General features: G+C 55.5%; 211 protein-coding genes, 3 tRNA genes, 1 other RNA gene and 1 pseudogene (1 of these 216 cut by a window edge). 77 read left to right on the top strand and 139 right to left on the bottom strand.

Annotated elements, in window-relative coordinates:
- Nucleotides 1–2,526 carry the 5' portion of an insulinase family protein gene (locus ABMA60_RS07610; protein WP_392801044.1) on the bottom strand. It extends 387 nt beyond the left edge of the window, so the window shows 2,526 of its 2,913 coding nt (coding positions 1–2,526); the start codon lies at nt 2,524–2,526; the stop codon falls past the left edge of the window.
- Nucleotides 2,527–2,698: 172 nt separating this feature from the next.
- On the opposite strand from ABMA60_RS07610, the gene ABMA60_RS07605 reads away from it, so the two are divergent.
- Nucleotides 2,699–5,356, top strand: a complete 2,658-nt coding sequence (locus ABMA60_RS07605) for a helicase-related protein (RefSeq protein ID WP_392801041.1) — start codon at nt 2,699–2,701, stop codon at nt 5,354–5,356.
- A gap of 110 nt (nt 5,357–5,466) precedes the next feature.
- A complete protein-coding gene (locus ABMA60_RS07600) occupies nt 5,467–6,231 on the top strand; it encodes an enoyl-CoA hydratase-related protein (RefSeq protein WP_392801038.1) in 765 nt (254 codons plus the stop codon).
- Nucleotide 6,232: 1 nt separating this feature from the next.
- Here ABMA60_RS07600 and ABMA60_RS07595 read toward each other — a convergent pair whose 3' ends face one another.
- A complete protein-coding gene (locus tag ABMA60_RS07595) occupies nt 6,233–6,862 on the bottom strand; it encodes a TetR/AcrR family transcriptional regulator (protein WP_392801035.1) in 630 nt (209 codons plus the stop codon).
- A 268-nt stretch (nt 6,863–7,130) separates the two neighbouring features.
- On the opposite strand from ABMA60_RS07595, the gene ABMA60_RS07590 reads away from it, so the two are divergent.
- The 6 genes from ABMA60_RS07590 to ABMA60_RS07565 all read left to right on the top strand — a co-directional run bounded on the left by ABMA60_RS07590 (nt 7,131) and on the right by ABMA60_RS07565 (nt 10,162).
- Nucleotides 7,131–7,799: a Bax inhibitor-1/YccA family protein gene (locus ABMA60_RS07590; protein WP_392801032.1), complete on the top strand. Its 669-nt coding sequence runs from the start codon at nt 7,131–7,133 to the stop codon at nt 7,797–7,799.
- A 66-nt stretch (nt 7,800–7,865) separates the two neighbouring features.
- Entirely contained in the window at nt 7,866–8,255 is a 390-nt protein-coding gene (gene tusD, locus ABMA60_RS07585) for a sulfurtransferase complex subunit TusD (RefSeq protein ID WP_392801029.1), read from the top strand.
- Nucleotides 8,252–8,605, top strand: a complete 354-nt coding sequence (locus ABMA60_RS07580; protein ID WP_392801026.1) for a DsrE family protein — start codon at nt 8,252–8,254, stop codon at nt 8,603–8,605. The genes tusD and ABMA60_RS07580 overlap by 4 nt, the downstream gene beginning before the upstream one ends.
- Complete coding sequence (locus tag ABMA60_RS07575; RefSeq protein ID WP_392801023.1) at nt 8,605–8,868, top strand: hypothetical protein; 264 nt, start codon at nt 8,605–8,607, stop codon at nt 8,866–8,868. Before ABMA60_RS07580 ends, ABMA60_RS07575 begins: the two co-directional genes overlap by 1 nt.
- Before the next feature lie 14 nt (nt 8,869–8,882).
- Complete coding sequence (locus tag ABMA60_RS07570; protein ID WP_392801021.1) at nt 8,883–9,197, top strand: TusE/DsrC/DsvC family sulfur relay protein; 315 nt, start codon at nt 8,883–8,885, stop codon at nt 9,195–9,197.
- Nucleotides 9,194–10,162, top strand: coding sequence for a glycosyl transferase family protein (locus ABMA60_RS07565; protein ID WP_392801019.1), 969 nt, complete (start codon nt 9,194–9,196; stop codon nt 10,160–10,162). Before ABMA60_RS07570 ends, ABMA60_RS07565 begins: the two co-directional genes overlap by 4 nt.
- Before the next feature lie 9 nt (nt 10,163–10,171).
- Here the strand turns inward: ABMA60_RS07565 and ABMA60_RS07560 are convergent, their stop codons facing one another.
- On the bottom strand, nt 10,172–10,927 hold the full coding sequence (locus ABMA60_RS07560; RefSeq protein WP_392801016.1) for an SDR family oxidoreductase: 756 nt from the start codon (nt 10,925–10,927) through the stop codon (nt 10,172–10,174).
- A 222-nt stretch (nt 10,928–11,149) separates the two neighbouring features.
- Between ABMA60_RS07560 and ABMA60_RS07555 the strand changes: the two genes are divergently transcribed.
- Nucleotides 11,150–11,365, top strand: a complete 216-nt coding sequence (locus ABMA60_RS07555) for a hypothetical protein (protein WP_392801013.1) — start codon at nt 11,150–11,152, stop codon at nt 11,363–11,365.
- A 53-nt stretch (nt 11,366–11,418) separates the two neighbouring features.
- Here ABMA60_RS07555 and cysG read toward each other — a convergent pair whose 3' ends face one another.
- The 6 genes from cysG to ABMA60_RS07525 all read right to left on the bottom strand — a co-directional run bounded on the left by cysG (nt 11,419) and on the right by ABMA60_RS07525 (nt 18,879).
- Entirely contained in the window at nt 11,419–12,810 is a 1,392-nt protein-coding gene (gene cysG / locus ABMA60_RS07550) for a siroheme synthase CysG (protein ID WP_392801010.1), read from the bottom strand.
- A 54-nt stretch (nt 12,811–12,864) separates the two neighbouring features.
- A complete protein-coding gene (gene serS, locus ABMA60_RS07545; RefSeq protein WP_392801008.1) occupies nt 12,865–14,154 on the bottom strand; it encodes a serine--tRNA ligase in 1,290 nt (429 codons plus the stop codon).
- Between the two features lie 63 nt (nt 14,155–14,217).
- Nucleotides 14,218–14,607, bottom strand: coding sequence for a fluoride efflux transporter CrcB (gene crcB, locus ABMA60_RS07540; protein WP_392801005.1), 390 nt, complete (start codon nt 14,605–14,607; stop codon nt 14,218–14,220).
- Nucleotides 14,608–14,611: 4 nt separating this feature from the next.
- Nucleotides 14,612–15,934: a replication-associated recombination protein A gene (locus ABMA60_RS07535; protein ID WP_392801002.1), complete on the bottom strand. Its 1,323-nt coding sequence runs from the start codon at nt 15,932–15,934 to the stop codon at nt 14,612–14,614.
- Nucleotides 15,931–16,548, bottom strand: a complete 618-nt coding sequence (gene lolA, locus ABMA60_RS07530; RefSeq protein ID WP_392800999.1) for an outer membrane lipoprotein chaperone LolA — start codon at nt 16,546–16,548, stop codon at nt 15,931–15,933. The genes ABMA60_RS07535 and lolA overlap by 4 nt, the downstream gene beginning before the upstream one ends.
- Before the next feature lie 9 nt (nt 16,549–16,557).
- Complete coding sequence (locus tag ABMA60_RS07525) at nt 16,558–18,879, bottom strand: DNA translocase FtsK (protein WP_392800996.1); 2,322 nt, start codon at nt 18,877–18,879, stop codon at nt 16,558–16,560.
- Between the two features lie 143 nt (nt 18,880–19,022).
- On the opposite strand from ABMA60_RS07525, the gene aat reads away from it, so the two are divergent.
- From aat to infA, 3 genes are all read left to right on the top strand, one after another.
- The gene (gene aat, locus ABMA60_RS07520) at nt 19,023–19,769 is read left to right on the top strand and encodes a leucyl/phenylalanyl-tRNA--protein transferase (protein ID WP_392800993.1); all 747 of its coding nucleotides are present in this window, start codon (nt 19,023–19,025) and stop codon (nt 19,767–19,769) included.
- Nucleotides 19,766–20,545: an arginyltransferase gene (locus tag ABMA60_RS07515; RefSeq protein WP_392800990.1), complete on the top strand. Its 780-nt coding sequence runs from the start codon at nt 19,766–19,768 to the stop codon at nt 20,543–20,545. The genes aat and ABMA60_RS07515 overlap by 4 nt, the downstream gene beginning before the upstream one ends.
- Before the next feature lie 127 nt (nt 20,546–20,672).
- Nucleotides 20,673–20,891 (top strand): translation initiation factor IF-1, encoded by a 219-nt coding sequence (gene infA / locus ABMA60_RS07510; RefSeq protein ID WP_008043370.1) that lies wholly within the window; start codon nt 20,673–20,675, stop codon nt 20,889–20,891.
- 94 nt (nt 20,892–20,985) lie between these two features.
- On the opposite strand, the gene clpA is transcribed toward infA, so the two are convergent.
- Both clpA and clpS read right to left on the bottom strand, forming a co-directional pair.
- On the bottom strand, nt 20,986–23,256 hold the full coding sequence (gene clpA / locus ABMA60_RS07505) for an ATP-dependent Clp protease ATP-binding subunit ClpA (protein ID WP_392800987.1): 2,271 nt from the start codon (nt 23,254–23,256) through the stop codon (nt 20,986–20,988).
- A gap of 21 nt (nt 23,257–23,277) precedes the next feature.
- Nucleotides 23,278–23,625, bottom strand: a complete 348-nt coding sequence (clpS, locus tag ABMA60_RS07500) for an ATP-dependent Clp protease adapter ClpS (RefSeq protein ID WP_392801383.1) — start codon at nt 23,623–23,625, stop codon at nt 23,278–23,280.
- 532 nt (nt 23,626–24,157) lie between these two features.
- Between clpS and ABMA60_RS07495 the strand changes: the two genes are divergently transcribed.
- Nucleotides 24,158–24,442 (top strand): cold shock domain-containing protein, encoded by a 285-nt coding sequence (locus ABMA60_RS07495; RefSeq protein WP_392800983.1) that lies wholly within the window; start codon nt 24,158–24,160, stop codon nt 24,440–24,442.
- A gap of 160 nt (nt 24,443–24,602) precedes the next feature.
- Here ABMA60_RS07495 and ABMA60_RS07490 read toward each other — a convergent pair whose 3' ends face one another.
- Nucleotides 24,603–26,831, bottom strand: coding sequence for an NADP-dependent isocitrate dehydrogenase (locus ABMA60_RS07490; protein WP_392800981.1), 2,229 nt, complete (start codon nt 26,829–26,831; stop codon nt 24,603–24,605).
- Between the two features lie 273 nt (nt 26,832–27,104).
- Between ABMA60_RS07490 and ABMA60_RS07485 the strand changes: the two genes are divergently transcribed.
- A complete protein-coding gene (locus ABMA60_RS07485; RefSeq protein ID WP_392800978.1) occupies nt 27,105–27,800 on the top strand; it encodes a pseudouridine synthase in 696 nt (231 codons plus the stop codon).
- Here the strand turns inward: ABMA60_RS07485 and fabV are convergent.
- The gene (gene fabV / locus ABMA60_RS07480; RefSeq protein WP_392800975.1) at nt 27,736–28,917 is read right to left on the bottom strand and encodes an enoyl-ACP reductase FabV; all 1,182 of its coding nucleotides are present in this window, start codon (nt 28,915–28,917) and stop codon (nt 27,736–27,738) included. The genes ABMA60_RS07485 and fabV overlap by 65 nt on opposite strands.
- Nucleotides 28,918–29,129: 212 nt before the next feature.
- Here fabV and ABMA60_RS07475 point away from each other — a divergent pair, with 212 nt between their 5' ends.
- From ABMA60_RS07475 to ABMA60_RS07455, 5 genes are all read left to right on the top strand, one after another.
- Complete coding sequence (locus tag ABMA60_RS07475; RefSeq protein ID WP_392800972.1) at nt 29,130–29,606, top strand: NUDIX domain-containing protein; 477 nt, start codon at nt 29,130–29,132, stop codon at nt 29,604–29,606.
- 5 nt (nt 29,607–29,611) lie between these two features.
- Nucleotides 29,612–30,715 (top strand): tRNA 2-thiouridine(34) synthase MnmA, encoded by a 1,104-nt coding sequence (gene mnmA / locus ABMA60_RS07470; RefSeq protein WP_392800969.1) that lies wholly within the window; start codon nt 29,612–29,614, stop codon nt 30,713–30,715.
- Between the two features lie 77 nt (nt 30,716–30,792).
- A complete protein-coding gene (hflD, locus tag ABMA60_RS07465; RefSeq protein WP_392800967.1) occupies nt 30,793–31,422 on the top strand; it encodes a high frequency lysogenization protein HflD in 630 nt (209 codons plus the stop codon).
- A 77-nt stretch (nt 31,423–31,499) separates the two neighbouring features.
- A complete protein-coding gene (gene purB, locus ABMA60_RS07460; RefSeq protein ID WP_392800964.1) occupies nt 31,500–32,867 on the top strand; it encodes an adenylosuccinate lyase in 1,368 nt (455 codons plus the stop codon).
- Between the two features lie 58 nt (nt 32,868–32,925).
- Nucleotides 32,926–34,062, top strand: a complete 1,137-nt coding sequence (locus ABMA60_RS07455) for a JmjC domain-containing protein (RefSeq protein ID WP_392800961.1) — start codon at nt 32,926–32,928, stop codon at nt 34,060–34,062.
- Between the two features lie 55 nt (nt 34,063–34,117).
- Here the strand turns inward: ABMA60_RS07455 and ABMA60_RS07450 are convergent, their stop codons facing one another.
- The 4 genes from ABMA60_RS07450 to htpG form a co-directional block, all read right to left on the bottom strand.
- Nucleotides 34,118–34,357: a hypothetical protein gene (locus tag ABMA60_RS07450; protein WP_392800957.1), complete on the bottom strand. Its 240-nt coding sequence runs from the start codon at nt 34,355–34,357 to the stop codon at nt 34,118–34,120.
- A 33-nt stretch (nt 34,358–34,390) separates the two neighbouring features.
- Nucleotides 34,391–34,870: a DUF6586 family protein gene (locus ABMA60_RS07445; protein ID WP_392800954.1), complete on the bottom strand. Its 480-nt coding sequence runs from the start codon at nt 34,868–34,870 to the stop codon at nt 34,391–34,393.
- A gap of 5 nt (nt 34,871–34,875) precedes the next feature.
- A complete protein-coding gene (locus ABMA60_RS07440) occupies nt 34,876–35,445 on the bottom strand; it encodes a YfaZ family outer membrane protein (protein ID WP_392800951.1) in 570 nt (189 codons plus the stop codon).
- A gap of 136 nt (nt 35,446–35,581) precedes the next feature.
- A complete protein-coding gene (htpG, locus tag ABMA60_RS07435; protein WP_392800948.1) occupies nt 35,582–37,477 on the bottom strand; it encodes a molecular chaperone HtpG in 1,896 nt (631 codons plus the stop codon).
- Between the two features lie 153 nt (nt 37,478–37,630).
- Between htpG and ABMA60_RS07430 the strand changes: the two genes are divergently transcribed.
- Nucleotides 37,631–38,980 carry an MFS transporter gene (locus ABMA60_RS07430; RefSeq protein WP_392800946.1) on the top strand — a complete coding sequence of 450 codons (1,350 nt, stop codon included), beginning with the start codon at nt 37,631–37,633 and terminating at the stop codon, nt 38,978–38,980.
- On the opposite strand, the gene ABMA60_RS07425 is transcribed toward ABMA60_RS07430, so the two are convergent.
- From ABMA60_RS07425 to sdhC, 12 genes are all read right to left on the bottom strand, one after another.
- Nucleotides 38,977–39,768, bottom strand: a complete 792-nt coding sequence (locus ABMA60_RS07425) for a DUF599 domain-containing protein (RefSeq protein WP_392800944.1) — start codon at nt 39,766–39,768, stop codon at nt 38,977–38,979. The genes ABMA60_RS07430 and ABMA60_RS07425 overlap by 4 nt on opposite strands.
- A 108-nt stretch (nt 39,769–39,876) precedes the next feature.
- Nucleotides 39,877–40,329, bottom strand: coding sequence for a hypothetical protein (locus ABMA60_RS07420; protein WP_392800941.1), 453 nt, complete (start codon nt 40,327–40,329; stop codon nt 39,877–39,879).
- A 219-nt stretch (nt 40,330–40,548) separates the two neighbouring features.
- On the bottom strand, nt 40,549–41,139 hold the full coding sequence (locus ABMA60_RS07415) for a TetR/AcrR family transcriptional regulator (protein ID WP_392800939.1): 591 nt from the start codon (nt 41,137–41,139) through the stop codon (nt 40,549–40,551).
- Between the two features lie 216 nt (nt 41,140–41,355).
- Entirely contained in the window at nt 41,356–42,228 is an 873-nt protein-coding gene (gene sucD, locus ABMA60_RS07410; RefSeq protein ID WP_108165223.1) for a succinate--CoA ligase subunit alpha, read from the bottom strand.
- Nucleotides 42,225–43,394, bottom strand: coding sequence for an ADP-forming succinate--CoA ligase subunit beta (gene sucC, locus ABMA60_RS07405; RefSeq protein WP_392800935.1), 1,170 nt, complete (start codon nt 43,392–43,394; stop codon nt 42,225–42,227). Before sucC ends, sucD begins: the two co-directional genes overlap by 4 nt.
- A 123-nt stretch (nt 43,395–43,517) precedes the next feature.
- Nucleotides 43,518–44,957 carry a dihydrolipoyl dehydrogenase gene (lpdA, locus tag ABMA60_RS07400; protein WP_392800932.1) on the bottom strand — a complete coding sequence of 480 codons (1,440 nt, stop codon included), beginning with the start codon at nt 44,955–44,957 and terminating at the stop codon, nt 43,518–43,520.
- Between the two features lie 81 nt (nt 44,958–45,038).
- A complete protein-coding gene (odhB, locus tag ABMA60_RS07395) occupies nt 45,039–46,322 on the bottom strand; it encodes a 2-oxoglutarate dehydrogenase complex dihydrolipoyllysine-residue succinyltransferase (RefSeq protein WP_392800929.1) in 1,284 nt (427 codons plus the stop codon).
- 30 nt (nt 46,323–46,352) lie between these two features.
- Complete coding sequence (locus ABMA60_RS07390) at nt 46,353–49,196, bottom strand: 2-oxoglutarate dehydrogenase E1 component (RefSeq protein ID WP_392800926.1); 2,844 nt, start codon at nt 49,194–49,196, stop codon at nt 46,353–46,355.
- Between the two features lie 170 nt (nt 49,197–49,366).
- Nucleotides 49,367–50,074 carry a succinate dehydrogenase iron-sulfur subunit gene (locus ABMA60_RS07385; RefSeq protein ID WP_392800923.1) on the bottom strand — a complete coding sequence of 236 codons (708 nt, stop codon included), beginning with the start codon at nt 50,072–50,074 and terminating at the stop codon, nt 49,367–49,369.
- A gap of 23 nt (nt 50,075–50,097) precedes the next feature.
- The gene (gene sdhA, locus ABMA60_RS07380) at nt 50,098–51,870 is read right to left on the bottom strand and encodes a succinate dehydrogenase flavoprotein subunit (protein ID WP_392800921.1); all 1,773 of its coding nucleotides are present in this window, start codon (nt 51,868–51,870) and stop codon (nt 50,098–50,100) included.
- A 3-nt stretch (nt 51,871–51,873) separates the two neighbouring features.
- The gene (gene sdhD / locus ABMA60_RS07375; protein ID WP_392800918.1) at nt 51,874–52,221 is read right to left on the bottom strand and encodes a succinate dehydrogenase, hydrophobic membrane anchor protein; all 348 of its coding nucleotides are present in this window, start codon (nt 52,219–52,221) and stop codon (nt 51,874–51,876) included.
- Complete coding sequence (gene sdhC, locus ABMA60_RS07370) at nt 52,215–52,589, bottom strand: succinate dehydrogenase, cytochrome b556 subunit (protein WP_392800915.1); 375 nt, start codon at nt 52,587–52,589, stop codon at nt 52,215–52,217. Before sdhC ends, sdhD begins: the two co-directional genes overlap by 7 nt.
- A gap of 432 nt (nt 52,590–53,021) precedes the next feature.
- Between sdhC and gltA the strand changes: the two genes are divergently transcribed.
- Nucleotides 53,022–54,299, top strand: a complete 1,278-nt coding sequence (gltA, locus tag ABMA60_RS07365) for a citrate synthase (protein WP_392800912.1) — start codon at nt 53,022–53,024, stop codon at nt 54,297–54,299.
- Nucleotides 54,300–54,412: 113 nt separating this feature from the next.
- On the opposite strand, the gene topA is transcribed toward gltA, so the two are convergent.
- Nucleotides 54,413–57,136 (bottom strand): type I DNA topoisomerase, encoded by a 2,724-nt coding sequence (gene topA / locus ABMA60_RS07360; RefSeq protein ID WP_392800909.1) that lies wholly within the window; start codon nt 57,134–57,136, stop codon nt 54,413–54,415.
- Between the two features lie 365 nt (nt 57,137–57,501).
- Here topA and ABMA60_RS07355 point away from each other — a divergent pair, with 365 nt between their 5' ends.
- On the top strand, nt 57,502–58,254 hold the full coding sequence (locus tag ABMA60_RS07355; RefSeq protein WP_392800906.1) for a hypothetical protein: 753 nt from the start codon (nt 57,502–57,504) through the stop codon (nt 58,252–58,254).
- Here the strand turns inward: ABMA60_RS07355 and ABMA60_RS07350 are convergent.
- The 5 genes from ABMA60_RS07350 to ABMA60_RS07330 form a co-directional block, all read right to left on the bottom strand.
- Nucleotides 58,167–58,460: a DUF1653 domain-containing protein gene (locus ABMA60_RS07350; RefSeq protein WP_392800904.1), complete on the bottom strand. Its 294-nt coding sequence runs from the start codon at nt 58,458–58,460 to the stop codon at nt 58,167–58,169. The two genes, ABMA60_RS07355 and ABMA60_RS07350, sit on opposite strands and share 88 nt — an antisense overlap.
- 79 nt (nt 58,461–58,539) lie before the next feature.
- On the bottom strand, nt 58,540–59,424 hold the full coding sequence (locus tag ABMA60_RS07345; protein WP_392800902.1) for an endo alpha-1,4 polygalactosaminidase: 885 nt from the start codon (nt 59,422–59,424) through the stop codon (nt 58,540–58,542).
- A 134-nt stretch (nt 59,425–59,558) separates the two neighbouring features.
- Complete coding sequence (map, locus tag ABMA60_RS07340; RefSeq protein ID WP_392801381.1) at nt 59,559–60,296, bottom strand: type I methionyl aminopeptidase; 738 nt, start codon at nt 60,294–60,296, stop codon at nt 59,559–59,561.
- A gap of 28 nt (nt 60,297–60,324) precedes the next feature.
- The gene (locus ABMA60_RS07335; RefSeq protein ID WP_392800900.1) at nt 60,325–60,537 is read right to left on the bottom strand and encodes a ParD-like family protein; all 213 of its coding nucleotides are present in this window, start codon (nt 60,535–60,537) and stop codon (nt 60,325–60,327) included.
- Nucleotides 60,538–60,614: 77 nt separating this feature from the next.
- Entirely contained in the window at nt 60,615–60,878 is a 264-nt protein-coding gene (locus ABMA60_RS07330) for a zinc ribbon domain-containing protein (protein WP_392800897.1), read from the bottom strand.
- 136 nt (nt 60,879–61,014) lie between these two features.
- On the opposite strand from ABMA60_RS07330, the gene ABMA60_RS07325 reads away from it, so the two are divergent.
- Complete coding sequence (locus tag ABMA60_RS07325; RefSeq protein WP_392800895.1) at nt 61,015–63,348, top strand: glucose/quinate/shikimate family membrane-bound PQQ-dependent dehydrogenase; 2,334 nt, start codon at nt 61,015–61,017, stop codon at nt 63,346–63,348.
- Between the two features lie 85 nt (nt 63,349–63,433).
- Here the strand turns inward: ABMA60_RS07325 and ABMA60_RS07320 are convergent, their stop codons facing one another.
- The 7 genes from ABMA60_RS07320 to ABMA60_RS07290 form a co-directional block, all read right to left on the bottom strand.
- Nucleotides 63,434–64,234: a DUF817 domain-containing protein gene (locus ABMA60_RS07320; RefSeq protein WP_392800892.1), complete on the bottom strand. Its 801-nt coding sequence runs from the start codon at nt 64,232–64,234 to the stop codon at nt 63,434–63,436.
- Nucleotides 64,235–64,279: 45 nt separating this feature from the next.
- The gene (locus ABMA60_RS07315) at nt 64,280–64,747 is read right to left on the bottom strand and encodes a GNAT family N-acetyltransferase (RefSeq protein ID WP_392800889.1); all 468 of its coding nucleotides are present in this window, start codon (nt 64,745–64,747) and stop codon (nt 64,280–64,282) included.
- Nucleotides 64,748–64,757: 10 nt separating this feature from the next.
- Complete coding sequence (locus ABMA60_RS07310; RefSeq protein ID WP_392800886.1) at nt 64,758–65,537, bottom strand: phosphotransferase enzyme family protein; 780 nt, start codon at nt 65,535–65,537, stop codon at nt 64,758–64,760.
- Between the two features lie 129 nt (nt 65,538–65,666).
- Nucleotides 65,667–66,842: an acetyl-CoA C-acyltransferase FadA gene (gene fadA / locus ABMA60_RS07305; protein ID WP_392800882.1), complete on the bottom strand. Its 1,176-nt coding sequence runs from the start codon at nt 66,840–66,842 to the stop codon at nt 65,667–65,669.
- A gap of 18 nt (nt 66,843–66,860) precedes the next feature.
- Nucleotides 66,861–69,005 (bottom strand): fatty acid oxidation complex subunit alpha FadB, encoded by a 2,145-nt coding sequence (gene fadB, locus ABMA60_RS07300; protein WP_392800879.1) that lies wholly within the window; start codon nt 69,003–69,005, stop codon nt 66,861–66,863.
- Nucleotides 69,006–69,267: 262 nt separating this feature from the next.
- Nucleotides 69,268–69,759, bottom strand: coding sequence for a hypothetical protein (locus ABMA60_RS07295; RefSeq protein WP_392800876.1), 492 nt, complete (start codon nt 69,757–69,759; stop codon nt 69,268–69,270).
- A 26-nt stretch (nt 69,760–69,785) separates the two neighbouring features.
- Nucleotides 69,786–71,687 (bottom strand): ATP-binding cassette domain-containing protein, encoded by a 1,902-nt coding sequence (locus ABMA60_RS07290; RefSeq protein ID WP_392800873.1) that lies wholly within the window; start codon nt 71,685–71,687, stop codon nt 69,786–69,788.
- A gap of 184 nt (nt 71,688–71,871) precedes the next feature.
- Here ABMA60_RS07290 and ABMA60_RS07285 point away from each other — a divergent pair, with 184 nt between their 5' ends.
- The 3 genes from ABMA60_RS07285 to ABMA60_RS07275 all read left to right on the top strand — a co-directional run bounded on the left by ABMA60_RS07285 (nt 71,872) and on the right by ABMA60_RS07275 (nt 78,136).
- Complete coding sequence (locus ABMA60_RS07285) at nt 71,872–72,915, top strand: efflux RND transporter periplasmic adaptor subunit (RefSeq protein WP_392800871.1); 1,044 nt, start codon at nt 71,872–71,874, stop codon at nt 72,913–72,915.
- 12 nt (nt 72,916–72,927) lie between these two features.
- Nucleotides 72,928–76,071 (top strand): efflux RND transporter permease subunit, encoded by a 3,144-nt coding sequence (locus ABMA60_RS07280; protein ID WP_392800868.1) that lies wholly within the window; start codon nt 72,928–72,930, stop codon nt 76,069–76,071.
- Between the two features lie 151 nt (nt 76,072–76,222).
- On the top strand, nt 76,223–78,136 hold the full coding sequence (locus ABMA60_RS07275) for a transglycosylase SLT domain-containing protein (RefSeq protein WP_392800865.1): 1,914 nt from the start codon (nt 76,223–76,225) through the stop codon (nt 78,134–78,136).
- Between the two features lie 9 nt (nt 78,137–78,145).
- Here the strand turns inward: ABMA60_RS07275 and ABMA60_RS07270 are convergent, their stop codons facing one another.
- The 5 genes from ABMA60_RS07270 to ABMA60_RS07250 all read right to left on the bottom strand — a co-directional run bounded on the left by ABMA60_RS07270 (nt 78,146) and on the right by ABMA60_RS07250 (nt 82,024).
- On the bottom strand, nt 78,146–78,955 hold the full coding sequence (locus tag ABMA60_RS07270; RefSeq protein WP_392800863.1) for an MOSC domain-containing protein: 810 nt from the start codon (nt 78,953–78,955) through the stop codon (nt 78,146–78,148).
- A gap of 69 nt (nt 78,956–79,024) precedes the next feature.
- Complete coding sequence (locus ABMA60_RS07265; protein ID WP_392800861.1) at nt 79,025–79,954, bottom strand: chemotaxis protein; 930 nt, start codon at nt 79,952–79,954, stop codon at nt 79,025–79,027.
- A gap of 126 nt (nt 79,955–80,080) precedes the next feature.
- Entirely contained in the window at nt 80,081–80,602 is a 522-nt protein-coding gene (locus tag ABMA60_RS07260) for a DUF6436 domain-containing protein (protein WP_392800858.1), read from the bottom strand.
- A gap of 24 nt (nt 80,603–80,626) precedes the next feature.
- The gene (locus ABMA60_RS07255; protein ID WP_392800855.1) at nt 80,627–80,893 is read right to left on the bottom strand and encodes a glutaredoxin family protein; all 267 of its coding nucleotides are present in this window, start codon (nt 80,891–80,893) and stop codon (nt 80,627–80,629) included.
- A 66-nt stretch (nt 80,894–80,959) separates the two neighbouring features.
- Complete coding sequence (locus ABMA60_RS07250; RefSeq protein WP_392800852.1) at nt 80,960–82,024, bottom strand: DUF5610 domain-containing protein; 1,065 nt, start codon at nt 82,022–82,024, stop codon at nt 80,960–80,962.
- A 203-nt stretch (nt 82,025–82,227) separates the two neighbouring features.
- On the opposite strand from ABMA60_RS07250, the gene ABMA60_RS07245 reads away from it, so the two are divergent.
- Nucleotides 82,228–83,136, top strand: a complete 909-nt coding sequence (locus ABMA60_RS07245; RefSeq protein ID WP_108165183.1) for a LysR family transcriptional regulator — start codon at nt 82,228–82,230, stop codon at nt 83,134–83,136.
- Between the two features lie 61 nt (nt 83,137–83,197).
- On the opposite strand, the gene ABMA60_RS07240 is transcribed toward ABMA60_RS07245, so the two are convergent.
- Nucleotides 83,198–83,779: a YajG family lipoprotein gene (locus tag ABMA60_RS07240; protein ID WP_392800848.1), complete on the bottom strand. Its 582-nt coding sequence runs from the start codon at nt 83,777–83,779 to the stop codon at nt 83,198–83,200.
- 69 nt (nt 83,780–83,848) lie between these two features.
- Nucleotides 83,849–84,655, bottom strand: a complete 807-nt coding sequence (gene yaaA / locus ABMA60_RS07235; protein ID WP_392800845.1) for a peroxide stress protein YaaA — start codon at nt 84,653–84,655, stop codon at nt 83,849–83,851.
- A 53-nt stretch (nt 84,656–84,708) separates the two neighbouring features.
- On the opposite strand from yaaA, the gene ABMA60_RS07230 reads away from it, so the two are divergent.
- Nucleotides 84,709–85,482 carry an MBL fold metallo-hydrolase gene (locus tag ABMA60_RS07230; RefSeq protein ID WP_392800843.1) on the top strand — a complete coding sequence of 258 codons (774 nt, stop codon included), beginning with the start codon at nt 84,709–84,711 and terminating at the stop codon, nt 85,480–85,482.
- Here the strand turns inward: ABMA60_RS07230 and ABMA60_RS07225 are convergent, their stop codons facing one another.
- The gene (locus tag ABMA60_RS07225; protein ID WP_392800840.1) at nt 85,483–86,517 is read right to left on the bottom strand and encodes an NADP(H)-dependent aldo-keto reductase; all 1,035 of its coding nucleotides are present in this window, start codon (nt 86,515–86,517) and stop codon (nt 85,483–85,485) included. It abuts the gene before it with no gap.
- 73 nt (nt 86,518–86,590) lie between these two features.
- Between ABMA60_RS07225 and ABMA60_RS07220 the strand changes: the two genes are divergently transcribed.
- From ABMA60_RS07220 to ABMA60_RS07205, 4 genes are read left to right on the top strand one after another with little or no spacing between them, the layout of a single operon-like run.
- Nucleotides 86,591–86,926, top strand: coding sequence for a hypothetical protein (locus ABMA60_RS07220; protein ID WP_392800837.1), 336 nt, complete (start codon nt 86,591–86,593; stop codon nt 86,924–86,926).
- Nucleotides 86,927–86,928: 2 nt separating this feature from the next.
- Complete coding sequence (locus ABMA60_RS07215; protein WP_392800834.1) at nt 86,929–87,474, top strand: hypothetical protein; 546 nt, start codon at nt 86,929–86,931, stop codon at nt 87,472–87,474.
- The gene (locus ABMA60_RS07210) at nt 87,471–88,202 is read left to right on the top strand and encodes a heparan-alpha-glucosaminide N-acetyltransferase (RefSeq protein ID WP_392800831.1); all 732 of its coding nucleotides are present in this window, start codon (nt 87,471–87,473) and stop codon (nt 88,200–88,202) included. The genes ABMA60_RS07215 and ABMA60_RS07210 overlap by 4 nt, the downstream gene beginning before the upstream one ends.
- A 47-nt stretch (nt 88,203–88,249) precedes the next feature.
- Complete coding sequence (locus ABMA60_RS07205) at nt 88,250–90,481, top strand: patatin-like phospholipase family protein (protein WP_392800828.1); 2,232 nt, start codon at nt 88,250–88,252, stop codon at nt 90,479–90,481.
- A 40-nt stretch (nt 90,482–90,521) separates the two neighbouring features.
- On the opposite strand, the gene ABMA60_RS07200 is transcribed toward ABMA60_RS07205, so the two are convergent.
- Nucleotides 90,522–92,168: an AMP-binding protein gene (locus ABMA60_RS07200; protein ID WP_392800826.1), complete on the bottom strand. Its 1,647-nt coding sequence runs from the start codon at nt 92,166–92,168 to the stop codon at nt 90,522–90,524.
- 185 nt (nt 92,169–92,353) lie between these two features.
- On the opposite strand from ABMA60_RS07200, the gene ABMA60_RS07195 reads away from it, so the two are divergent.
- Complete coding sequence (locus ABMA60_RS07195) at nt 92,354–92,842, top strand: hypothetical protein (protein ID WP_392800823.1); 489 nt, start codon at nt 92,354–92,356, stop codon at nt 92,840–92,842.
- On the opposite strand, the gene ABMA60_RS07190 is transcribed toward ABMA60_RS07195, so the two are convergent.
- From ABMA60_RS07190 to ABMA60_RS07155, 8 genes are all read right to left on the bottom strand, one after another.
- Nucleotides 92,839–93,423: a hypothetical protein gene (locus tag ABMA60_RS07190; RefSeq protein WP_392800821.1), complete on the bottom strand. Its 585-nt coding sequence runs from the start codon at nt 93,421–93,423 to the stop codon at nt 92,839–92,841. The two genes, ABMA60_RS07195 and ABMA60_RS07190, sit on opposite strands and share 4 nt — an antisense overlap.
- A 168-nt stretch (nt 93,424–93,591) precedes the next feature.
- Complete coding sequence (locus tag ABMA60_RS07185; RefSeq protein ID WP_392800818.1) at nt 93,592–94,149, bottom strand: CBS domain-containing protein; 558 nt, start codon at nt 94,147–94,149, stop codon at nt 93,592–93,594.
- Nucleotides 94,150–94,686: 537 nt separating this feature from the next.
- Entirely contained in the window at nt 94,687–96,534 is a 1,848-nt protein-coding gene (locus ABMA60_RS07180) for a dihydroxy-acid dehydratase (protein WP_392800815.1), read from the bottom strand.
- Between the two features lie 634 nt (nt 96,535–97,168).
- Nucleotides 97,169–97,244, bottom strand: a tRNA-Ala gene (locus ABMA60_RS07175).
- A 190-nt stretch (nt 97,245–97,434) separates the two neighbouring features.
- A complete protein-coding gene (gene pepN / locus ABMA60_RS07170; RefSeq protein WP_392800812.1) occupies nt 97,435–100,068 on the bottom strand; it encodes an aminopeptidase N in 2,634 nt (877 codons plus the stop codon).
- A 64-nt stretch (nt 100,069–100,132) separates the two neighbouring features.
- The gene (locus tag ABMA60_RS07165; protein WP_392800809.1) at nt 100,133–100,987 is read right to left on the bottom strand and encodes a DUF2797 domain-containing protein; all 855 of its coding nucleotides are present in this window, start codon (nt 100,985–100,987) and stop codon (nt 100,133–100,135) included.
- Entirely contained in the window at nt 100,984–101,262 is a 279-nt protein-coding gene (locus ABMA60_RS07160) for a YeaC family protein (RefSeq protein ID WP_392800807.1), read from the bottom strand. Before ABMA60_RS07160 ends, ABMA60_RS07165 begins: the two co-directional genes overlap by 4 nt.
- 30 nt (nt 101,263–101,292) lie before the next feature.
- A complete protein-coding gene (locus tag ABMA60_RS07155) occupies nt 101,293–102,195 on the bottom strand; it encodes an NAD(+) kinase (RefSeq protein ID WP_392800804.1) in 903 nt (300 codons plus the stop codon).
- A gap of 35 nt (nt 102,196–102,230) precedes the next feature.
- On the opposite strand from ABMA60_RS07155, the gene ABMA60_RS07150 reads away from it, so the two are divergent.
- From ABMA60_RS07150 to ABMA60_RS07140, 3 genes are read left to right on the top strand one after another with little or no spacing between them, the layout of a single operon-like run.
- The gene (locus ABMA60_RS07150; RefSeq protein ID WP_392800801.1) at nt 102,231–103,124 is read left to right on the top strand and encodes a DUF1853 family protein; all 894 of its coding nucleotides are present in this window, start codon (nt 102,231–102,233) and stop codon (nt 103,122–103,124) included.
- Between the two features lie 12 nt (nt 103,125–103,136).
- Nucleotides 103,137–103,997, top strand: a complete 861-nt coding sequence (locus ABMA60_RS07145) for a D-hexose-6-phosphate mutarotase (RefSeq protein ID WP_392800798.1) — start codon at nt 103,137–103,139, stop codon at nt 103,995–103,997.
- Nucleotides 103,997–104,605, top strand: a complete 609-nt coding sequence (locus ABMA60_RS07140; RefSeq protein ID WP_392800796.1) for a DNA-J related domain-containing protein — start codon at nt 103,997–103,999, stop codon at nt 104,603–104,605. The genes ABMA60_RS07145 and ABMA60_RS07140 overlap by 1 nt, the downstream gene beginning before the upstream one ends.
- A gap of 15 nt (nt 104,606–104,620) precedes the next feature.
- Here the strand turns inward: ABMA60_RS07140 and ABMA60_RS07135 are convergent, their stop codons facing one another.
- The 4 genes from ABMA60_RS07135 to nfuA form a co-directional block, all read right to left on the bottom strand.
- Nucleotides 104,621–105,919, bottom strand: a complete 1,299-nt coding sequence (locus ABMA60_RS07135) for a DUF2254 domain-containing protein (RefSeq protein ID WP_392800793.1) — start codon at nt 105,917–105,919, stop codon at nt 104,621–104,623.
- A gap of 155 nt (nt 105,920–106,074) precedes the next feature.
- Nucleotides 106,075–106,536, bottom strand: a complete 462-nt coding sequence (locus tag ABMA60_RS07130) for a hypothetical protein (protein ID WP_392800790.1) — start codon at nt 106,534–106,536, stop codon at nt 106,075–106,077.
- 30 nt (nt 106,537–106,566) lie between these two features.
- Nucleotides 106,567–106,845: a YqjD family protein gene (locus tag ABMA60_RS07125; protein WP_392800787.1), complete on the bottom strand. Its 279-nt coding sequence runs from the start codon at nt 106,843–106,845 to the stop codon at nt 106,567–106,569.
- 537 nt (nt 106,846–107,382) lie between these two features.
- Nucleotides 107,383–107,976 (bottom strand): Fe-S biogenesis protein NfuA, encoded by a 594-nt coding sequence (gene nfuA, locus ABMA60_RS07120; protein ID WP_392800784.1) that lies wholly within the window; start codon nt 107,974–107,976, stop codon nt 107,383–107,385.
- A gap of 376 nt (nt 107,977–108,352) precedes the next feature.
- Between nfuA and metH the strand changes: the two are divergent.
- A pseudogene (gene metH, locus ABMA60_RS07115) lies at nt 108,353–112,085 on the top strand (methionine synthase).
- Nucleotides 112,086–112,109: 24 nt separating this feature from the next.
- On the opposite strand, the gene ABMA60_RS07110 reads toward metH, so the two are convergent.
- Nucleotides 112,110–112,808, bottom strand: coding sequence for a hypothetical protein (locus ABMA60_RS07110; protein ID WP_392800781.1), 699 nt, complete (start codon nt 112,806–112,808; stop codon nt 112,110–112,112).
- A gap of 250 nt (nt 112,809–113,058) precedes the next feature.
- Here ABMA60_RS07110 and ABMA60_RS07105 point away from each other — a divergent pair, with 250 nt between their 5' ends.
- The 6 genes from ABMA60_RS07105 (at nt 113,059) to ABMA60_RS07080 (ending at nt 120,590) form a co-directional block, all read left to right on the top strand.
- On the top strand, nt 113,059–114,621 hold the full coding sequence (locus tag ABMA60_RS07105) for a cytochrome ubiquinol oxidase subunit I (protein WP_392800778.1): 1,563 nt from the start codon (nt 113,059–113,061) through the stop codon (nt 114,619–114,621).
- Nucleotides 114,618–115,760 (top strand): cytochrome d ubiquinol oxidase subunit II, encoded by a 1,143-nt coding sequence (gene cydB / locus ABMA60_RS07100; RefSeq protein ID WP_392800776.1) that lies wholly within the window; start codon nt 114,618–114,620, stop codon nt 115,758–115,760. The genes ABMA60_RS07105 and cydB overlap by 4 nt, the downstream gene beginning before the upstream one ends.
- Before the next feature lie 11 nt (nt 115,761–115,771).
- Nucleotides 115,772–115,891 carry a cytochrome bd-I oxidase subunit CydX gene (cydX, locus tag ABMA60_RS07095; RefSeq protein WP_392800773.1) on the top strand — a complete coding sequence of 40 codons (120 nt, stop codon included), beginning with the start codon at nt 115,772–115,774 and terminating at the stop codon, nt 115,889–115,891.
- Nucleotides 115,892–115,933: 42 nt separating this feature from the next.
- Entirely contained in the window at nt 115,934–117,625 is a 1,692-nt protein-coding gene (locus ABMA60_RS07090) for an ATP-binding cassette domain-containing protein (RefSeq protein WP_392800769.1), read from the top strand.
- A complete protein-coding gene (locus ABMA60_RS07085) occupies nt 117,612–119,201 on the top strand; it encodes an ATP-binding cassette domain-containing protein (RefSeq protein ID WP_392800766.1) in 1,590 nt (529 codons plus the stop codon). The genes ABMA60_RS07090 and ABMA60_RS07085 overlap by 14 nt, the downstream gene beginning before the upstream one ends.
- Nucleotides 119,202–119,270: 69 nt before the next feature.
- Nucleotides 119,271–120,590, top strand: coding sequence for a YihY/virulence factor BrkB family protein (locus ABMA60_RS07080; protein WP_392800763.1), 1,320 nt, complete (start codon nt 119,271–119,273; stop codon nt 120,588–120,590).
- Nucleotides 120,591–120,594: 4 nt separating this feature from the next.
- Here ABMA60_RS07080 and ABMA60_RS07075 read toward each other — a convergent pair whose 3' ends face one another.
- From ABMA60_RS07075 to ABMA60_RS07055, 5 genes are all read right to left on the bottom strand, one after another.
- Nucleotides 120,595–121,737: a trans-sulfuration enzyme family protein gene (locus ABMA60_RS07075; RefSeq protein WP_392800760.1), complete on the bottom strand. Its 1,143-nt coding sequence runs from the start codon at nt 121,735–121,737 to the stop codon at nt 120,595–120,597.
- Nucleotides 121,738–121,782: 45 nt separating this feature from the next.
- Nucleotides 121,783–122,238 (bottom strand): FAD-binding oxidoreductase, encoded by a 456-nt coding sequence (locus tag ABMA60_RS07070; RefSeq protein WP_392800757.1) that lies wholly within the window; start codon nt 122,236–122,238, stop codon nt 121,783–121,785.
- Nucleotides 122,235–122,711 (bottom strand): GNAT family N-acetyltransferase, encoded by a 477-nt coding sequence (locus tag ABMA60_RS07065; RefSeq protein WP_392800754.1) that lies wholly within the window; start codon nt 122,709–122,711, stop codon nt 122,235–122,237. The genes ABMA60_RS07070 and ABMA60_RS07065 overlap by 4 nt, the downstream gene beginning before the upstream one ends.
- 81 nt (nt 122,712–122,792) lie before the next feature.
- Nucleotides 122,793–123,212 carry a GNAT family N-acetyltransferase gene (locus ABMA60_RS07060; RefSeq protein WP_392800750.1) on the bottom strand — a complete coding sequence of 140 codons (420 nt, stop codon included), beginning with the start codon at nt 123,210–123,212 and terminating at the stop codon, nt 122,793–122,795.
- Between the two features lie 45 nt (nt 123,213–123,257).
- Nucleotides 123,258–124,079, bottom strand: coding sequence for an oxidoreductase (locus tag ABMA60_RS07055; protein WP_392800747.1), 822 nt, complete (start codon nt 124,077–124,079; stop codon nt 123,258–123,260).
- Nucleotides 124,080–124,170: 91 nt separating this feature from the next.
- On the opposite strand from ABMA60_RS07055, the gene ABMA60_RS07050 reads away from it, so the two are divergent.
- The 7 genes from ABMA60_RS07050 to ABMA60_RS07020 all read left to right on the top strand — a co-directional run bounded on the left by ABMA60_RS07050 (nt 124,171) and on the right by ABMA60_RS07020 (nt 129,965).
- The gene (locus tag ABMA60_RS07050) at nt 124,171–124,524 is read left to right on the top strand and encodes a MerR family transcriptional regulator (RefSeq protein ID WP_392800743.1); all 354 of its coding nucleotides are present in this window, start codon (nt 124,171–124,173) and stop codon (nt 124,522–124,524) included.
- A gap of 230 nt (nt 124,525–124,754) precedes the next feature.
- A complete protein-coding gene (gene phnD, locus ABMA60_RS07045) occupies nt 124,755–125,750 on the top strand; it encodes a phosphate/phosphite/phosphonate ABC transporter substrate-binding protein (protein WP_392800741.1) in 996 nt (331 codons plus the stop codon).
- Nucleotides 125,751–125,833: 83 nt separating this feature from the next.
- Nucleotides 125,834–126,637 (top strand): phosphonate ABC transporter ATP-binding protein, encoded by an 804-nt coding sequence (gene phnC, locus ABMA60_RS07040; RefSeq protein WP_392800738.1) that lies wholly within the window; start codon nt 125,834–125,836, stop codon nt 126,635–126,637.
- The gene (gene phnE / locus ABMA60_RS07035) at nt 126,634–127,452 is read left to right on the top strand and encodes a phosphonate ABC transporter, permease protein PhnE (protein WP_392800734.1); all 819 of its coding nucleotides are present in this window, start codon (nt 126,634–126,636) and stop codon (nt 127,450–127,452) included. The genes phnC and phnE (ABMA60_RS07035) overlap by 4 nt, the downstream gene beginning before the upstream one ends.
- Nucleotides 127,446–128,255 (top strand): phosphonate ABC transporter, permease protein PhnE, encoded by an 810-nt coding sequence (gene phnE / locus ABMA60_RS07030; protein ID WP_392800731.1) that lies wholly within the window; start codon nt 127,446–127,448, stop codon nt 128,253–128,255. The genes phnE (ABMA60_RS07035) and phnE (ABMA60_RS07030) overlap by 7 nt, the downstream gene beginning before the upstream one ends.
- 45 nt (nt 128,256–128,300) lie before the next feature.
- The gene (locus ABMA60_RS07025; RefSeq protein ID WP_392800729.1) at nt 128,301–129,119 is read left to right on the top strand and encodes an HAD-IIB family hydrolase; all 819 of its coding nucleotides are present in this window, start codon (nt 128,301–128,303) and stop codon (nt 129,117–129,119) included.
- Between the two features lie 36 nt (nt 129,120–129,155).
- Nucleotides 129,156–129,965: a DeoR/GlpR family DNA-binding transcription regulator gene (locus tag ABMA60_RS07020; RefSeq protein WP_392800726.1), complete on the top strand. Its 810-nt coding sequence runs from the start codon at nt 129,156–129,158 to the stop codon at nt 129,963–129,965.
- A gap of 9 nt (nt 129,966–129,974) precedes the next feature.
- On the opposite strand, the gene ABMA60_RS07015 is transcribed toward ABMA60_RS07020, so the two are convergent.
- Together ABMA60_RS07015 and ABMA60_RS07010 are read right to left on the bottom strand one after the other, a co-directional pair.
- Nucleotides 129,975–130,652 (bottom strand): hypothetical protein, encoded by a 678-nt coding sequence (locus ABMA60_RS07015; RefSeq protein ID WP_392800723.1) that lies wholly within the window; start codon nt 130,650–130,652, stop codon nt 129,975–129,977.
- A gap of 114 nt (nt 130,653–130,766) precedes the next feature.
- On the bottom strand, nt 130,767–131,138 hold the full coding sequence (locus ABMA60_RS07010; RefSeq protein ID WP_392800721.1) for a VOC family protein: 372 nt from the start codon (nt 131,136–131,138) through the stop codon (nt 130,767–130,769).
- A gap of 282 nt (nt 131,139–131,420) precedes the next feature.
- Here ABMA60_RS07010 and ABMA60_RS07005 point away from each other — a divergent pair, with 282 nt between their 5' ends.
- Nucleotides 131,421–132,095 carry a DUF4396 domain-containing protein gene (locus ABMA60_RS07005; protein ID WP_392800718.1) on the top strand — a complete coding sequence of 225 codons (675 nt, stop codon included), beginning with the start codon at nt 131,421–131,423 and terminating at the stop codon, nt 132,093–132,095.
- 13 nt (nt 132,096–132,108) lie between these two features.
- Here ABMA60_RS07005 and ABMA60_RS07000 read toward each other — a convergent pair whose 3' ends face one another.
- The 5 genes from ABMA60_RS07000 to ABMA60_RS06980 all read right to left on the bottom strand — a co-directional run bounded on the left by ABMA60_RS07000 (nt 132,109) and on the right by ABMA60_RS06980 (nt 134,981).
- Nucleotides 132,109–132,513 carry a GFA family protein gene (locus ABMA60_RS07000; RefSeq protein ID WP_392800715.1) on the bottom strand — a complete coding sequence of 135 codons (405 nt, stop codon included), beginning with the start codon at nt 132,511–132,513 and terminating at the stop codon, nt 132,109–132,111.
- 94 nt (nt 132,514–132,607) lie between these two features.
- Entirely contained in the window at nt 132,608–132,973 is a 366-nt protein-coding gene (locus tag ABMA60_RS06995) for a cupin domain-containing protein (protein WP_392800712.1), read from the bottom strand.
- Between the two features lie 26 nt (nt 132,974–132,999).
- On the bottom strand, nt 133,000–133,434 hold the full coding sequence (locus tag ABMA60_RS06990) for a hypothetical protein (protein WP_392800709.1): 435 nt from the start codon (nt 133,432–133,434) through the stop codon (nt 133,000–133,002).
- Nucleotides 133,435–133,633: 199 nt separating this feature from the next.
- Nucleotides 133,634–134,320: an ankyrin repeat domain-containing protein gene (locus ABMA60_RS06985; RefSeq protein ID WP_392800707.1), complete on the bottom strand. Its 687-nt coding sequence runs from the start codon at nt 134,318–134,320 to the stop codon at nt 133,634–133,636.
- A gap of 103 nt (nt 134,321–134,423) precedes the next feature.
- Nucleotides 134,424–134,981 carry a hypothetical protein gene (locus ABMA60_RS06980; RefSeq protein ID WP_392800704.1) on the bottom strand — a complete coding sequence of 186 codons (558 nt, stop codon included), beginning with the start codon at nt 134,979–134,981 and terminating at the stop codon, nt 134,424–134,426.
- Between the two features lie 382 nt (nt 134,982–135,363).
- Between ABMA60_RS06980 and ABMA60_RS06975 the strand changes: the two genes are divergently transcribed.
- Nucleotides 135,364–135,828, top strand: coding sequence for a hypothetical protein (locus tag ABMA60_RS06975; protein WP_392800701.1), 465 nt, complete (start codon nt 135,364–135,366; stop codon nt 135,826–135,828).
- A 78-nt stretch (nt 135,829–135,906) separates the two neighbouring features.
- Here the strand turns inward: ABMA60_RS06975 and gltX are convergent, their stop codons facing one another.
- The 4 genes from gltX to ABMA60_RS06955 form a co-directional block, all read right to left on the bottom strand.
- Nucleotides 135,907–137,400: a glutamate--tRNA ligase gene (gene gltX, locus ABMA60_RS06970; protein ID WP_392800697.1), complete on the bottom strand. Its 1,494-nt coding sequence runs from the start codon at nt 137,398–137,400 to the stop codon at nt 135,907–135,909.
- Nucleotides 137,401–137,463: 63 nt separating this feature from the next.
- Nucleotides 137,464–138,213, bottom strand: a complete 750-nt coding sequence (locus ABMA60_RS06965; protein WP_392800694.1) for an SDR family oxidoreductase — start codon at nt 138,211–138,213, stop codon at nt 137,464–137,466.
- 55 nt (nt 138,214–138,268) lie between these two features.
- Complete coding sequence (locus ABMA60_RS06960; RefSeq protein WP_392800691.1) at nt 138,269–139,291, bottom strand: GGDEF domain-containing protein; 1,023 nt, start codon at nt 139,289–139,291, stop codon at nt 138,269–138,271.
- 63 nt (nt 139,292–139,354) lie between these two features.
- On the bottom strand, nt 139,355–139,906 hold the full coding sequence (locus ABMA60_RS06955; RefSeq protein WP_392800688.1) for a cysteine hydrolase family protein: 552 nt from the start codon (nt 139,904–139,906) through the stop codon (nt 139,355–139,357).
- A gap of 250 nt (nt 139,907–140,156) precedes the next feature.
- Here ABMA60_RS06955 and ABMA60_RS06950 point away from each other — a divergent pair, with 250 nt between their 5' ends.
- Complete coding sequence (locus ABMA60_RS06950) at nt 140,157–140,651, top strand: DoxX family protein (RefSeq protein WP_392800686.1); 495 nt, start codon at nt 140,157–140,159, stop codon at nt 140,649–140,651.
- Between the two features lie 79 nt (nt 140,652–140,730).
- Here ABMA60_RS06950 and ABMA60_RS06945 read toward each other — a convergent pair whose 3' ends face one another.
- The 17 genes from ABMA60_RS06945 to leuC form a co-directional block, all read right to left on the bottom strand.
- Entirely contained in the window at nt 140,731–142,182 is a 1,452-nt protein-coding gene (locus tag ABMA60_RS06945) for a glyceraldehyde-3-phosphate dehydrogenase (protein WP_392800683.1), read from the bottom strand.
- Nucleotides 142,183–142,598: 416 nt separating this feature from the next.
- Entirely contained in the window at nt 142,599–144,203 is a 1,605-nt protein-coding gene (locus ABMA60_RS06940) for a diguanylate cyclase (RefSeq protein ID WP_392800681.1), read from the bottom strand.
- A gap of 79 nt (nt 144,204–144,282) precedes the next feature.
- Complete coding sequence (locus ABMA60_RS06935) at nt 144,283–145,479, bottom strand: O-succinylhomoserine sulfhydrylase (RefSeq protein ID WP_392800678.1); 1,197 nt, start codon at nt 145,477–145,479, stop codon at nt 144,283–144,285.
- 38 nt (nt 145,480–145,517) lie between these two features.
- Nucleotides 145,518–147,038 (bottom strand): amidophosphoribosyltransferase, encoded by a 1,521-nt coding sequence (gene purF, locus ABMA60_RS06930; RefSeq protein ID WP_392800675.1) that lies wholly within the window; start codon nt 147,036–147,038, stop codon nt 145,518–145,520.
- Between the two features lie 3 nt (nt 147,039–147,041).
- A complete protein-coding gene (locus ABMA60_RS06925; RefSeq protein ID WP_392801378.1) occupies nt 147,042–147,533 on the bottom strand; it encodes a CvpA family protein in 492 nt (163 codons plus the stop codon).
- 99 nt (nt 147,534–147,632) lie between these two features.
- Nucleotides 147,633–148,223 (bottom strand): SPOR domain-containing protein, encoded by a 591-nt coding sequence (locus ABMA60_RS06920; protein ID WP_392800673.1) that lies wholly within the window; start codon nt 148,221–148,223, stop codon nt 147,633–147,635.
- Nucleotides 148,224–148,234: 11 nt separating this feature from the next.
- Nucleotides 148,235–149,485 (bottom strand): bifunctional tetrahydrofolate synthase/dihydrofolate synthase, encoded by a 1,251-nt coding sequence (folC, locus tag ABMA60_RS06915; RefSeq protein ID WP_392800670.1) that lies wholly within the window; start codon nt 149,483–149,485, stop codon nt 148,235–148,237.
- Nucleotides 149,469–150,338, bottom strand: a complete 870-nt coding sequence (accD, locus tag ABMA60_RS06910; RefSeq protein ID WP_392800667.1) for an acetyl-CoA carboxylase, carboxyltransferase subunit beta — start codon at nt 150,336–150,338, stop codon at nt 149,469–149,471. The genes folC and accD overlap by 17 nt, the downstream gene beginning before the upstream one ends.
- A 33-nt stretch (nt 150,339–150,371) precedes the next feature.
- The gene (trpA, locus tag ABMA60_RS06905) at nt 150,372–151,181 is read right to left on the bottom strand and encodes a tryptophan synthase subunit alpha (RefSeq protein WP_392800664.1); all 810 of its coding nucleotides are present in this window, start codon (nt 151,179–151,181) and stop codon (nt 150,372–150,374) included.
- 10 nt (nt 151,182–151,191) lie between these two features.
- Complete coding sequence (trpB, locus tag ABMA60_RS06900) at nt 151,192–152,415, bottom strand: tryptophan synthase subunit beta (protein ID WP_392800662.1); 1,224 nt, start codon at nt 152,413–152,415, stop codon at nt 151,192–151,194.
- Nucleotides 152,412–153,074: a phosphoribosylanthranilate isomerase gene (locus tag ABMA60_RS06895; RefSeq protein WP_392800659.1), complete on the bottom strand. Its 663-nt coding sequence runs from the start codon at nt 153,072–153,074 to the stop codon at nt 152,412–152,414. Before ABMA60_RS06895 ends, trpB begins: the two co-directional genes overlap by 4 nt.
- Nucleotides 153,075–153,129: 55 nt before the next feature.
- Nucleotides 153,130–153,975, bottom strand: coding sequence for a tRNA pseudouridine(38-40) synthase TruA (gene truA / locus ABMA60_RS06890; RefSeq protein WP_392800656.1), 846 nt, complete (start codon nt 153,973–153,975; stop codon nt 153,130–153,132).
- A 92-nt stretch (nt 153,976–154,067) separates the two neighbouring features.
- Nucleotides 154,068–156,464, bottom strand: a complete 2,397-nt coding sequence (locus tag ABMA60_RS06885) for a FimV/HubP family polar landmark protein (RefSeq protein ID WP_392800653.1) — start codon at nt 156,462–156,464, stop codon at nt 154,068–154,070.
- Between the two features lie 319 nt (nt 156,465–156,783).
- Nucleotides 156,784–157,896 carry an aspartate-semialdehyde dehydrogenase gene (gene asd / locus ABMA60_RS06880; protein ID WP_392800651.1) on the bottom strand — a complete coding sequence of 371 codons (1,113 nt, stop codon included), beginning with the start codon at nt 157,894–157,896 and terminating at the stop codon, nt 156,784–156,786.
- A gap of 114 nt (nt 157,897–158,010) precedes the next feature.
- Nucleotides 158,011–159,087: a 3-isopropylmalate dehydrogenase gene (gene leuB / locus ABMA60_RS06875; protein ID WP_392800649.1), complete on the bottom strand. Its 1,077-nt coding sequence runs from the start codon at nt 159,085–159,087 to the stop codon at nt 158,011–158,013.
- A gap of 30 nt (nt 159,088–159,117) precedes the next feature.
- Entirely contained in the window at nt 159,118–159,765 is a 648-nt protein-coding gene (gene leuD, locus ABMA60_RS06870; protein ID WP_392800646.1) for a 3-isopropylmalate dehydratase small subunit, read from the bottom strand.
- Nucleotides 159,762–161,198, bottom strand: a complete 1,437-nt coding sequence (leuC, locus tag ABMA60_RS06865; protein WP_392800644.1) for a 3-isopropylmalate dehydratase large subunit — start codon at nt 161,196–161,198, stop codon at nt 159,762–159,764. Before leuC ends, leuD begins: the two co-directional genes overlap by 4 nt.
- A 173-nt stretch (nt 161,199–161,371) precedes the next feature.
- Here leuC and ABMA60_RS06860 point away from each other — a divergent pair, with 173 nt between their 5' ends.
- Complete coding sequence (locus ABMA60_RS06860; protein ID WP_392800642.1) at nt 161,372–162,253, top strand: LysR family transcriptional regulator; 882 nt, start codon at nt 161,372–161,374, stop codon at nt 162,251–162,253.
- On the opposite strand, the gene rrtA is transcribed toward ABMA60_RS06860, so the two are convergent.
- Nucleotides 162,242–162,838: a rhombosortase gene (gene rrtA, locus ABMA60_RS06855; RefSeq protein WP_392800639.1), complete on the bottom strand. Its 597-nt coding sequence runs from the start codon at nt 162,836–162,838 to the stop codon at nt 162,242–162,244. The two genes, ABMA60_RS06860 and rrtA, sit on opposite strands and share 12 nt — an antisense overlap.
- Nucleotides 162,839–162,942: 104 nt before the next feature.
- On the opposite strand from rrtA, the gene ABMA60_RS06850 reads away from it, so the two are divergent.
- Nucleotides 162,943–163,830, top strand: a complete 888-nt coding sequence (locus tag ABMA60_RS06850) for a recombination-associated protein RdgC (RefSeq protein ID WP_392800635.1) — start codon at nt 162,943–162,945, stop codon at nt 163,828–163,830.
- A 12-nt stretch (nt 163,831–163,842) separates the two neighbouring features.
- Here ABMA60_RS06850 and ABMA60_RS06845 read toward each other — a convergent pair whose 3' ends face one another.
- The 15 genes from ABMA60_RS06845 to ccmA form a co-directional block, all read right to left on the bottom strand.
- On the bottom strand, nt 163,843–164,319 hold the full coding sequence (locus tag ABMA60_RS06845; protein WP_392800633.1) for a DUF2489 domain-containing protein: 477 nt from the start codon (nt 164,317–164,319) through the stop codon (nt 163,843–163,845).
- Nucleotides 164,312–164,569 (bottom strand): YheU family protein, encoded by a 258-nt coding sequence (locus ABMA60_RS06840; protein WP_392800630.1) that lies wholly within the window; start codon nt 164,567–164,569, stop codon nt 164,312–164,314. The genes ABMA60_RS06845 and ABMA60_RS06840 overlap by 8 nt, the downstream gene beginning before the upstream one ends.
- The gene (locus ABMA60_RS06835; RefSeq protein WP_392800627.1) at nt 164,566–165,006 is read right to left on the bottom strand and encodes a hypothetical protein; all 441 of its coding nucleotides are present in this window, start codon (nt 165,004–165,006) and stop codon (nt 164,566–164,568) included. Before ABMA60_RS06835 ends, ABMA60_RS06840 begins: the two co-directional genes overlap by 4 nt.
- Before the next feature lie 47 nt (nt 165,007–165,053).
- The gene (gene ligA, locus ABMA60_RS06830) at nt 165,054–167,087 is read right to left on the bottom strand and encodes an NAD-dependent DNA ligase LigA (protein WP_392800624.1); all 2,034 of its coding nucleotides are present in this window, start codon (nt 167,085–167,087) and stop codon (nt 165,054–165,056) included.
- Complete coding sequence (gene zipA, locus ABMA60_RS06825; RefSeq protein WP_392800621.1) at nt 167,084–168,127, bottom strand: cell division protein ZipA; 1,044 nt, start codon at nt 168,125–168,127, stop codon at nt 167,084–167,086. Before zipA ends, ligA begins: the two co-directional genes overlap by 4 nt.
- Before the next feature lie 55 nt (nt 168,128–168,182).
- Nucleotides 168,183–171,680, bottom strand: coding sequence for a chromosome segregation protein SMC (gene smc / locus ABMA60_RS06820; protein ID WP_392800618.1), 3,498 nt, complete (start codon nt 171,678–171,680; stop codon nt 168,183–168,185).
- 180 nt (nt 171,681–171,860) lie between these two features.
- The gene (gene ccmI / locus ABMA60_RS06815) at nt 171,861–173,069 is read right to left on the bottom strand and encodes a c-type cytochrome biogenesis protein CcmI (RefSeq protein ID WP_392800615.1); all 1,209 of its coding nucleotides are present in this window, start codon (nt 173,067–173,069) and stop codon (nt 171,861–171,863) included.
- The gene (locus tag ABMA60_RS06810) at nt 173,066–173,548 is read right to left on the bottom strand and encodes a cytochrome c-type biogenesis protein CcmH (protein ID WP_392800611.1); all 483 of its coding nucleotides are present in this window, start codon (nt 173,546–173,548) and stop codon (nt 173,066–173,068) included. The genes ccmI and ABMA60_RS06810 overlap by 4 nt, the downstream gene beginning before the upstream one ends.
- Entirely contained in the window at nt 173,532–174,065 is a 534-nt protein-coding gene (locus tag ABMA60_RS06805) for a DsbE family thiol:disulfide interchange protein (protein WP_392800608.1), read from the bottom strand. The genes ABMA60_RS06810 and ABMA60_RS06805 overlap by 17 nt, the downstream gene beginning before the upstream one ends.
- Complete coding sequence (locus ABMA60_RS06800) at nt 174,062–176,014, bottom strand: heme lyase CcmF/NrfE family subunit (protein WP_392800606.1); 1,953 nt, start codon at nt 176,012–176,014, stop codon at nt 174,062–174,064. Before ABMA60_RS06800 ends, ABMA60_RS06805 begins: the two co-directional genes overlap by 4 nt.
- 49 nt (nt 176,015–176,063) lie before the next feature.
- Nucleotides 176,064–176,504 carry a cytochrome c maturation protein CcmE gene (gene ccmE / locus ABMA60_RS06795; RefSeq protein ID WP_392800603.1) on the bottom strand — a complete coding sequence of 147 codons (441 nt, stop codon included), beginning with the start codon at nt 176,502–176,504 and terminating at the stop codon, nt 176,064–176,066.
- Complete coding sequence (gene ccmD / locus ABMA60_RS06790; RefSeq protein WP_392800600.1) at nt 176,501–176,713, bottom strand: heme exporter protein CcmD; 213 nt, start codon at nt 176,711–176,713, stop codon at nt 176,501–176,503. Before ccmD ends, ccmE begins: the two co-directional genes overlap by 4 nt.
- Entirely contained in the window at nt 176,713–177,504 is a 792-nt protein-coding gene (gene ccmC / locus ABMA60_RS06785) for a heme ABC transporter permease CcmC (protein WP_392800596.1), read from the bottom strand. The genes ccmD and ccmC overlap by 1 nt, the downstream gene beginning before the upstream one ends.
- 77 nt (nt 177,505–177,581) lie before the next feature.
- Nucleotides 177,582–178,259: a heme exporter protein CcmB gene (ccmB, locus tag ABMA60_RS06780; protein ID WP_392800594.1), complete on the bottom strand. Its 678-nt coding sequence runs from the start codon at nt 178,257–178,259 to the stop codon at nt 177,582–177,584.
- Nucleotides 178,256–178,873, bottom strand: a complete 618-nt coding sequence (gene ccmA, locus ABMA60_RS06775; RefSeq protein WP_392800591.1) for a cytochrome c biogenesis heme-transporting ATPase CcmA — start codon at nt 178,871–178,873, stop codon at nt 178,256–178,258. Before ccmA ends, ccmB begins: the two co-directional genes overlap by 4 nt.
- A gap of 117 nt (nt 178,874–178,990) precedes the next feature.
- On the opposite strand from ccmA, the gene ABMA60_RS06770 reads away from it, so the two are divergent.
- Both ABMA60_RS06770 and ABMA60_RS06765 read left to right on the top strand, forming a co-directional pair.
- Nucleotides 178,991–181,213, top strand: a complete 2,223-nt coding sequence (locus ABMA60_RS06770) for a hypothetical protein (protein WP_392800588.1) — start codon at nt 178,991–178,993, stop codon at nt 181,211–181,213.
- Nucleotides 181,210–181,548 carry an EscU/YscU/HrcU family type III secretion system export apparatus switch protein gene (locus tag ABMA60_RS06765; RefSeq protein WP_392800585.1) on the top strand — a complete coding sequence of 113 codons (339 nt, stop codon included), beginning with the start codon at nt 181,210–181,212 and terminating at the stop codon, nt 181,546–181,548. The genes ABMA60_RS06770 and ABMA60_RS06765 overlap by 4 nt, the downstream gene beginning before the upstream one ends.
- Nucleotides 181,549–181,575: 27 nt before the next feature.
- On the opposite strand, the gene ABMA60_RS06760 is transcribed toward ABMA60_RS06765, so the two are convergent.
- From ABMA60_RS06760 to ffs, 13 genes are all read right to left on the bottom strand, one after another.
- Nucleotides 181,576–182,526, bottom strand: coding sequence for an alpha/beta fold hydrolase (locus tag ABMA60_RS06760; RefSeq protein ID WP_392800582.1), 951 nt, complete (start codon nt 182,524–182,526; stop codon nt 181,576–181,578).
- Entirely contained in the window at nt 182,523–186,425 is a 3,903-nt protein-coding gene (gene hrpA, locus ABMA60_RS06755; protein WP_392800579.1) for an ATP-dependent RNA helicase HrpA, read from the bottom strand. The genes ABMA60_RS06760 and hrpA overlap by 4 nt, the downstream gene beginning before the upstream one ends.
- A gap of 125 nt (nt 186,426–186,550) precedes the next feature.
- Entirely contained in the window at nt 186,551–188,212 is a 1,662-nt protein-coding gene (locus ABMA60_RS06750; protein WP_392800576.1) for an AMP-binding protein, read from the bottom strand.
- Nucleotides 188,213–188,402: 190 nt separating this feature from the next.
- Nucleotides 188,403–190,892, bottom strand: a complete 2,490-nt coding sequence (locus tag ABMA60_RS06745; RefSeq protein ID WP_392800573.1) for a VWA domain-containing protein — start codon at nt 190,890–190,892, stop codon at nt 188,403–188,405.
- Between the two features lie 118 nt (nt 190,893–191,010).
- On the bottom strand, nt 191,011–191,676 hold the full coding sequence (locus tag ABMA60_RS06740) for a YEATS-associated helix-containing protein (protein ID WP_392800570.1): 666 nt from the start codon (nt 191,674–191,676) through the stop codon (nt 191,011–191,013).
- A 103-nt stretch (nt 191,677–191,779) separates the two neighbouring features.
- Nucleotides 191,780–192,157 (bottom strand): hypothetical protein, encoded by a 378-nt coding sequence (locus tag ABMA60_RS06735; RefSeq protein WP_392800567.1) that lies wholly within the window; start codon nt 192,155–192,157, stop codon nt 191,780–191,782.
- Nucleotides 192,158–192,180: 23 nt separating this feature from the next.
- The gene (locus ABMA60_RS06730; protein WP_392800564.1) at nt 192,181–192,624 is read right to left on the bottom strand and encodes a YcgN family cysteine cluster protein; all 444 of its coding nucleotides are present in this window, start codon (nt 192,622–192,624) and stop codon (nt 192,181–192,183) included.
- Nucleotides 192,624–192,908, bottom strand: coding sequence for a YcgL domain-containing protein (locus tag ABMA60_RS06725; RefSeq protein ID WP_392800561.1), 285 nt, complete (start codon nt 192,906–192,908; stop codon nt 192,624–192,626). Before ABMA60_RS06725 ends, ABMA60_RS06730 begins: the two co-directional genes overlap by 1 nt.
- A complete protein-coding gene (gene rnd, locus ABMA60_RS06720) occupies nt 192,892–194,031 on the bottom strand; it encodes a ribonuclease D (RefSeq protein WP_392800558.1) in 1,140 nt (379 codons plus the stop codon). The genes ABMA60_RS06725 and rnd overlap by 17 nt, the downstream gene beginning before the upstream one ends.
- Nucleotides 194,024–194,635 carry a recombination mediator RecR gene (recR, locus tag ABMA60_RS06715; protein WP_392800555.1) on the bottom strand — a complete coding sequence of 204 codons (612 nt, stop codon included), beginning with the start codon at nt 194,633–194,635 and terminating at the stop codon, nt 194,024–194,026. The genes rnd and recR overlap by 8 nt, the downstream gene beginning before the upstream one ends.
- Before the next feature lie 11 nt (nt 194,636–194,646).
- A complete protein-coding gene (locus ABMA60_RS06710) occupies nt 194,647–194,970 on the bottom strand; it encodes a YbaB/EbfC family nucleoid-associated protein (protein WP_392800552.1) in 324 nt (107 codons plus the stop codon).
- 4 nt (nt 194,971–194,974) lie between these two features.
- Nucleotides 194,975–197,071: a DNA polymerase III subunit gamma/tau gene (gene dnaX / locus ABMA60_RS06705; protein ID WP_392800549.1), complete on the bottom strand. Its 2,097-nt coding sequence runs from the start codon at nt 197,069–197,071 to the stop codon at nt 194,975–194,977.
- A 115-nt stretch (nt 197,072–197,186) separates the two neighbouring features.
- An RNA gene (ffs, locus tag ABMA60_RS06700) (signal recognition particle sRNA small type) lies at nt 197,187–197,283 on the bottom strand.
- Nucleotides 197,284–197,417: 134 nt separating this feature from the next.
- Between ffs and ABMA60_RS06695 the strand changes: the two genes are divergently transcribed.
- The 13 genes from ABMA60_RS06695 (at nt 197,418) to acnB (ending at nt 212,818) form a co-directional block, all read left to right on the top strand.
- The gene (locus tag ABMA60_RS06695) at nt 197,418–199,055 is read left to right on the top strand and encodes a methyl-accepting chemotaxis protein (RefSeq protein WP_392800546.1); all 1,638 of its coding nucleotides are present in this window, start codon (nt 197,418–197,420) and stop codon (nt 199,053–199,055) included.
- A 57-nt stretch (nt 199,056–199,112) separates the two neighbouring features.
- Nucleotides 199,113–200,063, top strand: a complete 951-nt coding sequence (locus ABMA60_RS06690) for a YbgA family protein (RefSeq protein WP_392800543.1) — start codon at nt 199,113–199,115, stop codon at nt 200,061–200,063.
- Nucleotides 200,064–200,143: 80 nt separating this feature from the next.
- The gene (locus tag ABMA60_RS06685; RefSeq protein WP_392800541.1) at nt 200,144–201,529 is read left to right on the top strand and encodes a cryptochrome/photolyase family protein; all 1,386 of its coding nucleotides are present in this window, start codon (nt 200,144–200,146) and stop codon (nt 201,527–201,529) included.
- A gap of 26 nt (nt 201,530–201,555) precedes the next feature.
- Nucleotides 201,556–201,981, top strand: a complete 426-nt coding sequence (locus tag ABMA60_RS06680) for a nuclear transport factor 2 family protein (RefSeq protein WP_392800538.1) — start codon at nt 201,556–201,558, stop codon at nt 201,979–201,981.
- A 20-nt stretch (nt 201,982–202,001) separates the two neighbouring features.
- Nucleotides 202,002–203,270 (top strand): NAD(P)/FAD-dependent oxidoreductase, encoded by a 1,269-nt coding sequence (locus ABMA60_RS06675; RefSeq protein ID WP_392800535.1) that lies wholly within the window; start codon nt 202,002–202,004, stop codon nt 203,268–203,270.
- Nucleotides 203,267–204,061 carry a DUF1365 domain-containing protein gene (locus ABMA60_RS06670; RefSeq protein WP_392800532.1) on the top strand — a complete coding sequence of 265 codons (795 nt, stop codon included), beginning with the start codon at nt 203,267–203,269 and terminating at the stop codon, nt 204,059–204,061. Before ABMA60_RS06675 ends, ABMA60_RS06670 begins: the two co-directional genes overlap by 4 nt.
- The gene (locus ABMA60_RS06665; protein ID WP_392800529.1) at nt 204,058–205,299 is read left to right on the top strand and encodes a class I SAM-dependent methyltransferase; all 1,242 of its coding nucleotides are present in this window, start codon (nt 204,058–204,060) and stop codon (nt 205,297–205,299) included. Before ABMA60_RS06670 ends, ABMA60_RS06665 begins: the two co-directional genes overlap by 4 nt.
- Nucleotides 205,296–205,796 (top strand): DUF2878 domain-containing protein, encoded by a 501-nt coding sequence (locus ABMA60_RS06660; protein ID WP_392800526.1) that lies wholly within the window; start codon nt 205,296–205,298, stop codon nt 205,794–205,796. Before ABMA60_RS06665 ends, ABMA60_RS06660 begins: the two co-directional genes overlap by 4 nt.
- On the top strand, nt 205,793–206,470 hold the full coding sequence (locus tag ABMA60_RS06655) for a hypothetical protein (RefSeq protein WP_392800523.1): 678 nt from the start codon (nt 205,793–205,795) through the stop codon (nt 206,468–206,470). The genes ABMA60_RS06660 and ABMA60_RS06655 overlap by 4 nt, the downstream gene beginning before the upstream one ends.
- The gene (locus tag ABMA60_RS06650; RefSeq protein ID WP_392800520.1) at nt 206,467–206,805 is read left to right on the top strand and encodes a hypothetical protein; all 339 of its coding nucleotides are present in this window, start codon (nt 206,467–206,469) and stop codon (nt 206,803–206,805) included. The genes ABMA60_RS06655 and ABMA60_RS06650 overlap by 4 nt, the downstream gene beginning before the upstream one ends.
- Before the next feature lie 53 nt (nt 206,806–206,858).
- Entirely contained in the window at nt 206,859–209,327 is a 2,469-nt protein-coding gene (locus ABMA60_RS06645; RefSeq protein WP_392800517.1) for a putative bifunctional diguanylate cyclase/phosphodiesterase, read from the top strand.
- A 51-nt stretch (nt 209,328–209,378) separates the two neighbouring features.
- The gene (gene queE / locus ABMA60_RS06640) at nt 209,379–210,035 is read left to right on the top strand and encodes a 7-carboxy-7-deazaguanine synthase (RefSeq protein ID WP_392800514.1); all 657 of its coding nucleotides are present in this window, start codon (nt 209,379–209,381) and stop codon (nt 210,033–210,035) included.
- Between the two features lie 191 nt (nt 210,036–210,226).
- On the top strand, nt 210,227–212,818 hold the full coding sequence (acnB, locus tag ABMA60_RS06635) for a bifunctional aconitate hydratase 2/2-methylisocitrate dehydratase (protein ID WP_392800511.1): 2,592 nt from the start codon (nt 210,227–210,229) through the stop codon (nt 212,816–212,818).
- A gap of 255 nt (nt 212,819–213,073) precedes the next feature.
- Here the strand turns inward: acnB and ABMA60_RS06630 are convergent, their stop codons facing one another.
- Entirely contained in the window at nt 213,074–213,838 is a 765-nt protein-coding gene (locus ABMA60_RS06630) for a methyltransferase domain-containing protein (RefSeq protein ID WP_392800508.1), read from the bottom strand.
- Between the two features lie 136 nt (nt 213,839–213,974).
- Here ABMA60_RS06630 and ABMA60_RS06625 point away from each other — a divergent pair, with 136 nt between their 5' ends.
- Together ABMA60_RS06625 and ABMA60_RS06620 are read left to right on the top strand one after the other, a co-directional pair.
- The gene (locus ABMA60_RS06625; protein WP_392800506.1) at nt 213,975–214,337 is read left to right on the top strand and encodes a hypothetical protein; all 363 of its coding nucleotides are present in this window, start codon (nt 213,975–213,977) and stop codon (nt 214,335–214,337) included.
- Nucleotides 214,338–214,405: 68 nt separating this feature from the next.
- A complete protein-coding gene (locus ABMA60_RS06620) occupies nt 214,406–214,876 on the top strand; it encodes a copper chaperone PCu(A)C (RefSeq protein ID WP_392800503.1) in 471 nt (156 codons plus the stop codon).
- Nucleotides 214,877–214,930: 54 nt separating this feature from the next.
- On the opposite strand, the gene ABMA60_RS06615 is transcribed toward ABMA60_RS06620, so the two are convergent.
- On the bottom strand, nt 214,931–215,866 hold the full coding sequence (locus tag ABMA60_RS06615; protein WP_392800500.1) for a DMT family transporter: 936 nt from the start codon (nt 215,864–215,866) through the stop codon (nt 214,931–214,933).
- Between the two features lie 194 nt (nt 215,867–216,060).
- Between ABMA60_RS06615 and ABMA60_RS06610 the strand changes: the two genes are divergently transcribed.
- From ABMA60_RS06610 to ABMA60_RS06595, 4 genes are all read left to right on the top strand, one after another.
- Nucleotides 216,061–216,936: an AraC family transcriptional regulator gene (locus tag ABMA60_RS06610; protein ID WP_392800497.1), complete on the top strand. Its 876-nt coding sequence runs from the start codon at nt 216,061–216,063 to the stop codon at nt 216,934–216,936.
- A 171-nt stretch (nt 216,937–217,107) separates the two neighbouring features.
- Complete coding sequence (locus ABMA60_RS06605) at nt 217,108–218,592, top strand: MFS transporter (protein ID WP_392800495.1); 1,485 nt, start codon at nt 217,108–217,110, stop codon at nt 218,590–218,592.
- Between the two features lie 103 nt (nt 218,593–218,695).
- Nucleotides 218,696–219,322, top strand: a complete 627-nt coding sequence (locus ABMA60_RS06600) for a TetR/AcrR family transcriptional regulator (RefSeq protein ID WP_392800492.1) — start codon at nt 218,696–218,698, stop codon at nt 219,320–219,322.
- A gap of 445 nt (nt 219,323–219,767) precedes the next feature.
- Nucleotides 219,768–220,349, top strand: a complete 582-nt coding sequence (locus tag ABMA60_RS06595; protein ID WP_392800489.1) for a YolA family protein — start codon at nt 219,768–219,770, stop codon at nt 220,347–220,349.
- 55 nt (nt 220,350–220,404) lie between these two features.
- On the opposite strand, the gene ABMA60_RS06590 is transcribed toward ABMA60_RS06595, so the two are convergent.
- The 10 genes from ABMA60_RS06590 to pyrB all read right to left on the bottom strand — a co-directional run bounded on the left by ABMA60_RS06590 (nt 220,405) and on the right by pyrB (nt 229,734).
- Nucleotides 220,405–220,857: a hypothetical protein gene (locus tag ABMA60_RS06590; protein WP_392800486.1), complete on the bottom strand. Its 453-nt coding sequence runs from the start codon at nt 220,855–220,857 to the stop codon at nt 220,405–220,407.
- A gap of 527 nt (nt 220,858–221,384) precedes the next feature.
- Nucleotides 221,385–222,437, bottom strand: a complete 1,053-nt coding sequence (locus ABMA60_RS06585; protein ID WP_392800483.1) for a restriction endonuclease — start codon at nt 222,435–222,437, stop codon at nt 221,385–221,387.
- Between the two features lie 353 nt (nt 222,438–222,790).
- Complete coding sequence (locus ABMA60_RS06580) at nt 222,791–223,228, bottom strand: hypothetical protein (protein ID WP_392800481.1); 438 nt, start codon at nt 223,226–223,228, stop codon at nt 222,791–222,793.
- A gap of 450 nt (nt 223,229–223,678) precedes the next feature.
- Nucleotides 223,679–223,755 (bottom strand) — tRNA-Pro (locus ABMA60_RS06575).
- Nucleotides 223,756–223,813: 58 nt separating this feature from the next.
- On the bottom strand, nt 223,814–224,176 hold the full coding sequence (locus tag ABMA60_RS06570; RefSeq protein WP_392800479.1) for a MerR family transcriptional regulator: 363 nt from the start codon (nt 224,174–224,176) through the stop codon (nt 223,814–223,816).
- Entirely contained in the window at nt 224,154–224,456 is a 303-nt protein-coding gene (gene ihfA / locus ABMA60_RS06565) for an integration host factor subunit alpha (protein ID WP_108165055.1), read from the bottom strand. The genes ABMA60_RS06570 and ihfA overlap by 23 nt, the downstream gene beginning before the upstream one ends.
- Nucleotides 224,457–224,458: 2 nt before the next feature.
- Complete coding sequence (pheT, locus tag ABMA60_RS06560; RefSeq protein WP_392800475.1) at nt 224,459–226,834, bottom strand: phenylalanine--tRNA ligase subunit beta; 2,376 nt, start codon at nt 226,832–226,834, stop codon at nt 224,459–224,461.
- 303 nt (nt 226,835–227,137) lie between these two features.
- Nucleotides 227,138–228,154 (bottom strand): phenylalanine--tRNA ligase subunit alpha, encoded by a 1,017-nt coding sequence (pheS, locus tag ABMA60_RS06555; RefSeq protein ID WP_392800472.1) that lies wholly within the window; start codon nt 228,152–228,154, stop codon nt 227,138–227,140.
- 168 nt (nt 228,155–228,322) lie between these two features.
- Nucleotides 228,323–228,793 (bottom strand): aspartate carbamoyltransferase regulatory subunit, encoded by a 471-nt coding sequence (pyrI, locus tag ABMA60_RS06550; RefSeq protein ID WP_392800469.1) that lies wholly within the window; start codon nt 228,791–228,793, stop codon nt 228,323–228,325.
- Entirely contained in the window at nt 228,790–229,734 is a 945-nt protein-coding gene (gene pyrB / locus ABMA60_RS06545; RefSeq protein WP_392800466.1) for an aspartate carbamoyltransferase, read from the bottom strand. Before pyrB ends, pyrI begins: the two co-directional genes overlap by 4 nt.
- 239 nt (nt 229,735–229,973) lie before the next feature.
- On the opposite strand from pyrB, the gene ABMA60_RS06540 reads away from it, so the two are divergent.
- Nucleotides 229,974–230,285: a ComEA family DNA-binding protein gene (locus ABMA60_RS06540; protein ID WP_392800464.1), complete on the top strand. Its 312-nt coding sequence runs from the start codon at nt 229,974–229,976 to the stop codon at nt 230,283–230,285.
- A gap of 188 nt (nt 230,286–230,473) precedes the next feature.
- Here ABMA60_RS06540 and ABMA60_RS06535 read toward each other — a convergent pair.
- Nucleotides 230,474–230,548: transfer RNA gene (locus tag ABMA60_RS06535), tRNA-Gly, on the bottom strand.
- Nucleotides 230,549–230,686: the final 138 nt, after the last annotated feature.

The raw sequence follows: 230,686 nt of genomic DNA, 5'->3' as shown, positions 1-230,686 counted from the left end.
GGAATCGTGGCTGGCACCGCCGCCATAAGCCCCGCCCTGCTCACGAATGGTGCGATGCAGATAGTTATCGCGCAGCACGCCCGCCAGGACGGTCAGTGGCGCGGAATCTTCATGTTCTGGCAACACCGTCGGGTATGCCATGGAGCAGAAGTTAACCTGAGTGTTTACCGCCCAGGCCAGGCGCTGCTCGGCGGCATTGACCTTGGCGGTCTGATCCGGTGCCGACAGCTGCTCAGTGCGTTGTGCCAAACCATAGCGTTCGCTCTGCTCTGCCAGACCATCCAGTTCGGCCGGTTCACCCACCAGAACCGCGAGTGCGCGTTGGTCAGAAAGCTTGGCGTGCAGCTCACTTAAGCCGGCCAGCCAGCGATCAAAGGCAGACTCATCGGCCTTGAATGCTTTCAGCCAGCTCTTCAGACGACGAATGGCCGGCAAGCCGTTCATGTCATAGGTCAGGCCGTTGGCATAGCTGTGGAAGCTGCCGGCGGTCTGCATCGCCAAGCCATGGCCCTGGCCGGTCACACTCTGCTCGCGGCGGGCGCTCAACTGGGTCAACAGATCACGAATGCGGGTTTTCTCGTCGAACCTTGGTGAGGTCCAGTGCTGCGTCAGAATCTGCGTCAGTTCATCGAAATGGCGAACCAGTGCACGGCCGGACAACACCAGATAGCCGGCTACTTTATCAACGCTGTCGAGCGGACTGCGTAACTGGCTGTAGACACTGACGCTGCCGGTACGGGCGGCCTGCCATTGCTGCATGCCCAGATAGTCTTTATCGCCGGCGCCGACTTCGGTCAGCAAGGCGGTGTACAGCGGCAGCAAGGCGAGTTCGTCTGAGGTCAGTTCTGGCAGCGGCAAGTACCACTGCTGGTAACCGAGTCCATTGGTGCCTGCCGCATAACGAGTAATGGCGCCTTCGGAGAGCGGCGCCAGGCGTTTAACGTCCGGTTTGACATCGGCCAATGTCACCTTGGGTAACTGGCCGGCGTCATCTTCTTCTTCCTGACGCGCTTTCAGCGCCAGCGCCTGGTCGACGATGGCTTGTTGGTCGGCTTCGCTTAGCCCCTGCTGAATGCGATCAAGCTTGGCGCGCTCGTTGTCGAGCTGGTGCTGATGCAGATCGGCGTCGGGACGCAGTGTTAAGCGAACCCGGTGTACGTTATCGAGCAGCAGACGGTGAATCAGGCTGGGAATGTACTGCGGATCTTTGGCCAGCTCGCGCAATCTTGCCAGCGCCGGATCGATATCCAGCGAGTCCATTACCGAGCCGCCATGGGTAGCAGCACCAACCACGCTGAAAATCAGCTGCATACCGTAAGGCATGCCGTCACCAGTCACTTCACGCTGCGACAATTCCAACTGATGCAGCATGGCCTCAACGTCTTCGGTGGGAACGCCTTTATTGGCGACCTCGGTCAGCGTATCGATGATCAACTGCTCAAACTCAGCGGCTTTGTCCGGCTCACTGCCTTCCAGGCCGCAGACAAACATCATCTCCCGATTGGAATCTTCCAGGCCGCACATCGGCGACGGATTTGACCCCAGCTCGGTGTTTTCCAGCGCATGACGCAAGGGTGAGGCGCTGTTGTCGAGCAGGACGTCGCTGAGCAGATGCGCTTCCAGTTGTGCAAACAAATCGGTTGATTCTCCGAGTAACCAACCATAGACGTGATGCGTCTTAGCACTGAGGTCATCGCCCTCGGCAGCATAGGCGTCTTCAACCCGCAAAATACGGTTGAATCGACGTTCCAGCGGCACCGACAGCTTGTGATCCAGCGCTTTGAAACGATGCAGCGCCTGCTCATGAATGCGTTCCTGGATATCAGCAGCCGGACGATCGCCGAAGGTGAAGAAGCTGGCGTTGCTCGGGTGGTAATGCGTCTTGTAGAAGGCTTTGAGCTGGTCATAGCTCAAATCGGTAATGGCTTCGGGGTCACCGCCACTGTTGTAGTGGTAGGTGTTGTACGGAAAGAGGTAATGCTTGATGGCCTGATACAACTGACTGACCGGCGAACTCATGGCGCCTTTCATTTCATTGAAGACGACACCTTTGTAGATCAGCGGCGTGTTGGGGTCGGTCGCTTCGGTGAACTCCAGACGATGGCCTTCCTGGCGGAAGTCCAGTTCGTTGAGGTTGGAAAAGAAGACAGCATCCAGATAGACCGACAGCAGGTTCTCGTAATCCTGGCTGTTTTCGCTGGCGAACGGATAAGCGGTCCAGTCGCTGCTGGTCATGGCGTTCATAAAGGTATTCAGCGAGCGCCGCGTCATCATGAAAAACGGATCGCGCACTGGGTATTTTTCACTGCCACAGAGAGCAGTGTGTTCCAGAATGTGGGCGACACCAGTGGAGTCCGTCGGCATGGTGCGCAACGCCACCATAAAGACGTTTTCCGGGTTATCGCTGGCGATATGGAAATGATCGGCGCCAGTCTGGCTGTGCCGATAGTGTTCCAGCGTGACGTTCAGTGAGTCGATACGACGGCTTTCTATGTGCTCAAAGGAGCGATGCGCGGTGGCGGTCATAAAAGAGTCAAACCTTGAATATTCAGCTACCCATAATGGGGTTCTGCGGCGGTAGCGCAAGTCCCGAAAATCAGCAGAGATTGGCGCATTTATTAACAGTCAGCCCTGCTACGCTTTCATGCTCACGCAGATTCCGTAGAATACCGGCCCTTTTCGGGGATGTGAGGTCGAGATGTCTGAATTTATCCAAGGTCAACGCTGGTTGGCAGATGGCGAACCCGAGTTGGGTTTGGGCGTGGTGCAAAGCGTTGATGCCCGTACCGTGACGCTGCACTTCCCCTCAGCCGAAGATCAGCGCTGCTATGCCTTGCGTGAACCGCCGCTGACCCGGATTCGCTTTGATATTGGCGACAGCATTGAAAAACGCGACCAAGGCCAGGTGGAAGTGGTCGCAGTGCACGAACTGAAAGGTTTGCTGGTCTATGAAACGGCCGATGGCATGGTGCCGGAAAGCGAACTGGCTGACCATATCGACCATGACAACCCCCTGACCCGTCTGTTAACCAGCCAGACCGACCATCCCAACTGGTTTGCCTTTCGTTCTGCCTTGAGTAATGGCCATCAGGCGATCTGGAACCAACATCTGAACGGCTTGCTGGGTACTCGATCCAGCCTGTTGCCACACCAATTGTACGTCGCTTATCAGGCGACCCAGCAGACCCGGGTTCGGGCCCTGCTGTCCGATGAAGTTGGCCTGGGTAAAACCATTGAAGCCGGCTTGATTATCAACCGACTGCGTCAACAAGGTCGTGCCTCGCGTGTGCTGATCGCAGTGCCGGACGCCTTGCAGGCGCAATGGCTGGTTGAATTGGTGCGTCGCTTTGCCATCCAACCGGAGTTTTATCAGCACAGTGAGCACGATTTCAGCCTGGGCCAGGTGCACCTGGTCCCGCATTCACTGCTGGCCAACGAAGAAGAAATGACCTGGGTTACCGCAGCGGACTGGGACATGTTGGTGGTCGACGAAGCCCATCATTTGGATATGACGCCGCCCACCGAGGCTACGGCCGAGTCTTCCTGGTTGACCATTGCCCAACGCTCTCCTCACCTGCTGTTGCTAACGGCCACGCCGGAACAACTGGGTCAGCAGGCGCACTTTGAGCGATTGCAACTGCTCGATGCCTCGCGCTTTGCCAGCTTTGAGCAATATCAGGCCGATGAGAGCCACTTTTTAGCCTTGTCGGACCTGGCGCTGGCGTTGGACCAAAACAAGATCGATGACGACCTGATCCAGCAGCTTCAAACGCTGGGCATTGAATGGCACGACGATCGCCAGCGCGCCTTGAATGAAGTGCTCGACCGCCATGGCCCGGGCCGAGTCGTCTATCGCAATACCCGCCGCGGTGTCAGTGGTTTTCACAGCCGTCAGGTCGAGGCTCATCCGGCCGATACTGAAACTCAGCGCCGCGCCTGGCTGGTCGACTGGCTGAAACAGCACCGCGATCAGAAAGTCCTATTGATTGCCCAGGCGGCCGAGGTGGCGCAGGAGCTGGCTCATAGCTTGTGGCACGAACAGGGCATAGAGGCAACGGCCTTTCACGAAGGGCTGAATCTGATCGAGCGCGACCGGGCTGCGGCCCATTTTGCGTCTGATGAAGACGGTGCCCAGGTGCTGGTGTGTTCTGAAATCGGTGGCGAAGGCCGTAATTTCCAGTTCTGCCATCATCTGGTGTTGTGGGATTTGCCCGATCATCCGGACGTGCTGGAGCAGCGCATCGGTCGGTTGGACCGCATCGGCCAGACCGACACCGTCCACATTCACCTGCCCTATCTGATCGGCAGCGATGAAGAACACCGCTTCGAGTGGTTCCATGAGGTGCTCGACTGTGTCGAACAGCATCAACCAGCGGCGGGCATTGTGCATGCTCAGCACAGCGAAACCTGGCTCGCCGATCCGGACGACCTAATATTGACCGAGCAGATTCGCGACGATCTGGAACGCCTCAATGCCGAACTTGAGCAAGGCCGTGATGTCATGCTCGAACTCAACTCCTGCCGTCAACCACAGGCGGATCAACTTACCGATGCCATCACCGAGCTGGAGCAACACAGCGCGCTGGATGTGGTTGAACAGGCCGCCAACTTACTGAATCTGCACTTTGAAACCATCAGTGATGGCATTTTTGAGCTGATTCCATCCGATAAAATGCTCATCCCCATCATTCCCGGCATTCCCGAAGGCGGCGCCCTGGTTTGTTTCGATCGCGATACCGCCCTGGCCCGCGAAGACGTGCATTTTGTTTCCTGGGAACACCCGCTGGTGCTGGGTTTGCTGGATCTGGTCAGTGGTTCCCAGTTGGGTCAGGCCAGTGTGGCGCTGCTGGAAACCAAGCAGGTACCGGCCGGCCAACTGTTACTGGAAACCCAGTGGCGTTTAGCCATTCCCGAGCGCAGCGCCCATGCCCTGAAACCTCACCTCAACGAAGGTCTGTTGCGTACTTTGACGTTAGAAGGTGGTCAGTCGGACTTATCGCAAACCTTGGGACAAGAGGTACTGCAGGCTCAGGTTAAAACTTTGCCCGTCAAAACCGTGCGCAAATTGGTGCAGTCCGCCAAAGAACGGATTTCACCGATTTTCGATGTTGCTCAGGGGCATGCTCAAAGCCAGTTTGAACAAACGCTGAGCCAAGCGCGGCGCTCTCTGGCGGCGACCAACCAAGCGCGGGTGGAACGTCTGCAGTATTTGTCTGGCGTGAATCCGCTGGTCACCGAACAGGATGTGACCAAGGCTCAGATGCAGGCTGAATTGCTGGATGCGGCCTGGGACAGCGTTGAGCTGCAACCAGCCGGTGTGCGCTTGATTCTGTGCGCGCCACCGGGAAGCATCTGAAAACGATTTCTCAGTGAGCACAAATTCCTGCGCTCGCCGCTGGCGGCCAGGTTACATCTGGTTTAGGGTGAAACGGACCTTCACCCAATAAAACAACAAGAAGAACGCTCATGAAGGAAACTGTACTGATCGAACGCCGGGAAGCGGGATTGGTTCGGATTATTCTGAACAAGCCAGAAACCGGCAATGCTTACGATGACGAATTGATCTGCACCCTGGTCACCGCCTTGGATGATCTGGCCGATGACGACAGCGTGCGACTTATCTGGCTCAGCGGTCGTGGCGCACATTTTTGTACCGGTCCAGATCGCACCTGGTTAAAGCGTCGGCAACACGCTGGCCGGGCGGAACATCAGCAAGATGCCGAGCAATTGGCTCGATTGCTGGCAACGCTTTACAACTTCCCCGTCCCTGTTCTGCTAACCGTGCGCGGTGATGTTAATGCTGCAGCCGTGGGCTTAGCCTGCTGTTGTGATCTGGTTTTAGCGACCGAACGCACCGCCTTCTGTATTACTGAGTCTTTATTTGGCCAGGTGCCGGCGCTGAGCAGTCCCTATCTGATAAAAGCGTTGGGCGAACGTGCCGCCAAATACTATGCGCTGACCGGTGAGTCCATCGACGCCTATACGGCAACGCGACTGGGCTTGGTGCACCGCCTGGTGCCCGCCGAAGAGCTGGATTCTGTTGCCGAAGTATTGGTCAGTGCGATGTTGGCGCGCAGCCTCGAATCGCTGCGCACGACCAAATCAGTACTGCATTTGGCCGCGAACGAGGTTTATGACGAAAGTCTGCTGGAAAGCCTGATTGACTGCTCGATCGAAGTTCGTAGTGATTTGACGGTGACCAGTCTGTCGCCGCCCATGACCAACGACTGAGTTAGCGTTCCAGTGCCGCAGCGAGGAAGTCGATCAACTGACTCATCACTTCATCGATGGCGGTATCTTCACCGATATCGGCCTGAGACATATCTCGCAATACTTCGATGCTCGACATGGTGAAGACACAGGCACCAATAGCGAAATGAATGCGCCAGAATATTTCTCGCTGTGACAGTTCTGGGTGAGCATCACGCAGATAGCTGATAAAACGGTTATAGCTGTCGTTGTAATGTTCTTTCAAAAATCGCCGCAAATGCCCTTGGGCCTGGGTATAGGCAAGACCAAGCAGGCGCATAAAGACGGATAACTTGTTGGAATTGCTTGATGAGTGCACACCAGTGAGCATGGTGCGGGCCAGGACGCCGAGGACATCATGCAGGCTAGGTTGAGACTTGGTGGCTACCAAAGCAGCCATCTCTTTATCGAGCTTGTTGCAAAACGGTGTCAGGAAACGCGCAAAGACAGCCTGGATCAGGTCCTTCTTCGAACCAAAGTGATAATTGACCGCGGCCAGATTCACCTTGGCTCGCGTGGTGATCATGCGCAGTGAAGTCTCAGCGAAGCCTTTTTCAGCAAAGAGTTCTTCGGCTGAATCGAGAATGCGGGTAACAGTGTCGGCTTGGCTCATTGAATGTCGGCCTGATTTCTTGGATGTGTTTAAAACGATCGTTTAAAACAACAATATAGCGCAGCACAGGCCGGATTGCAGGCCTTTTTTGACGTGTTAAATCAAGGTGTTATGAAAGCGGATTGGTGCCTGCCGTAAAAGCGGCGATGCAGCGTTATAACTGAATGTCAGCGTTCCGTAAGGTGGCATTGCAGAACGAACGATGTTTATTGAAAAGCCAAGCAACACCTATATGATGGCTGCAGAATAACTAACGGAGGCTAGTCTTATGGCCAACTATCAGAATACCGCCACTCGTCGTTCAGAGTCGGCACTGGCAACAAACAAAGTTTTGCGTAATACCTACGCACTGCTGTCTATGACGCTGGTCTTCAGTGCCGTCTGCGCCCTCGCCGCTATGGCGGTTGGTCTGCCACACGGCGCTTCTCTGCTGATGTCACTGGCTGCAATCGGCATTCTTTGGTTTGCCATCCCACGCAGCGTGAACTCCGGCATGGGCATCGTCTGGACCTTCGTATTCTCGGGTTTGCTGGGTGCTGGCCTGGGTCCGATCCTGAATGCCTACCTGGCCATGTCAAACGGTCCAGCCATTATCGCTCAGGCACTGGGTGGTACCGCTATCGTGACATTCGGTCTGTCTGCCTACGCCATCACCACTAAGAAGGATTTCAGCTTCCTCGGTGGTTTCGTCATGGTTGGTTTGATTGTTGTATTGGTTGCCATGCTGGCGAACCTGTTCTTTGCCATCCCGGCCGTCAGTCTGGCAATTTCAGCGGGTGTGGTTCTGCTGATGTCATTGCTGATCCTCTTTGATACCAGCCGGATCATCAACGGTGGCGAAACCAACTACATCCGCGCAACTGTGTCGCTCTATCTGGATATCTATAACCTCTTTATCCATTTACTGGCACTGGTTGGCGCTCTGTCCAACGACTGACCAGAGCAACACTGAAAAGGCCGCCTTGTGCGGCCTTTTTTGTGCCTGCTGGGGTATCATGCGCGCATGAAATATCAACTGAATATCTACTCGTCGCCCTGGAACAGCAGCGCTCAGGCTGATGCACTCGCTTTCGCGACAGCGCTGAGTTCGAGTGAACATCAGCTGGTGCGAGTTTTCTTTTTTATGGATGGCGTTTATACCGGCCTCAGCAGTCAGGCTCCTGCGAGTGACGAGCCCGATTGGCGCCAGCTTTGGACAGCCCTGCAGCAACGTACTCAGTGCGAGTTGTTGTTGTGTATTGCCGCTTCAGCAAATCGCGGCCTGCTGAACGATAGCGAAGCCCAGCGTCAAGCAAAGCCGGTGACTACCGTTGAACCTCCGTTTGAACTGGTAGGCCTGGGGCAATGGGCCGCGGGATTTGGCGATTGTGACCGGGTGGTGAGCTTTCGATGAACACTTATGAAACGCTGATTCTGGTCACCGTACCGCCCTATCAGCAGCGACGCAGTGAAGAGATTCTGGAAGCGATTATGAGTCTGGCACTGTTTGATCGCGACCATGCGGTGATTTTTTGGGATCAGGGATTGGCCTGGCTGACGCCAGAACAACAACCGAGCAAGGGTAAATCACTGAGTCGTCAGTTGGAGGCTTTGCCGCTATACGGTAGCGATGCCCTGTTCTTCTGTCAGCAGCATCGCGCGGCGGTACTTGGCGATCAACCAATCGCCGATACCATCGAGCCTATCAGCCTGACGGATATCGCAATGCTGATGCGTCAATCCCGTTATGTGGAGGTGTTCTAATGGCGCTGCTGACCTTGAGTCGAAAACCCGACGACCAGCAGCTGGAGTTATTCAACCTGTGGCTGACTGCAGATGATTGGGTGCTGCTCAGTGGTGATGCCCGGTCGATGATGTGGCAACCCAACCCAACACTTGCTAAAGGTTGTATTCGACGCGAAGACGCCCAATCCATGGCTGGCACAGCGCATCCAGACTGGCTACTGATCGATGATGATGACTGGGTCCGACTGAGCGCCGAGCACTCTCCACTGGTTCACTGGTAATTAGATAACTCAAGATGACCACTTTCGCCACCGATCACCTGGGCTTCCTCCAAGACGCCAACAGTTGGACCGAAGACTGGAGCCAACAACAGGCTCAGCAACAGGGTCTCAATTTGACCGATGAGGATCTCAACATCATTAAGTCGCTGCGTGACTTCTATTTCCGCTACGACCTGTCTCCGGCCATGCGTCCCTTGGTGAAGCATCTGAAAACCGAATTTGGCGCCGAAGTGGGCAATTCCATCTATCTGATGCAGCGCTTCGGCGAGAGCCCAGCACGCATGCTGGCACTGTTGGCTGGCCTGCCCAAACCGAAGAATTGTCTATGAGTGAAACGCTGACCTTTGCTCAGTTGGTTCGTACCCTCGGTCGTGGCCGCAAAGGCAGCCGCTCGTTAACCCGCGAAGAAGCAAAGTTCGCCATGGAGGAGATCTGGGCTGGTCGGGAAACGCCGGCGCAATTAGGCGCCATGCTGATGCTGATGCGGGTTAAAGAAGAAACGCCGGATGAACTGGCGGGTATGCTCGATGCGGCTCGCAACAACTTGCCGACCTGGCAAGGTAGAGACATTCGCATTGACTGGCCGGCTTATGCCGGCAAACGTCGTCAGCCGTCCTGGTATGTACTGGCCGCCTGGGCGTTAGCACGGGCGGGATATCCGGTGTTAATGCATGGCGGTGGCGAACATACCGCCGGACGACAATACGCGCGCCAGGCATGTGAGGCCTTGGGCATTCCGGTTGCTGATAATTGGCAGCAAGCTCAACAACTCAGCCTGGACGAGCCATTGGTTTACTGCGCGTTGGACAGTTTTGCGCCCAAGCTGTCACACATCGTCGATATGAAGGCAGAACTGGGTTTGCGTTCACCCATCAATACGCTGGTACGTCACCTCAACCCGGCTGCCGCTGATGTCACTATTCAGGGCATGTTCCACATGCCCTACCAGGCGATACACCATGAAACCGCTCGTGCCCTGGGAGATACCCGCAACGTAGTTCTCAAAGGCGACAGTGGCGAATTTGAAGTCCGTCCGGATGCCGATCAAACCGTTTTGATGCTAAGCCCACATCAGGACGAAGCAGTGGCGGTACCTCGAGTACTGGCCAAGCGAGCCGTCCGCCCACCCGAGCCGGATCTGCGCAGTTTAGTCGATACCTGGTCCGGCCAGATCAAGCCCGACTATGGTTTGGCCGCCGTCGAGGAAACCATGGCGTTGATTCTGATGCTGACGGATGACCTGGACTTGGTTAAAGCTCGCGAACGCGCCCGGGACATTTGGCACGCTCGCTGATGCTGATCACTAAACTGCGTCCCACCCACCATCGGCGGCGATCACGGCACCGTTGATACGGCGTGATTCGTCACTGGCCAGAAACAATGCCAGGTCGGCAATGTCGCTGGCATCCAAGACGGCGGGAATCAAAGCGGCAAACTCCCCGGTTCTGGCGGCGCCGACGGCGTCCAGTTTGTCCTGCGGCATGGAATCAGAGATATGGGTCGCTGTGGCTCCTGGTGCAATCAGATTGCAGCGCACCCCGTTTTTGGCATACATCCAGGCGGTGTTCTGACTCAAACCCAGCAGTCCGTGTTTGGACGCAGTATAAGCAGCACCGGCTGCAGCGCCGTGTTTACTGGCTGTTGAACCGACATTGACGATGCATCCCTGAGTTCGTTTCAATTCCGGCATGGCCCGGCGCATGGTGTACATCGGGCCGTAGAGATTTACCCCCAACACCCGATTCCAGACCTCATCGCCAAGCTCCCCGACACCTTGCATATAGTCCATGATGCCAGCGTTGTTGCAGAGAATATCCAAACGGCCAAAGCGATCCAGCGCCGCTTGCACCAGCGCATCGGCTGTGGCCGGATTGGAAATATCACCAGCGACAGTCACCACAGACACGCCGCCGATCTCCATGGCCACTGCATCCAATCGATCGGTAGCAATATCACCAATCACCAAGGCAGCACCTTCAGCAGCAAAACGCTGAGCAATGGCTTTGCCCATGCCAGAGCCGGCTCCTGTCACGATGGCCACTTTGTCGTTAAGTCTCATACTGACCTCCTTTTTGCTGTTAGAGGTCAGTATGAGATCACCGGCGTCCCAGCATGCTGATCCGCATCAGTGTTCGCGTGGCAGTCTCTTCGAGAAACTGGCACAGGTTTTGAGATAGCAAGGTAGCGCCGACGCATTTGTTGGAATTGGCGCCCGATAACGCACTCTTTAGGGGCATTGCAGCCCCGTCAGTGCGCCAAAACCGTGAAAGAGGAAGAGACAATGACTGAGCCTGGAGCTATTGCGTTAACAGCCAAGCAACAGCACCTGTTGATGGCGAGTGTATTTTTTGTCGGAATCTTGTTGCTGCTGGTAGCATCGGCCGTCTTGGGCGCTGCGCTGCTCGGCATGGTTCCGGTAGAGGCGGCCAGCATGGGATTGATGCCACTGATCAGTGGTCTGGCGTCGATTGCGGCGGCGGTTTTTCTGTCGTCTTAAGCGGTTTACGACGGCCGGTTAAATTGACCGGCCCTTCCCTTCTTATCAGTCGATCACTCAGCTTTATCCTGCATCACCGTTCCCGCCCAGTTCAAACGCTCATGCAAGGACACTACCTCACCGACGATCGTTAAGGTCGGCGCTTGAGGTGGATCCTGTTCGATCATGGCCGGCATCGTAGCCAGAGTACCAATCCACAGACGCTGTTCTGGCGTTGTCCCTTTCTGTACCAGGGCGACAGGCGTGTCCGGCGAACGACCATGCTGGATCAGCTTGTTGCAGATTTTAGGCAGGCCAAGCAGACCCATATAAAAAACCACCGTCTGCTGCGTGGATGCCAGTTCAGTCCAGGGCAAATCCAGACTGCCGTCTTTAAGATGGCCGGTGACAAAGCGTACCGACTGAGCGAAGTCACGGTGAGTTAATGGAATGCCGGTGTAGCTGGCACAACCGGATGCGGCGGTGATGCCCGGTACCACCTGGAACGGAATGCCATTGGCCGCCAATAGATCAATCTCTTCACCACCGCGACCAAAGATAAAAGGATCGCCGCCTTTCAAACGCAGTACCCGCTTGCCTTGGCGCGCCAGATCGACCAGTAACTGATTGATATCCTGCTGCGGCACGGCGTGTTCAGAGCGGCGTTTACCGACGTACAAGCGCTCGGCATCACGGCGCACCAGGTCCAAAATTGCTTCCGGCACTAAGCGGTCGTGCAAAACCACATCAGCTTGCTGCATCAGCCGAAGCGCTTTAAACGTCAACAAATCAGGGTCACCCGGGCCGGCACCGACCAGATAGACCTCGCCCAGTTGCGCTTGGTCCGGCTCATCCAGTTGCCGCTGCAGTTCTTGCTCGGCCTGAGTCAGACGACCGGCATAGACGTGCTCGGCAACGGTACCGTTGAGGATCTTTTCCCAGAAATAACGACGATCATCGAGGCGCTTAAAACGTGCCTTAACGGCGCTTCGAAACCGTGCCGCCAGCTTGGCGAGCTGACCATAACTGGCGGGAATACTGCTCTCCAGCTTGGCACGAATCGACCGGGCCAGAACCGGCGCCTGGCCGCTGGAGGTGATGGCGATTACCAGAGGGTCGCGATCGACGATGGATGGGAAGATGACGTCACAGAGCTCCGGCGAATCAACAACGTTGATCAACACCTTGCGCGCCCTGGCCTGCTCGCTGACTTGACGGTTCAGAGCGTCGTTGTCGGTAGCGGCGACCACCAGAGCCACGTCATCAATATCGTCCGGCTGAAAAGGTCGCTCAATGCAGTGGCATTCCGGCCAGGCACGAATGGTATCGAGGATATCCGGCGCAACGACTTTGAGCTGACAGCCGGCGCGGCGCAGCAAGCCGATCTTGCGTAAGGCAATATCGCCACCGCCAACGACCAGGACGGTCTTGTCTTGCAGGCGATGAAACAGCGGGAAATAGTGCACGGTCAGCCTCTTTGCCTATTCGATAAAAGCCCCGGTCTAAACCGGGGCTTTTGATCAAGCCGTTAACCGCTCCAGACCGCCCATATAAGGACGCAGCACTGCTGGCACGGTGACGGAACCGTCGGCGTTCTGATAGTTCTCCAACACCGCGACCAGGGTCCGACCGACGGCCAGACCCGAACCGTTCAGAGTATGCAGCAGCTCCGGCTTGTTGGTCTCCGGGTTACGGTAACGCCCTTGCATACGACGCGCCTGATAGTCGGTCATATTGGAGCAGGAAGAGATTTCACGGTAGGCATTCTGCGCCGGCAACCAGACTTCCAGATCGTAAGTCTTGGCGGCACTGAAACCGAGATCACCCCCACACAGCAGCACCTTACGGTACGGCAGTTCCAGTTTCTGCAGAATGGTTTCGGCGTGGCCTACCAGGGCTTCCAACGCATCCATGGAAGTTTCCGGACGCACCAGATGCACCAGTTCAACTTTTTCAAACTGGTGCTGGCGAATCATACCGCGCACGTCCCGTCCGTAGCTGCCCGCTTCACTTCGATAGCACAAGGTATGAGCGGCAAAGCGCAACGGCAAGCTGGCGGCGTCGAGAATTTCATCGCGCGCCAAGTTGGTCAGCGGTACTTCGGCGGTTGGAATCAGGTAGTAATCCTGATCGACATTGAGCTTGAACAGATCTTCTTCGAACTTGGGCAACTGACCCGTGCCAACCAGAGAATCGCGATTGACGATGGTCGGAACATTGGCTTCCAGGTAGCCGTGCTCGTCGACATGGGTATTGAGCATAAACTGCGCCAGGGCGCGGTGCAGACGCGCTACTGGGCCGCTCATCACCGCAAAGCGGCTGCCGGTCAGCTTGGCGGCTTGTTCAAAATCGAGCCCACCGATAGCGGCACCAACGTCGACGTGATCTTTAACCTCAAAATCAAACTGACGAGGCTCACCCCAGCGGCTCACTTCGAGGTTATCGTTTTCATCCTTGCCTGCCGGCACGGCTTCGTCCGGCACGTTGGGGATGTTCTGCATAAAGGCATCGAGGTCAGCCTGAACGTCTTTAAGTTCAGCTTCACGGGCGCCCAATTTGGCGGCGATGTCATCCAGTACTTTCTGCACTTCAGCCTTGGCATCGTCAACGCTCATGCCCTGGCCTACCAGCTGACCAATCTGTTTAGAGGCTTTCTTGCGCTCGGCCTGCAGCTGTTCGGTTTCGACCTGCAAGCCCTTGCGCCGGGACTCCAATGACTCAAACGCGGACACATCCAGAGAGAAGCCTTTAACCTTCAAGCGGGCAGCCAGAGGTTCAATGTCCTGTCGCAGGCGTTTGATGTCGAGCATGGAAAGCAGTTCCTGTTTAAGAGTCAGTAGAAAGGGGTTAACCGGCCCGAACGGGCCGACGTATTAGAATAACAGCTTGGCAACCCCTAAGCCCAGAGCAGCGGCAGCCAGACAGGCCAATACCGAGACCAAAATATAGAGTAGCGCTGAGACATAATGCTGTTGTTCAACCAGCACCAGACTCTCGATGGCAAAACTGGAGAAGGTGGTAAAGGCGCCGAGCATGCCGACGACAATCAACGAGCGCCCCACTCCACTGGGATCGGTATGCTTCAGGGCAAAAAATACAAAGGCGATGCCGATAATAAAACTGCCGGTCACATTGGCGACCAGAGTGCCCCAGGGAAAGTGACCGCCATCATGACGATTTACCAGTTGCACGACGCCAAAACGTCCCATGGCGCCCAGCGCGCCACCGATGGCCACCGCCAGCCAATGTGCCAATCCCAACATCGGTTCAGTCCCCTTTATGTTGTGCGTCGGCGTCCAGCTGGCGCAGGAAAACCAATTTTTCGGCGATCTTTTTCTCTAAACCACGATCAACCGGTTGGTAAAAACGTTCATCGCCTAATTCTTCCGGCAGATAGCGTTCACCGGCGGCATAGGCATGAGGCTCATCGTGCGCATAGCGATAAGCGGCGCCATACCCCAGATCTTTCATCAAGCCAGTCGGTGCGTTGCGCAAATGCACCGGCACTTCGCGACTGCGATCCGAACGCACCACTTCCATCATCCGATTAAAGGCACTGTAGACGGCGTTACTCTTGGGCGCGCACGCCAGGTAAACACAAGCATGTGCCAAGGCCAGTTCGCCTTCGGGTGTGCCCAGACGCTCCTGAACCTGCCAGGCATCCATGGCGATGGTCAGGGCGCGCGGATCGGCATTACCGATGTCTTCACTGGCCATCCGCACCAGGCGCCGGGCGATATAGAACGGATCGCAGCCGCCATCAATCATGCGGCACAACCAATACAGGGCACCATCGGGTGACGAACCACGCACGCTCTTGTGCAGTGCGGAAATCTGGTCGTAAAAAGCATCGCCGCCTTTATCAAAACGCCGAGTTTGGCCCTGAGTCATCTGGCCCAGACGTTCAGCAGTCAAACCAAGCGGATCGTCAGCATAGAGGTCGGCAGCCAATTCCAGCAGGTTATAGAGCCGGCGGGCGTCACCATCGGCCAGGCGAAACAGCGGCAACTGAGCTTCTTCGGCGATAACTAACTGACCTACCTTGGCATCGGCGGCCTGAGCTTGCTTAAGCAGCAGCGCCATATCGTCGTCTTCGAGCGACTTCAGCGGATAAACGCGCGCCCGCGATAACAACGCCGCATTCAGTTCGAAACTGGGATTTTCCGTGGTGGCGCCAACAAAGACGAAGGTACCGTCTTCGACATAGGGCAAGAAGGCATCTTGCTGAGCTTTATTGAAGCGATGGACTTCGTCGACAAACAACAGAGTTCGCCTGCCCTCTACCGCGGCCTGCTTGGCCCGCTCTGCTGCAGCTTTGATGTCTTTGACGCCCGCCTGAACGGCAGACAAAGGTTCAAACCGACTGGAGGTACTGTGGGCCAGCAAACGAGCCAGGGTTGTTTTACCCACACCCGGCGGGCCCCAGAAAATCATCGAATGGATTTGGTCGCGCTCTATGGCCTGACGCAGCGGCTGATCCGGGCCCAAGACATGCTTCTGGCCGACGTAATCGTCCAGCGACGTCGGTCGCAGGCGTTCAGCCAGGGGTTTGAAGGCATCATTGGCGTCGGCAGCGAAAAGATCCATCACATCTGCTCGAAAACGTCCGTGCCAGCCGGCGGTTCAAACTCGAAGGTAGCGGCCGGGAAATTCATACCAGTGCGCACGTCGTTAAAACGGATTCGCGTGTCCTGTCCCAGGTTGTCGGTCAGGCGTAATTGGCTGATCACACCGTCAACAAAGACCAGCGTCAGCTCACTGAACATCGCATCTTCATCGGTGGGATAGAGCTGATAACTGGTCAATTCATCATTGGCCGCTTCGGTCACCTCATAGGAAGTCGACAGCGTTGAGCGTGGCTGGGTGAGAATCATCGCCGGAGACTGCCGAATCTGATCAGCAACCGGTTGATAGGTTGCTTGCGCCAGGTCCGGATCGTAGACCCAGAGCGTGTCACCATCGGAGATGACACTTTGTTCATACGGCTCGCTGACCTGCCAAACGAACTTCAGCGGCCGGGCAATTTGCATCAGGCCGCTGGAACGTTCGCCTCGCAATTCACCTTCGGCGTAGGTTTCTTGTTCAAACTCAGCACTCAGGTTTGAAGTGGCTTCCAAACGCTCAATCAAGCGCTCACGTGCTGCTTCATCGGCCAGTGCAGAGAAGCTGGCGGTGGCCAACAACAGTGATAACAGAACTTTCATACGGACTCCTTAACCTGCCGGCGGTGGTGGCGCGAGAACTTCACGGGTGCCGTTATGGCCAGCAGCACTGACAATGCCTGCCGCTTCCATCGCATCGACCAAGCGGGCTGCACGGTTGTAGCCGATGCGCAGTTTGCGCTGTACCGAGGAAATTGATGCCTTGCGGCTTTGGGTCACAAAGGCAACTGCTTCATCAAATAGGACGTCGGCTTCCGGATCTTCGCCGCCTTCTTCAAGACTGGGAACGCCGGGTAGATCAGCATCCCCACCGCTGAGAATTTCCTCGATGTAATCCGGAGCGCCGCGTTTCTTCCACTCACTGACCACGCGATGCACTTCATCGTCATCGACAAAGGCGCCGTGGACACGCACCGGCAAACCAGTACCTGGCGGTAAATAAAGCATGTCACCATGGCCCAGCAACTGCTCTGCCCCGCCCTGGTCAAGAATGGTGCGGGAGTCGATTTTCGATGACACCTGAAAGGCAATGCGCGTCGGGATGTTAGCTTTGATCAGGCCGGTAATAACATCCACTGACGGACGCTGAGTCGCCAGAATCAAATGGATGCCGGCAGCCCGGGCTTTCTGTGCCAAGCGGGCAATCAGCTCTTCCACCTTCTTGCCGACAATCATCATCATGTCGGCAAATTCATCGACCACGACCACAATAAACGGCATGGGTTCGAGTTCCGGCGCCGGTGCATGCGGATCCAATTGCTGTGAGGGGTCATACAGCGGATCGCGAATCGGGTCGCCCGCCTTCTGAGCATCTGTCACCTTCTTGTTGAAGCCCGCCAGATTACGCACACCGACAGAGGCCATCAGCTTGTAGCGACGCTCCATCTCGGCGACACACCAGCGCAGACCGTTAGCCGCATCTTTCATATCGGTGATCACCGGCGTCAGCAAGTGCGGAATGCCTTCGTAAACCGACAGCTCGAGCATTTTCGGATCGACCAGAATCAGCCGCACTTCCTCGGGTGTGGCCTTAAACAAGATGCTGCACAGCATGGCGTTAACGCCGACCGATTTACCGGAACCAGTGGTACCGGCAACCAACAGGTGTGGCATCTTGCCCAGGTCGGCACAGACTGGCGTACCGGAGATATCATCGCCCAGCGCCAAGGTCAGAGGGGATTTGGCCTTATCATACACCGCTGAGCGTAGCACGTCGCTGAGCCGAACGATGTCGCGCTTTTCATTAGGAATTTCGATACCAACGGTCGTCTTGCCGGGAATGATTTCCACCACCCGCACGCTCACCAACGCCATGGATCGCGCCAGGTCTTTAGCCAGGTTGGCGATCTTGGAGACCTTCACACCAGCGGCCGGCTGGATTTCAAAACGGGTAATCACCGGACCCGGTGCTACTTCGGTGACTTCCGCTTCGACGCCGAAATCTTTGAGTTTGATTTCCAGCAACCGCGACATGGCTTCCAGCGCTTCTTCGCTGAAGCCGCCCACACTGTCGTGTTCGCTGGACTGCAACAGACTCAGCTCAGGCAGCGCCGTATTGGCACTGCTGCCTTCAAACAACGGCTGCTGACGCTCTTTTTCGACGCGCTCACTGGACTTGGTCACGCGTGGTTGTAAAGGCTTGATCTGTGGTGGTTTACGCTTGGCCTGTTTTTGCATCTGCACTTCGAGATTGGCCTTACGCGATTGAATGACTTGCTGGCGCTGAATATCTTCATCTTGGCGGCGTTTACGGGCGTGACGGCGATCGCGCAGGCGATCAAAGAGCCCCAGAAGACGACGGCCAACCGCTTCCATAACAGCCAACCAGGAAACATTCATCGCCACGGTCAGCGAAATAAACCAGAGCACCACCAACAGCAAGGTAGCGCCGGTCAGTCCAAGACTGGGGAAAATCAACTCCGACAGATGTCGGCCGAGCCAACCACCAGCGCTGGCATTGGCGGATGACGCAATATGCACCGTCGCTAAGGTGCAACTGGTTGCGACAAAAAGCACCCAACCCAGGCTGCGCACCGCAATCAGCACCGGATTCCAATGCAGACCGGCGCGGCGATCACGAAAAGTCGCCCAGGCACGATAAAAAAAGATAACCGGCAAGCCATAGGCCAAGCCGCCAACCAGGCTGAACAGCAAAGAGGAAATCCAGGCGCCGGCGCGCCCCGCCAGGTTACGAATACCTTCACCGGCACCGGAAAACGCCCAGCCGGGATCGGACGGGTGATAACTCATCAGCGCTATCAGCAGGTAGACGCCGATAGCGAGTGACAATAACAAACTGCCCTCAAGCAAAAGCCGTTGCTTGAGGTCGAGTACGCGGTCGTCGTCCCGCGCGCGTGCGGATTTCTGCGTCACCGATGTTCCTTTGCTAACCGAGACCGGACTTGGCCGATCGCATTCTACCCAAGGACAGACTCGCCGCGCATTGGCAAGCACCGTCCACTGCCCCTAAGATACCACAGACACTGGGGCAACTTATTGATACATCAAGCATTTTTATGCCACAAATCGCCTGGCTGGACGCTGAACAGCCGCCTGACTTTCCGCCAACGAACACCGCTCTGAACTCGCCCAACGGCATTCTGGCGGCGGGCGGTGCGCTGCGCCCGGAATGGCTGTTAACCGCTTATCAACGCGGCATCTTCCCCTGGTTCAATGACGGTGAGCCCATTCTATGGTGGTCGCCTTCGCCGCGCATGGTTCTGCTGCCCGGTGCCATGCAGCCATCGCGCAGTCTGCGTAAAGCCTTTCGGCGATCGCCTGTTCAACTCGCGGTGAACCGTAACTTTGCGGCGGTCATCCAGGCTTGCCAGGAGCCCCGTGCAGCTCAAGCCGGCACCTGGATCACCGAGGAGATCGTCGACGCCTATTGCGAATTGCATCGACTGGGCTGGGCGCACAGCATCGAAGTCTACCAAGAGGACAACCTGGTTGGCGGTCTCTACGGTCTGGGTATTGAAAAGGTCTTCTTTGGCGAAAGTATGTTTTCGCGCCAACCCAATGCGTCTAAATACGCCTTTCTGGCGTTGAGTGACTGGGCTGAACAGGCCCAGCTGCGACTCATCGATTGTCAGGTCTACAATGATCATCTGGCCAGCCTGGGCGCCGTTGAGATAGACCGGGAGCATTTCGAGCAGGCCCTTCCAGTACAGCGAATTCAGCTCACTATGCCCGGATCAGATCGACTCAATGCCTTGTTAACCCAACGCTTGGGTAATCCAAGTTCTCGCCAGGATTCACCATGAATAATGCCGATGATGATCGAGACAACCAGAGCGATGACCAACAGCAAACCATCAAGCTGTTTCGTACCGGTGAGCATCGCTGCAGCTACCTGCCCGAGCAGCAATCCCGAACGCTCTTCCTGGACCCGGAATTAAGCTTCAATACGGCGCTCTATGAACAGTTGATGCATCTGGGCTTTCGGCGATCGGGCCAGCACCTGTATCGGCCCGACTGTGAAAACTGTGGTGCCTGCCTGCCCTCGCGAGTCCGGGTCGACGCCTTTGACTGGAAACGGCGTTTTCGGCGTATCCTCAAACGCAATAATGATCTGACACTGAGACGCCTGCCTTGCCGCTTCAACGAAGCACATTATCAACTCTATGAGCGCTACCTGAGCGAGCGTCACTACGACGGCGATATGTACCCGCCCACGCGTGACAGCTATCGGGATTTTCTGGTCAGCCGACCGGACCTGGGGTTCATTCTCGAAATTCGCCATGGCGAACGATTGCTGGCCGTTGCCTTTACCGACTTACTGCAAACCGGCCTATCGGCAACCTACACCTTTTTCGACTGCGACGAGGACAAACGCAGTTTGGGCACCTTTGCCATTCTCAGTCAGATTCAATTGTGTCGTGAACTGAAGTTACCTTTCCTCTATTTGGGATACTGGGTTCCAGGCTCTGCACAAATGCAATACAAAGCTGACTTCAGACCGCTGGATATTCTTATCAATCGCCAATGGCGCACGCTCAGCGCTCAACTGATTGAAACCCTAAACCCTATAACTGACTGATTTCGGCCCGATTTTTTTGATCATTGGCGCATTTTCAGGCAGAATGCCCGCCGGTTTGAACTTTAAAAAAACGGGGCTGCGCGCCATCCCGCCCTGTTGCGACCCTCAGAGGACTGCAAAGAAATCTATGGCAAAAGAAGACGTCATTGAAATGGAAGGGGAGATTCTCGACACCCTTCCCAACACCATGTTTCGCGTTAAGCTGGAAAACGGCCATGTAATCACGGCTCATATCTCCGGCAAGATGCGCAAGAATTACATCCGCATTCTGACTGGCGACAAGGTCAAGGTGGAGTTGACTCCCTACGATCTGACCAAGGGTCGCATCGTCTATCGCGCCCGCTAAGCGCTCACTGCAATCTCGCATAAAAAAAGCACCCCTTGGGGTGCTTTTTTGTTGTTGGCCACCGTCAACGGTAGCCATATAGCGACGGAGTGAATCAAGCCGTCGCCACTTCTTCCTCTTCTACATCCAAGGCCAACTCGTCATCGCGTACCCGCAATTTGACGGTACCGCCTTTGGTCAATGGACCGAACAGGATCAGGTCGGCTAACGGACGCTTGACCTTGTCTTGAATCAGACGATTCATCGGACGCGCGCCCATATTCCGGTCGTAGCCTTTCTCAGCCAGCCATTCGCGTGCCTGCTCATCGACATCCAGCATGATGCCTTTGTCATCCAACTGAGCCTGCAATTCGGTCAGGAACTTGTCGACGATGTTGACGACAACTTCCATCGGCAAGGCACCAAACTGAACAATGCCATCCAGGCGGTTACGGAACTCCGGCGTAAAGCTGCGACGCAAGACTTCCATGCCATCGGTACTGTTGTCCTGAGTGGTAAAACCAACGGTGCGCTTGTTGAGCATTTCCGCGCCGGCATTACTGGTCATAATCAAAATGACATTGCGGAAGTCTGCTTTGCGACCGTTATTGTCGGTCAAGGTACCGTGATCCATGACCTGCAACAGCAAGTTAAAGACATCCGGATGCGCTTTCTCAATTTCATCCAGCAGCAAGACCGAATGCGGGTGCTTGGTGACGCCGTCAGTCAGCAGGCCGCCCTGATCAAAACCAACGTACCCTGGAGGCGCACCGATCAAGCGTGATGCGGTGTGACGCTCCATGTACTCGGACATATCAAAGCGCAGCAATGGAATGCCCAGCGATTCTGACAACTGCTTGCTGACTTCGGTTTTGCCGACACCCGTTGGACCGGCAAACAGGAAGGAACCGATCGGCTTATCCGCCGATTTTAAACCGGCTCGTGCCAGCTTGATCGCTGAGGCCAATTGCTCGATCGCGTTCTCTTGTCCAAAGACGGTCATCTTCAGGTTACGCTCCAAGCTTTCCAGCACTTCTTTATCGTTGCGGCTGACACTCTTCTCAGGAATGCGAGCGATAGACGCTATGACCTTCTCGACATCGGGCACGCCAATCGACTTTTTACGGCGACTGGTTGGCAGCAGTCGTTGTGCCGCTCCGGCTTCATCAATGACGTCGATGGCCTTGTCCGGCAGGTGACGGTCAGTGATGTAACGGGCCGACAATTCAGCGGCCGCTTTTAACGCCTTATCGGTGTATTTGAGATGGTGATGCTCCTCAAAGCGCGACTTCAGACCTTTCAGAATCCGATAGGTTTCGTCCACTGACGGTTCAGTGACATCGATTTTCTGGAAGCGACGGGTTAAAGCGCTGTCCTTCTCGAAAATGCCTCGGAATTCCTGGAAGGTTGTCGAACCCATGCAACGCAGCTCACCAGAGCTGAGCATTGGCTTAAGCAGGTTCGAAGCATCCATAACGCCACCCGAGGCTGCGCCGGCACCGATGATGGTGTGAATTTCATCGATAAAGAGAATGGCTTTCTCTTTTTTCTTCAGCTCTGCCAGCAAGGCTTTCAGGCGTTTCTCAAAGTCACCGCGGTATTTGGTGCCGGCCAGCAGTGCACCCAGATCCAGCGAAAATACCTGAGCGTTCTGAACGATGTCAGGTACATCACCATCAACGATGCGCTTGGCCAGGCCTTCAGCAATGGCCGTTTTACCGACGCCGGTTTCACCCACCAACAGCGGGTTATTTTTGCGGCGACGCGAGAGAATTTGAATCACACGCTCAACTTCATGCTCACGCCCTACCAGAGGATCGATGCGGCCGCGGCGCGCCTGATCGTTCAGGTTGGCGGCAAAGCTTTCCAGAGCACTGCCCTGCACGCCATCGCCACCGCCCTCTTCCTGCTGATCGCTGAAATCCTCATTGGGCTGAACATTTTCGCTCTGCACTTTGGAAATGCCGTGAGCAATGAAATTGACCACGTCGATGCGAGAGATGCTTTGCTGCTTAAGGAAGAAAACCGCCTGACTCTCCTGTTCGGAGAAAATTGCCACCAACACATTGGCCCCGGTGACTTCTTTCTTGCCAGACGACTGCACATGGAAGACAGCGCGCTGCAGCACGCGCTGGAAGCCCAAGGTCGGCTGGGTTTCACGCTCGTCGTCTTCTTTGGGAATAAGTGGCGTGGTTGAGTCAATAAATTCGGTCAGGTCACGTCGCAACTGGGAGATATCAGCGGCACAGGCGTTGAGCACCTCAGCGGCGGCATTGTTGTCGAGCAGCGCCAACAGCAAATGCTCGACTGTCATGAATTCGTGGCGCTTGGACCGGGCTTCTTTGAACGCATTATTCAGCGTTAGTTCGAGATCTTTACTTAACATGTCAACAGACCCTCTCGCAGATCATTCGTCATCGACTTCTTCGACCTCACACACCAGGGGGTGCTCATTATCCCTGGAGTACTGGTTGACCATGGCCGCCTTGGTCTCGGCAATGTCCTTAGTATAGACACCGCACACGCCTTTTCCTTGTGTATGCACCGTTAACATAACCTGGGTTGCTTTTTCCCGGGACATATAGAAGAACGCCTCCAGGATATGAATGACAAACTCCATGGGGGTGTAGTCGTCATTCAGCAAGACCACACGATACAGCGGCGGTTGCTTGAGCTCTGGCTTGCTGGTTTCAAGCGCAACGCCCTGATCGTCGTCATCGTCCGGATCTTCCGGTCCCAGACGTGTCAAAAGCATCTTTCGGGCCAATACAGGAGTTAGTGAGTCGTTGATGTCTGGATACCTCAACTTCATATCAGACTGCCCGTTATCAGTGAATGCATAGCGGATGAATTTACGATCGGGGACTCCATGCAGCTTGCCCTTGGTCGTTTTTTGCACGAGTGATGAACTGTGGTCGAACCCTGGTAAGAGCCCGGAAAACCCCGATCTGAACAGATCACCTAATGTGCGTCCGATCATAAGCTCCTTCAATGGGGGTTGACTTCATTGAATCAACGGCCAACCATTAGCCCGACGCCGAATCGTTTATTTTGTGATCAGCGAGCTCCAAATGAAGATTTAGGGCCCACTGGATTAGGCTGTACCGAGAGATCACAGAACAAACGATGATACGCCGCTGAACGTTAGCCAAGCTGTCTTCGGACCGCTCAAAGCCTCTTTCCCGGCTCTAAGCTAACGCATCAGCGACACGACGTCAGCGTCGGAAGTCATTTGGCTACCACAGTGACTTCCAGGCTCAGTCTAACGTGGTTGTAAGGAGTCCGTTATGCCGGTAGGGAAAGTAAAATGGTTCAACAACGCCAAGGGGTTCGGGTTTGTCGTTTGTGACGAACACGAAGAAGACCTCTTCGCCCATTACTCCTCCATCCAGATGGAAGGCTACAAAACGCTGAAAGCAGGTCAGGCCGTCGAGTTTGATACGGTCAAAGCCGAGCGAGGCATTCATGCCGTGAACATTCAAGTTCTGCCAGAGATGGCCGGTACTGAACGTTCAACATCTAACCGGAACGAAGCGAAGGAGCGCTCAACCAGTACCAGCGATCAAACCTAGAAAAATAATCATAAAACTCACCCCACTGCATACGGTTGCAGTACGCCTGATAAGTTCAGGCTAACGCAAAAAGCCCTCCCAGTTACTGGTGAGGGCTTTTTTGTTTGTGTCCATCAACAAAAAACCGCGCCGAAGCGCGGTTTGAAGAAGGCTGGATCGATCAGACGCGCATAGCGTCAACGATGGCGTTCAAGGTCGCACTCGGGCGCATAACCTTGGCAGCCAGATCACCATCGAAACGATAGTAACCACCAATCTCGACGCTGTTGCCTTGGACATCAGCCAGTTCTTTAACGATCGCAGCTTCGTTCTCGGCCATGGCCTTGTAGACAGACTGGAAGCTTGCCTTGAGGTCAGCATCTTCATCCTGGCTCGCCAGAGCTTCCGCCCAGTACAGTGCCAGATAGAAGTGTGAACCGCGGTTATCAATACCACCCAGGCGACGTGTCGGTGACTTGTTTTCCACCAGGAACTTGGCCGTTGCGGTGTCGAGCGTCTTACCCAGTACGGAGGCTTTCGGCAAACCAGCAACCGACGACAAATGCTCCAACGAAGCGGCCAGCGCCAGGAACTCACCGAGAGAATCCCAACGCAGGTAGTTCTCGGACAGCAATTGTTCGACGTGCTTGGGAGCAGAACCGCCCGCACCGGTCTCAAACAAACCACCGCCATTCATCAATGGAACAACCGACAGCATTTTCGCTGAGGTGCCCAGTTCCAGAATCGGGAAGAGGTCAGTCAGGTAGTCACGCAGGACGTTACCGGTGACCGAGATGGTGTTTTCGCCTTTCTTGACCCGATCCAGGGTAAAGCGAGTGGCTTCTTCCGGGGACATGATGCGGATATCCAGACCATCGGTGTCGAATTCCGGCAGATAGGCATTCACCTTTTTGATCAGTTCAGCATCGTGGGCGCGCTCTGGGCTGAGCCAGAAGATCGCCGGCCAACCAGTAGCACGGGCACGACTCACCGCCAATTTTACCCAGTCTTTGATCGGTGCGTCTTTGGCCTGACACATACGCCAGATGTCGCCAGCTTCCACCTCATGCGACATCAATACATTGCCATCGGCATCGACAACACGCATCACGCCATCGCTCGGCACTTCGAAGGTTTTGTCGTGTGAGCCATATTCTTCGGCTTTTTGAGCCATCAGGCCAACATTGGGAACGGTGCCCATGGTGCGCGGATCGAAGGCACCGTTTTTGCGACAGAAGTCGATGGTTTCCTGATAGACACCGGCGTAGCAGCGATCCGGGATCATGGCCACGGTATCGTGCAGGGCGTTGTCCGGACCCCACATCTGACCGGAAGAACGGATCATCGCGGGCATAGACGCATCGATGATGACATCGTTGGGCACGTGCAGGTTGGTGATGCCTTTGTCGGAGTTAACCATGGCCAACTCAGGGCGCTGTTCGAAAGTCGCTTTGATGTCCGCTTCGATGGCTGCGCGTTCATCAGCCGGCAGTTCGGCAATTTTGGTCAGCACATCGTTGAAACCGTTCTTAACGTTGACACCCAGTTTTTCAAAGGTTGCTGCGTGTTTTTCGAAGACATCTTTAAAGAAAACGGTCACGGCGTGGCCGAACATGATGGGATCAGACACTTTCATCATGGTGGCTTTCAGGTGCAGTGACAGCAAAACGCCCTCTTGTTTCGCTTCCTGGGCGGCCTTTTCATAGAAAGCGCGCAACTTGGCAACACTCATACGCGAGGAGTCGATAACTTCGCCGCTGAGAATTTTCAGCGATTTCAGAACCTGAACATCACCACCGGATACCAGCTCAATACGAACCTCGCCGGCTTTATCCATGGTCACTGACTGTTCGCTGCTGAAGAAATCGCCATCGTCCATATGAGCAACCCGGCTCTTGGATGATGAGGACCACTCACCCATGGAGTGTGGATTCGCACGGGCGTAGGCTTTGACCGACTCCGGTGCACGGCGATCTGAGTTACCTTCGCGCAACACCGGGTTAACCGCACTGCCCTTGACGCGGTCATAACGCGCCTGGATGTCTTTCTCTTCGTCATTCGATGGATTCACCGGATAGTCCGGCAGCGCGTAACCTTTGGCCTGCAGCTCTTTAATGGCAGCCGCCAACTGAGGGAAGGAGGCACTGATGTTAGGCAGCTTGATGATGTTGGCTTCCGGCGTTTTCGCCAGTTCACCCAGATAAGCCAGGTCGTCGGACTGGCGTTGGTCTTCCGTCAGATAATCAGGAAACTGAGACAGGATGCGACCGGCCAGAGAGATATCACGAACTTCGAATTCAACCCCGGATTGAGCCGCGAATGCCCGGATAATGGGGAGCAAAGAATAGGTCGCCAACGCTGGGGCTTCATCGGTCTCGGTATATACAATGGTGGGATTCTTGGTAGCCATTCTTACTCCTGTAAAGGGTTTTGCTGAGGCGATAGCGCGAAAGTTGTCGGTGAGCCATGCAGATGCCGAATGCTCGCGAAACGTACAACGTCCGGATGATGATTCAGTAACAAGGCGGCTTCAGTGTAGATACACTGCCGCAGAACACGATGGTTATATTGTGTCCAGCAGCGATCAGAGCCTCGCGTCGGGCGCATAATTTGTGGTTTTTCGTCAAAAATTGCAAGCTAGACCATTGGCCCAAAGCCCGCAAACTGACGTGACCGATCCCTTATGAGCACCGTTGTTCTGCTGAACAAACCCTTCCAGGTTCTGTGCCAATTCACCGATACCGAAGGCCGCGAAACCCTGGCCAACCACGTTTCCATTACCGGCATTTATGCCGCCGGTCGCCTGGACTATGACTCCGAAGGCCTGCTGTTGCTGACCGATGACGGGGCTTTGATCCACAGCCTGGCCAATCCGCGCTTCAAGGTACCCAAGGTTTATTACGCTCAGGTTGAGGGCGTGCCTAATGAACTCGATCTGGAGAAACTGCGCCAGGGTGTCACTTTAAAAGACGGTCCGGCGCGTCCGGTAATGGTCGACTGTGTGGACGAACCGTTCTGGCTGTGGGCCCGCCAGCCACCCATTCGTGAACGCAAAGCGATTCCCACCCAATGGTTGCGCATTACCCTGACGGAAGGTCGTAATCGCCAGGTCCGTCGTATGACCGCGGCTATTGGCTTTCCCACCCTACGCCTGATTCGTTGGTCACTGGGGGGGCTGTCGCTGGATGACTTATTACCCGGGCAATACCATACCCTGGATATGAAAACCTTAATAGATAACGGTATAAATATTCAGGCCAAAAAAAAGCGGCCCCAAGGTGGCGCCGCTTCTCGTGCTCAGAATGCGAAAGGCGTTAAACGATCGGGTTCACGTCCTGATCGTAATCGACCTGCTCATAACCGAAACCGAAAAGTTTAAAGAACTCTTTTTGGTATTCGGCAAAATCGGTCAGTTCATCAACATTACTGCTGTCAACCTGATTCCAGATCGCTTCGACTTCAGCCTGAACCTCAGGTTCGAGTTCCTTCAGGTCCATACGGATGCGACCTTCATCATCCAGGGTCAGGTCACCGCCACTATAGAGCTGATCGGCCAACAGACCATGAACCTGCTCGATGCAGCCTTCGTTCGTGCCGCGCTCTTTCATTACGCGGATCAGAATCGACAGATACAACGGCATCACTGGAATGGCTGAGCTGCTCTGAGTAACAACAGCCTTCAATACAGACACATGAGCACTGCCATTCAATTCGGCTTTCAGTTTGTTTTGAATCACGCCGCAAGCGCGGTCCACATCCTGCTTGGCACGACCAATGGTGGCACCGCCATAGATCGGCCAGGTCAGATCTTTGCCGATATAACTGTAAGCCGTGGTCTGAACGCCTTCAGCCAGAACGCCGGCCGCTGCCAGTTGATCAATCCAGCGCTCCCAATCTTCACCACCCATCACTTTGATGGTGTTGGCGATCTCTTCATCCGTCGCCGGATCTAGCGTGAAGTCGGAAACCGCCTTGGTGTCAGTGTTCAGGCTTTTACGCGTCACTGGCTCGCCAATGGCTTTCAGCGACGAGGAGTAAGTCACCCCGGTTTCCGGATCCGTACGGCGCGGTGAGCCGAGACTGTATACAACCAGGTCGACCTTGCCGCCCATGTCATTTTTGATGACGTCGATCACCTGCGCCTTGGCTTCATCAGAAAAAGCATCGGCGTTCAATGATTTGGCAAACACGCCCTCAGCAGCCGCAGCCGCTTCAAAGGCCTTGGTATTGTACCAACCTGCTGAAGCCGGACGCTTCTCTGAAGGTTCTTTTTCAAACATCACACCCAGCGTGTTGGCGCTGTAACCGAAAGCGGCAGAAATACGAGACGCCAGGCCATAACCGTTGGAGCAGCCAATGACCAGAACGTTCTTGGGGCCTGAACCACTTGGCTTATGAGCTTTGACGTAGTCGATCTGTTCCTGAACATGCACCTTGCACCCTTCCGGATGAGCGGTGGTACAGATAAAACCACGAACCTTGGGTTTGATAATCATGCCTAGAGTTCCTTGATATGGTGTATTGCTTAATGGGCCAGACAACACAGACAGGCCGAATGATCCGAACTTTAGCGCCATTTTACTGCCAGGCGTAGCAATCGGCGTCGCCGGCAGCGCAAAAGACTTGTGAGCGTCACGAACAGAGCCAGTATCCGATCTTGACCCCTACCGCCAGGGGTTTAAGCTCTGCGCCCCGCGAGGAGAAGCCAATGAATGACAGCGACTATCCCCATCTGACCGCCTCAGTCCTGATCCCAGACCAAAGCAATATATTAATGGTCAACGAAATAGATAACGGTATAAACGTCTGGAATCAACCCGCTGGTCATGTCGAGGTCGGTGAAGACATTCAGGCCGCCGCTGTTCGGGAAACACTGGAGGAAAGTCGCTATCAAGTTCAGTTAACGCACCTGCTGGGCATCTACCAGAACGTCCATGCCGCCACGGGTGTGCATTATCTGCGCGCCTGTTTTATCGGTGAAGCCGTCGCCCTGGTTGAAAATGCCAAACTTGATGCCGATATACTGCAAGCCGCCTGGCTGCCACTCGATGAGTTGCTGGCAGGACAATACCCGTTACGCAGTCCCATCGTGCACCAGTGCTTAGTGGATTATCAGGCCGGCCAGCGCTTTCCGCTGAATTGCATACAACCCTTGCTGTCACCTACCCCGTCCCAGGAGCTTTAATCGTCATGACCAATCCCGCCAACACCAAGGTCATCGTCGGCATGTCCGGCGGTGTCGATTCGTCGGTGACCGCCGCCTTGTTGCTGGAAGCGGGCTACCAGGTCGAAGGCCTGTTTATGAAAAACTGGGACGAAGACGACGGCACCGAATACTGCACCGCTAAAGAAGATTTGGCCGACGCCCAGGCGGTGAGCGATCGATTGGGCATCAAGCTGCACAAGGCCAATTTTGCCGCTGAATACTGGGACAATGTTTTCGAGCATTTCCTGGAAGAGTACAAGGCCGGACGGACACCTAACCCCGACATCCTTTGCAACCGGGAAATCAAGTTTAAAGCCTTTCTTGAATATGCCTTGACCCTGGGCGCCGATCGTATTGCTACCGGTCACTATGCGCGCACGCGTTCCGGCCCCAATGGCGCAGAGCTGTTGCGCGGTCTGGACAACAACAAAGACCAGTCTTATTTCCTGCACGCCGTGGGTCATGAACAATTCGAGAAAACCCTGTTTCCGGTCGGCGAACTGGAAAAGCCTGAAGTCCGCCGCATCGCCGAAAAATATCAACTGGCCACAGCGCGAAAAAAAGACAGCACCGGCATTTGCTTTATCGGTGAACGCCGCTTCAGCGATTTCCTAAAACAATACATCCCGGCTCAGCCTGGGGTAATTGAAACACTTGAAGGTGAGGTCATCGGCGAACATCAGGGTTTGATGTACTACACCATCGGGCAACGTCAGGGCCTGGGAATTGGCGGCACTCGCAATCATGGCGAAGCGCCCTGGTTTGTTGCTGCCAAAGACCTGGAGCGCAATGTGCTGACTGTGGTCCAGGGTACCGATCACCCGGCCCTGTTTACCAACCGGATGACGCTCAGTCATATCCATTGGGTGAGCGGTATGGCTCCGACTCTGCCGGTTCAATTGACCTGCAAACATCGTTATCGCCAGCCCGATCAAAGCTGCACCATCAGCGCCGATGGTGAGGGTTACAGCGTTGTCTTTGACGAACCTCAACGTGCTATCACGCCCGGACAATCGGCGGTGTTCTACGATGGCGAAGTCTGCCTGGGTGGCGGTGTGATTGAACAAACCTGGCTGGCGGATGCTTGAATTCGGCTAACCGACCGTCACTAACCATGCAGTGCAATCGAACGTTAACCGACACAACTCCCTGTTAAGGAATACGGATGTCGCAGACTGAACATCAGGTAATGGCTTTGGCTGGCGTTTTTCAGGCCTCTATCCTAGTCGAACAACTGGCCCGCAAAGGCCAGATCGACCGTGATGAACTGGCGCGCAGTATCCGTTCGGTATTAAACCTGAATCCGGCCAGTGTGGAAGATATCTACGAGGGTGTCAGCGGCATCCGCATCGGCTTACAGGGCGTTCGGGATGTGTTGTCGCGGCGCGGTGCCGGCATCTCAACAGAAGTGATGCGCTACGCCATGGGCATCCTCCATGCGCAGAGAAAACTATCCCGTCGCGACGACCTGATGAACAGCCTGGGAAAATCGCTGGAACGCGCCGTCGAACAGTTTCACTATTTTGATGATCCGCTGCACGACTCCGTCATTGGTGCCGCCGCCCACTGCTACCAGGAAAGCGTCAGTAAGCTGAGCTTCCGCATCCGGGTCATGGGTAATCCCAGCTATCTGCAGAACCCGCGCACAGCCGATCAGGTTCGCGCCCTGTTGCTGTTTGGCATTCGCAGCGCTCATCTGTGGCATCAGCAAGGCGGTCGCCGCTGGCATATTCTGTTCAAGCGCAATGCCCTCTACCGTAATGCCCAACAATTGCTGATGCGCAACACCCACTGAGCCTGCCTTGGCGCTGCGGGCTTCAGGCCGCTATAATCGCCAGCCTTTCGACCACCACCGACCGGATCCCGCCTGCTATGGAATTGACCGCCCTTACCGCTATTTCACCCATCGACGGCCGCTATGGCAGCAAGACCGAAGCGCTGCGTCAGCATTTCAGTGAATTCGGCCTGATTCACGCTCGGGTTCGGGTAGAAGTACGGTGGTTGCAACAGTTAGCAGCCCATCCGCAGATCGAAGAGTTACCGGCTTTCAGCGACGCCGCCCAGACCTTTCTCAACCAATTGGTTGAGAACTTCTCAGTGGCCGATGCCGAAGCGATTAAAGCCATTGAACGCACCACCAACCACGACGTCAAAGCGGTTGAGTATTTTCTGAAAGACAAGTTGTCTGAGTTCAACGAACTGGCTAACGCTGGTGAATTCGTGCACTTCGCCTGCACCTCTGAAGACATCAACAACCTGTCTCATGCGCTGATGCTCAAAAGCGGCGTTAGCGACGTCCTGGTGCCGACAATGACTGAGGTCGCGGAGCAAATCACCAAGCTCGCGCACCAGCACGCCGACCTGCCCATGCTCAGCCGCACGCACGGACAGACAGCATCGCCAACCACCTTGGGCAAGGAAATGGCCAACGTCGCCTATCGCCTGCAGCGCCAGTTGAAAGCACTGGAGCGCATCGAATATCTGGGCAAGATTAATGGCGCCGTCGGTAACTACAACGCTCACCTGGCGACCTATCCGGACATCGACTGGGAAGCCAATGCGCGCAGCTTTATTGAAAGCCTGGGGCTGGACTGGAACCCCTACACCACTCAGATCGAACCGCACGATTACATCGCCGAGCTGTTCGATACCATCAGCCGCTTCAACACAATTCTGATCGATTTTGACCGCGATATCTGGAGCTACATTTCGCTGGGTTATTTCAAGCAGAAGACCATCGCCGGCGAAGTTGGCAGCTCGACCATGCCCCACAAGGTCAACCCCATCGACTTCGAGAACTCCGAAGGCAACCTGGGTATCGCCAATGCGGTGCTGGGACATCTGGGCGCCAAACTGCCGATCTCACGCTGGCAGCGCGACCTGACCGATTCCACCGTATTGCGCTCCATGGGCGTCGGTCTGGCGCACAGCCTGATTGCTTATCAAGCCAGCCTTAAAGGCATCAGCAAGCTGGAAGCCAATCCGGAACGCCTGGCAGCCGACCTTAACCAGGCCTGGGAAGTCCTGGCCGAGGCCATTCAAACGGTGATGCGCCGCTACGGCATTGCAGAGCCCTATGAGAAGCTCAAAGCCTTCACTCGCGGCAAAGCCATCACCGAAACCATGATGCAGGATTTCGTGGCACAACTGGATTTACCGAAAGAGGCGCAACAGGCCTTGCTGGCACTGACCCCGGCAGCTTATGTTGGTAACGCCAGCGAACTGGCCAAGCGCCTCTGATCCAGATTCGACAGGCACTCTTGGCCTTACGTTTTATCGCCGCTTCAGGAGCACGATTATGAAAGTCCTGGGAGGCCTGTCGGCCCCATCCTTCCTCAGCCAATACTGGCAAAAAGCCCCTTTATTAGTGCGTTCTGCACTGCCCGACCAGAGTGATTTAATCGATGGTGATGACCTGGCCGGCCTGGCCACCGAGGAGACGGTCGAATCCCGTCTGGTCACTGCCAACGACTGGAAGCTAAGACACGGCCCATTTTACGAAGACGACTTTGCCGCCCTGCCCGAACGGGACTGGACCTTGCTGGTGCAAGCTGTCGATCACTGGGTGCCGGATATTGCGGCCCTGTTCGATCACTTCCGCTTTATTCCTAGTTGGCGACTCGACGACATCATGCTCTCCTACTCCGTCCCCGGCGGCGGTGTTGGGCCGCATTTCGATCACTACGATGTCTTCTTGATTCAACTCAGTGGCCAGCGCGAATGGCGCATTGGTCAAAGCTGCAGCGAAGCGGATGACTGCCGGGACGATACCGAACTGAACATTCTGGCGCAGTTCGAAGAGCAGGAACGCTGGGTACTGGAACCGGGTGACATGCTGTATGTGCCGCCTGGCGTTGCGCATTGGGGCACGGCGATCAGTGCAGGAATCACCTGTTCAATCGGATTCAGGGCACCATCCAGAGCACAGGTCTGGGGCGAGTTTGCGCACTTTATGGCCGAGCAGGACAGTGATTTTGAGCGCTATGCAGATCCGGATCTGCAAGCACGTAACGATCCACACCGTCTTAGTGAAGCCGATATTGACCGGGTACAGAGTTTACTGATGCAACTGACGTCGGATCGACAAGCCATAACCGAGTGGTTTGGTCGCTATATGACCGAGCCCAAATACGGCGAGTCCAGTGTTGATGAGCCCAGCTTTACTGAGAACGAAATAAAGCAGCAACTGCAACAACAGCCGCTACTGCGCAACCGTGCTGGCCGATTGGCCTATGTGCCAGGAAAGCTATTTATACAGGGGCAGGCCTTCGCGACCGATTTGAGTGAAGATCAACTGTTATGGTTGTGCGATCAGAGCAAACTCAGCGCTGCCGATCTACAGCAGAAACTGGCCGAACTACCGGCAGATATGCTGACTGAGTTGGTACAAAGGGACGTCTTTTATTTCGCCGACGCTGAAGAGCAATGGCTTTAATAGCGGTGACAACCATGACCAGCCTTCGCTGAACGGCTGTTGTGCCGACAGCTATTTAGTGCAGGGTTGCGCCTTCGGCTTCCATTTCCAGTTCTTCGTCTTCATCCAGGCTTTCGATATCCGTCGCTACCTGTACGCCCGCGCTGATCATAGCTCGCGCTACATCCAGACGCTGGTCCTGCAGTCGGTCCTTGGCTTCATCGGAAAAGCGAATGGTCAGTAACGGCTCATCTTCGGAATCGACTTTGCGCAAGGCAATATCGCCGTTTCCCAGTTCAATGATTTCCCAGTACATAGTTGCCTTTTCTATGGGTGCATGGACAACAGCTCAGCTGTGGTCGCCGAGCTCACGAATGCGATCGACCCATTGTTGCAGGTCAGTCATCCAGTTGCGGTAATGATTTGTAGTGTCTTGGTCATCCGACAGCACCAGCTCAATTCTTTCCTGGCTGCTCGATTTTACTGCGCCCTGACCCACTCTGCCGGCCCAATGTTCGCTGGCCTGGTGCAAACGCGTCAACCAGTGTTCCGGCTGGGTTAAGGCATCTTTGATGGTGCGATATTCCCAAGCGTCGGGCCGATGCTCTCCCAGTTGCCGCAACAGTTCATGCAATGGCCGGTCCGGCGTCAACGCCAGGCCATAAGCATCCGCCGCTTCGGCGACAACCGAGCGAACCGCCCGGTGCATAAAGCTCACAGCGGCATCTTCACAGGCTTCAACCAGCGCCGGGATGCCTGCAGTCTGCGCCTGATCAAGCATCAGGCGCGCCTGGTACAGCAATAGATTGGTCTGAGCGCGACGGTTCATCTGACTCAGTAATTCATGCGAAAGCCGAGGTGCAGGGCATTATCAACTTTCACATTGCTGCTGCCTCGATAGGAGGAGACGTCGTGCCAACCAACCAACAGACGAGCCTGCGGCAACACCTTGTAGGTCAGTCGTGCCTGGATATCCTGAAAACCATCCAGGCTGTTAAAGGCCAAAATCTGCGGCGAATAATACAGACTGCCCTCAGCACCCAGACCATTCATAAAGTCCGGATTCCAGCGTAGAAAGCCACCTACGGCAACAGCGCCACCGGCATCGACCCGATCTTCAAAGAAATAGCCTTTGAAACCGATGCCGCCGATCAATTCGCGGTTTTGCAAGGTTGCGTCCACCGCATTGAAACCGGCACTGAAGGCGAAGGTGCTGTCGCTACTGCTGTAACGCTCGCTGTAGAGCACGCCGGTGGTGATATGAGCAGAAGTTCCGGTACGAACCGCTTCGTGTTCAAGGCGCACAGAGGTGTCGGACAAAGAGAAATCGATGGCACCGCCAGCGTTTGCCGCCAACGGAAGGACGGCGGCAACCAACAAAAGCCACCCGGTTTTGACAGACATGCAGGAACTCCAGAATAAATTTGGCGGAATTGTACTGAATTACCACTGCAGCGGCATCATCCGACAGTCACCTCTGTGAAAGATGACACGCTCGAATGACGCCGCCGTGGCTTCGATTGGAACAATCAGGCGGTTCTCAGCCTGCCAGATCCAGCAACAGCTTGTTGAGGCGCGTGACAAAAGCCGCTGAATCCTTGGGATGCGACCCTTCGGCCAGACGGGCCTGCTCCAGCAGGATATTGGCCAGGTCCGCAAACCGCTCTTCACTGGCTTCGGCTTCCAGACGACGCACCAGCGGATGCTCCGGGTTCAGCTCGAAAATCGGCTTGGTTTCCGGAACCGGCTGCCCCGCCGCTTCCATAATACGACGCATCTGAGCGCCCATATCGTTGTCACCAACGACGATACAGGCCGGAGATTCCACCAGACGGTGAGTCATGCGTACCGCTTCAACATCGTCTTCCAGCAGCGTCTGCAAGCGCTCCAGCAACGGCTTGTGTTCATCGTTAGCCTTCTGCTGAGCTGCTTTCTCTTCCTCGGTTTCAACGCCGGACAGATCCAGACCGCCACGGGCAACATCGACCAGTTGCTTGCCATCGAATTCGCGCAAGTAACCCATCAGCCATTCATCAATGCGATCGCTCATCAGCAGCACTTCAATGCCTTTCTTGCGGAAGACTTCCAGGTGCGGGCTGTTCTTGGCGGTTTGATGACTGTCAGCGGCGACATAGTAGATCTTGTCCTGGCCTTCCTTCATACGCGCCACATAGTCATCCAGCGACTGATCCTGCTTGGCTTCGCCAGTATGAGTCGTGGCAAAGCGCAGCAGCTTGGCGATTTTCTCGTTATTCGAGGAATCTTCGGCCGGACCTTCTTTAAGTACCTGACCAAATTCGTCCCAAAACGCCTGGTATTTTTCAGCGTCTTTCTTGGCAAGCTTGGTCAGCATATCGAGCACGCGTTTGGTCAGAGCAGCGCGCATCGCATCGATGGCATCGTTGCTCTGCAGGATCTCGCGACTGACGTTCAGCGGCAGATCGTTGGAGTCGACAATGCCTTTCACAAAGCGCAGATACATCGGCAAGAACTGTTCGACGTCGTCCATGATAAAGACGCGCTGGACGTATAATTTCAAGCCGCGCACACGCTCGCGATTCCACAAATCAAACGGCGCTTTCGCTGGCACATAGAGCAAGCTGGTGTATTCCATCTTGCCTTCGACCTTGTTGTGGCTCCAGGTCAGTGCATCGCCATAGTCGTGCGAGATATGCTTGTACAGTTCCTGATATTCCTCGTCCTTGATCTCGCTTTGCGAGCGCGTCCAGAGCGCCGTTGCGCTGTTGACGGTTTCCCATTCCGGCGCTGGCTGTTCGTCTTCGCCGTCGGCTTCTTTCAGCATCTGCACTGGAATTGAGATGTGATCCGAATACTTACGGATCAGGCTACGCAAACGCCAGCCATCGGCAAAGTCGGCGCTATCGGATTTCAGATGCAGGACGATGCGCGTACCGCGTTGCGGCAGTTCGACATCGGCCAAGGTGAATTCACCGTCACCAGCACTGCTCCAATGCACGCCTTCGCTGGCTGCCAGATCGGCGCGGCGGGTAAAAACATCGACGCTGTCAGCAACGATAAAAGCGGAATAAAAACCGACACCAAACTGACCAATAAGTTGGCTATCTTTGCGTTCGTCACCGGTCAGGTTCTGCAGAAATTCAGCGGTGCCCGACTTGGCGATGGTACCCAGGTTCGCTACCACATCGTCACGGCTCATACCGATGCCGTTATCCGAGAGGCTCAGCGTCTTGGCGTCAGCGTCAAATTCGATACGGATGTTCAGATCGCTGTCATCGGCCATCAGGCTGTCGTCTTTCAGCGCCCGGAAACGCAGCTTATCGGCGGCGTCGGAGGCATTGGAGATCAACTCGCGCAGGAAAATTTCCTTGTTCGAGTACAGCGAGTGGATCATCAGTTGCAACAGTTGTTTGACTTCCGTCTGAAAACTGTGAGTTTCTTGATGGGTTTCAGGCATAGAGCACCTCAAATCAATAACTTAGCGGTGGACACAATTTATGGGTCAGCGTTCTCATTTCAAGCGGTGGCGCCTACTTCCCTCACTTTCATGCCTCAGGCAAACTGAACGGCTGCGCCATCCCGGCGCATTACTGCACAAGGAAAACCTGCAATGACTTCATCGGATGTATCCCTCAGTCCTGTCCAGGCCGTGCGTAAACGCGAAATTGTCGGCTGGGCGATGTATGACTTCGCCAATTCCAGCTACACCACCGTGGTGGTGTCCTTTATCTATTCGGCTTTTTTTGTTGCCTATATCGTGCCGCCCGAGCTGGCGCATTTGAAAAACACCTTTTGGGCGGCCAGTGTCGCCATCTCTACCGGCCTGGCGATTTTACTGGCGCCCATTGTCGGCGTGCTCTGTGACTACAGCGGCCATAAGAAGCGCTATCTGGCCTGGTGCACCTGGGTATCGGTTCTGGCCACCGGCGGGCTATTTTTCGTCGATCCGGGCAACATCGCCCTGGGCATGGCGTTTCTAATCTGCTCCAACACCGCCTGGATGCTGTCTGAGAGCTTTATTGCCAGCTTTCTGACCGAACTCGCCAACCGCGACAATATGGGGCGGATTTCCGGAATCGGCTGGGGCATCGGTTACATCGGCGGCTTATTAAGCCTGGTGATGATCATCGCCATTGTCACCACCCAGGCCAAAGATAATCTGGCACTCTATGTTGACCAAAACCAGCTGGCGATGGTTGCTATCGCACTGTTTTATGCGTTGGGTGCCCTGCCCACCTTCCTGTTCGTCAAGGAAAGAGCCGTTCCCAGACCTGGCTTCGAACACGCCAATTTAGGTGTTTTACTGCGTGCGGCCGGAACCCGCCTGAAAGACATGCGCAGCCTGATCGGTGATTACCCCGTGCTGTTCCGCTTCTTTATTGCCTTTATGGTCTTTATGGCGGGCGTGTCGGTGGTGGTGAAATTTTTCGGTATCTATGCGCAGGAAGAGATCGGCATCACCGGTGCACAATTGCTGATCATCGGTGCCACCTTGCAAATCGCCTCGATGATCGGCGCCATCGGTTTCGGCTTTCTGGAAGACTCTCTGGGTTCAAAAAATACGCTGTTGCTATCGTTGCTGTGGTGGTTATGTGGACTGTTAGGCATCTATCTGCTGGAGCCGCTGCAAAGCCTGACAGGCCTGGGAACCGTGCCGCTCTTTGTGGTGATTTCCTTTATCGCCGGTAGCGCCATGGGCGCCACTCAAAGTGCCAGTCGCGCCGTGGTGGGCCTGCTGGCTCGCCCAGAAGACTCCGCGCTGCTGTTTGGCTTGTGGGGTACCTTTGGGCGTTTTGCCATCATCATCGGTATGACCTTCGGCCCGGTCTCCGACGCCATCGGTCGCCACAATGCCCTGCTGGTGATCATGGCTTACTTTATCGTTGGCGGTCTGCTGTTACGTCGCGTGCCGCTTAGCGAAGCCATCGCTCAAGGCCCTGCCCCTGAGTCAATCCGTTAAGCCGTGCTGTCTTCATCAGCACTTTGAATAGGCTGATTCGGGTCTAATCCACGGGCCCGGATCAACTTCTTTAACGTATTACTGCGAAATTCCCGCCGATATAAAACCGCAATAATGACGGCCGTGCCGGCAACAAACCAGAACGGTCCGATAAACCACCCCACCACCGCCAGGCTGAAATAAAAGGCACGCAAGCCCAAATTGAATTGCTTGCCCGCCAAGTCCATCACCTCAGCGGTATGCAAGGCGAAGGTGTTTTTAACACCATCATCAATGCTCTCAGTCGGTGTCGGCGCAGAGCCGATCATGACCGATAAAAAACCAAACTGGCGCATGCTCCAGGTGAAACTGAGGAAGGCGTAGATATAAACGATGATCAGCATCCCCACCTTGGCTTCCCACATTGCCTTGGTACCGTCCTGAACGAAGGAAATATCATTCAGCAGCGCCATCACCTGCTCCGATGCAGCCAGGACAGTAATCAAACCACCGACGGCAAACAAACAGGCCGACGCAAAAAAAGCTGAGTTGCGTTCCAGGTTCCCCACCGCCGACATATCAGCGACACGGTTTTCACGGCGCAACAAACGCCGCATCCAGTCGATGCGAAAATGATGCATGATCGAAGACAGGCTATGGCGGCGCTTGCCTTCAATTGACGCATAACGCGTATAGGCAATCCAACTCGAGATAAAAAGTATTAAGGCGAGCCAGTCAAAAAACGGCGGCATGGTTGCGTCCTTGTTGCTCCAGGCAGATTGAAGCATTGTAGATGAGAGCGACGCCAAGTCAGAGCACCGACGCAAACAGACTGTCGTGAGTGCAACGCAAAAAAAGCCCGATAACAAACATCGGGCTTAGGCATTTCAAGGTAACGCTGCGTCAGACAGTAACCATCAGGCTGGCTGATTTGCCAAGTTGCGTGAACGAATCAACCAACATTGCAGCGCGAAACCAACAATGAACACCACCAGCCAGGCCAATAACGTCAGTTGAATTACGGGTGACGTCGGACCTTCTGCCAACGGATGCGACAACGGCACACGGGTCAGCGTTTCATTGGTGCCAGGCACCAGTGATAACAAAAAACTGAAGGACAGTCCGAAGGTAGCAAGATAAGGCCGGCTGCGGCCAAGAAAATCCAGTCTGGTCGCCAGAACACCACCGAAGGCAAACAACAGCACCACCACACCAAAAACATGACCCGCGTTAATACCACCGGTGCTGGATACTGCAAAGGAACTGAGCACCGCCAAGCTGGTTCCCAGCAGGTACAACTTGCCAGAATGCTTTGAGACATCAATAAAGCGATAGCGCACAAAGCCATACAAGCCAGCGGCGATGGGCACCAAACTTACTATGGTATGGACCGCTCCGAGGAGCGAAATGGAAGGCGACATGAATAACCTCATCATCTGTTAAACACTGCACTCAGTGCAATTAAATAGCGCTTCAAGGACTCACCTGATAACGCCTTTTCCTCTGATCCCGGTATCGGTCATCAGAAATCACAAACCAAACCTACTAGTTGGTAGGTACGATAAAAAAAATTTTTGAACTCCTCCTGGTCAGTTAGTAACCGACGTCAAACGATCGATAGCCAGCCCGACCAATTCCGGAAAGACCTGCGGGTCACCAAAGCCTCGTGCTGCCACCATAGCGCCATGAATATCGGCCATAAAAGACTTTGCTTCGGTTTCAGCAGCACGAGTCAAATTGAACTGACCGGCTTGCTGACCTGCTTCCAAAATGCGCGTTAACCAGGTCGACAGATCCCGGAAGTGCCCCTGCACTTCGACAGCAACAATGTCCGGAATGGATGGCAGCTCTGCAGCCAGCATGGCACAGACACAAAATGACGAGGTTTGACCCAGGATGCATCCAGACCAATAGTCCGCATAGGCTTTGAGTGCGCTCAGAGCATCAGGCTGATGCCGTTCCATCAATTCCAAACCTTGCAATGCTTGCTGGCGATAGCGGGAAACCACCACCCGCACTAGCTCTGCCTTGCTGGGGAAATGATGATGAATACTGGCTTTACTGATGTTCACCTGGGTCGCGATATTGGCGTAGCTAAAGCTGTTATAACCTCCGGCCTCCAATAAAGCCTGAGCGTAATTGGCGATTTCGGTCGCTTTGGGTGAAAGCTCTGTGGACATAACTACCCCATCTCTATATCTGATTGGCCATTAAAAATGGCCCCATCGGGAAGACAACCTACTAGTTGGTAGAGTGAAAAGCAAGCACTTTATAACTCTGATCTCATCAGGCCACAGCCAACTTCATTCAGCCCTATAGCAGTAGCGATCCGCTAAACCACCGCCCATAAAAAAAGGCAGCCGATAGCTGCCTTTTTCGACATGAAGTTCACCGGCTTACCAGCCAGTGAGTTCCTTCAGTGCTTCACCGATCTGAGCCAGTGAACGGACGGTTTTCACGCCCGCATCTTCCAGCGCAGCAAATTTCTCGTCTGCTGTGCCTTTACCACCGGCAATGATGGCGCCAGCGTGGCCCATGCGCTTGCCCGGAGGTGCGGTAACACCGGCGATGTAAGAAACCACCGGCTTGGAAACATTGGCTTTGATATAAGCCGCCGCTTCTTCTTCAGCGGTACCACCGATTTCACCGATCATCACGATGGCTTCGGTTTGAGGATCTTTCTCGAACATCTCCAGGATGTCGATAAAGTTGGAACCCGGAATCGGGTCACCGCCGATGCCGACGCAAGAAGACTGACCAAAACCGTGGTCAGTGGTCTGCTTAACGGCTTCGTAAGTCAGGGTACCGGAGCGAGACACAATGCCGACTTTACCCGGCTTGTGAATGTGACCCGGCATGATGCCGATTTTGCACTCTCCCGGAGTGATCACACCCGGGCAGTTCGGGCCAATCATACGCACGCCTTTACGGTCGACGTATTCTTTGGCTTTCAGCATGTCCAGAGTCGGGATACCTTCAGTGATGCACACCACCAGCTCGACACCGCTGTCAGCGGCTTCGATGATGGCGTCCAGGCAGAAAGCGGCCGGTACATAGATGACAGAGGCAGTGGCGCCAGTGGCTTCTACCGCTTCACGAGCGGTGTTGAAAACCGGCAGGCCCAGGTGAGTGGTGCCACCTTTGCCCGGCGATACGCCGCCGACCATCTGAGTTCCGTACTCAATGGCCTGTTCACTGTGGAAGGTGCCCTGAGAGCCGGTGAAGCCCTGGCAGATTACCTTGGTGTTCTTATCGATCAGTACGCTCATGCGGCACCTCCAGCTGCGCTAACCACTTTCTCGGCAGCATCGGTCAAGGAAGCGGCGGCAATGATGTTCAGGCCACTTTCGGCCAATTTCTTAGAGCCCAGTTCGGCGTTGTTGCCTTCCAGACGAACTACGACAGGCACTTTCACACCGACTTCTTCTACCGCGCCGATGATGCCTTCTGCGATCATGTCGCAGCGCACGATACCGCCGAAGATGTTAACCAGTACGGCTTTAACCGAGGTGTCGGAGAGGATGATCTTGAACGCTTCTGCAACGCGCTCTTTGGTCGCACCACCACCAACGTCCAGGAAGTTAGCCGGTTGGCCACCGTGCAGTTTAACGATGTCCATGGTGCCCATGGCCAGGCCTGCGCCGTTCACCATGCAGCCGATGTTGCCATCCAGAGCCACGTAGTTCAGTTCCCAGGCGGCTGCCTGAGCTTCACGCTCGTCTTCCTGAGACGGATCGCGCATAGCGGCGATCTGCTTTTGACGGAACAAGGCGTTGCCATCGACGTTGATCTTGGCATCCAGGCAATGCAGGTTGCCTTCGTCGGTGATCACCAGCGGGTTCACTTCGATCAGCGCCAGGTCTTTATCTTCAAACAGTTTGGCCAGACCCAGGAAGATCTTGGTGAACTGCTTGACCTGCTCGCCTTTCAGGCCCAGCTGGAAAGCGATATCACGCGCCTGGAACGGCTGAGCGCCGACCAGCGGGTCGATCTGCGCACGAAGAATTTTTTCCGGCGTTTCTTCGGCCACTTTCTCGATCTCTACACCGCCTTCAGTCGAGGCCATAAAGACCACGCGGCGGCTGCCACGGTCGAGAACGGCACTCAGGTAGAGTTCCTGAGCGATGTCGGTGCAGGATTCCACCAGAATCTTGCTGACCGGTTGGCCGTTTTCATCAGTCTGGAAAGTCACCAGGTTTTGACCCAGCCACTTTTCAGAAAATTCGCGGATTTCGGCGTCGCTTTTGACCAGCTTCACACCACCGGCCTTACCACGGCCACCGGCGTGAACCTGGGCCTTAACGACCCACATGTCTCCGCCGATTTTCTTGGCGGCAGCAACGGCTTCATCGGCGGTATCGCAGGCAAAGCCATCAGATACCGGCAGGCCGTACTCTTTGAACAGCTGCTTGGATTGATATTCGTGTAGGTTCATGGTTCTTTCCGTTTTTGAACGTGAGTGTTCAGGGAGAATTTTTTATTGTCGTGGGTTTCACCCGATTCGCACTCTGATTAGCGAATAAGAAAACCGGAGACAAGCTCCGGTTTTCTTCATCTATCAACGTTTCTTGCGATTAACTTTGTGGATGGCGATGTTGTCGACCGCCAGCGCCGCTTCGTGCACCGCTTCCGAATTGGTCGGGTGCGCGAAGCAGGTCAACTGCAGGTCTTCGGCACTGGACGCAAATTCCAGAGCAATCACGCCCTGAGCGATCATTTCAGACGCTCCGGCGGCGAAGATGTGCATGCCCAATACCCGGTCAGTCTTGGCATCGGCAATGATCTTCACCTGGCCGTCAGTGGCGTTTTGCGCCATGGCACGACCGATAGCAGCCATCGGGAAGGCACCGACCTTATAGTCAACACCTTCGTTTTTCAGTTCTTCTTCGGTCTTACCCACCCAGGCAATTTCCGGATGAGTATAGATAACGTTCGGGATGGCGTCGTAGTTCATCTGAGCTTTATGGCCAGCGATGATTTCAGCGACCATCAAGCCTTCTTCAGAACCCTTGTGTGCCAGCATCGGACCGCGTACCACGTCACCGATGGCGTAAACGCCCGGTACGGTAGTGGCGCATTGATCGTCTACCTGAATGAAACCACGCTCATCCAGATCGACACCGCAGCCTTTATCCAGGCAGCCTTCGGTGTAAGGACGACGGCCAACCGCAACGATCAGCTTGTCGAAGGTTTCTTTCTGCTCGCCGTCTGCGGTTTCGAACGTCACTTCAACTTTGTTCTTCTTCACTTCAGAACCGGTTACACGGGCACCCAAACGGATGTCCAGACCTTCTTTCTTGGTGAAGTATTTCAGCGCATCTTTGGCGATGCCCTGGTCAGCGGCCGCCAGGAACTTATCCATGGCTTCGAGAATGACCACTTCAGAGCCCAGACGCTTCCAGACGGAGCCCAGTTCCAAACCAATCACACCGGCGCCGATGACACCCAGACGCTTGGGCACAGCATCAAATTCCAGCGCGCCTTCCGAATCAACAATGATGTTATCCGTCAGCGGAGTTGGCGGAATCTCAACCGGTACCGAACCCGTTGCCAGGATGACGTTCTTGGCTTCGAGGGTTTCGGTTTTGCCGTCGTGTAAAGTCACTTCGACGACCTTGTTCGACTTGAGCATGCCCTTGCCTTCAAAGGCAGTCACACCGTTGCCTTTCAACAAACCGGCAACACCGCCAGTGAGTTGTTTAACGATGCCGGCTTTACGATCGATCATGCCTTTAACGTCGATCTTCAGTTCCTTCAGGGAAATACCATGAGTATCGAATTCATGCTTGGCCTGATGAAACTTTTCGGATGATTCCAGCAGTGCTTTAGACGGAATACAGCCAACGTTCAAGCAAGTACCGCCGTAGGACGGTTTGTCTTCTTTATCGAGCCACTTCTCGACGATGGCGGTTTTCAACCCCAGCTGACCCGCTTTAATAGCGGCCACATACCCACCCGGGCCAGAACCGATCACTACCACATCAAACTGTTGTGCCATCTGATTTCTACCTTTAACTATGAGTTCCGGGCCGCGCCGGCGACAGCGCCGGCTTCAACCCCAAATAATGTCGGTCCGCTGTTACAGTTCGAGCAGAATGCGGGCCGGGTCTTCCAGCATGTCTTTGATGGCGACCAGGAACTGTACTGCTTCCTTGCCGTCGATCAATCGGTGATCGTAAGACAGCGCCAGATACATCATCGGCAATACCTTCACTTCACCGTTCACCGCCATCGGACGCTCCTGGATCTTGTGCATACCCAGGATGGCCGTTTGTGGCGGGTTGAGGATAGGTGTGGACAGCAGCGATCCAAACACACCACCGTTGGTGATGGTAAAAGTACCGCCCTGCATGTCTTCCAGGCCCAGCTTGCCTTCCTGAGCACGCTTGCCGAAATCACGGATGGTGCTTTCCATGGTCGCCAGGCTCATCTGATCGGTATCGCGCAGTACCGGTACCACCAGGCCACGCTCACTGGATACCGCCACACCGATGTCGAAGTAGCCGTGGTAGACGATATCATCGCCATCAATAGAGGCGTTCACTTCAGGGAAGCGCTTCAGTGCTTCAGACGCAGCCTTGGTGAAGAAGGACATAAAGCCCAGACGCGTACCGTTGTGTGCCTTCTCGAAGGTGTCTTTATAGCGAGCCCGCAAATCCATGATCGGCTTCATGTTGACCTCGTTAAAGGTGGTCAACATGGCAGTGCTGTTCTTAGCTTCGAGCAGACGTTCAGCAACACGCTTACGCAGACGCGTCATCGGCACCCGCTTCTCAGTGCGCTGACCCGCCGGGATACCCGCACTGGCGGTCGCAGACTGACCTTGTGGGATCATGCCTGGCGTGCTTTCTGCCGGAGCGTTGCTGGATTTGCTGCCTGAGCCAGCATTCACCACATCTTCTTTGGTGATACGGCCGCCCTTACCGGTGCCGGAAATATCAGCAGCGGTCAGACCTTTTTCATCAGCCAGCTTACGCGCCGCCGGGCTCATGGCCGCATCCGGATCACCACCGCCCTGCTCAGATGACGATTGAGCTGACTCGGATTTTTCTGTTTTCTCTTCTTTCTTTTCGCTGGCTGTATCGTCTGACTTGGCTGAATCGTCGCCGCTGCTGCTGCCGGTCGCACCTTCTTCGAAGATGCCGATCACTTCCTGGCTCTCAACGGTTTCATCGACGTCTTTGATGATTTCCTTGATAACACCATCAGCCGGAGCCACGACTTCCAACACGACCTTGTCGGTTTCAATATCAACGATTAACTCATCGCGGGCGCAGGCTTCGCCGGGCTTTTTGTGCCAGGTGGCAATCGTGCCGTCAGCGACGGACTCTGGAAATTGTGGAGCTTTAATATCTGTGGCCATCTGTACGGATCCTTAGTCGTAGAGCGTCGATCACTGAGCAAGCAAAATTGCTTCGTTAAGGAATTTTTCAAGTTGTTCAAGGTGCAGCGCCATATAACCGGCCGCCGGTGACGCCGAAGCATCACGACCGGCATACGTCAGGTACAGGTCAGAATTGACCCGCTGCAGTACCTTGCGCATATGGTGCTGACTGGAATACCAAGCGCCCTGGTTCATCGGTTCTTCCTGACACCAGACCACGTCTTTGAGGTTCTTGTAACCTGACAGTGTCTCGTACAGCCGCTCTTCCGGGAACGGATACAGCTGCTCGATACGGACAATGGCTACATTCTTAACCCCTTCGCTCTGGCGTTTTTCGATCAGATCGTAGTAGACCTTGCCGGAACACAGCACGACGCGCTCGACCTGTTTCGGATCGATATCGCTGTTGGTTTCATCAATCACCGTCTGGAAGCTGCCGTTAGCCAGCTCTTCCAGGCTGGAGGTCGCATCTTTATGACGCAGCAGGCTCTTCGGTGACATCACCACCAGCGGCTTGCGCAGGTTACGACGCACCTGGCGACGCAGCATGTGATACACCTGCGCTGGTGTAGTCGGCATGCACACTTGGATGTTCTGCTCGGCGCACAGCTGCAGGAAACGCTCCAGGCGCGCTGAGGAGTGCTCGGGGCCCTGGCCTTCGTAACCATGTGGCAGCAGCATCACCAGACCGCAGAGACGACCCCATTTGTGCTCGCCAGAGGTGATGAACTGGTCGATCACCACCTGGGCGCCGTTGGCGAAATCACCAAACTGCGCTTCCCAGATCACCAAAGCATTCGGCGTGGTGGTTGAATAGCCATACTCGAAGGCAACCACCGCTTCCTCGGACAGGAAGGAGTCGTACACCTCAAAGGTCGGCTGGTTCTCTTCCAGATGCGCCAGCGGCGTATAGGTGCTGCCATCCTTCTGGTTATGCAAAACCGCATGGCGGTGACCGAAGGTGCCGCGACCGGAGTCCTGACCGGTCATACGCACCGGGTGGCCTTCTTTGATCAGCGTCGCATAGGCCAGCAACTCCGCCATACCCCAGTTCAGCGGCATGGCACCTTTAGCCATTTTTTCGCGGTCGGAAATCACCTTGCCAACCTGACGCTGCAAGGGGAAACCTTCTGGCATCTGGTTAATTTCGTCGGCCAGCGCTTGCAGCTCTTTCAGCGGCCAACTGGTGTCATACTCATCCACCACGGGCTGATTCAGGTAAGGCGTCCAGTCAACGAACAGCGACTTGTTCGGCTCCTTGACCAGCGACTTCACCACGTGCTCGCCTTTATCCAGCAGGTCGCGATATTCGTCGGCCATCGCTTTGACTTTGTCCTGACTGACTACGTTCTGCTCAACCAGCTGATTGGCATACAATTCCAGCGTGCTCTTACGGGCACGAATGGCCTGATACATCAGCGGTTGGGTCATCGCCGGTTCATCAGCTTCGTTATGACCACGACGGCGATAGCAAACCAGATCAATCACCACATCGCGCTTAAACTGCTGACGATAATCAACCGCCAGCTGGGTCACGAAGATCACCGCTTCAGGATCGTCGCCATTTACATGGAAGATCGGCGCCTGAACCATCTTGGCAATATCAGTGCAGTACTCGGTAGAGCGTGCATCGATGCGTTTGGAGGTGGTAAAGCCAACCTGGTTATTGATGATGATGTGGATCGTACCGCCCGTCGTGAAAGCGCGCGTTTGCGACGCCTGGAAGGTCTCCATCACCACGCCCTGGCCGGCAAAAGCCGCATCGCCATGAATATTGACGGGCACAACTTGGTTGCCCTCGTGATCGCCACGGCGATCCTGACGAGCGCGCACAGAACCGACAACCACCGGCGAAGCAATTTCCAGGTGCGAGGGGTTAAACGCCAACGCCAGGTGAACTTCACCGCCAGAGGTCATCACATTGGATGAGAAACCCTGGTGGTATTTAACGTCACCAGAGCCCTGATCCAGGAAGGATTTACCTTCGAATTCCTGGAACAGATCGGCCGGATTTTTACCGAGAATATTGACCAGCATGTTCAGACGGCCGCGGTGGGCCATGCCGATTACCAGTTCTTTGGCACCGTAGGAACCGCTGCGCTGAATCAGTTCGTTCATCAGCGGAATCAGGGATTCGCCACCTTCCAGACCGAAGCGCTTGGTACCCGGATATTTGGAGCCGAGGAATTTTTCCAGACCTTCGGCGGCGGTCAGACGCTCAAGAATGCTCTGACGCGCTTCGTCGGAATAATCCGGACGCGAACGCACCGATTCCATGCGCTGCTCAACCCAGCGACGTTCGGCGGTGTTCACGATATGGGTAAATTCTGCGCCGATGGAAGAGCAATAGGTTTGCTCCAAAGCGGCAACGATTTCTTTCAGCGGGGCTTCGCTCTTGCCAATGTAGATGTTGCCACACTGGAAGACTGTGTCTTCATCGGCCTGGGTCAGACCGTGGTATTGCATGTCCAGATCGGGGACCGGATCGCGTTCTGTCAGACCAAGTGGATCAAGCTGCGCTTTTTGATGGCCGCGAAAACGATAGGCAGTGACCAACTGATGAACACGCACCTGTTTGCGCTCGTGTTCGCTGACGATACTCGGCGCCAACGTATCGGAGGCTACCTTGGGAGATTTGGCAAGCAGCAGAAAATGATCTCGGACCGGCGCGTGCGGGGTGTCGGTCGTCACCTGATCATTAATGTTGGGAAGCTTGTCGAAGACCGCACGCCACTGTTCGGGAACGGAATTAGGATCAGCCAGATAGGCTTCGTACATCTCGTCAAGGTAGGTTTGGTTGCCGCCCGAAAGATGGGACGTCGACCAAAGTTCCTCCATGGTGCCGTTTTGCATTGCTTGAACCCTGTTTGTTCAAAACCGCGGAAGAAATCATGATGCCCGCAGGCACCATCTCGAATTGTGCACTCTCTGTTCAGAAATCCCCAACAACATCACAGGCTGGGGTCGAACAAAACCCCGGGCGGGCCGGGGTTTCTGACCGCGAGAGACGCGGTTGTTCGTGTTTAGGTGGCGTTCGCCAACAGCATAGACCGAATGTGGCCAATTGCCCGCGTCGGGTTCAGCCCTTTGGGGCAGACACTGACACAGTTCATGATGCCACGGCAACGGAACACACTGAACGGATCGTCCAGATCGGCGAGGCGTTCAGCCGTGGCGGTATCGCGGCTGTCCGCCAGGAAACGGTATGCCTGTAGCAAACCGGCCGGGCCAACGAACTTGTCCGGGTTCCACCAGAACGACGGGCAGGAAGTCGAGCAGCAGGCGCACAGAATGCACTCATACAGACCATCCAGCTTGTCGCGGTCTTCGGGGCTTTGCAGACGTTCGATCGCCGGCGCCGGCTGATCGTTGATCAGGTACGGCTTGATCTTCTCGTACTGCTTGTAGAAAACGCCCATGTCGACGACCAGGTCGCGAATCACCGGCAGCCCCGGCAGCGGACGAATAACCAGCTTGTCACGGCCACCTTTCACGTCCGACAGGTGAGTAATGCAACCGAGGCCGTTCTTACCATTGATGTTCAGACCGTCCGAACCGCAAACGCCTTCGCGGCAGGAACGACGGTAAGAGACAGTGGTGTCCTGTTCCTTAACCAGGTTCAGAACGTCGAGGACCATCAGGTCCTTGCCTTCCGGAATCTCAACCTCGTAGTCCTGCATATAGGGCTTCTTGTCGGTTTCCGGATTGTAACGATAGATACTGACTTTCATAGCGTGCTCCGAAAAGGCAACCGTTAGTAGGTGCGGACCTTGGGTTGGAAGGTGTCGACCGTCTTCGGCGAGAAGTTAACCGCGCGCTTGGCGATGGACTTATCCCCCGGCTTGAAGATGGAATGGCACAACCAGTTCTCATCATCACGATCCTGATAGTCTTCACGAGCGTGAGCGCCGCGGCTTTCAGTGCGTTGTTCAGCAGCAACAGCCGTCGCTTCAGCCACTTCCAGCAGGTTCGCCAGTTCCAGCGCCTCGATGCGGGCGGTGTTGAACGCCTTACTCTTGTCGTCGAGCTTAATCTTGCCAACGCGCTCGCGAATTTCCGCCAGCTTCTTCAGACCTTCAGCCATGCTCTTACCTTCGCGGAATACGCCGAAGTGCAACTGCATGGTGTTTTGCAGATCTTTCTTCACGGCAGCAACACTTTCGCCTTCGGTGGTATTTTCCAGAGCATTCAGTCGCGTCATGGCACGATCAATGTCTTCGGCGGTCGCCGCATCGGACTCATAACCTTCGCGGATGGTTTTCTCGATCTGCATACCCGCAGCACGACCGAAGACCACCAAATCGAGCAGCGAGTTGCCGCCCAGACGGTTGGCACCGTGTACTGAGACACAGGCCGCTTCGCCACAGGCGTACAGGCCATCGATGACTTTATCGTTGCCGTCTTCGTCCATCATCAGCGCTTGACCACCGATATTGGTGGGGATACCACCCATCATATAGTGGCAGGTCGGCACCACCGGAATCGGCTCTTTGGCCGGATCGACGTGGGCAAAAGTCTTGGACAGTTCAACAATACCCGGCAAACGGCTGTGCAACAGTTCTTCGCCCAGGTGATCCAGCTTCAGGTAAACGTGATCGCCCTCTTCGCCGCCGCCGCGACCTTCGAGGATTTCCAGCACCATGGAACGGGCAACCACATCGCGGCCGGCCAGGTCTTTGGCGTTGGGGGCGTAACGCTCCATAAAGCGCTCGCCGTCTTTGTTGATCAGATAGCCACCTTCACCACGGCAACCTTCGGTTACCAGCGTACCGGCGCCGTAGATGCCGGTCGGATGGAACTGCCACATTTCCATGTCCTGAACATGGAAGCCAGCGCGCAACGCCATACCGATACCGTCGCCGGTATTGATCAGAGCGTTGGTAGTAGAGGCATAAATACGACCCGCGCCGCCGGTGGCCAGGACCGTCGCTTTAGATTGGATATGCACCACATCGCCAGTTTCAATTTCGATGGCGACGACGCCAGTGACGGCACCTTTAGAGTTGGTAACCAGATCGACGGCATACCATTCATTAAGGAAAGACGTACCGGCTTTCAGGTTGCCCTGATACAGAGTATGCAACAGCGCATGACCGGTACGGTCAGCGGCGGCACAGGTACGAGCGGCCTGAGTGGGGTTATCCGGGCCTTTAGACTGGCCACCGAACGGACGCTGATAGATGCGACCATTTTCGAAGCGTGAGAACGGCAAACCCATATGGTCCAGTTCAAACACCGCTTCCGGACCTACTGAACACATGTACTCGATCGCGTCCTGGTCACCGATATAGTCGGAGCCTTTGACGGTGTCGTACATGTGCCAGCGCCAATCATCATCTGGATCCGCGCTGGCAATGGCACAGGTAATACCGCCCTGAGCGGATACGGTGTGAGAGCGGGTCGGAAACACCTTGGACACCACGGCGGTATTCAGGCCAGACTCGGCCAATTGCAATGCAGCCCGCAGGCCGCTGCCGCCACCACCGATCACGATGGCGTCGTAACTCATAGTCTTGATATTAGCCATACCTTATACACCCCACACAGCGGATACGCCGGCGACCAGATAGACAAAGGCGGTCACCGCGATCACAAACAACACGATAAAACGAACCCAGGCGTTTTTCAGATAGTCTGTCGCAACGGTCCACATACCCACCCAGATATGACCAACCAGCGCCAGCAAGGTGATCAGAGTGTAGATTTTGACCCAGAACTGAGAGAACAGATTACGCCACTCGGCATAGCCGAGATCAGGATTAGCGATAAAAACGCCCAGGACAAAGAGGGTGTAGGTAGCCAAAAGTACTGCGGAGATCCGCTGAATCATCCAGTCCGCCAGGCCGCTGCGAGACAGGTTCGTGATGCTTCTTACCATACCCAAATCCCCATCAGTACGATGCCAACGACAGCCAGAACCAGAGCGATACGAGAAGCCCAGGTGCCACCATTCAATGTTTCAGCGTAGCCGGCATCCATAATCAGATGCTTGATGCCTGCAATAAAGTGATACACCACCAAAGAAAGAATGCCCCAGGTGATCAATTTGGCCAGCGGATGTGTCAGGACGGCAGCGACCTGATCAAACCCCTGACGGGATTCCAGGCTCAGACCCAGCGCCCAGACCAGAAAACCAACGGCGAAAAACAGGCCGACACCTGTTACACGGTGGATGATCGACGCGATGGCAGTGACAGGGAATCGTATCGTCCCTAAGTCAAGGTTCTTTGGTCGGTGATTGTTCACGGCAGTTCACTCTTATTGATGTGCAAGCCCTTTGGGGGCGGCTGGAACGGTCAAACCAACTACCAAGCACGGTTAAGGCAATTGGCCCGACCCCGAAATGCGCCGGAATTATAGTGACCGATTCCGACAATTACAAATGGATACAGGTCGGGAACGCAGTGTTTACGGGGGCCTCATAGGGTTCCACTATTGTATTCATCGATTTTCACTTGCCATTGATACTTTTGGTTTAGACCAACTTCGGTCAAATTGACAAACGATCGCAACTCTCTATAGTTGTGCGCGATTTCGCACCCTGCGTCATAACTCTATCAAGATAGATGCAAGACAGCGCTTTTCCTGCTACAAGCGCGACCGTCTGAGGTGCACCGTTTCACCCCTTTTGCGTCACCCTTTCCGACGCTTAACCCCGGCTTTACAGAGGAGGCCCTCATGACTGACAAGACTGCAAAGTTGGTCATCGAAGGACGCGACCCGATCGAACTACCCGTGCTGTCTGGCACACTGGGTCCTGATGTTGTGGACGTTCGTTCACTGACCGCAAACGGTCTGTTTACCTACGATCCCGGCTTCGTTTCCACCGCATCCTGCGAATCTGAAATCACCTACATCGATGGCGAACAAGGCGTGCTGTTGCACCGCGGTTATCCCATCGACCAATTGGCCAACAAAGCCGATTATCTGGATGTCTGCTATCTGCTGCTGTACGGCAACCTGCCCAGCGCCGCGGAGAAAAAAGAGTTCCAGCATGTCATCAGTCACCACACCATGGTGCATGAGCAGATGCGGCAATTCTTCCAGGGTTTCCGTCGCGACTCGCATCCGATGGCGATCATGGTCGGTGTGGTCGGCGCCCTCTCGGCCTTCTATCACGACTCGCTCGACATCACCAATGAGCGTCATCGTGAAGTCGCCGCGCACCGGCTGATTTCCAAGATGCCAACCCTGGCAGCCATGACCTATAAGTACTCCATCGGTCAGCCATTCGTGTATCCGCGGAACGATCTGTCCTATGGTGGGAACTTCCTGCACATGATGTTCTCTACCCCGGCGCAGGAATATCAGGTCAGCCCTACCCTGGCTCGCGCCATGGATAAAATCTTCACGCTGCACGCTGATCACGAGCAGAACGCCTCGACCTCGACCGTGCGTCTGGCTGGTTCTTCCGGCGCCAATCCGTTCGCCTGTATCGCCGCCGGCATTGCTGCGCTGTGGGGACCGGCCCACGGCGGTGCCAACGAAGCCGTGCTGACCATGCTCGAAGAAATTGGTGATGAATCGCGCATCGAAGAATTCATTGCTCGCGCCAAGGACAAGGACGATCCGTTCCGTCTGATGGGCTTTGGTCATCGGGTCTACAAAAACTACGACCCGCGCGCCAAGGTAATGAAAGAAACCTGCGACGAAGTGCTGTCTGAACTCGGTGTCGGTAACGATCCGCTGTTGAAGATTGCTATGCGTCTGGAAAAAATCGCTTTGGAAGACGAGTACTTCGTTGAGAAAAAACTCTACCCCAACGTCGATTTCTATTCCGGCATCATCTTCAAAGCACTGGGCATTCCGACCGACATGTTCACGGTATTGTTCGCCGTCGGCCGCACCCCGGGTTGGATTGCGCACTGGAAAGAAATGATCAGCGGTGCTTACCGCATTGGTCGTCCACGTCAGTTGTACAAGGGTCATACCCAGCGGGACGTACCGGGCAAATAATCTTTGCTCCAATAAAAAAACCGGCTCCGGCCGGTTTTTTTATGTCCGTTTCAAACACAAAAAAAGCGAGGCAATTACCTCGCTTTTTTTAACCAGAAACAACAACCAAAAAATTAAGCGGACGCTTTCTTCTTGGCTGTGGCCTTGGCTTTCGGTTTGGCTTTAGCTTTTGATTTCGCCTTGGCTTTGGCCTTAGGTTTCGCCTTGGCTGGCGCATCCACCTGCCACTTGCCGTCACGATAAAACGCCTTCCAGCCTGTCGCCTTGCCGTTGTCATCCTCAGTCATGACGTACTGTTCCTGCGTCTTACGACTGTAACGAATGACCGTCGGACGGCCGTCACCATCGGCCGCAGGTGCGTCCAGAATGTAGTGATATTTCTCTGGCAATTCCGCCTTATGCGGCACCAGTTCCTGTACTTGCGGCGGTCGCGTTTCCCGGTTTTTCGGGAACTGGCTGGCGGCTAAAAACAGACCGGACGCGCCGTCACGCAGCACATAGGTGTCATCCACTTTCTGGCACTGCAGTTCCGGCATTTTAATCGGATCCATCTTCGGTGGCGCCGGCTCACCGCTGCGCAACAGTTTGCGCGTGTTCTTACAATCTTCGTTGGTGCAACCGAAGTATTTGCCGAAGCGGCCGCTCTTCAACTGCATCTCGCTGCCGCACTTATCGCACTCCAGCGTCGGGCCATCATAACCTTTAATCTTGAACTGGCCCTGCTCGACTTTGAACCCAGAGCAGTCAGGATTATTACCACAGATATGCAGTTTGCGGTGCTCGTCAATCAGGTAAGAATCCATGGCGGTGCCGCAGATGTCGCAGCGTTCTTTATGACGCAGCGCCTGAGCTTCGGCTTCATCATCGTCATCATCGACCGACAGAGCTTCCTCACCAGGAATCAGATTCAGTGTGCCTTTGCAGCGTTCCTTCGGTGGCAGGTTGTAACCGGAACAGCCCAGAAACACACCGGTGGTGCCGTTACGAACCATCATCGGCCGACCGCAACGCGGGCATTCGATATCGGTCAACGTCGGCTCGTTGGCGCGCATGCCGCCTTCGTCCGACTCAGCCTGCTCCAACTGACGGGTGAAGTCCTTATAAAAGGAGTTCAGCACTTCCTTCCAGGTACGTTCGCCGGTGGCGATCTCATCGAGATATTCTTCTAAGCGCGCGGTGAACTGATACTGCAGCAGATCGCTGAAAGATTCGGTCAGCCGATCGGTCACAATGTCACCGATTTTTTCCGCGTAGAAACGCCGGTTCTGCAGGCGCACGTAGCCACGATCCTGAATGGTCGAGATGATCGAGGCGTAGGTCGAAGGACGACCAATCCCCTGCTTTTCCAGCTCTTTAACCAGCGACGCTTCGGTATAGCGCGCCGGTGGTTTGGTGAAATGCTGCTTGGGTTCAAGCTGCTGCAGCGACATGGCGTCCTGTATTTTCAGGTCCGGCAGTTCAGTCGCATCGTCACCCTTGGCCGGCTGCGACATGACGCGGGTATAGCCATCAAAGACAACCACCCGGCCACGCGCTTTCAATTCATAATCGCCGGTTTTGATGGTCAGCAACGTACTCTTGTACTTGGCCGGCACCATCTGACAGGCGACGAAGCGTTGCCAGATCAGCTCATAGAGCCGCTGAGCGTCGCGCTCCATGTCGCTGAGGTCGGCGCTGCGTCGATTGACGTAGGACGGCCGAATCGCTTCGTGAGCTTCCTGAGCGCCTTCCCGGCTGCCGTAGACGGCCGGCTTCTCCGGCAAATAACTATCGCCGTACTGTTCACCGATAAAATCACGGGCCGAACTGACCGCCTCGGCACTGAGGTTGGTCGAGTCGGTTCGCATATAGGTGATATGACCGGCTTCATAAAGACGCTGCGCCATGGTCATGGTTTTCTTAACGCTGTAACCCAGGCGCGTACTGGCGGCCTGTTGCAACGTCGAGGTAATAAACGGCGCTGACGGGCGCGACTGAGTCGGCTTGTCTTCGCGATCGGTAATGGTCAGCGGCAGCTGGCGTAAACGCTCGACGTGCGTCTGACTTTGCTCAGCATTAACCGGACGGTATTTTTCGCCCTGGTAATGAGTGACTTCAAAACGCACCTGAGCGCCCGCTGGGCTCTCGGTCAAGGCATGAAGATCCCAGAATTCTTCGGGCGTAAAGGCACGAATTTCTCGTTCGCGTTCAACGATTAAGCGCACCGCCACCGATTGCACGCGGCCGGCACTCAGACCACGAGCGACCTTCGCCCACAACAGCGGCGACACCATATAGCCGACAACACGATCCAGAAAACGTCGCGCCTGCTGGGCATTAACCCGGTTCAGATCCAGATCGCCCGGCTGCTCAAAGGCGCCCTGAATGGCTTTTTTGGTGATCTCGTTAAAGACCACTCGACGGTATTTCTCCGGCGCCTGACCGATGCTCTCCTGCAGGTGCCAGGCAATGGCCTCCCCTTCGCGGTCCAAATCCGTCGCCAGATAGATAGCATCGGCTGACTTGGCCAGACGACGCAGTTCATCGACTACCTTCTCCTTGCCCGGCAGCACTTCGTAGTGGGCTTCCCAGTCGTTATCCGGGTTGATGCCCATGCGCGCAATCAACTGTTCCTTGGCTTTGCGCTGCTTGTGGCGTGCTTTTTGTTCCGGTGACATCTTGCGAGTCTCAGCCGCCTGGCGAGCTCGCGCCTTGGCATCCACCGGCTTGGACTGGCCGCTGGTCGGCAGGTCACGAATGTGGCCCACCGAGGACTTTACGATAAAATCGTTGCCCAGATAGCGGTTGATCGTCTTGGCTTTGGCCGGAGACTCGACAATGACCAGTGATTTACCCATGCGTTTAAATTCCGCCTATCGCTTCCTTTTATATACTTAGCTCACGACCTGCTGAAGGCGCAAGAGGCGCAGACGTATATACGCTTGAATCGGCAAGGTCAAGTTTTGGCAGCCACAACGCCTTCGCAAAAAGCCGCGATTAAAGCCCCACAAACACCGCTCTTAGCGCCATATCGCAAGCTTTTGCCTGACGTTCCCCAACCTCTAAGTAACAGATCCGATATAACTTTCGCCTTGGACCAAGGCCTTTTATAGTGACTTCAGGCAACCTTAATTGAACCCCACAGTTTGGTGTTTGCCCGCAGGTTCAGAACCGGGCACCACCCGGTTGCCTCAATACTGATTAGACGAAGGAGTCAGCTGGCGTGTCGTTTTTTGCCATTATCGCCATCATTGCACTGATCGCCCTGATGTTCGGTGGTCTCTATATCAGTCGATTGGCGCACCAACGCGAAATTGAAGACAGCGAAATGCGCGAAGCCTTGCGAGTGCGTCGCTCACGCCAGCATAAGGTTGAAGAATTATTCGATACCTTGATGTCTTACGACCGTAACCCCGAATTATTGATGCATCTGCAATCCATGCTGATCGAAGACGCTCAAAGACTGCTGGAGTTGGCGCCTGACGATAAGCACTCACAAGATCGCCTGCAATATTACCAAGACCTGGAACGCACCATCGAGGCACTAGGTGACAATGCCAACCAACCAATGACGCCCACCACCGACCGTGAAATTTTGCTGATGAAGCGTCACTTCAGTCGCACTGCCAAACTGATCAATCGTCGCATTACCGATGGCGCCTTAACCGAGGGCGAAGCCGATGTGCATCTGGAGCGGTTGCGCCGCCGCACCTTGGAGCTGGAGGCGGAAGCCTATAAATTGCAGGCGGTTCAGGCTCGTGAAAATGGCGATCTGGCCATCGCAGCGGCGTACTATAAACACGCCAAAGACATGCTGATTAATTCAGATATTCACTACCAAGATAAGACCGAACAAATCCGCAAGCTGTCACGGTTAATTGCTGGGCTTTATTCCTCAGAGTTCGACGAGTCTGACAAAAAAGAAGACGCCAAGGCCTTACCCAACGCCAGCCAATCCGCCTCTGATAAAGGTTGAAGCCACGTAAATCGCTCAACCCTCTCCCCGTCCCTTTCGACACTGGATTGAAAGCTTTCCAAGGGCCGTACCCATAGATCAAAGTTGCCGTATAAGCACTGATAAACCACCAGAGGCGCTTCCGTTTCACTGTGATGCGACAAGCCGATCACGCGATATTTCGGGCCTTTAAAATGTTGGTAGATGCCGGGTTGAACCACCGTCATTGTGCGCTCCAATTATTGCCATAAAAAAACCAGCCGATGTTCGCTACATACAACTGGTTTAGATTAACACTGAACGGAATTATGAACTTAAACAACTGCGTCTGAAGCTGTCATCCAAATCCAGCGGCAACACCAAAGTACTGAAATCCAGATCATCCGAAGCAGTGCATAGATCGTTGACCGAACTATCAGTTAGGTCAGATGACAAATCATCATCCTCTTCTGGGTATTCAGCATTCAAAACCGGTTTATCAGCATCGATAAAAGGGACCAGCATGTCGCATTCATCGTACTGGAAGCACTGCTCATTCACCGAAAAATCGTAGTAATCAACTAAATCTTCCACCTGATCCAGATCGTTTTTCAAACCGACGGACAGATTTCGCTTGTGCGCTTCATTGGCGATAAAACGGTTATAGGCCAATTGATCGCGAGCGGTAAAATTAAAACCGGGATTGTTCAAATAGCCGTCCATATTGTCCGGCTCGACGCCATCACAGCCCTTGTCTTTCGCCGTATCCAAACGCGCCTTCATAATGCGATGAACATTCGTCGAGCGTATATCAAGCCAGCGCTCGTCGTCCCAACCATCAAGCGTCTTGCCCAGTTCGTTGCCGTTAAATTCGCCTTCATCATCGCGCCAATCTTCGTATGAACCGGCGGAGAAATAGCAAATCACATTGCGACCAGCGGCTTGCAGATCAGAGATTGTACTTTCTGACGTATCAAAGAGGTCGACATCGTATATTTCGACATCATAGGTATCATTTAACGACTCGCCGTCAGGCACCAGCAGTTGCCATTGCCAGGTGACTTTCGGGCTTGGTTTATACCAATCACCACCGGTAATTGGATCGACATCGACCGGCAATGGCATGGTCCGGTTTAGTACCGATGAACCTGAAACCTGACAACCAGCAAGAAAAATAACGACAGAACTGACCAGAAACCCAACTGCTCTCATGGGTACTCTCTTTAATCACCAAGGGAAATGCCGCCGTTAAACGACGGCGAAACCGAATTTTAGCTCAGCAAATACAAAGCTAATCGATTATTTGTGCAACGCTTTGTTACACCTGTTTCGTCAAGCCATTGACTTCAAACCAGAGCGCGCTCTTCTTCTCGCAACGTCAAAACTTCATAGCCGTCCTCAGTAACCGCTATGGTGTGCTCCCACTGCGCCGACAACTTTTTATCGGCAGTTACCACCGTCCAGCCGTCCGGCTTGGTTCTCACCTTGGCTTTACCCTGATTGATCATCGGTTCGATGGTGAAGGTCATGCCGGCTTCCAGCGGTAAGCCGGTACCGGCACGACCGTAATGCAGTACCTGAGGAGCTTCATGCATCTCAGTGCCAATGCCATGGCCGCAATACTCACGTACCACGCTGTAGCCCTGACGTTCAGCATACTGCTGGATGGCATGACCGATATCGCCCAAGGTCGCGCCTGGTCGGACCAACTCTATGCCCTGCCACATGGCTTGATAGGTATGCTCAACCAATCGCTGAGCCTGCGGCGAGACGGTGCCGATTCGATACATCTTGCTGGAGTCGGCAATGTAACCGTTCTTCTCCAAAGTGATGTCGATATTGACGATATCGCCGTCTTTCAGGAACTGAGTTGCCGAGGGCACGCCATGGCAAACAACGCGGTTGATCGACGAGTTGAGCACATACGCATACCCATACTGACCTTTACTGGCGGGCCTGGCGTGCAGTTCATCAACGATATAACGCTCTACCCAATCGTTGATTTGCATGGTCGAAACACCCGTGGTGATCTTACCGTCCAGATACGCAAAAACCGCTGCCAGTAAACGCCCGGATTCACGCATGCGAGCCAGTTGTTCGGCGTTTTTCAGACTAATGCTGCTCAAGGCTAACCTTCTCCAGATCGACCGCCGCCCGATTCATCTGTTCTCGAATAATCTCACTAAAGGTTAACTGAGGGTTGGCTTCTGCCAGCATGCCGATCTTCAGCCAGAACTCGGCCTGAGCATTAATAGAACGCACCATAGCGGCACTGGCTTTACGCACTTCATCGTGCATTTCATCGCTGATCTTAACGATTCCCATCTTGGCCTCGATATATGATTTGTATACATATCATATATCGACCAGTTTAGATCAACAAGCCGTAGTGGTTATCAGCATTAATGCCTGGCGGCAGACCACCGTTTTAGCTTGGGGATCTGTCGCGCGGCCAACCAGGCTAACAAGGCTGGAAAGCCCTGCTCTTTCATCTTGGCAATACAGAACTGCTGCATTTGTTCCACGTCGAAGTCCGGCTGGGTAAAGGCACCGCCCTGATAACAATAGTGGCAATAGAGCGCGCTTTTTTGACCATTTACCTCGGTACCCGCCTTGGCAGGATCGCCTTTCATCGGCATACCACAGCTTTGACACTGCTTTTCCATGTTCTCTCCAGGCGGTCTGATTCGTGCCTACTACTTTAGGCAAGCATCACAAAAGCGGACACCTTTATTTGCTGCCCTTTGAAATACTGCTTTTATGCCCAACTAATAAGACTCCTTCGCTTGAAAGGAGTTTTTCATGTTTGTGTTATCCGCTATTTATCTACTGATCGGGTTAGTGCTACTGGGAGGTGGCAGCTGGCTCTTGGTTCTGGGCGGCAGTTGGTACTACGCCCTCGCCGGTCTGGCTTTAATCGCTATTGCCATCACTACCGTTAAACATCGTCGCCTGGCGCAATGGCTTTATGCCGCCTTACTGGCAACAACGGCATTGTGGTCCCTGGCCGAATCGGGTTTCTATTGGTGGCCACTGGCAACTCGCCTTGGCTTGCTCTTGTTACTCGCCATTCCGTTATTGTTTCCGTTTCGACCCAGATCACCTGGCATCGCTGTTTTGCTTCCAGTCTGGGCCATTGTCAGCCTTGGCCTGCTATCGAGTTTGGCGGTCGATCCGACCCAGACCGAAGGTCAGATCGATTCATCCACGCCACTGGCCAACGCATCTTTGGGTGATAGTCCTGACGCCAGTTGGCCTGCCTACGGCCGTAATAACTACGGGCAACGCTATTCACCGCTGGAGCAAATCAATGTCGATAATGTCGGCGACCTGGAATTAGCCTGGCAATATCAGACGGGTGACCTCAAGGGGCCGAACGACGTCACCGAAACCACCTATGAAGCAACGCCATTAAAGATCGGCAATAGCCTCTATCTGTGTACACCTCACAACTGGCTCATTGCGCTGAATGCCGATAGCGGTGAAGAACAATGGGTCTATGACGCCCAAGTGCCGCCGGAAAGTCAGCGTCAGCATCAAACCTGTCGCGGCGTTTCCTTTTTACCGCCCACCAATGGTGATGCTGACGACCTGAGCGCCCAATCAAGCCCAACCTTGGCGCAAAATCTCGACAGCATGAATTGCGATGCGCAGCTGTTTATGCCGACTTCCGATGCGCGCCTTATCGCGGTTGATCCGGAAACCGGCGCCCGCTGCGCCAACTTTGCCAACGACGGTGTGCTTGATCTGATGCACAACATGCCGTTCCGGCAAAATGGCTATTACTACTCCACCTCACCGCCGGTTGTTGCCGATGGCAAAGTCATCGTTGCCGGCTCGGTTAACGACAACTACGACACCCAGTCTCCTTCCGGAGTTATCCGCGCCTACGACGCCAAAAGTGGTGAGTTGGTGTGGAACTGGGACCCGGCGCATCCGCAAGACACCGCTCCCATCGCCGAGGGTAAAACCTATTCAACCAGTTCACCCAACAGTTGGTCGGTCGCCAGCGCCGATGAAGAACTGGGCCTGATCTACTTCCCCATGGGTAACCGTACACCCGATCAGTTGGGCATGTATCGCACCGAAAATGAAGAACGCTTTGCCTCTTCCGTCGTAGCACTGAGCCTGCAAACCGGCCAGGTGGAATGGGTGCAGCAGTTTGTTCATCACGACCTCTGGGACATGGATACTCCGGCTCAGCCGGTACTGTTGGATCTGGAAACCGACAGCGGTCGCCAGCCGGCGCTCGTGGTGCCGACCAAACAAGGGGATGTTTATGTACTGAACCGGGCGACCGGTGAACCGATCATTCCGATCACCGAACAACCCGCGCCTCAGGGTGCCATTGAAGGCGACTACACCGCGCAAACCCAACCGATTTCCGGGTTAACGTTCCGGCCGCCAACCATGCGCGAAGCCGATATGTGGGGTGCTACGCTGATCGACCAGATGATCTGTCGTATCCAATTCCAGTCGCTGGATTATCGAGGTCAGTACACCGCACCCTCGGAGCAAGGCACCATCGTCTATCCAGGTAACTTTGGCGTGTTCAACTGGGGCAGCATTGCAGTTGATCCTCAACAACAGGTGATGTTCGGTATGCCGCTCTACCTGGCGTTCACCTCTAAACTGGTGCCCAAAGAAGGCCAGGATTTGGGTGATACCAACCAGGGCGAAGCGGGTATCAACGAAAACGCCGGCGCACCCTATGCGGTGGAAATGAAACCTTTCCTGTCACCGCTGGGCGTCCCTTGCCAGCAACCACCCTGGGGTTATGTTGCCAGTGCCGATCTGACTACCGGTGAGATTATTTATCGCCACAAAAACGGCACCATCTACGACATGACGCCATTGCCGTTGCCGATTGAGATGGGCGTTCCCGGTATCGGTGGCCCGATCATCACCGCTGGCGGCGTGTCTTTCCTCGCCGCAACCGTTGATGATTATCTGCGTGCTTACGACTTGAGCACCGGTGAACAGCTGTGGCAAGCACGCCTGCCGGCAGGTGGTCAGGCAACGCCGATGACTTACCTCAACAGCCAGGGTGAACAGATGGTTGTTCTGGTGGCCGGTGGTCATGGTTCTATCGGTACCACCATTGGTGATTATGTCGTGGCTTACAAACTGCCCTAAGCGTCGCTAATCGCTGAATAAAAAACCCGGCCAAGTGCCGGGTTTTTTTAATTCAATCATCTTCAAGTGCAGGTCTGATCTGGATTCAGTTTTTCACCACTAGGTCCACCGTTTTAGGTCGATGCAGTTGCACATCATTGATCAAGGTGACCAGAACAAAACTCAATAACATCAGCAAATACCAAGAACTTAATTTGGATAAAGACACCAATTGCCAGTGGCTCGACTGATTGGGATATATCCAGATGTTGGCGTAGGTCGCCAGATTTTCAGCCAGCCAGATAAATAACGCCACTAAAAACCAGCCCAGTATCAAAGGCATTTGTCGATGCGTTTTTACTACTTTGAAATAAATAGTAGTGCGGTAAAAAATCACCGCCGTCGCCGCCAACAACAGCCAACGAAGGTCCCACCAATAATGATGTGTGAAAAAATTCAGGTAGATCAAAAGCACCAACAACAGCGTCGCCCACCGTGGCGGATAATAGGAAAAATGGAACTCAAAAATCCGCCAGATACGCGCAATATAACTACCCACCGCGCTATACATAAAACCAGTGAACAGTGGCACATTGCCAAGTTGAAACACAGCTTGTTCAGGATATACCCAGGAGCCTATCGCATCGGAGGTTTTAAATAATTCCATAACAGTAGCGACCAAATGGAACACCAGTATCACCACCGACTCACGCCAGGTTTCCAGACCACTGACCAAGAGCACGACTTGAGCCACTATAGCGGCAAGAAAAATAAAATCGTATCGATGCAGACTTTCCAGCGGATACCAGAAATGGGTAATCAACATAACGGCCAATAAAAAGCCGCCGAACAAACAGGCATAGGCCTGCTTCAAAGCAAAGATCCAGAATTCAAGCAGCCAACGCATAGAACCATTCCCTGTAAAACAGGCCGGCAAGATAATCGATTTTTGTCAGAAAATCTCGGCAACCATCTCTAGCATCGGCTGGCCTCGAAACATACCCTGCTCAATGGGCTTAAAACCAGCTAGGGCATAGAGTCCACCGTCCAAATGTAAGGTTCGCAAATAGAGTTTGCGCACCCCGACTGTTTTAGCTTGCAGCAATGCCTGGCGCACCAATTGCCCTGCCAATCCTTGGCCTCTGTATTCAGGCAGGACGTAGACACCATCTAACCAAAATCTTGGATCATTATCCTCGGAGGTTTCATGGGTTTTAACTTCAGCGATGCCAATAAGGTTATTACCATTCAATAGCAACACCATAAAAGGGGTTGGCTCTGGATCTGTGCAGGCAAGCACCTTGGTCAAAACTTTTTGATAACCCTCAGGGTCTTGATCGACAACCCATTGGTTAAAAATCCAACCGGCAACCTGGTCCGCATATTCTGGGTGCCTAGATAAGAGAGTCCATTGATACATGCTGGTTTTATTACCTGGGTCCAGTCGACGGATTGGCACGATTCATCAACAAATCAGTAAGCCATAAATCATGACACTGTAAATAGTCGATGTCGGCCAGATATCTATCCAGATGACCGGCGTTAATATCTGCATTGAATTTTTCATCGCCGTCGGTCGCTTGCTCACGCATAAAAGCAACCAAGGCCTGCAAACGCTGGATCATCATATCGACTAAGAACGCTCGTCGATCGAAGGACAATCCATAGGCATCAAGAAAACTGCATGCGCGCTCAACCGACTTGTCTATCTCGGCAACCGAAAGGTTCGGTAACGACTTTAGCGGCGCCCAACAGTAGACCGCATAGGCCAAGTCCCATAGTCGCGGCCCAGGATGAGCGGCATCGAAGTCGAACACGCCGACAACCTGATCGCCCTTCAGCACGACGTTATAAGGGGCATAATCACCGTGACAGATGACCTCGGCGGGCTGCTGAGCTGGCAACAGCCATTGTTGGTCATCGATAGCCTGGCGCGGTAAAAAACTTGCAGAGCAATCGTGCAACTTTCGTAATAACTGCGCCGCCGATACCAGTGCGCGCTCGGTTGCAATCGGGCCGGACCCGGCATCCTCATAGGTGTCGCCAGCCAAAAACGTCAGCCGCTCACAATGGCCTTCCACAGCCAAGACCTGAGGACTGCCAACGAAGCCTGCCTGTTGCAAATGATTCAATAACCGGTGAACCGACCGATATCCCGACGCCACGGGACGCACAACACTAGCGCCTTCTATTTGAATACCGCTGCGCAATACCAAGGTCCTTCAGTCATACCAAGCCGTTCATCATTGAGAACAGCACAACTTATTGCAAGGCGCTGCCATCAGGCATAAAAAAACGCCGGCACATTGGCCGGCGTTTTTATCGATCAAGCGTTGCAATCAGACCCGTTCAATAACGGTACTGATGCCCTGCCCCAGACCAATACACATGGTCGCCAAACCAAACTGGCCACTGTTCTGTTCCATGACGTTCAACAAGGTGCCGGTGATGCGCGCGCCGGAACAACCGAAGGGGTGACCCAGAGCGATGGCGCCGCCATGCAGGTTGACCTTGTCGTCCATCTTGTCGAGCAGTTTCAGATCCTTCAGCACCGGCAAGGCCTGGGCGGCGAAGGCTTCGTTGAGTTCGACGTAGTCGATGTCGTCGATGCTCATACCCAACTTCTTGAGCAGCTTTTTGCTTGCTGGAACCGGGCCATAACCCATGATCGACGGATCGACACCGGCCAGTGCCATGCCACGAACCACAGCGCGTGGTTTCAAGCCAAGAGCTTTGGCGCGGCCGTAGCTCATCACCAACATAGCGGAAGCACCATCGGTGATCTGGCTGGAGGTACCCGCGGTTACTGTACCGGCTTTCGGATCAAAGGCCGGACGCAGCTGGCTCAAACCTTCGACCGTGGTTTCCGGACGAATGGTTTCGTCGTGGATCATGCGGTACGGATTGCCGTCGGCATCGTGGCCCTGGCGGGCGATGATTTCGTTGTCGAAATTACCGGCCTGAGTCGCCTGATGGGCGCGCATGTGCGAGCGGTAACCAAACTCATCCTGGGCTTCACGGCTGATGCCATGCATCTTCGACAGCAGTTCTGCAGTCAGACCCATCATGCCGGAGGCCTTGGCAGCCTTCTGCGACAGCATGGGGTTCGGATCGACACCGTGCATCATGTCGACGTGGCCCATGTGCTCGACGCCACCGATGACAAAGATGTCGCCGTTGCCGGATTGGATGTTGGCGGTGGCGATGTGCAGCGCGCTCATCGAGGAACCACACAAACGGCTGACGGTTTGCGCTGTGACCGTATGCGGAATATCGGTCAGCAACTGCATCATGCGGGCGATATTCCAGCCCTGTTCTTTGGTCTGGTTAACACAACCCCAGATGATGTCGTCAATCTCGGCCGGATCCAACGCTTCGTTGCGCGCCAGCAGACCATTAACCAGATCGGCACTGAGGTTTTCGGCGCGGGTGAAGCGGTAGCTGCCACCCTTGCTGCGGCCCATGGGGGTACGGCCGAAATCGATGATGACGGCGTCGTTATCGCGAATACTCATAGTGACTGTTCTCCCGTCTTAACCGTGAAACGTCTGGCCGTTTTTGGCCATGTCGCGCAGTTTGGCTGTCGGCTCGTACAGCTTGCCGAGGTCGGCATAGCGGTCGCACAGCGCTACGAATTCGGCGACACCGGTGTCGTCGATGTACTTGAGCGCACCACCACGGAACGGCGGGAAGCCGATGCCGTAGATCAGGCCCATATCGGCCTCGGCGGCGGTGTCGACGATGCCGTCTTCCAGGCAGCGAACGGTTTCCAGACACATCGGAATCATCAGACGATTGATGATGTCTTCTTCGCTCAGTTCCTGCTGTTGTTCACGCACACTGGCGACCAGCTCGTGCGCGGTTTCATCGGAAACTTTTTTCGGTTTGCCCTTCTTGTCGGTTTCATAACGATAGAAGCCGTGGCTGTTTTTCTGGCCATAACGCTTCTCGTCGTACATCACCTGAATGGCGGATTTGAAATCTTGTTTCATGCGATCCGGGAAGCCTTCGGCCATCACTTCCTGGGCGTGTACACCGGTGTCGATACCGACCACGTCCATCAGATAAGCCGGGCCCATCGGCCAGCCGAATTTTTCCATGATTTTGTCGACTTTCTCGAAGTCGGCACCGTCGCGCATCAGCATGGCGAAGCCACCGAAATACGGGAACAGAATGCGGTTAACCAGGAAGCCTGGGCAATCGTTGACGACGATCGGCGTCTTGCCCATTTTCTGCGCGTAGGAGACGACGGTAGCGATGGTTTCATCGCTGGTCTTCTCGCCGCGAATCACTTCCACCAGCGGCATACGGTGCACCGGGTTAAAGAAGTGCATGCCGCAGAATTGTTCCGGCTTCTTCAGCGCCGTGGCCAGTTCGGTGATGGAAATGGTTGAGGTGTTCGAGGCCAGTACCGCATCGTCACGCAATTGACCTTCGGCTTCGGCCAGCACGGCCTTCTTCACCTTGGTGTTTTCCACCACGGCTTCGACGACCACGTCGACGTTGCCGAAGTCACCGTAGGACAGCGTCGGGCGAATGCGGTTCAGCACATCGGCCATGCCACGTGCATCCAAACGACCGCGATCGACCAGTTTGGCGAGCAGTTTTGCTGCTTCGTCGAGACCGAGCTGAATGCCTTCCTCGGCGATGTCTTTCATCAAAATCGGCGTGCCTTTATAGGCGCTCTGGTAGGCGATGCCGCCGCCCATGATGCCAGCGCCCAGCACAGCAGCCTGCTTGACGTCTTTAGCGACTTTGACGTGGCCTTTGGCGATCTTCTTAATCTTCTGATCGTTGAGGAACAGGCCAATCAGGTTTTCGGCGGTCAAGGTCTTCGCCATTTTGGCGAAGCCCTTGGCTTCAATCGCCAATGCCTTGTCGCGCTCGAAACCGGCGTGTTTCTGGATGGTTTTTACCGCTTCTACCGGCGCCGGGTAGTTGCGTCCGGCTTGGCCGGCGACGTAACCCTTGGCGGTTTCGAACACCATCATGCTTTCGATGTTATTCAGTTGCAGCTTGCCTTTCTTCTGCTCGCGGCGGGCCTGGTAATCGACTTCGCCAGACACCAGTCGGCCCAGCAGGCTCAGAGCGGTATCGCGCAGTTCATCCGGTTCAGCGATGGCATCAACCGCCCCGATTTTGAAGGCGTCATCCGGGCGGTTTTCTTTGCCCGAGGCAATCCACTCGATGGCGTTATCGGCGCCGACCAGGCGCGACAGACGTACGGTGCCGCCGAAGCCAGGGTAGATGCCCAGTTTGATTTCCGGCAGGCCGACCTTGGCTTTGGTCGACATCACCCGGTAGTCGGCCGACAGTGCCATCTCGAAACCACCGCCGAGCGCCAGGCCGTTGATTGATACAACGGTCGGAAACGGCAGGTCTTCGAAGGCGCTGAACAGTTCGTTGACGGTGAGGATGTCGGCGATGACGCCGTCCTCGTCCTTGGCGAACCAGGTGAGAAATTCAGTAATGTCGGCGCCGACAATAAAGCTGTCTTTGGCGCTGGAAACCAGCAGGCCTTTAACGTCGCTGGCAGCCAGCGCCTGGGTGGCTTCGCCCAGTTCGTTCAAGGTGGCCTGGTTGAACTTATTGACGGACTCGTCTTGCAGGTCGAACACCATCTCGGCCAGGCCGTTATCCAGTGCTTCGACGCGAATGCCCTTACCCTGATAGATCATCGATGCTCTCCGTTTGTATCGCTGTCCAGGTTGTCGTCGGGCCTGATTGGCCGCTTGTGAAGGCATGGATGGTGCCTGCTAAGCGGCTGAACAAGCCTGTTTGAACGGCCTTTACAGCGTCCGGTTATGTCTGAATCAAACACCAGTTTCAAACGATTGTTTGATTGTGGCGCCTACCATAGCCCCTGGCCGTTATAAGTCAACCAGGACTGCGCCTGGCACTGTCCGATTATGTCCATTACTAGGCCGATTATGTCCAATACTAGGAAAGTATAGAGGCCAATCGCTGCAACGTTTCCCGAACTGCGGGTAATTGCTCAATGCCACTTTCATCCCAACTGACACCGACACCGTCGGCCTGGGCGTCCACCACGCTGTATCGCTGCGGCAAATCATTCAAAAAACCAACCAAGGCGCTCATCTGTGCATCGCTTGCGCGCTTGTCGTCCGCCCAGATCCAGCCATCGGGCAGGAAGGCACTGGAGACACCGGTGGTGCGCAAGACCGTAAAAGATGGCGCCTGCGCCTTGGGGAAGGCATGCAATAAACGATAGAGGGTGCGCAGTTCATGTTTTTCGCCGACGCGACCTTCAACGCTGGTATCCGGTACTTTCAGGCTGTACAGCTTCATGCCCTGGCTCAGCGCTGCGCTGCGTAATTGGCTAAGACGCCGATCGTGCGCACTGGGCTTGAGCCACATAAAAGCACCCGCGACGGTTAAAATGGCGAAGATAATAGAGAGGTTGGCGAACATCAGTTTCTCCCGATAAGCGGTTGCATTCAGGCGCGCTCTTCCAATTCGGCCCAGCGTTCAAAGCAGACTTCCAGATCTTGCTGAGCCAGATTTAATTGATCTAAAACCGCCTGGGTTTCAGTGTGATCACCCTGATAAAAATCAGCGGCACCGATCTTGGCTTCCAATTCGGCAATCTGCTGCTCCAGGGTTTCGATCTGGCCCGGGAGTGCATCGAATTCGCGCTGCTCTTTATAGCTGAGCTTTTTAGCGGCCGGTTTCTTGGCTGCCGGCGCACGGTTTGCCGTTACACCACTTTGCCCGGGTGCCGACTTAGCCGGCGCCTTTTCCGTTCCGGCATCGGGCCAGCGGCCGCCTTGTGCCAGCCAGTCTTCATAACCACCGGCGTACTGACGAATGACACCGCCGCCTTCAAAGGCCCAGGTACGGGTCGCCAGTTGGTCGATAAAGTAACGATCGTGGCTGACCAGCAATAAAGTGCCGTCGAAATCTCCCAGCCGATCAATCAGCAGTTCAAGCGTTTCGATATCCAGGTCGTTGGTCGGCTCATCGAGCACCAGAAAGTTGGCGGGCTGACTGAACAGTCTCGCCAGCAGCAGACGGTTGGTTTCACCACCAGACAACTGCCGTACCTGCATGCGCGCCCGATCCGGTGTGAACAAAAAGTCTTCCAGATAGCTGATGACGTGACGCTTGCGGCCGCCCAGTTCGAGAAAATCACGCCCTTCAGCGACAGCATCAACCACGCGCAATTCCGGGTCGAGCCGGGCGCGGGCCTGATCAAAGTACGCCACTTCCAGCCGCGTGCCCTGTTCGACCGTGCCGTCAGTCGGCTCAAGATCCCCGAGGATTAATTGGATCAAGGTACTTTTGCCGATGCCGTTAGGACCCAGCAAAGCAATGCGATCACCGCGCTGTACCAGGGCGGTAAAATCCTGCACCAGCGTTTTATCGTCATAACCGAAGCTGGCGTGTTCCAGGCTGACCACCTGCTTACCGGACCGACTGGCAGCTTCGATCTCGAAATCACTTTGACCGACACGATCACGACGCGCTTTCACATCCTGACGTAACGCCTTAAGCGCCCGGACACGACCTTCATTACGGGTCCGGCGCGCCTGGATGCCCTGACGAATCCAGGCTTCCTCTTCGGCCAGTTTGCGATCCTGGGACGCCCGATGCTTCGCTTCTTCGGCCAGTTGCGCATCTTTGGCATCTAGATAAGCACCATAGGGCGCGGGGAAATCGCTCAGCTTGCCGCGATCGAGCTCAACGATGCGCGTCGCCACCTTATCGATAAAGCGCCGGTCGTGGGACACGAACACCAGAGTGCCGGCGTAGTCGAGCAGGAAATCTTCCAGCCATTCCACCATGGCGATGTCCAGGTGGTTGGTCGGCTCGTCGAGGATCAGAATGTCGGGGCGGCTGATCAAGGCACGCGCTAACAAGACTCGGCGGCGCCAGCCACCGGATAAGGTTTTAAAGGCCACGCTGCCGTCGAGCCGTAATCGACTCAGAATGGCGTCGAGTGTCGATTGCACCTGCCAGCCTTCCTGGCGCTCAATCTCATGCTGCAGTCGATCCAGGCGCGCCAGATCCGGTGCTTCTTTAGTACTTTCCTGATCATAATCGCGCAGCACTTGGCCCAGATTACCCAGCCCTTCGAGAACCACTTCGCGCACCGGTCGATCATCGCCCGTGGGCAAATCCTGTTGCAGGTGCGCCAGGGTGGTGCCTTGTCGGCGACGAATCTCTCCCTCATCGACCGTACGGCCGCCCAACAACAGGCTCAGTAACGTCGATTTACCGGCCCCGTTTTTGCCGACCAGACAAAGCCGATCACCGGCCTCCAGCGTCAGGTTGGCTTGGTCCAGCAAAGGGGCCGCGCCCAGAGAGAAACTGACGCGATCTAATACAACCAGGCTCATCTTGAGTCCTTACATAAATTCATCATTGAGATTATCGGAAAAGCCCGTATGAAGCGGCTCAGCCTTACTTTTGGCACTATTGAGCCCAACCGGCTTCCCCTACTGTCTGCGATAATTTTCCCAGAGGTGATTTTCCGTGGCAAAAAAACTCCCTACAGGTCCCCTTATCGCCGTTGTTCTAGTCGTGCTGACTTTGCTCTGGCTACTAACCGGATCAAATGATGACGCTGTCGACGAACCGACATCCACAACCGACGCTCAGCTGAGCCTGATTCCCGAGGTGCAGGTGCGCACTTTGGAAGCTCAGGGTGTGCGTCGCAGCCTGACCATCAACGGTGTCACCGAACCCGATCGCAGTGTCGCCATCGCCAGTGAAACCAGCGGTCGCGTACTCGAGCTACTGAAAAGCGCCGGCGACCAGGTGGGCGACGGTGAACTGATCGCCCGCATTGACCCACGCGATCTGAACGCCCAATTGCGTACCGCTCGTGCCAATCTCGAACAGGCGCGTCTTGAATACGAAGGTGCGCAGCGTCTGGGCAACCAGGGTCTGCAAAACCGCTCGCAACTGGCTGCTGCCGAGGCGCAATTCCAAAGCGCTCAGGCACAACAGGAAGCGCTCGAGTTGGCGTTGCGTGATACCCAGATTCGCGCGCCCTTCTCCGGTGTTCTGGAAAGTCTCGATATCGAAGTGGGTACCTTTGTCTCGCCCGGTCAAATCGTCGCGCAAGTGTACGACTACGACCCCATGCGTGTCGTTGGCGAAGTACCGGAAACCGATGTCAATTTCCTAAGCGCAGGTCAAAGTGCCACCGTTTCTCTGGTTACTGGTGAAGAATTGACCGGTGAACTGACCTTCGTGGGCACCGTGGCTAATCCTGCCACCCGTACTTTCAAGGTGGAAATTGCGGTTCCGTCCAGCCCTAAAAATCTGTCCGGCGCTACCGCCAAGGCGTCCATCATGCTCAATGAACAACAGGGTCATTATGTCAGCCCAGCGCTGCTGAACATTAATGACTCTGGCGATATGGGCTTGAAAACGGTCAACAGCAATAACCGGGTTGAATTCTCCCCTGTCACCATTGTGCGCTCCGACACTGGCGGTGTCTGGGTAACGGGGCTGCCGCGTGAAGCGACACTGATCGTTGTTGGTCAGGGCTTTGTTAACGCCGGCGATGAAGTCAAGCCGATCGCTGTCAGTGGTAATAACCTGGCAGCCGGACAGTAACGGGAGAGCTTCATGATCGGTTTTATTCAAGCGGCGCTCAGCCGCGTTCGGACGGTAATGTTGTTTTTCGGGTTACTGGTCATTAGCGGCATCGTCGCGCTGATCAATATCCCGAAAGAAGCCGACCCGGACATCACCATTCCTTACGTCTATGTCGGTACCGGCATTGATGGCATTTCGCCGGAAGACGCAGACCGACTGTTGGTCAATCCGCTGCAGAAAGAGCTCGAAGGCGTTGAAGGCCTGAAAGAACTGGTCAGTACTGCCAGTGAAGGCCGTGCCTCTTTCCAGCTGGAATTCGATATCGATGCTGATATCGATGAAGCGCTGGATGAAGTTCGTGAAGCCGTGGACCGCGCCAAAGGTGAACTGCCGGCCGATGCCGACGAACCTTCGGTTATGGAGATTAACCTCTCCCAGTTTCCGGTATTGAACGTATCGCTGTCGGGTCACGTTGATGATCGCGTGTTGTTCCATATCGCCGAAGATTTGCAGACCAATCTGGAATCGATCCAGGGCGTGCTGGAAACTCCGATTCAGGGTATTCGCGATGAAGTGGCTGAGATCATTATCGATCCGGCCAAGATGGCCAGCTATAACATCTCGCAAAGCCAGTTGGTGCAGTTGGTTTCCAACAACAACCAGTTGGTAACCGCAGGTAGCATGGATACCGGCGCGGGTCGTTTCTCCATCAAGATTCCGGGTCTGATCGAGACCGAAGACGACATTCTCGATCTGCCGGTCAAGGTAGATGGCGACACCGTGGTTCGTTTTCGCGATATCGCCGTCGGTCAGCGGACCTACAAAGACCCCGACTCGCTGTCGCGTGTGAACGGTCAACCGGCGGTGACGCTGGAGATCGTCAAGCGTTCCGGCGCCAACATCATCGAAACCATCGAACAGGTGAAAGCCAAGGTCGAAGAGATTCGTCCGGAGTGGCCTGACGCGGTGAAAGTGACCTACACCCAGGATAACTCGGTGATGATCGAGCAGCAGTTGGATGACCTGTTCAACTCGGTTCTGCTGGCCACTTTGCTGGTGTTTATCGTTATTGTTTCAGCCTTGGGGGTGCGCTCGGCCTTCCTCGTCGGCCTGGCGATTCCGGCTTCCTTCCTGACCAGTATTCTGGTGCTGTCGATGCTCGATATTTCATTGAACATCGTGGTGCTGTTCTCGCTGATTCTCTGTGTCGGTATGTTGGTCGACGGCGCCATTGTGGTTACCGAATACGCTGATCGGCGCATGTCTGAAGGCGCCCACCGCAAGAGCGCTTACCGCGAAGCAGCCACCCGCATGGCCTGGCCGATTGCTGCCTCCACTGCCACGACTCTGGCGGTGTTTATGCCGCTGCTGTTCTGGCCGGGTATCGCTGGTGAGTTTATGGGTTTCCTGCCCAAAACCGTCATCATCACGCTCTGTGCCTCCCTGGTTATGGCGCTGATTGCCGTGCCGGCTTTCGGTACGCTGTTTGGCAAAGCAGCGCGCGTCTCGGAAGAGAAAAAGCACGGTATGGATGCCATTGACCACGGCGATCTGAGCGAAGTTCGCGGCGGCCTGGGCGTTTATATCCGTCTGCTCAGTGTGTTGCTGAAACGTCCGCTGATGGCACTGGGCCTGGTGTTTGGCGTGATCGTACTGATCATCGTGATGTTCTCTGTCCGCTCTACCAATGTCGAGTTTTTCCCGGCCGTTGATTCGGAGTTCGGCGGCATTGTGATCAAAGCACGTGGCAACCTGTCGCTGCAGGAACGCGATGTGCTGGTCAAGCAGGTAGAATCCCGCGTTCTGGGTATGGATTCGGTTAAGACCATCACCACCACGGTTTCCGCGGTTCCTGGTCGTACCGACTCTGAAGACACCATCGGTTCTTTGATGATGGAGTTTGTCGACTGGCAATACCGGCCTGATTCGGACACGGTATTGCGTAACGCTGTTGAACGCGCCTCGGGCATTCCTGGCCTGAAGGTGGAATCCCAGGTACCGCAGATGGGTCCGACCACCGGTGTCGATATCCAAATGCAGTTCTTTGGCCCAACGCGCGAAACGCTCTATGCCACGGTCGATGCCATGGTGCAACGACTGACCCGCGACGAGCGCATTGAATCGGTCAACGACAACCGTCCGCTGGATGGCCTGGAGTGGCTGATTGATGTCGATCGCGAAGCCGCCAGCCGTTTCAACGTCAGCCTGAATGCCATTGGTTCTGCAGTACGCATGATCACCGACGGCGTTCAGCTGGGCTCTTATCGGCCTAACGATGCGGACGAAGAAGTCGATATCCTGATTCGCTACCCGTTCAATGGTCGCGACCTGGAACAGATCGATGAACTGACGGTGACCTCCAACGGCGACCAGGTTCCGATCAGCAACTTCATCACCCGTACGGCTCAGAACAAAGAGGGCGATGTCTACCGCACCGACGGCCGGATGACCGTCAACGTGGACATCAACCTGGCCGAAGGTGAACGTGTTGACCTGATGATTCAGGAGATCCAGCAAGCGCTGACGCAGGCTCGCGCCGAAGGCGACCTGCCATCGGGTGTTGATTTCCGCTTCACCGGTGACCAGGAAGAACAGGCTGAAACCATGGCCTTCCTCGGCGGCGCATTCCTGATCGCTCTCTTTGTCATGGTCATTATCCTGGTGACTCAGTTCAATTCCTTCTACCAGACGTTCCTGATCATGCTGGCGATCCTGCTGTCCACGGTCGGGGTGATGGTCGGTATTATTCTGACCGGCGCTAGCTTCGTGGTGGTCATGAGCGGGGTTGGCATCATCGCCCTGGCGGGGATTGTGGTGAACAACAACATCGTCTTGATCGACACCTACAACGTCATCCGCAAACAAGGCGTACCGGCCATGGATGCGGCGCTGATCACCTGTGCTCAGCGTCTGCGCCCGGTTATTCTGACCACCGTCACGACCATTCTGGGTCTGTTGCCGATGGTGTATCAGTTGACCATCAACTTCTTCGAGCGCTCTGTCACCGTTGGCGCGCCGTCGTCTCAATGGTGGACGGCTCTGGCCACCACCATCGCCGGCGGCCTGCTGTTTGCCAGCCTGCTGACGCTGGTGTTCACACCTTGCATGTTGATCCTGGGTGAACGCGTCCAGGCCTTCATTGCTCGCAAACGCGGTCACACAGCCGAAGTCTGAGTTGGCCCGCTGACCCGCCCTGTAAAGGGGCGGGTCTTTTCTTTTCAGTGCCCAATAAAGCAGCTAGTCTGACAAGCTCTTTCTAACGCCCATCGAACATCTGCGTTACAGCGCAACGGTCGGGTTATTGTTTGTTGTGAGGCTTGTGGACATGAACGCACCGCTGCTGCGAATGCTGACTGTCTTCTGTCTGGCCGGCACCCTGCCCGTCCTGGCGGATGACGCATCGCTGTCGGAAGACTACAACCAGGCGTTACAAAGCCTGAATCAAAACGATTTAGACTTTGCCGACCTCAATCGCTGGAAACATCTGCCACTCTACCCGCACCTGGTCACTCACTGGGCCATGCGTCATCCCGACGCTATCGATATCGACTGGTTCGCCAACCAACTGTTAAAGCCCGAATGGCAGGCCGCCGGCTGGGAATTCCGGCAAACCTGGCTGGAAGAACTGGCGCAGCGTGAACAATGGTATCGCTACGTTCTGTTTGACCAGGCCTGGGCCGGCGCTGGTCATCCCTGCCGACGCTTCCAGGCACAGCAAGCGCTGGGTGAGCCGCTGGCCGATGAGCAATTGCGCCAACTGTGGTTAACCGCCGAGTCACTGCCCGATTATTGCGATCCCTTTCTGGAGCGGCTTAAGCAGGCGGATGACTACAACGAACTGGTCTGGCAACGCCAGCTGCTGGCTTTTGAAGCCCGCAACAGTGCCATGTTGCGTTATCTGAATGATCAATATGACGAGCCACAATGGCTTCAACGCGGACAGCGACTACGCGCTATCTACCTCAGTCCGGCCGGCCTGTTCAATCAGCCCTACAACCCGGACGAGGCCTGGCAACGCGACCTGGCGTTAGCCGCTATCGATCGGCTGGCGTTTCGCGCACCGCAGATCGCGTCCAACTTCTGGGTCGACCTGATTAAACTGACGCCCGACTTTAGCCGGGCCGATATTCAAGCAACCTCCGGCTATCTGGGCATTGCCATGGCCAAGCTGGCACTGCCACAGGCCGACTATTGGCTGGGTATTGCCGACCCCAAACACGGCAACGAAGAAATCCAGCACTGGCGCCTGCAGGTCGCCCTGGCGGACAACAATTGGATGCAGATCGCCAGCCTCTATCGGGCGCTGGATGAGTCACTCCAGGACAGCAGCCAATGGCGTTACTGGTCAGCCATCGCCGAACAACATCTGGACATGGGTGACACCTCCGAGCAGCAGTTAGCGAGCCTGGCACAGGAACGCTCTTACTATGGTTTTCTGGCCGCTGCAGCGCTCGATCAGCCGGCCGAACTGAACCTCGATGAATACCCTCCGATCAAGACCCGTCGGCCTATCGCCGAACGTCCCGACTTGCAGCGCGCCCTGGCACTCTATGAGGCGGGCGACATTGTGCGCGCTCAGATCGAATGGAATCTGGCGCTGGATGAATTCACGCCCGAACAAATGATGGAAGCCGCCCAGTTAGCGCAGAGCCGGCATTGGTACCATAAGGCGTCCCAGACGGCGGGCATGAGTGGTCGTTATGGCGAATTAACGCTGCGCTACCCGACGCCCTTTGCCGATCTGGTTGGCGAGCTCACCGAGACCGCCGCCGTGCCACGACACTGGTTATATGGTGTTATGCGCCAGGAAAGTCACTTTATGACTCAGGCCCGGTCGCCGGTGGGTGCGCGTGGGCTCATGCAGTTAATGCCTTATACGGCACGCAGTATGGCGATCAAATCCGGATTGAATTACCACGGTGAGGACGACCTGAACGATCCGACGCTGAATATCACCCTGGGTCGAAATTACCTGGATCAGATGCAACGCCGCTTTGGTCATCCGGTTTACGCAACGGCGGCTTACAATGCCGGCCCCACCAAAGTCACCAGTTGGTTGGACCGTTACCCGGCCGACTTGCGCGTCTGGATTGAATCCATTCCCTTCGACGAAACCCGCAACTACGTCAAATCGGTGCTGACCTACGCCCAGATCTACGCCATGCGCGACGGCCAGAACTGGACGCTCGCCAGTTGGCTCGACCAACCCAATCTGGCGTCGCTGGGTGATGATTCCTGAACCACTGAACTAGCTGACGGATTCGAGCTGCGCGCTATCCCCCAGGCGCAGCTCAGTGACGCCACGGGCAACCGCATTCATACCGAAGATGGTTTTGCCGTTAAAGCGGCTGTGGGTTTTTAACGCCGACGCCACCTCTCGTTGATAGACACCAGAGTCCGGGTCCACCGCAGGAATGCTGCAGCGTTCGCAGGGTTTGAGTAATTGCAGATGACCAGCGGCCAGCGTTAAACGGCCCAACTCCAGCTCCCGATCCATCGGCAGACCGTCCACCACGATGTTAGGTCGAAAGCGACGCACGTCGAGCTGGGTCCCCGCCCGGTCGTTAAGTCCATCCAGAGAACTCTGATTGCACAGCAACAGTGGATAGCCGTCTGCAAAGCCAACGCGTTCGTGCTCCAGAGCAGCCGAATCCGGTACACGCCGTTGTGAGTCCGCTCCCAGATATACCAGGCGCACTGCCTTACCCACTTTACCGCTGAACCAGGCCGACCAGTCGTCAGACACCTCCCAACCATCCAGCTCATCTTTCCAGACCGTCACTCTTATCGGCGAGTCACTGGCGACGCTCCTGGTGAGATCTCGATAATCGCCATCGGGCGCGCTGATGCGATACCCATCGCCATGCGCCTGCACACCGAAATTGGCCAGCTGCGGCATATCGCGCTGACTGACAAAACGCCCCTTTGCATTGATCAGCATCCAGCGACGATCATCCACCGGACCCGCTGCATCGAATGGCAGCCGATCAACAGCAATACCGGCAAGTGATTTGATGGGGTAATGGAACAGAGCGGTAATCTGAGCGGTAAACGACATGACAGCAGGGTCCGCAAGGAGACGAAGGCCGCTCATTCCAGCAAAGGCGAGCGGCTTATGCAAGCAACGTCAGGCTTCGCCTTCCACCCGTCGGCGCACCAGATCGGCCAGCTGTTCGGGCTGGAACTTGGAGAGAAAGGCATCGCAGCCGACCTTCTTGGTCATCGCCAGGTTGAAGTCACCGGACAGCGAGGTATGCAGCGCAACGAACAGGTTTTTTAAACGTCCATCGGCGCGCACTTCAGCCGTCAGTCGATAGCCATCCATGCGCGGCATTTCCGCATCGGTGACCAGCATCAACACCCGCTCTTCCAGCGGGCCGTCAGTCTCTTCTGCTAGCCGACGCAGCAATTCCAAACCCTGAGCACCATCGGTGGCCTGATGCACCTTGAGCCCCATGGATTCAAACGTAACCCGCGCCTGAGTTAAGGCGGTATGCGAATCATCGACCATAACAATTTCACGGCCGCGAATGCGTTCCACCACCTCATCCGCCAGATAACCTTCACTGAGTAAGGCGTTCATCGGCACGATTTCCGACAACACCTTCTCTACATCAATGATTTCGACAATCTGCTCTTCGTGATGGGTGATGGCCGTCAAATAGTGGGTATGGCCCGCGCCCGACGGTGGCGGCAACACCTCTTCCCAGTTCAGGTTAATAATGCGATCCACTCCACCGACCAGGAACGCCTGAACGGTCGAGTTGTATTCGGTCACGATAATGGTGGAGTTTTCATCGTGTTTAATAGGACTTAAGCCAATGGCCATGCTCAGGTCGATAACCGGTACCGAACGGCCACGCAGATAGACCACACCAATCACCGCCGGATTGCGCTGGGGCATCATGGTCAGTTTGGGCAGTCCCAATACCTCTTGAACTTTAAAGACGTTAATCGCATAGATTTGTCGTCCTTTGAGCCGGAACATCAGGATTTCCAGTCGATTCTGGCCGACCAGATTGGTACGGCTATCGACATTTTTCAGCACACTCGACATCAGCTACTCCGGCTACTCCGACTCTTTCAACGACCCCAGCAAGCACGGTCGCCCACCCACTCCGTCGTTATCGGCAAAGTTTAGTCGAGATTGAAGGAATTTGCGCTAGTTCACACAAACACAGTACTAGTTAACACAAACGCAGGTCGTAGCATCCAAATTGACGACAGACCCCGGTCGTGACAACGGCAACCAGTCATCCACCAGACTGTTGGATTGAGCGCAGGTCAGCCCACTGCTGTAGGCACCCAGATAGCGAATCTGTCCGTCAGCACCGGTCAATACGATCAGCGGACCCGGCGAAGCTGGCGGCAACCCATCCACGAATCCAGCCAACGCCTGATTGATAAAGGGCGTTCCTAATTGCACCGGGTGGTAGCCCAGCTCACTCCCGGTTTCGCTCAGCGACGAAGCATGGCCGGACGCCATAAAACGGCACAAACAGCCCGGCGGCATCCAATGAATCATGGCGGGATGCGTCAGGTCGCTGCGGGTATCGATCCAGTCCTGCCATTGATCGCTCCAGGCCGACACGTCTGAAACACCGCGACCCAACCAATCCAGGTGACTTTGTCGGAACCAAAGTCCTGCAGCCAGAGCAAACAACAAGGGCAACAGCCACCACAGTAAGCCGCGATATCGAATCACAATGAACCTTTTGCCAAGGGAGAATCAGCCATGATTGGCACGGAGGTAACGACGCACCTCGTCGAGCGTAAAAGGCCAGCCAAGATCGTCACTTGCGCCATCGCAGAGCAGCACCGGAATACGTATGGCGTATCTGTCCATCAAGGCATCACTGTCGACAATATCGACCACCTGCCATTGCAGCGGTTCGGACCGCGCCAACTCTTGCAGCAAAGCCTGCGCCTGCTCACAGAGATGACAACCGAGGGTACTGTAGAGAATGAGATTCGGGGTCGTTGAGGAGGAAGCCACGGGCCGTTCCTATTGGAAAAACGGCCCTATTGTAGAAATCTGCCAGCGCTTTACCAGCGCTCGCTGTCAGGCGTCTTTTTTATCGGCTGACGGGTCAGCAAAGAGCGAATCCAGGAAGCTGCTCAAGCGACCATCGTTACGCGGATGATTGACCAGTGAGTCGACCAAACCTCGCTCCGAGTTCAGTTTATCCACCCAGCGTTGCTGGGCATCGACCAGTTCACGAGCGTATTCGCGCAACGGATCCAGACCGCGCGGCAAGCTCTGAGCTTCACCACCGGCCTGTTGATAGGCAGATACAGCCTTGGTTTGAACCGAACGCATGCTCAGATCCAGTGACGCCAAACTGGTGCCACTGATGCTCAGCGCCTGAGCCTGCTCGAAGGCCACACCCAGGTCGCCGTCGTAGAATTCGTCAGCCAGCTCACCCACTTCTTTCAATAAAGCGGTCAGATCGGATCGTTCTTGATCGTTCAGATCACCTTCGATGCTCAAATCGAACTGACCCGATTCCACCTTGCCCCAGCTCACCGACGACCAGCCATCACCGGAAGATTTTTCCGCCGAGGCTTCGTTACGACGCTCCACACGGATGGTGACCTTATCGCCTTCGGCGGTGGTGACATCCAGTGCAAAGGTGCGCTGTTCGTACTGATAAATACCGATATTGCGATTGCCCTGGCGTGACACCTGCTTGGATTCGTCAGCACTCACCGAGGCGTTGATATCACGATTGGCCAGAACGTCTTCAAGCCGGCCGTAAGCATCATCGATTTTTCCTTTGAGCGCGTCATCCAGCTTGCCCATCGACTCAAGCACATCACGCGCTTCACCAAAGCCCTGCTTGATGCCTTTTTCCGCAGCGGCCCAAAGCTTCTCCATCTCAGCTTCGGAGGCGCCATTAGCCTGGGCCTGAGACAGACGGCCGCGCATAAAGCTCCACAGATTATCGACCAGTTCTTCGACATTAAAATTGCTCGCCGCCGATTGCGACGCGCCAGCTTGTTCGGCTTTTGCAGCTGCGTTGACCGAACCCGCTCCACCGGACTGAGCAGCCTGACCCGAACCGGGGCGCTGGTAACCAGCGATGGATGGCGTCAACGCAGACAAATTGGACAGCATGTTATTCATAGGGCGTCCCCTTCCGGCGCAAACCGGTACTTATCGAATAGGCGGTGCATTCAATCTACTAGCGGCGGTATAGCGCACAACTTGAGTGATGTTTTGTAAAAGCCGGGATTATCAAAAAACAATCATCAATAGCGTTGGATTGTTGATTAATACGTCGTATGATCGCCGTGCTTCAGGTACCACTCGACTGACAGAGGCCCGTCATGGCGAGACTCGATTCGCTGATAATCTTCACCACCGTCGTTAAAGCCAATAATTTTACCAACGCAGCTCATCAACTGGGTTTGACGCCTTCGGCTGTCAGCAAGCAGATTAGCTTGTTGGAAGACCGCCTTGGCGTTCGTTTACTCAACCGTACCACGCGCTCGGTCAGCCCGACCGAAGCCGGACAGCTGTTCTTTAACCGCTGCAGTCGCATCCTCGAAGACCTCGAGGAAGCCGAACATATGGTGAAAGACTTAGAAACATCGCCCAGAGGAACGCTGCGCATCACCGCCACGCCCACCTTCGGCCGCTCCATGCTGATGAAGATCTTCTCCAAGTTTCTGGAGCAATATCCGGACGTGAATTTCGACCTGATTCTGGCCGATAAAGGCCTGGACCTGGTGCGCGAAGGCATCGACCTGGCGATTCATTTGGGTTCGCTGCAGGACAGCCGCCTGGTCGCCCGACCGGTTGCCAAACAGAAGGTCATCCTGACCGCAACCAAAGATTACCTCGACAAGCATGGCATGCCACAACAACTGGCCGATCTGTACGACCACCATATGCTGATGGCGTCCGGTATCGATTTCGCCGAGCCACGCTGGATCAAACGTTTTCTGAAAGAAGCCGGTCTGCAGAATAAAGACCGCCGCTTCACGGTCAACGATCTGGACACCCTGGCCGAAGCCACCACCAATCATATGGGCATTACGGCGCTGCCGTACTATATGGTGCGCGAAGAACTGACCAGTGGACGCATGTTGCATGTGCTGCCGGACATCACCTTCCCCAGCCGGACCATCCATGTGGTCTATCCGGAAAACCGCTACCTGTCCGCCAAGAGCCGGGCCTTTGTCGATTTTATGGCGGCCTATTTCGAAGAACACGATCTCGATAAAGCGGGCTGAAAATCGGACTCACAGACACAAAAAAGCGGCCAATTGGCCGCTTTTTTTATCGCTCAGTGACTCAGCGTAGAAAACGATTCAAGCCAGCATCATTGAACATCCGCTCAATGGCTGCGTCGAACGTTTCGGTCAACATGGTTTCGTTTTCTTGCTCATCGGGATAACGGAAAAACTCGGCAGAACGCTGTGAACGGAAACTGTTGGAGTAGCTGGAGTTGGCTTTGACGATTTCCACCGATACTTCCGCTGCCACCTTGGCTTCTTTGCGTGCTGCGTCGATATCGACCAGTTCGTAACTCAGCTCTTCCAGCGTCACGGTCCACTCAAAATCGGCATTCATTTCAACCGCTTCAAAACCGGCCACTTCCAAAGCGCCGATCACCTGATCGCGCAGTTGTTTGCTCAAATCACCGGAGGCGGTAATAGCAGAACTGTTTTCATAAACCCCGCCGCGCTGACCAATAACGGTGCTGCTGCGACCATCTTCAATATCCACCCAGAAGGTACGGCCGTTACCGGCCGGCAAGCTGTCCGGTGAGACAACGGGTTCGAAGGCGATTTGTTGGGGTGACAGCTGGGCGCAACCGGCCAGCACCGTTGCCACCAATGAAAGCATCAGTACCGGCTTAAACACAGATTTCATAGCGTTCTCCTTGTGTTAACAAAAAGTCTGAATAAACAGACTCGTTAAGTGCGTTGCAAGTTTTCAGTTTTAAGCCGCCTTAACGGAACGGCTCTGGTCGCGCAAAAACTGCCAGTGTGTTTCGGTCGAGCGACTGGCATCAAAACGGTAACCATCCACGTCGAAACCTTTGAGGTCCTCCACCCGGCGGATATCGTTCTCCAGCATATAGCGCACCATCAGACCGCGAGCTTTTTTGGCAAAGAAAGAAATCATCTTGTACTGACCATTTTTCCAGTCACGAAATTCCGGCACGATCACTGGTACCGGTAACCGCTTCGGCTGGATCGCCTTAAAGTATTCGTTCGACGCCAGATTGACCAGTGCCTGTGTCTCATTGCTGCGGATATCCGCCGCCAGTGTATCGGTCAACTGATTGCCCCACCATTGATAGAGGTTTGTGCCACGTTCGGTCGGCAGACGTGTGCCCATTTCCAGACGGTACGGCAGGATACGGTCCAGCGGCCGCAACAAGCCATATAAACCCGACAAAATACGCAGCCGGTCCTGAACTTTGCCAAACGCCTTCTTGCTGAGCGTCGCGGCATCAAGACCGGTATAGACGTCGCCCTGAAAGGCTAACAGCGCCTGTTTGCTGAGTTGCCGATCGAATGGCCACTGCCACTGGCTGAAGCGTTCGACGTTCAAACTGGCCAGCTTCTCACTCAGCGACATCAGTTCGCGCAGATCGCTGACGCTGTAAGTGCGCAGCACATCGACCAGTTCGGCTGCCTCGTCGGCAAAACGAAACTCGGTGCTTTGGTCGGTGATCGCCGGGCTTTCAAAATCCAGCGTTTTGGCCGGTGAAATCACCGCCATCAAGGGAGCTGTTGCCAAGTCTTCCTCCTGTCTCTAGGGTACGACTCACACCTTTATCGTGGGCCGAAAAAATGCAAATTCTGAGAACCTATGTGCCGGACTCTTTTCAGAATTACAACCATCTGGTCTATTGCGAGCAGCAACGCCAGGCGGCAGCAGTTGATCCTTATGACGCTGAGCACCTGATACAGCTGGCCCGGCAACAGGATTTATCTATCAGCGCCATCTGGATTACTCATGAACATGGCGACCACATTCGGCACGTCAACGAACTGAAAGCCGCCACCGGTGCCCGCGTCTTTGCACCGGCCGGCTGTATCGGCAAGCTGGCGGCTGATATCTGGCTTGAAGACAACGACAAGCTAAGCGTCGGTGATGGCCAGGCAAGCTTCTGGTTCACGCCTGGCCATACCCCGGCGCATGGCGTCTTTTACATCGACCAGGACGAACCGGCGCTGATCTGCGGCGACACTCTGTTCAATGCCGGCGTCGGCAATACCCGTTCAGGCAGCACCGATGTGTTGTTTGACAGCATCGAACGCCTGCGTCGCGATACGGCCCGGCAGGCCCGCATCTATCCAGGGCACGATTACCTGCCCAATAACCTCGCCTTTGCGTTAAGCATCCAGCCAGACCTGGCCGCAGCGCGCGATCTCAAGACCGAGGCCGACGCCCAGACGCCCGACACCCGCACCATCACGACGTTCGAGCAGGAACTGAGCTTCAATCTGTTTTTGCGTCTGGACGACTCTGAACTAGCGGAAGCGCTGGCCGAACGGGATTATCCGACCAGCAATGCGCTGGAGCGCTTCCGCGCCTTGCGCAGCTTACGCGACCAGTGGTGATCAGGGACACGGATAGGGATAGCGACGGTGCACCGCCTCAATGTCAGCCAGTACCGCTGAGCTGAGCACCAGCTCGTGACTGTCGATATTGCTCTTAAGCTGCGCCATCGTGGTCGCGCCGATGATATTCGAGGTTAAGAATGGCCGGTCATTAATGTAAGACAGCGCCATCTGCGCCGGGTCCAGACCATGGTCGCGCGCTACCTGGACATACTCATCCACGGCAGCCTTACCATTGTCAGTGCTGTAACGCTGGAAGCGATCGAATAGCGTCAAACGGGCACCTTCTGGCTTGGCGCCTCCGGCGTATTTACCGCTCAGAGTACCCATTGCCAGCGGCGAATAAGCCAGTAAACCGACATCTTCACGGTAAGCCATTTCCGCCAGGCCCACTTCAAAGCTGCGGTTGAGCAGGTTGTAGGGGTTCTGAATGGAGTCGATGCGCGCCAGCCCTTCTTCACGCGACAGACGCAGATACTCCGACACACCCCAGGCTGTTTCGTTAGAGACGCCAATGCGACGGACCTTGCCCTCGCGAACCAGCTCATCGCAGGCACGCAGAGTCTCTTCAATGGTAACGACGTCTTCTTCTTCGACAACGCTGTAGCCCAGCTTACCGAAGGTGTTGGTGCTGCGGTCCGGCCAATGCAACTGGTACAGATCGATATAGTCGGTCTGCAACCGCTTCAGGCTGCCCTCGGCCGCCTCTTTGATCTGTTCGCGCGACAGCCGCGGACCACCGCGAACATCCTTACGGTCACTGCGGCCAAACACCTTGGTCGCCAGTATCACTTCCTCACGCCGACCGGTTTTTGCAAACCAGCTACCAATGTACTCCTCAGTGCGACCGTAGGTTTCCGGGCGCGGTGGCACTGGGTACATCTCAGCGGCGTCAAAGAAATTGATGTTACGCTCACGGGCGTAATCCATCTGCTCGTGGGCGTCTGCTTCGCTGTTTTGCTCACCCCAGGTCATGGTACCCAGGCAAATTCGGGAAACTTCGAGGTCGGATCGACCCAAACGACGATATTCCATCAATTCAAACCCTGCCAACTTGAATGCGAACCTCTATAATACGGGCAGATTCTACTTAATTCGACGGGGCACTATGTCACGCAGCAAGAAGAGCCGGTCCTTAAAAGGCAAACTCAACGTCAAAACCGGTTCCAAGAAAGACTTTATCGGTCAGGGCGAGAAAGGTCAGATTCCTTCTCATAATCGCCTGGCCAAACACAAAAAGCGGCAGAAGTCGGCTTACCAGAAATACCTGGAAGCCAACAATCTGACTGACAGTACCGCAGGCACCCAGTCCAAGCCGGCGTTGCCGCGCTATAAACAGATTGAAACTGAAGAAGCACCGATTGAGGCCGATAGCGAAGAGACCAATAAAGGCTTTGATGAATTGAGTGGCGATGAGCTGCTCGATCGTTTCGATAGGTCCTGAAGATGCGTTTGTTTTGCTCACTGTTATTTGTCGCCCTGCCCGCTTTAGCCGCGGCGGAAGATTTTGGTCAGGCGCTGTGGGGCGCCAGCATCGATGACGTGCGTCAGGCGGAAACCCGCACTAACCGCACGCCCTTTGGCGAAACCGGCTATCTGATTTATGAAGCCAATTTGCCAGACATCCATGTCACCCGCCTGGTGTACCAGTTCACCGGCGGGCAGCTGTCGCAAGGACGCTTCCTGTTTAAACCTGCACCGGATGCGCCCATACAATCCTGGATCGACCAATTCGAACAGGTGCGGCACCTGATCAGCCGTCAATACGGTGAGCCAGGCAGCGAAGAGGTGTTGACACCGACCGCTGGCAACGCCCCGGAACAAATGGATTGGGCAACGGCGCTGAGCGAAGACCGGCTGATTCTTAAAACCCGCTGGCAAACAGAGCGAACCGAACTGATCCAACAACTGGCCTGGACGGGCGATCGGCCCTATCACCAGGTGATCTATCGTCCGCTGACCCCGGTCAGCCCTGCCGACGGTTTGTTTTGACCGCAGCCGACACCCACCAGACGAAGCCGCGCCTGACCAGTGTCGATCAGATCCGTGGTGTCGCCCTGGTGCTGATGGCGCTGTTTCATTTCAGTTACGATCTCAGCCTATACGGCTATCTGTCTTTCGATTCCAAAGCGCCGTTCTGGGCCATTTTCCGCGGCATCATCGTCGTGCTGTTCTTTGCCACTGTTGGTATCAGCCTGGTACTGGCCAACCGTGATGGCATGCGCTGGCCGGCTTTCTGGAAACGCGAGGCGAAGATCGTCGCAGGCGCCGCTGCAATCAGCCTGGCGACCTGGCTGGCGTATCCTCACGCCTGGGTCTGGTTCGGCGTGTTGCATTTTATTGCCGTCGCCAGTTTGTTGGCCGTGCCAGTTATTTTTTATCCACGTATTGCCCTGATTCTGGGTATCGCCATCCTGGCGCTGTTCAATATCACTGACTGGTTCAACCTGCAGCCCTTGCATCGCGCTCTGGCCGGACCCTTGCACCTGCCTACGGCGACCGTCGATCTGACCCGCTTGATTCCCTGGCTGGGTATGGTCTATATCGGCATCTATCTTGGCCATCGCCGTCTGTTCGGAGTACACCACCTGCCTCTTGGACCTTTCACTCGACCGCTGGTGTGGCTGGGTCAACACAGCCTTGGCTTTTATCTGCTTCATCAGTTGCCACTGTTCGGCCTGGCCTGGTTAATACACTGGTTGATACAAAGCAGCGTCTGAGCCTGGCAAGTGATAAGCTGCCATATTCAATCTGATTTTTTATATCCATGCCCACCAAACTGAATCTTCTACTCGGCTGGTTGCTGTTAACTGTCACGACAACGACGCTGACACAGGCAGAACCCATCGACCAGCAACGCCCTTCCATTGCCTTGGTGCTCGCCGGCGGTGGTGCCCGGGGGCTGTCCCATATCGGCGTGCTGCGGACACTGGAAGAACTCAGAGTGCCGGTCGACTGTGTGGTCGGCACCAGCATGGGCGCACTCGTGGGTGGCCTCTATTCAGTGGGTATGAATTCCACAGAAATTGCCGCCATTCTTGATGAACACAGCCTGGTGGAGTTTTTCAATGAACGACCACCGCGTCAGTCAATCCAACAAAATTTACGCGCCTACAGCTATCGTTCGCTATTTGGTTTTTCGATCGATACCCAATACGGCTTGCCAGTGCCTTCCAATGGCATTGCTTCGGGTTATCGATTTGAGCTCTTTATGAAAGAATTGATTGGCACCGGCTACGCCGTTGTCGATCTTGATTTCGATACCCTGCCGACACCTTTTCGCGCCGTCGCCACCGATCTGGACAGCGGTGAAGAACGGATATTCAGCGCAGGTAACCTGCCCCAAGCCATGCGTGCCAGCATGTCGCTGCCCGCGTTAATTGCTCCTTTGACGATTGATGGCCGGCACTACGTCGATGGTGGTTTAGTGCAGAATTTTCCGGTCGCCGCCGGGCGTGAGCTGTGTGGCGATGTGGTGATCGGCGTCAGCTTACGCATCAAAGACCGCTGGAATGCGCAGTACGATTCATCCTTTGATGTCGCCAACCGTTCCGTTGAAATCCTGATGGATCAGAACGTCGTGCAGTCACAGCAGCTGTTGTCTGAGAACGATATTTTGATCGAACCGGATATGCAGAAATTCACCTCGGCGGATTTCGATCTATACACAGACATCATCAATCAGGGCGAAATTGCGGCCCGCCTGCGCCACGCTGACCTGGCCCAGTTGTCACTGTCACCCGAGGACTATCAACAGTGGCAACAACAGCGACAGGCCCGGCGGCGGGATAACATTCACATCACCCGCATCACCACGGCCGCAAATCTTGAGTTTAATGATCAGGTCATCATGAGAGACATCACCGCTGACGCCGGTGAAGATTTCGACCTGACACGACTGCACAATGATATTTCCAACATCTACGGCCGTGGCGATTACACCTACGTCGGTTATCAGATACGTACCTACGATTCCGACGACTACGGCACCATCGAAATCTATGCCGATTCCAAACCCGAAGGTCACGGCTATTTACGTTTCGGCCTGGATGTCGCCACCGACGACTCACGGCAAGCCCAGATCAATGTCAGCACCAGTTATCGCCAGCCCTGGATCAATGATCACAACGGCGAACTTCGCCTCGATTTACGCCTGGGTACCGACTTCCTTTTTCGCAGTGAATTTATTCAGCCGTTGTCGCTGACCGACGGTAGTTTTATTGCCGGACATCTGAGCAGCAGCCGCTATTTCAATGAAATTTATTACGGTAACACCCGGGCAGGAAATACCCGCCTGACCACCAGCGAGGTGGGCTTTGATCTGGGCATCACCGGTGCCCGCGGAGAGATTCGCCTCGGTACTTTCGCCACCGATGTGGCCGGCAAGCACGACCTGGGATTGTCGGCTGACACCATCGAACCATTCGAGCGTTTTCAGGCCGGTTACCGGCTAAACGCCATCTATGATCAACTCGATTCTTTCGGTTATCCAAGACGCGGTCTGCTGTTCCGACTGGACGCTTTTGAAACCACCGAAAAATGGGGCTCGGATGACGACTACACTAAGGTTTCCGCCAAGCTGATCAAGCCACTGTCCAGCGGCAGTCATCATTTAAAAATTCAGCTCGAAGCCGGTGATACCTTTGGTGATCACACCGAGCAATTGTATTTTTATGACGGTTATAAACTGGGTGGTCCGGGTCGTTTATCCGGTTTGAATCTGAACCAACTGACGGGTTTGGAATATCAGCTGGCAACGGCAGAATATTATTATCGTTTATCCGACATGCCGGACTTTTTCGGGCGCGGTCTGTTTTTAGGAACCGGACTGGAAGCCGGTCGTATCGAGGATGAACTTATGGTTAATCCCGGTGACTGGGTTACTTCGGCCAGCCTGTTTGCCGGCATGGATACGGTATTGGGAAAAATGCAGCTCACTCTGGGCCATGCCAGCCTTGATAGAACCGCTTTCTATTTCACCCTGGGCCATCGCTTTTGACGCAGTGGCGAGTACCACTGTACTCGCCACCTCGCCTTATTCAGCGTTCATCTTCCCAGATAACCACGCCACCGGTGACATCATTCAGGCGCTCGCTGTACACCTCTTCCAAATAACTGCGGCGTAATTTGAGCGTTGGCGTCAATCGCTCGTTTTCAATACTCCAGGGCTCTTTCGCCACCAGAATGCCTTCGAGTTTCTGATGACTTTCCAAGGTGGCATTCAATTCTTCCAGAGTACGTCGTAACGACCGACTTAAACTGTCTCGATCAGCATTGCGGCGATGTTCAGCCAGCACTACAACGGCCGCCGGCTGGGTACGGCCAGCACCAATCACACAGACTTGCTCGATATCCGGATTACCGGACAAGCGGCTTTCCAGCGGTACCGGCGCCACATATTTGCCCTTGGTGGTTTTAAATTCTTCTTTCAGCCGACCAATGATGCGGAACGCCCCGTCGGCCGTTTGCTCAGCTTTATCGCCGGTACGAAACCAGCCATCCTGAAAGGCTTCAGCGGTCGCTTGGGGGTTGTTGTAATACTCCTCGAAAACGGCATCGCCGCGAATCAGTAATTCACCATCATTAGCGATTTTCATCTCCACGCAGGCCAGCGGCACACCAATGGTGCCCATGCGCTCAGCCTTAAATGGCATATTGCACGCCGATAGACCGGTGGTCTCACTCATGCCCCAGCCTTCGCAAATATTGATGCCCAGGCCGTGATACCACTGCAACAAAGTCGGCGCGATCGGCGCCGAACCGGAACCGAAGGTATGCACGGAATCGAGGCCGAGACCGGCGCGAATCTTACGTGCCACCAGCTTGCCCAGCAGTGGAATCTTAAGCAGTTTCTGCAGTTTCTCGGCGGGCATTTTTTCGTGCACACCGACCTGAAAACGGGTCCACAAACGCGGTACCGACAAGAAGGTCGTGGGCCGGGCCACTTTCAAGTCGTCGACAAAGGTATCCAGCGATTCAACAAAGTAGATCGGGCCGCCGGTATACAGTGCTGTGCCTTCCACCACACCGCGTTCTGTAATGTGTGCCAACGGCAGGTAGGAAATACCTCTGTCTTGCGGCGTCATCCCAACCAGCTCGCGGTTGGTGGTTGAGGCTGCCGCGTACTGCAGATATTTGAGCACCACACCCTTGGGCTTACCGGTACTGCCAGAGGTGTAGACCAAGGTCATGACGTCATTGAGACTGATATCGGCAACCGTGGCCAAGGGCTCATGCTGGGCGATCCAGTCCTCCCAGCGATGATCATGTGCAATGGTCTGATACGGAAAACCAATGCGCACAATGCTGCCGTCGAATACCGCCTCACCCGCTGCAAAATCGTCCAGCTTGCCGACAAAAACCGCCTTGGCACCGCTGTCATTGACAATATGGCGGATGGTGTCTTCACCCGCCGTTGCATAGATGGGGACGCTGATCATTCCGGCCATCATGATGGCCCAGTCAGTAATAAACCACTCAGCACTGTTCTTGGCGAAGATAGCGACGCGATCACCGGGTTTGAGCCCCAGGGAAAGCAGCCCCTGGGCAATACGGCGGGCGTTGTCGTCGACCTGGCGCCAGGTCCAGATTTTCAGTTGGCGGTTAACGGGTTGGTGCAGGAAAGGCTGATCGCCGCGTTCAGCAACATGGCGGGCCAGTTCGGCCAGGGGAGTCTGGTAGGTCATAAGGGTATCCATTCTTTTTGATGTTTTATTGGACCACTTCAGTATTGACCAAAGTCACGCTGGAAGCACCCTGTCGGCAGTGTAAAAACGCCATTCCTGATCCCGCCGCCACAATGGCGCGCGGATGACCCGGGACGCTGATTTTCGGTAAACTGCCTCGAGGTCCGCCAAGGTTGAACCCTGTTATGCGCCAATCACCACCTTCGCTGTTGTACGCTCTGATTGCGGCTGTCGCCTTCGCCCTGAGCACTGCCATCCTGGCGCTGACCGATTTTGGTAATAACAGCCGCCTTGGCCAGTTGCGCACCGAGAATCAGCAATTGCAGCAACGCACTGAGATCCTGCGCAATGCCCTCGCCCGCTTCAATGAAGATCAGGACGAGGTAAGCGTTGTGATTGAGGAGCTCGAAACAGAATTGGCCGAGGTTCGGCGCAATTACGCCAGGCTTGGCGAGACCGCGGAACAGGTTCGCCAACGCCTGGAAAACGCCAATGATCGTCTGAAGCGATTCGAGAGTTTAGAGAGCGAACTGCAGCGGCTTACACGAACCAACGAAGAACTGCAGGAACGCAATGACATCCTGGTCGAGCGCCTTGAGGCCAGCCGTGCAGCGCTGGACCGCTTGCAACAGCAACGCAACGCCCCACTAAACCCAACCGTCGACCTCTACTAAAGCGATGTGTACTTATCGCCCCAGGCTCGTTCGAAATACGCAATAACAGCCGCCTTGGCAGTGTCAAAATCAACAGAAAAGTCCTGATAATAAAGACCGTAACGCTCACATTCGGCACACAGATATCGGCTGTAGTCGACGCCTTCTTCCACCAAACGATGCAAGTCGGCATCCGACATGTCGATGGTCCAGCTATTGGGTAGATGGTAGTGACGCTTAATTTGCGCAACGTGCTGAGACACGACAACGTTCTGATAACCCACAAAACAGGCTGGCAAAGCAAAACCGAGTTGATCCGATAGCTGCGCCACCTGCCAGGGCAAAACCTCACCTTCCACCAGATAACTCAATCCGGTTTCGTGCATATTGATGAGCAGAGCACGCACAAAAGGCCAGAGTTGTTCACTCACGGCTATCGATGAAGCGTCAGTATCCAGCGGGTAAGATGGTACGGCTTTGGAGAGTGCCATCTTGATGGGATCAATGGACAAATATGGTACGCCGAGCCGAGGTAACAGCTCTCGTGAAATCAGGCTTTTGCCGGTTCGGGATGCTCCACCGAGAATCAATACAGCACTCACTGGAAAGTCGCCGCAATAAAACAAAGCAGTGGTTTGGTTATCCAGAATAACATCATAACGCTGAGCAGTCGGCCGATTGATAAACCAGTATTTCGGCACGCCTCTGACAATGCAAGGTATCGCGTGAGCCGGACTACCCCAGCTCACGCTATGCCAAGCTCAGCTGCTTTAAGCGGTCACTTCAAACACCTTGTTGAAGTCGAACCGATTGTCGGTATCGATGTACAGCTTGAGCTTCCGTGAGATCTCCGAGGCTGAAAAGATACCCCGAATTCGGCCATGCTCACTGTCGATCACCAAACAGTGCTGTTGATGCACATTTTTAAGCACCTGGATAACGTTGCCAATCGTCGCTCTTTTCACTTGCGCAATGTCCAGCGCAGCGAGTTGTTTCTTCGGAGTCATCAGGTCGGTTACGTCGATCTCATCACGACGATAACCCTCGGACACACGCTGCACGATCTTGCGTTCAATCAGGTCATCGGCGGTTATCACACCAACAAAGTGGTTGCGGTGGTTAACCACCAGCAGCAGTCGCACGTGAGTGGTCATCATCACTTTCCTGGCATCCAGGGCCGAGGTAGCCACTTCGATCACTCGGGGCTGCACGGTCTCGAAGTCGGTGAAGAAGTCGACGGCCGGAGAATTCTGCGAGAGCACCTCGCCTTGTTCCGGCCAGGCCAGCTCATTGATGTCGCTCAGCGGATATAAGGTCATGTTTTTCATAGCACTGTCTCCTACCCGTTGCGGCCATAAAAGGCCCGTCAAGCGGGTACTAAAGGTGTTTATGCCAATATTGAAAGTGAAACGTTATGGGTTAACTAGCAGAGACAGACAGGAGGTGCCCGGATGAGCTTTGAGCCAGAGTGATTAAGGTCAAGAAGGTCGGACGATGAAGGACGCCGGAGCGTCGTTTCAAGCAACAGGAATGGGTGGCGACGGTGAGAGGTGACCAGTCCACTGTCATCGCTTTCAAAAGCATGGCCGGACCAATCCGTCGCGTCGACTGCCTCAGCCACATTGCCGATAAGCGAAACGCTGTCCGCAGGCTCGTCGCAAGCAAAGGTAGCGCCCGCGTAAAGCAGCAATAGCGGTAACAAAAACAGCGGTAATAAGATGCGATGCATAAACCGATCACCTCTGCCATCAGTATTGCTGAGCATTCGGGCATGCGCAAATTCATTCGCAAATAAAAGTGCAGCGATGCCGGGACCTGGGCAAAGATGGAACCACCAGCTGAGAGACCGAGCCCCGGTCTAGCGGCTACCGATACTTGTTGGTCGGCTTGAACCCGCTCTGCTCCGGTTGACGGCGATCACGCACCCAGACTTCGCCATTGGGGTGCAGGCCCCCGCCCCGACTGGCCGGTACCGCCGAATGACGGGCGCGATGCAGCAGACGGGTGTCGGCTTTGCCGACCTTGGGATGCAAACCGCCGTTATCGGCCACGGCTTTGTCCCAGACCGCCTTGCGCGCCTGATAAGTCGCCGGGTCGGCCAGTTCGGTGCAGTTGAGTTCGTTGGTGTTGAGATCAGCGATGACCTCGTCACCGTCTTCCACCAGGGCAATAGGACCACCCAGAGCCGCTTCCGGCCCGACATGACCAATCACCAGTCCCACCGAACCGCCGGAGAAACGCGCGTCGGTCATCAGCGCCACAACAATGCCCTTTTCCCGGCACAGAGCGGTGATGCGTGAGGTGGGGTCGAGCATTTCCGGCATGCCGGGGGCGCCGGTCGGGCCGCAATAGCGGACGATGATCATGTCGTTGTTGCGGAAGCCGTCCGGACGCTGATCGAGTTCGGTCAGCAGATCGAGTTCTCCCTCGAAGACGCGGGCGCGGCCTTTGAACAGATTATCGTCGAGTCCGCCCTCGACACCGGCGAGTTTAAGAATGGCGGAAAAATCGGGCGACAGGTTGCCACCCAGCAGCCGCAGTCCGCCAGTGGGCTTATAGGGCGCACTGACCGGCAGAATGACTTCGCCGTCCGGCGCTGGTGGATCAAGCGCCTCGATTTGCTCGGCCAGGGTCTGACCAGTACAGGTCATGGTAGCGCCGTTCAGCAGGCCGGCATCGAGCAGTTCCTTGACGATAACCGGCACACCACCGACCCGGTCGATGTCGAGCATGGAATACTTGCCATAAGGACGGGCGTTGGTCAGCACCGGGACGATGTCGCGCGACAGCTGGTTGAATTCTTCCGGGGTCATGATGTCGCGCCAGAAGTGCTCATAACCGGCAGCCCGGGCGATCTCCGGGGTATGCAGAACCACATTGGTCGACCCGCCTACAGCCATCGCCACAATCAGGGCATTGCGCAACGAATCGGGGCTGACGATGTCGCGCGGTTTCAGCCCGCTGTCGATCATCCGCGCCAGGTACTCGACCAGTTGCCCGGCGAATTCCTGTTCACGACGCGGGTCATCCGAGGCGGCCGCCACCATATGCAACGGCTGCAGGCCGAGCACACCGATAAAGGTTTGCATGGTGTTGTAGGTGAACATACCGCCACAACTGCCGATGCCCGGACAGGCATGAGCCGATACCCGCTCGCGCACGGCGGCATCCGGATTCCCGGCCGCCTGATAGGCGCTGACGATGTCCAAAGCCTCGCCGGTTTGCGGGTCGCACCCAGGCCGGATGGTGCCGTCCGACATGATGATGGCCGGCTCGTTGTGTTCGAGCACGGCAGAGAGCGTGCCCACCGGCGGCTTGTCACAGGCGACCACAGCAATCACACCGGCCAAGCCGGTGGCTTCCAGGTGCTCGCACAGGCTGTCCTGCGTCACTTCGCGTCCGATCAGCGAATAGCGCATCTCCGCCGTGCCGTTACGAATACCATCCGAGGTGGCGATGGTGAATTCGGGCTGCACCAATCGATAGGGAAGCTGCCCAGGCGCACGACCAATACGGGATTTCAGCTGCGCATGAATGGCCTCCACCTTGCCTTGCACGCCCAGGTAACACTGGCTGTCACCCTTGGTGCCGACCACCCCGACCGAGGGCTCGTGAATCAGCTCAGGGTCTGTGCCCAGTTCTTTGGCCATACCGATGCTCTGCGCCGAGCGGCCGGGGTGACGGTCGATAAGGACGATTCGTTGTTTGGCCATTGGTTACCTCCGACATACAGACCACAGATGAGGGTTTATACAGCAGTAGTCGCCATTGTCAGACTTGACCTGTGCTTGCGCAATTGAAGTAAACGGACTGCAGCATTGCGTTAATTACCACACAGTCAGGCTTTCACAGCGCGCCTTTATAGACAACCTGGTTATCGGGCGGGTAAGCAGTTAGATGGTGGTGGCTTTACTGTGAGCCCGGCGGCATCCAGCGGTGGGAGGCCGATAGGAACATCCAGAAATAGATACAGGCTGGGAGTTCGCGACATCTTGCCGCAATAAAAAAAGCCGACCCATATGGATCGGCTTTTCAGTATTTGGTGGAGCTAAGCGGGGCTCTGGCCGGTCGCACAGCGAGCCGAAGCATGCTTCGGCAGGCCAGAGCGCCGGCACACGGATGTGCCGGCTGGAAGCCCCCGCAGGGATGCCCTAATACCTGTAGCATCCCAGAAATAAAAAAAGCCGACCCTGTCGGATCGGCTTTTCAGAATTTGGTGGAGCTAAGCGGGATCGAAGTCGTGCGCGACCCCGGCGTGACCTCCTGCATGCCATGCAGGCGCTTTCCCAGCCGAACTCGCTGCCACAATAAAAAAAGCCGACCCTGTCGGATCGGCTTTTCAGTATTTGGTGGAGCTAAGCGGGATCGAACCGCTGACCTCCTGCATGCCATGCAGGCGCTCTCCCAGCTGAGCTATAGCCCCAATTTTTGCAAGTTCTTGAGCCTTCGGATTCCAGCTGCACTGCTTCGCAGCATAAAAGCTGTAGCCTCAAGTCTTACGGTGCTTCCAGGTGCTGAGCCCCGAAAACGAAGCGCATATTACGGGCGGTGCTTTAGAGTGTCAAGCCATTTTTTATAGAAATTTCAACGACTTGGCACCCTACTCTTGCAGATCAGCCTTTCAGGGCTCGTTCCGCCATTTCGAACACATCGCGCGACAGGTCCGGTGTGCTCAGAATGCTCTTCAGCGCGTTTTGCATCAGGCTGCGGCGCTGGGGTTCGTAACGCTTCCAGTCCGCAAACAGAGTGACTAAGCGCGCCGCTATCTGTGGGTTCAGAGCATTCAGTTTGGAGATCATGTCGGCCACCAACTGATAGCCCGCGCCCTCGGCGTCGTGGAAGCACTCGGTGTTGCCAGCAAAGCCACCGATCACCGAGCGCACCTTGTTCGGGTTTTTCACATCGAAGGCTTCATGTTGCATCAGCGCTTGGATGTCGGCGGTGGTCACACCCGGCGCAGCGGCCTGCAACGACAACCACTGCTCGACCATCTGGTTATCGCCTTTCCAACGCTCGAAGAAGCTGCTCAGCATCTCGTCCTGCAAGGCCTGGTCATCGCCGGCCAATACCGCCCGCAAAGCGTTGCTACGGTCGGTCTGGTTACCAGCCTGGCGGTACAGATCAGCAGAGAAATCAAACGCAGCCTGGTCACCGGCTTTCAGCCAGTACCACAGCGCAACGCCTTGCAGATCGCGGCGACCGGCTTCTTCAGCGTTAAACTCATAGTCGGCGCTGGAAGCCAGGCTTTCGGTCAGCGAACGCCACAGATCACGGTTGCCGCTGGCAATGCGATCGACCACCTTACGACGCGCCGCGATCAACGCTTCGATGTGAATCTCATCGACGGCGTCTTTCAAAATGGCGTAGCTCGGCAGGCTGAGCATGCGCGCCCGAATCGCCTGTGACAGCTCGGCATCGCCTGCCACTTGAGAGACGGTGTCCAAGAGAATGCCTGGAACGGTTAACTCACGACCAGCGCGATGATCTTCCGCCAGACGCAAGATGGTGCGCAGATAGAGTTGCTGCAAAGCATCCCAGCGATTAAAACCATTGACGTCGTTACGCGCCAGGAAAGCGAGTTGATCGTCAGCGTAGCCGAAACTCAGCCGCACCGGTGCGGAGAAATCACGCAGCAGGCTCGGTACGGGTTTTTCGCTCAAGCCGGTGAAGGTGACTGTGGTTTCGGCTTCGGTCAGCGTCAGTACCTGGGTTTCAGGGTTGTAGTCGGCATCCGTTTGGATGGGTAGATCCTGGCCGTCAGAACCCAACAAGCCCAGTTTCACGGGAATGACAAAAGGTTCTTTTTCATCCTGGCCCGGTGTCGGTGGGCAGCTTTGCGCGAAGGTCAGGCGGTATTCCCCGGCATCCGCATCGAAGCTGTCTTTGACCGCCAGTCGCGGCGTTCCAGACTGGCTGTACCAACGCTTGAACTGACTCAGATCACGGCCGCTGACTTCGGCCATACAGGCAACAAAATCGTCGGTGGTTACCGCCTGCCCATCGAAGCGCTCGAAATACAGATCACTGCCTTTGCGGAAAGCATCTGCACCGATCAACGTCTGAATCATCCGCACCACTTCGGCGCCTTTTTCATAGACGGTGGCGGTATAGAAGTTGTTGATTTCGATGTACGACGACGGCCGTACCGGATGTGCCATAGGGCCATTGTCTTCCGGAAACTGGCGAGCGCGCAGTTCGGTGGCGTCTTCGATGCGCTTAACCGCCCGGTCGTGCATATCGGCGGTAAATTCGCTGTCGCGGAAGACGGTGAAGCCTTCTTTCAGTGACAGCTGGAACCAGTCGCGGCAGGTGACGCGATTGCCCGACCAGTTGTGGAAGTATTCGTGTGCAATGATGGCTTCAATGCGTTCGAAGCTCATATCTTTAGAAGTATCGGCCGTTGCCAATACGGCGGCGCTGTTAAAAATATTCAGGCCTTTATTTTCCATGGCGCCCATGTTGAAGAAGTCAGACGCGACGATCATAAACAGATCCAGATCGTATTCGCGGCCAAAGCGTTCTTCATCCCAACGCATGGCTTTTTTCAACGATTCCAATGCGAAATCAACCTTGTGGGCATTCTGCGGTTCAACAAAAATCCGCAGGCTGACCTCACGGCCGCTGGCAGTGGTAAAGGTATCGTCCTGGCGCGCCAACTGACCGGCGACCATGGCAAACAGATAGCTCGGCTTGGGGTGCGGGTCATCCCAGACGGCGAAATGACGATCGTCATCCAGTTCGCCCTCGCCGACCGGGTTACCGTTTGCCAGCAAAACCGGAAAACGCTCTTTATCGGCTTCGATGCGAGTTGTGAACGTTGCCATCACATCCGGGCGGTCCGGGTAAAAAGTGATCTTGCGGAAACCTTCCGCTTCGCACTGAGTGCAAAACATAGAGCCAGACTGATAAAGCCCTTCCAGCGAGGTATTGTGCTGGGGGTAGATGCGGGTACGGGCGCTGAAAACGGCTTCGTCGGCAGCGCAGGTCAGCGTCAGGCTCTCACCTTCCAGACGGTAATCGGCTTCACCCAGCGTTTTGCCGTCTAAGGTCAGTTCGATGATTTCCTGATCGACACCGTTCAACACCAGATCGCGGCCGCCGGTATTGATGTTCTTGTTCAACTGCAGTTGCGAAGTGACTTCGGTGTGGTCATCGAAAATGCGTACCGTCAGATCGGTGTGCTTCACCCAAAAGTCCGGTTCCCGGTAGTCTTTCAGGTAGATGGTTTTCGGATCCTGGGTGCGCATATCGGTCTCGCTCTGTAAAAAAAAAATCGGTAATAAAAACACAGGTCGCCAAGATGAGGTCAAATCAGCTCAGCACAACCTCATAGCCGGTGTGACGGCGAATATTGATAACACCGGTATCAAGAATCCAATACTGGCCTTTAATGCCCAGCAAAGTCCCTTCCACGATCGCCTGCTTATCAAGATTAAAACTGCTGACTTTTTCCGGGTATTGCTGCACCGGATAGTCCAGCGACTGGATATCGCCATGGCCGATCAACTGCACCGCCTGAATACCGAATTCACGCTGCACCGCATCCAACTCGCTGCGGCACTCGCTGAACAGTTGATCGCGAATCGCCGGTAAATCCAACGGTTCAGCGGTGCCTTTGAGCATGGTGCGCCAGTTGGTTTTGTCATCGACATGCTGCTTAAAAATCACTTCGAGCAGACCGGCCAGACGGCGCGTGCTGACACGGGCAATAACCATACCCTGAGTCGCGCCCTGGTCGATCCAGCGGGTGGGAATCTGGTTGCCGCGGGTAATACCGACCTTGATGCCACTGGCATTGGCCAGATAGACATAATGCGCTTGCATGCAGTGCTCTTCGCCCCACTCCGGCTCGCGGCAGGTGCCTTCGTGGAAGTGACATTTTTCCGGGCTCATGATGCAGCTGTCGCACTGCGCCAGAGAGATAAAATGCTCATAACAAAAGCCCTGACCAAAACTCTTGTTGGTCACCTTGCCGCAGTATATACAGTTGATGGTGCCGGTGAACTCCAGCCGCACCGGCTGGCCCAGGCGGTCATTCATATCGACTTCAGCGCCACCCAGATGCAGGGTATAACGCACCGGACTGCCGGCCCGGGTAACCATTTTTTCCAGATTGCCGCGGCCGAGTTCTTCGCCGGGCGTTGGGGCAAACAAATCCTGATTCATTGCAGGGTGTCTCCGTCGCCCATCATGCGGATGGGTTGAACGTCGTTATCGGCCAGCGGATTTGCCTGGGTGCCGTCAGGCCGTTCGATATAACCGATGCGTTGGTCTTGCGGAATACCGTTGCGCGCTTCATAAGTCATCAGGGCTTCCAGACATAACGCCTTTTGCTCGCGGCTTAACAGATCGCCATTCGGCCACTTGCCCAGCTCCACGGCTTCTCTGAGACGTTGGTAAACTTCCGGCGTCAAATTGGCCGCCACCTCTTGAAAGTTCATAGCGAACACTCCGAATGCTTGAATTGGAATCTAACGACCATCGAGCGGGTTGCCCCAGCCGAGCTTGGTCCGGCAGATTTCATAATAGTTGTGACCCGAAGGGTGCAGCAGGTGCAACTTGTGCGGGTAACGGTGTAAGTGCAGTTCATCGCCGGCTTCGATGGCCAGATGATGCTGGGCATCGCAGCTGACCTGAGGCGATTCCCCCGTCGCCGGACCCACATGAATGCGCAACTGAGCATCGGCCCCGACAACGATCGGTCGATTGCTCAGGCTGTGCGGGAACATCGGCACCAGAATCATGGCATCGAGGCTGGGATGCACCAGCGGGCCACCGGCGGACATGGCATAGGCCGTTGACCCCGTCGGCGTCGAGACGATCAGGCCATCCGAACGCTGGCTGTAGACAAACTGATCATCGATATATAGTTCAAATTCGATCATGCGGATCGACTGACCCGAGTGCAGCACCACATCGTTCAACGCGCAGCCGGAATCCAAAGCCTTGCCGTCGCGCACCACCTGCGCCTGGAGCAGGAAGCGATCTTCAGCGACATAATCGCCACCGAGCACGGCCAGCACACCGGCTTCCATTTCAAACGGCATAATGTCGGTCAGAAAGCCGAGACGCCCGCGGTTGATACCCAACAGCGGCACATCGAATTTGGCCAGGTCACGCGCTGCGCCTAACAGGGTGCCATCACCACCGACGACGATGATCAGATCAGCCCATTGGCCCAGTTCATCACGGCTTTTAACTGCGGCGTTCAAACCACCGACCGCTTCGGCCAGGGGTTGATCAACCGCATAAGTCTTGCCTTCCCGACTGAGCAATTGCGTCAGGCGTTGCACAGTGTGCGCCACGTTGTCACTGCCCAGGCGGCCTACTATGCCGATGGAGTTGAAAGCAGACGGCGCGGTCGGTTTGGTCATCTAGGCGGCTTCAGTTATCGTCAAAAAGGACGGCAATGATAGCAGACGGAGACCTGGTGAACGAAGCCGCTGACCACATCTACAGCGCAACCACCCTGGCCGACCTGGACTGGGTGCAGCAGGTTCCGGCGCTGTTATCAGCTGACGAACTCGCTTGGCGCCCTGATTTTCCGGCGCAGGCCTTGTCTGCGTCACTGCCCGCTGCGGTGCTGCATCAGTTGGAACAGCTGCGCCAGGGTCGCCTCGGCGCCTACTTCGAAGCCTTGGCCGCAGCGCTGTTAACCGCCAGCGGTCGTTACCGCCTGCTGGCCAGTAATCGCATCATTCAGGCCAAACAACGCACTCTGGGCGAATTGGACCTTTTGCTCGAAGACCGCTCCAGCGGCGCAATTCTGCACCTGGAACTGGCGCTGAAATTTTATCTGGCAGCGCCGGCCTGCGCTGGCATCGATCCGGCTTGTCATTGGATTGGCGCGGGCTTGCGTGATTTTCTGGCGCTCAAAATGCAGCGACTGCATCAACACCAGCGCCGGTTGCCGCAGTTGGCGCGCGAAGCCGACGCCTGGCCGACCGAACTGCCCTTTCCCGATCGCAGCGAGGTCTGGGTCGTCGGCCGTGGTTTTACGCCTTTCGATCAGCCGCCAGCGACATTAACGCCGCTTTCCCAACAAGCCCCTTTGGGACAATGGCTCAGGCTCAGCGAATTCCAGCGCCAGCCATTTCACGGACAGTGGATCAACAAAGCCAACTGGCTCGCCGATACCGCCCGGGAAGCCGACGCCCCGCCACGCCACCCGCTGCCCAACCAGTTTTTCGGCTGCCTGGGCGATGGCCCACCACAACACTGGTTTGTGGTTCCCGACAACTGGCCAGCGGCAGCCCAAGCCCGTATTCTTCAGCGTTTTTCAGCTGACAACAGCACGCCTTAAGGAGGTAACCGCTTGGGCACTACCCTGACTGAAACGAAACTGGAATCTGGACTGGTACGGCTGAACATCGAAAATCAGGCTGCCCGCGCCGAGCTGTACACTCAGGGAGCGCATTTAACGGCCTACCAACCTCAAGGCCAGCCGGACCTGCTCTGGGTATCGGACGCCGAAGCTTATCAAGCTGGCCGCGCCATTCGCGGTGGTATTCCCATTTGCTGGCCCTGGTTTGGCGACCACCCAAGTGAGCCGACTGCGCCAGCTCACGGCCTGGCACGCACCCGCACCTGGGAATGGGAGTTGCTCGCTGAAAACGATAACCGCACCGACCTGCGTCTGTGGCTCGACACCGATGGCTCTGACCCAGCGTTTCCCCTTCAGGCCAGAGCTGAACTGCTGGTCAGCGTCGGTGACAGCCTGATCCTGGCGCTGACCACCCAGAACCTCAGCAATCAACCATTTCAGTTAAGTCAGGCGCTGCACAGCTATTTTCCCATCACCGATCTGGCAAAAGCCGCGATCGCCGGCTTGGATGGCCAGTTCTACCACGACAAGCTGACCGGTCAGAGCGCCATCTGGCCGACGAGCTTTAGAGTTGAGCAGGAAATCGATCGCATTGTGCTTGATCGCGGTGACCCACTGCGACTGAACCGGGGCGACGGCCATATCACCCGCATCAAGCGTCAGGGCAGTCGTTCGGTGGTGGTGTGGAACCCTTGGGTTGAGAAAAGCAAAACACTGTCGAACTTCAACGACGACGACTACCAACAGATGCTCTGTCTGGAAGCGGCCAACGCCGCCGAGGATGCTCGTTTGCTCAAAGCCGGCCACAGTCATACGCTGATCTGTGAGATCAGCAGCGAACAGAGTCACTGATGCAAAAGCTGGATGTGCCTGCCGGGCTGATGGATGCGGTCGCCAACACCCTGGCCGCCACTCCGGCCGGCTTAAGCGAGTTCGAACTGATCCAACAGCTGGATCGGGAATACGGCAGTCTCTTCCCCAAACCCAACCTGGGCGACCCGCTGTTGCTGTTCCAGCACCACTTTATCCTGATGCACGTGCTCTACCGACTGCAGGAGCAATGGTGGCGAGCCAGCCGTTGCCTGCTCGACATCGGACCGCTGCGCATCGCCATTCGCCCCATTGGCGAAGGCGCTAACCAACAACTGAGCAGCACTGCCTCACTGCGCGATTACTATCTAAATGGCAATAACCTGAGCCGCGAAACCAGTGACAGCGTGCAGGATCTATTAGATGGTTTCTGGAAACGCCTGCTCGGCGAAGAACAACGCCCGCAAGCCCTGGCAGAGCTGGGACTGGATGAAACGGCTGATCGCAACACCATTCGCAGCCGTTATCGCCAATTGGCTAACGAGCACCATCCCGATAAAGGCGGAGATCCGGAAAAATTTCGGCGTATCCGCGAAGCCTATGAACAGCTTTTGCCTAAGGCCGGTAAAACGCTTTCCCAAGACCGATAGACCGTCGCGCCACGCTTAAGACTTATTATTTCCATCCAAGGTCGGTCCAACCACCGCCTCAAAATCAGCCAGATCATCCTCGTCTTCCACATGAGTTCGGGCACAGCGGCGCAATTTCTGAAGATGCGCCAGCACACTGGCCTGATGCTCATGAGCATCAGTGACCGCCGCCAGCGCACAGAGGATCCGTCCCATCTGAATCAACACCGCAGGCGAACGCGTCGCCGATTGGCGAATCTGATTAAAGGCGGTATCGACCAACCCGCCGAAATCCTGGGTAGGTGCCAGCAAGCGCAACTGACCATCGTCATCGGCGTACTGAGACGGTGGCTGCACGTTCTGGCAGGCTTTTTCCAGCGCCGCACCGAGGCGGTTGACTACAGCAATGGCGGTGAAGGTATCGTTGATGCCCGGTGACAACGCTCGAATGGCAATTTCGACCAGTTGGCGAATGGAATATTCCAGGTCGAGTGTGGGTGTGCGCTCCTCCCCTACCACAAAACAAGCGCGCAGCCTGGCAATGTCCTCTTCCGTCGGTGACGAACCACTGAGCACACTTAAGTGTTCGCCACCGCGCAACAGAAAGTGACCCGGATGACAGTGCAGGCGCAATAACCAATCACGGTCACAGGCCAGCGCAACCAGCTTGGGATATTCAATCACCTGAACGTAACCGCGTTGCTGAAGAGAGATGCTTGCCACCGGCTCACCCACCCTCGGTTCTGGCCGTTTTTCAGTCTGGTCGTTATGACGTTCTCCGGCTCGAGCAATAGCCGCTTCCAGATCGTTAGCCACCTCGGTCACCAAGGTATCGGCGATGATCGATCGCGCCACCTTATGCACATAAAACAACAGCGCAAACAAACACAATACACTGAGCACCGAGGCGATATTGATCGCCATGTGCGGTAAATCTTCTCCGCTGAGTTCGTCGCTGACGCTGCGCAAGGTAATCAGACAAAACACGATGGTGGCGGCAAACAGTCCGATTATCATTTGGATCTGTCGGTCGATCAGAAAATTGCGAATCAGTCGCGGCCCCATCTGGCCCGCCGCCAAAGACAACACCACCACGGTGATCGACACCACCAGCGACGTCATGGTGATTATGCCCGACAGCAGCGTTGACAGCAGATCGCGCGCCGAGCCCGAGTCGCCGGAAAACAGCCACCAAGCGTGGTGGCTAATGCCCAGACTGAAATCCCATACCTGCATCGCTATGGCCAGGGCTCCGGACAGCAGTGACATCAAAGCCGGTAATGCCCATAAACTGGCGCGGATGCGAACAATCAGGTTTTGAATAAAATCTGGCATAGCGCCCTCCACGCTGTGACATCCGTTATCGTCAAAGTATCACCAGCCATCACCATTTGGCTCGAACAAGGAGACATGAAAACCACAAAAAAAAGGACGCCACTAAGCGTCCTTTTACTCAAACTCAATTTTTACCACGGAAAACCAAGCCTGGACTAACCTTTGTCGGCCGGGTCATCCGACTGCTCCGTTGCTTGTAACGCAGCGACCATGCCTTTCAATACTGACAGCATTGTCTCACGACTTTTCTGGCTATAGCCGGCAACACCACCAAGCACCAGAGCAATCAGCGTCGCCCGATCGGAATGTTGCTTGATAAACTGGGTAGAGGTACCACCCAGAACACCACTCAGGATCGTTTCAATGCCGGGCAATGCAATATCATTCATTGCAGCGGCGCGTCTGCGTTTTTGTCGGTTATGCCTGGCGCGTAAAACGGCCATCACCAACAAAATAACAACACAGAAAATACCGCCGGTTGCCGCAGCCGCCCAAGCAGGATGCAACACTTCTTGCAGCCCCAGAAATACCGCCACGCCGAACCAGATTCCGACCAACGCAATACCCACGAAAGAAAGGCCCAAGCCTGTGGCTTGGACCTTTAACTGTTCTAGCATGGTTCCCTCACCTCTCGTGCTCCGATTGGTTTACTTACTCAGCAACTTGCCAAGCATCATACCAATTCCGAACGACAAAGCGACTGAAGACAAGGGGTGTTGACTGATTTCAGATTCAGCGCTGTTAATCGCCTTGTTGGCCGGTTCCCAGGCTTCATTTGCTGCCCGCTTCACTCGGTCACGACCTTCACTGGCCTTGCGTTCAGTCAGGTCTCTTAGTGAGCCGGTGATATCTGACAAATCCGCCTTTAATTTGGAAATTTCTGCTTTCAGTTGTTCCAACTCGTCTGCTGATTTTTCAGTTGCCATGATTCATTTCCCTTTTTTCAATTTAACCGTTGCTCAAAATAAGCGTGTTAATAAGAGCGATGAATATAAAGTCGTTACTTCTTGGCGACTTGCTACTAGAGATGAGACTGACGAAGTGCATTTCAAGCCAAAGCAAAAAATTAGACAAGCTGGCTTTACATTTGATGTTAGGAAGTTGATAAGTGGTTCAATAAATGTCGTTATCTTTTACCGATATGCGGCCGAACAGGGTAATTTTCTGTTACTCCTTAACAAAAAACCAAATAGTCTTTACATAAAATATTTTTAATTGGGCTCAATTGCATAGCGATTGCTTTTAGTTTGAAGTTCAAAAAGTTCAGAGCACAACAAACCGGCAGACCATTGCCGTTTATGCAAAAGAAAATCCGTCAGTAACCCAAGGCTGTGCAGCAGAAATTCAAGTAACGCATCGGAGGCCCGGTGATACTGATTTTAGGCTTTTGGTACAGGAGCAGGACAGCGTGGCACACCAGCTATTGCTGGCTGCCACGTTCAACAAGGCAGGTGGGGTTCTGATTAGGCTTGGTAGTAGGCGTTTTCAGTAACCGTATGGTCGGTTACATCGCGAATACCAGCCAGACCCGGTACTTTTTCCAGCAAGGTCGCTTCTACACCGTTTTTCAGCGTGATATCAACCGCCGAGCAACCCTGGCAACCACCGCCAAACCGCAGTACAGCGACGTTCTGGTCGGTCAGTTCTTCCAGACTGACTTCACCACCGTGCGATGCCAGACCCGGATTAATTTCGGTGAACAGAATGTAATTCACCTGATCCTGCAGCGGGCTGTCGCTGGTCACTTTGGGCATCTTGGCGTTCGGCGCCTTGATGGTCAGCTGACCGCCCATTTGATCCTTGGCGAAATCAACCACGGCTTCATCCAGATACGGCAAGCTGTTTTTTTCCAGGTAAACCCGGAACTGGCTCAGTTCGATGATCTCGTCGTTGTCTTTTTCTTCACCCGGCCGGCAATAGGCCAGACAGGTTTCGGCATATTTGGTGCCCGGCTGAGTGACGAACATGCGTACGGAGACACCATCGCTGCTCTGCTTTGCCAGCAAACCGGCCAGGTACTCCTGGGCCGATTCGGTAATGTTCATTTGAATATCCATGCCACTGACTCCGTGGGAAGGTCGATTTCGAGTCGGCGTGCATTCTACCCAATTAAACGCCAACCCTGAATACCTGAGTGTTTTGGTCGGGTTTGTAGATGGGATTCACGCGCGACTTTTCAAGTCGCTTGGGGGGAGAAGCTTAACGGGAGACGGGAGATGCTGGCTTGATTGGCTGCCATCCACCCTAGCCTGAGCGGAAACCCAAGAGATAACGGTATAATTTCTATATCAAAGTTTTTTGATATAGATTGAAAGTTGCGCTCTTATGGTGTTTCATTAGCAACCCTCAGCAGCCGCAGAGCTGCCCTGCTACCGTCCTACCATTAGGACGTCGGCTCACAACACAACTCTCCAACACAACAGCGGACCTTCAATGAACGCAGCCAGCCAAGCTTCCACTACCGAACGCCTGCAGCAGATACTGCGCCAGCGCGTTATGGTGCTCGACGGCGCCATGGGCACCTCCATTCAGGGTTATCCGCTGGAAGAAGCTGATTTCCGCAAAGGTCATTTTGAAGATCACCCCAGCCCACTCAAAGGCAACAACGACCTGCTGTCGTTGACCCGGCCGGAAATCATCGAAGAAATCCACGATTCGTTTTTTGCCGTCGGTTGCGACTTCGCCTGCACCAACGCCTTCAGCGCCACCACCATCGCCCAGGCGGATTACGGCTTGGAATACGCGGTGCGCGATATCAACATCGCCGCAGCCCAGTGCGCGCGCCGCAGCGCCGATCGCTGGACGGAAAAAACACCGGATCAACCGCGCTTTGTGGTCGGCTGCTTAGGCCCGACCAACCGCACGGCTTCCATCTCGCCGGATGTGAACGACCCTGGCAAACGTCTGGTCAGTTTCGACGACCTGGTGACCGCCTACCGCGAGGCGGCCGATGCACTGGTCGATGGCGGCGTCGATATCATCATGGTGGAAACCGTCTTCGACACGCTGAACGCCAAAGCCGCTGTGTTTGCGGTGCTGCAATTGAAAGAAGAGCGCGGCATCGACCTGCCGTTGATGGTCTCCGGCACCATCACCGACGCCAGCGGTCGTACTTTGTCGGGCCAGACGCCGGAAGCCTTCTGGGTGTCGCTACAACATGGCGAGTTATTCAGCATCGGCCTGAATTGCGCCCTGGGTGCCGACGACATGCTGCCGCACATCATCGCGCTCGATAAACACGCCGATTGTCTGGTCTCCGCTCACCCCAACGCCGGCCTGCCCAACGAATTCGGCGAATACGATCAGGACCCGGCGCAGATGGCTGCGCTGGTTGAACCTTATTTATCGGAAGGCCACGTCAACATCATTGGTGGTTGCTGTGGCACCACACCGGCGCATCTGGCGCAGTTGAAAGCGTTGGCCGATCGTTATTCACCTCGCCAGCCGAAGGCGGAGGTTGTCGATGCCGTCTAATCGCGTCCCCGCTATGGTGCTCAGCGGCCTCGAACCGCTGGTCGTCAATGCCACCACCGGCTTCGTTAACGTCGGCGAGCGCTCCAATGTGACCGGTTCGCGCAAGTTTGCCCGGCTGATTCAGGAAGAGAACTACGAAGAAGCGGTCGATATTGCCCGCGTTCAGGTCGAAGACGGCGCCCAGATTATCGACGTCAATATGGACGACGCCATGCTCGACGGCGAAGCCGCCATGGTGCGTTATCTGAACCTGCTGGCGTCCGAGCCCGACGTCGCCAAAGTGCCCTTTATGATCGACTCATCCAAGTGGTCGATCATCGAAGCGGGCCTAAAGTGCGTGCAAGGCAAGGCGATAGTTAACTCCATTTCGTTAAAGGAAGGTGAAGAGCCGTTTCTGCGGCAGGCAAGACGCATCAAGTTATATGGTGCAGCCGTGGTGGTCATGGCATTCGATACCGACGGCCAGGCCGACACCTACGAACGCCGCATCGAAATCTGCGAACGCTCCTACCGTTTATTGGTCGATAAAGTCGGCTTTCCACCTCAGGATATTGTCTTCGATCCAAACATCTTTCCAGTCGCCACTGGCATCCCCGAACACAATAATTACTGCGTCGATTTCTTCGCGGCGACGCGCTGGATTAAAGAGAACTTACCGGGTGCCAAAGTCTCTGGCGGCGTGTCCAATGTATCTTTTTCGTTTCGCGGTAACGACACCGTACGCGAAGCCATGCACTCGGTGTTTTTGTACCATGCCATCAAGGCCGGTATGGACATGGGCATCGTCAACGCTGGCATGCTCACCATCTATGACGACATACCAGCGGACCTGCTCGAACACGTCGAAGACGTCGTCTTAAACCGTCGTGACGATGCCGCCGAGCGGCTGGTCGATTTCGCCGAATCCGTTAAAGAAAACGCTTCTGCCAATAAAGAAACCGACAAACTCAAATGGCGCGAATGGGGCTTGCAGGAACGTCTGACCCATGCGCTGGTGAAAGGCATCACCGAATATATCGAAGTCGATACTGAAGAGGCACGCCAGGCAGCCAACAAGCCAATTGAGGTTATTGAAGGCCCGCTGATGGACGGCATGAACGTCGTCGGCGATCTGTTCGGCGCCGGCAAAATGTTTCTTCCTCAGGTGGTTAAAAGCGCCCGGGTGATGAAAAAAGCCGTCGCCTATTTACTGCCATATATTGAAGAAGAAAAACGCCTCTCCGGCACCGAAGGTGAAAGCAACGGCGTCATCATTATGGCCACGGTTAAAGGCGATGTTCACGACATCGGCAAAAACATCGTCGGTGTCGTGCTGTCATGCAACAACTACGAAGTCATCGATTTGGGCGTTATGGTTCCGGCCGAAGACATCCTCGAAGCCGCCGAAAAACACAATGCCGACATCATCGGTCTGTCTGGCCTGATTACTCCGTCACTCGACGAAATGGTCAACGTCGCTCAGCTGATGCAAAAACGCGGTTTGAACACGCCGCTGCTGATCGGCGGTGCCACGACGTCGAAAGTGCACACAGCGGTAAAGATCGAACCCCAGTACAACGAGCCAGTGGTGCACGTACTGGATGCGTCCAAGTCAGTGCCGGTCGTCAGCCAGTTATTGTCGGCGAACAAGGCCACCTTTGTGGCCAATTTGCAGGACGAGTACCAGGGTGTGCGCGAAGCCAATGCGCGCAAACGCGGCAGCAAGGTTTTCACACCGCTGGCCGAGGCTCGGGCGCGTGCTTTCCAAACCGACTGGGAAAATTACCAGCCGACGCAACCGCAATTTATCGGCAACCGCACCTTCAAAGATTATCCGCTGGCGGAAATTCGTCAGCGTTTCGACTGGACGCCCTTCTTTAAAACCTGGGAACTGCACGGCAAATATCCGCGCATTTTGGAAGACGAGGTGGTCGGTGAAGAAGCCACCAAACTCTTTCGCGATGCCCAGGCCATGCTCGATCAGTTGATTGCCGACAAAGCCTTACAATGCGATGCAGTGATTGGCTTCTACCCGGCTGAAGCTTTAGAGGGTGACGTGACTCGTCTTTACCGCGACGAAGCGCGCAGTGAAACCGCAGCCCACCTCAACCATCTGCGCCAACAAGCCGACCGCCCTGAAGGTCGTGCTTACCGCTCACTGGCGGATTTTGTGGCGCCAGCCAGCAGCGGCGTTAAGGATTATATGGGCGCTTTTGTCGTCAGCTGCCACGGTGCTGACGAACTCGCCAAGCAGTTTGAAGCCGACCAGGACGACTACAACGCCATCATGGTCAAAGCCCTGGCTGATCGGTTTGCCGAAGCTTTCGCCGAATTGATGCACGAAAAAGTGCGCAAGCAATACTGGGGTTATGCCAACGATGAGACGCTCGACAATGAAGCGCTGATCGCCGAAAAGTATCAGGGCATCCGCCCGGCTCCAGGCTATCCGGCCTGCCCCGAACACAGTGAAAAAGCCACCCTGTTTGAACTGCTCGATGCCACCGCTGCCACCGGCACCGAACTGACCGACAGCTACGCCATGCTGCCGGCGTCATCGGTCAGCGGCTGGTATTTTGCGCATCCTGAAGCGCGCTATTTTGGCCTCGGTAAAATCGACCGCGATCAGGTTGAAGACTACGCCACACGCAAAGGTTGGGACCTGGAAACCGCCGAACGCTGGTTGCGTCCGACGCTGGGTTACGACGAACTCTAAACTATTGGAGCACGACGAGGCGCTTTATACGTAGGTCGACAGAGCGGTCCTGGGCACCAGGCTGGCGCGTTCTGACAGCTGCTTCTGCAAGGCCCCCAAGGTATTGAAATAGGTACCGTCTAAGCTCCTGCGATAACGATCCACTGGTGGTCCTGCGTCTTCAACAAATTCGCGGAAGCGGAAAATCTCGCTGAAATTATCCTTGGTCAGGTCCCAGGTGCCGGCCGGGCCGAGGACACTGCGGCTGATGTCGAGCATTTCCATGACGCCGTCACGATAAGCGGCCATGGCGTCGTCCAGACCCAGAGTCGAGGCCATGCTTTTAATAAAGCTTTTGTCTTCGTCGGTCAGCAGGTCACCCAGTACTACCGTTTCACCCTGGTCGTCCACACTGATGTCCCAGGACTCCCGTCTGAGCTCTGGTACAAATTCAGCCACCAGTTCTTCCAATTGCTCGGTCTTGGCCAAGGCTGCAGACGCCGGAAAACGCAACGGCCCAAGACCATATAGCATGGCATCCATTTTGGCCCTGCCATCCGCCGCCTTCTGTTCCAGCGTCGGATCTGGCGAGGCCGCCTCAATGGTGATTTCTGCCGTGGCGAAGTCGGCCAAATCGACTTCCGGTAATGGCGAACCTTCAATGATTTTATGGCGCGATGTGGTGGTTGCCGCCTGGTCTCCTTGAGCCGGAGCGATCGCCACATTATTAATGATCAGTGTCATACCCATCCCTCAGTTACACCCTTGCTTTTAAAGTTATCGGCGTAAGCGCCTTGAGGTTAAATCGGCAGGAGTCGCATCTGTCCGCTGGCGTCTCTGATCTTTCTTGATTCGCTGTCAGCCACGGCCTTTACTGCTTGTTGACTCAGGTCAAGATCCCTCCATGCCGGTTGCGCGATAGTTGCCATCGCAAAATCCGAACCGACCGGTCACCGTGCCGGCCACTCCATTCCCGGTCTCTGAGGATGTGACCATGAATGAAACCCTGATCGAGCTTTCCAGGCTGCAGTTCGCCCTGACAGCCATGTATCACTTTATCTTCGTGCCGCTGACCCTGGGCATGACCTTTATGTTGGCGATTATGGAGTCCGTCTATGTGATGACGGGCAAAACCATTTATCGCGACATGACCAAGTTCTGGGGCAAGCTGTTTGGTATCAACTTCGCGCTCGGTGTTGCCACCGGCATCACTATGGAATTCCAGTTCGGTATGAACTGGTCGTACTACTCGCACTACGTGGGTGATATTTTTGGCGCGCCACTGGCGATTGAAGGTTTGATGGCCTTCTTCCTGGAATCCACCTTTATCGGTCTGTTCTTCTTCGGCTGGGATCGACTGAGCCGTGTGCAGCATTTGGCCGTCACCTGGCTGGTTGCGCTGGGCTCCAACCTTTCAGCGTTGTGGATTCTGATCGCTAACGGCTGGATGCAATACCCCATCGGCAGCGCGTTGAACCTCGATACCATGCGCATGGAAATGCAGAGCTTTGCCGAGGTACTGCTGAACCCGGTCGCTCAGGTGAAATTCGTGCACACCGTCTCTGCCGGTTACGTCACCGCTGCCATCTTTGTGCTGGCGATTTCCGCTTATTATCTGTTGCGCAACCGCCACATTGCTTTCGCGCGGCGCTCGTTCGCCATTGCTGCAAGCTTTGGTCTGGCGTCTACGCTGTCGGTCATCATTCTCGGTGACGAAAGCGGTTACGAGCTGGGCGACGTGCAGCAAGTGAAACTGGCTGCGGTCGAAGCCGAATGGGAAACCGAACCCGCTCCGGCTGGCTTTACGCTGATCGGCTTCCCTAATGACGAAACCGAATCCACCGATTTCGCCATCAAGATTCCCTGGGTAATGGGCATCATCGCGACGCGTTCGTTGGATGAAGAAGTGGTCGGTCTGAAGGATCTCAAAGAGATTCACCGCGAGCGCATCATCAGCGGCGTCGACGCCTACGCGCTGCTCGATGAAGTCCGCGCCGGTACCGCAACGGACGAACAGCAAGCGGTGTTCGATGCCAACAAAGACGACCTCGGCTACGCCATGCTGCTGCAGCCATTTACCGACGACATCACCAAGCCATCGCAAGCGGCCATCGATAACGCCGTTGAATACAGCATCCCGAAAGTGGCACCGCTGTTCTGGAGCTTCCGCATCATGGTCGCCTCCGGTTTCCTGATGCTGGCGGTCTTCCTCTATGCCTTCTGGCTGAGTACCCGTCACCGCATCGCCAAGCCGCGCTGGTTCTTGAAAGTGGCGCTGTTCTCACTGCCGCTGCCGTGGATTGCCTGTGAAGCCGGTTGGTTTGTCGCTGAATACGGTCGTCAACCCTGGGCGATTGCCGAAGTACTGCCGGTGCATACGGCGGTGTCTAACCTGGCGGTCAGCGATGTGGTGCTGACACTGCTTGGCATCACACTGTTCTACACCGTCATGTTTATTCTCGGTTTCTATCTGATGCAGAAATTCGCCCGCAAAGGCCCGAGCGATGACAGCGCCGAAACCGACACTGATTACGCCTTGAAAGGAGTGCAGTCATGATCGATTACGAACTGCTGCGAGTCATCTGGTGGTTACTGGTCGGCGTGCTGCTGATCGGTTTCGCCATCGCCGATGGTTTCGACCTGGGCGTCGGCTCTTTGCTGACGCTGGTCGGTCGTAGCGACGAAGAACGTCGCGTGATGATCAATACCATTGGTCCACACTGGGACGGCAACCAGGTTTGGTTTATCACCGCCGGTGGTGCCATCTTTGCTGCCTTCCCGTTCATCTACGCCACCGCTTTTTCCGGTTTCTACCTGGCGCTGTTCGTTACCCTGGCGGCGCTGTGGATGCGTCCGATCGGTTTCGATTACCGCTCCAAGCTGGACAACCCGACCTGGCGTAAAGCCTGGGACTGGGCGCTGTTCGCCGGTGGCTTTGTGCCTGCGCTGATCTTCGGCGTCGCCTTTGGCAACGTCATTCAGGGCGTGCCCTTCACCTTTGATGATGTACTGAAAGTCACCTATCACGGTTCTTTCTTTGGCTTGCTGAATCCGTTTGCCATCCTCACCGGTCTGGTCAGTGTGGCCATGCTGTTGATGCACGGCGCGGTCTGGCTGCAACTGAAAACCGACGGTGTCTTGCTGACGCGTGCTCGTTTCGTTGCCTACATTCTGGGTATTGCCACCGCCGTGCTGTTCGCTCTGGCTGGTGTCTGGGTGGCCTTCGGTATCGATGGCTATGTCATGACCGGTGCGGTGGTGACAAACGGCCCGTCCAACCCGCTGAACAGCACAGCCGTACGCGAAGCCGGTGCCTGGATGGCTAACTACGGTCGCTTCCCGCTGTTGATTCTGGCTCCCGTAGTCGGCATCGCTGCCGCTCTGGCAACTGCCTGGTTGAGCCGCATCAGCCGCAGCGGCTGGGCTTTTGTCACCAGCAGCCTGTCCATGGCCGGCATTATCTTCACCGCCGGTGGCTCACTGTTCCCGTTCATGCTGCCCAGCTCCGCTAATCCGAGTATGTCGCTGACGGTTTGGGATGCGTCTTCCAGTGAGATGACTCTGATGATCATGCTGGTCGTCGCGCTGATTTTCGTGCCCATTATTCTGGCGTATACCTCCTGGTGTTTCTGGAAAATGCGCGGCCGTGTCCGTGAGCAAGATGTTGCATCTGGTCAGGCTCATACCCTGTATTAAGGAGATCGACTATGTGGTACTTCACTTGGATTCTCGGCGTGTTACTGGCCTGCAGTTTCGGCATCATCAACGCCATGTGGCTTGAAGCCACCGAGAATCTGGATCGACCGCTGGATCAGGACGACGCCTGAACCCAGGCATAGCCGTTTGAAACTCAGCAGTAAGGGTTACGCATGAGCAAGCCCCGTCAGGGTGACAATACCGGTGAGAACGCCGTCGAGCTGAACTGGCTCGACGCCCAAGGCCGCTCCATCCGGGCGGCTATGACCGGACTGAAAGGCCTGGCGCTCGCCGGTCTGGTGATCACCCTAGGGCTTTATGCCGTGCTGGCACTGATGGTTCACAATCTGTTGGTGAACGGTCAGTGGCCTGCCCTAGCCATGATGAGCGGCTTGATCGCCCTGATCGCCGCTCAATGGTTATTTTCCGAAGCTCGCTTGCGCGCACGCAGCCGGTTGGCAGAACGCCTGACCGGTCGCCTGGCCAGCGAGCTTTTTAGTCAGGGCTATGACAAAGGTTGGGTGTTATTGCGCCGTCATTCGCTGTCGGCCTGGCACGACCTGCTCACTAAACGGCTTAAAGCCGTCGAACATTTCCTCATCGACTATTCCTTGCAACGCTGGCTGGCGAGTGTAATGCCGCTGCTGGTGTTGTTACTGGTATGGCCGATCAGTTGGGTGGCGGGTTTAATCCTGCTGCTCACCCTGCCGCTGATGCCGCTCTTTATGTGGATCGTCGGCGTCGGCGCGGCTCAGGCACAGCGCCGCCATTTTACCGCTCTGGATCGCCTCGGCGCCTTCTTTATGGATCGCCTGCAAGGCGCCGCCACCTTATGGACGCTGAACCAGTCCGATGCCCAGTTGCAGCGTTTTAAACAGGCGCACGGCGAACTGGAACAGCGCACCGCTGAAGTCGTCAGGCTGGCGTTTTTATCCGCCTCGGTGCTGGATTTTCTGGCGACCCTGTCGGTCGCACTGGTCGCCGTCTATATCGGTTTCTCGCTGCTCGGCGAATTGAATTTTGGTTTCTGGGGTCGGCCATTCAATTTGGGCACGGCCCTGTTTTTATTGTTATTAACGCCGGCGTTTTTCGCCGAGTTAAAAGCCATGGGCAAGCTCTATCACGCCCGTGCCGATGCCATCGCCGCGGCCGAAGAGCTGGCCCCGGTGCTCAACCAGGCGCTGGTCAGCGATGCCGATAACGCCCGCACGCGCTTCGAACAACTCAGCGCACAGCACTGGCAGGTTTTGGGTTACGAAGGCGACGTCATTATCGATGGTGAACAGTTGCAGTTTAAGCGCGGCGATCGTGTCTGGTTGCAAGGTCCGTCCGGCGCTGGCAAATCCACCTTGATTGATGCCTTGATGGGGCTACGGCCCATCGCTGGCGACTGGCAACTCAATGGCCAGGACGTCAGCCACTTAAAAGGCTTAAGCGGTTCCGTCGCCCTGCTGACGCAACGTCCGGTCTTGTTGCCCGGCTCGGTGCTGGAAAATATCACCCTGAATCAAGCCAGCCGTGAAACCGCTGAACAGGCCATCGAGGCCGTCGGCCTGAGCTCTTGGCTGGCACAATTACCTCACAGCCTGGATACCGAACTGGGCGAGCACCCGCCGCTGTCCGGCGGGCAGGCACAACGTCTGGCGCTGGCACGGTTGTGGGCGCTGCAACCGGAACTGGTACTGCTCGATGAACCCACCGCGCATCTGTCCGAACGCGAACACCGTGAACTGGTGGCTCTGCTGGAAGCGCGGCTGGCCGACACGACGCTGGTCTGGGTGTCGCACCGCACGCTGAACCCGAGTTTCTTTAACCGCATCTGGCACGCCGATGGCGACGGGAGGTTGCACCGTGTTGCCGCTTGATCGCCGCACCCGTCAATGGCAGTGGGCCGGTTTCGGTTTAGCCTTAGTCTATCTGGCCATGGTGCTGGGTTTGCTGGCGCTGTCCGGTTGGTTTATCGCCGCCTCGGCCATCGCTGGCGCCTGGGGCTTGGCCGCGCAGTTTAACTATGTCGTGCCTTCAACACTGATCCGCATGATCGCCTTCCTGCGCGTTCTGGCCGGTTATGGCGAGCGCTACGTAGGCCATCTGGGCTTGCTCAACCGCCTCGGTGCCGTACGGGCTAGACTGTTTGCCAAGCTGGTCCATGAGCCGGAAACGGCGCCTTCAGCCGAAGCACTGGAACGTGTCGATGCCGACGCCGACGCCTTTGCCAGTCTCTGGGTACAGGTGTGGCATCCGCTGGGCAGCGCGGCAGTCATTCTGTCTGGCCTGTCGCTGTTATTTGCCTGGCTGGTGCCCTTAGCCGTCAGCATCTGGTTAGGCTTTGCGGCGGCCGCTATCGGCTTGCTGGCGCTGTCCTTCGTGCAGCACCGCCGCCAGGTTCAGGTGAGCCTGGCCAGCCACGCTGAGGTGCGCTCAGCCTGGCTCGACTGGTCTCGCGCGGCGCCCATCTGGCGTTTGTTGCCTGACCAGGGCGAACCCAACACCGTCCAAGCTGCCTGGCAAGATTGGCAGCAAGCCGATCTAGCTGAAGAAGCCTCGGTCCAACGACTGGAGTTCAGCTTACAGATACTGGGTTGGCTGGCGGTTTTGGCGCTGGGTTATGGGCTCTATCAAAGCGGTGCAGACCCGCGTGGTCAGGCATTGCTGCTGGTGCCAGTGTTGATCTGGGTCGCCGCGCGAGACTGGCTGTCCAACGCTGCCCGCGCTTTGCCGGAATTGAGTCGACGCCGCGAACGCGCCCAGCGTTTGAATCCGCTGCTGACCCCAGTTGCCAACGCCGCCGCAAGCACAGCTGCCTGGCCTGGTGACACAGCGATTCACCTGCAGCTCAAAGACTACCGCTGGCAGCGCAGCGACCGCCAAGGCGCGCCGCTCGACCTGGAACTGAATCAACCCGCCCTGGTATTGCTCGATGCCGGTTCCGGCCAGGGTAAAAGCAGTCTGTTTCAGGCTTTGCTGGGTCGACTGCCGGAACAGGGCGAACTGCGTTTAAATGGCGTTGCCGGCACTGAACTGGGCGCTGAACAGCGCCGGGCCTGCTTTCACCTCATCGAGCAATTCGGTCATGTCTTCAGCGATACGCTGGCGGCTAACCTGAGGCTGGCGAAAACGGATGCCAGTGACGAGGATTGCTGCGCCGCACTGCACTGGGCCGGGCTGGACGACTGGGCCAATGCCGAGAGCCTGACCATGTGGATCGGAGAACCCGGCCGGCCACTGTCCGGTGGCGAACAGAAACGCCTGAATCTGGCGCGCGCCTGGCTGCGCGATGCGCCTGTTTGGCTGCTCGACGAACCCTTTGAAGGCTTGGACGAAACACGCCAACAACAGTTGGCCGAGCGACTGCAGCACAAGGCGGACGAGCGTCTTCTGATTCTGGCGTCACACCAACGGCCGGCCAGGCTACAACCGACCCAGATAGTCAGCTGGTAACCGAACGGTCTTGGCGCCCTGCCCCTAATCCTGTGATACTCAGGTTTTATTGCTGTCGACGAGCTTGCCGTGCCGCTATCCATATTCAAACCCTGGTACCAGCGCTTTAATAAATGGCTGTGGCAAACGCCCAGCCAGGATCTCACCATACCGATGCGCTACCTGCGTCGGTTTTGCCGCATCCTCTATGCAGTGATCCGCGACCTCACTCAGGGACCGACCAACCTGCACGCTATGGGGCTGGTCTACGGCACCCTGTTGGCCGTTGTGCCCTTTCTGGCGTTGACTTTTTCGGTACTGAAAAGCTTCGGCGTGCACAATCAGCTCGAACCGTTATTGCAGAATTTGCTGCTGGCACCACTGGGTAGTCGCAGTCAGGAAATCATCGATAACGTCATCGGCTTCGTCGACAACATTCAGGTGCGTGTGCTCGGCGCGGTCGGGTTAGGCTTGCTGGTGTTTACCGTCTTGTCGCTGGTGCAGAAAGTCGACCACGCCTTTAACCAGACCTGGCGCGTTCATCAACCCCGACCGCTGACGCAAAAACTCAGCAACTACCTCAGCGTCATGCTGATTGGTCCGCTGTTGGCGTTTTCAGCGCTGGGCGCCACCGCCACCATCGTTAGCTCTGATACGGTTAATCACTTACTCGAAGTTGCCCCGCTGAGCTGGCTGTTCACCCTGATCACCCGGCTGGCGCCCTACGTCTTTATCATCGTGCTGTTCACCTTTATGTATGTGTTGATTCCCAACACCAAGGTGCGGCTGCGGCCGGCTCTGATCGGCGGTACGGTGGCCGGTATTACCTGGCAGTCGGTGGGTTATTTATTCACGGTATTCGTTGCCGGTTCTGGTCGTTTTGCGGCGATTTATTCCGGTTTCGCCGTCGGCGTTCTGCTGTTGGTGTGGATTTATCTGGCCTGGCTGATTTTGCTGACCGGCGCCACCGTGGCCTATTACAGCCAGCACTCGCATCAGATTACCCCGCGACGCCAAACCCGGCCCAGCGCTCAGGGCGATGAACAGTTGGGCTTGTCGTTGATGTATCGCATCGCGCATCGGTTTGATCAGGGACTGACCGCACCGACGCTGATGCATCTGGTCACCAGCAGCAACGCCGATCCGGAAACCACCGACCGACTGGTGCGCAAACTCTTGTCGCACCACCTGCTGGTGCGCACCGAAGACATGGGATTGGTACCTGCAAAACCACTGAATCAGACCTCACTGACGCAGTTATTGGCAGCCTTGCGCGCCAACGATCATATGCCGCTCACGGGGCCGGGTCAGAATGCCCAGGTGCGGGCGACCATCGAAGAATTGGAAGCGGCACTGGCCGAGCATTTCGACCAGCGCAGTCTGGAAGATTGGGTGCGGCAGACCGACTGACGCTTTACACACCAGCCAATGCCTGATTAAGGTCGTCGATCAAATCCTCGACGGCCTCAATACCGACCGACAAGCGCAACAGATCGTCCGGCACCGGCGTACCCTCGCCTTCGATACTGGCGCGATGCTCGACCAGACTCTCGACCCCACCGAGCGACGTAGCGCGCTTAAACACCTTCATTCTCGCAGCCGCTGCAATAGCGCCTGGTGCACCACCTCTTACCCGAATCGACAGCATGCCGGTAAAGCCGCCGCTCAGTTGCTCGCTCGCCAGTTGGTGATAGGGACTGTCCGGCAAACCCGGATACAACACTTCAACCAAGGCAGGATGCTTTTGCATGGCTTGCGCAATGGTCAAAGCGCTTTGGCTGGCCGCCTTTACGCGCAGATCAAGAGTGCGCATGCCGCGCAGCAACAAAGCCGCTTCAAAGGGACCGAGAACACCGCCTTGCTGACCACGCACTGCGGCCAGTTGCTGCCACCATTCGTCTTGGCGAGGGGTGACCAAAGCGCCCGCCATCACATCGGAATGGCCGTTCAGATATTTGGTGGCCGAATGCATCACCAGGTCGGCACCCAATTCCAGCGGCCGACACAGAATCGGCGTGGCGACGGTGGAGTCGACCGCCACCTTGGCACCGGCGGCGTGCGCCAATTTGCACACAGCAGCAATGTCGGTCACCGACCACAACGGATTGGCCGGACTTTCCAACCAAACCAGCTTGGTCTGACCGGGTTTTAACGCCTGTTCGACCTGCGCCAAATCTTCGGTCTCAACAAACTCCACCGTCACCTGCCAGCGCTGGGCAAACTGCTTCAACCAGTTACGCAGTGACCAGTACATGACTTTGGGAGCGATCACATGATCGCCGCTTTGCAAGGTCTGAAACACCGCCGTCGCAGCCGCCATACCCGAGGCAAAAAGCATCGAGTCAGCGCCGTTTTCCAGCGCCGTTAACAAGGCTTCGGCAGGTTGGTAAGTCGGGTTATTCGGGCGCGAATAGACGTTACCGGTCGGGTAACTGTTGTCCGGCGCCCGCTGGTAAGTGGTGGCGGTATAGATGGGTGGCACCAGCGCCTGGCTGGTGTCGTCGATCAAGCCCATTGCCTGGGCGGCAAGTGTGGCGGGTTGTTTTTGCTGAGCCATAATTGATACATCAGGTAGCGATTAACGCCGCGATAATAGCATGCTCTAGTCTTCCGCTACTGGAACGGCGAGTTGCTCATCCAGCTTGTCCAGCAACCGACGCATTTCATTCAGCCGCTGATGCACCTGCTCAAGCTCTTCATCGGTGACCGCTTCATAGCCGCGCCACAAACCCCAGCCGTAACCCCAGCGATAACCAGTTGGCCAATATGGCGAGCCGCCAACGCGGACACCAGCGAGCATGATCTCACCGATTTCTTCTGCACCAATGTCGGCCACACACTGGCGTAATTCTTCATCGGCCTGGCGTCGTTCATCGCGCGTGCCACCCATCCAGTAAGCCAGGTCATGGGCGATACAGCAGTCGAGCCAGAGCGATTGCTGGCGCGGCGTGCCGTCGGGAAAAACGCTGCAACCATCGGTGGTGAAGGGTTTCAATTCATCGGCGTTGGTACTGACTGATGCCAACAACAAACTGCCCACAAGCCACCAGCGTTTCATGCGTTCAATCTCAGTCGCAACACATGCTGAGGTCCGGCTGCGCCACCGAGATACAACTCGCCGTCATCTTCAAAACCAGCCAGACGATACAGATGATAAGCCGCCAGGTTGCGCTGATTGACCGTCAGGACAATCGCCGGGTGCTGGTAATAATGTTGTTTCAGATAAGGCACCAAGGCCGCGCCGGTTGCCTTACCCAAACCCTGGCCCTGAAAGCGCTGATCAATCAAAAAGGAGCGCAATCCCAACTCGCCCGGTTCGGCGAAGTCGTAAAACTGACTGTAGGCGGTATCGATATTACAGAAACCGACCGGCTGGTTATCGCGTTCAATAAAATGGAAATGGTCGGTGGGTTGGGCGGCGTCCAGAATGTCATCCAGGGTGCCAACAAACTCGCGTTGCGCTTCGGCCACACTCAAGGTGCGGGCGTCGTCCCAATCGGCGGGGGTTAATCTGCGTAGAGTGATCATCATGATGTACTGCAAAACATTCGCTTCTGTTTTACCACAGAAGGGTCCTTTGGCGCCAAGGGACGGCCTGAGCCGGGAACCAGTTCAGCACCAAAGCCCCATCCGAAAATAAGCAGTATCACCCTTATAAAAACGCTCGCCTTCCACCTGCAAACCAAAGCGCTGGTAAAAACCCTGAGCCGTCTCCCGCGCATCACACCAGAAATAATGAACCGACTGAGATCGAAGCTGGGTCAACAGCTGAGACAGCATCGCTGTACCAATGCCCTGCCTCTGGAATGCCGGCAAGGTAGCGAATTTGCGTAAGCGCGCTTCATTGCCGTGGTAATAAACAGAAGCGACAGAGACCAGTTGGTCACCGACAAAGCCACCCAAATGCCAGCCTGACTCGTCTCCCTCAACCCGACAAAAAGACTCCGGCTTATCCGGCCACAACACTTGATGGCGGACAGGGAGAACCTGTTGCCAGGATACCGACTGGAGTATTAACGCAATCTCTGTCACCTCGGTTACCTCGAATACACGGGTTATAAGTGGTTCGCAGCGGGCTCAAAATGAACTCATGATCAGCCGATCAAAATTCTTATCCGACAACCAACGACGCAACCACAACAACGGTTTGGCAAGATACCCACCCACATAACGTGCCTTGGGTTTTGGTGTTTTAATCGCCTTCATGACTAACTCGGTGATCACCGCGGCCGGTGGCAGTTTGGTCATGCGCGATTGCGCATCAGCGAACGACTGAACCAGCTTTTGGTACGGACCTTGGCCAGAGTGGCGCTGGGCTTCATCGATAGCAATGCCGCCCCATTCGGTTTCGATGCCGCCCGGCTCTATCACCACCACCTTAATGCCAAAACGGCTGACTTCATTGCGCAGCACATCGGACCACCCCTCGAGTGCGAACTTGGAAGCGTGATACCAGCCGCCCATTGGCGTCGCTATCTTTCCACCAATGGATGAAACATTAATGATAATTCCCGATTTCTGTTGACGCAGCGTCGGCAGACACAGCTGGGTTAACCGGGCCAGTCCAAAGAGATTGACCTCCATCTGTCGGCGCGCCAGCTCCATCGGCACCTCTTCCAACGCACCGTACTGCCCATAACCGGCGCAGTTGATCAACACATCAAGCCGTCCACTTTCCTGAAGCAATTGCTCGACACCGGCAGTGATGGAAGCCTCGTCCGTCATATCCATCGCCAGGCCGATACCGCCCTGATCAATAATGGGTTGCAGTCGGTCGGTACGTCGACCGGCGCCATAGACCCGATAGCCTTCTGCCAACAGTCGCAGCGCAAAATCTTTGCCCATGCCTGAAGTCGCTCCGGTTATCAAAGCGACCGGTTGCTTATTTGCAGTGTTCATCCAGATTCCTCCGTTGCTGGTTATCAAAACAGCAGCACTGTAATCTGTAGGGAAACCCCACAGTCAACAGAACCTGAACAGGAGCAAAGCAATGTTTATTGGCGAGTTGGCAAAGCTGGCTGGGCTGTCAAAAGATGGCATCCGTCACTATGAAGAACTGGGTATTATCCGCTCACATCCCAGGACGGCCGGCAGTCGTACCTACCGCGATTATGACGCCAGTTGCCTCGGTCGTATTGAGCAAGCCCGCCAGGCTCAGCAGTTAGGGTTATCACTTAAGGAAATCGGCCCGCTGCTGGACACCGTCGGTGACAGGGAACTTAGCCGGGAAGAAACGGTTGAGTTTCTGCAGGAGCGGCTGGCGGTTGTGCAGGAAAAAATTAATGGATTACGTGACATTGAGCGCTTTATCCAACAAAAGCTGGAGCGCTATCAACCCCGCTAAAACACCGTCAGACCGGAACCCAATATTTTTCAATCGAACAATCAGTTCCACTAAAACTCTTTAGTTTGAAAAATATTCGACCATCTAGCTTGCCTGATATCGGTTTGCTGTTAGTATCGATGTTCAATTGAACATCACATAATAACAACTGACCGGGCGAGTCCTGCCAAGATGTTCAATGCCCTGCATGGTTTTACCATGTCGCGTGGGCCGCCCGACGGAGAACAATAATGACCCTGCGTAACAAACTGCTCCCCGGCATCGCGCCATCTGCCCCTGCATTGGCAGCCGCCCTCTTGTTTGGTTTGATCAGCAGTCCGGCTCACGCCGATTGCGAACGTGGCGCGCTCGATACCCTGTACTGCGACGAAAACGGCGATATGGTCGCCGATGCTCCGACCGACGAATCCCAGTGGGTGGATCCCGACACCCTGATTTTCGCCTACACCCCGGTTGAAGACCCAGCCATTTATTCCGATATCTGGCAGCCCTTTATCGAACATCTGTCGGATGTGACTGGCAAAGACGTGCGTTTCTTTGCGGTACAGTCCAACGCCGCTCAGGTTGAAGCCATGCGCAGCGGTCGTCTGCACATCGCTGGTTTTTCCACCGGTCCGACGCCCTTCGCTGTGAACCTCGCCGGCGCGGTTCCGTTCGCGCTGATGGGCTCCGATTCCGGTCAGTTCGGTTACACCCTCCAAGTTTATACTCATGTCGATTCCGACATTCATGAAATCACCGATCTGAAAGGCAAGCGTGTGGCTCACACCTCGCCGACCTCCAACTCCGGCAACCAGGCACCGCGTGCGCTGTTCCCGGAAATGGGTGTGGTACCGGGCGAAGACTATGAAATCCTGTTCTCGGGCAGCCACGATCAGTCAATGCTGGGCGTAGTCGCCAAAGATTACGACGCCGCTCCGGTTGCCTCGGAAGTGGTTGAGCGTATGGCCGCTCGCGGTTTGTACGATGAAGCCGATGTGCGCTTGGTGTGGGAGTCCGATCGCTTCCCAACCACCTCTTACAACTACGCCTACAACCTGCATCCCGATCTGGTCGAAAAAATCCGCGAAGCCTTCTACAGCTTCGAATTTGCCGGCACCGAACTGGGTGAAGAATTTGAAGGCGTGGAAACCTTTATCCCGATCAACTACCAGCAACACTGGCGTGTCATCCGCACCATTCAGGCGTCCAACGGTGTGCAGTACACCCGCGACAATCTGCAATAGACAATCGGCAATAAAAGACCCGTTTAAATAAGAAAACCAAGGTGCTTCCGACGTGGTCGGAAGCACCATCGGGAGTGAATCAGATGTTAGAAATTAGCAACCTCGTCAAGCGCTACGGGCACAACGACCCGGTGCTCAAAGGCCTCGATTTGAAGGTCGACGGCAGCAGCGTAGTGTCCATTGTCGGCGCTTCGGGCGCGGGTAAAAGCACCTTGCTGCGCTGCATCAATCGATTGGTCGAACCGACCTCGGGTTCGATCAAACTCAACGGTAACGAACTGGTCAATCTGCGCGGCAGCGAATTACGTCACTCGCGCCGCCGTATCGGCATGGTGTTCCAAGGCTTCAACCTGATTGACCGTTTAACGGTAATGGAAAACGTGCTGTCTGGTCGCCTCGGTTATGTGTCGTTTTTTCAGGCGCTGACGCGACGTTTTCCGCAAGCCGATATCAACCGCGCTTTTCACCTGATGGAGCGCGTGGGTATTGCCCATTACGCCGATAAACGCGCCGATCAATTGTCCGGTGGGGAACGTCAGCGGGTTGCAGTAGTACGCGCTTTGATGCAAGAGCCAGAGATTCTATTGGCCGACGAACCAACTGCTTCACTCGACCCGAAAACCTCGCAACAAATTATGAGTCTGCTGCAACGTCTGGCCAGTGAAATGTCACTGCCAGTGTTAATCAATATTCATAACGTGACGCAAGCGCGGATGTACACCGACCGCATTGTTGGCATGCGTCACGGTCAGATGATTTTTGATGGTGCGCCCAAAGATTTTAATCAGGACGCACTGGATGCCATCTATGGCGGTATTGAATCGCCCGATGAAGACAATGGCGAGTCAGACTCCGCCGAAGATCAAACCGAGGGAGCTCTGGTATGACTGACCTGAAAACGGCAGCCAGCGGCGCGCCCAATCGGGTCTGGAAAAAGCCACCCTTTATCGCCAATCCCTGGGTGCGCTATGGCTTGATTGCCGTCACGCTCTGTTATCTGTACTGGGCTTTTTCAACCTTACCCTTCAACTGGGAACGCATTGCCGAAGGTTTGCCTCGTGCCGGCCGAATTTTCGGCGGCGCTTTTCCGCCCAGTTTTGAGCGCGGCGGTTTGCTCTGGACCGGCTTTAAAGAAAGTTTCCAGATTGCCTTCTTGGCAACGCTGTTAGGCGTGTCTTTATCGTTGCCCATCGCCGTTATGGCGGCGCGCAATGTTGCGCCCCTGCCGGTTTATTTACTCGGCCGCACACTGATCATCGTGTCGCGCAGTTTCCATCCGGTCATCGTCGCCATCTTGTTTGTTGCCGCTGTCGGCTTTGGTCCTTTGGCGGGCATTCTGACGCTAACGCTCTATTCGATTGGTTTTGTCGCCAAATTACTGGCCGAAGAAATCGAAGAGATCGACTGGGGCCAGGTGGAAGCCATGCGTTCAGTCGGCGCCGGTTATTTAAAGATGCTTATTTACGGGATTTTCCCGCAGATCATGCCGCGTCAAATCGGCCTGGCCATGTACCAGCTCGACAGTAATCTGCGCGCTTCGGCGGTGGTTGGCATTGTCGGCGCAGGCGGCATCGGCGGCACCCTGATGAATGCCTTCGGTCGTTACGACTACGATTTCGCCTTTGCCATCTTGCTGATGATCATCGGCATTATTTTGATCAGTGAAGCCATCAGCGGCTGGGTGAGGAAAAAAGTATGGTAGATCAAGCTGCAATTCTGGCCGATCGCGTCTGGTCACGCTACAGCCGCAAACAACAGTTCACCCGCTACGCCGTTTATCTGGTCACCTTGATTGCTGTTGTCTGGGCACTCCAGGACATCGATATTTTCTGGCCCTGGGTGTGGGATGCGCCGAACCAAATCCAGAACCTGGCGGTGCGTATGTGGCCGCCGGCCTTCAACACCTGGAACGAGATCTTCCGCGCCATGCTGGAGACCGTTCATATCGCCACGCTGTCCACGGCGTTAACCATCTTTATTGCCTTACCTGTGTCTTATATTGCCGCGCAAAACACCACACCGAACAAAGCCACGCTCTGGTTGGGTCGTTTTATTCTGGTGTCAAGCCGGTCGGTTAACACCATTATCTGGGCGCTGCTATTTGTGGCGATTTTTGGTCCGGGCGTTTTGGCCGGTATTCTGGCGGTGATGTTCCGCTCCATCGGTTTTATTGGCAAATTGATGGGTGAAGCCATCGAGGAAATTGACCGTCGCCCGGTGGAAGCCATGGAAGCGACGGGTGCCAGCAAGATGAAGGTGGTGCTCTATGCCATTGTGCCTCAGGTAATGCCGGCGTTTTTCGCCATCATTATTTTGCGCTGGGATATCAACATCCGTGAATCCACGGTGCTCGGTCTGGTCGGCGCTGGCGGCATCGGCGTGTTGCTGCAAGGTTCGATCGATCTGTTCGCCTGGCAGACCGTCGCCACCATTTTGCTGGCCATTGTGGTGCTGGTGGTCTTGGGCGAATCGGTCACCAGCGCGCTGCGCAAGAAGGTGATTTGATCCTGGCGCTGATCACTCGCGGTAATGAGTGGTCGGCGCCAAATCATGAATTGGAAAGCCGTAACGATGTTGAATACTATCAATCTCGCCGACGCCGACATTCTGTTTACCGATGTCGACGATACCCTGACCACCCAGGGCCGACTGTTACCAGAAACCTATATGGCGATTTGCCGTCTGGCTGAGGCTGGTATCCAGGTAATTCCGGTTACCGGTGGTTGCGCCGGTTGGTGTGATCAGATTATCCGCACCTGGCCGGTTACGGCGGTGATCGGTGAAGGCGGCGCTTTTTATGCGTCGCGTTCCGGGCCACAAACAGTTGATTGGCAGTTCTGGGACGAGGCGTCATCACACCGACATGACCAGTCTGCCATTCTGGCTGAAGTAGCGAAGCTGGATTTAGGCTTTGAGGTAAAGCTCGCCAGCGATCAGGCGTTTCGTTACGTCGATGTCGCGCTGGACTACAACCAGCAGCAATCACTGAGCCCGGAACAGGTGACACGGGTGCGCGATGCGCTGCTGGAGTGTGGCTTTAATGTCCGGCAAAGTTCGATTCATCTGAACGTTTGGCGCGGCGATTTCGACAAGGCGACGATGGCGATGCGAGTCGGTCGTGAATTGCTCGGCCTGGATGCGCAAGCACTGCAACAACGTGCTGTCTTTATTGGCGACGCACCCAACGATGAATGCATGTTCCGCGATTTTCCACTGAGCATCGGCGTGGCCAATATTGGCAAACACCTATCGGTAATGACGTCTCAACCAGCCGCCATTACCGATCAACCCTCGGGCCTGGGTTTTGCCGAAATGGCGGACGTCTGGCTGCAACAGCGTACCGCCGCCGTACCCAGCCGACTCGCTTAATACCAGGAAGGACCAACTGATCGTGTACCGGATTCAATGAGCGCCAAAGAACGACAGCACAGCATTCTGCAATGGGTGCATGAGCAAAAGCATGTCGAAGTTGAAGACATCGCCCAGCGTTTTGGCGTGACCACCCAAACCGTTCGTCGTGATATCAACAAGCTGTGCGAACAGGGTTTATTGCGTCGTCGCTATGGCGGTGTCAGCTTACCGACGACAACGGTTAACCCGGCGCCGGGCGATGGCCTGGTTCGCAACGAGCAAACCAAACGCTTAATGGCAGCGCGGCTGGCGGCCGACATACCCGAAGGTTCCACCGTCAGCTTGGGTGTTGGCAGTACCATCGAGCTTGTCGCCCAGGCGCTGACACATCATCAATCGCTGCGCATTCTCACCAATAACCTCAGTGTGGCATCGGCGTTATCGAGTAATTCCGGCATCGAAGTCATCGTCTCCGGCGGCCAATACCGGCACAAGGATCACGATGTGGTCGGCCCCGAAGTCACCAACTTTTTCAGCTCCTTTATTACCGACTTCGGCATCATCAGCACCGGCAGCATGGACTTGAAAAACGGTCTGATGGATTACGACATTCGCGAAGCCGAAGTCAGCCGTGCCATCATCGCTAACACCCGCTCGCGAATGCTGGTAGCCGACAACAGCAAGTGGACACTGAATTCACACTGCAAAGTGGCTTCGTTCAAATACGTCGATCGGTTTTACACCGATGTCATGCCCGAACAAAAACGCATCGCCCTGCCCGACTCCATCGAAATCATTGAATCGGGACAGGCCAGCGACGACGTTGATCAGGACGATTCGGTTTCCGCTACCAGCCTGTCATAACCAGCACGACTACTTCATCATCGCGGTCAGCTTCAGCCGCTCGTCCCTATGAGTAATGACCGGAATAATACGACTGGCCACCAGCCAGGCGATGCCAAAAGCCAGTAAACCCAACCATTCGAAGAAGAAGATATAACGCGGAAAGTGCTCGTCCAGGTATTCCTCAAACCCCAGATAAGCGAGCATAAAAACAATAGCCAGGCCGATACCGACCAGACAGACACGATAAATCAGGCTGCGAATACCGGCCTCACGGTAGGTGCCACCTTTATTTTTTGCAGTGCAGCTGAACGACCAGCAAAAATACGCCAGAACCGCGAACAACACCGCAGCGGCGAGGTAATGCACGACCCCAACCCAGGTCGCTAAAGTGTCGGGTGCGCTGACACCCGCCGTCGGAAATAACGCAATGCATACAGCGCTGACCGCAGCTAGTTTACTAAGAGTGGATTGCCTTGCATGGTCACCATTATAGGCAAATAAAAACGCTGCCATGGCAAAGAGTGAACCGACAAACACATCTCTGGCCGCGCCATCGTCATGGTAGGAAGCGCTGATGGACCCGAGCGGATTGCCGGTGGTCAGCACAATAACGAACAGCGGCAACAATAAGGCAATTAAGCCAACAATCAGCCGCAATACATGATGATCGATTTCTTTCTGGTGATTTCCCTTGGTCATGGTCATAGAGCCTCCTGGCTGCAACCAATAATCGATAACTACTTTAGGTGAGATTCAGAGTTATGCACTTCAGCGTCCCTGCCGAAATGCCCGGCTCGCTAGAGGAGCCGGGTGCGCTGTTTAGAAGCGGATGTGATGGAAATTAAATTTGTTGCCATCCAGATCCCGGAAATAACCACCGTAGAACTGCTCGCCTCGATAACCCGGCGCGCCGTCATCGCTCGCACCCAGCGATAACGCCAGCGCATGCATGCGATCGACCATCTCAGGACTGTCGGCTTTTAACGCCACCATGGTGCCATTACCCACGGTTGCAGGTTGCTTATCGAAGGGTTCGTTGACGATCAGTAACGGCGCTTTATCGCCAAACTGCCAAGCCACCAGTCGCTCCGTTTGGTAAGCCCGTTTTGCCGACAGGGCGGCAAAGAGTTGATCAAAAAAGGAAGTGGCTTTCGCCAGATCGTTGGTGCCAATAGTGAGGTAAGTGATCATCTTGGATCTCTCTTTCAGATTTATGCGAATTGGTTTTCCAAAGCTGAGTCGCCAACCCCTGGGTTGCTGCCACCTGGGTCGGCGCCTGATCAACAATCGGCTTAACAATGCGCATAAACACCTCCTTCTATTGGTCTATTGAAACGCAGGTGATTGCTACCTGCTCCGCCATACTGCCGCCTAGCGCTCAGAAATGCCATGTCAGGGTTGAAAAACCTCTTGCCGAGTCAACCTCTAACGGCACCTATTGGTATTCACACCCTCTGACGTGGCTAATGTTTTATGAACCTTGAACAGATTCAATCGGTATTGGATAACTGGACTGGGCTCAGCCTTTGGTTAGTGCTGGTCGCCGCCTGCCTGGGCTGGGTGCTCTATGATCTTCGCCACAGCAACCGCCACATCCCTTCAATGATGCAATGGGTCTGGGCGCTGACCGTGCTCTATTCTGGCCCCATCGGTCTGCTCTGTTATCGCTATTCCGGACGCAAACAAATCGCTACCGACAGTCTTGCTCGCAAAGGTCTGCGCTCGGTGGCGCACTGTTACTCCGGCTGTGGCGTTGGCGAGATTCTTGGTTTGATTATTTCGGTCGGGCTGTTTGCATTTGGCAATATCCCCGCCGCCATCATCACTTTTGTACTGGCTTATATTTTTGGCTTCGCGCTCAACATAGGGCCAATGATGCAAGGCGGCATGGCCTTCAAAGAAGCCTTCAAAGGCGCTTTCTTTGCCGAAACCATCAGCATCGCTGTAATGGAGACCGTTGCCATCACCACCGATATTTACCTGGGTGGGCAAGCCGGCATGAGCGACGCCCAGTTCTGGAGTTCGCTCTATATCTCACTCAGCCTGGGCCTGTTTGCAGCCTGGCCGGCGAACATCCTACTGATTTATTTCAATATTAAAGGCGGCATGGGTGACCCCAGAGAAGAGCACGCCCAACACGCTCATTGAGTATTGGCGTTGCTTATTTCTCAGGATAACCGTCGAGCTTAGGCGCAACCCTGATGCCATCTTCCCAATTAGCCCGGCTGGCCATAAACAGATGAGCGGTTGGCGCTGTATCGATCGGCTCATCCAGGCAACCGGCGGGAACGAGCACCATCCGCCCTTCTTTCATCACCGTCGGCACCGGCGAGCCACAATGGCTGCAAAAGGAGCGTGTATGACGGGTATCGGGCAGATTATAGGTTTTAATCAGCTCTTCACCGGACAACCAGGACACCGAAGCCGGACTGGCAAAGAGGTTGGACGCATGCGCCGAGCCCGTGCCTTTCTGGCAGTAATGACAATGGCAAAAGAAGAAGTGTTTGAATTCGCCTTCCAGCGTAAAGCGAACTTGATTACACAGGCAGGAGCCTTGGGTGTTCATCAGTGGGACCTTTTTATTATCGCTATTTAGCAATAGTGACCCCTATTTACAGCATGCTCAACAAGATGATGTTATGAAAAATCGTATTGGGCTGTTAAATCCAAACATCATCCTCGGCAGTCTTATCAGATTGCTCCTCGCCGGTATTCACAACGCCAGTCGGCTCGATAATTAATATCTTGGCTTCATGCTCTGCATAGGGTTTGTGCTCAACCCCTTTGGGGATCACATACATCTCGCCTTCTTTCAGGTCGACATACCCATCGCGAAAATCAATGCGCAACTCACCGTCCAACACAATAAAAGTTTCATCCGTCTCTTTATGATCGTGCCAGACAAAGTCACCTGCGACTTTGACCACTTTAAACTGGTAATCGTTCATCTGAGCAATCACTTTCGGTGACCAATGCTCATTGAACAGATTGAGTTTTTCGTGAAAGTTAATGGATTGATAGGTCATCTCAGCTCCTGTACGAAAATATCGATTTATTCCGTCGGCCCAGCATTCAAGACAAAGTCACGCCAGTGCTCCATTTCCGGTTGTGTACGATTCACATAGTGCGCGTATTGCAGACTAAGAATACCATTGCCGGCGTAGACATATTTAACCACCACACGCTGCGCCGGCCAGCCGGCACAGCCGTCGTCCCACCATTCGATGGTGATGTTGTAATCGGTTTTTTCGAGCAACTCAGCACCGAAGGACGGACAGTCTTGTTGCAGGCCCGCCAGAGTCTCATTAACAACCCCGTTGTACATCGACTGAGGTATTTCCTGATACATAAAGGTGATCAGTTCACTCCAGTCTTCCACGCTTTCATCATCGCGAACCCACTCGATAATGTACTGATCGGCTTGCTCGCGTTCATAGCCAACATGCCAGTTATGGGCTGGCGGGAAGATGATATCCCAGCTAGGCATGCTTTCCGCCAATGAAGCAGCCGGCAATAATAAAAGTAATACTTTTAGAAGATTTTTCATCACATCATCTATTTAAAATTGCATGAAACGGTGGTCATTATTCGCTGAATATAAACTCCCCATACCACCAGCATTTCCAATCCCGCTATCATTCGGCTTTGTATCAGTACTCGCTAGAAGATTTGAGCAGATTTCGTTATCAGTACTGGTTAGACAAGTAAGCCTCAATGTCGTCATGCCCCTGACTATTTGCTATCTCCAGCAAGGTTTCGTTATCTCTGGAGATCACATTGAGGTCAGCACCATGCTCCACCAGAAACTGGACACACTCCATATTGCCTTCGCTAACCGCCCATTGAATGGGATTGTAGGCCAACACGCCATAGGCATTGGAAACCGTCATCACATGGGCCTTATCGATGTCGCCACCGTATTCCAGTGCCATGGCCAGCATCTGCGTATTACATGTCGCCGAATAACCCACGACTGCAGAAAAACCAAAGGAGTTGGCTGCATTCACATCCGCACCCGAACGAATCAGAAACTCAGCCATGTCGTAATGCCCCATTTCGGAGGCGCGCAATAACGCCGTTCCGTAATAGGACACACGACCATCAATGTCCACGCCCTGAGCAAGGATATATTGAACAATCTCCAGGTTGCCAAATATGGTCGCATAAGCGAGTGCCTTGTTGATCTGGTTGGGCTGATACGGCGGGTCCAAATCTACATCACCTGCTTCAACAATGGTTTTTACCGCGGCTAAGTCGTGATTTCTGATAGCGGTGAAAAGCGCTTGTCTATGTTCCATTTGGCGGGCGGGTGACATAGCGCAACCGAGTAAAAGTCCGGATAGCACTATGACAGCGATAAGCGATTTATACATCGAAGGTTCCCTCTACTTCAGGCCAGCAACTAAAGCCGTACCTACAACACTGGGTGGTAAAGTATTCCAGCACAGAGAAGCTGGAACACACTGCATATACTGCTTAAAAATTACTATTCGTAAGCGGCGGATCAAATGGATAGTAAGGTGGCTTAAACCATGGAAAATCGATACGCGGACTTGATACTTCTTCTATCGTGAGCCGCTCTGCACTTAGTGGAATGGAATAGCTCGTCCCATCAAGTACAAATTCCGCAGTCACAGGAATTTGAGTTCGGTAGTTCATAATCGTAAAGGTGCCGGGCAACACTCGGGTGACCGTATGGGGGGTGAGCGCAATCACAGCTTCCTCAGCTTCCTCAGCTTCCTCAGCTTCCAAGGTAGAAATGCCTCTGCCGTAAATCACTTTAAAATCGGTCACCCGCCGTGGCGTATCGGTCAAATTCACCAGATAACCCGTGACCAGCGCCTGCGCTTCCAGGTCACTTGGGCCTAACCAACCCATCGACTGCTGCAACGAGTAAAACGCACTGACTTTCTTATCGTGATCCAGCCAGACTTCCACTCCGACCTCCCCTTCAATCACCCAACTGACCGAACTGTAATACTTGGAGTAATAGGTAGTTTCACGAACGCCGTCTTTGAAGGTGGTGGTGGTCATATTGTTCGCCGAGTGAGTGGCACAGCCAGCCGCGAATACAATAACGAACAGGCAAAGCGCTAATTTCGAGATGTTCATGAGTCCCTCACACAGCATGGTTTGGGGGGAATAACGGGTCGGGAACGGCGTTTAGCAGGCCAGGCTTACCTCGGTAACGATGGTGTACCTGCAAATCCAGTGACATAAATATAACAGGAAACGCATTCTGGCTAGCGGAAAGCGGACAGATGTGCACCTATCAAGTTGCACTCTTATTTAAGACAGGGAATTCTCTGCCAAGCCTTCAGTATGCTGTACGGCATAATCAGGTTGGTAAACAGGATTTAAGTCTGCTGTAAAAGCTCAAACTGGATTTTCTCTATCTAGAATTGGAGTAACAATAATGAAGCTCATGCAAAGAGCCGAGAATGTCTTTGCGGTTATATTAGTGATCGCCTTTTTTCTTCCCTGGATCAATATCGGCGGTTTTCTTTCGTTCTCCGGGTACGAAATTGTGGAACTGTCTCAGGGGCTGAATCAATTCGCTGCATTAGGTAACCAATCTGGCAGCCCGGATCCATCACTGTATTTCTTCTATTTGGTCTATTTGATTCCCATTTTTGCTGTACTCACTGTCATCTTAAATGCTTATCAGAAGAACAGTCGTGTGGCTGCGATTGTGGCCGGTGTTGTCCCATTCCTTTTCCTTGTTTATGGTTTTACTCAGGGCGGTAGCGACATTATCCAAGGCATGGCCATTGGTTCTTGGCTGACATTACTAGCCGCGACGGCTCTACTGCTCGCTGTTTTTGGCGTGATTAAATTACCCGCAGACAAGCAGGAAGGAAGCGGCGTCAAAGCAAACTAATCACCTGTCATTGACCAATAAAAAACCGACCATAGTGGTCGGTTTTTTTTATCTAACCTGAAAACTTCAGCTGTGTTTTTAATCCAAAAACGCAGCAATCTGCTGAAATTCCTTTTCCAGGCTCTTCAGCTTTTTCTTACCCAAGCCACCCAAGACTTCGATGGCATGGCGCAAGCGGCCACGAGTCAGGTCTGGGCCTAGGATAGTCATGGCATCCAATACTGAAACCGAAGCTGGCGAGCCGGTGATGGCGATAAACAGCGGGGCCATCAGGTCGCGCATTTTCAGGCCCTGATGTTCGGCAACGGCTTTGACGTCGGCCATGATGTTGTCTTTGCCCCAGTGGCGTTGGGTTTCCAGTTTCCACAGCACCAGTTGCAGGGTTTTCTTGAGGTCTTCTTCGTCGAGTTTGACGCTCTCGAAACTCTCAGCTGTGAGGTCGGGTACGCCCTGGAAGAAGAACATCGCCAGTGGAGCGGCGTCGCTTAGGCGTTCGATGCGTTGTTGCACCAGCGGCAGGAAGCTTTCGACGTAGTCGCGGTTAAATTTCCAGTCCAGCAAGCGCTGCATCAGTTGTTCGGCGCTGAGGTCTTCGCGAATGTAGCGGCCGTTCAGCCAATCGAGTTTTTCCGGATCAAATACCGGCCCGCCAAGGCTGATGCGTTTGTGATCGAAGTTGTCGATCATCTCGCTCTGGGTGAATTTTTCTTCGCCGTTCGGCATGGTCCAACCCATCATGCCGAGGAAGTTGATCAGCGCTTCGGGCAGGATGCCAACCGAGTGGTAGTAGTCGATCGAGGTCGGGTTTTTGCGTTTGCTGAGTTTCGATTTATCGGCGTTACGCAGCAGCGGCAAATGACAGAACACCGGCGGTTGCCAGCCGAAATATTGATACAACAAAATTTGTTTCGGCGTTGAGGAAATCCATTCTTCGCCGCGCAGGACGTGACTGATTTCCATCAGGTGGTCGTCGACCACGCAAGCCAGGTGGTAGGTCGGCATGCCGTCGCTTTTCAGCAGCACTTGCATGTCGATCTGTTTCCAGTCGATCTCGATTTGGCCGCGCAGTTCATCTTCCACCACGCACACGCCCTCTTCTGGCACTTTCATGCGGATGACAGATTTTTCGCCGGCGTGCAGTCGGCTTTTTACGTCGGTCGGGTCCAGATGCATGCAGTGGCCATCGTAACCGGCCAGGCCTTCGGCCTGACGTTCGGCGCGCATGGCGTCGAGACGTTCGGCCGAGCAGAAACAATGGAAGGCGTGGCCTTCATCGACCAGCTGTTTGGCGTAGTCGCCATAAATGGCTTTGCGTTCGCTTTGGCGGTAAGGGCCGTATTCGCCGCCTTTGTCCGGACCTTCGTCCCAGTCGAGGCCGAGCCAGGCCAGGGATTTCAAGATAGCGGCTTCGCTTTCCGGGGTGGAACGCGTCTGGTCGGTGTCTTCGATGCGCAGAATAAACTCGCCGCCCTGACTTTTGGCAAAGGCGCGGTTAAAGAGTGCGATGTAGGCGGTGCCGACGTGCGGGTCGCCGGTGGGAGATGGCGCGATGCGGGTACGAATCTGAGTCATGCCGGGCGGTCTCTTGGCTGGGCAAAGGCGGCGATTATAGCCGCTCAGCCCAGGACTAAAAAGTCAGCGACCGCCGGCGGCATCAATAAAACTGCCGGTAATGTAAGACGCTTCGTCGCTGAGCAACCAGACGATGGCCTGAGCGGCTTCCATGGCGCTGCCACCACGCTGCATGGGAATGGCCGGTGCCAGTCGCGCGACGCGATCTGGCTCGCCGCCGCTGGCGTGGATGTCGGTTTCGATCAAGCCCGGACGCACGGCATTAACGCGAACTCCCTGGGCGGCCACTTCCAGGCTGAGGCCTTTGGTGAGTGCATCCACGGCGGCTTTGCTGGCGGCGTAATCGACGTATTCGTTGGGCGCGCCCAAACGTGCTGCGGCCGAAGAGACATTAACAATGGCACCGCCCTGCCCGCCTTTGTCGATCGCCATCCGGGTCACGGCTTCGCGGCAACACAAAAAGGCGCTGTTGACGTTGGTGCGAAACATTAAGTCGAGTCGGTCTTCGGTGATCCATTCCACCCGGGTTTGCGGTTGGACGATGCCGGCGTTGTTAACCAGGGCGGTGATCGTACCCAGTTCGTCGTCAATGCGCTTGAACAGATGCACGACGTCACTTTCCTGACTGACATCGGCCTGGATAGCCACGGCGCGAACACCATGAGTGTGAGCCTGGGCAACCACTTCGTTAGCAGCAATGGCGTTGTGCTGATAGTTAATGGCCAGGTCGTAACCGCGCTGGGCGAGCAGTTGGGCGGTGGCCGCACCGATGCCACGACTTGCACCGGTGATCAGAGCGATGGGTTGGCTCACGCTGGTTATCCTTTAAAGTGATTCGGACGCATTAAAAAAATGCCTTAGTCGGCCTTCAATGGCTGGATTTACGGCGGGCGGTTTTTTGCTGGTACATAGCCGCATCGGCACGGGCAACAAAGGCATCGATGTCGAGTTCGTCGTCTTGTGCTGTAACCACACCCACGCTGGCACCGGCATAGTCGATGGTCAGGTCACCGAGGTCGAAATGCCCTTGGGTAAGTCGGGTCAGGCGTTCGGCAATCATCTTGCGTACCTGGCCGGCATCAACATCGTGCGGCGCGGTACCGAAAACGACAAACTCGTCACCGCCGTAACGGGCCACAAAGTCACCATCACGCAGCCCTTCTTTTAACTTGCTGGCCAGCGCGATCAAAAAACGGTCGCCGGCATCGTGACCATGTTCGTCGTTAATCACCTTAAAACCGTCCAGGTCAATAAAGCCCAGATGCACCTGATCATCACTGCGCTGCGCGCCCGCTAAGGTTCGCTTCAATTCGCGGTCGAACGCGCGGCGGTTGGGAATGCCGGTTAAGGGGTCGGTCAGCGCAAAATGACTGTACTCGCGGTTTTCATGTTGCAGACGGGCGATCAACCGGTCGTGTTCGAGCTGGCGGCCAATCAGATGGCTGAATAAAGCCAGCATCCGCTGCGCCTGTTCAGACACTGGCTGGCTGTTGGGACCCGCCGCACAGAGTGTGCCGTAGAATTCGCCATCACCGATATGTACTGCCTGGCTGATAAAGGTTTCGATGCCAAGCTCCGCAGCCACTTTCGAGTCGCTCCAGTGCTGACTGACGTTTTCATCAACCGGGCGTAATTCTTCCAGCGCCCGCTTGCACAGCGAATCCTCCCAGAGCACAACCAGGCCCTGAGGAATGGCGATTTTCTGCTCATCGGTATTATTGGAAAACAGCACGGTTTGAGTGTTATGCGCTTCATCGACCCGGGTCAGGTAGGTGGACTCCAGGCCGGTGATGGAATGCAGCAACTCCAGCAAGGCAGGCACCAGGCTGTCGATATGATCGGCCTCCGGCACCACATCGGCCAGGCGATCCAACAAGGCAACATCATTCATGGCGTAATCTGCAGCAAAAAGACGTTAAGTCAGACTAGCAAAGACACTCACTGCCGGACAGCGTCAATCCATTTCAGCCAAAACCGCCTCGGTGGTTAACACCCGGCAAAACTCCCCATTCAAACTGGCCAGGTTGACGCCGTGCATTTGTTCGGCGCTGAAATGAGTGCCGTCGGGCGCTGTGCGTTCAAAGGTCGCAGTGCCATCGCTGACCAAGGTGACGTCAAAACCCAGATTGGCGGCCATGCGCACCGAGGTGGATACGCAGTGATCGGTGGTCAAGCCAACGATCACCAGTTGCGCAATGCCCTGCTCACGCAAATGCGTCTCCAGTTTTGTGCCAATAAAGGCGGAATTCACGCTCTTGGTGAACAGTGGCTCGCCTTCGTTCGGCAGCACCTCTGGCTTAATCGCATTGCCAGGTAGTTCCGGGCGCAGCGGCGAGTTGGGTTCCACTGAATCATGGCGCACGTGGATGACCGGCCAGGCACGTTCACGCCAGGCGCTCAGCAAACGCGCCATCTGGGACTCAGCCTGAGGATTGTTGCGCTCACCAAAGGCCGGGTTATCCAGACCTTGTTGAACATCGATGATTAGCAGTGCCGTTGACGACATAACGCAGGTACCTATCGATAAGACAGCGCCCAGTGTACCCACAGACAACCGCCAACTGAACCAGGCTTTAGCGTGGCCGCTTGGATCGCTGTTTGGCCTCAGTTGAGTTGCAATAATTTTGCGCTAAGTTGCAGTCGATTGACGCAGGTCAGGAAGTCTTAGCGGGTCTGTCGCTAATCTACCGTTGAAAGGGTTTCAGACGCGGTGGGAATTCAACCACCGAACCACGAATACAAAGGAGGACACCACTATGATTGGTCAATGGCTTAGAGAAGACCGCAATGCCTCTTACCTCTTGGCCGTGCTGCGCATCTGGCTCGGTTATGAATGGTTGATGGCAGGCTGGCACAAACTCTTTGGCTTTGATGCCGAAGGCTTTTTACGCGGCGCGGTCGCCAAGGCCGGCGGTGAGCATCCTATGGTGCAGGACTGGTGGGCGTCCTTCCTGGATGCATTCGCCATTCCCAACGCTGGCTTGTTTAATTTCATGATCCCCTGGGGCGAAGTCGCTGTCGGCCTGGGTCTGATTTTCGGTTGTTTCACTGTGCTGGCCGTATTCTTCGGACTGGTGATGAACTTCGCCTTCCTGTTCAGCGGCTCTATCAGCAGCAACCCGAACATGATCATCGTTGAGTTCATCGTACTCTACGGCGCTGCCAACGCTGGCCGCATCGGCCTGGACCATTGGGTTCAACCCTACATCGCCAACTGGTTTGAAAAACGACGCCACAAAGCGGCGGCCTGAATACGCTCAACGAGCTAACTGCCTCACCTCTGTTTGCCGGCCTTTAAGGGCCGGCTTTTTTGTGTCTTCGATCCGGGACTCAGACTTCGCTCGGATACACCCTGTAGTGAATGCCGGCCATATCCTGCACGGTGCGAATCACCTGGGCGCTGTAACCAGCTTCGTTGTCGTACCAGACATAAACAATGGCTCGGTTACCGGTGACGATGGTGGCGCCGCTGTCGACGATGCCGGTTTTGCGATTGCCGATAAAATCGGACGACACCGCTTCTGGTGAATGGGTGTAATCAACCTGTTTGTGCAGGTCGGAATAGAGCGAGGTTTCGCGCAGGAAGTTGTTGAGTTCTTCCTTGCTGGTTTCGCTTTGCAGGTTCAGGTTCAAAATCGCCATCGATACATTGGGCGTCGGTACCCGAATGGCGTTGCCGGTCAGCTTGCCTTCCAGTTCCGGCAGCGCTTTGGCGACCGCTTTTGCCGCGCCAGTTTCGGTCAGCACCATGTTCAGCGGTGCGCTGCGGCCACGGCGTTCGCCCTTGTGATAATTATCGATCAGGTTCTGGTCGTTGGTGTAGGAATGCACCGTTTCGACGTGGCCGTTTTCGATGCCGAACCGATCGTGCAGCGCTTTCAGCACCGGGGTGATGGCGTTGGTGGTGCAGGAGGCGGCGGAGACGATGGTGTCGTCTTCCGTGATGCTTAAATGGTTGATGCCATGGACAATGTTTTTGATATCGCCCTTGCCCGGCGCGGTCAGCAAGACGCGGCTGATGCCCTCGCATGTCAGGTGCTGGCCGAGGCCTTCGCGGTCGCGCCATTTACCAGTGTTGTCGACCAGAATCGCATCGCGAATGCCGTAACGCTGGTAATCAACGTCGGCCGGGTTGTTGGCGTAAATCACCTGAATCGTGGTGCCGTTGGCGACCAGACAATTGTTTTCAGCATCGACACTAATAGTGCCTTCGAAACTGCCGTGAATGGAATCTCGCCGCAACAGGCTGGCGCGTTTAACCAAGTCGTTTTCCGCGCCACCCGGACGAACCACGATGGCACGCAGTCGCAGCGGTGAGCCGCCGGCTTTTTCAATCAGAATACGCGCCAGCAATCGGCCGATGCGTCCAAAGCCATAGAGCACCACATCGCGTGATGAATTTTCATCGTTGATGGCGCTGCCCTGCAGATCGGCCAACTCGCTATTGAGAAAATCGCGCAGCGGTACATCTTTGCCGTGACGACGATGTTTGAGCGCCAACTTGCCGACATCAATATGCGCTGGCGCGAGTGGCATTTCGTTCAGCAGTTCGAGCACGCCCAGCGTTTCATTAACCGACAGTTCGTGGCCTTCCACCTGACGCACAAAGCGGTGGGTTTTCAGTAACTGAATCACCGACTGGTTGATGATCTGGCGACCATAGATGGACGTGATCACCCGGTTCTGACGATAAAGACGACCGATGATGGGAATCATGGCTTCGGCGAGCGCTTCTTTTTCCTGCCAGCGCAGCAGGGTCTGATCGATCACGGCTTGGTTCACGCGAGGAGTCCTCTAGGGTGTCCGGTTGATAGGCAGTCGTTATTGCAGGTTCTGGTTTTTTGCCGGTTCTGGCGACCGGTTTGAGCGCCATTCTAACGACGCCAGCGAATGCCTATCGAGCACCTTTGTCAGACATTTATTGCCATTTTACCGGCCTTATTAGCGCAGAGGATTGGTTTTGAAAACTTATTACACCAAAGCCGGGTTAATCTGGTTTGCGGCTTTCGGCCGGTTATTTTGTGCTGGTGTTAATTTAGCCAGAAAGCCCGATAAAATGGCGTTTTTCTGGAATTAGCCATTAGTCTTAGCTGAAAGGAAGTTACGTAACTTTCAAACTGAAAAATAAGAAAAGTTTTTTCAGAAATATTGCAGAAAGTTGTTTTGAAGCAACGGATAACAACAATAAAGCCAATTTGTCAGCGTGGATCAGCCAAACAGACGGTATTGCGGCCGGCTTTTTTGGCTTCGTAGAGTGCGCCGTCGGCGGCTTTGCTGAGCTCATTGGCGGCCTCACCGACAGCCAATTGCGCAACGCCGCAACTGAAGGTGACCTGGATGCGTTCGCCTTGGGCATCGTGCTGAATTTGCGCAAAACCCTGACTGACGTCTTCGAGTAATTCGCCGGCTTTGTCCAGCTCGATGTCGTGCAGCACGATGGCGAATTCCTCGCCGCCGTAACGACCGATGCGATCGGTCAGCCGGAAACGCTGACGCAGAAACAACGCCAGGCTGCGAATGACGCTGTCGCCGACGGCGTGGCCGTAGCGATCGTTGACGTCTTTGAAGTGATCGATGTCGATCATCGCAAAACAAAGGTTGCGCTGTTCGGCTTGGGCCTGCGCAATGCTACGCTTGAGTACATCGAGCGTATTGATGTGATCGAGCAGGCCGGTCAGGCTGTCGCGGATCATCTGTTCTTTTAAACCACGATTGCGCTGGCAGCGGTTGCGCACCGTAGCGACCAGCATGTCGGGCTCCACCGGCTTGGTCAGAAAGTCGTCACCGCCCTGCGCCATGGCTTCGAGTTGTTTGCTGGTGTCCTGCTCGGCCGACAAATACAGAATCGGAACGACGTCGTAACGCCACTGCTGACGGATGACCTGGGCCAGTTCGATGCCACTGCAGTGCGGCATATACATGTCCATCAGGATGGCGTCGGGCTGAAAAGACTCCAGCGCATCAAGAATGGTCAGCGGTTCGTTGACTACCTGGGTCAACATGCCCGCCTGATTCAACGAGCGCTCAGCAAAGAACGCCTGGGCCGGTGAGTCTTCAACGATCAAGACGCGGTAAGGCGGCTCGGAGCGGAAGGCGTAGAGGGTGCTCAGTTGCTTGACCAGCAGGCCGGCATCAAGGGTGCCTTCCTGAAAGGCGACGCCCTGAGCCCGGGCAGCGGCGAGGCGCATCTCTATGTCCGGCGGCTGTTGCGAATAAAAGTAGACCGGTAATGCCGGAGAGGACGCTTCTTGCACCTCGTTAGCGGCGGCGAGACCGTGGCCATCGAAATCAACATCCATCAATAAGGCTGCAGGACGACGATGGCCGATTGCCAGCATCAAGGCAGCACGGTCGGCGATAATCTGGGAAGGAATGCCAAAAAATTCCAGATGGCGACTGAGGCTCTGCGCCTGTTCTAACTGATGACAACACAGATAGACCGGTTTGCGGCTATCGATACTCAAGGCGGCGGCGTTGTCGTCACGGCGTGAGCAGCGCTCAGCCAGACGATGAATGTGTTCGCTTAAGGCTTCAAGAACGTGACTGGCCGGAGCCTGGTTGGGACCGGTACCACCCAGCAAGGCGAGCAGCTGCCCCGCCTCGACCAGTATTTCCTGCGATTGATAACGAATCGCCAACTGCTGCAATTTATCGCAGCGACGCAGAAAATCCTGGTGCCAGTCGGGGTTCCACAGCACTTCATCCAGATTGCGCCAGGCATTGACCACCAGCCGCGCCTGGTCGTGCACTCGACGGCTGAAATGCTGACGCAGTTCGTCACGTTGCTGGGACTTGTCGGTCATTTGGGTCATGCCGGACCGTTGCCTTTCCAAGAGCACCGATCGGCCGAGACCTACGGGCTGAACGTCAAAAGCAGGCTGACTAGAGCTGTTTCAACCCGCGCATCAGATCGTCTTGAATATCGAGCACATCTTCCAGCCCGACGGCGACACGAATCAGACCCGGAACAATACCGGCTGCCATTTTTTCGTCATCGCTGACCCGTCCATGAGTGGTGGTATAAGGATGAGTGATGGTGGTTTTGGTATCACCCAGGTTGGCGGTGATCGACACAATGCGAGTGGCATCAATCACCTTCCAGGCGGCTTCCTGACCGCCTTTAACGACAAAGCTGACCACGCCACCGAAGCCACTTTGTTGTTCACGCGCCAGCTCATGTTGCGGATGGCTGGGCAAACCTAAAAAGTGCACCCGCTCAATTTGCGGCTGGGCTTCAAGCCATTCAGCCAATGCTTGAGCGTTGGCGCAGTGCTGCGCCATGCGGACGCTGAGGGTTTCCAGACCTTTGAGGAAAACCCAGGCGTTGAACGGACTCATACTGGGGCCGGCGCTGCGCAGAAAACCGACGATCTCATCGATTTCCACCTTGCGACCGACTACGGCGCCACCGAGTGCGCGGCCCTGACCGTCGATAAACTTGGTGGCCGAATGCACCACCAAGTCAGCGCCCAGCGCCAACGGCTGTTGCAGCGCCGGAGTACAGAAGCAGTTATCGACCACCAGCAAGGCACCAACGCTGTGTGCCAGTTCCGCCAAGGCACGAATGTCAGCAACTTCCGATAGCGGATTCGAGGGGGTTTCGACAAACAACAGCTTGGTCTTGTCGGTGATGGCATCGCGCCAGGCACTCAGATCTTTGGGATCGACATAGGTGGTACTGACACCGAACTTGCCCAGGTATTTATTGAACACCACATTGGTGGAGCCAAAGATGGAACGCGATGACACCACGGCATCGCCGCTTTGCAAAAACGCCATACAGGTCGAAAAAATCGCCGCCATGCCAGAACTGGTACCGACCGCCGCTTCGCCGCCTTCGAGCAAAGCCAGACGTTCTTCGAAGGTGCGCACCGTAGGGTTGGTATAACGGCTGTAGACATTGCCTTCACGCTCGCCGGCAAAGGTGTCGGCCATACTGGCGGCATCGTCGAAGACGTAGGACGAGGTCATGTACAGGGCTTCGGCGTGCTCCATTTCATCGCCGCGTCGCTGACCACCGCGTACCGCTCGGGTCGCCGGTCGTGCCTGTTGCAATGCCTGGGTGCGTTCGTCGTTCATGCCCTGCCCTCGGTTCGTAGCGTCAATAACGGCGTTGCTCAGTCGTCATTATGCAGATCGACGAGCGCGGATTCATCGTCTTTCTCACGCTTTTTAGTCTGACTCAGATCGTTACGCGCCGCTTCCAGATCACTCAGGTAAGCCGCGTCGATATCGCCGGTGATGTATTCGCCATTGAATACAGAGCAATCAAAACGACGCACACTGGCTTTATGGGTTTGCACCGCTTCGCGCAGATCGTCGAGATCCTGATAGATCAGTTTGTCAGCGCCAATCAACTCACGGATTTCCTCGTTGCTGCGACCGTGGGCTATCAGTTCTTTCGCCGCCGGCATATCGATGCCGTAGACATTGGGGTAACGCACTTCCGGCGCGGCTGACGCGAAGTACACCTTGTTGGCGCCGGCGTCGCGCGCCATCTCAATGATTTCGTTACAGGTGGTACCGCGCACGATGGAGTCGTCGACCAGCAGCACATTTTTGTCTTTAAATTCCAGACCGATGGCGTTCAGCTTCTGGCGCACCGATTTCCGCCGCTGCTGCTGGCCGGGCATGATAAAGGTGCGACCGATGTAGCGGTTTTTCATAAAACCTTCGCGGAAATCAACACCCAGTCGATTGGCCAACTGCAGCGCCGAGGTGCGGCTGGTATCGGGAATCGGAATCACCACATCGATGTCATTGTTGGGCCATTCGCGTTCAATTTTATCGGCCAGCGCATCGCCCATCCGCATCCGCGCTTTGTAGACCGAAATGCCATCGATGATGGAATCCGGCCGGGCAAAATACACATACTCGAACATGCACGGCACCAGTGACGGATTCTCCGCGCACTGGCGCAGATGCAACTGGCCAGCCGCATCGATATAAACCGCTTCACCCGGTTCGACGTCGCGAATCAGTTTAAAACCGAGGACATCCAAAGCGACGCTTTCGGAGGCGACCATATATTCGGTGTTACCGGCTTCGCTGGTGCGCTCACCAATGACCAGCGGGCGAATGCCGTAAGGATCGCGGAAGGCGACCATGCCGTAGCCGGAAATCATCGAGACTGCGGCATAGGCACCCCGGCAGCGACGATGCACTGCGGAGACGGCATTGAAGATATCGTCCGCTTCCGGTTGCAGTTTGCCCTGCAGTTGCAGTTCGTGGGCAAAGACATTGAGCAGCACTTCGGAATCCGAGGTGGTGTTCACATGACGCAAATCGGAGCGGTACAGCGCCGAGTTCAGTTCCGCCGAATTGGTCAGGTTACCGTTGTGAGCCAGCACGATGCCGTACGGCGAATTCACATAAAAAGGCTGACTTTCGGAAGTGCTGGAGGAACCGGCCGTCGGGTAACGCACATGACCAATACCGGTGGTGCCACTGAGGCGTTGCATATGGCTGGAACGGAACACATCGCGCACCAGGCCATTGCTTTTGCGCAGATAAAAACGACCGGCGTCTTCGGTCACAATGCCGGCGGCATCCTGGCCACGGTGCTGCAGCACGGTCAAGGCGTCGTAGAGACGCTGATTGACCGCGGTATCACTAACTATCCCAACGATGCCACACATGGATTAGGCTCCTCCGACGGAGAGAATGGCGTCCGATGCCTTGTTGATGTACTCGCCGGTCCACTTGATGACCGGTTCGAAATAGGGAACCAGCGCTGAGTCCTGCCAGAACTGATCCAAGGCAAACAAACGCCCCAAGGCCAGGATAGCGACGACAATCACCAAACCGCGCAACAAACCAAAGACGACGCCCAGAGCACGATCAGTTCCGGTCAGGCCGGTGAGGCGAACAAACTCGCCCAGCAGATGATTGATCAGCGCGCCGACCACAAGCGTTGCAATAAAGAGCACCACGAAAGCGACGGTGTAACGCCAGGCGGGTGACTCGATCAGCCCGCCGAGCAGCACCGCCAGGTTATCGCTGAACAAACGCGCAATAACCAAAGCAATAATCCAGGTGGCCAACGACAAAGCTTCACGGGTAAACCCGCGCTTAATGCTGATCAGTGAAGAGACGAGCAGAATGAGAAGAATGATCCAATCGATGGCGATCATAGCTGGCAATAAAGTGACCCGGTTGAAGAAGCGCGCATTCTAACAGAGCCCGGACGGCCTTGTCCCGGTCACTGTAGGCATTGTCAGTAGACCAAACGGTCAGGGTTCGTAGCGAACCACCAAGCCTTGCAGCTCAACCTTAGCCTTAATATCAGCCTTCAGTGCCTGGACGCTGTCCAACTCCGTTTCCGGACCAACCAATACCTGGGTAAAGAGCGTGCCGTCCGACAGGATGACTTCGTTGACGTAGGTCTGGAAACCCTGGTCACGTAGCTGATCCCGCAAGGCAGCCGCTTTAGCGCTGTCGCGGAAGCTGGCCACCTGAACACTCCAGGCCCGTTCGCCTGGAGCGACAGCCACACTGGGTTGTTCGGGTTGGGACGCAGGTTCATCGGCCGGTGCCGTGCTTTGCGGTTCGGCCGGCGCTTCAACGACTGCCGGCTGCTGAGTGTCGACACCAGCAATCGCAGGCGCCGGCGCCTCGTCCGGCAAGGCAGTGACCTCGACGGTCGTATCCGTGACTGGTTCTATTTGCAGATGGGACAGATCAGGACGTTTGGGCTTAGGCGGAATCTGGGTGATTTTTTCCGGCAAACGACCTTCGCCATCGAGCACAACCGGCGCGATCAGAAAGACTAAAGCCAGGATGACCAAACCACCTACCAGGCGTTGCTGAATGCGAACGTCCAAGCCCAACTCCACTAAGGATCAAAAGTGACCAAGGCTTCGAGTGCTTCGGCCACCGTATAAAAGGAACCACAGACCAGAACCGGCCGGCCGGCCGGATCTTCCAGGGCTGCCTCAATTGCGGCAGCGACCGAATGATAGCACTGCCCCACCCCGGCTGTCGCCCGCACCGCCAAGCTCTCGGCCGACAAGCCACGCGGCACTGCCAGACCCGCCAGATACCAGCGGCCGACGATGGGTTCGAGCGCCTCGGACACACTTTCGACGTCTTTGTCCGCCAGCATTCCCAACACCACCGACCAGGATTCGCCGGCCAATTGCCGCGCCAGATAACGCGCTGCGTGCGGGTTATGACCAACATCCAGCACCAGACGCCGACCTTCAACGCTAAGGCTTTGCAACCGGCCGGGTAACACCACGGCATTAATTGCCGCCTCAATCTGGTTCAGTGACAACTCAAAGGGCGACAACGCAAAGGCCTGCAGCGCCGATGCCTGATTGGCACGCGGCACGCTCGCCAACAAACGATTTTCCGGCAGACGACCACCGCGCCACCAGATGCCGGCGTCGTTAGCGCCATGCTCAGTGCCGAACGGATAGAGCCGCGCGCCGACACTCAAGGCGGTTTCCTGCACCGATATCGGCAGTTCGTCCGACCCCAGAACAGCGGGCTGCTCGGCACGGAATACGCCAGACTTTTCACGGCCGATCTGTTCGATGTCATCGCCTAGAAAGGCCTGATGATCACGATCGACGGTGGTCAGAATACTGATATCGGCATCGACCAGATTGACCGCGTCCAAGCGACCGCCCAGACCAATTTCCAACACCCAGACATCCAGATCAGCGGCGTTAAACAATACAAAAGCCGCCAGAGTGGTGAATTCAAAATAGGTCAGGCTGACATCACCACGGGCCGCTTCAACCTGCTCGAACGCCTCGATAAGCTCAGCATCGGCGACGGGATCCTGGTCAATGACCACACGTTCGTTGAAACGGTGCAAATGCGGAGAGGTATAGAGGCCGACGCTCAGATCGGCGGCCAGGGCCAACTGATGCAAGGTCGCACAGGTGGAGCCTTTGCCATTGGTGCCGGCAACGGTAAAAACAAAGGGACGGTGGCGTTCGCCGCTGACCAGCGGCAGGTTCAGCCGGTCTGCGACCTGGCGAACACGGTCCAGACCAAGATCGATGGTCTGGCCGTGCAAATGCTCAAGATAGTCGAGCCAGAGATTGAGGCTGGCTCCCTCAGGCGGCTTTGGCATGGGTCAGCATACGCAACAAACGGGCGATGCGTTCGCGCATTTCGTGACGATGCAGAATCAGGTCGATGGCGCCTTTTTCCATCAGGAATTCAGAACGCTGGAAGCCTTCAGGCAACTGCTCACGAACGGTTTGCTCAATCACACGCGGACCGGCAAAACCGATCAACGCGTTCGGCTCGGCGATATTAACGTCACCCAACAGCGCCAGCGACGCAGAAACGCCACCAAAGCAGGGGTCCAACATCACCGAAACGTAAGGCACACCCGCTTCATGCAGCTTCTCAATAGCAGCAGAGGTTTTCGCCATCTGCATCAAGGAGAACAAAGCTTCCTGCATACGCGCGCCGCCCGAGGTGGCGAAACAGATGAAGGGAATCTTTTCTTCCAGCGCCGCTTTGGCGGCCTGAGCGAATTTCTCGCCAACCACCGAGCCCATGGAACCGCCCATAAAGTTGAAGTCGAAGGCCGCCACAACAATCGGCAGACCTTCGACGGTACCTTTAACGGTAACCAGCGCATCGTTCTCGCCGGTGCTCTTCTGAGCGCCGGCCAGACGATCTTTATAACGCTTGCCGTCTTTGAACTTCAGGCGATCAACCGGTTTAACATCGCTGGCCAGTTCCATTTGACCATTTTCGTCGAGGAACAAGTCGATGCGGCGACGCGCGCTGATGCGCATATGGTGTTCGCACTTGGGACAGACGTCCTGATTGCGTTCCAGTTCGGGCCGGTACAGTACCGCTGCACACTTCGGACACTTCTTCCACAACCCTTCCGGGATGTTGGATTTCGCGTTGGGACCGGATGATGAACGAATCAAAGACGGAACGATTTTGTCCAGCCAGCTACTCATGCTTGCCTCTTCCTCAAATGCTCGATGGCCTCATTATGGGCGATCCATCGCGGAACGCATATCGCCCAGTAACTGAGACACTTGTGAAGAAATTTCATCGGCGCTCTGCGATTGCTGCGCTTCGACGATGCGAACCAGCGCCGAACCGACAATCACACCGCTCGATACCTTAGCCACCCGCGCTGCAATCTCACCATTGCTGATGCCGAAACCGACACAGATTGGCAGATCGGTGTGCTCACGCATCCAGTCGAGCTTCTGTTCCACTTCGTCGACGTTCAGGGTATTGGCGCCGGTGATACCTTTCAGTGAAACATAGTAGATCCAGCCGCTGGCGCGCTCGACGATGGCGTTAAAGCGGTCGTGAGTGGTGGTTGGTGTGACCAGATAAATCAGGTCCAGGCCCGCAGCCTTGGCATAAGGCACCAGGCCATCGCCTTCTTCCGGCGGCATATCGACCATCAACAGACCATCGACGCCGGCTTCAGCGGCGCGACCGACAAAGGTTTCATAGCCCATCCACTCGACCGGGTTGAGGTAGCCCATCAACACCACCGGGGTGTCGGTGTTGGTCTGGCGAAACTCGGCAACAATGTCCAGCGTTTTGCGCAGCGTCATGCCGTTGGCCAGGGCGCGTTCGTTGGCTAACTGAATGGCCGGGCCGTCGGCCATCGGATCGGAAAATGGCATGCCCAATTCAATGATGTCAGCACCGGCAGCAACCAGCGCATGCATCAATGGCAGGGTCACTTCCGGGCGCGGATCGCCAGCAGTAACAAAGGGAATCAGGGCCTTGCGGCCCTCGCTGTTAAGACGATCAAAGGTAGCAGCAATACGACTCATGTCAGTGTCCTCAGATCGTCAGGCCGTCAATGCCGGCCACCGTATGAATGTCTTTGTCACCGCGACCGGACAGGTTAACGATGATGCGTTTACCCTTGCCCAGTTGCGGCGCCAGCTTCTTGGCGTAGGCAACAGCGTGGGATGATTCGAGCGCGGGCATAATGCCTTCGACACGCGTCAGTTCGCGGAACGCCTCGAGCGCTTCGTCGTCGCTGGCTGTCTCGTACTGAGCACGGCCGGAATCTTTCAACCAGGCATGTTCAGGACCTACACCCGGATAATCCAGACCAGCGGAAACCGAGTGCGTGCCGATGATCTGACCATCATCGTCGGCCATGATGTAGGTGCGGTTGCCATGCAGTACACCGGGGCGACCTTTGGTCAAAGGCGCTGCGTGCTCGTTACCGGACAAACCACGACCGCCGGCTTCGACACCATAGATATCGACGCCTTCGTCGTTAAGAAACTCCCAGAACAGACCGATGGCGTTGGAGCCACCGCCGACACAGGCAACCAGGGCATCGGGCAGCGAACCGGTTTGCTCCTGAATCTGGCGACGCGCTTCGCGGCCGATCACCGAATTGAAATCACGCACCAGCGTCGGATAGGGATGCGGGCCGGCGACGGTGCCGATGATGTAGTAAGTATTGTCGACGTTGGTGACCCAGTCGCGCATGGCTTCGTTCATGGCGTCTTTCAGCGTCTGAGTACCGGAGGTGACCGGAACAACCGTCGCACCCAGCATGCGCATCCGATAGACGTTCAGCTTTTGCCGCTCAACGTCCTCGGCGCCCATATAGACGACGCATTCCAAACCCAGACGGGCAGCGACTGTGGCCGTCGCCACGCCATGCTGGCCGGCACCGGTCTCGGCGATAACGCGCGGCTTGCCGCTGTATTTGGCGAGCAGCGCCTGGCCGATGGTGTTATTCACCTTATGCGCGCCGGTGTGATTCAAATCTTCGCGCTTAAGATAGATATCCGCCCCACCCCATTTCTGCGTCAAACGCTCGGCAAAATACAGCGGTGATGGACGACCGACATAATGCGCTAAGTCTTTATCGAACTCGGCGCGGAAGTCGGGGTCGTCCTTCAGCTTGGTGTACATGGCGGACAGTTCGTCCAGGGCGTCCATCAAGGTCTCAGACGCGAAACGGCCACCGAAAGGACCAAAGTGGCCGGTGGCATCCGGGAAGCTGTGAAAATCGGTTGGCTTATCTTGCTGCTTGCTCATGCGATGTCTCTCTGCGAGTCGGCCAGGCGAACCTGACGGACGAATTCAGTCATTTTTTCGGCGGACTTGATGCCTTTGCTGGCTTCGATGCCACCACTGACATCGACACCCAGCGGCTGCACCTGTTGCACCGCCTGCGCCACATTAGCCGGGGTTAAACCACCGGCCAGAATAATACGGCTTCGCCATCGCTCGGGGATCAGATTCCAGTTAAAAGTTTCGCCAGTACCACCCGGTTCGCCGGCTTTATAGGCATCGAGCAATAAGGAGTTAGCAGCGCTGTAGCTTTCCAGATCGGCCGCCAGTTGCTGGGCATCGCGCACCCGCAAGGCTTTCATCCAGGCGCGGCCAAAGGAAGCACAGAAGTCCGGCGTTTCATCGCCGTGGAATTGCAACACATCGAGCGGCACCCGAGCCAGAACGGCTTCGACGTCTTCAACACTGGGGTTCACAAAGAGACCGACGCGGGTGCAGAAGGCTCCGGCAGCAGTGGCCAGTGGCGCGGCTTCGGCGACGGAAACAGCACGCGGACTGGGCGGATAAAACACCAGACCAATGGCGTCCGCACCCAGGCTGTCGGCCAGCTCAACCTCGGCAATCTGTTTCAGGCCACAAAGTTTAATACGGGTGCGCATAGAGAGTTCCGCCTTCAGGACCACCGAGTGTATCAAAGCGCCACAGACGGCCCAAGCTGGATTCGCAGCAATATCGCGCTTAGACAGGATCCAGACCGGGAAACCCATCGAGAAAAGCGGGGCCGGCCTCAGGCCTGGGTAAATCATCGCGATCGTAATTGGCGCGCACGAAATACAAACCCGCACCCGGCGCGGTGACACCACCTTGGTTGCGGTCACGCGTTTCCAGCACCTGCTGCGCCCACTCGACCGGCTTATCGCCACGGCCAATCGCCAACAAGACGCCCATGATATTGCGCACCATATGATGCAAAAAACCGTTGGCCCGAGCCTGCAACACAATCAATCGGCCTTGCTGTACCAGGGTTAATTCACGCACTTCTTTGACCGGAGATTTGGCCTGGCATTCGGATGCCCGAAAGGCCGAAAAGTCGTGTTCGCCGATCAGCAGTTGTGCCGCCTGCTGCATGCGTTCGATGTCTAACGGCTGCCGCTCCCAGGTCATGCCATCGCGCAAAATGCCGCTGGGAATGGGCGCGTTATAGACGACAAAGCGGTAGGCGCGTTCGCGCGCAGCAAAGCGGGCGTGAAAGTGGGTGTCGACAATTTTGGCCCACTGCACGCTGATGTCGCGCGGCAGGCGGGTATTGGTACCGACGGTCCAGCCGTATTCTTTGCGCACGCTGAATGTATCAAAATGAATCACCTGATTACTGGCGTGCACACCGGCATCGGTCCGGCCGGCGACAATTAAGTCGACCGGATGATTGGCGACGCTGGAAATGGCCTCAGTCAGGGCGCCCTGCACTGTCGGCACACCGGTTTTCTGAATCTGCCAGCCGTAATAGTCAGTGCCGCGATACTCCACGCCCATGGCGACACGGTAACGGTGGTCTGTATTCAGAAAGGGAAAAATTTCACTCATCGGAACTCCGGTCCGGCTGGCGAAGAAGCGGCTCACCAATAAAAACGCCGCTCCAGAGAGCGGCGCATTCTAACGGAAACAGACAGTCAGGTTTAGAGTCGCTCGATCAATTCTTGAGCCTGACGTTTTTGCTCGTCGTTACCTTCGGTCAGGACTTCTTCGAGGATGTCACGGGCTCCATCGGCGTCTTCCATTTCCATATAGGCGCGTGCCAGGTCGAGCTTGGTGCTGGCTTCGTCCGCACCGGACAGGAAGTCGTACTCGTCTTCTTCCAGTTCAGCCCCGGCCGGAATAGCGACTTCGTCGTCGTCATCCCAATCTGGTAGTGAAGAGTCCGCTGGGCCGCTGAGGTCAACAGAGTCCAGGTCGAAATCGGTCTCGTCGTCATCCAGCATCGGCGGTTCGCTGCTGTCCAACTCGTCCTGAATCGATTCGGCGTCATCATCCAGGTTGTAGTCAAGATCGTCGTCAACCGATTCCGACTCGGTTGCTGGCGCCGCTGCCGAGTCAGGCGATATCAAGTCATCGTCTTCTTCGGCTTCCAAACCCAGATCGCTCAGTTCGAAATCCAGACCGGTACCGGCTTCTTCTTCCAGCTCGTCGACGCCGTCCAGTTCATCCAGGCCGAGTTCGAAATCGGACGTTTCTTCAGCGTCAAGTTCTGCCTCATCGGCTGAGCGGGTTGGGACAGCATCCAGATCCTCAACCGGCAGATCGGCCGACAGCTCGTTCAGATCGTCGTCATCGTCGGTGTCCGCGACTTGCGGCTCGGACTCCAGCACCTCGAAGTCACTGTCGGTCACCGGTATTTCATCCACTGATTCGGGCGAAATATCAAAGTCATCATCAAAATCGCTGCTGGTCATGCGCTCGCGCATCGACTCGGCCAGCTCGCGTTCATCGGCCGTCAGCGGCAGACGCTCGGACAGATCGTCGAAGGCGTCAATGTCGTCACTGGCGGCGTAAACTTCCAACAGTTTCAGGCCCAGATCGCTACGCTCAGGGGCGTCATATAACCAAGGCTGCAGCACTTCTTCGGCGCGTTCGTAGTTGTGATACGCCATGTACATTTCGGCTTCGCGGATAGCTTCGCTGACGGCGTCTTCGTCATCCCCATCGAGAAGGTCATCACCGTCGTCGAGATCGTCATCCGGGAAGTCGACGCTGTCGTCACCAGAACGACGCACCAGTCCCAGAATAAAAAATGGCAAGGACAACAAGACGGCCGCAGCGACACCGGCAATGATCATATTGCGCTGGCTGTCCATAACCCAGTCGACGGCACTGTCGATAAAGTCGAGGAATTCCTGCCACAGAATGCCGTATTGCTCTTTGATGGTGGCCCAATCCAGCCAGCCGGATTGCTCCTCGTCGGCTTCTGTCTCGGTCTCGGCTTCGTCCAGCTCCGCCAATTCAGATTGCAAGGCCGCGGCATCGCCATCCTGCAGATTCAGCATGCGCTGCATGATGGCCAGTTGCTCTTCCAACTCAGCCAAGCGCGCTTCCATGGCCTGATTTTCGCGCTCGAATTGATCGTTCAATTCACCGGCGATGGCCAGTTCATTTTCCAGACGTTCAACTTCGCTGTCGCTGGAGACGTCGCCACCGGCACTGCTGCCCTCGGTATCGTCTTCGTTGGTGACTTCCAGATAACCATCCGGGTCACGCTCACCTTCACCCTGAGGCAAAGCAGAGCTGGTCGATTCGGTTGCCGACAACTGCACCTGCGCCGGCTGCCGGCCGTTCTCACTCAGACCGATCTGGACGTTCTGCTGGCCAACTTGGTTGATGGCCAATTGCGTCGAGCGAGCCGCAATCTGTGCTTCGTTCGGCAGCGTCAGAACTTCGCCGGCTTTGATGCGGTTGATGTTGTTGTTGATAAAGGCGTTCGGGTTGAGATCCTGAATCGCCAGCATGACCTGCTGCGGCATGTAGCCACTTCCAGCGTCAACATCCAGTGCAATTTCCCAAAGGGTATCGTTGCGCTGAACCTGGTACTGGCGCGGCGCTGGCGCTGTGGTCGGTGCCGCCGGTTGCGGTGCACTGGCTGTTGCTGCAGGTTCAACACTGCGCGGCTGATCTTGCGCCTCGGTATCGAACAGCGGCGGGTCGAGCAGCAGGGTGTATTCCTTGAGCAGGCGACCGCCCGGCCAATTCACTTCAACCAGAAAATTTAGAAAGGGTTCGCGTACCGCCTGAGTGGTACTCAGCTGGATAACCAGGCCACCATCGGCAGCAGGCTGTACATCAAAACGAATATTGGACAGAAAGAAATCGCGCTCAACACCGGCTTGCTCAAAGGCAAGTCGGCTGGCCAGAGTCGGAAGGATTTCGTTGGCACTGAGATCGCTCGGTTCGAGCAACTCGATACGGGCATCCAGCGGTTCGTTCAGATTGGAGTTCAGTTCAATGTCACCCAATCCTAAAGCCTGGGCGCCACCCACCAAAGCCAGCGCTGCCACAAACGCGAGCGCCTGTTTCTTGAACATCATCCTTCCTCTATCCCTTAGCCCTGAAATCAATGCTCGACCGGTACCGATTATTTGAACAAGTCTGGGCTCAAAGAGTCATCGGGTACTTAAATCGACAACGGGATTTTTGCGATTCGATTATCGCAATTGAATCCGTATTTAGAACGCGTCTAAAACCGCGCCAAGTATTATGGATAAACGACTTTTTCGCAACAGACGCCCCGGCTGGCGCGGGTTGCGGCGCGGTTTTATCGATCGACGTAAAAAGGGCGACCGCCGTGGTCGCCCTCTTCTTCTTAAAATGATTAATTTATAAATAAAATCAATCAGTTAGCAATCACAGCCGGCCATTAAGAATGGCCAGTACGCGACGCAATGGCTCGGCTGCACCCCAGAGTAGCTGATCGCCAACGGTAAAGGCATTGAGGTATTCACCACCCATGGCCATTTTACGCAGTCGACCGACTGGAACATTCATGGTGCCGGTGACTTTGGCCGGGGTCAGTTCCGCCATACTCAACTCGCGTTCGTTGGGAATGACTTTAACCCAGTCGTTGGAGCTGGCGATGATGGATTCGATTTCATCAAGTGGCACATCACGATTCAGCTTAATGGTCATCGCCTGACTGTGTGAACGCATCGAGCCGACGCGTACGCAGGTGCCATCGATGGGGACCGGGTTGTCGCCACGACCGAGAATCTTGTTGGCCTCGACCTGCGCCTTCCACTCTTCTTTGCTCTGACCCGACGGCAGCGCCTTATCGATCCACGGAATCAGGCTGCCGGCCAAAGGCGCACCAAACTGTTCCGACGGATAAGCATCGCTGCGAATAAAGTCGGCAACGGTGCGGTCGAGTTCCAGAATCGCCGAGGCCGGGTCATCCAGGTACTGACTGGCAACACCGTGCACCGCGCCCATCTGCGACAGCAGTTCGCGCATATGACGAGCACCGGAACCGGACGCTGCCTGATAGGTGTGCGGTGAGGCCCACTCGACCAGGTTTTCACGGAACAGACCACCGAGACCCATCAGCATCAGGCTGACGGTGCAGTTACCGCCAACAAAGGTTTTAACGCCGCCGTCGATGCCTTTGTCGATGACATTACGGTTGACCGGGTCGAGCACGATGATGGAATCATCGGCCATGCGCAGCGTGGAAGCGGCATCGATCCAGTAGCCGTTCCAGCCGGTATCGCGCAGCGGCTGATAGACGGCTTCGGTGTAGTCGCCGCCCTGGCAGGTAACGATGGCATCACAGGATGCCAGCGCTTCAAGATTGTTGGCGTCCTGCAATTCGGACCGGCCTTGGCCTACGTCCGGAGCCGCTTGTCCGGCCTGGCTGGTGCTGAAAAAAACCGGTTCGATGCCGTTGAAATCACCCTCGTCCTGCATGCGTTGCATCAGCACGGAGCCAACCATTCCTCGCCATCCGACGATACCGACTTTCATATTCACCTCTTCTTATGTTGTCAGTCGCCCCGTCTTGCTGCGGGGCACTGGCGTTCGTTGCGGGTCTGCGCTTTGGCAGTACCCGTGGCCCGGCTCATCCGGGCCTTGGCCGTGTTAGAGCGCGGCGACGACAGCGTCGCCCATCGCTTGAGTAGAAACAGAGTTTTCGGACTCGCCAGCAATATCGGCGGTGCGCAAACCCTGATCCAGTACCCGGCTGACCGCCGCTTCAATACGCTCGGCCGCAGCCGGCGCATTGAGCGAATAGCGCAGCATCATGGCGACCGACAAAATGGTCGCCAGCGGATTCGCCTTGCCGGTGCCGGCGATATCCGGCGCGCTGCCATGAATCGGCTCGTACATGCCTTGGCCGGCTTCGTTCAGTGAAGCCGACGGCAGCATGCCGATGGAACCGGTCAGCATGGCGGCGCAGTCAGACAGGATATCGCCGAACATATTGCCGGTGACCATCACATCGAACTGCTTGGGCGCCCGCACCAACTGCATGGCGGCGTTGTCGACGTACATATGTGACAACTCTACGTCCGGGTACTCCTTGGCCAGATCGTTCATGATATTGCGCCACAGCACAGTCACTTCAAGGACGTTGGCCTTGTCGACCGAGCACAGCCGCTTGTCGCGCTTGCGTGCGGCTTCAAACGCAACACGGCCGATGCGGCGAATTTCCGATTCGGCGTAGCGGTAGGTGTTGAAGCCTTCGCGTTCGCCATTGGCGTTGATGTGCTCGCCACGCGGCTCGCCGAAATAGATGCCACCGGTCAGTTCACGCACGATCAACAGATCCAGACCGGACACCACCTCTGGCTTCAGCGTCGAAGCGCTGGCCAGTTGCGGATACAAAATCGCCGGACGCAGGTTACCGAACAGACCCAGTTCGGAACGCAAACCCAGCAAACCTTTTTCCGGTCGCTTGGCCATTTCCAGGCCATCCCATTTCGGGCCGCCCACCGCGCCGAGCAGTACTGCATCGGCGGCTTTCGCCTTACTCAGCGTGTCTTCCGGCAGCGGGCCACCGGTGGCGTCGATGGCGCTGCCGCCGACCAGGGCGTGGTCCAGCTCGAGGCTTAGACCTTCTTTGTCGGCGACGGTGGTCAATACGCGCTCGGCCTGTTCGATGATTTCCGGGCCGATGCCGTCGCCCGGCAGGATCAATACATTCTGTGCAGTCATCTTGCTCTCTCTAATGCTGATAAAACCGACTTAGCGGATTTGCCCGAATACCCAGGGCGCTTCATTGGCACGGCGTTGTTCGTAAGCGCGAATAGCGTCGGCGTCTTCGAGCGTCAGGCCGATGTCGTCCAGGCCGTTGAGCAGGCAATGCTTACGGAAGCCGTCGACCTCAAAGCTGAAGCTGTCGCCGTCCGGCGTGATGACCGTCTGGGCTTCCAGATCGATGGTCAGACGATAGCCTTCGTTGGCGTCCAGCTCTTTGAACAGACGATCGACGATGGTTTCATCAAGCACGATCGGCAGTACGCCATTCTTAAAGCAGTTGTTATAGAAGATATCGGCGAAGCTCGGCGCAATAACCGCACGGAAGCCGAAGTCTTCCAACGCCCAGGGCGCGTGTTCGCGGCTGGAACCACAACCGAAGTTGCGGCGCGCCAACAGCACTTCAGCACCCTGATAGCGCGGCTGGTTCAGCGCAAAGTCCGGGTTCAGCGGGCGCTTGGAATTATCCATGCCCGGCTGACCTTCATCGAGATAACGCAATGCATCAAACAAGTTAGGGCCGAAGCCGGAGCGCTTGATCGATTTCAGAAACTGCTTGGGAATGATCAAGTCTGTATCGACGTTGGCGCGGTCCATCGGTGCGACCAACCCATCTAAACGAGTAAAGGCTTTCATGCGGCTTGACCCTCCTGCCAGGTGCGAATATCGACAAAGTGACCGGCGATGGCAGCGGCAGCCGCCATGGCCGGACTGACCAGATGAGTACGTCCACCAAAGCCCTGACGACCTTCAAAGTTGCGGTTTGAGGTCGAGGCGCAGTGTTCGCCCTGGCCCAATTTGTCGGCATTCATGGCCAGACACATCGAACAACCCGGTTCGCGCCATTCGAAACCGGCTGCTTTAAAGATGGTGTGCAAACCTTCGGCTTCGGCCTGACGTTTCACCAATCCAGAACCCGGCACCACCATCGCCTGCTTCAGGCTGGACGATACCTTTTTGCCTTTAACAACCGCCGCCGCAGCGCGCAAATCTTCGATGCGCGAGTTGGTGCAGGAACCGATAAAAACGCGGTCGAGTTTGATGCTTTCAATCGGCTGATCAGCTTCCAGCCCCATATATTCCAGTGCGCGCTCGATGCCTTTACGACTGGCTTCGTCGCTCTGCTGTGCCGGGTTGGGCACCTTGTCATTAATGCCGACAACCATTTCCGGAGAAGTGCCCCAGGACACCTGCGGCTCAATGTCGGAGGCTTTGAGTTCGATATCGGCGTCGAACACCGCATCGTCGTCGCTGACCAGATCACGCCAGGACGCCACCGCCTGATCCCAAAGTTCTCCCTTGGGCGCAAACGGCCGGTCGTAGAAGTAATCGATGGTGGTGTCATCGACTGCCACCATGCCCGCGCGGGCACCAGCTTCGATGGCCATATTGCAGATGGTCATACGACCTTCCATCGACAGTTTACGAATAGCGCTACCTCCGAATTCGATGGCATAACCGGTGCCACCGGCGGTGCCGATCTGACCGATGATGTAGAGCACCACATCTTTAGCGGTAACGCCCTCACCTAATTCGCCTTCGACGCGGATGCGCATGTTTTTCATCTTGCGCTGAATCAGACACTGAGTTGCCAGGACGTGCTCGACTTCTGAAGTACCAATGCCGAACGCCAGCGAACCCATGGCGCCGTGAGTGGAGGTGTGCGAATCGCCGCAGACGATAGTCATGCCCGGCAAGGTCGCGCCCTGCTCCGGCCCGACCACATGAACGATGCCTTGCTCGACATCGTTCATGCTGAATTCACGAACGCCGAAATCGGTGCAGTTGGTGTCGAGCGTCTGCACCTGAATGCGGGAAATCTCGTCTTTGATACCAGCCACGCCTTCGGAACGCTCACCGGCTTCGGTGGAGACGTTGTGATCCGGCGTCGCCAGGTTGGTGTCCAGGCGCCAGGGTTTCCGGCCCGCCAGACGCAAGCCTTCAAACGCTTGTGGCGAGGTGACTTCGTGCAGCAATTGACGGTCGATGTAGATCAAAGCGGTGCCGTCGTCGCGCTGGGAGACGAGGTGGGCATCCCAGAGTTTGTCGTAAAGCGTTTTACCGGCCATGGGGAATCCTCTTATCGCACGGTGAATGGCTTGCAGACCACGATGGGCGGAGCGGCAACAAGCCTTGAAACCATGAAACGCATTTTATTTGGACAGCCGGATAATACAAATTTATTATTTTTATGTTTTCAATTCCAAATTGGAATACATCACGCCATCAACGGACGTTAAACATGGATCATCAAAGCCTGGAAGCCTTTCTCGCCGTCGCCGAAAACGGCTCCTTCAGCCGTGCCGCCGAGCAGCTGTTTCTCACCCAGCCGGCGGTATCCAAGCGCATTGCCAATCTGGAAAGCAGCCTGGACACCCGGCTGTTCGACCGCATCGGCCGGGAGGTCTATCTGACTGAGAGCGGACGGCTCTTGGTGGAGCGTGCGGAACGGATTCTCGAAGATATCCGCGATGCGCGCCAGGCGATTCATCAGTCCAGCGGCGGCCAGGTGGGTCAGGTGGCGATTGCCTCCAGCCACCATATTGGCCTGCATTACCTGGGACCGATTCTGCGCACCCTGGTCGAACGCCACCCGCAGGCACAGCTCGACTTGCGGTTTCTGGAGTCGGAACAAACCATTCAGGCGATTCTCAAGCGCGATCTGGAACTGGCCTTTATCACCCTGCCCACCACCTTGCCGCGCGATCTGATTCAGGAACGACTGTGGACTGACGAACTGCGTTTCGTGGTTGCGCATGATCATCCGCTGGCCGCCAAACGCGGCGCGATTCGGTTGAATGAACTGGTGCACTTTCGCGCTATTTTGCCGGAAGAAGCGACCACCACCTTCCGGCTGATTCAAACCGCTTTTGAACGTCATCATTTGCCATTAAAGCGGCGTCTGGCGGTGAACTATCTGGAAACCATCGGCGCCTTGGTGAGCAGTGGTTTGGGCTGGAGTCTGTTGCCGGATCGATTGATCAACGAGTCGATGACGATATTGAAGGTGGAACAGGTCAGCCTGGTGCGGCACTTAGGTGTGATTCGCCACAGCCGGCGCACGCCCAGTCAGGGCGCGCTGGAACTGCTAACCATAGCGCGCGAAATGGCCTCAGGGAGTTGAACGGAAGCGATCCGAGCGCAGCCACAACCAGGCAACAGCCAAGGCTATCCAGCCGGCCAGCAAACCCCAGGCATGGGACTCCACCGCTATGTTGGCCGATATCCACTGACCGACCAGCTCACTGCCGTGATCGCCCGGCAGGTTTTCCTGCACCACCTTGGCAGTCAGCACCAGGGCCACCAGCCACCGCAACCAAGCTTGATAGTAAGGTGAGCAAAGCACCGCCCACACCAGCCAGCCATAGAGCAAACCCGACAGGCCGGCGTATTGCCGATAATCGCTGAACACCAGCATGACACTGGCAAACAACCAGACCCAGATAAAGGCCAGCACGTCGGCCCTGCTCGTCCGCGGTGGCATCACCAACGCCAGCAAGATCAACCCCCACTGATTCACCAGCCAATGCATCAGATTCAACTGCGCCATCCAGGCGCTCAGCGGTCGCCAAAGTTGACCTTCTAACCAGGGCGCACGACGAAATTCCAGCCAGTCATTGATCGGCGCCAGCGCACCGACCAGCGTCAGTAACGACAAACTCAGCAACAGCAACCAAAGCGGACGGGAGCGAAAGGCAGCAGGGATCACGATTTTCTCGACAACAACAACCAGCGCCCATCTTAGAGGTTTTGCCGGACGACGCGAACCAGTACACTGCGCGCCCTTCCCTTTACTGCACAGGACGCGAGCGCATGTGGTTTAAAAATCTTCGATTGTATCGGCTGACCGACAACTGGACCGCCAACGAAGATCAACTCAACGAGGCCCTCGCTCACCTTCCGTTCACGGGTCTCAGTGCCTTGCAGGAAAGCAGCTTCGGCTGGGTACCGCCCTTTGGCGACAGCACGATGTTGTGCGAAAACGTTGGTGGTCGATTGTTTATGGCGGCCCAGATTCAGGAAAAACTGTTGCCGTCGAGCGTGCTCAAAGAACATCTGGATGAGAAGGTGCTGGCGGTGGAAGAAGCCGAAGGTCGCCGCCCGGGCCGCAAGGAAAAAGAAGCGTTAAAAGAAGCCATCCGCGCTGAACTGCTGCCACGTGCCTTCCACAAAACCCGCCGCGTCAGTCTGTGGATTGATCCGTCACGTCAGTGGCTGGTATTGAACGCCGCCAGCGAAAAAACCGCCGACGAAGTCACTGCTCAGTTACGCGATGCGGTGGGTAGTCTGCCCATCGTGCCACTGGGTAAATTGATTGCCGGTGGCGATTTACTGACCGCCTGGTACCACGACCCTGAACGTCGCCCGGAAGGCACAGAATTATCGGCCGATCTGGAACTGGTGATGGCGCAGGACCCGACGGTGAAAGCGCGCTATCGCAACTTGGACCTGGACGCGCCGGAAATCCGCCATTCACTGGAAAGTGGCATGCGCATTCGTCAGTTAGGGATTGTTATCAACGATCAATGCCAGGCAGTGATCGACGATGCCTTTGCGATAAAGCGACTGAAATACAGCGATACTTTGGTAGAAACCAACGGCGATTCCGACGATCCGCGCACCGATACACTGCTGATGTCCGATACGCTGACCACCTGGCTCACGGCACTGGAACCGCAGATCGCCGAACCCGGCGTCTGATTCCAACGCTCCTTATTGAGTGGCTAAACCAATATGGCGCAGCCGCTCAAAACAGGCTTTTAATTCCGCCTCGTATTCCTGCTCAATGGCTTCACGCGCTTGGTCCTGGCGCTTGCGTTCTTCACGCGACAAAGCTTTGCGCGCGCCATGGGTATCGAAGTGCTGCACCCGCTCGAAAACGGTTTCCAACACCTGGTAAGGCTGACGTTCGCTTTCAGGTAAGCTCAAAGCATCCACCAATACCTTGCAGCGAATGGTCGCTTCAGACAGGTTGAGGTTTTCGTCAATCACATTGGCCGAGAGAATGCGCAGGCTGTCGAGCACATAAGCCGTACGTTCGGCATCGCGTTCCTGCGCCGCTGCCTGCTGCTCTTCCTGGTGGCGCTGTTGCTGTCGAACCTGAGCTTGCAAGCGCCAGGCGATCACGGCCAATACCGCAATAATAATGACCGCCGCTACGGCCAACACACTGAGCATTAGATTATTCATAGGATTCCTGTTCGTCGTCGCTGGGCACTGCATTGGGGTCGACCAGTTTGGGGTCGAGCAGCGTCAGATACTCTTCGTTGGCATCCCAGTAAAGCACCAGACGGCCATCACTGAGTGCCTGCCGAGCGCGCTTGATTGCCGATTCAAGCAAACCCTCTTCCATGCCCCAATCTTCACCCTGACGCATCAACCATTCGCGGATCACCTGCTCCAGAGTCTCGCTTTCCAAACGCTCAAACGGGATGATCATGAAGGTTTCTGTCCAATGGCCAGGGCATGTTCCCACTCACAGTGCACACTGAATTCATCGCTGGGCGCGTGGTAGGCACCCGGGCTGTCCCACTGGAAGGTATGGCTGCCCGACAGCCCGGTTTCAAGGTGTACCGTCGCTGACAGCCAATACATCCGCGCTAACAGGGCTTCGAATTTAGCGAGCCATTGCTCCCAGTGATATTCAACAGCGTGGTAGGAACCGGCAAAATGGATCACCTGAGTACGATAGGTGCCCTGCTCCAGCTCTTCGACCGGAATGGCGAACATACTGGTGGTCAGATGCGGAAAATCATCGACATCGCCCAGGTTGAGAATGGCTTCGCTGTTAACCCTGCGGCTGCGCAACAAAAATTCGCTGCCTTCGCTCGCCACATCACGAATCACACCGTATACGATGCTCTCCTGTTCCAGCATGAGATCTCCTGCCTGATGCTTTGAATTGCTGACTTGCAGATGACGGCTTAGGCGTCGTCGCGCCATAAGCCGTGGTGACGTAACTGATCAAGAAAGGCCGCTTCATCGATCACGTCGATATCGAGCTCGGTGGCTTTTTTCAGCTTGGAGCCGGCGCCCGGACCGGCGACGACACAAGCCGTTTTCGCCGATACCGAACCCGCGACCTTGGCGCCGAGGCGCTGCAGATAATCCTTGGCCTCATCGCGGCTCATCACTTCCAGCTTGCCAGTGACCACCCAGGTCTGGCCTTCCAGTGGGCGATCGCCGCCAACCGGTCTGGGATCCGGCCAATCCAAACCATGACTGACCAAGCGCTTAATTTCTTCGACGTTATTGTCTTCGGCCATAAAGTGAGCGACATGAGCCGCCACCTTGGGGCCGACGTCATCGACTTCGAGCAAGGCTTCTTCACTGGCCACCATCAAGGCTTGCAAAGAACCAAAATGCTGGGCCAGATTTTCCGCCGTGGTGACACCCACTTCGCGAATGCCTAAGGCGTATAAAAACCGACCCAACGTCGTTTGCTTAGCCGCTTCGATCGCCGCTATCACATTGGCGGAAGATTTTTCGCCCATCCGCTCCAGGTTCATCAGCGTTTCGGCGTTAAGCTCAAAAATATCACTCGGTGCATGCAACTGGCCGGCTTCGAGCAAGGCATCAATCAGCTTTTCACCCAGACCTTCGATATCCAGCGCGCGCCGAGAAACAAAATGTTTCAAGGCTTCACGACGCTGAGCGCCACAATTCAAACCGCCGGTGCAACGCGCCACGGCTTCGCCTTCAACGCGTTCGACGTTGGAGCCGCATACCGGGCATTCGGTTGGCATCTGTATCGGCTGCGCATCCGCCGGGCGTTTGCTTTCAATGACCCGCGCCACCTGAGGAATCACATCACCGGCGCGGCGAATAATGACGGTATCGCCGACGCGCACATCGAGCCGTTCAATTTCGTCCATGTTGTGCAGTGTCGCATTACTGACGGTGACACCACCGACAAAAACCGGCTGCAAGCGCGCAACCGGCGTTAAGGCACCGGTGCGACCGACCTGAAAATCGACGCCTTCCAGAATGGTCGTTTCTTCCTGAGCCGGAAATTTGCGCGCAATGGCCCAGCGCGGCGCCCGTGACACAAAACCCAGACGCTGCTGCAAATTCAGCGAATCGATTTTGTAGACGATGCCGTCAATTTCGTAATCCAGTTGATCACGACGTTCGAGCATGCGCTGATAATAAGCCTGGCATCCGTCCAGCCCATTGACCACCCGACTTTCTTCGTTGATCTTCAAACCCCAGTCAGCCAGACGCGCCAGGGTGTCGCTCTGGGTCGCCGCAAGCTCCCCGCCCTCGACACGACCCACCGAGTAACAACACATGCGCAACGGGCGTTTGGCGGTCAAACTGGAATCAAGTTGGCGCAGACTGCCAGAGGCGGCATTACGTGGATTCACAAAAACTTTTTCGCCGTTTTTCTCGGCCTCGGCATTCATCTTTTCGAAGCCGGCGCGGGTCATATAAATCTCGCCGCGCACTTCCAATACTGCCGGCCAGTCACTGCCGCGCAGTTCCAGCGGAATGGAGCGAATAGTGCGGACGTTCGCAGTAATGTCTTCGCCGGTGGTGCCGTCGCCACGAGTAGCGCCGCGAACCAGGCGGCCGTTTTCATAAAGCAGACTGACTGCTATGCCGTCGAGCTTGGGTTCGCAGGCAAAGCGCAATTCATCGCTGCTGTTCAGACGGCTTTGCAGACGCTGGTAAAAATCGGCGAGATCCTCATCACTGAATGCGTTGTCGAGCGACAACATCGGCACTTCATGCCGGACCGTCGCAAAGCCTTCCGCCGGTGCGCCGGCTACGCGTTGCGAGGGTGACTCAGCGGTAACCCAGGATGGCTGCTCAGCCTCTATTTCGCGCAGGCGCAACATCAAACGATCGTATTCGGCGTCAGGAATATCCGACTGATTAAGAACGTAATACTGATGGTCGTAATCACGAATCCGGGCAATTAACGATTCGTATTCGGCGCGCAAATCGGCTGTCATTCGTGGGCCTGGATCAATTGAGAACGGGCAAAATTACGCAGTCTTTCACGATAATGTTCAACACGCTGCGGCGTGACCGTAGAGTGGTTTTCATCGAGCATGTCGGCGCCCAGATGCTGAGCTAAAAACTGTCCCATCTCGACCATATGATCGAAAGAAATCAGCAGGTCAGCACGCTGCGGCAACTGCATAAAGAGGGTTACGCCTGGCGTGGTCATTTCGGCCATGCCATCCGGGTCCAAGGTGCCCGGCTGCACACAATTGGCCAGACTGAATTCCAGCTGACCTTTGCTGTTGCGGTAGTGAAAAATATCCATCGGACCAAAACGCAGGCCGGCTCGCAGTAACAACTCCAGCAACTCACTGCCGGCCAGTTGAGCGCCATCCGGCGCCATAATATGAATAATGACCAGTTCTTCTACAGGCCGATCATCGACCTGTTCATCACTGGTGGATGACTGGAATTCGGCTTGGTCTTCAGCCTGCCAGTCGGACTGCGCTGAATATGGCTCAGCCTGGTCATCGATTGGCTCGTGCGCCACAAATTCATCAACGTCGTGGTCTGGCTCAGCCGCCGAATCGGCCCGATAGTCTTCGCTTGAAGAGTCGTCAAATTCATCCTCTTCAACCGGCTCGACCTCCGACTGTTCAGTATCAGCATGCGGTTTTGCCGCATAGCGCAACGTTTCGGATTCTGATAAATCATCAACGGGCGCATCAAAATCGAGGTGATGTTGATCGACATGCGTGACCGACCCGGCATCGTCGTCCGGCGTTTCTTCATCGACCGGGTCCATCAGCATCGGCACCCGTTCGCGTAAATTCAGACGAGTATTCAGATCGGTTTGATCACGATTATCCATCGGCCGGGTCCGGGCGCCACCATTGGGTAACTCACGGGCAATTTCGGCTTGTTTACGCAGCTCGTCCGGGTCCTGATAGTCGTCACTGTAACGACCTTTTTTTTGCATGCGGCGCATGCCGTCCCAAAGAATCAGGGCAATCAGCACCACGCCGATAATGACCAATAATTCGCGCATCGCCGTCTACCCTCCTGCTAAGCAAACACTCTAATCGTTGACGAAAAAAACCATCTCAGATCGCTGCCAGTTCAGCAGCCTCTTCGACGTTGACCGATACCAACCGGGATACGCCCGGCTCGTTCATGGTGACACCCATCAATTGATGCGCCATCTCCATGGCAATTTTGTTGTGCGTAATGTAGATAAACTGCACGTGCTCCGACATGGCTTGCACCAAGCGCGCATAGCGACCCACATTGGCATCATCGAGCGGCGCATCAACCTCATCCAGCATACAAAAGGGTGACGGATTCAGACGGAAGATGGAAAACACCAAAGCAATTGCCGTCAGCGCTTTTTCACCACCCGACAACAAATGAATGGTGGAATTTCGCTTGCCCGGCGGGCGCGCCATAATGGCCACACCGGTATCGAGCAGATCATCGCCGGTCAGTTCCAAATAGGCATGACCACCACCGAACACCTTGGGGAAAAGATCCTGTAAACCCTGATTCACCCGATCAAAGGTATCTTTAAAACGGGTGCGGGTTTCGCGATCAATTTTACGAATCGCGTTCTCCAAGGTTTCCAGGGCGCGTTGCAAATCATCATCCTGCTCATCGAGATAACGCTTGCGCTCGCTTTGCGTCTGGTATTCCTCAATCGCCGCCAGGTTGATCGGGCCAAGGCGTTGAATGCGCGCCGCCAGGCGTTCCAGTGCTTCTTCCCAGGCGGTTTCAGTGGCGTCATCCGGCAGATTGGCGAGCACCGTATCCAGATCAAATTGCTGCTCAGCCAGTTGTTCGGCCAGGGTAGCGCGACGGGTAATTTGCGTCTGCGCATTCATCTTTTGCTGTTCCATTTCCGACCGCACAGCCATCGCCTGCTGCTCGGTCGCTGCGCGCGCCTGTTCCAGCTCACGCATCTTACTATCGGCCGCTTCCATCACCGCGCGCTTGTCGTTCAAAGCGCCTTCCAGTTCCATCTGAGCTTCGAGTTTTTGTTCGAGCTCTTCTTTCAATTCATCGGATGGATCTTCGCGTTCACTGAGCTGTTCTTTCAATCGTGTCAGACGCTCCTGAGCCCGCGTTTTTTGCTGACTGGCCCGCTCCAAAGACGCCTGCAAAGAACGCACTTCCGTTTGCAAGGTTTGCTGCTTCAATTGCAGCTGATGTTCGGCATCGCGCAGTGCACGAACTTCGTCGCGTTTTTCATCGACGCTGATGCGGAATTCTTCACGCTCACCCAACAAGGCTTCGCGTTCATCGACATCCTCTTCCATTGAATCCAGCGACTGCTGCAATTCCTCGCGCGTCATGGACAGACTTTCACGCTCTTCGGCCATCTGGTTTTCGACTTCCTGAATGTCGACGGCCAGACGTTCGCGCCGCTCGCGCAATTGTTCGACCTGAACCTGACGGCCGCTCAATTCGGATTTCGCTTCGGCCAATTGACGACTCAACTGCTGGTTATCACGCTGCAGTTGTTCGCGTTCTTCTTCGATCGATTTCTGTTGCATCAAGGCAACGTTGAGGCTGACTTCCAGGTCCTCTTCGACCGCTTCAAGCTCATCGATGGCATCGATCAGATCGTCGCGTTCCTGCTGCTGGCTGAGCAGTCCATCGGCCGCACCTTCACCACGACGCACGCGCAACCAGGTTGGTCCAACCCAAATACCATCACGGGTAATCAGGCTTTGATGCGGCTGCAAGCTTGAACGACGCGCCAAAGCATCATCGAGTGAATCGGCCAGTTGCACCGGGGCCAGCCAGTTGGAGAGATCACGATCAGAGCGCACTTTTGACAGCAGGCTGTCGCTGCTCGCTGCGCTGCTGGCCGGACCACTGACCAGCGTCAGGGTGCCGTCTTTGAAGCGACTGATGGCGTCACCCAGCCCATCAACGGATTCAACGCAAACCGCCTGTAGCCGATCACCCAGCACCGCTTCAACCGCTGCTTCCCAGCCTGGTTCAACTTCAACATTCTGCGCCAGGCGCACCGCTTCGCGCAGCTGATGGCTGGCGAGCCAATCCTGAACGCCCTGGCTTTCATCACCCAGTGCGGCTTTGATCAAGGCATCCAATGTCGCCTTGCGCGCCTGCTTCTGTTGCAGTTGCTGCCTGGTCTCATCGTAACGCGCGCGTTTTTGTTCGGCGTCTTCGCGGCCTTGTTGCAAGCGTTCGGTCAGATCATCCAGTTGGGTCTGAAAAGCTTCGGCGCGTTGCTCTAATTCTTCAGTTTGCTCCAGCAAAGCCGCGAGGTTTTCCGCTTCCGGGTCAGCGCTGAGTTGGTCGCGTTCGCGGTAGAGATTTTCCTGACGGCGATGCAGTTGTTCGACCACCCGCTCCAAATGCTGGATGCGCGACTGGGCGACTTCCGCCTGACGTTTTGGCCCCTGGGCATTCTGGTTAAACGCATCCCAGCGTGTTTGCCATTCTTGTTGGCGCTGTTCGATAGCGGCCAGTTCTTCGCTGGCGCGACTGACTTTTTCGGCCGCCGCTTCCAGTTCGGGTTCCAGCAGTTGCAGCGCTTCCTGGCTTTCTTCCACCCGGTCGGCATCGGCCTGACTTTCCTGACCGGCTTCGTGCAGTTGGCGTTCGGCATCATGGATATCGGTCAGCAATTGCTGGCTCTGTTCCTGCCGGTGCTGCATGGTTTGCTCGAAGCGAGCGACTTCGTTACCCAGTTGGTAATAGCGCGCCTGCACATCGTTAAACGCTTCGGTGGCGTCGTGATGGGTTTCGCGCAGCGCCTCGATTTCCGCATCAATACGGCGCTGCTCAGCGACAAAACCTTCGTAGCGCGTTTCCAGTTCGGAAATTTTTAATTCCTGTTCGCCGACTTCGTCGTCGAGTCGTTTCCAGCGCAATGCGGATAGTTGCGCGCGCGAGCTGCGCTCTTCGGCTTTGTATTCTTTGTACTTCTCGGCCGACTGCGCCTGGCGATGCAAATGCTGCAGCTGACGTTCCAGCTCTTCGCGGATGTCGGTCAGGCGTTCCAGGTTTTCGCGCGTACGACGCATGCGGTTTTCGGTTTCACGGCGACGCTCTTTGTAGCGCGAAATACCGGCGGCTTCTTCGATGGTGGTGCGCAGTTCTTCCGGTTTGGCTTCGATCAGCCGGGAAATCATGCCCTGCTCGATGATGGCGTATGAACGCGCGCCCAGACCGGTGCCGAGGAACAGATCGGTGACGTCTTTGCGGCGGCACTTGGTGCCGTTGAGGAAATAGCTGGACTGACCATCGCGGGTGACGCGACGGCGAATGGAGATTTCGTTAAAGCCGGCGTACTGGCCCTGCAGCGTGTGATCGGAGTTATCGAACACCAGCTCGACCGAACATTGGCCCACCGGCTTACGCGCGTTGGAGCCGTTGAAGATGACGTCCGTCATCGATTCGCCGCGCAGATGTTTGGCGGACGATTCACCCATCACCCAGCGTACGGCGTCGATGGTGTTCGACTTGCCGCAGCCATTGGGACCAACGATGGCCGACAGATTGGTCGGAAAAGGGATGGTGGTCGGATCGACGAAGGATTTGAATCCGGCCACCTTGATGCTTTTCAGTCGCATAGCGTCCTGCCAGTTCCGGCGTGGGCCGACCCGGATAAACCCGGGCCGGCTAAAGACTTGGTTGCCACGATTCTAGCGTTAATCGGCGGCCGTTGAAACCGCCGTGTCAGCCCATTTCCGGAACCAGATCAACAACTTAGAGAACCCTTAAAGAAACCCTCCAAGCCATTCAAAAATGCCTTATGGCTGGCGTATCTGCAGGCTCAGCTGCTGTTGTGAATTCTCGGTTAAATCCACGGTTTTCGGCTGTGCCGTCCAGTCGCCTGGCGCGCTCTCAGCCTGGCCGGAAAAGGACACTCGAGCGGTGACTTCCACCTCAGTCTGTCCATCCAGACCACCCATCGGCCCCATGGCATCGGCGTCACTGAGGGATACTTTTATTTCGCCTGCGGTCACCGGAATGCGTTTAACCACCAAGGGCATGCGCTCACCGGGCTGGCGGGCGTAGACAAACAAGGCGGCGCTGTCGGGCAAGCCTTCCCAGGCCGATGGCAGCTGGATGGTGAGATTCAAACGCGGCTGTAACTGTGGCTGGTAATCGATGCCCTGCTCCGCCAGCGCGGCCTGGGCTCGGCGGATAAACTCATCGATCAGACGGGTATCGGCGTCTTCGCTGGCCAGGCTTTTCAAGCGCAGCCAGTAGTCGATGGAGTCCCGATAATCGCCGCTTTCAAAGGTTAAGCGACCGGCAAACCCCAGCGCCAGATTGTTCTGAGCATTGAATTGCAGCGCCTCTTCGAAACGCGCCAAAGCCGCTTGTGGCTGTTCCTGAGCCCAGAGCGTTTGCCCCAGATAAGCCAGAATAGTGGCTTCGTCTTCGGCGTTGCGATCACCCTCGCGCAGTAACCGCAGCACCCGTTCCAGATTCGGTTGCGCATCGGCATAGCGGCCCAGCTCCATCTGCATATTGGCCAGACGAAACCAGCCTTGCAGATCGTCCGGATGACGCTCGAGCATGGCCTGGTAACCATCGAGCGTGGTATCCAGCTGTTGCTGGGTGGGCTGCTCGCTGGTGGCCAATTCGATAAACCCACGGCGAACTTCCACCGCATCGGCCGCGCCCCAGTGCTTATAAAGCAGTCCAGCAGCCACCGCGATTACCACCAGTGCTACCAGCGCCAACGGCCAGGGCAAGGTTCGCAGATCGGTACCGCGTGCCGCCTTACGGCTGTCTTCGAGCAGCGCACGTTCGGTTTCAGTCTTGAACTGTTGGTAGTCCGCCAGCTCCAGCGTGCCGTCGCGAAAATCGGCTTCAAGCTGCGCCAGTCGGTCGCGATGAATGTCGACCGACTCAGTGACCGAATCGCGCGCCCGGCTGGAGCGGCCGGTGCGTACCGCCAGCAGCACAAAGAGCCAAGCGGTGAGAATCATCAGCAGAAATATCATCATGAGGCGTCACTGTCCTTTTCCAGCAGTTCAGCCAGGCGTTGCCGCTCGGCGTCGCTGATGGGTTCAACCGCTTGCTGGCCGGAGCGTCGCGCCAATACAAAGACCGCCACAGCACCGATCAACAGACCCAGACCGGGAATCAGCCAAAGCCAGACGGTGCCGGCAGTAACGCGCGGCTTGTAGGTGACGAATTCGGAATAGCGGTCGATCATATAGTCGATAATCTGCTGATCGCTGTAGCCCTGATGCAGCAGTTCGTAGGTCTTTTCGCGCATATCAGCGGCGATGGGCGCGTTGGAGCCGGCGATGTTCTGGTTCTGACATTTAGGGCAGCGCAATTCCCAAATCAGTTGTTCGTAACGATCGCGCAGCCTGTCGTTATCGAAGTAACGCTGCTCGCGCTCAGCCAGGGCCGTTGCGGCCAGACACAAGAGCAATAAAGCAACGATGATCAGACTCGGATTAATCCAGGTTTTCATAGACGGCCTTTAGTTCATCCTGCCACAGCGCACTGTCGATCGGCCCTTGGTAGCGATACTGAATCACGCCCTGGGAGTCGATAAAAAAGGTTTCCGGTGCACCGGTTACACCCAGCTCAAAACCCAGGTCGCCGTTGGGGTCGTACAGATCAATTTCGTAAGGGTTGGCGTAATCTTGCAACCAGGCCTGCGCCAAATCCCGTTCATCTTTGTAATTGACGCCAATGATGCGCACGCCTTCCTGAGACAGACTGTTTAAATAGGGATGCTCCCATTTGCACGATGGACACCAGGTGGCCCAGATATTTAACAAAAACGGCTCGCCCGTCAGGTCGTCGACCGTTTTCATATCCAGACTGTCCTGGACAGTGCTGAGCCGAAAGGCCGGCATCTCTTCGCCTTCCAGTGCCGAGGGCATCTCACTGGGATCGACACCAGACAACAAGGCATAAGAGAACAGCGCGGCCAAAACCACAATCAAACCCAGCGGTAAAAACAAGACCCATCTGCGTGTCACGCCCGTCCTCCTGTCGCTTTGCGATAGCGACGATCAAACAATGCCAAAACTCCCCCGGCAGCCATCAAAATAGCGCCGAGCCAAATCCAGCGTACGAAGGGTTTTACCTGCAACCGAACCGCCCAGACCTGATGGTCGTCATCCAGCGGTTCTGCCAGTGAAGCGTAGAGATCACGGAACAAGCCGGCATCGATGCCCGCTTCGGTCATGGTGTTACGCTGCACGGTGTAGAAGCGTTTTTCCGGATGCAAATCGGCAATCAGTTGGTCATTACGCAAGACACTGATCACTCCCTGATCGGACTGATAATTCGGCCCTGCAACGATGTTCATGCCATCAAAACGAAAGCTGTAATCGCCCATGGTGACGGTGTCGCCCGGGGCCATCCGGAAATCCCGTGCCTGGTCGTAGTTCGACACCAGTACCACGCCAACGACACAGACGGCTACGCCCAGATGCGCCAGCCACATGCCCCAGAAAGAGCCGCCGGCGCGACGTAAGGCGCGCCAAGGTTGAGAGGCATTACGGGTGCGATCGAGCAGCATGCGCACCAAGCCAGCCAATAACCAGAACACCAGTGCCAGACCCAACCAGACGCGCCAGTTAAAACTTGAGGTCACCAAGGGCGGCAACGCCAAGCCCAGAACCAGAGCAAGCGGAATGCCGACTTTAAATTGGGTGCGCAGTTCAGAAAGCGGATGCCGCTTCCAACGCAGCAACTGACCAACCCCGAGCAGCGACAACAAAAACACCATGAAGAAATTAAACATGGCATTAAAGTAAGGCGCGCCGACCGACAGCTTGCGCCAGTTAAAGGCGTCAAAAAGTAACGGAAACAACGTACCCAACAACACCATAAAAGCGATAACCACCAGAATGATGTTGTTAAACAGCAAGAAGGATTCGCGCGATACCAAACGATGCTCACCGGCGATGCGAATCTGGCCTGCGCGCAGCGCATAAAGCAGCAGCGAACTGCCGATGGTGACCAACAAAATCACCAGAATAAAGAGACCGCGTTCCGGGTCGGTGGCGAAGGCATGCACCGAGGTCAGCACACCGGAGCGAACCAAAAAGGTGCCGAGCAGACTGAAGGAAAAGGCCAGAATCGCCAGCAACAGCGTCCAGGATTTAAAGAGGTTGCGCTTCTCGCTGACCGCCTGCGAATGAATTAAGGCGGTGCCGATTAACCAGGGCATTAAGGACGCATTTTCAACCGGGTCCCAGAACCACCAGCCGCCCCAGCCGAGTTCGTAATAGGCCCACCAGCTGCCCAGGGCGATACCGAGTGTCAGAAACGCCCAGGCCATATTGGTCCAGGGCCGCGCCCAACGTGACCAGCCGGCATCGAAACGACCGGTAATCAATGCTGCTATGGCAAAAGCAAAGGCGACTGAAAAACCCACATAGCCCATATAGAGCGTCGGCGGATGTACGATCAGACCAAAATCCTGCAACAGAGGATTGAGGTCGCCACCGTCGCCGGGCGGAATCGGCAGCAGTCGATCGAAGGGGTTCGAAGTCACCAGCAAGAACAGTAAGAAGGCCAGTGAAATCATGCCCATCACCGCCAGCACAGCGCTTTTTAATTCTTGCGATAACGAACCGGAAAACAGACTGACCGCCGTCGCCCAGCCGCCGAGCATCAGCACCCACATCAACATGGAGCCTTCGTGATTACCCCAGGTCGCAGACATTTTATAGAACCAGGGTAACTGGCTGTTGGAGTTCTCGACGACAATGCGCACCGAGAAATCGTCCACCAAAAAGCAGGTGACCAGAATGGCAAAGGCGGTGGTCAGAAAGAAGGTCAGGCCCCAGGTCAGGGCCGTGGCAGAACGTTGGAAACCGCCATGTCCGCTCAGCACACCGTAAAGTGGCAAGGTCGACAGGCCCGTGGCCAACAGCAGCGCCAGGATCAGCGCAAAATGTCCGTACTCCGGTAACATAGCGACTCTTATTTATTGTGCGTATCGTGCGTGAATGATCGCCCAAGCATTAATAAATACTGGCGCTTTCAGCCCGTTCCAGGGCGTCGGTCACCTCAGGCGGCATATAGGTTTCATCGTGTTTGGCCAAAACTTCGGACGCTTCGACCTGACCGTTTTCCAACAAGCGGCCGATAGCAACCACTCCATCCCCTTCACGAAACAAGTCGGGCAGAATGCCTTCGTAATTGACCTGAACTTCTGAGGCGAAATCGGTCACTACAAAGCTCACACGCAGCGAATCACTGTCGCGTTGCACCGAGCCTTCCTTGACCATACCACCGGCGCGAATGTCTCTATCCAGAGGTGCATCGCCCTTGGCAATATCGGACGGAGAATAGAAAAAATTCATGTTCTGACCGAGCGCGAACAACACCAGCAATACCGCAACGGCCACGCCTGAAGTACCCAATAAAATCAGGATCAATCGTTGTTTGCGTTTTGGATTCATGAAGAAGTGACTCCACCGGATGATTGAGCTTGAGCGCCCTGCTCACGACGCTGACGACGACGATGTTCAGCCACCAGCCGGCGCTGCATCAGATACGGACTGAGCTGGTTATAGATCACCACCAGGGCAGCAAAACCATAGGCTGTCCAGACGTAAAAACCGTGGCGACCCATGGCGAAAAAATCGGCCAGGCTATCGAAAGCAAACATCAGGATTTTCCTCCCAACCGATCCAGCTCATCACGCGCCCATTGAGTGCGGCGTTCGCGCTGCAGAATTTCCAGACGGGTGCGTTTCAACGCCCAGGCAACCGCCGCCAGATAAAACCCCAGGATGGCTAACAAGAAGGGAATCAACATGCTGATGTGCATCGGCGGTGCTTCGGTAAATTTCAGCGTTGCCGGCTGATGCAGCGTATTCCACCACTCCACCGAGAATTTAATGATGGGCAGGTTGACCACCCCTACTAACGCCAGGATGGCCGCAGCCTTGTCACCACTTTCCGGGCGTTCCATGGCGTTGTGCAAGGCCCACAGGCCCAGATACAAAAACAGCAAGACCAGCATGGAGGTCAGGCGCGCATCCCAAACCCACCAGGCACCCCAGGTCGGCTTACCCCAGATAGCACCGGTCACCAGAGCGAGAAACGCCATACTGGCGCCGATTGGAACACTTTGTTTGGCCAGATAAAAAGCCAGCTTGATACGCCACACCAGACCAATCAGACCCAGCGCAGCAATGGCGGCGTAAATTGCCTGCGACAGAAAAGCAGCGGGAACGTGAATAAAGATGATGCGATAGCTATTGCCCTGGAGCCGTTCAATGGGTGCGAAAGCCAACCCCCAGACCAGCGACACCACCAGAATCAAAAGGGCCAGCCAGCCAATCCAGGCGCCCAGAGGTCGACTCAGGTTGTAAAACCATTTTGGCGAGGTCCATTTATGGAACCAGCGCACCAGGCCTTGCCAAAAAGAGCTTTGCCAAACAGTGCTTTGCCACATCGTGCGTACTACTCCGGCCAGGCACGGCCACCCGGCTGTATTTTATTTTCCAGCGCCACCCAAGACAGCGCTGATCGTTATTCTTCGACCGCTATGCGCAGCGCGGCGACCGTCGCCAAGGGCGCCAGTACCAGCGCCAGCAACGCCATGGCCGCCAACAGTGCCAACTGGCCGATCCAGGGCAAGCCCGCGGCTGCGGCCTGAACCACCGCCGTACCGAAAATAAGCACCGGTACGAACAACGGCATGATCAACAACGTCAGCAGCAAACCGCCCTGTCGCAAGCCGACGGTCAGCGCCGCACCAATGCCGCCAACCAGACTCAGCGTCAAGGTGCCCAAAGCCAGGCTCAGCATCAACAGCGGCATGGCCGAAGGCGACAACGCCAGCATTAAACCCAGCAACGGCGACATCAATGTCAGCGGCAAGCCAGTCACCAACCAGTGCGCCAGTGCTTTGCCCAGGACCAGAAGTGTCGGTGGCGCAGCTGCCAGTAATAACTGCTCCAGCGAACCATCGTCGTGATCACTGCGAAACAGCAAATCCAGCGACAATAAATTGGCCAGCAAGGCGGCCACCCAAAGCACACCTGCCGCCATCGTCGCCAGACGTTCCAGATCCGGCGTAACGCCCAATGGGAACAGCGCAACGACGATTAAAAAGAACAAGGGCGGATTAGCCAGGTCAGCGCGGCGGCGATACGCCATTTGCAGTTCACGCTGCAAAACCCGAGCGAAGAGTCGACTCAGCTTCACTCAGTGCCTCCCAGTGCCAGTGTCCGCACTGCATCGCCACTCATACCGTGATGGCTGGTCATCAAAACGCTGCCACCTGAAGCCGCAAATTGCTGAATGCGTGTTTTAAGCAGTTCAACCGCGCGGTCATCCAATGCCGTGAGTGGCTCATCCAAAACCCAGGCCGCAATGGATGGGGTATCGAGAAACAACCGAGCCAGGGCAACACGCCGCTGCTGACCGGCTGACAATTGCCGGCTGGGAAGGTCTTCGTAACCGCGCAGACCGACCTGCTCCAGGGCTTGAAAAAGCTCCTGCTCATTTCGCTCCAGGCCGCGCAGCGCAAGGCCGTAGCGCAAATTTTCAAGCGGCGATTGTAGCAATGTGACCCCTGGCCTATGGCCGATATACCAAATCTTTTCATTGCTTCGAAACTGGCCGCCAAACCACTGAATCTGACCTTCGACAGCCTGCCCCAAACCGACCAGAGCACGCAGCAAGGTGGTTTTGCCACTGCCGTTGGGGCCAGTCAGATGCAGAATATCTCCGGGCATCAAGGACAGCTCCAACTGGTCAAATAACAGCCGGTCATCACGCTCGCAACGCAGCCCTTGCGCGCTCAACACTGGGGTCATGGTGATCCCACCCAAAAATGTGGCGCGATTATAGCGGTTTGACCGCTGCGTCTGAACCTTTAGCCGACACCCTTCTGGCCGCTACACTAGGCATAGAACTCCAAGAGGACAGACCCCATGGCGGGGATTGATCGCAGCGACAGCATTCGCCGCCCGGTCGACAGCACCTTGTCGACCCGGACCGCGCATCGAGGTGGCGAAGGCCTGCTGCAACCACAGCGTGAGGCCCTGGCACAATTGCGTCAGTCAGCACCGGCCATTGCTGTGGTGATAGAGCAACATCAGCTGGGAACGCCAAGCAAACCCTCGTTTGAACTGCTGTTATCGATGAACGATCAGTGGATCCGCGTGCAGTCAACCAAGCCATTTCAGCCTGGCACGGTCCTGCTGATCGAAGCCACTGCTGATGATCAGATCCGAGTGCTGCCCAACCCGGAGCCGGCGCAACTCAATCGTATGATGCAGGCGTCATTGCAGTTCTGGCAGGCGCATACCTTGCCAAAAGTGCATGCCACCGCCTTACCGCCGCTGCCAACCACCTCAGTACAGCAGCAATTGATCGTCGAGCAACCTGAGCTGAAACCACTGCTCGACTGGTTAAACCAGAAGCCGGCTTTAAACGCCCGCACCGTGGCCAACTGGGTCAAGGAATTTATGCCGTTGGCGACACCTGTTCAGGCAGGCAACGTCAATGCACCACAAAGCTGGAATACGACATTACTCCCACCGCCCTGGCCTTTGGCAACCCACCAGCAAAGCAATAATGCCCAGGCAACCGGCAGTAACAGTGCGCCCATTACCCATTCCAGTGGTGACAAGCCGGCAGCAGCAAACAACAACTCAGCACCAGCCGGTTCGGTGCCAGCAACAACATCGAGCGCAGCGACAACAGCCTCCACGCCACTGCGTGTCTTGGTGGAAGTGATACGCGCCAGCCTGCCGTTACTGCAACAACAACCCCTGCGCTGGCTACCCTTGCAGCAACAGCCAACGGGACAGTGGCAACCGATTCAGCAAACCGGTACCAGCCAACCATTAACTCTGGTTGCCAGTCGCGAAGGCTTTGCCAAAATCGCCGCGACGGTCGCACCCGCCGCTCCAGAGCCCGCGAAAATAACCACAGCACAGCCAACGGCGGTGACACCCATCGCAGCCACGGCCGTTAACGCGGCCGCCACTCCAGCACGCCAAGCCGCCGCTACTATCCCAGCGGAAATTCAAGCACTGCTCAGGATTCAACCGGTCGATGCGCTGGCGCTGCAACAACCGCAACGCATGCCAACCTTAGTGAATCAAAGCCCGACACCGCCGCTGTTGTCAGCACTGTCCGCCCTGCAAAATATTCCGGCCGGCGAGTTGAAAATGACCGTCACGCCCGTTTTACCCTCATCGTCGGCCAACGCAACCACCACTACGGTCACTCCCAACCTGCCCGCAGCGGGAGCTAACTCCAGCGACAATGGCGTCAGGTTTTCGGTCAGTGTGACAACGACAACAACAGTTCCTACCGCCACAGAACTTGCGCCACCGGCTGCGACAACCACACCTGGCTCCATGGCCGAAAACCCCGCATCGAGCTGGCGCCCGTTGCCATCGCGGCCTGGCACGACGGACCAGCCACCGCTGGAAATACGGCTGGCACAATGGTTATTGATGCTCGACAACCGCATTCGTCAACATCCTGCCAGCCTGCAACAAAGCCTGGCGCAGCGCGCCCAGCAATTGTTGCGCACCAACGATCTCAATTACGGTCTCGACAAACCCCCACCCCCACCGCCGCTACCGCAGGTTCACAACAGCGGCGCGGGCAACCCAACCAACCAACAATCCGCAGCTGAGTTGCAACCTTTACTGCAACTGCGCAATTGGCTCGAGGCGGTTCAGGGCAAAACCCAGAACAATGCGATTCAACAAACGCTCAGCGCTCTGACTCAGGGTGGCGATGGCCCCAATCAACCGGTACAGCAGTTGAGTATCCCCTTGATCTGGATGGGGCCCTCATCCTGGGCCAACCTGGAATGGTGGCAGGAACAGGCATCGGATGCAGAGCAAGACAGCGGCGCTGGTGGCAAACGGCTGTGGCGGTTCCGGCTGTTTTTCGAACTGGAACCGCTGGCTCCGTTATGCGCCGATCTGGTCTGGGAGCCGCAACAAACCGACCTGACTTTCTGGTCGGAAGATCGCAACACCCTGGCTTTTCTAAACAGCCATCTGGGCACGCTCGAACAATGGACAGAAGGGCTCGGGGAGCGTCAACTCCATACCCGTCACGGCATGCCACGCAAAAAGAGCACGCCAGAAGCGGATGATTTCAAACCCTTAGTGGATGTACACACATGAGTGATGAACAGCAGCCATCTGCAACCGCCGCCGCCGCTCTCACCTACAGTGGCAAGCGCACGCCCATTGTTTCGGCGCTGGGCATCGACGAGCAAGCCGAAGAGATTCTGCGCCTGGCGCGCGAATACGATGTACCGGTCTATCAGGATGAAGATCTGGTGCATATTCTGCAGCAGATGAACGTCGGCCAGGCCATTCCACCGGATCTGTATGAATGGGTGGCGCGCGTCCTGGCTTTTGCGTTTTTTCTTAAAGACAAAGTACCGGAAGGATTTTCGCCGACGGCGACCCGCTCCGCTTATCAGCGGGTACGGGACGCTTACGGCAAGAAGTAGGCTCGGCAAGAGCCTGAAAGGCTGAGCTTAAACAGAGGCCAGATGACGTGCTGGCTTGTCATCTGAATCCATCTGACGCAGGCGCTCATTGAGCCAGTCCAGAATCACCGGGAAGTGATCCACCCAGGCATCATCGTGCTGCAACATCGACAGCGGTCCGTAGTTACGCAGATTGCCATCGCGCTTACCGAGCACCAGCAGACGACCGTTGTGAGTCCCCAGCTCGCGCATAAACTCACGCACATCGGCCAGATGATCGCCATAGCCGCCTTGGCGACGGGCTAAATACAAACTGGCCGGCCAATCCAGCTGGGTAGCGGCGGCGGCGTAATCAAAGCTGTCTGAGCCCGGACCGTGCCAGTCGCCGTCATTCCAGGCTTTGGCATCCTGAAATAACTGCAGCGATTCGGCATTCATCGACTTGCGGAACCAATGCAGAGGCACTTCACCTTTTAAACTGCCTAATAACGGCAGCAGTCGCTGCCAGACAAAGGCATCCCAACCGCCATGTGCCACACCGCCCAAACGAGTGCTGCGACGCGTCCCCAGGTGCACCATGCCAGCGACCTGAGGCCGCATTGCCGAAATACGCGCATAGGCCGATGCCAGCAAGACACCACCAAAGCCCTCGCCAACCAAAAACACGGGCTTGCCGTTGGCAATGCGTCGCGCCTCAGCGGCCAGGCGAGGCAAGTCTTCGCGGATCATCACGCCGGCGCCATGGTTCAGCTGACGGCTGCGATGCGGCCAACTTTGCCCTTGGCCGATCATATCCGGAACGATACAGGTATAACCCATTTCAGAAAGGTAATTGGCCAGACCATGGCCATCTTGCAAGAACACATCACCCTGGTTACCCAGGCCGTGCACCATCAACACCACAGCGGTGGATTGCTCCGGCGCCAGTTGCCGAACAAACAGATGCCCCCCGCCAACCGTGGGGACTTTTAACCTTTCTTCATGAACGCTTTGCTTCATGCTGCTAGCACCTGCTGCCATTGCTTGTTCAGACGCTTGGCCGAGACGGGGTGTCTGGTGCCTAAGGTCTGAGCAAAGAGTGAAACCCGATATTCTTCCAACATCCAGCGGAACTCAGTAAGGGCTTCGCTCGGAATTTGCTGTTGCTGCAAGGCATCTGCCTTGGCTTGGTAAAGTTGCCAGAAGTTCGCCAACTCCTCTACCAACAGGTTCTCATTTCCCGCTATACCGCCCGACCGATTCAGGCGTCGGTCGGCGGCGTCCAGGTAACGGGTCAATTCCGTGCGCCACTGCGCCGGGGTCTGGCTGATAAAACCCGGATAGACCAGTCGGTCCAGTTGCGCCGCTATATCGGAATAGATAAAAGCGGTGGCAAAGGACACCTTACCCTTCAGTTGTTTACGCACCTGATGATGTCGCTGTAGAACATCGTGAGCCAGTTTAGCCAGACGTTCACCCGCTTCAACCAGATCACCGCGCCCCTGTTCCAGCCAGGCTTCAAAAGCAGCCCGATCACGGGGTAAATCATCGCTCAGGGCATCGTCCAAAGCCGCCCAGAGTATATCTGCTTTCAGTCGTTCTGCCTGACCGTAAGGCGCAAACAGCAAGGCGCTTTGCTGGAACTGCGGCAGATGCTTGCCCAGATAATCCAGTGTTGACGCCAGGCGAAAACTGGCCAGCCGCAACAATCCCTGGCGATGCTGATGCCGCGCCCAATCCGGGTGAGTAAAACGCTCTACCGCTACTGCATTTACTTTATCGACCAGAGCCGGATAAACCTCAACCTGAATGCCCGCCTGGATGGAGTGTTCCACATCCGCTAATTCGCCTAGGTCCCAATCGGTCATATGGCTGGGTTGCTGCTGACGGGATTGGTTGGCCTTCGGCTTGGCCGTATCGCGCGCCGAGCCGGCATTAGCCGGTTCGATCAAGGCCTGATAATCGCGCCCCTCAGCAACCGTCTTGCCGGCTTCATCGACCACGCGATAACGCAATCTCAGATGCGGCTCTAACTGATCGAGCCGCCACTCATTTTCCGGCACTCGAATCCCGGTCATCCGAAACAGCCGTTCACCAATGGCTTTGTGCAAAGGCGTGTCGCTGACTTCCAGACTCTCCAGCAGGGCGTCGGCAAAATCTGGAACCGGCACAAAATTCCGTCGATAGGCTTTGGGCAGGGCTTTTAACAACGCGATGATTTTTTCCCGCCGCAACCCTGGCACCAGCCAATCGAGCCGCGCTGCGGGTAATTGCGCCATAGCACCGGCGGGCACCGTCAAGGTCACACCGTCGGCTTCATGACCCGGCTCGAAGCGATAACTGAGCGGCAGTTTCATGCGCTCGACCAGCAGATGATCGGGATACTGCGCTTCGGTGATCTGCTCTGCCTGGTGCTGCATCAACTTGTCGGGCGTCAGTTCCAGATCGACATCCGGTTGCTTTTTCAGCCAAGCGTGGAAACCAGCGCTGTTGACGACGTCAGCCGGAATGCGTTCGTCGTAGAAAGCGACCAGGGTTTCGTCGTCGACCAGAATATCGCGGCGTCGGGCCTTGTCTTCCAGCGCCACCACTTCGCCCATACGAGCTCGATTGTTATGGAAAAATTTGGCTTTGGTCTGAAATTCACCTTCCACCAACGCCGAGCGGATAAAGATCGCCCTCGCCTGCGCCGGATCAATGCGACCGAAATGCACGCTGCGCTGACTGACAATGGGCAGCCCATAGAGCGTCAAGGTCTCCTTGGCGATCACTTCACCGCGCTTTTTCTCCCAATGCGGATCGCTGTACTGACGCTTCACCAGATGCTCGGCCAGAGGTTCCAGCCAGCGCGGCTCAATGCGCGCCACGGTGCGCGCAAACAGTTGAGTGGTTTCCACCAGCTCGGCGGCAACCAGCCATTTCGGGCCGCGCCGTGACAAGGCGCTCGAGGGATGAATCCGGCACTGGCGACCGCGCGCTGCGGTGTACTGGCGATCTTCCTTAAAGGCCGCAATCTGGCTCAGCAAACCAGCGGCCAGCGACTTATGAATGGACTCATAACCGGCCGGTTCCGCATTGGCTTTATAACCCAAATCGCGACACAACAAGGTCAACTGGCGATGAATATCGCGCCATTCGCGCATGCGCAGATAATTCAGAAACTGTTGTTTGCAGTACTTGCGCAACTGCCCCTGACTGAGTGTTTGGCGCTGTTCTTCGTAGCGCTGCCAGAGGTTCCAGAAGGCCACAAAATCGGAGTCTTTATCTTTGTCCTGAGCGTGTTTTTCGGCCGCAGCCTGCTGTTTTTCCTGTGGCCGTTCACGCGGATCGGGCAATGACAGCGCACTGGCAATCACCAGTACTTCGGCCAGTGCTTTCTGGCGGTTGGCTTCGATCACCATCCGGCCCAGACGCGGGTCCACCGGCAGGCGCGCCAGTTCTTTACCCAGCGGCGTTAAGCGCCCCTTGTCGTTCACTGCCGCCAGTTCGCTGAGCAGAGTGTAGCCATCGCGAATCTGGCGTTGATCCGGCGCTTCCAGAAACGGAAAATCTTCCACCAGGCCCAAACGCATTTGCAGCATCTGCAAAATCACCGAGGCAAGATTGGTGCGCAGAATTTCCGGATCGGTGAACTCGGGTCGTTGCTGGAAATCTTCTTCGTCGTAAAGCCGGATACAGAGCCCCGGAGCAATACGGCCACAACGACCAGCGCGCTGGTTGGCCGACGCTTGCGACACCGGCTCGATTGGCAAGCGCTGCACCTTGGAACGCGTCGAATAACGGCTGATGCGCACCAGGCCAGAATCGACCACATAGTGAATACCCGGCACCGTCAGCGAGGTTTCCGCCACGTTGGTGGAAAGCACAATGCGGCGGCCGCTGTGGTCACTGAAAATGCGCTGCTGCTCGCTGGCGCTGAGCCGGGCATAGAGCGGCATCAACTCGGTATCGCGCAGTTGGGCACGCTTGAGCGTCTGCACCGTTTCACGGATTTCGCGCTCGCCGGGCATAAACACCAAGACATCACCGCCGCGACTGTGGGTCTCGCCGGCCCTTTCCAAGCGCTCAATTTCCTCGATCGCATTAAGGACGGCACCGGGCAGATCGGCGGCGTAATCGTCTTCATCCGGACTCATCGGTCGATACAACACATCCACCGGGAAGGTCCGACCCGAGACTTCAATCACCGGCGCGCCATCAAAATGTTCAGCGAAACGCGCTACATCGATGGTGGCCGAGGTGATGATCAGCTTCAGATCCGGCCGTTTGGGCAATAAACGCTTCAGGTAACCCAGCAGGAAATCGATGTTCAGACTGCGCTCGTGCGCTTCATCAATGATCAGGGTGTCGTAACGATTCAGGTAAGGGTCGTGCTGAATCTCATTGAGCAGGATGCCGTCTGTCATCAGCTTGATCAGGGTGTTGTCAGCCGTGGCATCGGTGAAGCGCACCTGATAACCCACCGCCTGACCGAGGCTGACATTCAATTCTTCGGCAATGCGGTCGGCGACCGACCGAGCTGCCAGTCGCCGCGGCTGACTGTGGCCAATCTGTCCTGCCAGGCCACGACCGGCCTGTAAGCACAGCTTAGGTAATTGAGTGGTTTTACCCGACCCTGTTTCACCGGCAACGATCACCACCTGATGCTGCTCGATAGCGCTGCGAATATCGTCGGCCCGCTCGCTGACCGGCAGGGTCTCGTTCAACTTGATGTCAGGCACACTGGCCACGCGCTGATCAAAAGCTGCGCGCGAGCGCTCAAACACCTCGGTCACGGCGCGCTCCAGCTTGTCTGCAGGTTGATCAGCCTGCAGTTGTTGCTGCCATTGGGCACAACGACCTTGCAGATAATGACGGTCGCGCACCAGGCAGCGATCCAACTGCTGCAAAATGGTGGTGGGTGTGACGGTTTGACTCATGCAGTCCGGTTACAGCTCAAAGGCGTGGATTATAGGGGCGCTGAGGATGGATCAAAACCCGCTTATCGTCAGTACAAACAAAAATCCCGGCACCAGGCCGGGATTGTCAGAGCGACAGCAGCGAATTACTCGGAATCGCGCAGCTCCCGGCGCAATACTTTGCCGACGTTGGTTTTCGGCAGTTCATCGCGGAATTCAAACAGACGCGGCACCTTGTATCCGGTCAGGCTTTCACGGCAGAAATCGATCAGTTCCTGCTCTTCGACCGGCTCGCGGGCGACCACAAAGACTTTGACCGCTTCGCCGGTTTTTTCGTGAGGAACACCAACAGCCGCACATTCCACCACTTTCGGATGCGCCGACAAGACGTCCTCGACTTCGTTCGGATAGACGTTGAAACCAGAGACCACAATCATGTCTTTCTTGCGATCGACGATCTTCATATAGCCGTCTTCCTGAAGTACGGCGATATCGCCGGTTTTCAGCCAGCCATCCGCATCGATCGTCTTGGCGGTATCGTCTGGGCGGTTCCAATAGCCTTTCATCACCTGAGGGCCGCGCACCTGCAATTCACCCGGTTCATTAAAGCCCTGCAGCTTGCCGTCGTCGTCACAGATACGCACTTCGGTGCTCGGTGTCGGAATACCGATGGTACCAAGCTGCTGGAAACCGGTCGGGTTGAACGACAGCACCGGAGACGATTCGGTCATACCGTAGCCTTCAGACACCGGGCAGCCGGTCATGGCTTCCCAGCGTTCAGCGGTCGAGCGGTTCAACGCCATGCCGCCGGAAATCACCAGCTTAAGGGCACTGCAATCGACGTTCTTAAACTCGTCATTGTTCATCAAGGCGACAAACAAGGTATTCAGACCCGCAAAACCGGTAAAGCGATACTTCTTCAGCTCACCAATAAAGCCGGGAATATCACGCGGGTTGGGGATCAGAATATTGTGGTTACCGGTCAGCATGATGGTCATGCAGTTCACGGTAAAAGCGTAAATATGGTACAGCGGCAAGGGTGCGATAAAGGTTTCTTCGCCGTCATTCAGTGCCAGTTTAAAGAACTGGTAGCACTGCAACATATTGGCGATGAGGTTGCGGTTGGTCAGCTCGGCGCCTTTGGCAACACCCGTAGTGCCGCCGGTGTATTGCAGGATGATAGTGTCTTCGTGCGCCGCTGCCGTCCGCTTGAATGACTGACCAGCACCCTTTTTCAGTGCCTGACGGAAAGAGCCGACACGGCTGGCATCATAGGCCGGAATCATCTTTTTAACACGCTTGACCACGGTGTTGATCAGCACGCGTTTGAAGCCCGGGTGCAGATCGGCGATTTCCGTGACCAGAATCCGCTCTACCGGGGTTTTCGGCTGCACGCGGATGGCCTGAGCTGCCATACCGGCATAAACCACCAGCGCCTTGGCACCCGAGTCGTTCATCTGATGCTCCAACTCGCGATCGGTATAGAGCGGGTTGGTATTAACCACGGTCATGCCGGCGCGCAACGCACCGAAGACAGCGATGGGGTATTGCAGAATATTGGGCAACTGGACGGCGATGCGGTCGCCTGGCTGTAAATCGGTTTCGTTTTGCAAGTAGGCGGCGAAGGCCGCTGAGAGACGATCAAGGTCCGCGTAGGTCAGCGTTTTGCCCATGCAGGTATAGGCCGGTTTGTCGGCAAATTCGCGGGTTTTTTCGTCAAACATGTCCAGGACACTGTCATACAGCTCCGGGTCGATGCTGGCCTGCATCCCGGCCGGATAAGCATTATGAGTATAAGCTTCAGTCATGGGCACTCCTGACATTCTTGTTGTATGCACGCTGGTTGAACCAAAAAATACCGCTGATTCAAACGCTCGTTTAAACGTATCGGGCGGCGATTGTCCCCTGATTAGCAAGGCAAATTCAACTCTTTAATGCCAAAAGCGCACAGAGAAACAGATCAGGAAGCTGGCCCGAGCGGGCCAGCGGAAGGAGCGATCAACGGTTGGCCTGGGCGTCGTCCTCGTCGTCATCGCCATCTTCTTCGGCAAACGGATCGTCATCGTCCAGCGACAGACCTTCCAGTTCAGACATGTCCTCTTCGATATTACTGATATCAAACAGATCATCTTCGTCATCACCGGCCTGGGTTCTCGGCATTTCAGCATCCTCGGCCCTGCCTTCATCCAGCTCCCCCAGATAGTCCTGCGGCGAGCGTTCCGGTTCCGGCTCTTCAAGATCCATCGGATCGCCCAGATCCAACTCGCTGGGTTCCAACTCCAGCTCCGGATCGACCTGATCGCTCACCAGTGGCGCTTCGCCATCCCAGTCGGCCAGTTCAGGCACGTCGTCCTCGCCAAAGCCAGCGGCCAGATCCAGCTCATCGACATCATTACTGCGGATATCCGGCGCCGGATCTTCTTTGAGTTCGTCGTCATTGCCCCGCAATTTGCCGCGATGCTCCAGGCGCCTGAAGAAGGCAAAGAAGGCGAGCAATATCAACAGACCTGGAGCGGCATACAGCAGGTAGCGCAACCAGGGGATATTGCGTTCTGGACCGGCAGCAGAGCTGCCTTCCCATTCGGCCTCTTCATCGACAAGGGCGTCATCCGTGTCCATGGCGGTAGTGGATTCCGGCCGGGTTGTCGGCGCTTGAGCACTGCCCTGCTGCTGCCCCGGCGCTGTCATATCTGAAGTGATTTCAGCAAACCGCGGCATTGGCTCTTTGACATAAGGAATCGCCAGTTCCGCCTCATCGCCGGATGCATCCATCGCCATCTCAGCATCGCCGGCTGCCATGTCATCGGCCATGGATTCATCCATGTCACCGGCCATGGCCTGTTCATCGCTCGCTGCGTCGGCCTGTTGCGCCGCCTGCTCTGCTGCTGCAGCCGCTGCTGCCATAGCCTGGGCCTCCGCCTCAGCACGTGCCTGAGCCGCTGCTGCAGCGGCCGCCTGCGGGTCCCAGACGCGCGGCTGTGCCGGGTCGATGGGCAATGTCAGAGTCAGCGGATCGACGCCCAGATCGTTGACCGCTCGACCATCAAAACGCATATCACCGAGCACCGTCAGTTGGTAATCACCCGGCTCGGCGTCACCGTCCAGCGTCATGCTGTAGTAACCACCGTTTTGCATTTCAAACGGAATCTCGCGTTGCCAGCCTTGCGGACTGGTGACCTGGGCGCGTAAATCTTCATCGCCGGGCTGCAATTCTGAATGCGCCGGATAGAGCCGCCACTGATAATCGCCATCGACGACCAGCACTTCGGACATAAAGGGCGGGCGATTCTGGAAAGTCCGGCGTAACAAGCGTTGGAAAGTACCGCCGTCAACGCGCACAGAGACGGTCAAGGGACCTTCGTCATAGACGTTGAGCAGGTTGCCCGCGAGCATACCACTGCGCCAGCGCACACCGCTGCGAACCTCATCGTTGACGGTAACCGTCGGTTCCATCACCTGGGTCAGTTCGTCTGGGACCGGCTGACCATTTTGGTCCACCGCTTCCAGCTCCATATGGATGGGCTGCCCCATCAAGGTCACCGATCCACCCGGCTGACGCCAGCGCAGGTTCATATCGGACACCACGGATATGCGCGAACCTTCACTGATCTGGCCGGTAATCGACCAGCGACCGGTCTGCGGCTGACGCTGGGTTACCAGGGTATAACCTGGTCCGACACGCCACTGCTGACCCAAGGCCGGCGACAAAGCCGTGGTGGTTTCCCCACTCGGGCTGACCAGACCCATCTCGCCGCGCTCGTGCAGCACCAGGGCGGTCACTTCGGATATCTGGGAGTCGACTTCGAAACCGGCGTTGTCGATCGGAATTTCGTTACCGGTTTCAACGGCCTGCAGCACATCGAGGATAAAAGACTGAATGTCGGCCGCCGAATCAACCTGCGCAAACACGCCACCGGACTGACTGGCCATCTGTTCCAGCAAACCGCTGTCGGCCGCCTCGGTCAGCGCCAGACTGTGAATGCGAGCGCCGGCATTGGCGTAACGCGGTAACACCGAATTAAGAATGCGATCACGCTCGACTTGATTGACCTGAGCGTTGGGAGCGATGTCCACCTGACCATCGGTGATCAAGACCACATCGGTCGGTGCCTGATAGTTGGAGTAGCCAAAGTCGTAACTGGCCTGATCCATAACCGCGCCCAGATTAGTGCGCTGTGCGATAGGTTCCAGGGCGGCAACGGCCGCGCGCGCCTGCTCACGCCATTCATCATCAACGGTATCGTGTTCCACCAACAGATTGACGTATTGGCCGAAGGTCCAGATGCCCGCCTCACTGCCATCCGCCAGCGAATCAATCAGCAGGTTAATGGCCGGAGTTCGTTGGTTCTGCGGATCGGTCTGGACCATGGATCCGGAAATATCGATCAGCACACGGACGTCAGTCGGTGTCTGGGTGGTTTCTTCAGCGGCCAGGCTCGTCCAGGCAAGGACCAGCGAGGTCGATAACAGGCGGAAAAACAGTCGCACGGAATTCGCACACTCAGTCGTTTGGAATCGGTTTTCTATAGATCGGCCGAGACTGCGTGGCCTTGAGGCGGGAGCGAGGACCTCCTTGTCCTCAATCACTAAATATCGGTTGGCAGGATCAGCTCATCCGCGCCAACAGGCGGCGTCCGCCGTCGGTCAGGTGCCAGCGAACACCCTGCTTACCAGTGATGCGACCCGCTAAATTGCGCGCCACCATGATCTCCAAGGTTTTGATCATGGTCGGTTCGTCTACATCCACTTCTTTGCACAGGCCACCCAGTGACCGGAAAATATAGCGCCCATTGCCCAGCGTCTTAAGGACATTGGCGGTGGTGACATCCGGTTCTTCTTCCGGCGTGATCGGTTCGGGTTCTACTTTGAGGTCTTCCTCGGTTTCCGTTTCGATCAACGGACGCAATTCGTTCTGTACCAAATACAGTTCATGCATGACCCGATCGGATTGCTCACGCGCCCGACGCGCTTCCGACAATATCCGATCAGACACGCTGGTGACCAGAAAACGACTGGCGATAGCGGCAATCAAACAGAAGCCGGTGAAAATCAGAAAACGGGTGGAATCCTGGCTGCTTTCAGTAATCAGGTCGCTGTTAACCAGCGCCAAAATCACCGGTACCAGGAAAGATGCGCCAATGCCCACAACCAGACTGCGCGGCAGACTGGTGGTGTCCGGGTCGTATTGGGACTGCATGTAGTAATTTACCAGTCCGCCAAAAACGCCGGCCATGAGCATAACGGCAACTAGAACGAAAATATGGTTGGCCATGCCTACTCCTTGAGTGCCCCTAAGGGAAAAACGGGCGGTAATCCGCCTCTTTCGTAACAACTAAACGGTCTAAGGTATAGCAGAATGCGTGCCGGAATAAAATTCAGCCGGTTTCGCCATCACCGCTGGCTTGTTTCTCGTAGGCCTTCATCGCTCGCATGCGCATGCCGATAGAGACCAAAACAATCACCAGCGTGCCGACCAGTATGGCTTGAATCATTGGCATCAGCACCTGCAGCGAACCGCCGACGCCGACATCGAGAAAGTCAAAAGCACCGACAATAATGGCCGGCGCATAATAAGGCTCTGGCTCAGTCGCTTGCCAGGGTGTGAGCACGACACACAAATAGAGCCAGGTCAGCCACCAGCGCAGCGGTCGCCACGGCAACAATCGGCCGAACCGCCAAATCACCACCCAGAAGCCGACCACACCCAAACCGTAGATGGTGGCTGCTGTCCAGTACAGATCTTCGTAGATCATCCGTTCACCTTTACCGACACCTCTTAGAGGTTATCAATGATGTATTCTTCCCAATCCTGTTCCGGCACGCTGTCATCGGCGACCAGATCCCAGTGGGCTATGGATTGCTGCGTCTGGTGAATACGCTGGGCGTCACCGGCAACCAGCGGATGCCAGTCCGGCAGGTCCTGCCCTTCAGCAACCAGCCGATAGGCACAGGTCGACGGCAGCCAAAAGAAGTCGTCGACATCGTCGGGGGTTAACCAGACGCAATTCGGCACCAGTTGCTGGCGTTTATCGTACACGCTGCAACGGCAGTCTGAGGTCATATAGTGACAGACCAGACGCGTGGCGTAGACCTCGCCGCTGTCTTCATCCTGCAACTTCTGCAAACAGCATTTGCCGCAACCGTCGCACAGCGACTCCCATTCGCTGCGACTCATCTGCGCCAGCGTTTTGGTGCGCCAAAAAGGTTGCTGCATCGCCATCAGCTGTCTCCCTGCCAATTGGCCAGGGTTGCTGCTGACGGCGGCATCTGCAAGTAGAAGCCTTTCTCAATGATGTCATTGAGCACTCGGACCACATCCACCCGGGCCAGACGCCGCTCGGGCGTCAATAACAGATCCATAACGTGTTCGGGTTCGCCAAATTGTGTCTGCAGCGCTTCGGGTAATTCATCAAACTGTGCCGGGCGCGGCAGATAGAGATACATTTCGGCGCGACGCGGCGAACGAAAGATACTCACCAGAGCGCGTTCAGTCGTTGGCTGCATCACGCTGCTCCTCCAGATACTGCACCAAGGGTTCGGCTACTAACCGTTGCCGCCAGCCCTGCAAGGGCGCCGGCGCCTGATAAGCGCCTTGCGGATAGCCACTGCGCACCAGTGCTTCCAGCTGTTTGCGACGTGCCAGCACTTCGACCGGCACCGCTAATTGCTCCGCCAACTGACTCAGATGTTGTTTCAAATCACGCATCAGATCCGCTTGCGCTACCGGCAACGGACCCGGCACACGCTCTGGCCACTGCTCACGAGGTGCGGCTTTTGCCTGCTCCAGAATATCGAGCACCGCCTGACCAAAGAGCCGGACTTTACGCGGATGCAAGCCTTTAAGGTTACCGAGCGCATTGTGGCTGGTCGGCATGCTGTCGGCGATTTGAATGATCTCGGCATCCGACAAGATACGCGAACGATTGACGTCCTGTTCGCGCGCCTGTAGCTCTCGCCATTGCGCCAGCTGCTGCAACGCCATCAGGCGCTCACCCTTCAGTTTCCAGGCGCCGCGCAACCGCAGGTAATAGACCGCAGGATCGCTAGGCAGGCTATCGGCGGCGGCACGGTTGCTGTCTTCAATAACCCAATCGAAGCGATGCTGTTCACGCAGCCCAGGCGCCAATTGATTGAAGAGTTTTTCCAGCCAGTAGACGTCGGCCGCTGCGTATTCGCACTGGACCGCATCCAAAGGACGTTTTAGCCAGTCGCTGCGCGTGGCTTCTTTGGGCAACTGCACATCAAAGACAGCGTCCACCAGGCGCGCAAAGCCCATTTGCAGATCATGATTGGCCAGAGCCGCGGCAATCTGGGTATCGAAGACGGGAGCGACTTTAGCGCCGGTGCTGTGCAACAGAACTTCGGCGTCTTCCGATAACGAATGAAAGACCTTGATGATGGCGGGATTTTCGAGAATATCGACCAGCGGCGCCCAGTCGGTAATCGTCAGCGGATCAATCAGACTGCACTGACCATGGAGCGCCACCTGAATCAAACCCAGGCGTGCAAAGTAGGTTTCGGTGCGCACAAATTCGGTATCCAGCGCCAGAACCTCGGCTTTCGACCAACGCTGGCACGCCTCGGCCAGGGCCGAATCCCCGGAAATCCAGATCGGACTATCAGTCATGCTCGAAGCCAAGCTTCCTCCGATCGCTGAGCGCATGAGACAAGGTGCTGCTATCGATCCGACCCAGCTCGCGTCCGGACGGTACGCCCTGAGCCAGACGGGAAATCTCCACATCCAGTGGTCGCAGCTGCTCAATCAGATAGTGCGCCGTCGCTTCACCTTCCATATTGGCATTGGTGGCCAGAACCACCTCGCGCACCTGCGCATCACGGACGCGCGATACCAGCATGGGCACACCCAATTGTTCCGGGCCGATGCCGTCAATCGGCGATAGCTGGCCCTGCAAAATAAAGTAATGCCCCTGATAACTGCCGGACATCTCGATGGCTTCGCGATCGGCTGGCGTTTCCACCACGCACAGCAGTGTCGCATCGCGGTCAGTGTCGCTGCACACTTCGCACAGCGGCTGTTCACTGAGCGCACGACAACGCTCACAGTGGCGGACGCCGTCAAGCGCCGCGGACAACGCCTGAGCCAGCACAGCAGCGCCAGCGCGATCACGCTCCAGCAGTTGCAACGCCATGCGTTGTGCCGAACGCGTGCCAACCCCAGGCAATACCTGGAGCGCATCCATCAATTGTTCGGTCAGCGGGGTGTAACTCATCTACGGCCGTCTTAGAAAGGCATCTTGAAGCCAGGTGGCAGTTGCATGCCGGCGGTCACCGACGACATCTTCTCCTGGCTGTAGGCTTCAACCTTGCGCACGGCATCGTTCACCGCCGCGGCGAGCAGATCTTCCAGCAGTTCTTTGTCTTCCTGCATCACAGAGTCATCGAGCGTGACCTGTTTGACATCGTGGCGACCATTCATCACCACCTTGACCAGACCCGCACCGGATTCGCCGGTCACCTGTGCATTGGCGACCTCCTCCTGCATGCGCTGCATATCTTCCTGCATCTTCTGGGCCTGTTTCATCAGATTACCCATGCCACCTTTCATCGTTTCAGGCTCCTGTCGGTAAAGGGTTAAAACGGGGTTGGACGGTATCGGTGCGCAGCTCGGCGGAAAAATCGCTGACCAGCGACTGAATAAACCGATCCTCTTGCAAATCTGTGACCGCCTGCTCCCAGGCGGCGCGATTTAATTGATCAAGCCACGCCTGAGGTGTTTGCTCGGCGGCACCAAACTCATAGTCAAAACCCTGAAAATCGGGCAACACACCGGCCAAAGCTTCACGCAGACGCTGACAGTGAGTGTCGTTCATCAACTTGCGATAGTTGGTGGCGATCAACAGTTGAGCGCGGCCGGAAGCGTAGCCCTGCCATTGCGAATGGGCAAAGAGCGTCCGGGTCATACCGCTTAAACCCAACTTATATAAAGTCACCTGCCACCAGCGACGCGGGTCGGCCTGAAAGTCCACTTCCGGCCAGCGCGCCGGATTAACGGCTTCATCGGAGGTTGCCTGGGTCGCAGCAGGTTGGACCGATGTGGGCTGAACCGATGCTGGCTCAGAACTGGCTTCAGGCGCATTACTCTCTGGCTCAGTCGCCGATACTGCTGCCTCGGGTTCGGGCGTCGGTGCCGCCGACTCAGACTGAACGTCAGCTTCTTCCCAAGGCGGTGATGCCTCAGGCTGGACGCTATCGCTGGCTGAATCTGGCTCAGTAACGGTTTCCGGCGCAATGTCCGCTGCCGACATCGTCGCTGGCTCAGGCTCAGGCTCTGTTACCGGTTCAGTAACGGCTTCAACTGGCTCTGCTGCCAGTGGTGAGGGTTGTTCTGGGCTGACTGGCTGAGAGTTAAGGCTCTCAGGCTCAACCGTTTCAGTTTGTTTTTCGCTCGATTCAAACGAATTGGAGACCGCAGCAGAGCTATCTTCCGGCGGCGCAACTTGCGCCGGTGGTGGTGTCGGCTCTTCAGACGATGCTGGTTCGGGTTGCTCTGATTGCGCTTGCGGTTGCGGATCGGCAATGGTCTGCCCAGCCAAAGGCGGCAGATCCGACACCGACCGCGCCGGGCTCGGACTGAACGCCAACATACGCAGCAGCGCCATTTCAAAGCCGGCGCGTTCGCTCGGCGCCAGGGCCAGATCTTTTACCGAGGCCGTGCCCAACTGATAGAACAGATGCACGTCTTCCGGCTGGGCGGCTTGAGCCAAAGCCGCCAGCGCATCGCGGTCGCCTTTGGAGTTATCCAAGGCATCGGGCGCGGCCTGCGCAATCGCCACCCGGTGCAGGGTCGACAGCAACTCGTTCATCAGCGCCCGGAAATCCGGGGTATGCTCCGCCAGTTCCGCCACTTGCGACATTAGACCGGCGGCGTCTTTCTCCACCAGACTGCGCACCAGATTCAGCACCCGCTTAAGATCGACGGTGCCGAGCATGGAGGCCACTTCGGTCTCACGCAGCTGGCCTTCGCCAAAGGCAATGGCCTGATCGGTCAGACTGAGCGCATCGCGCATACTGCCGGCGGCTGCTTCCGCCAGCAGCCACAAAGAAGGATCGTCATAAGCCACCTGCTCCTGCACCAGAATATGCTGCAGATAACCGACGATGCCTTCGCGCGTCATGCTCTTCAGATTGAACTGTAAACAGCGCGACAACACCGTCACCGGCAGTTTTTGCGGATCGGTGGTGGCGAGCAGGAATTTGACGTGCGGAGGTGGTTCTTCGAGCGTTTTGAGCAAGGCATTGAAGCTGTGCGTCGACAGCATATGCACTTCGTCGATCAGATAGATCTTGTAGCGACCACGCGTCGGCGCGTACTGGACGTTATCGAGCAGCTCACGAGTGTCTTCCACCCGGGTGCGCGAAGCAGCGTCGATTTCCAGCAAATCGACAAAACGTCCCTCGGCAATCTCGCGGCAGGCCGAACAAACACCACAGGGGCGCGAACTAACGCCTTCTTCGCAATTCAGACTTTTAGCCAGCAAACGCGCCAGGGTGGTTTTACCGACACCACGGGTGCCGGTAAACAGATAGGCGTGATGCAGCCGCTGCTGGTCCAGGGCGTTGACCAGGGCTTTTAGGACGTGGGCCTGGCCCACCATGTCAGCGAAGGTGGCCGGGCGCCACTTGCGTGCCAGTACCTGATAGGACATGACGGCTCGGGGTTGCGAATTCGACGGACGCCTATCCTAACCGGGATGAGCTGGCGCTGCCAGATGGTTAGGAAAAAACGAAGTAAAACAGAGGCTTAGAAAGACTGGGTGGCGGCTCCATCAGCCACACCCCGGCACCCGATACAGCCGCTACCGTTGCTCCCTTCCGGGCCTGGCGGGATTCACGACTTCTCGTTGCGGGGGGACCGACAGAGCCACCCTAACAGAGCGCGGCATTATGCCTGCCTAAATAAAAATCTCAAGCGCTGCAGAGCTTCTATACTCGCACTAGACAACACCACTGAATCGTCGATATGTCGTTCAAACCAGCCAGAGAGATTTATCAATGAAACGCCTCGAACCCACTTTGCAGTTTCGACTGCTGCTGGCAATTTTGGTCAGCATCCTGGCTATGGCAGTGATCGCCTTTACCGGGATTTTCTCCATGCAACGCTCGGTGAACAACCTGGAGAACGTGCTAACAGAGCTGAAAACACTGGAAAAAAATGCTGATCTCGCCAATCTGGATTTCAAACGCCAGGTCCAGGAATGGAAAAATGTGCTGTTGCGCGGCCAGGACCCGGAACGCATGGAGCGCTACTGGAGCAGCTTCCAGACGCTGGAGCAAGACGTTCAGAGCAGAGTTCAGCTCTTGGTTGATGGCCTGTCCGATAACCCCGAACTGCGCGCCATCGCCGAACAGTTTCTGATTGATCACCGCAATATGGGCATTGCCTACGCAGAAGGTCGACAAGCCTTTATCCGCAGCGGCTTTGATCATACCGTCGGTGATGCAGCGGTTTCAGGCATTGATCGAGCGCCCTCGGCGGCAATGGAAGACCTGGGTCTGCAACTGGCCGAACGCGCTAACATGGCTTCCGCTCAGGCCAGTCAGAATGCCGATACCACCTTAACCATTTCGTTGAGTTTTGCGGTGGCCTGCAGCCTGATCATCCTGGGCGCCATTCTGGTCTTTGTTCGCGCCTCCATTATCAAGCCAATCCACCAGCTAAAGGCTGGTGTGGAACATATTCAGCAAGGCCAATACGATCAGCCCATCAAACTGAAACGGCGCGATGAACTGGGCGATCTGGCGCTAACGCTCGATTTTCTGCGCAGCTTTCTGAACGACATGATTACCGATCTGGAACGCAACGGCAGAGCGTTGCAAAATGCCGTTAACAAGCTCGACACCATGTCCGGTGGCCTCGCCAGAACCACCGCCGACCAAAGCGATCTCAGTCATCAGGTCGCCACGGCGATTGAACAAATGGAAGCGGCGTCGCGCGAAGTCGCCGGCAATGCAGCAGAGACGGCCGAAGCCACCAACCACACCGAAAAACTGGCACGCAGCGGTGGCGACTCCATGCAACGCGCACAACACACCATGCAAAAGCTGGTCAACGATACCGAATCGACCGCTGAAGCCATTTCCCGCCTGGCACAGGAATCGGAAAACGTCGGCTCGGTGCTGACCGTTATCAAAGGCATCGCCGAGCAAACCAATCTGTTGGCGCTGAACGCGGCGATTGAAGCGGCACGCGCCGGTGAACAAGGACGCGGCTTCGCTGTGGTCGCCGATGAAGTGCGCTCGCTGGCAGAAAAAACTCAGCAATCGACCGTCGAAATCCAAAACATCCTGGAATCCATTCGTGGTGGCGCTGAAGAATCGGTTCGCGCCATGGAAACCGGTCGCGGCCAAACTGAATCCACCGCCAGCCAGGTGGTCGAGGTCGGTACTCATCTGAATGAAATTCTGGTCGCCATCACTCAGATCAATGAAAAAAACCAGCAGATTGCCACCGCCGCCGAAGAACAAACCAGCGTTGCCGGATCGCTCAGCGAATTGATTATGCAGATTCGCAACCTGGCCGAAGATACCTCCGGGGAAAGTCGCGACGCCCATGCGTTGAGCGAAGAGCTGTCGCAATTGGCGACAGATTTTAATCGCCAACTGACGCAGTTGCGCAGCGGCAGGCAGTAATCCACAACGGTGACAGCGGCGTAATGTGTCTTTGGATTTGGTAATGAGTCGTAAAGTATGTCGAAACTGACCTTGGCCGTTAGCAGCTGTTTACTGGGTGAAGAGGTACGCTTCAACGGCGGTCATAAACTGCATCGCTGGCTAACCGATTCACTCGGTCAGTTTGCTGACTTTCGCCCTTACTGCCCCGAAGTTGGCATCGGTTTAGGCATACCGCGCGAAACCATTCGACTGATCCAGGCCGATGCGGGCACCCGTGCCGTCAACAGCAGCGATGCCAGTGTCGATCACACCGATGCCTTGCGCCGCTATGCCGAAGGCATCCTACCTGAACTGGAAGACATCGACGGCTATGTGGTCATGCAGGGTTCACCCTCGTGCGGCATGGAAAGGGTCAAACTCTATACCGATAAACCGGTTCCGGAAAAAAGCGCCGTCGGCATTCACACCCAAGTCATCCTGGAGCACTACCCCTGGTTACCCGTCGAGGAAAGTGGCCGCTTAAGCGATCCCGGCCTGGCGGAAAACTTTGTGCAGCGGCTTTATGTTTATCATCAATGGCGTACTGAACAACCCTGGCAATCGGCCAAAGGTTTGATCGACTTTCACGCCCGACAAAAATATCTATTAATGATGCACGATTACAATCGCTACAAGTCTCTGGGGCAATTACTGTCGGATTTAAGCGATCGCAGTCAGTTGGCTGAACTCGGTCATCGCTATTTAACCGAATTGATGAGCGCCTTGAAAAAAGTGCCCAGCCGGGGCCAACGCGTCAATGTATTGCAGCACCTGATGGGCTACTTCAAACAACAATTAAGCGACAAGGAAAAAGCCTCGCTGCGGCACAGCATCGATCAATACCAACAGGCCATCGTGCCCTTTATCGTACCGGTTGCGATGATCAAACATTATGTGTTTCTGCACGGCGACGACTTTCCTTATCTGCGCCAACAAACCGTTCTCGACCCTTATCCGGAATCATTGGGCCTGCGCAATCCGATTTAACCAACAGTGAACCAAACCACCCTCCCGGTGCGTACAAGGACACCAGCATCATTCACTGTACCAGCCACTAAGGAATCGCTGTGACCGCTACGCATCTGGTTTGGTTTCGCAACGATTTGCGTACCCACGACAACGCCGCTTTAACTCAGGCTTGTTCACTGGCCGGGCAAGGTGACCGCGTTCAGGCGGTATTTTTGTGGACACCCCAGCAGTGGGATCGACACGACTACGGCCAGCCGCGACGCTTTGCCTGGCTCGATGCGTTAAGAACTTTAGAACAACGCCTCGCGCGCCTGGGCATTGGCTTAGCGCTGATCGAATCGAGCGACTGGCAACAGGGCGTCAGCGATTTGCTGCAATTGGCAAAGCAACTCAAGGCGCGCTCAATCAGTTTTCATCGCGAGTTCGGTTGGGATGAAGTCAAGCGCGATCATCTGGCGCTAACCTCAGCTCATCAAGCAGGCCTGGAAACTCATATTTTTGAAGACCGTGTCACCCAGGAACCGAGTCAATTGCTGACCGGCCAGGGAGAAATGTATCGCGTCTTCACACCCTACAAGAAAAGCTGGTTACGCCAGCACGCCAATGCACCCTTGGCGCCACCCTTACCAGAACCATCACCCATCGGTGACGCCATTAAACCCAGTTGCCAATTTCCCGATGCGCAATCGCCCAAGGCAGTCGAACTACCGTTAAACGAAGATGCAGCGCTGAATCAACTTGAAGATTTTTTGCACAGCGCAGCAAGCGATTACCAACAAGACCGTGATTTCCCCGGTATCGAAGGCACCTCACGACTATCGGCAGCGCTGGCCAATGGCGCCGTCAGTTTGCGCCAGTGTTTGCATGCCAGTCTGAATCACCCCGATCGCGATCGGCCGGGTTTGCAGGCCTGGATATCCGAACTGATCTGGCGCGAGTTCTATCACTACTTATTGTACTGGCGTCCGGAACTGGCCAAACACCAACCTTTTTATCCGCGCTGGGATGCTTTTCCCTGGCGTGATGATGCAGCCTTACTGACCGCCTGGCAGCAAGGTCAGACCGGCGTGCCCATTGTCGATGCCGGCATGCGTCAACTGGCCTACTCCGGTTGGATGCACAATCGGGTGCGGATGATTGTTGCCATGTATCTGGTGAAAATCATGCAGCTTAATTGGCGTGACGGTGAGCGCTGGTTCGCCCGGTCCTTGCTCGATATCGACTTCGCCAGCAACAACGGCGGCTGGCAATGGTGTGCGGCCACTGGTGTCGATGCCGCGCCCTATTTCCGTATTTTTAATCCGACCACCCAGTCACAACGCTTTGATCCAACAGGCGACTACATTCGTCGCTGGGTGCCTGAACTGGCATCACTGAACAGCAAACAAATTCATGAGCCACCAACAATGCCCGATTACCCGGCACCTCTGGTGGACTACGCCGGTGCCCGCGCGCAAACGCTGGCGCTGTTCAAGCAACTTTAACCAGACCACAAACCGAGCAGACAACTATGTCGATGATCGAACGTATTAAAACGCTTTACGCCGAGTTGGGACCCGACAACGTCACACGCGAACGTTTGGCGCAGGTCTATGGTGAACAGGCTGTCTTTATCGACCCGATGCATCGCATCGACGGGCTCGATCAATTGGAGCGTTATTTCGTCAACCTCTACCGCAACCTGGATGAAATCAACTTTCGCTACCTGAGTCATTGGGAAAACGACGGTGAAGCCATGCTGCGCTGGGAAATGACCTACGCTCATCCCAAGGTGGCCGGCGGTCGCCCCATTACCATGCCCGGAGTTACCTATCTGCAGTTCGACGACCGCATTCAACTGCACCAGGATTATTTCGACAGCAATCAGATGCTGTTTGACCACCTGCCGGTGCTCGGCTCCATTCTTGGCTGGCTGAAAGGCCGACTGAACAACTGATATTTTTTGGGAATCGTTTTATGAGCAGTCAACGCATTGCCATCATCGGCAGCGGCATCGCCGGCCTCACCACCGCCCGGTTATTGCACGAGCATTACAACATCGAAGTCTATGAGCAAAACGAAGTGCTCGGCGGTCACACCCACACTCAAGACATCGAAATTGATGGCACCGTCTATCCGGTTAACACCGGCTTTATCGTTTACAACGACTGGGTTTATCACAATTTTAATCGGCTGATGGCGCCATTGGATGTGCAGCGCGAAGCCACCGAAATGAGTTTCAGCGTGCGCGACGATGCCAGTGGCCTGGAGTACAACGGCCACAATCTGGACACCCTCTTTGCCCAGCGTCGCAATTTTTTCCGCCCGTCATTCTGGCGCATGATCCGGGACATCCTGCGCTTTAATAAACGCAGCCAGGCCGACCTGGATGCCGGTCGCCTTACGCCCGAACTGACGCTCGGTGACTACCTGCGTCAAGGTGGTTACGGGCAAGCCTTTATCCATCACTACATCATTCCGATGGGCGCGGCGATCTGGTCATCAGGTGAAGCGGATATGGACGCTTTTCCGGCGCTGTTTTTCGTGCGTTTTTTCAAAAACCACGGCTTGCTGTCGGTGAAAAACCGACCGCAATGGTATGTCATCAAAGGCGGTTCACGCGCCTACATCGATCCGTTGATCGAACCGTTCCGCGACAAGGTACATACCCTGCATCGCATTGAGCGAGTCGAACGCGATGCCGACGGCGTGACGCTGCATTTTTATAACGGCCATCAGGAACGCTTTGATCAGGTCGTGTTCGCCTGCCACAGCGACCAGGCATTGGCTTTACTGGCTGACCCCAGTGACGCCGAGCGACAGATTCTCAGTGCCATTCCCTACAGCCAGAACGAAGTGGTACTGCACACCGACGACAGTCTGTTACCCAAGCGCCGCAAAGCCTGGGCCGCCTGGAATTACCATCTGCCAAAGCAAGCGGATGAGGCCGTGGGCCTGACCTACAACATGAATATCCTGCAGAACTTCAAGGATGCACCGGTAACCTTTTGCGTCACCTTAAATCGCACTAGCGAAATCGCGCCGGACAAAATTATCAATCGGTTTAATTACGCTCACCCGGTGTTTTCCAAAGCCGGGATCGAAGCGCAGCAAGACTATCACCGCATCGGCAATCAAAACCGCAGCCATTTTTGTGGCGCTTACTGGTTCAACGGTTTTCATGAAGATGGCGTCAACAGCGCCTTGCGCGTGGTTCGCGATCTGGGCGTGGAGCCATGGCAATGAACAGTCGCATTTACCAGGGCTGGGTTCGGCATCGTCGCTACGCGCCGCGTAACCATCGACTGAATTACCCGCTCTTTATGCTCTATCTGGATTTGGACGAAATTGACGAGGTTTTTGCGCAGTCTAGATTCTGGTCGCGCGAACGATTCAACTGGGCCAGCTTCCGACGGGACGATTATTTCGCACCGCAAAAAGACGACCTCAAAGGCGCCGTGATTGAACGCATGGTTGAACTCAGCGACATCGAACCAGCGCGGTTTCACTCGGTGCGTATGCTGACGCATCTGCGTTATCTGGGCATTTCCTTTAACCCGGTGACCGTCTATTACGCCTTTGATGCGCAGGACAAGCTGCTCGCCATCATGCCGGAAGTCACCAACACGCCCTGGGGCGAGCGACATCAATACGTGCTGACTGTGCAGCCGGGCGACGGCGGCCACGAGCCCAGCCGTCAGCACCGTCACTACCACGAATATCGTCTGGCCAAGGCATTTCATGTATCGCCTTTTCTACCCATGGATATGGACTACCGTTGGGTATTCGGTGCACCGGAACAAACCCTGAGAGTGCACCTGGAAAATTACCAGGACGGCGAACGCCGCTTCGATGCCACCCTGGTTATGGAAGCCAGTGCGGTGAATCGCCGCACTATGAATCGAGCGCTCATCCGTTTTCCGTGGATGACCGTAAAAGTCGTGACCGGCATTTACTGGCACGCCTTAAGGCTCTGGTTGAAAGGCATTCCCTTTTACCCTCATCCGCACAAGGACAAGAAGGAAACATCGGCATGACCATCGCTTCAACGCAATCGACCCCGCGCTCGGCAACGCTGAGCCGACGACTGCTGTGCAAAGCTCTCAGTCGATTCACCCAAGGTTCACTGACGCTGGAAGACGCTGACGGCCGTGAGGTTTTCGGCAAGCTGGACAGCCCTGGCCCGCACGCCAGCGTCCGCATTCACAACACTCGCGTCTATCGCGAAATGCTCACCGGTGGCGATTTGGCCGCGGCCGAATGTTATGTCGCCGGCTTCTGGGACACTCCAGACTTGACCGCTGTAGTGCGCGTCTTTGCGGCCAATCTCGATACCACCGGCGGACTCAATAAAACCCTGGGTCGTATCACCAAACCGCTGCTGCGTTTTGCGCACTGGCTAAACCGCAACGACAAAGCCGGATCACGGCGCAACATCCGTGCGCACTATGATTTGGGTAACGATCTGTTCGAAACCTTTCTCGATCCCTCGATGATGTATTCCAGCGCGTTTTATCCAAACGAAAACACCTCACTGGAAGAAGCGCAGCGTTTTCGCTTGGATCGCATCTGCCAGAAACTGGCACTCAACGCCGATGATCACTTACTGGAAATCGGCACCGGCTGGGGTGGTCTGGCGATCCACGCCGCGCAACATTACGGTTGCCGCGTCACCACGACGACCATCTCGGACGAGCAATACGACTACGCCGCCAAACGCATCGAGGCTGCCGGATTGAGCGATCGTATTCGTCTGCTCAAAAAGGATTACCGTGACCTGGAAGGTCAGTATTCCAAGCTGGTCTCAATCGAAATGATCGAAGCGGTCGGCCACAATTATCTGCCCAGTTATTTCCGCGTCCTGTCCGAGCGACTCGATGACCAGGGCGTTGCCTTGCTGCAGTGCATCACCCTGCCCGACCAACGCTACGATCGTTATCGCAAGAGCGTCGACTTTATTCGCAAATACATCTTCCCCGGTGGTCATCTGCCGTCGCTTTCTGTCTTGCAAGACAACCTGAAACGCTACACCGATATGCAGACGCTGCACCTGGAAGACATGACCGAACACTACGCGCTGACGTTAAAAGAATGGCATCGACGTTTTGTGCAAGCGCGCGATCAAATAACGGCTTTGGGCTATGACGATCGTTTCCAGCGTCTGTGGCGTTATTATTTTTCTTACTGTGAAGGCGGCTTTGCCGAGCGCGCCATCAATACCCATCAGGTGGTATTCGCCAAAGCCGGGCATCGCCGTTTGTGGGTCACACCGTGAACCGAGCGGTCGGTTTACAGCTGTTTAATTACGCCGGCTTTCAAGCCGGCTGGTTCTTGCTGGTATTAACGCGCTCACCCTGGGCCTTGCTCTGGGTCGCTGTTTTTTTGCTGTGTCATTACCGCTGGTTGGCACAGCCTGGAGAATGGCGCCAGGTGCTTCCCATCATGATCTTCGGCGCCACCATCGACCTGCTCTGGCATCTGTCACCCTGGGTGGAATTCACCGGTGCCGGCTGGCCCATGCCGTTGTGGTTAATCGGATTATGGCTGATGTTCCCACTGACGCTAAACCATTCGCTGGCCTGGCTTGCTGATCGCCCGCTGTTGCAAATTTTCGGTGGTATTTTCGGCGCCGGTGGCAGCTACCTCGGCGGCGCAGCACTGGGGGCGGCAGACATTTCCGGCCCAGCCTGGTGGCTGGTTCCGCTGGGTTGGGGATTGTGGCTGCCGCTGTTTTATTACGGCAATCGTACCTTGGCAACGGCATCACCATGATTCAAAAAACACTGGCGACTTTTTTGCTGTGCGGATCGGTCTGCGCACAAACCCAAAATTTTACCGGCACTGCTTTTGCGCTCGACAGTGAGCGTGAGTTGTATCGCGAACAACACCAATTAACGCTCAACAATGGCGAGCCGGTATCCGAACAGGTGCGTTACCTCGCCCCGGATGGTCAGTTACTGGGCGAAAAAAACATGAGCTACAACGAACCGGCACGGCCTGGTTATGAGTTGGTATTACCCGCACTGGATCGGACCGAAAGTGTTAGGCCCGACAGAGACGGTGTAACGATCGTCAGCCGCAAAGAAGGTCGCCTCGGCTGGCCGCAACAGACCGCCATCATCGACGCTGGCTTTCACTACTTCATTCTGGATCATTTCGACGCGCTCGAGCGTGGCCAGACACTCGATATTCAGTTTCTGACGCCCAGCCGGTTGAGCTGGATAGCGCTGTCGATCGAACCGGAAACGCCCCGAGACGACCAACTGGTGCTGCAGCTGCGCCCGCAAAACCAGGTGCTACGCTGGCTGATCGACCCCATCGAGCTGACCTACAGCCGCAGCCAACAACGCCTGTTGCAGTATCGCGGCCTGACCAATCTGCCCAATGGTAACGAGGGCAATTTTAAGGCGCGCATCGTCTATCAATATTCGGAGCCCGAGCAATGAACAGCCGCACTCTGATCAGTCGATTCAGCTTTATTATCGGCCTGCTGTTATCCGCCTTGTTGGTCGGCTGGATGTTATACACCTCGCCCTGGGATCGTTTTGGCAGCGAAGGCAACTGGTTGCTCAGCCACAGCTGGGGACAGATCGCCCTGCTGGATCTGTACGCTGGTTTCTTTCTGGCCCTGGCACTGGTGTGGCGCTTCGAAACGCAGCGCTGGCTGTGCTGGTTAATGACCATCGCCCTGCCTTTACTGGGCAATCCGGTACTGGCGATCTGGTTGCTCTGGCGCTGGCGAACACTGTTGAGAATGGCGTCAAATCGGGAAATTGGCTAAGCTGTCACAATACGTAAAGATCTCGCCCTCCCGGGCCCTGGCGGCTGGTCAGCATGTCTTCAGCGGTATTTAAATCGACATTACTTCAGCATTTGTCATTTCGCTTGGCACGTACTGGCGTCATCCTGGCCTTGGTTGTCAGTCTGGTTACCTCTGGTTTCCAGGTATTTCTTGATTATCAGGACGAACAAAGCTCGCTGAATGATTCCATTGAGCGAGTCATGAATGCCTCGCGTTTTGCCGCCTCCCGTGCCGTTCATACGCTCGATTACAACCTGGCCAGTGAAGTGGTTGACGGTATGTTCGTCTATGACTTCGTCAATTCCGTCGCCATTGTCGATGAACTGGGCAATCCGCTGTCGCAACGCCGCGCCGATGTTTCCAATCGACGCACTCACTGGTACGAACCCTTTATCGGTAATCCGACGCGGCAATTGGAAACCCGCTTGGAAACCGACGCCATGGGCAGCGATGTCTATGGCGTGTTGCGTATGGAACTCGATATGGTGCTGGCCTATGAGAGTTTCGTCGATCGGGCGGTGTCGACGCTGATTCTGGGTGTGGCCAAAAATTTTGTGCTCATTCTATTGTTTCTGGCGCTGTTTTATCGCCTGGTTACCCACCCGGTTAATCAGTTGTCCACCTCGCTCGACGCCATTGATCCAAAGAACCCGGCAGGACGACGGCTACCGGTTCCCAAGGGCCACGAAGAGGACGAAATTGGTCAGTTGACCACCAACATCAACCTGCACCTGAACAGCGTCGAACAACTGATTCGCGACAACAGTGTCGCCCGCCATGAAGTGGAAGAGTCGTACGACAATATGCGCCGGTTAATCGATAACCTGCCGCATATGATTTACGTCAAAGACGCCAGCGGTCATCTGGTTCTGGTCAACAAAGCCTATGCCCGCGCCTTCCAGCAAAGCGTCGAACAACTGACCGGCCAACATCAGTCGGCGCTGTTAAATAGGTATGAAGAAAAATCACGTGAACTGTTGCAGGAGGCCGACGCCAAAGTGCTGACTGAGCAGCACAGTCTGTTTATTCCGGAATTTGAATGGGTCGATCCGGCGGGTAATTACACCGCCTTGGAGCTGCGAATTCTGCCCTTGGAATTTCGTGGTGAACCGGCCATTTTGTCGGTCGGCGTCGACATCTCCGAGCGCAAGCGCAACCAGGCGCGCATGCAACACATGGCCTATCACGATCCGCTGACCGACCTGCCCAATCGGCATTTGTTTCTTGACCGACTCGATCAGTCGCTGCGCCGCGCCAGTCGCTCTAATCAGTTGGGCGCCTTGATCTTTATCGATCTGGATAACTTTAAAGACATCAATGATTCACTCGGCCATGGCGCCGGCGACAGCGTGTTGCGTCAGGCGGCAATGCGTTTGTCCGAAGTGGTTCGTGGCGAAGACACCGTCGCCCGTCTCGGTGGTGACGAATTCGTGGTCTGCCTGGCCGACCTGGGCACCAACGCCGCCGAAGTCAGTCAATTGGCCGGGCACCGGGCTGAGGCTTTACGTGCTGTTCTGGCGACGCCCTTTGTGATCAATGGCAATCGTCTGACGGTCACTGCCAGCCTGGGTATTGCTTTGTTCCCGGACGGCGAGGTCACCGCTTCCGATCTGCTGCGCAATGCTGATACGGCCATGTATCAGGCGAAGTCGCGCGGCAAAGACACCGCCATTTTGTTCGAGCAATCCATGGCCGAGGCCACCGCTTTCCGGCTGACCATGGAAAACGATTTGCGCCGGGCATTGAACAACGAAGAGTTTTTCTTAACCTTCCAACCCCAGGTGGATTCCAGCAACGACCGCATTATTGGCGCCGAAGTGTTAATGCGCTGGCAACACCCGGAACGCGGCATTGTCTCGCCGGTGGAATTTATTCCCGTGCTGGAAAGCATGGGATTAATCGTCCGGGTTGGGGAATGGACTTTGCGCACCGCCTGCGGCATTTTGCGCGACTGGATGGATCGAGGTTTGTGGACGCGCGATCAAGTTATGGGTATCAACATCAGTCCGCAACAGTTCAGCCAACCGGAATTTTTCAATCAGGTTCGCAAAGCCATCGATGACAGCGGCATACCCCCGCAATGCATCGACCTGGAAATCACCGAAGGCATGGTGATCCACGAAGTTGAAGAAACCATCGTGCGCATGCATCAGATTCGCGACTACGGTGTGACCTTCTCGATTGATGATTTTGGCACCGGCTATTCCAGCCTGTCGTATCTGAAACGCCTGCCACTGGATGTGCTCAAGGTTGATCAGTCCTTCGTGCGCGACATCAATACCGACACCAACGATGCCGCCATTGTCGAAACCATTCTGGCCATGGCGCGTCACCTGAACTTGCAGACCATTGCCGAGGGCGTTGAAACCAGCGATCAGTTAAACTTCCTCGAATCTAAAGGCTGCTCGCGTTATCAGGGTTATCTGTTCGCACCTCCGCTGCGGCAGGAGGAGTTCGAACAGTTACTGAACCGCCAACACAGCCTCAATGAAATTCTCTAAATCTGCGACCGATTCAGCCGAACCGGTCCACTCTCAAAACGAGCCACTATTGTGACCTTCAGTGTTAAGGAAATGTTTTACACCCTCCAGGGCGAAGGCGCTCAAGCCGGGCGTCCTGCGGTCTTTTGTCGTTTTACCGGCTGCAACCTGTGGAGCGGCCGCGACCAGGACAGAGCCAGCGCCGTCTGCACGTTTTGCGATACCGACTTTTTAGGTACCGATGGTCCCGGCGGCGGGCGTTTTGCCGATGCCCAGGCACTGAGTCAGGCCATTGTTGACTTGTGGCCAGAACAAGGCGGCGGCAAACCCTATGTAGTCTTTACCGGTGGCGAACCCAGTTTGCAGCTAACCGAAGAACTGATTGAGCGACTGCACCAAGCGGACTTCGAATGCGCCATCGAAACCAATGGCACCCGACCAATACCAGCCAATCTCGATTGGATTTGCGTCAGTCCCAAAGGCAACAGCGAGGTGATCATCGAGCGCTGCGACGAACTGAAACTGGTCTACCCCCAGCCCGAAGCACCACCGGAACGCTTTGCTGATATCGAAGCGCATTTTCGGTTTCTCAGCCCGCTGAATCCGTTTGATGCCGCGATGATTGCCCCGGCGCAGCAATCCTCAACCCGGGCGGCTATCGACTATTGTCTAGCCCACCCGCAATGGCGCTTAACGGTACAGATGCACAAGGTCGTCAATATCGCCTGATATCGAGGCTGCAGCCGGTTTCCGGGCCAACCATCATTCACCGTGTGAATACTGTTCATAAAAGCCCTTTACTTAACTTTTGTACTAGAATTCACTAAACTTCCGCGCCATTCAGCCAGTCCCGGTTGCGTAATGCCCACCCAACTGACGACACCTTTGGCGTAGCCACCCACCGTTTGGAGAGAGTTATCGTGTTAGAAGCTTACCGACAAGACGCGCAAGCGCGCGAGGCCCAGGGAATCCCTGCCAAGCCGCTCAATGCCGAGCAAGTGACCGAACTGGTGGAGTTGCTGAAAAACCCACCGGCCGGTGAAGAAGCCTTTGTTAAAGACCTGCTGGTCAACCGTGTGCCGCCGGGTGTGGACGAAGCAGCCTATGTAAAAGCGGCTTTCCTGTCGGCTGTCGCCAAAGGCGAAGCTCAGTCTCCGCTGATCGATAAAAAAGAAGCCACTCAACTGCTCGGTACCATGCAGGGTGGTTACAACATCGAAACCCTGGTTGGTTTGCTCAAAGACAGCGAACTGGCCGATGTCGCCGCCGAAGAACTCAAGCACACTCTGCTGGTGTTCGATGCGTTCCACGATGTCGACGAACTGGCCAAAGCCGGTAACAGCGCTGCCAAGGCAGTGATGCAATCCTGGGCCGATGCCGAGTGGTTCCTGAATAAAAAAGAAGTGCCTGAAAAAATCACCCTGACCGTGTTCAAAGTCACCGGTGAAACCAACACCGATGACTTGTCTCCGGCTCAGGATGCCTGGTCGCGTCCGGACATTCCGCTGCACGCCCTGGCCATGTACAAGATGAAGCGCGATGGTCTGAACCCGGATAAAGACGGCGAAATCGGCCCGATCCAACAGATCGAAAAGCTCAAAGAAAAAGGCCACCCGGTGGCGCTGGTGGGCGATGTTGTCGGTACCGGCTCGTCGCGTAAATCCGCGACCAACTCCGTGCTGTGGCACACCGGTGACGACATGCCGTTCGTGCCGAACAAGCGCACTGGCGGTTATGTACTGGGCAGCAAAATCGCTCCGATCTTCTTCAACACCATGGAAGATGCAGGCGCACTGCCAATCGAAGTCGACGTCGACAAGCTGGAAATGGGCGATGTCATCGACCTCTACCCGTTCGCAGGCAAGGTTGAGCGCAACGGCGAAGTGGTTGCCGAATTCGAATTGAAAACTCAGGTACTGCTCGACGAAGTTCGCGCCGGCGGCCGTATCCCGCTGATCATTGGCCGTGGTCTGACCGACCGCGCCCGTGAAGCTATGGGCCTGGAGCCAAGCACGGTCTTCCGTCGTCCTGGCGATGTCGCCGCCAGCGACAAAGGCTTCACTCTGGCGCAAAAGATGGTCGGTAAAGCCTGTGGCGTTGCCGGGGTTCGCCCGAACCAATACTGCGAACCGAAGATGACCACCGTTGGCTCTCAGGACACTACCGGTCCTATGACCCGTGACGAACTCAAAGACCTGGCTTGCCTGGGCTTCTCATCCGATCTGGTGATGCAGTCGTTCTGTCACACCGCGGCTTATCCGAAACCGGTTGATATCGAAACCCAGCACACCCTGCCCGACTTCATCAAAAACCGTGGCGGTGTGTCTTTGCGTCCGGGTGACGGCATCATTCACTCCTGGCTGAACCGCATGTTGCTGCCCGATACCGTCGGTACCGGTGGCGACTCCCACACCCGTTTCCCGATGGGCATTTCCTTCCCTGCCGGTTCCGGTCTGGTTGCCTTCGCGGCGGCCACTGGCGTGATGCCATTGGATATGCCGGAATCGGTTCTGGTGCGTTTCAAAGGTAAGCGTCAACCGGGCATCACCCTGCGTGATCTGGTGCATGCGATTCCTTACTACGCCATCCAGCAAGGCGAGCTGACCGTTGAGAAGAAAGGTAAGAAGAACGTCTTCTCTGGCCGCATCCTGGAAATCGAAGGTCTGGAAGACCTGACCGTGGAGCAGGCGTTCGAACTGTCGGACGCTTCTGCTGAACGTTCTGCGGCCGGTTGCACCATCACCCTGTCAGAAGACTCGGTCGGTGAATACCTGCGCTCCAACATCGTCATGCTGCGCTGGATGATCGCCAACGGTTATGGCGATGCTCGTACCCTGGAACGCCGCGCCAAAGCGATGGAAGAATGGCTGGAAAGCCCGAACCTGATGCGCGCCGATGCCGATGCGGAATACCACACCATCATCGAAATCGACCTGGAAGACATCAAAGAGCCGATCCTGTGCGCCCCGAACGATCCGGACGATGCGCGTAAACTGTCTGAAGTTGCTGGCAGCAAGATCGACGAAGTGTTCATCGGTTCGTGCATGACCAACATCGGTCACTTCCGCGCCGCCGGTAAACTGCTGGATGCACACAAAGCGCCGATCGCCACACGTCTGTGGGTGTCTCCGCCGACCAAGATGGACCAGGCTCAGTTGATGGAAGAAGGCTACTACAACATCTTCGGCCGTGCCGGTGCACGCACCGAGATGCCAGGCTGCTCACTGTGCATGGGTAACCAGGCGCGGGTAGCTGCCAAGTCGACGGTAGTGTCCACCTCCACCCGGAACTTCCCGAACCGTCTGGGTGATGGCGCTGACGTCTACCTGGCTTCTGCCGAACTGGCTGCGGTCTCTGCGCTGTACGGCAAGCTGCCGACACCTGAGGAGTACCTGAAAATCGCCGCTGAAATCGACAGCATGGCCAGCGATGTTTATCGCTACCTGAACTTCGACCGCATGGACGAATTCGTCAAAGCGGCCGATTCAGTGATCGCCACCTCCGCCGCTTAATTAAGCTGGCCGGAACTCAAAAAACCCGCTTCGGCGGGTTTTTTTATGGCTGATGAAAAGCTTCGAGCAGAACTACAGGGAATGGAAAAACAGGACAATGGACGTTCAATAAACGGCTACTGTTCGCAAGGATGGATAGCAGAGCTCAGCGCTGACACCTTCGCTAAAGCCAAGGCTGTCACTCCTGACTGCTGTAACGGTTGTCGGTTGCTCACCGACGTTATTCTTAGCGGCTGATAAGACGACTCAAACCAATCAGACCTGCCGACGTGCCAGGAACAACACATAACGCCCCAGATCGCGATACGGCGCCTGCTCACACAAACTCCGCTCCATCGCCAAGACGTCCTCTTCGCTATACCAGGACAGCACTGTCGGCTCGGTCAGATCGCTAAAGGTACGAATTCCCGCTTGAGAGATAACGGTATAACCACCCTCTTCCAACTGCTCGCGCACCGCCGTTGGGTCCAGCGGCGAAATGGGCGTCAAACCTTGGCCATCGCCACCGAGTTGATCGTCACGCACCTTCGCCAGAGTGCCGCGCATCAGGTTACGCAGCGCCAGCATATGGCGGTTATAGACCATCACGCCGAGCACTCCGCCTGGCTTCACCCATTGCATCACCCGGCGCAAGGCATCTTTGGGTTCTTCCAGCCACTCCAGCACAGCGTGCAGCGTTACCAGGTCGTAGTTCTGAGCAGGTTCAAAATCCAACACCGACGCCTGCTCAACCTGGCAGCGCCCGGCATGGATGGCATCAGAAAACTCCGCCTGCACCCGCGCCACCATCTCAGCCGACACATCGAAATAATCGACCCGGTGCCCGCCGGCCAAAAACCAGGCGGTCATCTGCCCCAAGCCGCCACCGGCATCGAGCACTTGCATTGGCTGTTGTAAGTCGGCCTGCAAATGCTGTGCATAGAGCTCAGTCAACAACGCCTGGCGCAGACGACCTTTCATGCCACCGTAGATTTGCTCGGCAAAACGCTCGACCAGACCATCAAAGCTGACATAAGACATAGCGCGGTTTCCTGGCTCGGTAGTTCGGGCCGGCATTCTACTCTGCCGCTTCACTGCGCCCAACACCTGGGCTGTATTGACAGCCAGCGGAGCCAACGCCGACACTAGCGCTCTGCCCCATATTTTGGATGTTGAATTGAGCCGACGCCTGCGCCGACTAGCCTTCAAACTCAGCCTGATCGCCTGGCTGGGATTGATTGCCGTACCCGCGGTTAACGCCCAGGGTGGCGGCGACAACGGCATCTGGATACGCGTCTGCCTGGGAACCGGTTCGTCCTGGGTGCAACTATCGCTCGACGACAACGACCACCGCAGCACCCAAAACAACCACTGCCCCTGCACCCAAAACACCCTCGACACGGCCTGGCAACCGATTATTTCGACCAGGCCACCGCTGCTCACCAGCGCCACCCAGCTTGCTTTGGTCGCCGATCCAAAACCGGCGCCCAAGCTACCTTATTTCAGCCGCGCACCGCCTGCCTTCACTGCTGACGTCTAATTAAAAAACAGAATCCATCGGCTTCAATCGAATGAAGTCGAATTCAACATTTATTGTCAGGAGTCGATATGAACCGCTTTGTTTTTGCACTGATCACTGCCGCCGCCGTTATCGCCAGCCCCATGAGCTGGGCACACGGTTACCACCTGGGCTCGCTCAATATTGAGCATCCCTGGTCACGCGCCACACCGCCGGGCACGCCGACTGGCGGCGGTTTTATGACCATCCACAATGAAGGCGACGAAGCCGATGTCTTGCTCGGCGGCCATTCCGATTTCACCCAGAGCATCAGCGTGCATCAAACCAAGATGGACGACGGCACCATGAGAATGATGCCGCAACACGACGGCCTGGAAATTCCCGCTGGTGGCTCAGTCACTCTGGAACCGGGCAGTTACCACCTGATGCTAATGGGCTTGCAAGCGCCGTTGGTTGAAGGTGAACGCCGTACCATCACACTGGAATTCGAGAAGGCTGGATCTATTGAGGTTGATTTGGCGGTCGATGCGATTGGCGCCATGCCGGAACACAATCACTGAGTCTTCCGGCCTGACTGAAGTCATCCGAATGCCGACCCCAGTGGTCGGCATTTTTTATCTCGGCAGACTCAATGAAACAGGTGCTGCGTCATCGGCCAAATCGCTGTCCAGGCGAGCTTTCGGCTTGGGCTTATAAAACATCACCAGGTTACCGGTCAGAATTAACGCCACGCCCAAGGCGGCTGTCAGCGTCCATTGATAGCCCTCCAGCAGAGTCGACAGCGTCATCGCCACCAAGGGTGCCATAACCGTAACGTAAGCCGCCGAACCGGCACCGACACGACCAATCAATAAAAAGTAAGTCGCAAAACCCAGGATCGAACCAAAGACGGCCAAATACACTAAGGCCAGCCCATACACTGGCCGCGGATCCCAGGCAAAACCGGTTCCGGTCACAACCATCGCCAGCAACAGCAGCAATGCGCCATAACTCATCGCATACGCATTGGTCGACAACACATCCAGCCCCTGGCGCTGGTGACGCGCACTGATCATATTGCCCAGAGAGAAACCGTAGGTACCGATCAAGGTCAGGCCAGCACCGAGCATCACCCCGGTCGATAGCGTCTGCGCCAGCAAGTCCTGCCAGAACAAAGCCACCATTCCCAGCAAGCCGCAGACATTGGCGAGCGCCAGGCGCCGGGTAATGCGATGACCAAAAAACACCACCCCATTGAGCGCATTAAAGAGTGTCGCCATCGAAAACAACACCGACTCCAAACCACTGCTGATCCATCGACTGGCGGTATAGAAACACAGGAAGTTCACACAGAACACGCAGGCACCCTGTAACACGCAAAACAGATGATCTTTCACGGCGATGGTGCGCAGGCGTCGCGTTAACAACAGGAAAATCAGCAACAGAACAGCCGCCAAGGCAAACCGATAAAACACCGACACCACCACCGGTACCGGACCCGATTGCATGGCAATAGCCAGCCAGGTTGATCCCCAAATAAACACTGATGCGACGAATAACAGCGCGTTCATTCACAAGCTCCACCAAACCATGTAGCCTCAGTATCGGAGTGGATGGCAAGTAAGGCTGTCATATCTCAGCGCTGGTTTTGCATATTCTTGCGCTTTTTTGCGGGCCGCCATGATAGACCGCTTGGCGGCTGGCACGGCCAGCGCCTATCATGGGACATCAGGACAGAAGCCACGCAGAGTACGGAGGTAGGCAGATGTCGCCCCCCTACCAAATGCTGCAACGGCTACAGCAACACAAGAACCAACTGCTCGACCTTCTCGACCTCGACAACGGCGTCAGCCTGGCATCCTGGGCCAATAACGACGATCTGGTTGTGATCCAGCCAACCGGCCACCACACCCTCAGCCTGTACCTGAACCACGGCGAGCGAACCTACCTCAAAACCCCGCATGGCTGGCGCGATGGCGGCGGACCCGATCGACTCTGTCTGATGCCCAAAGACTACAGCAGCACCTGGAATGTGCTCGATTCGTTCGAATTTATGCACTGCTATTTCAGCGATGCACACCTGCGCCGCCAGGCCGAACAAACCTGGGATAAAAGCCCGACCGGTTTGAGCATTGATGAACACATCTTTGCCGACGACGCCAAAATCAGCAGCATCTACCGCCACTATTTGACCAGCCTGGACTGGCACGATAACGCCAATCACCTGCTGCTCAGCAGCGCCACCAGCTTGTTACTCAATCACTTGGTGCGCCACTACACCCAATTCCGCTGGCAGCCTGTCACTGTAAAAGGCGGACTGGCGCCGCATCAGCTCAGCCGGGTCAAGGCGTACATCGACAGCCATCTGGACCAAGCACTGACCATCAACGAACTGGCCAACCAAGCCCAGCTAAGCGACTACCATTTCGCCCGGATGTTCAAACACAGCACCGGCCAAAGCCCGCATCAATATGTGCTGCAACAACGCTTAGAGCGCGCGCAACACCTGCTGAAGCACAGCTCAGTATCGCTCACTGATATCGCACAACAATGCGGATTCAGTTCATCCAGCCACTTTACGCATCGCTTCCGACAAGCCACCGGCGTCACCCCTTCTGCCTATCGAGTGCGTACTCATTAAGCGCCGCCTTGAGAGCTGCTTATTACCGCCAACCGCCATCACATTATTTCAGACACCTAAGCTCTAACCTGGCCCCCGATTTTTAACCAACTACCTCTTTAAGACAGAAAAGTTGCGCCCATTAATATACTGAGTATATATTTGTATTTAGTTTATATAGGTGCTTGATACATGAAAATTGATACTGCCTCATCCTCGACCAGCAAAAAGCCTGCCCCTAAATCCCTGACTGAGGCATGGCTGGCCCTGCTCGGCCTGTCCGCCGTCTTTCTCTTTGAGATGCTCGACAATTCCATATTAAACGTAGCGTTACCGGTTATCGGGCGGGAACTGGAGGCCTCCAACACGGCGCTGCAGTGGGTCACCGGTTCCTACGCCTTGGTTTTTGGCAGCTTAATGCTGCTGTTTGGTGCGGTGGCCGATCGAATTGGCCGACGCAAAGTGATGCTTATTGGTCTGACGTTATTAGCCATCGCCAGCCTGGCGACCGCCTTTGTCACCACCGCCACTCAGTTGATTGCCGTGCGCATCGCCACGGGTGTCGCCGCTGCGATGACCACGCCAGGGTCCATGGCGCTGGCATTTCGCCTATTCGACCAAGACCATCTTCGGGTTCGTGCCACTACCTTGATCTCTACCGTAGGGCTGGTCGGTTTAGCGCTGGGACCTTTTGCCGGTGGACTGGTATTAAGCGTTGCGCCCTGGCAGGTACTGCTATTAGTCAATGTTCCCATAGCGCTACTGGCATGGCTGGGAATACGCACTGGCATCGCCGCTGACCGGGCTGATGAACTGCACCAAGCCCCCATTGATATAGCAGGCGCCCTGCTCGGCACCTCGGCTATCGTCATGGCATTACTGACACCCACCCTGTTCGAACATCTGGGTTATCAACAATGGCTGCCCTGGTTTTGCGTCAGCGCTGCGCTGCTGTTGTTTGCTCTCTTTATCCAATGGGAACGTCGTGTGGCACATCCGCTGGTCGACCTTGCCCTGCTGGCCAATAAACTGGTTGCCAGCGGACTCGCCTTTAATGCGGCAGCGGGCATCTGTATGGCGGGTCTGGGCTATATGATCACGCTCCAACTCCAGCTTGACTGGAGCTGGAGCCCGGCTATGGCGGCATTGGGAATGCTGCCCTTGGTCGCGGTACTGTTACTGCTCAGCCCCTTCATAGAGCCGGTCGTCGACAAGCTCGGCATGGAGCTGTCAGCCAGCTTGAGTGCCAGCGCAGTGGTTGCCGGCTTAATCTGCTACGGCCTGCTCGGCCAACTGGGTTATGGCTGGATCGCCTTGTCGTTAATGCTGGTGGCGGCAGGTATGCGATTTGTCGGTGTGGTGGCTGGACTCAACATACTTCGAGGCCTGCCGGAAAACCGAACTTCCATCGGTGTCGCCTTGTCCGACACCGCCACCGAAGTATCGTCGGCATCCTCCATCGCTGTTGCCGGTACCATCATGGCGTTTTTGTTTGCCGGCAACCTGACGAGCAGCCATTGGAGTGCGCTGCAAACCCGGCAGTTTCATCACTCAATCGAACTGAGCTGTTTTATCCTAAGCAGTGTTGCTGCAGCCTTGGTCGCTTGGGGCATTTATCAAAGTCACAGTGGTAAAGCGGCTGCTCAAGCTCCATTACAGCAAGATGGCGTGCGCTGAAATACGATGACCGACGGGCCGAGTGATTCGGCTTGTCTTTGCTCAACCAATCTTTATGCTCGATACCGAATTGAACTGAGTACCAACGATAAAGCTTAGCGATATGGACAGACGAACCCGTAAACGACTTGCCAACCGACAAAACATCTCCGATGTCGCAACTCGCCTCTTTATCGAACGTGGCTTCGACAACGTCACCATCGACGAAATTGCCGAGGCCGCCGACGTGGGTCGCATGACGGTGTTCAACCATTTCCCACGCAAGGAAGATATGTTCTTCGACCGTAAAGGCGAAGGACTGGCGCTCTTTCAACAGGCGTTGGACGAAAAAGAATCCAGTACGCCACCACTCGAAGCCTTACACCAAATCATTCTTCGCCTTGCGCAGGAAGATCACCCAGCAACTCGCTTCAACGCTGACTCCCAGGCGTTCACTAACGCCATTCGCGCCAGCGAAACCCTGATGGCCAGCGTCCGGTTGATGCGCGATCAATTTGTGCAAACTCTGGCCGAGGCCATTGCAAAATCGATGGACCAAACCGAGCCGGACAGCAACATACATCTCGGCACCAGCCTGTTATTCAGCACCCTTAGCGTCGCCTATATCGAAGCACACAACAACTTCAGACAGCACCAAAATTCGGCGGAGGCCAAAGAGTTGTTTATCGAGGTAATGGAGAAAGGATTCCGAGGTATTAGAACCTCGCTGAAGGATACTGGATTGGTCTAGTAATATTGAATAACAACGCCAGCCGCATGGAATTGCCATTGGCCCATAACGCAAAAAGCCGATCTAACCGATCGGCTTTTTGCATTTGGTCAGACATGCAGGATTTGAATTGGGTCGGAGATAAACCCAGAAAACTGGAGCACAGCTATCATGCGGCTTTCAGCCTCATTAGCTATCCTGATATAGCTGGATTTGTCCCCAATTGGGGACACTTTCAGGGCACCTAAAGGCAGTAAATTAGAAAATAATTATTTTATTTTTTCTAATTAAGAATTTTTGAATTATTAAAATTTTTCTATCTATGTCTTCTGGTGTTCGAACAAAGCTGCTAGGTTAATTTGGCTGTCTAATTAAATGCATCAGGTGGTGTATTTAATGTCAGTAAAGGTCCTACTAAGGAGTACCTTTTTTTAAAAAAATGAAACAAAAGAAAGGAGTCAATACTATGAAAATTAACGTGATTAAATGTCTACTTTCCGTAGCAATGGCCGCAGGGATAAGCGCCACAACGCATGCTGAAGACGTCGCAGGTAGCCACCAGGTAATTACAGCGCAACCTGTAATTTCTGCTCAGAGTAGCCCTATCTTCACGGGTGTGAAGGTGAATGAAGAAATTCAATTGGGCAGCTCAGCTAGAGCACCGGCCCCACCTTTAACACTAGTGTCAGTTCTTGGGGTTTACTCCTCGAGCTGCGGCTGGGAATACCCACCTTCAGGTGCATTTTCTACTTCATGTAACCATGGTGGTTCCATTATGCGAGTTGCTGTCCTTGAGCTTGGCTATGGGTCAAACCGGGTAGCCTGGATGAATGGTAGTGTACTACCAAGCTCAGCGATGTATAACAGACAACCCGTTTGTTCGAATGTTTACGGTGAGTTAGATCTTGACTGTTCGCCTGGTCAAACTGTCGTTGGGTTTGTGAATTATTATAACTTAGACGGTGAAGTCGATGGACAGTTCCGGTTCCAAGATACTTCAACTAACTCTCCGTTCAACACAATGTCTGTAGAAATAAACATTCTTTAATTAGGTTTTATAAATTAAAGAATTAAAATAATAGGCCGGGAGACCGGCCTTTTTTTTATGCATGAACATCAATGCTTTTTTGGTATCTATCCATAACTTCTTTTGCGAGGTTCAAAAAATTAAGATTATTCTCATCATTACGCGATTTTGCGCCTTCGATCGCATCGTTAATCTTCTCAACGAAGTTAACTTTAGTTATGTCATCTGGGGTACTCTCGATCACCAGTTCACCTGTCTCTGTAATCCTAGCGTCCATAGCCATTAACATAAATGGCTCACTTTCCTCCACAGACATACGACCGGCTTTAAGCTCTACATTCATCCAGTCAAATAGCTCCTTCTTGGTCATACTTGTGAAGTCAACTTCGTTAGTGCTGTTATCATCAGGTCCGTTTGATTTAATGGTAGACAGCGTATCAGCAAAAGATGCCTGAGTTTTTGAATCATTATTTGCCACTTGTGGCCGTTGATTCATGTATTGATAACTCATTCCTGCGTCGACTCGCATTGGATTCCCTCCTTTCTACGATCATGGAGGTAATCGCGACGCAAGTATTGAGCCAGTTTAAGTGACCTTGCTGACTGTGGGATGAATGCCTAACGATCGATATTCACTAGAGCTTAGAAGGCCGGCAAAGTAATGCATTACGCAGCGGGATATGTAAAGCGGCAATTCTTTACCGGGCCATGGAAAATCATTGCCACATACCAAAAACTCTAGGCACGCAAGAACAGAATTGGCTCGGAGATAAACCCAGAAAACTGGAGCACAGATATAATGCGGCTTTCAGCCGCATTAGCTGTTCCTGATATAGCTAGATTTGTCCCCAATTGGGGACAAATTGGGGACGCTAACACTGGATATGGGTAGGTTGTGTGACTAAGGAAATCGTTCGGAAACTGGTTAAATATCTTAAATACGGCTTTCAGCCGCATTAGACGTTCCTGATAAAGCTGAATTTTTCCCAACTGGAGACGCATAAAGTCAACTTAAATCACTTTCTCTTTGACAAATTTACTAAGAAATTTTTAACCTCACCTTGGAAGACGTAATAGAAAATTGTCAGTGATTTGAAATAAACGGTCAGTAGGTTCTTCGCCCCTCTCTTTCATATGAAGCATTTCGCACAACAAAGAATCATTAAGTACCAGCATAAGCTTTCCACTTTCTCGCATTGCTCCTTGAATCATTTTTTGTGCATTACCATTCCCACCTGATCTAGAGAAGATAATGGCCACTTTTCGTAAACCATTTTCCAGTAAATATTTTTCTGTAGTAATTACCTGGCTTTGGGTGATTTTGTCCCTGTAGTTTTTAAACTCAAATACAACATACCTACTATTTAGATGATCAATCAAGAATTTCCAGAATTCAGTAACAGGTTTAATACGACAAACATAATCATATCTATTCAATCCATCATCGGTGCTTAATTGCTCATGCCAACCCTCTAAATCATTCGGGAAAAGATACTTTAGAATTTCAATACACACCTTCTCATACGACGGCCATCCTTTTATACCTTTAGGAGTTCCTTTCAACTTCTTACACAACTCCGTTCCTTTATAATCTGGAGGATCGACTCTACTAACAGATAGACCACGTGAAGTATTTTCAAGTTTTACTTCATAATCAAAAGAAATATGCTCTGGATAAGACTCAGACTCAGACTCAGACTCAGACTCCAATTCTAAAATCAAATCAAGTTCTTCAAGCAAATACGGATTGACTGCAGCGAGATTTCGAAGATTCGACCTATCCACTACTACAATACTATATTGATTTTCAACCATCATTTTGTATGTACGGGGAAGTATACTTGAAACGACTAGCATCCCTTTATCCATACCTTCATTTATTCCATTTTTAACTACTCTATTTGCCGCCGAATTTATCAATGAAGCTCGGGCTCGAGCAGACCTATAATACTTTACTTCAATTGCCCAGAGTTCATCTTCATACATGCCGGAAAAATCAAAGCCTTCATCACCTCTTATGGAGTTTCTCTTAATTTTGAAGTTATTTGCTGACAGAATTTTCTTAACCAATAACTCAAATTGCATCCATGTACTTTTTTTATTCGGCATTCTTTCCTCCTGAATAGACCCAGCTTTAAGTTTTGAATCCAAATTATTTATTTTGCATCCACAATTAGTGGTTACCGCTACAATACGGAATTGTCTTAAACAGTTGAAGACACCCCAAGCCTAGAGTACATTCACCCCGTCGTGGCAAATTCCACGACCGGGATTAGACCCCCGGATCATCACAAAGAGGACACACCGCCCTCTGGCGGTTTTTTTGTGTCCAATGGTTGGCCATAATGCCGCTGGCATTCTGTTATGGCGGGCCGTGCGGGGCGCCTTCGGGCGCGCCGGTTTCTTTGTGGCCGGTAGGTCTAACCCGCACGGTTCAATTCAACACAATCTAAGCAGTTGTTTTATACCCGGGTGTCGATGCTGCCGGACTGGATTTGGTACTTCTGAACCATCTCCGCTGCCGTTTCCAACAGGGCCAAAGTCCCATCATCGCCCAGTGACTTCGCACGTTCGATTCCGCCGCGGATTTTGTCGATAAAGTTATGCCGGGTGGTGTTATCAATCGTATTAGTGAGCTCACCATCAATGGGAATGCTCATCGCCATAAATATAAATGGCCTACTCTCGTCCAAAGTCATACGACCCGCCTTTACCTCACCATTCATCCAATCAACCAGTTCCTGGTTGGTCATATTGGTGAAATCCACCTTATTGAGTGGCTGGGCTTCATCAGTGCTTTCCTGTGCGCTGCTGCGCGCTTGAGTGGCCACTGGCGTTGGGTTGGACGTTGGTTGACGCTGTTGGATGTACGTTTGGCTGATCCCTGTATCGATTCGCATTGGCCTGGCTCCTTCACGCGGTCGAGTTAGACAGGGAATGAGCAACAGTTGGGCCAGCCTACATTTTCTAATTGACGGCCAGAGAGAACCTGCTTTCAGTGGCGCGCCACTTCTAATAAAGGAACAAAAAATGATTATGGCGCCGCGGAAACCTACCATTTAAGCGGCAAAGTTTTACCGGTAGGCAGGCTGTAGCCAGTCTTTAGTTCAGAGGTAATAAAGTCGTTTTTAGGTGTACTGGGATATGAAACGTCGAAACAGAAAAACGAGATAACGATATTGCAGGCTCAAAAACGCAAAAAGCCAACCTAAACGATCGGCTTTTTAAAATTTGGTCGGGCATGCAGGATTTGATCGGGCCGGCCATCCGGCTGCGGCTTGAGCCACCCCATTTTTTTAAGCTACCTAAAACGCAAAAAGCCGACCTAACCGGTCGGCTTTTTTAGAATTTGGTCGGGCATGCAGGATTTGAACCTGCGACCCTCGCCACCCCATGACGATGCGCTACCAGACTGCGCTAATGCCCGAAAACGTTGCGAATCATACGCTAAGCGATTGAAATATCAAGCGTTTTGAGAGTGCCGATCAGCCGTCGGAAAGCAGCTTCAGTACGGCTTGCAGCTCGTGGATCATATCCTGAATCAGTTCCTGGTGCTGTTTGACCAGAACGCTGTCCCCTTCCGGTTCGGTCAGCTTTTGCCGGGCGCCACCGATGGTATAGCCGTCTTCATAAAGGAGATTGCGGATCTGACGGATCAACACAACATCATCACGTTGGTAGTAACGGCGGTTACCGCGCCGCTTTACCGGACTGAGTTGCGGGAATTCCTGTTCCCAGTAGCGCAGTACGTGGGGTTTAACTGCGCACAGTTCGCTTACTTCGCCAATGGTAAAGTAACGCTTTCCTGGGATGGTAGGCAGTTCATTATTCTGGCTCGGTTCCAGCATAGGCCTCGACTTTCACCTTCAACTTCTGGCCGGGGCGAAAAGTGACGACCCTGCGTGCCGAAATGGGGATTTCCTCCCCGGTTTTCGGGTTGCGGCCTGGACGTTGCCGCTTGTCCCTGAGATCAAAATTACCAAAGCCGGACAGCTTGACCTGTTCGTTATTGACCAGACTATCGCGGATCTCTTCAAAGAAGACTTCCACCATGTCCTTGGCTTCGCGCTTGTTTAAGCCTAATTCTTCGTACAGCCGTTCAGCCATTTCCGCTTTGGTCAGGGCCATACTTAGCTCCTCAAGGTGGCATCGTACCTAGTCTGCAAAGTGGTAATGATGGAATCCATCAAACTGTTTATTTCTTCGTCAGTTAGAGTGCGCGAAGGATTCTGCCAGGTCAAGCCTAAGGCGACGCTTTTCCGTTGCGAATCAATACCTTTGCCACGGTAGATGTCGAATAAAGTCAGGCTTTCGAGGTCGTCACCGGCCTTTTCGCGAACGCTGTTCATCAGCTCGGCCACCGGGGTTTCTTCATCAACCACCACAGCCAGATCGCGAGTGGATGATGGGAAACGTGACAGCGCTTCAAAGGCTGGCAGTTCGGCTGGCAAGACTCGATCCAGACGCAGTTCGAACATAAAGGTCGGCTGCTTCAGGCCCAGTTCGCGCGCCAGGTTTGGATGCACGGCGCCAATGTAGCCAACCAGTTTGCCGTCGCGCTCAATACGCGCGCATTGACCCGGATGCAGTGCGGAATTCTGGCCGGAAAGGAACTCGAAGTTCGCTCCCTTGATCAAGCCCAGAACCTGCTCCAGGTCGCCTTTGATATCGAAGAAGTCGAGTGCTTCGTTATCGCTGTACCAGCCTTTGGGCCAACGACTGCCTGTTGCCACTCCGGCGAGCATGTTCAACTGCTCGGTACCATCCTTCGTCGCGCGGAAGCGCAATCCGGTTTCAAACAACCGCACTCTTTCCTGCTGACGATTGAGGTTATGGCTCAGTGCCTTTAGCAGTCCCGGCCACAATGACACCCGCATAACCGACATATCGGCAGAAATCGGGTTAGCCAGTTGGATGCCTCCCTCTTTAGGGAACATCTTCGCTTGCAGCTCTGGCTCAACGAAGCTGTAGGTAATGGCTTCCTGATAACCCAGGCTTGCCAGGCGGTCGACCAGCAGATCAACCGATGTCTGTTGCTCAGCACGGCCGCGCGGCGCCAAGGCGGCTTGTGGCACGGTAACCGGGAAGCGGTTGTAGCCGTAGATGCGGGCGATTTCTTCGACCAGATCGGAATCGATGGCCATATCAAAACGCCAGGTCGGCGCTTGCACCGTCCACTGACCACTCGCCTGCGAGCTTACGTCAAAACCCAGACCGCGCAGAATGCGTTCGATTTCGGCGTCATCGATCTTCATGCCCAGAGCCGTCGCCACGCGCTCAGCGGATAAGGCTATGGTTGCCGGCGCAGGAACTTTATCGGCGGCTTCTTTCACGACAACGGGACCCGGCTTGGCACCACAGATATCCATCAGCAAGGCGGTTGCACGCTCTACTGCTGCTTCTTGCAAACTGGGGTCAACACCACGTTCAAAGCGGTGACTGGCATCGGTATGCAAACCGTAGTTACGGGCGCGGCCAGCAATCTCAACCGGGGCGAAGAAAGCACTTTCCAGGAAAACGCGACGCGTTTCAGTGGACACACCACTTTGCTCACCACCCATGACACCGGCCATAGCCAGTGGACCATTGCCATCGGCGATCAGCAGTACATCCTCGGCCAGATCGATGGTTTGGCCATCGAGCAATTCGAGTTTTTCGCCGGCCTTGGCACGACGTACATCAATGCCGTCTTGCAGCCGGTCCAGGTCAAAGCCGTGCATTGGCTGACCCAGTTCCAGCATGACGTAGTTGGTAACATCAACCACCGGGTCGATAGACCGGACACCGCCACGGCGCAGGCGTTCGACCATCCACACCGGTGTTGCAGCGGCAACATTGACGTCGTTTAGAACGCGACCGACATAACGCGGGCAGCCCGTGGTATCACTTAAAGTAACCGGGAAGGTATCGTCGTGAACCGCAGCGATCGGCTGAATCTCCGGTGCATTAACAGCGGTGTCATTCAGTACGCCAACTTCACGCGCCAGGCCGGCAATACTCAGGCAGTCGGCGCGATTCGGTGTCAGATCCACTTCGATGGCCAGATCGTCCAAACCGAGATAAGCACGTAAGTCTTTACCCACTTCGGCCGCTTCGGGCAATTCCAGAATGCCGTCATGGCTCTCAGACAAGCCCAGCTCTTTTTCGCTGCACAGCATGCCCTGGCTTTCCACCTGGCGCAGTTTGGCTTTTTTGATTTTGAAGTCGCCCGGCAAGACAGCACCGACCTGAGCCAGTGCTACTTTGATGCCGGCGCGTGCATTGGGCGCTCCACAAACAACCGTAACGGTTTCATTTCCGGCATTAACCTGGCAAACCTGGAGTTTGTCGGCGTTAGGATGCGGCTCACAGCTGACGATTTCGGCAACCACGACGCCTTCAAAAGCTTCGGCAACCGCCTCGGCACCATCGACTTCCAAACCGGCCATGGTGATCTGATCCATCAGGGTCTGGGCATCAATCGCCGGGTTAACCCACTCGCGCAGCCACTGTTCGCTGAATTTCATATGCGTTAAATCCTATCGATGTTGTTCGGCCGGGCTAGGGAGCCTCTGAGTAATTCTCCCTGAGCTCTGCGCGAGCTAAAACGTTCTGCCACAAGGCCGCACTTCGCAGTGCAATGGCCTTAGCCCTTGTCAAGAAGTGCAACGCCGGGGCGGGACGTTTTAGCCGCGCCCTTTGGGGCTTTCCGAGGGACTTTGCCACTGCGTTAGACTCATTTGAAAGGTCTAGACATTCCTGCATGAGTCCGCCTTGTGGCAACGTCCCTCGGATAAGCCAGAGCCCCAGGGGAATTATTCAGAGGCTCCCTAATTAAACTGGCGCAAGAATTTGAGGTCGTTTTCGAAGAACAGGCGCAGATCGTTCACGCCATAGCGCAACATCGCCAGACGCTCTACGCCCATGCCAAAAGCGAAACCACTGTATTTTTTGGAATCAACGCCGGACGCTTCCAGTACCTTGGGATGCACCATGCCGCAGCCCATGATCTCGATCCAGCCGGTGCGACTGCACACCCGGCAACCTTCGCCACCACAGATGACACACTCGATGTCGACTTCGGCCGAAGGCTCAGTAAAGGGGAAATACGAAGGGCGGAAACGCACCGCCAGTTCTTTCTCGAAGAAGACGCGCAGAAACTCTTCCACCGTGCCTTTAAGGTCGGCAAAGCTGACGTCGGTATCGACCATCAGACCTTCCATTTGGTGGAACATCGGGGTGTGCGTTAAATCGGAGTCGCAGCGATAAACCCGGCCCGGACACACAATGCGAAACGGCGGCTCGCCATTTTCCATGGTCCGCACCTGAACGGGTGAAGTATGGGTCCGCAGCAGGGTACCAGCATCGAAATAGAAGGTATCGTGCATGGCCCGCGCCGGATGGTGCGACGGAATATTCAGCGCTTCGAAGTTGTGATAATCGTCTTCAATCTCCGGACCCACGGCGACATCGTAGCCAATGTTCACGAAGAAAGACTCCATACGACGCAGTGTCTGAGTCACCGGATGCAAGCCACCCATGGCCTGACGACGACCCGGCTGAGTCACATCGATTTTCTCTTCCGCCAAACGGGCACTCAGCGCCTGCTCATCCAGATGCGCTTTACGCGCGCTGATGGCATCGGCAACGGCCGTTTTGACTTCGTTGATCTTGGCGCCAGCGGCCGGGCGATCTTCAGGTGCCAGAGCGCCCAAGGATTTAAGCTGAGCCGTTACCTCACCTTTCTTGCCCAAAAAGCGCACACGCAGCTCATCCAACTCTTGTGGATTGGTGGCCTGTTGAACCGCTTCAAGTGCACGGTCGTGCAGTTGGGTCAGGGTATCCATGAACAGCTAAACTCCCGTCGAGACGCGCTGGAAAAAGCCCTCACTATAAGGATGGGGCTGAAATAAGCAACTGATTGATAAGGCAAAATTCTTCATCTGCCCGGTTTTTATACTGCCCGGAACAGCCTGTCCCAAAAGCTCTTTGGCAGTCGCTGTTTAGCAGGCAATTCAAATTTTGGTTTCGGTGAACAGAGTGTCGGCAAAGGCACGTTCACAGTAGTGACAACGCAACTGCAAAGTATCGCCTGCGAGCACAGCAAAACGACTCTCCACCGGCTCTACATGAGTGATGCAGTTAGCGTTCGGGCAGGCAAAGACGCCAACGAATGCCTCAGGCAGACCGATCGGGAATTTCCGCACTACGCGATAGTCTTCAATGATGTTGACCGTGGCCTTGGGAGCAAACAGCGCCAGCTCAGCCGCATCCTGCTCGGTAAAACGCCAGTCATCGACCTTGATCAGGTCTTTCATACCGCCGCCGTGACTGGGCAGGTTCAACCCCACCGTCAGGCGCGCTTCGGCATTCTTGAGCTGTAAACGGCCCAGAATCGTCAATCCTTTACCCGCAGGAATGTGATCGATCACCGTGCCATTTTGAATGGCTTCGACCAGCATCTTTTCACGACGCTGCTCACTCATACCGCACCTCCTGCCGGCTCCAGGACCTTTTCGTTCATCACCAGCGACAACAATGCCTGGCGTGCATAGACGCCATTTTCAGCCTGTTGGAAGTAATAAGCGTGATCGGTACGGTCAACCGCCGGATGGATTTCATCCACACGAGGTAAGGGATGCATCACCCTCATTCCCGGCTGTGCCGATTTCAGCATGTCCGGGCGCAATACAAACTGAGACGCCAGATGCATATATTCGGTAGGGTCGAAACGTTCTTTCTGGACTCGCGTCATGTAGAGAATATCGACCAACGGAATGACCTGATCGAGACTGTCGACATACTCAAAATCAATATTGGCCGCGTGCAGGCTGTCTTCAATATATGTCGGCATCGCCAGCGCCTTAGGCGCAACAAAGTAAAAACGCGGCTTGAAATGGCCCAGCGCTTGCGCCAGTGAATGCACCGTTCGTCCGTATTTGAGATCGCCCACCAACGCGACTGACAGCCCCGTCAGACGACCCTGGCATTCGGCGATGGAGAACAGATCCAGCAGCGTCTGGGTTGGATGCTGATTGGCACCATCACCGCCATTGATGACCGGCACATCGGCAACCTCGGCCGCCAGGCGGGCAGACCCTTCTCGCGGGTGTCGCATAATAATGGCATCGGCATAACCGGCAATCATGCGAATGCTGTCTGACAGCGTTTCGCCCTTCTTCGTCGAGGTATTACCGCTGTCGGAAAAACCAATCAGGGTGCCGCCTAAACGCTGGACAGCCGTTTCGAAAGACAGACGGGTTCGGGTGGAGGCTTCAAAGAAGCAACTGGCAATCAGTCGATCCTGCAGTAGAGGTTGCGGACCGGATTGCTTCAAAGCAGCTGCGCGTTCGACGATGAATTCGATATCGGCTTTGGATAGATCACCGATGGATACCACATCACGACCGAACAAAGGGTTGTTCATAGCGTAGCTCGGACAAGATTTGCGGCATTCTACCAGAATTGACGGGCGCGAATAGCGGCGTACAGCAATAGCGCTATGGCCTACTCTTTTTTCAGCGAAACGACCAGCCAAAAAATTCCCTGTGATGAGAGCCAGTTCAAAACGTCAAACTTTTGACTTTGGGCTGAGCTTGATAGATTGGATGGTGATCGCCGTTGCGATCAAGGACTGTCACAACGATAACCAGAAGGAAACTGAGCATGATCAAAACTATCCTCCTCTCACTGGGACTGACGCTGGCTGCACTGAACATCAACGCCCTCGCCGAAGAAAGCGGTTCAGATGCTGGTGCCGAAAGCGTTGTTATCTACGTCGACATCAACAACGACGGCGCTGTTAAAATGGCCGACTTGCTGGAAGGAGTCGGCCAATCGAAGGCCCAGGCCATTGTTGACTACCGCGAAGAGAACGGGCCTTTTATCGCCGCTGAAGACTTGCTGAACGTTAAGGGTATTGGACCAGCGACGCTGGAAAAGAATCGCAGTAAGATTCGAGTTGGCACGACGGAGTAATATTGTCGGGCACAAAAAAAGCAGCCTTGGGCTGCTTTTTTTGTTGTTTGGAGCGGGACTAAAGCCTGCGAAGGCTTTTGCGTGAGCGTAGCGAGCCCGGAAGGCAAGGCGATGCTGTGGCCGCAGCAAACGAGATGGATCTAGATTCCATGCACAAAAAAAGCAGCGCTAGGCTGCTTTTCATAATATGGAGCGGGAAACGAGATTCGAACTCGCGACCCCAACCTTGGCAAGGTTGTGCTCTACCACTGAGCTATTCCCGCAAAACTGGTTGTGCTTGACCCTCTATCGAGGTCGCGAGAACTCGCGAGGCTACGCGCCCCGCCCCAACCTTGGCAAGGTTGTGCTCTACCACTGAGCTATTCCCGCAGGGCGGGTTGTACCCTATTGAGTACTTCCGC

The organism is Saccharospirillum sp. HFRX-2 (genome assembly GCF_043196805.1).
Taxonomy (GTDB): Bacteria; Pseudomonadota; Gammaproteobacteria; order Pseudomonadales; family Natronospirillaceae; genus Saccharospirillum.
Note: the sequence above shows the minus strand (reverse complement) of the source record. Positions and strands in the feature narration are given on the sequence as shown.

What these genes read in the sequence shown, in the direction of transcription:
- ABMA60_RS07605 (WP_392801041.1), top strand. Translation starts at nt 2,699, where the DNA reads ATGTCTGAATTTATCCAAGGTCAACGCTGGTTGGCAGATGGCGAACCC.
- ABMA60_RS07600 (WP_392801038.1), top strand. Translation starts at nt 5,467, where the DNA reads ATGAAGGAAACTGTACTGATCGAACGCCGGGAAGCGGGATTGGTTCGG.
- ABMA60_RS07595 (WP_392801035.1), bottom strand. Translation starts at nt 6,862, where the DNA reads ATGAGCCAAGCCGACACTGTTACCCGCATTCTCGATTCAGCCGAAGAA.
- ABMA60_RS07590 (WP_392801032.1), top strand. Translation starts at nt 7,131, where the DNA reads ATGGCCAACTATCAGAATACCGCCACTCGTCGTTCAGAGTCGGCACTG.
- tusD (WP_392801029.1), top strand. Translation starts at nt 7,866, where the DNA reads ATGAAATATCAACTGAATATCTACTCGTCGCCCTGGAACAGCAGCGCT.
- ABMA60_RS07580 (WP_392801026.1), top strand. Translation starts at nt 8,252, where the DNA reads ATGAACACTTATGAAACGCTGATTCTGGTCACCGTACCGCCCTATCAG.
- ABMA60_RS07575 (WP_392801023.1), top strand. Translation starts at nt 8,605, where the DNA reads ATGGCGCTGCTGACCTTGAGTCGAAAACCCGACGACCAGCAGCTGGAG.
- ABMA60_RS07570 (WP_392801021.1), top strand. Translation starts at nt 8,883, where the DNA reads ATGACCACTTTCGCCACCGATCACCTGGGCTTCCTCCAAGACGCCAAC.
- ABMA60_RS07565 (WP_392801019.1), top strand. Translation starts at nt 9,194, where the DNA reads ATGAGTGAAACGCTGACCTTTGCTCAGTTGGTTCGTACCCTCGGTCGT.
- ABMA60_RS07560 (WP_392801016.1), bottom strand. Translation starts at nt 10,927, where the DNA reads ATGAGACTTAACGACAAAGTGGCCATCGTGACAGGAGCCGGCTCTGGC.
- ABMA60_RS07555 (WP_392801013.1), top strand. Translation starts at nt 11,150, where the DNA reads ATGACTGAGCCTGGAGCTATTGCGTTAACAGCCAAGCAACAGCACCTG.
- serS (WP_392801008.1), bottom strand. Translation starts at nt 14,154, where the DNA reads ATGCTCGACATCAAACGCCTGCGACAGGACATTGAACCTCTGGCTGCC.
- crcB (WP_392801005.1), bottom strand. Translation starts at nt 14,607, where the DNA reads ATGTTGGGATTGGCACATTGGCTGGCGGTGGCCATCGGTGGCGCGCTG.
- lolA (WP_392800999.1), bottom strand. Translation starts at nt 16,548, where the DNA reads ATGAAAGTTCTGTTATCACTGTTGTTGGCCACCGCCAGCTTCTCTGCA.
- aat (WP_392800993.1), top strand. Translation starts at nt 19,023, where the DNA reads ATGCCACAAATCGCCTGGCTGGACGCTGAACAGCCGCCTGACTTTCCG.
- ABMA60_RS07515 (WP_392800990.1), top strand. Translation starts at nt 19,766, where the DNA reads ATGAATAATGCCGATGATGATCGAGACAACCAGAGCGATGACCAACAG.
- infA (WP_008043370.1), top strand. Translation starts at nt 20,673, where the DNA reads ATGGCAAAAGAAGACGTCATTGAAATGGAAGGGGAGATTCTCGACACC.
- clpA (WP_392800987.1), bottom strand. Translation starts at nt 23,256, where the DNA reads ATGTTAAGTAAAGATCTCGAACTAACGCTGAATAATGCGTTCAAAGAA.
- clpS (WP_392801383.1), bottom strand. Translation starts at nt 23,625, where the DNA reads ATGCTTTTGACACGTCTGGGACCGGAAGATCCGGACGATGACGACGAT.
- ABMA60_RS07495 (WP_392800983.1), top strand. Translation starts at nt 24,158, where the DNA reads ATGCCGGTAGGGAAAGTAAAATGGTTCAACAACGCCAAGGGGTTCGGG.
- ABMA60_RS07490 (WP_392800981.1), bottom strand. Translation starts at nt 26,831, where the DNA reads ATGGCTACCAAGAATCCCACCATTGTATATACCGAGACCGATGAAGCC.
- ABMA60_RS07485 (WP_392800978.1), top strand. Translation starts at nt 27,105, where the DNA reads ATGAGCACCGTTGTTCTGCTGAACAAACCCTTCCAGGTTCTGTGCCAA.
- fabV (WP_392800975.1), bottom strand. Translation starts at nt 28,917, where the DNA reads ATGATTATCAAACCCAAGGTTCGTGGTTTTATCTGTACCACCGCTCAT.
- ABMA60_RS07475 (WP_392800972.1), top strand. Translation starts at nt 29,130, where the DNA reads ATGAATGACAGCGACTATCCCCATCTGACCGCCTCAGTCCTGATCCCA.
- mnmA (WP_392800969.1), top strand. Translation starts at nt 29,612, where the DNA reads ATGACCAATCCCGCCAACACCAAGGTCATCGTCGGCATGTCCGGCGGT.
- hflD (WP_392800967.1), top strand. Translation starts at nt 30,793, where the DNA reads ATGTCGCAGACTGAACATCAGGTAATGGCTTTGGCTGGCGTTTTTCAG.
- purB (WP_392800964.1), top strand. Translation starts at nt 31,500, where the DNA reads ATGGAATTGACCGCCCTTACCGCTATTTCACCCATCGACGGCCGCTAT.
- ABMA60_RS07455 (WP_392800961.1), top strand. Translation starts at nt 32,926, where the DNA reads ATGAAAGTCCTGGGAGGCCTGTCGGCCCCATCCTTCCTCAGCCAATAC.
- ABMA60_RS07450 (WP_392800957.1), bottom strand. Translation starts at nt 34,357, where the DNA reads ATGTACTGGGAAATCATTGAACTGGGAAACGGCGATATTGCCTTGCGC.
- ABMA60_RS07445 (WP_392800954.1), bottom strand. Translation starts at nt 34,870, where the DNA reads ATGAACCGTCGCGCTCAGACCAATCTATTGCTGTACCAGGCGCGCCTG.
- ABMA60_RS07440 (WP_392800951.1), bottom strand. Translation starts at nt 35,445, where the DNA reads ATGTCTGTCAAAACCGGGTGGCTTTTGTTGGTTGCCGCCGTCCTTCCG.
- htpG (WP_392800948.1), bottom strand. Translation starts at nt 37,477, where the DNA reads ATGCCTGAAACCCATCAAGAAACTCACAGTTTTCAGACGGAAGTCAAA.
- ABMA60_RS07430 (WP_392800946.1), top strand. Translation starts at nt 37,631, where the DNA reads ATGACTTCATCGGATGTATCCCTCAGTCCTGTCCAGGCCGTGCGTAAA.
- ABMA60_RS07415 (WP_392800939.1), bottom strand. Translation starts at nt 41,139, where the DNA reads ATGTCCACAGAGCTTTCACCCAAAGCGACCGAAATCGCCAATTACGCT.
- sucD (WP_108165223.1), bottom strand. Translation starts at nt 42,228, where the DNA reads ATGAGCGTACTGATCGATAAGAACACCAAGGTAATCTGCCAGGGCTTC.
- sucC (WP_392800935.1), bottom strand. Translation starts at nt 43,394, where the DNA reads ATGAACCTACACGAATATCAATCCAAGCAGCTGTTCAAAGAGTACGGC.
- lpdA (WP_392800932.1), bottom strand. Translation starts at nt 44,957, where the DNA reads ATGGCACAACAGTTTGATGTGGTAGTGATCGGTTCTGGCCCGGGTGGG.
- odhB (WP_392800929.1), bottom strand. Translation starts at nt 46,322, where the DNA reads ATGGCCACAGATATTAAAGCTCCACAATTTCCAGAGTCCGTCGCTGAC.
- ABMA60_RS07390 (WP_392800926.1), bottom strand. Translation starts at nt 49,196, where the DNA reads ATGCAAAACGGCACCATGGAGGAACTTTGGTCGACGTCCCATCTTTCG.
- ABMA60_RS07385 (WP_392800923.1), bottom strand. Translation starts at nt 50,074, where the DNA reads ATGAAAGTCAGTATCTATCGTTACAATCCGGAAACCGACAAGAAGCCC.
- sdhA (WP_392800921.1), bottom strand. Translation starts at nt 51,870, where the DNA reads ATGGCTAATATCAAGACTATGAGTTACGACGCCATCGTGATCGGTGGT.
- sdhD (WP_392800918.1), bottom strand. Translation starts at nt 52,221, where the DNA reads ATGGTAAGAAGCATCACGAACCTGTCTCGCAGCGGCCTGGCGGACTGG.
- gltA (WP_392800912.1), top strand. Translation starts at nt 53,022, where the DNA reads ATGACTGACAAGACTGCAAAGTTGGTCATCGAAGGACGCGACCCGATC.
- topA (WP_392800909.1), bottom strand. Translation starts at nt 57,136, where the DNA reads ATGGGTAAATCACTGGTCATTGTCGAGTCTCCGGCCAAAGCCAAGACG.
- ABMA60_RS07350 (WP_392800904.1), bottom strand. Translation starts at nt 58,460, where the DNA reads ATGACGGTGGTTCAACCCGGCATCTACCAACATTTTAAAGGCCCGAAA.
- ABMA60_RS07345 (WP_392800902.1), bottom strand. Translation starts at nt 59,424, where the DNA reads ATGAGAGCAGTTGGGTTTCTGGTCAGTTCTGTCGTTATTTTTCTTGCT.
- map (WP_392801381.1), bottom strand. Translation starts at nt 60,296, where the DNA reads ATGCGTGAATCCGGGCGTTTACTGGCAGCGGTTTTTGCGTATCTGGAC.
- ABMA60_RS07335 (WP_392800900.1), bottom strand. Translation starts at nt 60,537, where the DNA reads ATGGGAATCGTTAAGATCAGCGATGAAATGCACGATGAAGTGCGTAAA.
- ABMA60_RS07330 (WP_392800897.1), bottom strand. Translation starts at nt 60,878, where the DNA reads ATGGAAAAGCAGTGTCAAAGCTGTGGTATGCCGATGAAAGGCGATCCT.
- ABMA60_RS07325 (WP_392800895.1), top strand. Translation starts at nt 61,015, where the DNA reads ATGTTTGTGTTATCCGCTATTTATCTACTGATCGGGTTAGTGCTACTG.
- ABMA60_RS07320 (WP_392800892.1), bottom strand. Translation starts at nt 64,234, where the DNA reads ATGCGTTGGCTGCTTGAATTCTGGATCTTTGCTTTGAAGCAGGCCTAT.
- ABMA60_RS07315 (WP_392800889.1), bottom strand. Translation starts at nt 64,747, where the DNA reads ATGTATCAATGGACTCTCTTATCTAGGCACCCAGAATATGCGGACCAG.
- fadA (WP_392800882.1), bottom strand. Translation starts at nt 66,842, where the DNA reads ATGAGTATTCGCGATAACGACGCCGTCATCATCGATTTCGGCCGTACC.
- fadB (WP_392800879.1), bottom strand. Translation starts at nt 69,005, where the DNA reads ATGATCTATCAGGGTAAGGGCATTCGCGTCGAAGCACTGGATAACGGC.
- ABMA60_RS07295 (WP_392800876.1), bottom strand. Translation starts at nt 69,759, where the DNA reads ATGTTCGCCAACCTCTCTATTATCTTCGCCATTTTAACCGTCGCGGGT.
- ABMA60_RS07290 (WP_392800873.1), bottom strand. Translation starts at nt 71,687, where the DNA reads ATGAGCCTGGTTGTATTAGATCGCGTCAGTTTCTCTCTGGGCGCGGCC.
- ABMA60_RS07280 (WP_392800868.1), top strand. Translation starts at nt 72,928, where the DNA reads ATGATCGGTTTTATTCAAGCGGCGCTCAGCCGCGTTCGGACGGTAATG.
- ABMA60_RS07275 (WP_392800865.1), top strand. Translation starts at nt 76,223, where the DNA reads ATGAACGCACCGCTGCTGCGAATGCTGACTGTCTTCTGTCTGGCCGGC.
- ABMA60_RS07270 (WP_392800863.1), bottom strand. Translation starts at nt 78,955, where the DNA reads ATGTCGTTTACCGCTCAGATTACCGCTCTGTTCCATTACCCCATCAAA.
- ABMA60_RS07265 (WP_392800861.1), bottom strand. Translation starts at nt 79,954, where the DNA reads ATGTCGAGTGTGCTGAAAAATGTCGATAGCCGTACCAATCTGGTCGGC.
- ABMA60_RS07250 (WP_392800852.1), bottom strand. Translation starts at nt 82,024, where the DNA reads ATGAATAACATGCTGTCCAATTTGTCTGCGTTGACGCCATCCATCGCT.
- ABMA60_RS07245 (WP_108165183.1), top strand. Translation starts at nt 82,228, where the DNA reads ATGGCGAGACTCGATTCGCTGATAATCTTCACCACCGTCGTTAAAGCC.
- ABMA60_RS07240 (WP_392800848.1), bottom strand. Translation starts at nt 83,779, where the DNA reads ATGAAATCTGTGTTTAAGCCGGTACTGATGCTTTCATTGGTGGCAACG.
- ABMA60_RS07230 (WP_392800843.1), top strand. Translation starts at nt 84,709, where the DNA reads ATGCAAATTCTGAGAACCTATGTGCCGGACTCTTTTCAGAATTACAAC.
- ABMA60_RS07225 (WP_392800840.1), bottom strand. Translation starts at nt 86,517, where the DNA reads ATGGAATATCGTCGTTTGGGTCGATCCGACCTCGAAGTTTCCCGAATT.
- ABMA60_RS07220 (WP_392800837.1), top strand. Translation starts at nt 86,591, where the DNA reads ATGTCACGCAGCAAGAAGAGCCGGTCCTTAAAAGGCAAACTCAACGTC.
- ABMA60_RS07215 (WP_392800834.1), top strand. Translation starts at nt 86,929, where the DNA reads ATGCGTTTGTTTTGCTCACTGTTATTTGTCGCCCTGCCCGCTTTAGCC.
- ABMA60_RS07205 (WP_392800828.1), top strand. Translation starts at nt 88,250, where the DNA reads ATGCCCACCAAACTGAATCTTCTACTCGGCTGGTTGCTGTTAACTGTC.
- ABMA60_RS07200 (WP_392800826.1), bottom strand. Translation starts at nt 92,168, where the DNA reads ATGACCTACCAGACTCCCCTGGCCGAACTGGCCCGCCATGTTGCTGAA.
- ABMA60_RS07195 (WP_392800823.1), top strand. Translation starts at nt 92,354, where the DNA reads ATGCGCCAATCACCACCTTCGCTGTTGTACGCTCTGATTGCGGCTGTC.
- ABMA60_RS07185 (WP_392800818.1), bottom strand. Translation starts at nt 94,149, where the DNA reads ATGAAAAACATGACCTTATATCCGCTGAGCGACATCAATGAGCTGGCC.
- ABMA60_RS07180 (WP_392800815.1), bottom strand. Translation starts at nt 96,534, where the DNA reads ATGGCCAAACAACGAATCGTCCTTATCGACCGTCACCCCGGCCGCTCG.
- pepN (WP_392800812.1), bottom strand. Translation starts at nt 100,068, where the DNA reads ATGCGCACCCAGGATCCGAAAACCATCTACCTGAAAGACTACCGGGAA.
- ABMA60_RS07165 (WP_392800809.1), bottom strand. Translation starts at nt 100,987, where the DNA reads ATGAATCAGGATTTGTTTGCCCCAACGCCCGGCGAAGAACTCGGCCGC.
- ABMA60_RS07160 (WP_392800807.1), bottom strand. Translation starts at nt 101,262, where the DNA reads ATGAACTTTCAAGAGGTGGCGGCCAATTTGACGCCGGAAGTTTACCAA.
- ABMA60_RS07155 (WP_392800804.1), bottom strand. Translation starts at nt 102,195, where the DNA reads ATGACCAAACCGACCGCGCCGTCTGCTTTCAACTCCATCGGCATAGTA.
- ABMA60_RS07150 (WP_392800801.1), top strand. Translation starts at nt 102,231, where the DNA reads ATGATAGCAGACGGAGACCTGGTGAACGAAGCCGCTGACCACATCTAC.
- ABMA60_RS07140 (WP_392800796.1), top strand. Translation starts at nt 103,997, where the DNA reads ATGCAAAAGCTGGATGTGCCTGCCGGGCTGATGGATGCGGTCGCCAAC.
- ABMA60_RS07135 (WP_392800793.1), bottom strand. Translation starts at nt 105,919, where the DNA reads ATGCCAGATTTTATTCAAAACCTGATTGTTCGCATCCGCGCCAGTTTA.
- ABMA60_RS07130 (WP_392800790.1), bottom strand. Translation starts at nt 106,536, where the DNA reads ATGCTAGAACAGTTAAAGGTCCAAGCCACAGGCTTGGGCCTTTCTTTC.
- ABMA60_RS07125 (WP_392800787.1), bottom strand. Translation starts at nt 106,845, where the DNA reads ATGGCAACTGAAAAATCAGCAGACGAGTTGGAACAACTGAAAGCAGAA.
- nfuA (WP_392800784.1), bottom strand. Translation starts at nt 107,976, where the DNA reads ATGGATATTCAAATGAACATTACCGAATCGGCCCAGGAGTACCTGGCC.
- ABMA60_RS07110 (WP_392800781.1), bottom strand. Translation starts at nt 112,808, where the DNA reads ATGACACTGATCATTAATAATGTGGCGATCGCTCCGGCTCAAGGAGAC.
- ABMA60_RS07105 (WP_392800778.1), top strand. Translation starts at nt 113,059, where the DNA reads ATGAATGAAACCCTGATCGAGCTTTCCAGGCTGCAGTTCGCCCTGACA.
- cydB (WP_392800776.1), top strand. Translation starts at nt 114,618, where the DNA reads ATGATCGATTACGAACTGCTGCGAGTCATCTGGTGGTTACTGGTCGGC.
- cydX (WP_392800773.1), top strand. Translation starts at nt 115,772, where the DNA reads ATGTGGTACTTCACTTGGATTCTCGGCGTGTTACTGGCCTGCAGTTTC.
- ABMA60_RS07090 (WP_392800769.1), top strand. Translation starts at nt 115,934, where the DNA reads ATGAGCAAGCCCCGTCAGGGTGACAATACCGGTGAGAACGCCGTCGAG.
- ABMA60_RS07075 (WP_392800760.1), bottom strand. Translation starts at nt 121,737, where the DNA reads ATGGCTCAGCAAAAACAACCCGCCACACTTGCCGCCCAGGCAATGGGC.
- ABMA60_RS07070 (WP_392800757.1), bottom strand. Translation starts at nt 122,238, where the DNA reads ATGAAACGCTGGTGGCTTGTGGGCAGTTTGTTGTTGGCATCAGTCAGT.
- ABMA60_RS07065 (WP_392800754.1), bottom strand. Translation starts at nt 122,711, where the DNA reads ATGATGATCACTCTACGCAGATTAACCCCCGCCGATTGGGACGACGCC.
- ABMA60_RS07055 (WP_392800747.1), bottom strand. Translation starts at nt 124,079, where the DNA reads ATGAACACTGCAAATAAGCAACCGGTCGCTTTGATAACCGGAGCGACT.
- ABMA60_RS07050 (WP_392800743.1), top strand. Translation starts at nt 124,171, where the DNA reads ATGTTTATTGGCGAGTTGGCAAAGCTGGCTGGGCTGTCAAAAGATGGC.
- phnD (WP_392800741.1), top strand. Translation starts at nt 124,755, where the DNA reads ATGACCCTGCGTAACAAACTGCTCCCCGGCATCGCGCCATCTGCCCCT.
- phnC (WP_392800738.1), top strand. Translation starts at nt 125,834, where the DNA reads ATGTTAGAAATTAGCAACCTCGTCAAGCGCTACGGGCACAACGACCCG.
- phnE (WP_392800734.1), top strand. Translation starts at nt 126,634, where the DNA reads ATGACTGACCTGAAAACGGCAGCCAGCGGCGCGCCCAATCGGGTCTGG.
- phnE (WP_392800731.1), top strand. Translation starts at nt 127,446, where the DNA reads ATGGTAGATCAAGCTGCAATTCTGGCCGATCGCGTCTGGTCACGCTAC.
- ABMA60_RS07025 (WP_392800729.1), top strand. Translation starts at nt 128,301, where the DNA reads ATGAATTGGAAAGCCGTAACGATGTTGAATACTATCAATCTCGCCGAC.
- ABMA60_RS07020 (WP_392800726.1), top strand. Translation starts at nt 129,156, where the DNA reads ATGAGCGCCAAAGAACGACAGCACAGCATTCTGCAATGGGTGCATGAG.
- ABMA60_RS07015 (WP_392800723.1), bottom strand. Translation starts at nt 130,652, where the DNA reads ATGACCATGACCAAGGGAAATCACCAGAAAGAAATCGATCATCATGTA.
- ABMA60_RS07010 (WP_392800721.1), bottom strand. Translation starts at nt 131,138, where the DNA reads ATGATCACTTACCTCACTATTGGCACCAACGATCTGGCGAAAGCCACT.
- ABMA60_RS07005 (WP_392800718.1), top strand. Translation starts at nt 131,421, where the DNA reads ATGAACCTTGAACAGATTCAATCGGTATTGGATAACTGGACTGGGCTC.
- ABMA60_RS07000 (WP_392800715.1), bottom strand. Translation starts at nt 132,513, where the DNA reads ATGAACACCCAAGGCTCCTGCCTGTGTAATCAAGTTCGCTTTACGCTG.
- ABMA60_RS06995 (WP_392800712.1), bottom strand. Translation starts at nt 132,973, where the DNA reads ATGACCTATCAATCCATTAACTTTCACGAAAAACTCAATCTGTTCAAT.
- ABMA60_RS06990 (WP_392800709.1), bottom strand. Translation starts at nt 133,434, where the DNA reads ATGCCTAGCTGGGATATCATCTTCCCGCCAGCCCATAACTGGCATGTT.
- ABMA60_RS06985 (WP_392800707.1), bottom strand. Translation starts at nt 134,320, where the DNA reads ATGTATAAATCGCTTATCGCTGTCATAGTGCTATCCGGACTTTTACTC.
- ABMA60_RS06980 (WP_392800704.1), bottom strand. Translation starts at nt 134,981, where the DNA reads ATGACCACCACCACCTTCAAAGACGGCGTTCGTGAAACTACCTATTAC.
- ABMA60_RS06975 (WP_392800701.1), top strand. Translation starts at nt 135,364, where the DNA reads ATGAAGCTCATGCAAAGAGCCGAGAATGTCTTTGCGGTTATATTAGTG.
- gltX (WP_392800697.1), bottom strand. Translation starts at nt 137,400, where the DNA reads ATGACTCAGATTCGTACCCGCATCGCGCCATCTCCCACCGGCGACCCG.
- ABMA60_RS06960 (WP_392800691.1), bottom strand. Translation starts at nt 139,291, where the DNA reads ATGAATGATGTTGCCTTGTTGGATCGCCTGGCCGATGTGGTGCCGGAG.
- ABMA60_RS06955 (WP_392800688.1), bottom strand. Translation starts at nt 139,906, where the DNA reads ATGTCGTCAACGGCACTGCTAATCATCGATGTTCAACAAGGTCTGGAT.
- ABMA60_RS06950 (WP_392800686.1), top strand. Translation starts at nt 140,157, where the DNA reads ATGATTGGTCAATGGCTTAGAGAAGACCGCAATGCCTCTTACCTCTTG.
- ABMA60_RS06940 (WP_392800681.1), bottom strand. Translation starts at nt 144,203, where the DNA reads ATGACCGACAAGTCCCAGCAACGTGACGAACTGCGTCAGCATTTCAGC.
- ABMA60_RS06935 (WP_392800678.1), bottom strand. Translation starts at nt 145,479, where the DNA reads ATGAACGACGAACGCACCCAGGCATTGCAACAGGCACGACCGGCGACC.
- purF (WP_392800675.1), bottom strand. Translation starts at nt 147,038, where the DNA reads ATGTGTGGCATCGTTGGGATAGTTAGTGATACCGCGGTCAATCAGCGT.
- ABMA60_RS06925 (WP_392801378.1), bottom strand. Translation starts at nt 147,533, where the DNA reads ATGATCGCCATCGATTGGATCATTCTTCTCATTCTGCTCGTCTCTTCA.
- folC (WP_392800670.1), bottom strand. Translation starts at nt 149,485, where the DNA reads ATGCCAAAGCCGCCTGAGGGAGCCAGCCTCAATCTCTGGCTCGACTAT.
- accD (WP_392800667.1), bottom strand. Translation starts at nt 150,338, where the DNA reads ATGAGTAGCTGGCTGGACAAAATCGTTCCGTCTTTGATTCGTTCATCA.
- trpA (WP_392800664.1), bottom strand. Translation starts at nt 151,181, where the DNA reads ATGAGTCGTATTGCTGCTACCTTTGATCGTCTTAACAGCGAGGGCCGC.
- trpB (WP_392800662.1), bottom strand. Translation starts at nt 152,415, where the DNA reads ATGAGCAAGCAGCAAGATAAGCCAACCGATTTTCACAGCTTCCCGGAT.
- truA (WP_392800656.1), bottom strand. Translation starts at nt 153,975, where the DNA reads ATGAGTGAAATTTTTCCCTTTCTGAATACAGACCACCGTTACCGTGTC.
- ABMA60_RS06885 (WP_392800653.1), bottom strand. Translation starts at nt 156,464, where the DNA reads ATGTTCAAGAAACAGGCGCTCGCGTTTGTGGCAGCGCTGGCTTTGGTG.
- asd (WP_392800651.1), bottom strand. Translation starts at nt 157,896, where the DNA reads ATGAAAGTCGGTATCGTCGGATGGCGAGGAATGGTTGGCTCCGTGCTG.
- leuB (WP_392800649.1), bottom strand. Translation starts at nt 159,087, where the DNA reads ATGACTGCACAGAATGTATTGATCCTGCCGGGCGACGGCATCGGCCCG.
- leuD (WP_392800646.1), bottom strand. Translation starts at nt 159,765, where the DNA reads ATGAAAGCCTTTACTCGTTTAGATGGGTTGGTCGCACCGATGGACCGC.
- leuC (WP_392800644.1), bottom strand. Translation starts at nt 161,198, where the DNA reads ATGGCCGGTAAAACGCTTTACGACAAACTCTGGGATGCCCACCTCGTC.
- ABMA60_RS06860 (WP_392800642.1), top strand. Translation starts at nt 161,372, where the DNA reads ATGGATCATCAAAGCCTGGAAGCCTTTCTCGCCGTCGCCGAAAACGGC.
- ABMA60_RS06850 (WP_392800635.1), top strand. Translation starts at nt 162,943, where the DNA reads ATGTGGTTTAAAAATCTTCGATTGTATCGGCTGACCGACAACTGGACC.
- ABMA60_RS06845 (WP_392800633.1), bottom strand. Translation starts at nt 164,319, where the DNA reads ATGAATAATCTAATGCTCAGTGTGTTGGCCGTAGCGGCGGTCATTATT.
- ABMA60_RS06840 (WP_392800630.1), bottom strand. Translation starts at nt 164,569, where the DNA reads ATGATCATCCCGTTTGAGCGTTTGGAAAGCGAGACTCTGGAGCAGGTG.
- ABMA60_RS06835 (WP_392800627.1), bottom strand. Translation starts at nt 165,006, where the DNA reads ATGCTGGAACAGGAGAGCATCGTATACGGTGTGATTCGTGATGTGGCG.
- ligA (WP_392800624.1), bottom strand. Translation starts at nt 167,087, where the DNA reads ATGACAGCCGATTTGCGCGCCGAATACGAATCGTTAATTGCCCGGATT.
- zipA (WP_392800621.1), bottom strand. Translation starts at nt 168,127, where the DNA reads ATGCGCGAATTATTGGTCATTATCGGCGTGGTGCTGATTGCCCTGATT.
- smc (WP_392800618.1), bottom strand. Translation starts at nt 171,680, where the DNA reads ATGCGACTGAAAAGCATCAAGGTGGCCGGATTCAAATCCTTCGTCGAT.
- ccmI (WP_392800615.1), bottom strand. Translation starts at nt 173,069, where the DNA reads ATGATGATATTTCTGCTGATGATTCTCACCGCTTGGCTCTTTGTGCTG.
- ABMA60_RS06810 (WP_392800611.1), bottom strand. Translation starts at nt 173,548, where the DNA reads ATGAAAACCTGGATTAATCCGAGTCTGATCATCGTTGCTTTATTGCTC.
- ABMA60_RS06800 (WP_392800606.1), bottom strand. Translation starts at nt 176,014, where the DNA reads ATGTTACCGGAGTACGGACATTTTGCGCTGATCCTGGCGCTGCTGTTG.
- ccmE (WP_392800603.1), bottom strand. Translation starts at nt 176,504, where the DNA reads ATGAATCCAAAACGCAAACAACGATTGATCCTGATTTTATTGGGTACT.
- ccmD (WP_392800600.1), bottom strand. Translation starts at nt 176,713, where the DNA reads ATGTTTGCTTTCGATAGCCTGGCCGATTTTTTCGCCATGGGTCGCCAC.
- ccmC (WP_392800596.1), bottom strand. Translation starts at nt 177,504, where the DNA reads ATGTGGCAAAGCACTGTTTGGCAAAGCTCTTTTTGGCAAGGCCTGGTG.
- ccmA (WP_392800591.1), bottom strand. Translation starts at nt 178,873, where the DNA reads ATGACCCCAGTGTTGAGCGCGCAAGGGCTGCGTTGCGAGCGTGATGAC.
- ABMA60_RS06770 (WP_392800588.1), top strand. Translation starts at nt 178,991, where the DNA reads ATGGCGGGGATTGATCGCAGCGACAGCATTCGCCGCCCGGTCGACAGC.
- ABMA60_RS06765 (WP_392800585.1), top strand. Translation starts at nt 181,210, where the DNA reads ATGAGTGATGAACAGCAGCCATCTGCAACCGCCGCCGCCGCTCTCACC.
- ABMA60_RS06760 (WP_392800582.1), bottom strand. Translation starts at nt 182,526, where the DNA reads ATGAAGCAAAGCGTTCATGAAGAAAGGTTAAAAGTCCCCACGGTTGGC.
- hrpA (WP_392800579.1), bottom strand. Translation starts at nt 186,425, where the DNA reads ATGAGTCAAACCGTCACACCCACCACCATTTTGCAGCAGTTGGATCGC.
- ABMA60_RS06750 (WP_392800576.1), bottom strand. Translation starts at nt 188,212, where the DNA reads ATGACTGAAGCTTATACTCATAATGCTTATCCGGCCGGGATGCAGGCC.
- ABMA60_RS06740 (WP_392800570.1), bottom strand. Translation starts at nt 191,676, where the DNA reads ATGGCCAACCATATTTTCGTTCTAGTTGCCGTTATGCTCATGGCCGGC.
- ABMA60_RS06735 (WP_392800567.1), bottom strand. Translation starts at nt 192,157, where the DNA reads ATGATCTACGAAGATCTGTACTGGACAGCAGCCACCATCTACGGTTTG.
- ABMA60_RS06730 (WP_392800564.1), bottom strand. Translation starts at nt 192,624, where the DNA reads ATGGCGATGCAGCAACCTTTTTGGCGCACCAAAACGCTGGCGCAGATG.
- ABMA60_RS06725 (WP_392800561.1), bottom strand. Translation starts at nt 192,908, where the DNA reads ATGCAGCCAACGACTGAACGCGCTCTGGTGAGTATCTTTCGTTCGCCG.
- rnd (WP_392800558.1), bottom strand. Translation starts at nt 194,031, where the DNA reads ATGACTGATAGTCCGATCTGGATTTCCGGGGATTCGGCCCTGGCCGAG.
- recR (WP_392800555.1), bottom strand. Translation starts at nt 194,635, where the DNA reads ATGAGTTACACCCCGCTGACCGAACAATTGATGGATGCGCTCCAGGTA.
- ABMA60_RS06710 (WP_392800552.1), bottom strand. Translation starts at nt 194,970, where the DNA reads ATGAAAGGTGGCATGGGTAATCTGATGAAACAGGCCCAGAAGATGCAG.
- dnaX (WP_392800549.1), bottom strand. Translation starts at nt 197,071, where the DNA reads ATGTCCTATCAGGTACTGGCACGCAAGTGGCGCCCGGCCACCTTCGCT.
- ABMA60_RS06695 (WP_392800546.1), top strand. Translation starts at nt 197,418, where the DNA reads ATGAAACGCCTCGAACCCACTTTGCAGTTTCGACTGCTGCTGGCAATT.
- ABMA60_RS06690 (WP_392800543.1), top strand. Translation starts at nt 199,113, where the DNA reads ATGTCGAAACTGACCTTGGCCGTTAGCAGCTGTTTACTGGGTGAAGAG.
- ABMA60_RS06680 (WP_392800538.1), top strand. Translation starts at nt 201,556, where the DNA reads ATGTCGATGATCGAACGTATTAAAACGCTTTACGCCGAGTTGGGACCC.
- ABMA60_RS06675 (WP_392800535.1), top strand. Translation starts at nt 202,002, where the DNA reads ATGAGCAGTCAACGCATTGCCATCATCGGCAGCGGCATCGCCGGCCTC.
- ABMA60_RS06670 (WP_392800532.1), top strand. Translation starts at nt 203,267, where the DNA reads ATGAACAGTCGCATTTACCAGGGCTGGGTTCGGCATCGTCGCTACGCG.
- ABMA60_RS06665 (WP_392800529.1), top strand. Translation starts at nt 204,058, where the DNA reads ATGACCATCGCTTCAACGCAATCGACCCCGCGCTCGGCAACGCTGAGC.
- ABMA60_RS06655 (WP_392800523.1), top strand. Translation starts at nt 205,793, where the DNA reads ATGATTCAAAAAACACTGGCGACTTTTTTGCTGTGCGGATCGGTCTGC.
- ABMA60_RS06650 (WP_392800520.1), top strand. Translation starts at nt 206,467, where the DNA reads ATGAACAGCCGCACTCTGATCAGTCGATTCAGCTTTATTATCGGCCTG.
- ABMA60_RS06645 (WP_392800517.1), top strand. Translation starts at nt 206,859, where the DNA reads ATGTCTTCAGCGGTATTTAAATCGACATTACTTCAGCATTTGTCATTT.
- ABMA60_RS06630 (WP_392800508.1), bottom strand. Translation starts at nt 213,838, where the DNA reads ATGTCTTATGTCAGCTTTGATGGTCTGGTCGAGCGTTTTGCCGAGCAA.
- ABMA60_RS06620 (WP_392800503.1), top strand. Translation starts at nt 214,406, where the DNA reads ATGAACCGCTTTGTTTTTGCACTGATCACTGCCGCCGCCGTTATCGCC.
- ABMA60_RS06615 (WP_392800500.1), bottom strand. Translation starts at nt 215,866, where the DNA reads ATGAACGCGCTGTTATTCGTCGCATCAGTGTTTATTTGGGGATCAACC.
- ABMA60_RS06610 (WP_392800497.1), top strand. Translation starts at nt 216,061, where the DNA reads ATGTCGCCCCCCTACCAAATGCTGCAACGGCTACAGCAACACAAGAAC.
- ABMA60_RS06605 (WP_392800495.1), top strand. Translation starts at nt 217,108, where the DNA reads ATGAAAATTGATACTGCCTCATCCTCGACCAGCAAAAAGCCTGCCCCT.
- ABMA60_RS06600 (WP_392800492.1), top strand. Translation starts at nt 218,696, where the DNA reads ATGGACAGACGAACCCGTAAACGACTTGCCAACCGACAAAACATCTCC.
- ABMA60_RS06595 (WP_392800489.1), top strand. Translation starts at nt 219,768, where the DNA reads ATGAAAATTAACGTGATTAAATGTCTACTTTCCGTAGCAATGGCCGCA.
- ABMA60_RS06590 (WP_392800486.1), bottom strand. Translation starts at nt 220,857, where the DNA reads ATGCGAGTCGACGCAGGAATGAGTTATCAATACATGAATCAACGGCCA.
- ABMA60_RS06585 (WP_392800483.1), bottom strand. Translation starts at nt 222,437, where the DNA reads ATGCCGAATAAAAAAAGTACATGGATGCAATTTGAGTTATTGGTTAAG.
- ABMA60_RS06580 (WP_392800481.1), bottom strand. Translation starts at nt 223,228, where the DNA reads ATGCGAATCGATACAGGGATCAGCCAAACGTACATCCAACAGCGTCAA.
- ABMA60_RS06570 (WP_392800479.1), bottom strand. Translation starts at nt 224,176, where the DNA reads ATGCTGGAACCGAGCCAGAATAATGAACTGCCTACCATCCCAGGAAAG.
- ihfA (WP_108165055.1), bottom strand. Translation starts at nt 224,456, where the DNA reads ATGGCCCTGACCAAAGCGGAAATGGCTGAACGGCTGTACGAAGAATTA.
- pheT (WP_392800475.1), bottom strand. Translation starts at nt 226,834, where the DNA reads ATGAAATTCAGCGAACAGTGGCTGCGCGAGTGGGTTAACCCGGCGATT.
- pheS (WP_392800472.1), bottom strand. Translation starts at nt 228,154, where the DNA reads ATGGATACCCTGACCCAACTGCACGACCGTGCACTTGAAGCGGTTCAA.
- pyrI (WP_392800469.1), bottom strand. Translation starts at nt 228,793, where the DNA reads ATGAGTGAGCAGCGTCGTGAAAAGATGCTGGTCGAAGCCATTCAAAAT.
- pyrB (WP_392800466.1), bottom strand. Translation starts at nt 229,734, where the DNA reads ATGAACAACCCTTTGTTCGGTCGTGATGTGGTATCCATCGGTGATCTA.
- ABMA60_RS06540 (WP_392800464.1), top strand. Translation starts at nt 229,974, where the DNA reads ATGATCAAAACTATCCTCCTCTCACTGGGACTGACGCTGGCTGCACTG.